This is a genomic window from Flavobacterium buctense (genome assembly GCF_014486695.1).
Classification (GTDB): domain Bacteria; phylum Bacteroidota; class Bacteroidia; order Flavobacteriales; family Flavobacteriaceae; genus Flavobacterium; species Flavobacterium buctense.
Window position 1 is genome coordinate 519,042 of record NZ_JACTAB010000001.1, and the last position, 230,686, is coordinate 749,727.

Annotated in this window: 208 protein-coding genes and 5 tRNA genes (2 of these 213 only partly in view); 99 read left to right on the plus strand and 114 right to left on the minus strand. The window is 37.6% G+C overall.

All coding sequences use genetic code 11. The features are described 5' to 3' along the window. Positions 1–316 carry the start of a FixH family protein gene (locus ICG50_RS02280; protein ID WP_187659288.1) on the minus strand. Its footprint begins 539 nt before the window's first position, so 316 of the gene's 855 nt are visible here — the first part of the coding sequence; the start codon lies at positions 314–316; its stop codon lies off the left edge, out of view. Positions 317–420: 104 nt separating this feature from the next. After that, on the minus strand, positions 421–795 hold the full coding sequence (locus ICG50_RS02285; protein WP_341431683.1) for a hypothetical protein: 375 nt from the start codon (positions 793–795) through the stop codon (positions 421–423). A 144-nt stretch (positions 796–939) separates the two neighbouring features. On the opposite strand from ICG50_RS02285, the gene ICG50_RS02290 reads away from it, so the two are divergent. The 6 genes from ICG50_RS02290 to ICG50_RS02315 all read left to right on the plus strand — a co-directional run bounded on the left by ICG50_RS02290 (position 940) and on the right by ICG50_RS02315 (position 7,179). Next, the gene (locus ICG50_RS02290; protein WP_187659289.1) at positions 940–1,530 is read left to right on the plus strand and encodes a Crp/Fnr family transcriptional regulator; all 591 of its coding nucleotides are present in this window, start codon (positions 940–942) and stop codon (positions 1,528–1,530) included. A gap of 23 nt (positions 1,531–1,553) precedes the next feature. Beyond that, on the plus strand, positions 1,554–2,777 hold the full coding sequence (locus tag ICG50_RS02295; RefSeq protein WP_187659290.1) for a hypothetical protein: 1,224 nt from the start codon (positions 1,554–1,556) through the stop codon (positions 2,775–2,777). 66 nt (positions 2,778–2,843) lie between these two features. Then, positions 2,844–3,395, plus strand: coding sequence for a fasciclin domain-containing protein (locus ICG50_RS02300; protein ID WP_187659291.1), 552 nt, complete (start codon positions 2,844–2,846; stop codon positions 3,393–3,395). A gap of 147 nt (positions 3,396–3,542) precedes the next feature. Beyond that, entirely contained in the window at positions 3,543–3,977 is a 435-nt protein-coding gene (locus ICG50_RS02305) for a c-type cytochrome (RefSeq protein WP_187659292.1), read from the plus strand. Continuing rightward, positions 3,970–5,289 carry a cbb3-type cytochrome c oxidase subunit I gene (locus ICG50_RS02310; protein WP_187659293.1) on the plus strand — a complete coding sequence of 440 codons (1,320 nt, stop codon included), beginning with the start codon at positions 3,970–3,972 and terminating at the stop codon, positions 5,287–5,289. The genes ICG50_RS02305 and ICG50_RS02310 overlap by 8 nt, the downstream gene beginning before the upstream one ends. A gap of 75 nt (positions 5,290–5,364) precedes the next feature. Continuing rightward, positions 5,365–7,179 carry a hypothetical protein gene (locus ICG50_RS02315; RefSeq protein ID WP_187659294.1) on the plus strand — a complete coding sequence of 605 codons (1,815 nt, stop codon included), beginning with the start codon at positions 5,365–5,367 and terminating at the stop codon, positions 7,177–7,179. 1 nt (position 7,180) lies between these two features. Here ICG50_RS02315 and ICG50_RS02320 read toward each other — a convergent pair whose 3' ends face one another. Genes ICG50_RS02320 through ric form a run of 4 tightly spaced genes read right to left on the minus strand, consistent with a single transcriptional unit; the run spans position 7,181 to position 10,876 of the window. Continuing rightward, positions 7,181–7,855 carry an anaerobic ribonucleoside-triphosphate reductase activating protein gene (locus ICG50_RS02320; RefSeq protein WP_187659295.1) on the minus strand — a complete coding sequence of 225 codons (675 nt, stop codon included), beginning with the start codon at positions 7,853–7,855 and terminating at the stop codon, positions 7,181–7,183. Continuing rightward, positions 7,856–8,014 (minus strand): anaerobic ribonucleoside-triphosphate reductase, encoded by a 159-nt coding sequence (gene nrdD, locus ICG50_RS13160; protein ID WP_187659296.1) that lies wholly within the window; start codon positions 8,012–8,014, stop codon positions 7,856–7,858. It abuts the gene before it with no gap. Next, on the minus strand, positions 7,998–10,112 hold the full coding sequence (locus ICG50_RS02330) for a ribonucleoside triphosphate reductase (RefSeq protein ID WP_187659297.1): 2,115 nt from the start codon (positions 10,110–10,112) through the stop codon (positions 7,998–8,000). The genes nrdD and ICG50_RS02330 overlap by 17 nt, the downstream gene beginning before the upstream one ends. Positions 10,113–10,147: 35 nt before the next feature. After that, positions 10,148–10,876, minus strand: coding sequence for an iron-sulfur cluster repair di-iron protein (gene ric, locus ICG50_RS02335; protein WP_187659298.1), 729 nt, complete (start codon positions 10,874–10,876; stop codon positions 10,148–10,150). 138 nt (positions 10,877–11,014) lie between these two features. On the opposite strand from ric, the gene nadA reads away from it, so the two are divergent. Then, entirely contained in the window at positions 11,015–11,947 is a 933-nt protein-coding gene (gene nadA, locus ICG50_RS02340) for a quinolinate synthase NadA (protein WP_187659299.1), read from the plus strand. Continuing rightward, complete coding sequence (nadB, locus tag ICG50_RS02345; protein ID WP_187659300.1) at positions 11,944–13,491, plus strand: L-aspartate oxidase; 1,548 nt, start codon at positions 11,944–11,946, stop codon at positions 13,489–13,491. Before nadA ends, nadB begins: the two co-directional genes overlap by 4 nt. Here the strand turns inward: nadB and ICG50_RS02350 are convergent. The 9 genes from ICG50_RS02350 to ICG50_RS02390 all read right to left on the minus strand — a co-directional run bounded on the left by ICG50_RS02350 (position 13,457) and on the right by ICG50_RS02390 (position 20,579). Further along, on the minus strand, positions 13,457–13,915 hold the full coding sequence (locus tag ICG50_RS02350; protein ID WP_187659301.1) for a copper resistance protein CopD: 459 nt from the start codon (positions 13,913–13,915) through the stop codon (positions 13,457–13,459). The two genes, nadB and ICG50_RS02350, sit on opposite strands and share 35 nt — an antisense overlap. Then, positions 13,915–14,286, minus strand: a complete 372-nt coding sequence (locus ICG50_RS02355; protein ID WP_187659302.1) for a group III truncated hemoglobin — start codon at positions 14,284–14,286, stop codon at positions 13,915–13,917. The genes ICG50_RS02350 and ICG50_RS02355 overlap by 1 nt, the downstream gene beginning before the upstream one ends. A 1-nt stretch (position 14,287) precedes the next feature. Next, positions 14,288–15,055 carry an ABC transporter permease subunit gene (locus ICG50_RS02360; RefSeq protein WP_187659303.1) on the minus strand — a complete coding sequence of 256 codons (768 nt, stop codon included), beginning with the start codon at positions 15,053–15,055 and terminating at the stop codon, positions 14,288–14,290. Beyond that, a complete protein-coding gene (locus tag ICG50_RS02365; RefSeq protein ID WP_187659304.1) occupies positions 15,039–15,761 on the minus strand; it encodes an ABC transporter ATP-binding protein in 723 nt (240 codons plus the stop codon). Before ICG50_RS02365 ends, ICG50_RS02360 begins: the two co-directional genes overlap by 17 nt. After that, positions 15,758–16,987, minus strand: a complete 1,230-nt coding sequence (locus ICG50_RS02370) for a nitrous oxide reductase family maturation protein NosD (protein ID WP_187659305.1) — start codon at positions 16,985–16,987, stop codon at positions 15,758–15,760. The genes ICG50_RS02365 and ICG50_RS02370 overlap by 4 nt, the downstream gene beginning before the upstream one ends. Beyond that, entirely contained in the window at positions 16,984–17,415 is a 432-nt protein-coding gene (locus ICG50_RS02375; protein WP_187659306.1) for a nitrous oxide reductase accessory protein NosL, read from the minus strand. The genes ICG50_RS02370 and ICG50_RS02375 overlap by 4 nt, the downstream gene beginning before the upstream one ends. A 2-nt stretch (positions 17,416–17,417) precedes the next feature. Further along, positions 17,418–18,002 (minus strand): hypothetical protein, encoded by a 585-nt coding sequence (locus tag ICG50_RS02380; RefSeq protein WP_187659307.1) that lies wholly within the window; start codon positions 18,000–18,002, stop codon positions 17,418–17,420. Between the two features lie 51 nt (positions 18,003–18,053). Next, entirely contained in the window at positions 18,054–20,033 is a 1,980-nt protein-coding gene (nosZ, locus tag ICG50_RS02385; RefSeq protein WP_187659308.1) for a Sec-dependent nitrous-oxide reductase, read from the minus strand. A gap of 63 nt (positions 20,034–20,096) precedes the next feature. Continuing rightward, on the minus strand, positions 20,097–20,579 hold the full coding sequence (locus tag ICG50_RS02390) for a c-type cytochrome (RefSeq protein ID WP_187659309.1): 483 nt from the start codon (positions 20,577–20,579) through the stop codon (positions 20,097–20,099). A 218-nt stretch (positions 20,580–20,797) separates the two neighbouring features. Here ICG50_RS02390 and ICG50_RS02395 point away from each other — a divergent pair, with 218 nt between their 5' ends. The 6 genes from ICG50_RS02395 (at position 20,798) to ICG50_RS02420 (ending at position 24,243) form a co-directional block, all read left to right on the plus strand. Continuing rightward, positions 20,798–21,763, plus strand: a complete 966-nt coding sequence (locus ICG50_RS02395; protein WP_187659310.1) for a 2-hydroxyacid dehydrogenase — start codon at positions 20,798–20,800, stop codon at positions 21,761–21,763. A gap of 23 nt (positions 21,764–21,786) precedes the next feature. Then, positions 21,787–22,188, plus strand: coding sequence for a hypothetical protein (locus ICG50_RS02400; protein ID WP_187659311.1), 402 nt, complete (start codon positions 21,787–21,789; stop codon positions 22,186–22,188). Positions 22,189–22,268: 80 nt separating this feature from the next. Next, positions 22,269–22,607: a TM2 domain-containing protein gene (locus tag ICG50_RS02405; RefSeq protein WP_187659312.1), complete on the plus strand. Its 339-nt coding sequence runs from the start codon at positions 22,269–22,271 to the stop codon at positions 22,605–22,607. Between the two features lie 3 nt (positions 22,608–22,610). After that, entirely contained in the window at positions 22,611–23,015 is a 405-nt protein-coding gene (locus tag ICG50_RS02410) for a DUF2752 domain-containing protein (RefSeq protein ID WP_187659313.1), read from the plus strand. Further along, the gene (locus tag ICG50_RS02415; RefSeq protein ID WP_187659314.1) at positions 23,012–23,443 is read left to right on the plus strand and encodes a magnetosome magnetite crystal formation protein family; all 432 of its coding nucleotides are present in this window, start codon (positions 23,012–23,014) and stop codon (positions 23,441–23,443) included. The genes ICG50_RS02410 and ICG50_RS02415 overlap by 4 nt, the downstream gene beginning before the upstream one ends. Beyond that, positions 23,443–24,243, plus strand: coding sequence for a M48 family metallopeptidase (locus ICG50_RS02420; RefSeq protein WP_187659315.1), 801 nt, complete (start codon positions 23,443–23,445; stop codon positions 24,241–24,243). The genes ICG50_RS02415 and ICG50_RS02420 overlap by 1 nt, the downstream gene beginning before the upstream one ends. Before the next feature lie 39 nt (positions 24,244–24,282). On the opposite strand, the gene ICG50_RS02425 is transcribed toward ICG50_RS02420, so the two are convergent. After that, positions 24,283–26,100, minus strand: coding sequence for a GNAT family N-acyltransferase (locus tag ICG50_RS02425; protein WP_187659316.1), 1,818 nt, complete (start codon positions 26,098–26,100; stop codon positions 24,283–24,285). Between the two features lie 194 nt (positions 26,101–26,294). On the opposite strand from ICG50_RS02425, the gene ICG50_RS02430 reads away from it, so the two are divergent. The 4 genes from ICG50_RS02430 (at position 26,295) to ICG50_RS02445 (ending at position 29,828) form a co-directional block, all read left to right on the plus strand. Beyond that, a complete protein-coding gene (locus ICG50_RS02430) occupies positions 26,295–27,056 on the plus strand; it encodes an exodeoxyribonuclease III (protein ID WP_187659317.1) in 762 nt (253 codons plus the stop codon). A 9-nt stretch (positions 27,057–27,065) separates the two neighbouring features. Continuing rightward, a complete protein-coding gene (locus tag ICG50_RS02435) occupies positions 27,066–27,665 on the plus strand; it encodes a zinc-ribbon domain-containing protein (RefSeq protein ID WP_187659318.1) in 600 nt (199 codons plus the stop codon). 18 nt (positions 27,666–27,683) lie between these two features. After that, positions 27,684–28,649: an OmpA family protein gene (locus tag ICG50_RS02440; RefSeq protein ID WP_187659319.1), complete on the plus strand. Its 966-nt coding sequence runs from the start codon at positions 27,684–27,686 to the stop codon at positions 28,647–28,649. A gap of 144 nt (positions 28,650–28,793) precedes the next feature. Then, positions 28,794–29,828: an NADP(H)-dependent aldo-keto reductase gene (locus tag ICG50_RS02445; RefSeq protein WP_187659320.1), complete on the plus strand. Its 1,035-nt coding sequence runs from the start codon at positions 28,794–28,796 to the stop codon at positions 29,826–29,828. A gap of 121 nt (positions 29,829–29,949) precedes the next feature. On the opposite strand, the gene ICG50_RS02450 is transcribed toward ICG50_RS02445, so the two are convergent. The 3 genes from ICG50_RS02450 to ICG50_RS02460 all read right to left on the minus strand — a co-directional run bounded on the left by ICG50_RS02450 (position 29,950) and on the right by ICG50_RS02460 (position 34,555). After that, positions 29,950–33,222: a T9SS type A sorting domain-containing protein gene (locus tag ICG50_RS02450; RefSeq protein ID WP_187659321.1), complete on the minus strand. Its 3,273-nt coding sequence runs from the start codon at positions 33,220–33,222 to the stop codon at positions 29,950–29,952. A 78-nt stretch (positions 33,223–33,300) separates the two neighbouring features. Further along, positions 33,301–33,903: a Riean_0653 family protein gene (locus tag ICG50_RS02455; protein WP_187659322.1), complete on the minus strand. Its 603-nt coding sequence runs from the start codon at positions 33,901–33,903 to the stop codon at positions 33,301–33,303. A 58-nt stretch (positions 33,904–33,961) separates the two neighbouring features. After that, positions 33,962–34,555 (minus strand): Riean_0653 family protein, encoded by a 594-nt coding sequence (locus ICG50_RS02460; RefSeq protein WP_187659323.1) that lies wholly within the window; start codon positions 34,553–34,555, stop codon positions 33,962–33,964. Between the two features lie 403 nt (positions 34,556–34,958). Here ICG50_RS02460 and ICG50_RS02465 point away from each other — a divergent pair, with 403 nt between their 5' ends. Further along, positions 34,959–35,339: a helix-turn-helix domain-containing protein gene (locus ICG50_RS02465; protein ID WP_187659324.1), complete on the plus strand. Its 381-nt coding sequence runs from the start codon at positions 34,959–34,961 to the stop codon at positions 35,337–35,339. 18 nt (positions 35,340–35,357) lie between these two features. On the opposite strand, the gene ICG50_RS02470 is transcribed toward ICG50_RS02465, so the two are convergent. The 10 genes from ICG50_RS02470 to panC form a co-directional block, all read right to left on the minus strand. Then, on the minus strand, positions 35,358–35,981 hold the full coding sequence (locus tag ICG50_RS02470; protein ID WP_246448709.1) for a murein L,D-transpeptidase catalytic domain-containing protein: 624 nt from the start codon (positions 35,979–35,981) through the stop codon (positions 35,358–35,360). A gap of 5 nt (positions 35,982–35,986) precedes the next feature. Next, positions 35,987–37,357, minus strand: coding sequence for a PQQ-dependent sugar dehydrogenase (locus tag ICG50_RS02475; RefSeq protein ID WP_187659325.1), 1,371 nt, complete (start codon positions 37,355–37,357; stop codon positions 35,987–35,989). 98 nt (positions 37,358–37,455) lie between these two features. Beyond that, on the minus strand, positions 37,456–38,769 hold the full coding sequence (locus ICG50_RS02480; RefSeq protein ID WP_187659326.1) for an OmpA family protein: 1,314 nt from the start codon (positions 38,767–38,769) through the stop codon (positions 37,456–37,458). Positions 38,770–38,840: 71 nt separating this feature from the next. After that, entirely contained in the window at positions 38,841–40,793 is a 1,953-nt protein-coding gene (locus ICG50_RS02485) for a transglycosylase domain-containing protein (RefSeq protein ID WP_187659327.1), read from the minus strand. Continuing rightward, entirely contained in the window at positions 40,793–41,257 is a 465-nt protein-coding gene (locus ICG50_RS02490) for a gliding motility lipoprotein GldH family protein (RefSeq protein ID WP_187659328.1), read from the minus strand. The genes ICG50_RS02485 and ICG50_RS02490 overlap by 1 nt, the downstream gene beginning before the upstream one ends. A gap of 57 nt (positions 41,258–41,314) precedes the next feature. Then, positions 41,315–42,676 (minus strand): DNA repair protein RadA, encoded by a 1,362-nt coding sequence (gene radA, locus ICG50_RS02495; RefSeq protein WP_187659329.1) that lies wholly within the window; start codon positions 42,674–42,676, stop codon positions 41,315–41,317. Between the two features lie 11 nt (positions 42,677–42,687). Next, entirely contained in the window at positions 42,688–43,938 is a 1,251-nt protein-coding gene (locus tag ICG50_RS02500) for an alpha/beta hydrolase-fold protein (protein WP_187659330.1), read from the minus strand. A gap of 58 nt (positions 43,939–43,996) precedes the next feature. Then, positions 43,997–44,962, minus strand: coding sequence for a lysylphosphatidylglycerol synthase transmembrane domain-containing protein (locus ICG50_RS02505; protein ID WP_187659331.1), 966 nt, complete (start codon positions 44,960–44,962; stop codon positions 43,997–43,999). 4 nt (positions 44,963–44,966) lie between these two features. Next, a complete protein-coding gene (gene panD / locus ICG50_RS02510; RefSeq protein WP_187659332.1) occupies positions 44,967–45,317 on the minus strand; it encodes an aspartate 1-decarboxylase in 351 nt (116 codons plus the stop codon). 14 nt (positions 45,318–45,331) lie between these two features. Next, positions 45,332–46,180 (minus strand): pantoate--beta-alanine ligase, encoded by an 849-nt coding sequence (gene panC, locus ICG50_RS02515; protein WP_187659615.1) that lies wholly within the window; start codon positions 46,178–46,180, stop codon positions 45,332–45,334. A 107-nt stretch (positions 46,181–46,287) separates the two neighbouring features. Here panC and ICG50_RS02520 point away from each other — a divergent pair, with 107 nt between their 5' ends. The 13 genes from ICG50_RS02520 (at position 46,288) to ICG50_RS02580 (ending at position 62,839) form a co-directional block, all read left to right on the plus strand. After that, on the plus strand, positions 46,288–47,094 hold the full coding sequence (locus ICG50_RS02520) for a glycogen/starch synthase (protein WP_187659333.1): 807 nt from the start codon (positions 46,288–46,290) through the stop codon (positions 47,092–47,094). A gap of 18 nt (positions 47,095–47,112) precedes the next feature. Further along, entirely contained in the window at positions 47,113–48,789 is a 1,677-nt protein-coding gene (gene bamH / locus ICG50_RS02525; RefSeq protein ID WP_187659334.1) for a BamH family beta-barrel-assembly machinery protein, read from the plus strand. An 11-nt stretch (positions 48,790–48,800) separates the two neighbouring features. Further along, positions 48,801–50,648, plus strand: coding sequence for a glutamine--fructose-6-phosphate transaminase (isomerizing) (glmS, locus tag ICG50_RS02530; protein WP_187659335.1), 1,848 nt, complete (start codon positions 48,801–48,803; stop codon positions 50,646–50,648). 283 nt (positions 50,649–50,931) lie between these two features. Continuing rightward, entirely contained in the window at positions 50,932–53,784 is a 2,853-nt protein-coding gene (locus tag ICG50_RS02535; protein ID WP_187659336.1) for a TonB-dependent receptor domain-containing protein, read from the plus strand. Positions 53,785–53,814: 30 nt separating this feature from the next. Continuing rightward, a complete protein-coding gene (locus tag ICG50_RS02540; RefSeq protein WP_187659337.1) occupies positions 53,815–55,305 on the plus strand; it encodes an SGNH/GDSL hydrolase family protein in 1,491 nt (496 codons plus the stop codon). Between the two features lie 218 nt (positions 55,306–55,523). Beyond that, positions 55,524–57,035, plus strand: coding sequence for a F0F1 ATP synthase subunit beta (atpD, locus tag ICG50_RS02545; RefSeq protein ID WP_187659338.1), 1,512 nt, complete (start codon positions 55,524–55,526; stop codon positions 57,033–57,035). An 80-nt stretch (positions 57,036–57,115) separates the two neighbouring features. Next, positions 57,116–57,397: a F0F1 ATP synthase subunit delta/epsilon gene (locus ICG50_RS02550; RefSeq protein WP_187659339.1), complete on the plus strand. Its 282-nt coding sequence runs from the start codon at positions 57,116–57,118 to the stop codon at positions 57,395–57,397. Positions 57,398–57,540: 143 nt separating this feature from the next. Further along, positions 57,541–58,068: a hypothetical protein gene (locus ICG50_RS02555; RefSeq protein WP_187659340.1), complete on the plus strand. Its 528-nt coding sequence runs from the start codon at positions 57,541–57,543 to the stop codon at positions 58,066–58,068. After that, positions 58,065–59,216, plus strand: coding sequence for an aminotransferase class I/II-fold pyridoxal phosphate-dependent enzyme (locus tag ICG50_RS02560; RefSeq protein ID WP_187659341.1), 1,152 nt, complete (start codon positions 58,065–58,067; stop codon positions 59,214–59,216). Before ICG50_RS02555 ends, ICG50_RS02560 begins: the two co-directional genes overlap by 4 nt. A 2-nt stretch (positions 59,217–59,218) precedes the next feature. Next, the gene (locus tag ICG50_RS02565) at positions 59,219–59,629 is read left to right on the plus strand and encodes a putative signal transducing protein (protein ID WP_187659342.1); all 411 of its coding nucleotides are present in this window, start codon (positions 59,219–59,221) and stop codon (positions 59,627–59,629) included. A 4-nt stretch (positions 59,630–59,633) separates the two neighbouring features. Then, complete coding sequence (gene bioD, locus ICG50_RS02570) at positions 59,634–60,251, plus strand: dethiobiotin synthase (protein WP_187659343.1); 618 nt, start codon at positions 59,634–59,636, stop codon at positions 60,249–60,251. Between the two features lie 3 nt (positions 60,252–60,254). Beyond that, positions 60,255–61,526, plus strand: a complete 1,272-nt coding sequence (gene bioA / locus ICG50_RS02575; RefSeq protein ID WP_187659344.1) for an adenosylmethionine--8-amino-7-oxononanoate transaminase — start codon at positions 60,255–60,257, stop codon at positions 61,524–61,526. A 155-nt stretch (positions 61,527–61,681) separates the two neighbouring features. Next, entirely contained in the window at positions 61,682–62,839 is a 1,158-nt protein-coding gene (locus ICG50_RS02580; RefSeq protein ID WP_187659616.1) for a beta-ketoacyl synthase N-terminal-like domain-containing protein, read from the plus strand. Between the two features lie 100 nt (positions 62,840–62,939). On the opposite strand, the gene ICG50_RS02585 is transcribed toward ICG50_RS02580, so the two are convergent. Further along, entirely contained in the window at positions 62,940–63,422 is a 483-nt protein-coding gene (locus ICG50_RS02585) for a regulatory protein RecX (protein ID WP_187659345.1), read from the minus strand. 613 nt (positions 63,423–64,035) lie between these two features. On the opposite strand from ICG50_RS02585, the gene ICG50_RS02590 reads away from it, so the two are divergent. Then, positions 64,036–69,171 carry a T9SS sorting signal type C domain-containing protein gene (locus ICG50_RS02590; protein ID WP_187659346.1) on the plus strand — a complete coding sequence of 1,712 codons (5,136 nt, stop codon included), beginning with the start codon at positions 64,036–64,038 and terminating at the stop codon, positions 69,169–69,171. Positions 69,172–69,240: 69 nt separating this feature from the next. Here ICG50_RS02590 and bioB read toward each other — a convergent pair whose 3' ends face one another. The 3 genes from bioB to ICG50_RS02605 form a co-directional block, all read right to left on the minus strand. Further along, positions 69,241–70,326: a biotin synthase BioB gene (gene bioB / locus ICG50_RS02595; protein WP_187659347.1), complete on the minus strand. Its 1,086-nt coding sequence runs from the start codon at positions 70,324–70,326 to the stop codon at positions 69,241–69,243. Between the two features lie 78 nt (positions 70,327–70,404). After that, positions 70,405–70,845, minus strand: a complete 441-nt coding sequence (locus ICG50_RS02600; RefSeq protein ID WP_187659348.1) for a hypothetical protein — start codon at positions 70,843–70,845, stop codon at positions 70,405–70,407. Between the two features lie 126 nt (positions 70,846–70,971). Further along, the gene (locus ICG50_RS02605; protein WP_187659349.1) at positions 70,972–71,901 is read right to left on the minus strand and encodes a bifunctional riboflavin kinase/FAD synthetase; all 930 of its coding nucleotides are present in this window, start codon (positions 71,899–71,901) and stop codon (positions 70,972–70,974) included. 351 nt (positions 71,902–72,252) lie between these two features. Between ICG50_RS02605 and ICG50_RS02610 the strand changes: the two genes are divergently transcribed. Then, complete coding sequence (locus ICG50_RS02610) at positions 72,253–74,898, plus strand: zinc-dependent metalloprotease (RefSeq protein WP_187659350.1); 2,646 nt, start codon at positions 72,253–72,255, stop codon at positions 74,896–74,898. A 95-nt stretch (positions 74,899–74,993) separates the two neighbouring features. Further along, the gene (locus tag ICG50_RS02615) at positions 74,994–76,265 is read left to right on the plus strand and encodes a zinc-dependent metalloprotease (RefSeq protein WP_187659351.1); all 1,272 of its coding nucleotides are present in this window, start codon (positions 74,994–74,996) and stop codon (positions 76,263–76,265) included. A gap of 46 nt (positions 76,266–76,311) precedes the next feature. Here ICG50_RS02615 and pth read toward each other — a convergent pair whose 3' ends face one another. The 3 genes from pth to ICG50_RS02630 form a co-directional block, all read right to left on the minus strand. Beyond that, positions 76,312–76,878: an aminoacyl-tRNA hydrolase gene (pth, locus tag ICG50_RS02620; protein ID WP_187659352.1), complete on the minus strand. Its 567-nt coding sequence runs from the start codon at positions 76,876–76,878 to the stop codon at positions 76,312–76,314. 306 nt (positions 76,879–77,184) lie between these two features. Continuing rightward, on the minus strand, positions 77,185–77,793 hold the full coding sequence (locus ICG50_RS02625; protein ID WP_187659353.1) for a 50S ribosomal protein L25/general stress protein Ctc: 609 nt from the start codon (positions 77,791–77,793) through the stop codon (positions 77,185–77,187). Between the two features lie 169 nt (positions 77,794–77,962). Further along, positions 77,963–78,904: a ribose-phosphate pyrophosphokinase gene (locus tag ICG50_RS02630; protein WP_187659354.1), complete on the minus strand. Its 942-nt coding sequence runs from the start codon at positions 78,902–78,904 to the stop codon at positions 77,963–77,965. Between the two features lie 228 nt (positions 78,905–79,132). Between ICG50_RS02630 and ICG50_RS02635 the strand changes: the two genes are divergently transcribed. The 4 genes from ICG50_RS02635 (at position 79,133) to ICG50_RS02650 (ending at position 85,057) form a co-directional block, all read left to right on the plus strand. Next, a tRNA-Leu gene (locus tag ICG50_RS02635) sits at positions 79,133–79,212 on the plus strand. A 107-nt stretch (positions 79,213–79,319) separates the two neighbouring features. Next, on the plus strand, positions 79,320–79,946 hold the full coding sequence (locus ICG50_RS02640) for a response regulator (RefSeq protein ID WP_187659355.1): 627 nt from the start codon (positions 79,320–79,322) through the stop codon (positions 79,944–79,946). A 145-nt stretch (positions 79,947–80,091) separates the two neighbouring features. Continuing rightward, a complete protein-coding gene (locus ICG50_RS02645; RefSeq protein ID WP_187659356.1) occupies positions 80,092–81,714 on the plus strand; it encodes a sensor histidine kinase in 1,623 nt (540 codons plus the stop codon). 229 nt (positions 81,715–81,943) lie between these two features. Beyond that, on the plus strand, positions 81,944–85,057 hold the full coding sequence (locus ICG50_RS02650; RefSeq protein ID WP_187659357.1) for a tail fiber domain-containing protein: 3,114 nt from the start codon (positions 81,944–81,946) through the stop codon (positions 85,055–85,057). 181 nt (positions 85,058–85,238) lie between these two features. On the opposite strand, the gene mgtE is transcribed toward ICG50_RS02650, so the two are convergent. From mgtE to serS, 5 genes are all read right to left on the minus strand, one after another. Further along, positions 85,239–86,591 (minus strand): magnesium transporter, encoded by a 1,353-nt coding sequence (gene mgtE / locus ICG50_RS02655; RefSeq protein ID WP_187659358.1) that lies wholly within the window; start codon positions 86,589–86,591, stop codon positions 85,239–85,241. Continuing rightward, a complete protein-coding gene (gene rsmA / locus ICG50_RS02660) occupies positions 86,581–87,360 on the minus strand; it encodes a 16S rRNA (adenine(1518)-N(6)/adenine(1519)-N(6))-dimethyltransferase RsmA (RefSeq protein ID WP_187659359.1) in 780 nt (259 codons plus the stop codon). The genes mgtE and rsmA overlap by 11 nt, the downstream gene beginning before the upstream one ends. 85 nt (positions 87,361–87,445) lie before the next feature. Continuing rightward, positions 87,446–87,757 carry a DUF4286 family protein gene (locus ICG50_RS02665; RefSeq protein ID WP_187659360.1) on the minus strand — a complete coding sequence of 104 codons (312 nt, stop codon included), beginning with the start codon at positions 87,755–87,757 and terminating at the stop codon, positions 87,446–87,448. Positions 87,758–87,822: 65 nt separating this feature from the next. Further along, positions 87,823–89,601, minus strand: coding sequence for a tetratricopeptide repeat protein (locus ICG50_RS02670; RefSeq protein ID WP_187659361.1), 1,779 nt, complete (start codon positions 89,599–89,601; stop codon positions 87,823–87,825). An 81-nt stretch (positions 89,602–89,682) separates the two neighbouring features. Next, entirely contained in the window at positions 89,683–90,954 is a 1,272-nt protein-coding gene (gene serS, locus ICG50_RS02675; RefSeq protein WP_187659362.1) for a serine--tRNA ligase, read from the minus strand. 177 nt (positions 90,955–91,131) lie between these two features. On the opposite strand from serS, the gene ICG50_RS02680 reads away from it, so the two are divergent. From ICG50_RS02680 to ICG50_RS02690, 3 genes are all read left to right on the plus strand, one after another. Continuing rightward, entirely contained in the window at positions 91,132–93,048 is a 1,917-nt protein-coding gene (locus ICG50_RS02680; RefSeq protein WP_187659363.1) for a M1 family metallopeptidase, read from the plus strand. Between the two features lie 77 nt (positions 93,049–93,125). Further along, entirely contained in the window at positions 93,126–94,469 is a 1,344-nt protein-coding gene (rseP, locus tag ICG50_RS02685) for an RIP metalloprotease RseP (protein WP_187659364.1), read from the plus strand. A gap of 83 nt (positions 94,470–94,552) precedes the next feature. Then, a tRNA-Asn gene (locus ICG50_RS02690) sits at positions 94,553–94,626 on the plus strand. A 199-nt stretch (positions 94,627–94,825) separates the two neighbouring features. Here ICG50_RS02690 and ICG50_RS02695 read toward each other — a convergent pair. The 19 genes from ICG50_RS02695 to aspS form a co-directional block, all read right to left on the minus strand. Then, complete coding sequence (locus tag ICG50_RS02695; RefSeq protein ID WP_187659365.1) at positions 94,826–95,260, minus strand: LexA family protein; 435 nt, start codon at positions 95,258–95,260, stop codon at positions 94,826–94,828. Then, positions 95,251–96,516, minus strand: coding sequence for a Y-family DNA polymerase (locus tag ICG50_RS02700; RefSeq protein ID WP_187659366.1), 1,266 nt, complete (start codon positions 96,514–96,516; stop codon positions 95,251–95,253). The genes ICG50_RS02695 and ICG50_RS02700 overlap by 10 nt, the downstream gene beginning before the upstream one ends. A 115-nt stretch (positions 96,517–96,631) precedes the next feature. Further along, a complete protein-coding gene (locus ICG50_RS02705; protein ID WP_187659367.1) occupies positions 96,632–98,011 on the minus strand; it encodes an NADH-quinone oxidoreductase subunit N in 1,380 nt (459 codons plus the stop codon). A gap of 4 nt (positions 98,012–98,015) precedes the next feature. Continuing rightward, positions 98,016–99,452, minus strand: a complete 1,437-nt coding sequence (locus ICG50_RS02710; RefSeq protein WP_187659368.1) for a complex I subunit 4 family protein — start codon at positions 99,450–99,452, stop codon at positions 98,016–98,018. A 9-nt stretch (positions 99,453–99,461) separates the two neighbouring features. Continuing rightward, positions 99,462–101,351, minus strand: coding sequence for an NADH-quinone oxidoreductase subunit L (gene nuoL, locus ICG50_RS02715; protein ID WP_187659369.1), 1,890 nt, complete (start codon positions 101,349–101,351; stop codon positions 99,462–99,464). A gap of 6 nt (positions 101,352–101,357) precedes the next feature. Beyond that, positions 101,358–101,678 carry an NADH-quinone oxidoreductase subunit NuoK gene (nuoK, locus tag ICG50_RS02720; protein ID WP_187659370.1) on the minus strand — a complete coding sequence of 107 codons (321 nt, stop codon included), beginning with the start codon at positions 101,676–101,678 and terminating at the stop codon, positions 101,358–101,360. Next, the gene (locus ICG50_RS02725; protein ID WP_187659371.1) at positions 101,678–102,193 is read right to left on the minus strand and encodes an NADH-quinone oxidoreductase subunit J family protein; all 516 of its coding nucleotides are present in this window, start codon (positions 102,191–102,193) and stop codon (positions 101,678–101,680) included. Before ICG50_RS02725 ends, nuoK begins: the two co-directional genes overlap by 1 nt. Then, a complete protein-coding gene (locus tag ICG50_RS02730; protein WP_187659372.1) occupies positions 102,193–102,744 on the minus strand; it encodes a NuoI/complex I 23 kDa subunit family protein in 552 nt (183 codons plus the stop codon). The genes ICG50_RS02725 and ICG50_RS02730 overlap by 1 nt, the downstream gene beginning before the upstream one ends. Before the next feature lie 11 nt (positions 102,745–102,755). Continuing rightward, positions 102,756–103,787 carry an NADH-quinone oxidoreductase subunit NuoH gene (nuoH, locus tag ICG50_RS02735; protein WP_187659373.1) on the minus strand — a complete coding sequence of 344 codons (1,032 nt, stop codon included), beginning with the start codon at positions 103,785–103,787 and terminating at the stop codon, positions 102,756–102,758. Continuing rightward, positions 103,780–104,835, minus strand: a complete 1,056-nt coding sequence (locus ICG50_RS02740) for an NADH-quinone oxidoreductase subunit G (protein WP_187659374.1) — start codon at positions 104,833–104,835, stop codon at positions 103,780–103,782. The genes nuoH and ICG50_RS02740 overlap by 8 nt, the downstream gene beginning before the upstream one ends. 65 nt (positions 104,836–104,900) lie before the next feature. Continuing rightward, positions 104,901–105,275, minus strand: coding sequence for a four helix bundle protein (locus ICG50_RS02745; protein ID WP_187659375.1), 375 nt, complete (start codon positions 105,273–105,275; stop codon positions 104,901–104,903). A 14-nt stretch (positions 105,276–105,289) separates the two neighbouring features. Next, positions 105,290–106,645 carry an NADH-quinone oxidoreductase subunit NuoF gene (gene nuoF, locus ICG50_RS02750; RefSeq protein WP_187659376.1) on the minus strand — a complete coding sequence of 452 codons (1,356 nt, stop codon included), beginning with the start codon at positions 106,643–106,645 and terminating at the stop codon, positions 105,290–105,292. A gap of 4 nt (positions 106,646–106,649) precedes the next feature. Next, the gene (locus ICG50_RS02755) at positions 106,650–107,180 is read right to left on the minus strand and encodes a complex I 24 kDa subunit family protein (RefSeq protein WP_176306923.1); all 531 of its coding nucleotides are present in this window, start codon (positions 107,178–107,180) and stop codon (positions 106,650–106,652) included. A gap of 82 nt (positions 107,181–107,262) precedes the next feature. Further along, entirely contained in the window at positions 107,263–108,498 is a 1,236-nt protein-coding gene (gene nuoD, locus ICG50_RS02760; protein WP_187659617.1) for an NADH dehydrogenase (quinone) subunit D, read from the minus strand. Positions 108,499–108,596: 98 nt separating this feature from the next. After that, positions 108,597–109,118 (minus strand): NADH-quinone oxidoreductase subunit C, encoded by a 522-nt coding sequence (locus ICG50_RS02765; protein ID WP_187659377.1) that lies wholly within the window; start codon positions 109,116–109,118, stop codon positions 108,597–108,599. A 1-nt stretch (position 109,119) separates the two neighbouring features. Further along, positions 109,120–109,665, minus strand: a complete 546-nt coding sequence (locus ICG50_RS02770) for an NADH-quinone oxidoreductase subunit B (protein ID WP_187659378.1) — start codon at positions 109,663–109,665, stop codon at positions 109,120–109,122. Between the two features lie 31 nt (positions 109,666–109,696). Next, entirely contained in the window at positions 109,697–110,062 is a 366-nt protein-coding gene (locus ICG50_RS02775) for an NADH-quinone oxidoreductase subunit A (protein WP_121312450.1), read from the minus strand. A gap of 206 nt (positions 110,063–110,268) precedes the next feature. Then, on the minus strand, positions 110,269–110,469 hold the full coding sequence (locus tag ICG50_RS02780; RefSeq protein ID WP_121312451.1) for a cold-shock protein: 201 nt from the start codon (positions 110,467–110,469) through the stop codon (positions 110,269–110,271). 218 nt (positions 110,470–110,687) lie between these two features. Next, the gene (gene aspS / locus ICG50_RS02785; protein ID WP_187659379.1) at positions 110,688–112,442 is read right to left on the minus strand and encodes an aspartate--tRNA ligase; all 1,755 of its coding nucleotides are present in this window, start codon (positions 112,440–112,442) and stop codon (positions 110,688–110,690) included. A 139-nt stretch (positions 112,443–112,581) separates the two neighbouring features. On the opposite strand from aspS, the gene ICG50_RS02790 reads away from it, so the two are divergent. Together ICG50_RS02790 and ICG50_RS02795 are read left to right on the plus strand one after the other, a co-directional pair. Continuing rightward, the gene (locus tag ICG50_RS02790) at positions 112,582–113,574 is read left to right on the plus strand and encodes a TlpA family protein disulfide reductase (protein ID WP_187659380.1); all 993 of its coding nucleotides are present in this window, start codon (positions 112,582–112,584) and stop codon (positions 113,572–113,574) included. A gap of 174 nt (positions 113,575–113,748) precedes the next feature. Further along, positions 113,749–114,093 carry a toxin-antitoxin system YwqK family antitoxin gene (locus tag ICG50_RS02795; RefSeq protein WP_187659381.1) on the plus strand — a complete coding sequence of 115 codons (345 nt, stop codon included), beginning with the start codon at positions 113,749–113,751 and terminating at the stop codon, positions 114,091–114,093. 71 nt (positions 114,094–114,164) lie between these two features. On the opposite strand, the gene ICG50_RS02800 is transcribed toward ICG50_RS02795, so the two are convergent. From ICG50_RS02800 to ICG50_RS02815, 4 genes are all read right to left on the minus strand, one after another. Then, positions 114,165–117,635, minus strand: coding sequence for an efflux RND transporter permease subunit (locus tag ICG50_RS02800; protein ID WP_187659382.1), 3,471 nt, complete (start codon positions 117,633–117,635; stop codon positions 114,165–114,167). Between the two features lie 62 nt (positions 117,636–117,697). Beyond that, complete coding sequence (locus ICG50_RS02805; RefSeq protein ID WP_187659383.1) at positions 117,698–118,837, minus strand: efflux RND transporter periplasmic adaptor subunit; 1,140 nt, start codon at positions 118,835–118,837, stop codon at positions 117,698–117,700. 10 nt (positions 118,838–118,847) lie between these two features. Then, complete coding sequence (locus ICG50_RS02810; protein ID WP_187659384.1) at positions 118,848–120,191, minus strand: TolC family protein; 1,344 nt, start codon at positions 120,189–120,191, stop codon at positions 118,848–118,850. A 10-nt stretch (positions 120,192–120,201) separates the two neighbouring features. Further along, a complete protein-coding gene (locus tag ICG50_RS02815; protein ID WP_187659385.1) occupies positions 120,202–120,795 on the minus strand; it encodes a TetR/AcrR family transcriptional regulator in 594 nt (197 codons plus the stop codon). A 148-nt stretch (positions 120,796–120,943) separates the two neighbouring features. Here ICG50_RS02815 and ICG50_RS02820 point away from each other — a divergent pair, with 148 nt between their 5' ends. Beyond that, complete coding sequence (locus tag ICG50_RS02820; RefSeq protein WP_187659386.1) at positions 120,944–121,918, plus strand: polyprenyl synthetase family protein; 975 nt, start codon at positions 120,944–120,946, stop codon at positions 121,916–121,918. 93 nt (positions 121,919–122,011) lie between these two features. After that, complete coding sequence (locus ICG50_RS02825) at positions 122,012–122,362, plus strand: hypothetical protein (RefSeq protein WP_187659618.1); 351 nt, start codon at positions 122,012–122,014, stop codon at positions 122,360–122,362. On the opposite strand, the gene ICG50_RS02830 is transcribed toward ICG50_RS02825, so the two are convergent. The 4 genes from ICG50_RS02830 to ICG50_RS02845 form a co-directional block, all read right to left on the minus strand. Further along, on the minus strand, positions 122,346–124,985 hold the full coding sequence (locus ICG50_RS02830; RefSeq protein ID WP_187659387.1) for a carboxypeptidase-like regulatory domain-containing protein: 2,640 nt from the start codon (positions 124,983–124,985) through the stop codon (positions 122,346–122,348). The two genes, ICG50_RS02825 and ICG50_RS02830, sit on opposite strands and share 17 nt — an antisense overlap. Beyond that, the gene (locus ICG50_RS02835) at positions 124,966–125,700 is read right to left on the minus strand and encodes a GLPGLI family protein (RefSeq protein ID WP_187659388.1); all 735 of its coding nucleotides are present in this window, start codon (positions 125,698–125,700) and stop codon (positions 124,966–124,968) included. Before ICG50_RS02835 ends, ICG50_RS02830 begins: the two co-directional genes overlap by 20 nt. Before the next feature lie 72 nt (positions 125,701–125,772). Then, on the minus strand, positions 125,773–126,045 hold the full coding sequence (locus tag ICG50_RS02840) for a hypothetical protein (RefSeq protein WP_187659389.1): 273 nt from the start codon (positions 126,043–126,045) through the stop codon (positions 125,773–125,775). Between the two features lie 105 nt (positions 126,046–126,150). Further along, positions 126,151–126,699: a hypothetical protein gene (locus ICG50_RS02845; RefSeq protein WP_187659390.1), complete on the minus strand. Its 549-nt coding sequence runs from the start codon at positions 126,697–126,699 to the stop codon at positions 126,151–126,153. A gap of 116 nt (positions 126,700–126,815) precedes the next feature. Here ICG50_RS02845 and ICG50_RS02850 point away from each other — a divergent pair, with 116 nt between their 5' ends. From ICG50_RS02850 to ICG50_RS02860, 3 genes are all read left to right on the plus strand, one after another. Then, positions 126,816–129,584 (plus strand): 2-oxoglutarate dehydrogenase E1 component, encoded by a 2,769-nt coding sequence (locus ICG50_RS02850; RefSeq protein WP_187659619.1) that lies wholly within the window; start codon positions 126,816–126,818, stop codon positions 129,582–129,584. A gap of 160 nt (positions 129,585–129,744) precedes the next feature. Further along, positions 129,745–130,977: a 2-oxoglutarate dehydrogenase complex dihydrolipoyllysine-residue succinyltransferase gene (gene odhB / locus ICG50_RS02855; protein ID WP_187659391.1), complete on the plus strand. Its 1,233-nt coding sequence runs from the start codon at positions 129,745–129,747 to the stop codon at positions 130,975–130,977. Between the two features lie 298 nt (positions 130,978–131,275). Next, positions 131,276–132,499: a TCR/Tet family MFS transporter gene (locus tag ICG50_RS02860; protein ID WP_187659392.1), complete on the plus strand. Its 1,224-nt coding sequence runs from the start codon at positions 131,276–131,278 to the stop codon at positions 132,497–132,499. A 6-nt stretch (positions 132,500–132,505) separates the two neighbouring features. On the opposite strand, the gene ICG50_RS02865 is transcribed toward ICG50_RS02860, so the two are convergent. Beyond that, positions 132,506–132,943: a retropepsin-like aspartic protease gene (locus ICG50_RS02865; protein WP_187659393.1), complete on the minus strand. Its 438-nt coding sequence runs from the start codon at positions 132,941–132,943 to the stop codon at positions 132,506–132,508. 104 nt (positions 132,944–133,047) lie between these two features. Here ICG50_RS02865 and ICG50_RS02870 point away from each other — a divergent pair, with 104 nt between their 5' ends. The 13 genes from ICG50_RS02870 to ICG50_RS02930 all read left to right on the plus strand — a co-directional run bounded on the left by ICG50_RS02870 (position 133,048) and on the right by ICG50_RS02930 (position 145,187). Beyond that, entirely contained in the window at positions 133,048–133,818 is a 771-nt protein-coding gene (locus ICG50_RS02870; RefSeq protein ID WP_187659394.1) for a TatD family hydrolase, read from the plus strand. A gap of 63 nt (positions 133,819–133,881) precedes the next feature. Continuing rightward, positions 133,882–135,018 carry a 1-acyl-sn-glycerol-3-phosphate acyltransferase gene (locus ICG50_RS02875; protein WP_187659395.1) on the plus strand — a complete coding sequence of 379 codons (1,137 nt, stop codon included), beginning with the start codon at positions 133,882–133,884 and terminating at the stop codon, positions 135,016–135,018. Continuing rightward, the gene (locus tag ICG50_RS02880; RefSeq protein ID WP_187659396.1) at positions 135,008–136,036 is read left to right on the plus strand and encodes an asparaginase; all 1,029 of its coding nucleotides are present in this window, start codon (positions 135,008–135,010) and stop codon (positions 136,034–136,036) included. Before ICG50_RS02875 ends, ICG50_RS02880 begins: the two co-directional genes overlap by 11 nt. A gap of 59 nt (positions 136,037–136,095) precedes the next feature. Then, positions 136,096–136,182, plus strand: a tRNA-Ser gene (locus tag ICG50_RS02885). A 125-nt stretch (positions 136,183–136,307) separates the two neighbouring features. Continuing rightward, complete coding sequence (locus ICG50_RS02890; protein WP_187659397.1) at positions 136,308–137,477, plus strand: tyrosine-type recombinase/integrase; 1,170 nt, start codon at positions 136,308–136,310, stop codon at positions 137,475–137,477. Positions 137,478–138,140: 663 nt separating this feature from the next. Next, positions 138,141–139,061 carry a DNA adenine methylase gene (locus ICG50_RS02895; protein WP_187659398.1) on the plus strand — a complete coding sequence of 307 codons (921 nt, stop codon included), beginning with the start codon at positions 138,141–138,143 and terminating at the stop codon, positions 139,059–139,061. Next, positions 139,036–139,938, plus strand: coding sequence for a type II restriction endonuclease (locus ICG50_RS02900; protein WP_187659399.1), 903 nt, complete (start codon positions 139,036–139,038; stop codon positions 139,936–139,938). The genes ICG50_RS02895 and ICG50_RS02900 overlap by 26 nt, the downstream gene beginning before the upstream one ends. Continuing rightward, complete coding sequence (locus tag ICG50_RS02905; RefSeq protein ID WP_187659400.1) at positions 139,913–140,416, plus strand: hypothetical protein; 504 nt, start codon at positions 139,913–139,915, stop codon at positions 140,414–140,416. The genes ICG50_RS02900 and ICG50_RS02905 overlap by 26 nt, the downstream gene beginning before the upstream one ends. A gap of 11 nt (positions 140,417–140,427) precedes the next feature. Continuing rightward, positions 140,428–141,591 carry a DGQHR domain-containing protein gene (locus ICG50_RS02910; protein ID WP_187659401.1) on the plus strand — a complete coding sequence of 388 codons (1,164 nt, stop codon included), beginning with the start codon at positions 140,428–140,430 and terminating at the stop codon, positions 141,589–141,591. Positions 141,592–141,594: 3 nt separating this feature from the next. Then, the gene (locus ICG50_RS02915; protein ID WP_187659402.1) at positions 141,595–142,419 is read left to right on the plus strand and encodes a protein NO VEIN domain-containing protein; all 825 of its coding nucleotides are present in this window, start codon (positions 141,595–141,597) and stop codon (positions 142,417–142,419) included. Next, the gene (locus tag ICG50_RS02920) at positions 142,420–143,298 is read left to right on the plus strand and encodes a DNA-methyltransferase (protein WP_187659403.1); all 879 of its coding nucleotides are present in this window, start codon (positions 142,420–142,422) and stop codon (positions 143,296–143,298) included. Between the two features lie 11 nt (positions 143,299–143,309). After that, positions 143,310–143,837, plus strand: a complete 528-nt coding sequence (locus ICG50_RS02925; protein ID WP_187659404.1) for a hypothetical protein — start codon at positions 143,310–143,312, stop codon at positions 143,835–143,837. 654 nt (positions 143,838–144,491) lie between these two features. Beyond that, the gene (locus ICG50_RS02930) at positions 144,492–145,187 is read left to right on the plus strand and encodes a porin family protein (RefSeq protein ID WP_187659405.1); all 696 of its coding nucleotides are present in this window, start codon (positions 144,492–144,494) and stop codon (positions 145,185–145,187) included. Here the strand turns inward: ICG50_RS02930 and ICG50_RS02935 are convergent. The 4 genes from ICG50_RS02935 to ICG50_RS02950 form a co-directional block, all read right to left on the minus strand. Continuing rightward, positions 145,182–145,787, minus strand: a complete 606-nt coding sequence (locus ICG50_RS02935) for a hypothetical protein (protein ID WP_187659406.1) — start codon at positions 145,785–145,787, stop codon at positions 145,182–145,184. The two genes, ICG50_RS02930 and ICG50_RS02935, sit on opposite strands and share 6 nt — an antisense overlap. A 12-nt stretch (positions 145,788–145,799) precedes the next feature. Beyond that, on the minus strand, positions 145,800–147,266 hold the full coding sequence (rpoN, locus tag ICG50_RS02940) for an RNA polymerase factor sigma-54 (protein WP_187659407.1): 1,467 nt from the start codon (positions 147,264–147,266) through the stop codon (positions 145,800–145,802). 113 nt (positions 147,267–147,379) lie between these two features. Then, entirely contained in the window at positions 147,380–148,825 is a 1,446-nt protein-coding gene (gene asnS / locus ICG50_RS02945) for an asparagine--tRNA ligase (RefSeq protein ID WP_187659408.1), read from the minus strand. A gap of 62 nt (positions 148,826–148,887) precedes the next feature. Continuing rightward, a complete protein-coding gene (locus tag ICG50_RS02950) occupies positions 148,888–151,308 on the minus strand; it encodes an efflux RND transporter permease subunit (RefSeq protein WP_187659409.1) in 2,421 nt (806 codons plus the stop codon). A 196-nt stretch (positions 151,309–151,504) separates the two neighbouring features. Between ICG50_RS02950 and ICG50_RS02955 the strand changes: the two genes are divergently transcribed. Continuing rightward, positions 151,505–153,775 carry a cation:proton antiporter domain-containing protein gene (locus ICG50_RS02955; RefSeq protein ID WP_187659410.1) on the plus strand — a complete coding sequence of 757 codons (2,271 nt, stop codon included), beginning with the start codon at positions 151,505–151,507 and terminating at the stop codon, positions 153,773–153,775. Position 153,776: 1 nt separating this feature from the next. On the opposite strand, the gene ICG50_RS02960 is transcribed toward ICG50_RS02955, so the two are convergent. The 3 genes from ICG50_RS02960 to pyrH form a co-directional block, all read right to left on the minus strand. Next, positions 153,777–156,263: a DUF5686 family protein gene (locus ICG50_RS02960; protein WP_187659411.1), complete on the minus strand. Its 2,487-nt coding sequence runs from the start codon at positions 156,261–156,263 to the stop codon at positions 153,777–153,779. Positions 156,264–156,348: 85 nt separating this feature from the next. Continuing rightward, the gene (gene frr / locus ICG50_RS02965) at positions 156,349–156,909 is read right to left on the minus strand and encodes a ribosome recycling factor (protein ID WP_187659412.1); all 561 of its coding nucleotides are present in this window, start codon (positions 156,907–156,909) and stop codon (positions 156,349–156,351) included. 87 nt (positions 156,910–156,996) lie between these two features. Further along, positions 156,997–157,704 carry a UMP kinase gene (gene pyrH, locus ICG50_RS02970; RefSeq protein WP_187659413.1) on the minus strand — a complete coding sequence of 236 codons (708 nt, stop codon included), beginning with the start codon at positions 157,702–157,704 and terminating at the stop codon, positions 156,997–156,999. A gap of 178 nt (positions 157,705–157,882) precedes the next feature. Here pyrH and ICG50_RS02975 point away from each other — a divergent pair, with 178 nt between their 5' ends. Beyond that, positions 157,883–158,485: a thioredoxin family protein gene (locus ICG50_RS02975; RefSeq protein WP_187659414.1), complete on the plus strand. Its 603-nt coding sequence runs from the start codon at positions 157,883–157,885 to the stop codon at positions 158,483–158,485. Here ICG50_RS02975 and ICG50_RS02980 read toward each other — a convergent pair whose 3' ends face one another. The 5 genes from ICG50_RS02980 to ICG50_RS03000 all read right to left on the minus strand — a co-directional run bounded on the left by ICG50_RS02980 (position 158,486) and on the right by ICG50_RS03000 (position 161,783). Continuing rightward, positions 158,486–159,097, minus strand: coding sequence for a hypothetical protein (locus tag ICG50_RS02980; RefSeq protein ID WP_187659415.1), 612 nt, complete (start codon positions 159,095–159,097; stop codon positions 158,486–158,488). After that, positions 159,033–159,737 carry a tRNA pseudouridine(55) synthase TruB gene (gene truB, locus ICG50_RS02985; protein ID WP_187659416.1) on the minus strand — a complete coding sequence of 235 codons (705 nt, stop codon included), beginning with the start codon at positions 159,735–159,737 and terminating at the stop codon, positions 159,033–159,035. The genes ICG50_RS02980 and truB overlap by 65 nt, the downstream gene beginning before the upstream one ends. 3 nt (positions 159,738–159,740) lie before the next feature. Continuing rightward, complete coding sequence (locus tag ICG50_RS02990; protein WP_187659417.1) at positions 159,741–160,550, minus strand: undecaprenyl-diphosphate phosphatase; 810 nt, start codon at positions 160,548–160,550, stop codon at positions 159,741–159,743. A gap of 80 nt (positions 160,551–160,630) precedes the next feature. Then, positions 160,631–160,867 carry a DUF3098 domain-containing protein gene (locus ICG50_RS02995; protein ID WP_187659418.1) on the minus strand — a complete coding sequence of 79 codons (237 nt, stop codon included), beginning with the start codon at positions 160,865–160,867 and terminating at the stop codon, positions 160,631–160,633. Between the two features lie 40 nt (positions 160,868–160,907). Continuing rightward, complete coding sequence (locus ICG50_RS03000) at positions 160,908–161,783, minus strand: cell division protein FtsX (protein WP_187659419.1); 876 nt, start codon at positions 161,781–161,783, stop codon at positions 160,908–160,910. Positions 161,784–162,070: 287 nt separating this feature from the next. Between ICG50_RS03000 and leuS the strand changes: the two genes are divergently transcribed. From leuS to ICG50_RS03020, 4 genes are all read left to right on the plus strand, one after another. After that, positions 162,071–164,908 (plus strand): leucine--tRNA ligase, encoded by a 2,838-nt coding sequence (gene leuS / locus ICG50_RS03005; protein ID WP_187659420.1) that lies wholly within the window; start codon positions 162,071–162,073, stop codon positions 164,906–164,908. A gap of 192 nt (positions 164,909–165,100) precedes the next feature. Continuing rightward, complete coding sequence (locus ICG50_RS03010; RefSeq protein WP_187659421.1) at positions 165,101–165,289, plus strand: hypothetical protein; 189 nt, start codon at positions 165,101–165,103, stop codon at positions 165,287–165,289. A 71-nt stretch (positions 165,290–165,360) separates the two neighbouring features. Further along, positions 165,361–166,056 carry a zinc metallopeptidase gene (locus ICG50_RS03015; protein WP_187659422.1) on the plus strand — a complete coding sequence of 232 codons (696 nt, stop codon included), beginning with the start codon at positions 165,361–165,363 and terminating at the stop codon, positions 166,054–166,056. A gap of 143 nt (positions 166,057–166,199) precedes the next feature. Continuing rightward, on the plus strand, positions 166,200–166,778 hold the full coding sequence (locus ICG50_RS03020; protein WP_187659423.1) for an NUMOD4 domain-containing protein: 579 nt from the start codon (positions 166,200–166,202) through the stop codon (positions 166,776–166,778). Positions 166,779–166,915: 137 nt separating this feature from the next. Here ICG50_RS03020 and ICG50_RS03025 read toward each other — a convergent pair whose 3' ends face one another. The 5 genes from ICG50_RS03025 to ICG50_RS03045 form a co-directional block, all read right to left on the minus strand. Then, on the minus strand, positions 166,916–167,179 hold the full coding sequence (locus ICG50_RS03025) for a hypothetical protein (protein WP_187659424.1): 264 nt from the start codon (positions 167,177–167,179) through the stop codon (positions 166,916–166,918). A 29-nt stretch (positions 167,180–167,208) separates the two neighbouring features. Continuing rightward, positions 167,209–167,679: an Lrp/AsnC family transcriptional regulator gene (locus tag ICG50_RS03030; protein WP_187659425.1), complete on the minus strand. Its 471-nt coding sequence runs from the start codon at positions 167,677–167,679 to the stop codon at positions 167,209–167,211. Positions 167,680–167,893: 214 nt separating this feature from the next. Beyond that, complete coding sequence (locus tag ICG50_RS03035; protein WP_187659426.1) at positions 167,894–169,267, minus strand: saccharopine dehydrogenase family protein; 1,374 nt, start codon at positions 169,265–169,267, stop codon at positions 167,894–167,896. Positions 169,268–169,337: 70 nt separating this feature from the next. Continuing rightward, positions 169,338–169,661 carry a hypothetical protein gene (locus ICG50_RS03040; protein ID WP_187659427.1) on the minus strand — a complete coding sequence of 108 codons (324 nt, stop codon included), beginning with the start codon at positions 169,659–169,661 and terminating at the stop codon, positions 169,338–169,340. A 12-nt stretch (positions 169,662–169,673) separates the two neighbouring features. Then, the gene (locus ICG50_RS03045) at positions 169,674–170,435 is read right to left on the minus strand and encodes a DUF3108 domain-containing protein (protein WP_187659428.1); all 762 of its coding nucleotides are present in this window, start codon (positions 170,433–170,435) and stop codon (positions 169,674–169,676) included. A 124-nt stretch (positions 170,436–170,559) separates the two neighbouring features. Here ICG50_RS03045 and ICG50_RS03050 point away from each other — a divergent pair, with 124 nt between their 5' ends. Together ICG50_RS03050 and pckA are read left to right on the plus strand one after the other, a co-directional pair. Then, on the plus strand, positions 170,560–170,946 hold the full coding sequence (locus ICG50_RS03050) for a DUF423 domain-containing protein (RefSeq protein ID WP_187659429.1): 387 nt from the start codon (positions 170,560–170,562) through the stop codon (positions 170,944–170,946). Between the two features lie 81 nt (positions 170,947–171,027). Beyond that, positions 171,028–172,653 (plus strand): phosphoenolpyruvate carboxykinase (ATP), encoded by a 1,626-nt coding sequence (gene pckA, locus ICG50_RS03055; protein WP_187659430.1) that lies wholly within the window; start codon positions 171,028–171,030, stop codon positions 172,651–172,653. 70 nt (positions 172,654–172,723) lie between these two features. Here pckA and ICG50_RS03060 read toward each other — a convergent pair whose 3' ends face one another. Both ICG50_RS03060 and ICG50_RS03065 read right to left on the minus strand, forming a co-directional pair. Then, positions 172,724–173,473 (minus strand): uroporphyrinogen-III synthase, encoded by a 750-nt coding sequence (locus tag ICG50_RS03060; protein WP_176307182.1) that lies wholly within the window; start codon positions 173,471–173,473, stop codon positions 172,724–172,726. A gap of 19 nt (positions 173,474–173,492) precedes the next feature. Next, positions 173,493–174,158 (minus strand): DUF4271 domain-containing protein, encoded by a 666-nt coding sequence (locus ICG50_RS03065; RefSeq protein WP_187659431.1) that lies wholly within the window; start codon positions 174,156–174,158, stop codon positions 173,493–173,495. Between the two features lie 107 nt (positions 174,159–174,265). Between ICG50_RS03065 and ICG50_RS03070 the strand changes: the two genes are divergently transcribed. From ICG50_RS03070 to ICG50_RS03080, 3 genes are read left to right on the plus strand one after another with little or no spacing between them, the layout of a single operon-like run. After that, entirely contained in the window at positions 174,266–174,991 is a 726-nt protein-coding gene (locus tag ICG50_RS03070; protein ID WP_187659432.1) for a polyprenol monophosphomannose synthase, read from the plus strand. A gap of 11 nt (positions 174,992–175,002) precedes the next feature. Then, positions 175,003–176,343 carry a dihydroorotase gene (locus ICG50_RS03075; RefSeq protein WP_187659433.1) on the plus strand — a complete coding sequence of 447 codons (1,341 nt, stop codon included), beginning with the start codon at positions 175,003–175,005 and terminating at the stop codon, positions 176,341–176,343. 52 nt (positions 176,344–176,395) lie between these two features. Then, positions 176,396–176,776, plus strand: coding sequence for a DUF4296 domain-containing protein (locus ICG50_RS03080; RefSeq protein WP_187659434.1), 381 nt, complete (start codon positions 176,396–176,398; stop codon positions 176,774–176,776). Here the strand turns inward: ICG50_RS03080 and ICG50_RS03085 are convergent, their stop codons facing one another. Further along, the gene (locus ICG50_RS03085) at positions 176,777–177,775 is read right to left on the minus strand and encodes an NAD-dependent epimerase/dehydratase family protein (RefSeq protein ID WP_187659435.1); all 999 of its coding nucleotides are present in this window, start codon (positions 177,773–177,775) and stop codon (positions 176,777–176,779) included. It abuts the gene before it with no gap. Between the two features lie 198 nt (positions 177,776–177,973). On the opposite strand from ICG50_RS03085, the gene tyrS reads away from it, so the two are divergent. After that, positions 177,974–179,266, plus strand: coding sequence for a tyrosine--tRNA ligase (gene tyrS / locus ICG50_RS03090; RefSeq protein ID WP_187659436.1), 1,293 nt, complete (start codon positions 177,974–177,976; stop codon positions 179,264–179,266). Here tyrS and ICG50_RS03095 read toward each other — a convergent pair. The 5 genes from ICG50_RS03095 to ICG50_RS03115 all read right to left on the minus strand — a co-directional run bounded on the left by ICG50_RS03095 (position 179,259) and on the right by ICG50_RS03115 (position 186,649). Continuing rightward, positions 179,259–180,239 (minus strand): LuxE/PaaK family acyltransferase, encoded by a 981-nt coding sequence (locus ICG50_RS03095; RefSeq protein WP_187659437.1) that lies wholly within the window; start codon positions 180,237–180,239, stop codon positions 179,259–179,261. The genes tyrS and ICG50_RS03095 overlap by 8 nt on opposite strands. Positions 180,240–180,317: 78 nt before the next feature. After that, positions 180,318–182,030 carry a T9SS type A sorting domain-containing protein gene (locus tag ICG50_RS03100; RefSeq protein WP_187659438.1) on the minus strand — a complete coding sequence of 571 codons (1,713 nt, stop codon included), beginning with the start codon at positions 182,028–182,030 and terminating at the stop codon, positions 180,318–180,320. Between the two features lie 103 nt (positions 182,031–182,133). Further along, positions 182,134–182,445, minus strand: a complete 312-nt coding sequence (locus ICG50_RS03105; RefSeq protein WP_187659439.1) for a T9SS type A sorting domain-containing protein — start codon at positions 182,443–182,445, stop codon at positions 182,134–182,136. A 105-nt stretch (positions 182,446–182,550) separates the two neighbouring features. Further along, a complete protein-coding gene (locus tag ICG50_RS03110) occupies positions 182,551–183,711 on the minus strand; it encodes a hypothetical protein (protein ID WP_187659440.1) in 1,161 nt (386 codons plus the stop codon). Positions 183,712–183,880: 169 nt separating this feature from the next. Beyond that, positions 183,881–186,649, minus strand: coding sequence for a TonB-dependent receptor (locus ICG50_RS03115; protein WP_187659441.1), 2,769 nt, complete (start codon positions 186,647–186,649; stop codon positions 183,881–183,883). Positions 186,650–186,839: 190 nt separating this feature from the next. On the opposite strand from ICG50_RS03115, the gene ICG50_RS03120 reads away from it, so the two are divergent. Next, positions 186,840–187,523: a response regulator transcription factor gene (locus ICG50_RS03120; protein WP_187659442.1), complete on the plus strand. Its 684-nt coding sequence runs from the start codon at positions 186,840–186,842 to the stop codon at positions 187,521–187,523. Continuing rightward, positions 187,524–188,567 carry a sensor histidine kinase gene (locus tag ICG50_RS03125; RefSeq protein WP_187659443.1) on the plus strand — a complete coding sequence of 348 codons (1,044 nt, stop codon included), beginning with the start codon at positions 187,524–187,526 and terminating at the stop codon, positions 188,565–188,567. Here ICG50_RS03125 and ICG50_RS03130 read toward each other — a convergent pair. Both ICG50_RS03130 and ICG50_RS03135 read right to left on the minus strand, forming a co-directional pair. Then, a complete protein-coding gene (locus tag ICG50_RS03130; RefSeq protein WP_187659444.1) occupies positions 188,541–189,596 on the minus strand; it encodes a glycosyltransferase in 1,056 nt (351 codons plus the stop codon). The two genes, ICG50_RS03125 and ICG50_RS03130, sit on opposite strands and share 27 nt — an antisense overlap. Positions 189,597–189,602: 6 nt before the next feature. Further along, a complete protein-coding gene (locus tag ICG50_RS03135; RefSeq protein ID WP_187659445.1) occupies positions 189,603–190,424 on the minus strand; it encodes a UDP-2,3-diacylglucosamine diphosphatase in 822 nt (273 codons plus the stop codon). 116 nt (positions 190,425–190,540) lie between these two features. Between ICG50_RS03135 and trmB the strand changes: the two genes are divergently transcribed. The 7 genes from trmB to ICG50_RS03170 all read left to right on the plus strand — a co-directional run bounded on the left by trmB (position 190,541) and on the right by ICG50_RS03170 (position 195,333). Next, positions 190,541–191,215 (plus strand): tRNA (guanosine(46)-N7)-methyltransferase TrmB, encoded by a 675-nt coding sequence (gene trmB, locus ICG50_RS03140; RefSeq protein WP_187659446.1) that lies wholly within the window; start codon positions 190,541–190,543, stop codon positions 191,213–191,215. After that, positions 191,216–191,842: a lysine transporter LysE gene (locus ICG50_RS03145; RefSeq protein WP_187659447.1), complete on the plus strand. Its 627-nt coding sequence runs from the start codon at positions 191,216–191,218 to the stop codon at positions 191,840–191,842. A 1-nt stretch (position 191,843) separates the two neighbouring features. Next, complete coding sequence (locus ICG50_RS03150; RefSeq protein ID WP_187659448.1) at positions 191,844–192,170, plus strand: MGMT family protein; 327 nt, start codon at positions 191,844–191,846, stop codon at positions 192,168–192,170. 137 nt (positions 192,171–192,307) lie between these two features. Further along, positions 192,308–193,441: an Mrp/NBP35 family ATP-binding protein gene (locus ICG50_RS03155; RefSeq protein WP_187659449.1), complete on the plus strand. Its 1,134-nt coding sequence runs from the start codon at positions 192,308–192,310 to the stop codon at positions 193,439–193,441. Between the two features lie 96 nt (positions 193,442–193,537). Further along, positions 193,538–193,777, plus strand: coding sequence for a NifU family protein (locus ICG50_RS03160; RefSeq protein ID WP_171220965.1), 240 nt, complete (start codon positions 193,538–193,540; stop codon positions 193,775–193,777). A gap of 163 nt (positions 193,778–193,940) precedes the next feature. Beyond that, positions 193,941–194,999, plus strand: coding sequence for an NAD(P)/FAD-dependent oxidoreductase (locus ICG50_RS03165; RefSeq protein WP_187659450.1), 1,059 nt, complete (start codon positions 193,941–193,943; stop codon positions 194,997–194,999). A gap of 1 nt (position 195,000) precedes the next feature. Beyond that, complete coding sequence (locus ICG50_RS03170) at positions 195,001–195,333, plus strand: 2Fe-2S iron-sulfur cluster-binding family protein (RefSeq protein ID WP_187659451.1); 333 nt, start codon at positions 195,001–195,003, stop codon at positions 195,331–195,333. Here ICG50_RS03170 and ICG50_RS03175 read toward each other — a convergent pair whose 3' ends face one another. The 7 genes from ICG50_RS03175 to ICG50_RS03205 all read right to left on the minus strand — a co-directional run bounded on the left by ICG50_RS03175 (position 195,334) and on the right by ICG50_RS03205 (position 201,187). Next, on the minus strand, positions 195,334–196,134 hold the full coding sequence (locus ICG50_RS03175) for an SGNH/GDSL hydrolase family protein (protein ID WP_246448710.1): 801 nt from the start codon (positions 196,132–196,134) through the stop codon (positions 195,334–195,336). Further along, on the minus strand, positions 196,091–196,873 hold the full coding sequence (locus ICG50_RS03180) for a DUF3050 domain-containing protein (RefSeq protein ID WP_187659452.1): 783 nt from the start codon (positions 196,871–196,873) through the stop codon (positions 196,091–196,093). Before ICG50_RS03180 ends, ICG50_RS03175 begins: the two co-directional genes overlap by 44 nt. Positions 196,874–196,990: 117 nt before the next feature. Further along, on the minus strand, positions 196,991–198,169 hold the full coding sequence (locus ICG50_RS03185; protein WP_187659453.1) for an acyl-CoA dehydrogenase family protein: 1,179 nt from the start codon (positions 198,167–198,169) through the stop codon (positions 196,991–196,993). Between the two features lie 214 nt (positions 198,170–198,383). Beyond that, complete coding sequence (locus ICG50_RS03190) at positions 198,384–199,118, minus strand: hypothetical protein (protein WP_187659454.1); 735 nt, start codon at positions 199,116–199,118, stop codon at positions 198,384–198,386. A 103-nt stretch (positions 199,119–199,221) separates the two neighbouring features. Further along, positions 199,222–199,884, minus strand: a complete 663-nt coding sequence (locus ICG50_RS03195) for a tRNA1(Val) (adenine(37)-N6)-methyltransferase (RefSeq protein ID WP_246448711.1) — start codon at positions 199,882–199,884, stop codon at positions 199,222–199,224. 116 nt (positions 199,885–200,000) lie between these two features. Beyond that, positions 200,001–200,525, minus strand: coding sequence for a ribosome maturation factor RimM (gene rimM, locus ICG50_RS03200; RefSeq protein WP_187659456.1), 525 nt, complete (start codon positions 200,523–200,525; stop codon positions 200,001–200,003). Between the two features lie 14 nt (positions 200,526–200,539). Beyond that, positions 200,540–201,187, minus strand: a complete 648-nt coding sequence (locus ICG50_RS03205; RefSeq protein ID WP_187659457.1) for a 30S ribosomal protein S16 — start codon at positions 201,185–201,187, stop codon at positions 200,540–200,542. Between the two features lie 199 nt (positions 201,188–201,386). Between ICG50_RS03205 and ICG50_RS03210 the strand changes: the two genes are divergently transcribed. The 8 genes from ICG50_RS03210 to ICG50_RS03245 all read left to right on the plus strand — a co-directional run bounded on the left by ICG50_RS03210 (position 201,387) and on the right by ICG50_RS03245 (position 213,252). After that, positions 201,387–202,103, plus strand: coding sequence for a DUF6252 domain-containing protein (locus ICG50_RS03210; protein ID WP_187659458.1), 717 nt, complete (start codon positions 201,387–201,389; stop codon positions 202,101–202,103). Positions 202,104–202,232: 129 nt separating this feature from the next. Further along, a complete protein-coding gene (locus tag ICG50_RS03215) occupies positions 202,233–202,610 on the plus strand; it encodes an RNA recognition motif domain-containing protein (protein ID WP_121312547.1) in 378 nt (125 codons plus the stop codon). A gap of 134 nt (positions 202,611–202,744) precedes the next feature. Then, a complete protein-coding gene (dnaE, locus tag ICG50_RS03220) occupies positions 202,745–207,292 on the plus strand; it encodes a DNA polymerase III subunit alpha (RefSeq protein WP_187659459.1) in 4,548 nt (1,515 codons plus the stop codon). 114 nt (positions 207,293–207,406) lie between these two features. After that, positions 207,407–207,724, plus strand: a complete 318-nt coding sequence (gene trxA, locus ICG50_RS03225; protein WP_121312549.1) for a thioredoxin — start codon at positions 207,407–207,409, stop codon at positions 207,722–207,724. A gap of 236 nt (positions 207,725–207,960) precedes the next feature. Beyond that, complete coding sequence (locus ICG50_RS03230; protein WP_187659460.1) at positions 207,961–208,887, plus strand: DUF58 domain-containing protein; 927 nt, start codon at positions 207,961–207,963, stop codon at positions 208,885–208,887. A gap of 86 nt (positions 208,888–208,973) precedes the next feature. After that, positions 208,974–209,047 (plus strand) — tRNA-Asp (locus ICG50_RS03235). Positions 209,048–209,354: 307 nt separating this feature from the next. Continuing rightward, on the plus strand, positions 209,355–212,657 hold the full coding sequence (locus ICG50_RS03240) for a DUF7619 domain-containing protein (RefSeq protein ID WP_187659461.1): 3,303 nt from the start codon (positions 209,355–209,357) through the stop codon (positions 212,655–212,657). A 118-nt stretch (positions 212,658–212,775) separates the two neighbouring features. After that, positions 212,776–213,252: a hypothetical protein gene (locus ICG50_RS03245; RefSeq protein WP_187659462.1), complete on the plus strand. Its 477-nt coding sequence runs from the start codon at positions 212,776–212,778 to the stop codon at positions 213,250–213,252. Positions 213,253–213,464: 212 nt separating this feature from the next. Here the strand turns inward: ICG50_RS03245 and ICG50_RS03250 are convergent, their stop codons facing one another. Together ICG50_RS03250 and ICG50_RS03255 are read right to left on the minus strand one after the other, a co-directional pair. Further along, entirely contained in the window at positions 213,465–214,598 is a 1,134-nt protein-coding gene (locus tag ICG50_RS03250) for a glycosyltransferase family 2 protein (RefSeq protein ID WP_187659463.1), read from the minus strand. Then, positions 214,589–215,512 carry a hypothetical protein gene (locus tag ICG50_RS03255; protein WP_187659464.1) on the minus strand — a complete coding sequence of 308 codons (924 nt, stop codon included), beginning with the start codon at positions 215,510–215,512 and terminating at the stop codon, positions 214,589–214,591. The genes ICG50_RS03250 and ICG50_RS03255 overlap by 10 nt, the downstream gene beginning before the upstream one ends. A 57-nt stretch (positions 215,513–215,569) precedes the next feature. Between ICG50_RS03255 and ruvC the strand changes: the two genes are divergently transcribed. The 6 genes from ruvC (at position 215,570) to ICG50_RS03285 (ending at position 219,678) form a co-directional block, all read left to right on the plus strand. After that, positions 215,570–216,124: a crossover junction endodeoxyribonuclease RuvC gene (gene ruvC, locus ICG50_RS03260; protein WP_187659465.1), complete on the plus strand. Its 555-nt coding sequence runs from the start codon at positions 215,570–215,572 to the stop codon at positions 216,122–216,124. A 66-nt stretch (positions 216,125–216,190) separates the two neighbouring features. Continuing rightward, a complete protein-coding gene (gene hemW, locus ICG50_RS03265; protein WP_187659466.1) occupies positions 216,191–217,324 on the plus strand; it encodes a radical SAM family heme chaperone HemW in 1,134 nt (377 codons plus the stop codon). An 11-nt stretch (positions 217,325–217,335) separates the two neighbouring features. Then, positions 217,336–218,091, plus strand: coding sequence for a cyclase family protein (locus ICG50_RS03270; protein WP_187659467.1), 756 nt, complete (start codon positions 217,336–217,338; stop codon positions 218,089–218,091). 55 nt (positions 218,092–218,146) lie between these two features. Continuing rightward, complete coding sequence (locus tag ICG50_RS03275; protein WP_187659468.1) at positions 218,147–218,518, plus strand: four helix bundle protein; 372 nt, start codon at positions 218,147–218,149, stop codon at positions 218,516–218,518. A gap of 35 nt (positions 218,519–218,553) precedes the next feature. Beyond that, the gene (locus ICG50_RS03280) at positions 218,554–218,925 is read left to right on the plus strand and encodes an MmcQ/YjbR family DNA-binding protein (protein ID WP_187659469.1); all 372 of its coding nucleotides are present in this window, start codon (positions 218,554–218,556) and stop codon (positions 218,923–218,925) included. A 45-nt stretch (positions 218,926–218,970) separates the two neighbouring features. Next, positions 218,971–219,678 carry a PH domain-containing protein gene (locus tag ICG50_RS03285; protein WP_187659470.1) on the plus strand — a complete coding sequence of 236 codons (708 nt, stop codon included), beginning with the start codon at positions 218,971–218,973 and terminating at the stop codon, positions 219,676–219,678. Between the two features lie 90 nt (positions 219,679–219,768). Here the strand turns inward: ICG50_RS03285 and ICG50_RS03290 are convergent, their stop codons facing one another. From ICG50_RS03290 to ICG50_RS03310, 5 genes are all read right to left on the minus strand, one after another. Continuing rightward, positions 219,769–220,869 carry a DUF4407 domain-containing protein gene (locus ICG50_RS03290; RefSeq protein WP_187659471.1) on the minus strand — a complete coding sequence of 367 codons (1,101 nt, stop codon included), beginning with the start codon at positions 220,867–220,869 and terminating at the stop codon, positions 219,769–219,771. A gap of 120 nt (positions 220,870–220,989) precedes the next feature. Then, positions 220,990–221,418 (minus strand): hypothetical protein, encoded by a 429-nt coding sequence (locus ICG50_RS03295; protein ID WP_187659472.1) that lies wholly within the window; start codon positions 221,416–221,418, stop codon positions 220,990–220,992. Further along, complete coding sequence (locus ICG50_RS03300; protein ID WP_187659473.1) at positions 221,419–223,449, minus strand: energy transducer TonB; 2,031 nt, start codon at positions 223,447–223,449, stop codon at positions 221,419–221,421. Then, positions 223,446–223,817, minus strand: a complete 372-nt coding sequence (locus ICG50_RS03305) for a BlaI/MecI/CopY family transcriptional regulator (protein ID WP_187659474.1) — start codon at positions 223,815–223,817, stop codon at positions 223,446–223,448. The genes ICG50_RS03300 and ICG50_RS03305 overlap by 4 nt, the downstream gene beginning before the upstream one ends. 295 nt (positions 223,818–224,112) lie before the next feature. Continuing rightward, on the minus strand, positions 224,113–225,501 hold the full coding sequence (locus tag ICG50_RS03310; protein ID WP_187659475.1) for a dipeptidase: 1,389 nt from the start codon (positions 225,499–225,501) through the stop codon (positions 224,113–224,115). Positions 225,502–225,607: 106 nt separating this feature from the next. Here ICG50_RS03310 and ICG50_RS03315 point away from each other — a divergent pair. Both ICG50_RS03315 and ICG50_RS03320 read left to right on the plus strand, forming a co-directional pair. Beyond that, positions 225,608–225,689, plus strand: a tRNA-Leu gene (locus ICG50_RS03315). 243 nt (positions 225,690–225,932) lie between these two features. Then, positions 225,933–226,697: a hypothetical protein gene (locus ICG50_RS03320; RefSeq protein WP_187659476.1), complete on the plus strand. Its 765-nt coding sequence runs from the start codon at positions 225,933–225,935 to the stop codon at positions 226,695–226,697. 102 nt (positions 226,698–226,799) lie between these two features. On the opposite strand, the gene ICG50_RS03325 is transcribed toward ICG50_RS03320, so the two are convergent. The 4 genes from ICG50_RS03325 to ICG50_RS03340 all read right to left on the minus strand — a co-directional run. Then, positions 226,800–228,566, minus strand: a complete 1,767-nt coding sequence (locus ICG50_RS03325) for a DUF885 domain-containing protein (protein ID WP_187659477.1) — start codon at positions 228,564–228,566, stop codon at positions 226,800–226,802. A 67-nt stretch (positions 228,567–228,633) separates the two neighbouring features. After that, positions 228,634–228,996 carry a nuclear transport factor 2 family protein gene (locus ICG50_RS03330; RefSeq protein WP_187659478.1) on the minus strand — a complete coding sequence of 121 codons (363 nt, stop codon included), beginning with the start codon at positions 228,994–228,996 and terminating at the stop codon, positions 228,634–228,636. 61 nt (positions 228,997–229,057) lie between these two features. Continuing rightward, complete coding sequence (locus ICG50_RS03335; protein WP_187659479.1) at positions 229,058–229,957, minus strand: pseudouridine synthase; 900 nt, start codon at positions 229,955–229,957, stop codon at positions 229,058–229,060. 158 nt (positions 229,958–230,115) lie between these two features. After that, positions 230,116–230,686 carry the 3' portion of a geranylgeranylglycerol-phosphate geranylgeranyltransferase gene (locus ICG50_RS03340; protein ID WP_187659480.1) on the minus strand. It continues 356 nt past the right edge of the window, so the window shows 571 of its 927 coding nt (coding positions 357–927); its start codon lies beyond the right edge, outside the window; the stop codon is at positions 230,116–230,118.

Sequence of the window (230,686 nt, forward strand, 5' to 3'; positions counted from 1 at the left end):
CTACTTCCGATTTTGGACAAGAATGGTTCATCATTGCCATGTGCATGATGGGCATCCAGCTGACTTCGGCATTTTTTACATAATCACCGGTGGCGTTGTCTTTGATTCGGATGGAGATTTCGTTGAAGCCTTGTTCCAAACTTCCGGCATGAGAATATAATTCGATAGTGTGTGAGTCATTGGTGATTTCTTTGAACTTAGTGATGCCGGCTAATTCATCGGTTGGTGTGCTGTCATCATCAGAAGAGCAAGCGGTAAAGATTGTGGTTGAGGCCAATAAAAATAAGGCAAGCGTATAATTTAATAAGGTTTTCATTTTTGTACATTTTAGATCATAAGGATTTTATTGGAACAGTTTCCAATAGATTTTGGACATGCATCGTCCGGTCAACCTGGATGAGATTGATTAAAGTTTAGTGTTTAAGAAGAAAAGGTAGGCGGATGGAAAACGGCACCACTGTTTAAGTGAAAGTAAAGATTGGCGTAGTGGTTGCCAATAACATTTTTAGGCTGAAAATAAGATTGTTCGGGAAGCATTGGTTTTATTTCCTGAAAGAACAAGACTTCAGTTTCTTGGAGTTGTATTTTTTTGTTGGGAGAAATGGGTTTTTCCTGTTCGGCAGCTTTGGCGAGTTCTTTCATCAACTGACACTTTCCGTTGCATTTTAGTTCAGGTTTGGCTTTGTTTTCACAAAGCACTTTTGTGATGTAATCATAATTGATAATATAATCTGCCACCGGAAGTATCGGTTTGAGAAACATGACAAGTGCTACTATGATTACTAACTTTTTCACAGTACAAATTTAATGTGGAAAAAACACCTTTTTATATGACTATGGTCATATTTTCACTATTTTTATAAAAAGTAATTTTGTAACCTAAAGCCAATACTACTGTCGATAAAAACAGTTAGCTGCTTATAAACACACGAATCAATTATGCAAATAGACTTAGACTTACTCTTTACTTGGGGTGCCATAGCTAAGGAATATAAAAAAGGCGAAATGATTTTTTGTGAAGATGAAACAGCCCACTTTTATTTCCAAATTATAGAAGGAAGTATCAGAATGTTTAACTGCAACGATGAAGGGAAAGAGTTTACCCAAGGGTATTTTTCGGAGGGGCAAAGTTTTGGCGAACCGCCATTATTTATTAATGAATGTTATCCTTCAACCGCGGTGGCTTTTCAGGACAGTGTGATTGTCAAATTGACGAGAGACAAGTTTTTGAAAATCTTGGAAGAATACCCCGCCATACAGAAACAGTTTTTAAACCTGATGTGTCGCCGTATTCACTCCAAGGCGATGACCTCAAAAGATATTATCAATCAGAAACCTGAATTTAGGATATTGGCCTTTTTGAATGCGCATAAAAAAGGAAAGAGCGGTTGTGGTAAAGAACAAGTTCCTTTTACCCGACAAGAGATTGCCAATTTTACCGGATTAAGAGTGGAAACCGTAATCAGGACATTGTCTAAAATGTCAAAAACCAATAAGGTTGATATTATCAATCACAAAATATACTACTAATGCACTTTAACCCCAAGTTTTGGTTGAAATTTTCTCTAATCAATTTGCTGATTGTAGCGCTTTTGGGGCTTTTGATGCGGTATAAAATTGGGTTTGAATTTCCTTTCTTTAACCAAAAGAATTTGCAGCATTCCCATTCTCATTTTGCTTTTGCCGGTTGGATTAGCCATACTTTGATGGTGTTGATGGTTGGGTTTTTGGAGAAGAAAGGGAAAAGGGAAGAGGGAAAAGGGATAAGGTGGACAAAGTATAATAAGATTCTAATAGCCAATTTGATTTGTGCTTATGGCATGTTGGTTTTCTTTATTGTTCAGGGTTATGCGGCTTTTTCGATTGTGTTTTCTACTTCTTCCATCATTGTGGCTTATGTTTTTGGGTACCAATATTGGAAAGATTTGAAATCGGTGGACCAAAGTTCGCTTTCGGTCAATTGGTTTAAAGGTGCGATTTTTTTCAATGTCATTTCATCGTTGGGCACTTTTGCTTTGGCGTATATGATGGTGACCAAAAACATTCATCAAAACGAATACTTAGCCTCAATATATTACTATTTGCATTTTCAATATAACGGTTGGTTTTTCTTCGCTTGTATGGGATTGTTGGTGTATTTCCTCGACTTGAAAGCCACGGATTCGCCTTTATACCGAAAAGTATTTTGGTTGTTCTTTATCGCCTGTATTCCGGCTTATTTCTTATCAACGTTGTGGTTAGATTTGCCGATATGGATTTATATTCCAACTGTCGCTGCGGCTTTTCTTCAAGTATTTGCTTGGTTTCCGTTTTTGTTTAAGGTCCTCAAAACCAGAAAAGACGTTTTTGAAAACTACCCGTTCTTTTTGCGTTACCTTATTCTTTTTGTAGCCTTGGCTTTTGGTGTGAAGTTGTTGTTGCAATTAGGCTCGACTGTTCCGACGCTTAGTCAGTTGGCTTTTGGTTTCCGACCTATAGTGATTGCTTATTTGCATTTGGTTTTATTGGCGGTTATCAGTTTGTTTTTGTTGTTTTACATCTATGTCAATCATTTCTTTTTTATCCGTAGCTCCATCAAATTCGGGATTACGCTTTTCTCAGTGGGTGTTTTTTTAAACGAGTTGGTTTTGGCCGTTCAAGGGATTGCTTCCTTTAGTTATACGGTTATTCCATTTGTAAACGAGCTGCTTTTTGGTATAGCGGCGTTAATGGTTTCGGGTATAGGCATCACTGCTTTTTATTCGATAAAAAAAGTTAAAATCCCTGCAGTTTTATGAGTTCAATCATAAAATAACTGTTTCATAGTTAGGTACTTTGTGTGTATAAACCAAGTATTTATTATTATGAAAAATTCCATTAAAATTTTGCTCTTAGCTTGTTTTTTTGCCACTGTGGGTTGCAAACAAAGCAGCGAAACCCCAACTGAAACAACCGAAAGCACACCGGCCCAAAGTGTGGGTCAAGAAGGCGTACAAGATGAAACCTCTAACCCAAATATCGTTCAGGTTGCCTCGGGAAGTAAAGACCACACTACATTAGTAGCGGCTGTTAAAGCGGCTGAGTTGGTAACTTCTTTAAGTAATGCCGGACCGTTTACCGTTTTTGCTCCTACCAATGCGGCTTTTGATAAATTACCGGCCGGAACGGTTGATGATTTGCTAAAACCGGAGAAAAAAGCCGACTTGCAAAACATTTTAGGTTACCACACTTATGTGGGTACTTTGAAGGTTGAATACATGCAAGACGGACAAGAGTTTGACATGGTGTATGGTGGTAAAGTGAAAATTACCAAACAAGGCGAAAAGACTTTTGTCAACGGTTCTGAAATTGTGGCTTCGATAGAAACTTCCAACGGGATTATCCACGTGATTGGAGACGTCTTACTTCCAAAATAGGATAATTATTAATTCAAATCTTGTTTTTCTTTTTTGAAAGGGAAAAGGCGTGAAAGTTGTCATTCACGCCTTTTTTTGTGATTAAAATCATAAATCAAGCCACTTTCTTTGCTTCTATTTGTACTTCAATTTCAATGCGTTTCGGATATGTTTCTACCGAGAAAATACGTGCTCATTTTACTGTTGTTGCTGGCTTTATTTTCAAGTTACAATTACATTATTTATACCGATACCTCGGCTTATGGTGCGGTTCGATTGTCGGGAAAAGCAGTTCAAGGCGAAAAACTTTGGCTGCAAAACAATTGCAATTCCTGTCACCAAATTTACGGTTTGGGCGGTTATCTCGGTCCCGATTTGACCAATGTGTATTCCTTTAGAAAGCGTGATGAAAAGTATTTGAAATCAATGTTCAACAGCGGGATCAATGCCATGCCGGAATTTGATTTTAATGAAACAGAAAAAGCTGAATTGTTGCAGTTCTTAAAAGAAATCGACCAAACCGGAAAATATCCTAATACTGAAGCCGTGATTGAGGCAGATGGTTGGGTCAAAATTCAAAACCAAAATTCAACACATGAATAATACCCGCTATCCTTTTTACTTTATTGCCGCCGGATTGATTTCATTACTATTGGGTTTGTTGTGCGGATTGCTCGCCGGTTTTCAGTATCTCATTCCAGAGTTTATCAAAGAAACGTTACCATTCAACGCGCTTCGGCCGTTGCATACATTCTTTGTGGTTTCTTGGGTTTTATTGACCGCTATTGGGGGTCTTTACTATTATTTGGACCAAAATAGCGAAGCCAAATCACCGAATCAGAGTCTGATTAAAACCCACTTTTGGATTTTTGTTCTGACCGGATTTGGAATAGCATTGTCTTATTTATTTAAAAATTTTGCCGGAAAAGAATACCTCGAATTCCCAAGTTATTTCTATTTCCCGATTGTTTTGGGTTGGATTTTATTGGGGATTAATTATTTCAAAACGGTAGTTCCGTCTTTCAAAAATTGGCCGGTCTATTACTGGATGTGGGCTACGGGAATCTTATTTATGATTTACCATTTTACCGAAGCCCATTTGTGGTTGTTGCCTTATTTCAAAGAGCATTTTGTTCAAAATGTAGCCATGCAATGGAAAGCCGGTGGGTCGTATGTGGGTTCTTGGAACATGTTGGTTTACGGCACGGCGATTTATGTCATGGCCAAAATAGGGAATGATAACCGTTATGCTAAATCCGGAAAGGCGTTTTTCTTTTACTTTTTAGGATTGACCAACCTGATGTTTGGCTGGGCGCATCACGTTTATATTATTCCGACAGCGCCATGGATTCGCTATCTCGCTTACGGCATCAGTATGACCGAATGGATTATACTGTTTTCAATTGTTTACGACTGGAAAAAGAGTTTGGCTAAAGAGACAAAAACAGCCTTCCCTTTGGCTTATCAATTCATGCTTTTAGCTGATTTCTGGGTGTTTTTGAACATTGTTTTAGCGCTGTTGATTTCTATTCCGGCTATTAATTTATTCACGCATGGAACGCACATAACAGTGGCGCATTCCATGGGAACTACGATTGGTATCAATACTTTGATATTGTTGTCTTCAGTGACTTATATTTTAGAATCGAATAACGGTTTAGTTGTTGTAAAAAGAATTCAAATCGGCATTCGCATTTTCAATATTTCGTTTTTGCTTTTCTGGCTTAGTTTGTTGTTGATGGGCATAAAAAAGGCTTATTGGACACACTTTAACCAAGCGCTTTCTTTTGCCCAATTTCAAGATGGAATGCATTGGTTTTATGTGCTTTTTGTGCTTTTCGGCTTGGGTATTTTGGCAGGATTGTACTTAGTTGTCTTTGAACTGCTTAAAAACATCAAAAAACAACTCGTTTAATCAACGAGATGACATATATCATACTTTATATGGAATGATTTCACAAAATTCGCCCCTTATTTAAAACGTTACCACATGACTACTACAAACAACATTCATACTTTTCACATACCCGTAATGGGATTGGCCTATACTATTGACAGTCCGATTCGCGTGGCGCAATTTGGGATTTCTTCTGTAATATCAATCACCGATGACGAACTGATAGAAAAGATGAGGGCTTTTTACAGTAAAAAATTCAGTTTGCCTTACCAAGAGATTACGCAAAAATGTTATGATTACCGTGCGGAAAGAATCAAGCATTATTTGAATTTGGTGGATACCATTGTCAAAGACAAGTTTGAAAGTTTCAAAAACGAATTGGCTGAAAACAAAACCGCTTTGGAAAACTATATCGCCATGTTACCTAATAAATCCGAACTTAAAAATGGTTTGCAAAAGTTCATAGATGAAGGTTTATTAATCAAAGAATCGGTGAAGAATTACTTGGCTGAACACTTTTCGCCCGGTGAGATAGATGTCAATATTATGACTAAAGTTGATAAAGACAATTTTGATAAAAACGAACCACTGCCGGTTGAGTTTAACGATGCTCATGCTTCATTGCGCGGTTTTGCCGAGAGTGATTTGACCTCTTCGGTAGTACTTTCGGCAGGCATGAATCCGAGGTTGTACAGCTATTTTGAAAAGTTTCCGGTGTTTTATCCGGATGCGAATGGTGTGTTGCAAAAGAAAATTATTCTTAAAGTAAGCGATTTCCGTTCGGCTATGATTCAAGGGAATTTCTTGGCCAAAAAAGGGCTTTGGGTTTCAGAATACCGCATTGAATCGGGGTTGAATTGTGGCGGACATGCGTTTGCTACCGATGGTTTTTTGATGGGACCGATTTTGGAAGAGTTTAAAACTAAGAAAGACCAATTAATCCAATCTGCACACGAGTTGATGGTGAAGGCTTTGGAAGCTAAAAATCTTCCTGTTCCGGCACAGCCATTCGACTTAAAAATCACGGCTCAAGGCGGTGTTGGTACTGCCGAAGAACACGAGTTTTTATTGCATCATTTTCAAATTGATACGGTGGGTTGGGGTTCGCCATTTCTGTTAGTTCCCGAAGCCACTTCGGTGGATGAAGAAACCAGAACACTTTTGGCGAAAGCCCAAGAAGAAGATTTTTACTTGAGTGATATTTCACCGCTTGGCGTTCCGTTTAATTCTGTAAAAGGCATGAGCAATGATCTTTGGAAGCAAAAAAGGATAGATGAAAACAAAGCCGGAAGTTCATGTCCGAAAAAACTATTGGCGCTAAGCAAAGAATACGACCCACAAGGCATGTGTACCGCTTCTAAAAAATACCAGGATATTAAATTGGCCGAATTAGAAACCCAAAAAGACCTTTTATCCGACAACGAACTTCAGAAAAAGCAAGCCAAAATATTTGAAAAATCGTGCCTGTGTGTAGGTTTGGCAAATGCTTCTTACATGGAAAACAGTCTCGAAGTCAAAGGGCAACAACAAGGTGTGGTGATTTGTCCCGGACCGAATTTGGCGTATTTTGACCGAGTGGTTTCTTTGACAGATATGGTCAAACATATTTACGGCAATGCTAATGTGTTGGCTAAAACCCATCGCCCGAATATGTTTGTCAAAGAGTTGACAATGTATGTCGATTATTTGAAAAATGAATTGGACAACCATACGGTAGAATTCACTGCGGCACAACTCAAAAAATGGGATGCCTTTAAAAGCAATATGTTGGTGGGCATTGACTATTACATTGATTTGTTTGCGACCACCGATTTCTTTGCCAATGAAAAGCATACTATTCAAAAACAATTACAGTTTTACAAGGCAGTGGTAAATGAGATTGACCTCCCTGTTTTGGAGAAAGTATAACTTACCGGAGAACGATTTTCATATCGGAATACAAATGAAGTTGCTCTTCCAAATGATTATAGGAATTGGGTAATTTTCCCAAGGTATCCACATCATTCCGGAAATACTGAATGTAGTATGTTCCGGTATATTGATTGTATTTGAGGTAGTCAATCATGTCGTTCAATTCTTCGGCAGCAATGAGCTTGGAATGGTATGTAGTGCGGACTTCATATTGAATATTGCTGTTCAAAAGGATTTGCAGTGATTTTTCAAAGAGGTCAAACAAATCGGATTGGGTAATAAATTTGAACGATTGGTAACTCGCTTTAAAGTCGAGCGCCACATAGTCGATTAGGTTTTCTTCAATTAATTGCTGCAGCAATTCGGGATTGGTGCCATTGGTGTCAATTTTGACCAAAAACCCCATAGCTTTTACCGCTTTAATTTGCTCCTTGATGTTTTTGTGAATCAGACATTCGCCACCGCTAAAAACGACCGCGTCGAGCAAACCTATTCGGGTAGTCAAAAAGGAAATTGCTTCAGTAAAAGGCAGTTTTCCTTTTCCCAAAACAATTTCCGGATTGTAACAATACAAACACCGCATATTGCAACCGGCGTACCAAAAGATACAAGCTGATTTATTGGGATAATCCAATAAAGTGAACGGTGTAATATTGTAAATAGGCTTAGTCATTTAGCATTCTTTGAAATGAAGACGTTGCTTGTGTTCGCCTTTTTTACCAATGTTAAAACTCTCTACCGGACGGTGATAACCCATCACTCTGGTGTAGACCAAGCATTTGGTTCTTAAATGCTGATTTTGTTCTGAAATCTCGTTAATTTTTGTTTTCATATATAGTATTATTTTGGTTTTCCAGTAGGTTTTCATCACATTTCGGACAGTATTCGTGTTCGCCGTTTAAATAACCGTGAACCGGACAAACACTAAATACCGGCGTGACAGTGATGTATGGCAATTTGAATTTAGACAAGACTGTTTTGACAAAGTTTTTACAAGCTTCCGAAGTACTGATTCTTTCGTTCATGTACAAATGTAGCACGGTTCCGCCGGTGTATTGGCATTGCAATTCGTCTTGCATTAATAAAGCTTCGAATGGATCTTGGGTAAAATCAACGGGGATTTGCGAGCTGTTGGTGTAATAAATATTTTCTTCCATGCCGGCTTGCAAGATGTTCGGGTAGCGCTTTTTGTCTTCTTTGGCAAAACGATAAGTTGTTCCTTCGGCCGGAGTCGCTTCGAGGTTGTAGAGATTTCCCGTGGCTTCCTGAAATTCTTTCATGCGGTTGCGGATGTGGTTTAAAATTTCCATGGAAAATTCATGCCCGAAAGTAGACGTGATGTCTTCTTTATCATCGGTAAAATTGCGAATCATTTCATTCATGCCATTAACCCCGATGGTCGAAAAGTGATTTCTGAAATGAGGCAAATATCTTTTGGTGTAAGGATACAAACCGCGGTCATACATCTCTTGGATGAATTGGCGTTTTTTCTCTAAAGTCGATTGTGCTAAGGCCATTAGTCGGTCTAATTGATTGAACAACTCTTCTTTTTTGCCTTCATACAAATACCCCAAACGCGCCATGTTGATGGTTACCACGCCAATGCTTCCGGTCATTTCGGCACTGCCAAATAAGCCGTTGCCACGCTTTAACAATTCTCTTAAATCGAGTTGCAAACGACAACACATACTGCGCACGGCATTGGGTTTGTAGGCATTTGGGTTTTCAATTTTGTTGCCGTTTTCATCCAAAAGATATTGGCTTCCGATAAAATTTTGAAAATAAGACGAGCCAATTTTAGCCGTGTTTTCAAACAGCAGTCCGGTGTTTTCGCCATTCCAGTTAAAATCCTCAGTAATATTTACCGTCGGAATCGGGAAGGTAAACGGTTGGCCATTGGCATCGCCTTCGGTCATCACGGTATAATAGGCTTTGTTGATGAGGTTCATTTCGGGTTGGAAATGTTCGTAACGCATTTCGATTAAGGAATCCACACCTCGTTCTTTGGCACGAGCCAAAACGTTTTCATCGGTTATTTTTTCAAATAAATGGTGGTCATTTTTGGTCGGAATCTGTTCTTTTAAATCGGCCGGAACCACCCAATCCAAAGTGATATTGGTAAAAGGTGATTGTCCCCAACGTGCGGGAACATTGAGGTTGTAAACAAAACTGCGAACCGCTTTCAGTACATCGTCAAAAGACAAATCGTCTTTGAAAACATAAGGCGCTAAATACGTGTCAAACGAGCTAAACGCTTGCGCGCCGGCCCATTCACTTTGCAAAATCCCGAGAAAGTTGGCCATTTGTCCCAAAGCTTCTCGGAAGTGCGATGGTGCTTTGCTTTCTACACGACCACGAACGCCGTTGAAACCGTCATTGAGCAAAACCCTCAAACTCCAACCCGCACAATATCCGGTTAAGCAATCTAAATCGTGTATGTGTAAATCCCCGTTGCGGTGCGCATAACCTTCTTCTTTGGAATAGACTTTATCTAACCAATAATTGGCAATGATTTTTCCGGCCACATTGTTTACCAAACCCGCATTGGAATAGGAAGTATTGGCATTGGCATTAATGCGCCAATCGGTTTGGGAGATGTATTCTTCTATGGTTTGGGTGCTGTCAACATAAGTCGTGTCATCATTTAATCCTTGAATGTGTTCGCGTTGTAGCTTTCGTGTGTGGCGGTACAACATAAACGAACGCATCACCGTGAAATATTGGTTTTCAAAAAGCGTTTGCTCAATAATGTCCTGAATTTCTTCGACAGCCCAAGTTTCTTTGGAATCAATTGCGGCGATGACTTTTTCAAAAACACGCTCATCAAACGGAAGGGAAACACTATTAAAACTCTTGACAATCGCATCCTTTATCTTAAAAGGTTCAAAAGGTTTGTAATCTCCGTTTCTTTTGATGACATATTTTTCCATGATGAGCGTGGTTTTTCGGGTTAGGTTAGCATTGATTATAAAACGTTGAATTTGGCTTCCATGGCTTTGGCTTTTGGAAACACTATGTTGTTTTCGAGGTGTATGTGTTTGTGTAAATCTTGCTCGAATTCTTTTAGCATAGCAAATGTGACTCTGTACGTTTCACAAGCATCTGCCGGTGGATTGTAGTCATTGGTCAGTTGGGCTATTTTTTGGAAACGTTCGCCTTCATTTTCGTGTTCTTCCTGCATCATCGCAATCGGATTGTCTACGGTTCCAAAATGGGGTTGCTCAATAGTTGTGTTGTCTCTTAAGGCGTAGTACATTTTTTTGACAAACGGAAACAGAATCAGCTCTTCTTTTTTCATGTGTTGGGCCAATTCGCCGGCACAAATTTTAAAGTGAAGCGCAATTTCAAACAACTCGGGATGTCTTTCTCCGTGTACTTTGCAAAGTTTATCGAGATAGAATAATAAGGCAATCGATTTTTCTTCTACATAACGGTGGTGCGTTTTTTCGATGTAGTCGATAAGTAAGTCGGTTGGCCAGGATTTGAAATCAATACTGTTATCCGATTTTGATTCTAAGACAGCGTTTAATTCGTCTTGGATTACATTGGAATCAAGTCCTTTTTTTTCGCAAACTTCTTCTAAAGTTCGGTTGCCTTTACAGCAAAAATCGATACCGTATTTGGAAAAAACGGCGGCGGTTCTAAAATCGCCGGCTACAAATTCGCCTACGGTTATTTGTTCTAAAGTATTCATAATAGTTATGTTTTTAAATTAAATTTTAAGCATTAATGTTTCTCAAAATTAAGCCCTTATGCGGATAGAGATATATGATTTAAGTCATAGAAAAGCGTCTTTTTCGGTGGTTATTTTGTGGTCAATTAAATAAGGTTTATGGAAAGTTTAAAAGAGAAGATTCTCCAATTGAAAAAGGAGAAAAATGCGGTGATTTTGGCCCATTATTACCAGCAACCCGAAATACAGGAAATTGCCGATTATGTTGGCGACAGTTTGGGATTATCACAAGAAGCCGAAAAAGCAAATGCTGCTATTATCGTGTTTGCCGGCGTACATTTTATGGCAGAAACCGCCAAGCTACTCAATCCGAAGAAAAAGGTTTTGCTGCCCGATTTAGCAGCCGGTTGTTCTTTGGCCGAGTCGTGTCCGCCGGATATATTTAAAAAATTCATCGACGCGCATCCTAATCATATTGTGATTACTTATGTGAATTGTTCGGCCGAAATTAAAGCGTTGAGTCATTTGGTTTGCACGTCTTCCAATGCTGAAAAAATTGTGAATTCTGTTCCCGAAAACATTCCGATAATCTTTGCACCGGATAAAAATTTAGGGAATTATATCAATCAAAAAACAGGAAGAAAAATGCTCCTTTGGGACGGCAGTTGTGTGGTTCACGAGGCTTTTTCCTTAGACAAATTGATTGCTTTACACAAAGAACATCCCGACGCTGCGATTATCGCGCATCCCGAATCGGAAACGCATATTTTAGAAACGGCGAGTTATATTGGTTCCACTTCCGGGATGATTGACTATGTGAAGCAAAGTCCGAAAACCAAATTCATTGTCGCTACCGAAGCCGGAATTTTATACAAAATGCAGGAAGAAGTACCTGATAAAATACTAATTCCCGCACCGTCAATAGAAGACAATACTTGCGCTTGCAGCGAATGCGCCTATATGAAACTCAATACACTTCGCAAAGTTTACGATTGTTTACTCCATGAAGCTCCGGAAATTAAAGTGCCGAAGAAAATTGCTGACAAAGCCATTATTCCCATCAAACGAATGCTTGATTTATCGAAATTATGAACATCCAAACCGATTATTTAATCTTAGGTTCGGGTATCGCCGGACTAACGGTTGCCATCAAATTGGCACAACAATTTCCTGATCGAAAAGTGTTGGTGGTGACCAAATCCAACGAAGCCGAGTCGAACACCAAATATGCTCAAGGCGGCATTGCCGTGGTGATGGACGGCGTAACCGATAATTTTGAAAAACACATTAACGATACCTTAGTTTGTGGTGATGGTTTGTGCGACCGCGATGTGGTGGAAATGGTAATCAAAGAAGGACCAAAGCGCTTAGCCGAACTCATCCAATGGGGAACACAATTCGATTTGAACGCGAAGGGAAATCTCGATTTAGCCAAAGAAGGCGGTCATTCCAATCATCGTGTGGTGCATTTTAAAGACCAAACCGGATTGGAGATTGAACGCGCTATTTTGGTCAAAGCCCATCAGGGAAAGAATATTGAAATTCTCGATTTTCATTTTGCGATTGATTTAATGATGTGTGCCAATGTTTGTCAAGGCGTATATGTTTTGGACGAAAAAAGCAATGAAAAGATAACGATTCATTCTCGATTTACGATTTTGGCGACAGGCGGAATAGGTCAGGTTTACCAACAAACTACCAATCCAAAAATTGCGACCGGCGATGGCATTGCGATGGCGATTCGAGCAAAAGCAAAAATCAGTGATATGGAATTTATTCAATTTCACCCAACAGCTTTATATGCGCCCAATTCGCTTTCGACCTTTTTGATTTCGGAAGCAGTTCGAGGTTTTGGCGGACAATTGAAAACCAAAAACGGTCATCGGTTTATGTTTGATTACGATGTTCGAGGCGAATTGGCTTCGCGCGATATTGTTTCCAGAAGCATTGAAACTGAACTAAAAAATTCGGGTGAGGCTTGTGTTTATTTGGATTGTACCCAATTGGATTTAGTGGAATTCAAGAAGCACTTTCCAACTATTTATGAGAACTGTTTGTTGGAAGGGATTGATGTTGCCAAAGATTGGATTCCGGTGATTCCGACCCAGCATTATTTGTGTGGCGGGATTGTAGTAAATAGACACGGACAAACTTCAGTAGACAATTTATTGGCTTGTGGCGAATGTTCCCGAACCGGTTTGCATGGTGCGAATCGATTGGCTTCGAATTCACTGTTGGAAGCTTTGGTTTATGCACATCAAATTTTTAAATTTTTAAGCGAATCGGATTCGGAAATCAAATCGGTTACAACTAAAATACAGTATAATTTCAAGCGAAAAATGAAACCAATAACTATCGAATGGGTATCAATTTTAAAAGAAAAACTACAATCCATCATGCAACAAAATGCCGGAATAGTGAGAAATGACACCGACCTAAAAAACACTTTAAGACAATTACAGCTTTGGAAAAATCAATGTCAAAAAATAGAACAGGAACATTTGGTTTCCAAAGACTTTTTGGAACTAAAAAACTGCATTGAAGTAAGTATCCCGATAGTGGTTTTTTCACTGAAACGAACCCAAAACAAAGGAAGTTTTTTTAAAGAAGGCAAAACGATAAACCTCCAATTCTGACCAAACTACCCAAAACCAACATCGCAACGCCAATAACGGTAATCGTTACAATTTGAATTGCTACGGGAAGTAAGTTTTCAGATTTGACTTTCGGGAAGACGAATAGTTGGGCATTAATCGCCATTCCGATTGAGATGAAAAGCAATAATAATTTAAGCGATACGATTTTTTCGATACCATTGGAAAACGAAAACCATTGGGTAAAAGTGACGTCATAATGGTACGCCATTAAAATTCCGGTTACGAGTAAAGTCAACAAAGATGGTAAGCCAACCGGTTCAAATTTGTCTTTAAAATTAATTAGGATCGAAGCGTCTTTCTTTTTTAACGCTTCGGGCAAATAGCGAATGGATAAAAAAAGATGACCACCAACCCAAATGGCTGCGGCTAATAAATGAAAGATTAAAATAATCTGGTGTTGCATTAGCTCAACGTTTTATACATCATGGCGGCTGAAATGTTCAGTGCGCGGTTTTTGATTTCTTCGGCTTTTGGCCCTTCAAAAAGTTTGTCTACCGTTTCGGTAAAGAGTTTGTTCCAATGACCAAAATGTGTTGGATTCATTGGGCTTTTCTCGTGCAATTCTTTGTGTCTTGCCATCGGATTGCCTTCATAATTTCCGGTAAAGAAAAGAATGTTTTCCCAAAAACTATACATTTTAGGTAAATGATTTTCCCAATTCACATGAGCTACATCGGTGAACAAATAGCCAATAACCTCGTCCGTTTTTACTTTTTCGTAAAAGGTGTTGACCAATTTTTCGATGTCTTTTCTGTTTCGGATATCGGTTTTCATGTTACAAATCTTTTTGGTTGAATTTTTTAAGCGAAATAAAAAACGGAACGATGACCCACAAACAAAGCAATAAGAACGACACGATCAAACCGATAGAAGTTCCGAAAAAGTCTTTGAAAATAGCGCCGGTATAACCCATCATAGCCGATACATCTAAATGCATCAGAATTTGAATTCGGGCCAAGTCAATCGGACTCAATGCAGTTATCCCAACCATGGCATTTTCGATAGGATAATCGGCCAATTGGAACAATAAAAACAAAACGATACCATCAAAAAGCAAGGCGAAAAACAACCAAGTCATAATGGCAATTCCTATGCCTTTCGCTTTGTCGCGGGTGAGAATCGAACTCAAAAAGGCCAAAGCCACAAAGATGACCGAAATCAAACAGCCGATAGCAATCATCATGAGTCCAACGCTGTCGGGCGCATTCACCAATAACGGAATTCCGGCACCAATCCCAAAAGCCAAAACCATCGAAAGTGATAAGCCAAGAAACAAACTAGTCCAGATTTTTCGGCGTTTGATGGGTTGGCTCAATAACAATTCGATAAACTCGGAACTGTTGTACAAATAAATAGTAGAAAACAAGATGGAAACCAACGGCACGGTGAATAAAATCACGTTGAGTATGGTCAATAAACCCTTGGCAGAATTGTCTTCTAAGGCGAAAGAACTCCACGAAAGTGCGGCCAAAATCAAGGTGTAAGCCAACACGATTTTGTTCTTTAGGATGTCGAGTAAGATGATTTTAATAATGCGGTTCATGGCGGTTGTTTTTTAAGATTTTGGCAATCGCTTTTGAGATTTTATCCTCTTGGGTAGAAGCTTTTAAGTCTTCTATTTTTTGATGGAAATGAACTTTGCCTTCTTGCATAAAAATAATTTCGGTAATCAAATCGTCCAGTTCGCTAAGCAAATGCGACGTGATGAGAATCAGCTTTCCTTTTTCTTTTTCGCGGATGATTTTTTCTTTCAGAATTTCGGAGGCCAATGGATCTAAACCGGCTGTAGGTTCATCTAAAATCAGCACTTCAGGATTAAAAAGAAAAGCCAAAACGGCACTGACTTTTTGTGTAGTTCCGCCGGAAAGCGTGCGCATTTGTTTGTCGAACATTTTATCCAATTCAAAAGCACGGATTAATTCTTCGTCTAAATCGGCAGTCGAGTTTCTGACTTTTTTGATCATCTCAATAATCTGACCGATGGTCATATTGTCGGGATAGCGACCAATTTGTGGCATGTAGCCAATATTATTTCGGTACAAATATTCACCAAGGATTGATTTTCCGTTGACTGTTATTGAACCGCTATCGGGTAAAACCATACCTAAAATGGCTTTGATTAAAGTAGTTTTTCCGCAACCATTCGGACCGATGAGCGCGATGCATTGGCCTTTTTGAAAAGAAAGGTTGATATCTTGGAGTACGGCTAACTTGCCGAACTTTTTAGTAATGTTTTGTATGTCAATCATAATGGCAGCGACTTCATTAAGGGCTTATTGTCTATAAAATTGTCAGGCGTTATGCTGGGTAAAACTTTTTCGGATTTGTCTAAAAGCGTAATCATAAAACTTCGGAACAAGATCATGGCCGACGGATTATTTTCGGTCAAAACGGCGAACAAGCTCAGCGGATGATATGGCACATCGCCAATACCGTCTTTGTTTAAATCATAGCCTTCATATTTGTCCCAATAATTGCTGTTGAACGTGTTGAGCACTAAACTTCCATTGGTACTGATGTCAAAAGTGTTGCCCACATAATTGTTGTTTACAATTTCATTTTCCATGCAACTGGCTTGGATTTTCATGCCCCAACCGTTGGCTTCAAAGACGTTTTTCTCGACTTTAATTCGGGACGTACCTTCCATATAAATCCCGGAAGTGTTTCGAGCAAAACGATTGTTGAAGATATAACTGTCGGCTATCTCTTTAAGCAATAATCCATAAGCAGAATCGCCCCAGTTTTCCTCAAAATAGTTGTTGAACATCTTTACGTTTTTGGTAAACATCACGGCAACTCCGGCGCCGTTTCCTTTGAAAACATTGGTGATATACGAATCGTCATTGGAAAACATAAAATGCAAACCGTAGCGAATATTGTTATTGGAAATATTCCTCCAAATCACGGATTGGGTTACAAATTCAAAATAAATCCCGTCGCGATGGCCGGAGATTCTGTTGCCGATAATTTGCAAGTGCTCACTTTTCCAGCAGTGAATGCCGTTTCCGATGAGTTGTTCCTGCTTACCGTAGGCTCTGATTGTATTGTTTTTGACGATACTATTTTTGCAGTTTTGCAGGTAAATGCCAAAGAAATTGTTGTCGAGGATGTTGTTCTCAATACGAACAAAATTTCGGTCATAGACTTTAATTCCGCAAGGATCATCCAAAGCGGCATAACCTGAATTGATGATTTTGAATCCTTTTACCAGCACACTATCGGCGGCAACAGACAGGACTTCGAATTTATTTTGTCCATCGAGTATTGGATAGTTTTTGCCTAAAAAGGCAATTTTTTTGTTGATGATAATATTTCCTTCTTTATAAACACCTTTGGTCACGATAATGGTATCGCCATCGATTGCCAAAGTCAAAGCGTGTTTGATGGTTTTGACCGGATAGGTTTTACCCACCGTAATGGTTTTGGCATTACAAATCAGGCTCAAAAAGAAGAATATATAAACTAGATTTTTCATTTATAAGCGTTGTAAACTTCGGACCAAGTGATGGTTTGGGCTTCAAGTTTTTTGGCAAATTCGGCTTGTTCTTTGGCGGAACTGAAAGCGGCCATATTGCCTCTCATGGGCGAATTTATTTTTCCGCCTTTGATAAAATGAGCGGTTTCGGCCGGAATGAGCGTGTTGTCTTTCAGGTAATCATTAACAAAGAACGATTGGTATGGCACCACGGTATTCGATTTGGCAAATTGTACCATGCAGGCCAAGTCATCAAATTTGTAATAGCGTCCTTTTTTGGTGATTAATTCGGCTCCGAATTTACCATTGGCAATTGTCATCTTGCAGAAATCACAGGAATCTGAATTTATTTTGATTGGTTTTGGCTCATTAGAACCACAAGAGATTAAGGTTAGCATTGTGATACAAGCCATAACGAGAGTTCTCATGTTTACTTATTTTTATTAAACTTATATTCTTTTAGCACCACTAAAAATAATAAAAAACCAGCTGCGGTTAACATCCAACCACCGGTATCCGGTATAGAATAGGCACCAAAGTTTAGCAATTGTTTGTAACCAATAAGTGGTGGTTGATAAGCCATTCCCGGTACTCTGATGGCGGCATTTGGGTCGAGGTTGTGTCCGTATTCATAGTTCCATCGGTAAAAATCTATTGCTGCTAAGACGATAAAAAGCACATAAGTAATTAGGAAAGCCAAGACTGCTTTTCTTTTGGCCACAAAAATCAACAAGATGGAAATTAGGGCAAAAGCACCAAAGACATAGGGTAAAACTTTGAATTCAATAAAGTTTTCGGTGTGCAAGGTTGCCATGCCGATGTAGTGATTCAATCCGTTGATGATTTCAACATCGCCACCTATTTTATTGGCGTGTAATCTAAGTACGAGTCCTTCAGGATATTGTGGTGCTTCAAGTTGGATTTGCCACATTGGGACAAATAACGCGCCGACAAATAATAGTCCTGTGATCAAAAGCAATATTTTTGACAAGCCTGAAATTTTTATATTTTTCATTTCATTGGAGAAAAAAAGGGAACAAATAAAATCTGTTCCCTTTGGTTAATTTTATTTGGTTGCCTTCGGTAAGTTGGTTCCCAGACTATAAGTAATCGGGACATTACTTCCGGCTGGAGAAACTCTAACATAGCCTTGCATTTCTTGGTGTAGTGCGCTACAGAAATCGGTACAATACATTGGCCATATTCCGGCTTTTTTAGGAATCCATTTTAGGGTAGCGGTTTCACCCGGCATAATTAAAAGCTCTCCATTATCGGCGCCTTTGATGGCAAATCCGTGTGGTACATCCCAGTCTTGTTCTAAGTTGGTTACGTGGAAATACACTTCGTCACCTACTTTAACGCCTTCAATATTATCGGGAGCAAAGTGAGAACGGATAGAAGTCATCCAAACATCTACTCGGTTGCCTTTGCGAACTACTTTGGCTTCTTTTTCGCCTTTGGCCACAAATGGGTGGTTGTTGTCGGCGATTTTGTAGAATTTCAACTGACCGTTATTTCGAATCAACTCGGCCGGTGCGGCTTGAGCATAGTGCGGCTCTCCGATGGTTGGGAAGTCTAAGATTAACTTCATCTTATCGCCACTGATATCATAAATTTGAGCCGATTGAGCTAACTCAGGACCGGTTGGTAAATAGCGATCTTTGGTGATTTTATTGTAAGCGATTAAGTATTTACCGAATGGTTTTTTACTGTCACCTCCAGGGATACACAAGTGACCTACAGAATAATAAGTTGGTACTCTATCCAGTACTTTCAAAGATTTGATATCCCATTTTACTACTTCAGAAGACACGAAGAAAGTGGTATAAGCATTTCCTTTGCCGTCGAATTCGGTGTGTAATGGTCCTAAGCCCGGTTTTTGAACTTCACCGTGTAAAGCAGCTTCGTATTTTACTACCGGAATGCCACCGTACTCGCCATCGAATTTTTTGTTTTTGATGGCGCCCATCAATTTATCGAAACTGAATACCGGAATCAAAGCGGCTAATTTTCCTGAACCAACAATATATTCTCCTGTTGGATCTACGTCACAACCGTGAGGTGATTTCGGACAAGGAATCATGTAACAAATGTCTTTTAAAGCGGCAGCATCTAAGACCAATACTTCATTTTTCATTTCAGAAGTAGCGGTATGTGTTTTTTCATTCCATTTGTTGTGGACATATTTTACCGATTGTTTTTTGCCTTTTCCGGCTTTGATGTATTCTTCGGCTTTTTTCCAGTTTACCGCCATGATAAAATCTTTATCACGTTGCGAAGCATTTACTTCTAACAAAGTATTGGCTTGCTCGGTGTTGTAGCAAGAGAAGAAGAACCAACCGTGTGATTTTCCTTTTCCGGCGTGAGAAAGGTCGAAGTTAACTCCCGGCGTTACGATTTGGAACGCTAAGTCCATTTCCCCTTCTTTGCCCACTTTGACAAAACTGATATGACCTTTGAAATTTTCTTTATAAGTATTGATCGCTACGTCTCCGTTTTCATAATCAGGCGGGACACTAAAACGTGTTCCGGCTACTACATATTCGGTGTTTTCGGTGATGAATGGAGAAGAGTGATTTCCGCCACTATTAGGTAATTCGATAATCTCGGCTGTTTTGAATGTTTTCAAATCAATACGAGCGATACGCGGCGTGTTATTGGCATTACCAAAAACCCAACGACCATCTACTTCACCATTGGTTTGTGACATTTCGGTGTGGTGTAAATCATCCCAAGGTACAAAACCATTGGAGGTATTTAACATGGGTTTGGTTTCTTCACTGTATCCCCAACCTTTTTCAGGGTCAACGGAGAACACCGGAATTACTCTGAACAATCTTCCGCTTGGCAGACCATAAACGCTCAGTTGTCCACTGAAACCACCGGACACGAAGTTATAAAACTCATCATATTTTCCCGGACCAACATAGGCTTTTTGAGCGGCGTCACCACTCACGGCATCTCCGGAGTTTTTTGGCTTACAAGAAGTGAACAAAGCACTCCCAAGAGCAATCGCAAAAATTGCTTTTACAAACTTATTTTTCATTATAATTGATTTTAAATAAGATTGGCCAGCACTTTCACGGGTTAACCAATCTCTGGTTTTGGTTTATTTTACACCGTCATTTTTACGCATGAATTCCAAGATGTGTCTGGCATCGTCGTCGCTAAGACCTTGATTTGGCATACGAACCAAACAAATCTCTAATTGCGCTTGAACTTCAGGATCTTTGTCAATCATTGGATCAGGATTAGTGATGAAGTTCATAATCCACTCCGGTTTTCTTCTTTCGGTTACCCCTTTCCATCCCGGTCCGACTAATTTTTCATCGGTCATTTTGTGACAAGAGGTACATTTTACTCCGGAAACTTCTTCGCCTTTAGTTGCCATGGCTTGGTCTAAAGCAGCGCCTAGTTCTACTGTGGTAAATTTACCTTCACCTCTTTTTGGGTCATAAGATGATGGGTCAGTAGCCGTTGTTTCTGTTGCACTTGGGTCGGCTGCAGGATTATACTCTTCGGTTTCTTTTTCTTTTTTACCACAAGCGATTAACAGAGAAAAAGCAAGAGCAGTTAAAAATAATTTTTTCATGATTGGATGTATTAAAATTTCTTAAACAAATTTCGGCACTAAACAGTTGTTAATTTTATGATTAGAATCATAGTTGGGGAGAAACTTTTTGGGACTATTTATAACGACACAGAGAAAAAAAAGAATGTCCATTCCAATTGAAAAACCGGAGGAAGAAAAAAAATGGGTTTTTTAAAAATAGCCCAAGAAATACTATCTTTACTATTCAATTTACCACCATGCCTAACCAAGACATTAAGATTCTCCACCTTGACAGCAATCATCCTTTGTTGTGGGAACAATTGGAACAAGCCGGTTTTCAAAATGAAGCCGATTTTTCTTCATCTAAAACTGAAATCGAAGCTAAAATTCATCACTATCATGGTATTGTTATTCGCAGCCGATTTAAAATCGACAAAGATTTTTTAGACAAAGCCACGAATCTTAAATTCATCGCCAGAGTCGGTGCCGGATTGGAAAGTATCGATTGTGACTATGCCGAAGCTAAAGGAATTCATCTTATCGCTGCGCCTGAAGGCAACAGAAATGCGGTTGGGGAACACGCTTTGGGCATGCTTTTGTCGGTAATGAACAAATTGAATCGCGCGGATAGGTTAGTGCGTGAAGGCAAATGGATAAGAGAAGGCAATCGAGGGTATGAGTTAGAAGGCAAAACAGTTGGATTGATTGGTTATGGCAATATGGGGAAATCTTTCGCTAAGAAACTGCGTGGTTTTGACGTAGAAGTTTTGTGTTATGATATTCTTCCCAATGTGGGAGATGCCAATGCCAAGCAAGTTTCGCTTTCGGAATTACAAGCCCAAGCCGATGTCTTGAGTTTGCATATTCCGTGGACACCGGAAACGGATAAGATGGTCAATGCTGAATTTATTAATGCTTTTGCTAAGCCGTTTTGGTTTGTCAATACTTCTCGTGGGAAAAATGTAGTGACTGATGATTTGGTCGCCGCTTTGGAATCCGGTAAAATTCTCGGTGCCGGATTGGATGTTTTAGAGTATGAAAAATTATCGTTTGAAAATCTTTTTATCGATAGCGAAAAACCCAAAGCTTTTGAGTATTTACTCCAAGCAGAAAATGTTTTATTAACCCCACATATCGCCGGTTGGACGTTTGAAAGTCATGAAAAACTGGCGCAGACTATCGTGGATAAAATTGTTCAATTACGAATTACGAATTGTTTTTGAATATGAACTAAACCTTTTTGATTATGAATAAAGTGAGTTATTATTTAGTGTTAATTGTGGGAATCCTAACCTTCCTTCAATTTTTTCCTCATGCTTTTATGGGTATGCCCGCGGTTTTAGACCATATTGAAAAAGGAGAAATCCAGCCTGTTGCGGCACAAGGCATGCAGATGATTTGGTTGTATTCTTCGATTATGATGTTGTTATCGAGTATTTGGTTGTTCTTTTTGGCCAAGCCCATAAAGGAAGGCAAACACGTGGCAAGATTGCAGGTTTTGTACATGAGTATTGGGTTGTTGGCCTTTGGATTGGGTTGTAGTTATATTGCTCAGGAAGTTTTCAATCACTTATTTTTCTTTACCGTGGAAGGGATATTGCTTTTGTTGGCGGTAACCATTTTTTACAAAAGAGAAGCACAGTCATAATACTTTTTTAGGGAAACCGTATTTTTTTATAAGAATTTTATATATTAGACCCATCAATAACAAAACCAATAAACAATAGTATGGAAGCACAAAAAGTGGACATGTTTATGATGATGAACGCAAAGTATTTTGAAAGTCATCATTTAAACGCTGTTAGAGAAAAATTATTAAGCCTTGACGAATCAAAATGGGGATTAGTACAAACCCTTCAATTCAAGGAGCCAACCACTTCATTAATTGTATCGCTTTTGGGTGGACAATTAGGGATTGACCGTTTTATGATTGGAGATACCGGAATGGGTGTGGCCAAACTTTTAACTTGTGGTGGTTTAGGAATTTGGGCGATTGTCGATTGGTTTTTAATCATGGGTGCTACTCGTGAGAAAAACATGGAATCTTTCCAAAATACATTCTATTAATAAATGACCCGAAATAAGTTATATTCCTTGTTGCTTATAGCTTGTTTGGCGGGATTTATTTATCTTTTTTATTCCATTCAAAAGGAACAACAAGAAACAGTTGGAGTGTGTATCATTAAAAACGTGACCGGTTATGCTTGTCCGTCCTGTGGTACCACTCGAGCTGTACTGTTGCTTTTTGAAGGCAAAATTACCGACTCTCTACTACTCAATCCTTTTGGAATACTTGTTGCTATCATCATGACAGTTTTTCCTCTTTGGGTTTTGACCGATATTGTTTTAAAAAAAGAAACCTTTTTTAAAGCCTATAAAAAAGCAGAAAGTATGATCAGAAAACCTTGGTTTGCCATTGTTTTAATCCTGTTAGTACTGCTCAATTGGATTTGGAATTTATACAAAAATCTATGATACAAGAAACCACTTTTCCCTACAAACCGGGCGAACACGAATGCGAAAAGTCATCTAACAGTTATTTGATGTCTTTAGTGGCTTTGATTGCCGGATTGCCTTTGCCGATTATCAACTTATTGGCAACGTTTTTCTTTTATTTGGCCAACAGAAAAGGCACTTATTTTGTGCGTTGGCATTGTACGCAAGCTTTGTTGTCACAGATGGCTTTATTGGGAATTAACAGCGCCAGCTTTTGGTGGACGGTTTCCATTTTGTTCTCTGATGAGAAAGCCAGTAATGAATACTTTGCCTATATTTTTACCGTAATTTTATTCAACCTGTTTGAGATTTTCTCGACTATTTATGCTGCTGTACAAACCCGAAAAGGGAAACACGTGCAGTTTTTGTTCTTCGGTAATGTAACTAACTTAATTTGCAGACCATAATGATAAAGAGAACCATTTTTCAGGGATTAATTATAGTAATGGGATTTGCCGCAGTTTGGTTTGGATTTTCCCAATTGGATTTTATGAAGTTTTTTCAAGTCAGAGAAAGAACCACCAATTTGGAAAACAAGTTAGGCGACATGATTTGGTATGAAATCTCCAATACGGAAGATATTGTTACCAATGACACTCTCATTAAAACATTAGACAGTTTGATTAATCCGCTCTGTGAAGCCAATGATATTGAGCGCGATTCTTTAAAAGTTCACATCATTATTAAGGATGAAGTCAATGCTTTTGCTTTGCCGAATAACCATTTAGTGGTGTACACCGGATTGATAGCCGATTGTAAAAGGCAAGAAGCTTTACAAGGTGTTTTAGGTCACGAAATTGCACACATTGAGAAGAACCACGTGATGAAAAAATTATCCAAAGAACTAGGGTATTCTGTGTTGTTAACTGCAGCAGGCGGAAGCAAAGGCGGTGCCATGGCTAGGGAAATTTTAAAAGAATTAACGTCATCTGCTTATGACCGAACATTGGAAAAAGAAGCCGATATTACTAGTGTTGATTATATGATTAATGCGAAGGTTGATCCAAAACCTATGGCCGATTTTATGTACCAATTGGCTATGGAAAGTAATTTGGATGCTGCTTTATATTGGATTTCAGACCATCCGGAATCCGAAGAACGCGCCAAATATATTTTGGAATACATAAAAGACAAAAAGCTAAAAAGCAAACAAACATTAAAAGACAAAGACTGGAAAGCTTTTCAGGAAAAGGTCAAGTTAGAATAATAAAAAAGGCAACTCACTGAGTTGCCTTTTTTTTTAGACTTATTTATAATTCTTTTCTTTTCGTTCGAGTTCCGCTTGGAATTCTTCCATTACAGGTTTTACGGTGCTTTCGGGTAAGTCGGCGATTCTGATGTACATTAAACCATCGACAGCATTGTTGAATAATGGGTCGACATTAAAGGCCACAACGCGCGCATTTTGTTTGATGTATTTTTTAATCAATACCGGTAATCTCAAACTTCCCGGTTCTACTTCGTCTATGATTTTATCGAATTTATTTAAATCGGATTCGGTTTCATTGAAGACAAAATCTTTGTCGGCGTCTTTTAGTTTTACCTTAAATTCTTTTTTCGGGTGAATGTATTGGGCCACATAAGGATCGTAATAATGCGACTTCATAAACTCAATCATCAACGATTTCGAGAATTCTGTAAATTGGTTACTGATACTCACGCCGCCAATCAAATATTTGTGTTCCGGATAACGCAAAGTGGTGTGTACAATCCCTTTCCATAGTAGGAACAACGGCATTGGTTTTTGTTGGTAATCATTCACAATAAACGCTCTTCCCATTTCGATGGATTGCGACATCATGCCGTACAATTCCGGTTCAAATCGGAATAAATCTTGCAAGTAGAAACCTTCGATACCATGTTTTGGGAATATTTCAGAACCCAATCCCATGCGATACGCACCGGCAATTTGTTGGTTTTCATCATCCCAAAGGAACATATGGTGGTAATAATTGTCGTATTGGTCTAAGTCGATGGATTCATTAGTTCCTTCACCAACCGCTCTAAAAGTGATTTCGCGCAAACGCCCGATTTCGTGTAATATATTCGGAATCTTATCTGCCGTAACTAAGAAAACCATGTAGTTTTTACTGTGTAACAAACGATAATCGCCTTGTTTCAACACTTCCACTTCTTCAATGATTTTGTCGTGATTGGCAGGTTTTACAATTTGTTTCGGACTCTTAGGTGTTTTTAAATTTAGGTTGAGGTTTAAGTTTTGCGAACTCAATAGTTTGGACTCTTCGTTGAAGGAGTTGGCCAACATATAAGTTTTACGACGCAAAAATTCTGAATATTCTTCTATGGTTTTGTGTTCGTTTTGTTCGGCTACAGATATCGGTTTTCCTATGCGCACTTTAATCACTCGGTCTTTTTGTGTTAGCAATTCCGAAGGTAATTTTGCGGTTCGAAGTGTTGGATTAATTTTGGATAAAAAGTAAAAAAAGCGACTGTTTTTAGCGTGAAAATAAATCGGCACTACCGGCACTTGGGCTTTTCTAATCACTTTAATCGCGCCTTCTTCCCAGGCTTTGTCTACTACCAATTTTCCGTCTTTGTAAGTTGAAACTTCTCCGGCAGGAAACATGCCTAAAGGTTTGCCATCACTTAAATGTCGTAGCGTTTCCTTAATTCCAATCACACTTGATTTAGCATCTTTATGATTTTCGAAAGGGTTAACCGGCATGATGTAAGGCTTCATCGGTTCGATTCGGTGTAACAAGAAATTGGCAATGATTTTGAAATTCGGCTCTCTTTCGAGCATTAATTTCAATAATAGAATACCGTCGATTCCGCCTAAAGGATGATTGGAAATGGTAATGTAAGCGCCGTCTTTGGGTAATCGTTTTAAGTCGTCTTCCGGGATTTCAAACTTTATTTGAAATTCGTCTAAAATGGCATTTAGGAATTCTACTTCGCTCAAATGTTTGTTGCGGTCGTAGATTTTGTTTAAGGTCGAAATTTTTAAAGCTTTCATTAATAGCCAGCCACAAAAAGTTCCGAAAACCCCATATTTATCAGCGTTTATTGCTTTTGCAACTTCTTTAGCAGTAACTAAACCCATGTATACCTTTCGTTTTTGAGTAAGAAACAAAGATAGTAATTCTACTGAAATAGCTTCCAGAAAATGCAGAAATCGCCTAGTAAACTTTAATTTTTTATTATGTTTTTTGGGTTTCAAATGTTTGTGTTTTTAGCTACTTTTGACACGCGGCCTTTTAGCCGAATTAAAAGGACATAAAAACTAATGTAAACTGAATGAGAATTATTTCTTATAACGTAAACGGCATTCGCGCCGCGATAGCTAAAGGATTTTTGAATTGGCTGCAGCAAGCCGACCCGGATATTATTTGTCTGCAAGAAATTAAAGCCACCGAAGACCAGATACCGTTACTTGATGTTGAACTTTCGGGTTATCCTTATCACTATTGGTTTCCGGCTACTAAAAAGGGATACAGCGGTGTAGCGATATTATCTAAAGTGAAACCTAATAAAGTGGTTTTTGGCACCGGAATTGACCATATGGATTTTGAAGGCAGAAACCTTCGCGTTGATTTTGACGATTTCTCGGTGATGAGTTTGTATTTGCCTTCGGGCACTAATTTTGAACGATTGGATTATAAGTTCCAATACATGGATGAATTTCAAGAGTACATTGATCATTTGAAGAAAGAAATCCCCAATCTGATTATTTGTGGTGATTATAATATTTGTCATGAGGCCATTGACATTCACGACCCCATTCGCAATAAAACGGTTTCCGGATTTTTACCGGAAGAGCGTGCTTGGCTAGATAAATTCATGAAAAAGGGTTTCATTGATACGTTTAGATTTTTTAACAAAGAACCGCATCAATACAGTTGGTGGAGTTATCGTGCCAATGCCAGAGCTAACAACAAAGGTTGGAGAATTGATTATTGTTTGGCCAGCGAACCTATGAGAAACAGATTGTCTCGAGCAGTAATTTTGCCCGAAGCAAAGCATTCCGACCATTGTCCGGTTTTAGTAGAAATTGATTAAGCTATAACAATGAATAGTAGTTGTCCAAATTGTCAGGAAGAGAATAATCCGGAGGTAAAGTTCTGCGTAAGTTGCGGACATTTATTGCCGGTCAGGGAATTGGAAAAAACGAAATTGGAAAAAACAGCAGCGGAAGTATTTGGCTATAAACCAAAAAAAAAGTTACATCCCATACTATTAGTACTCTTTGTAGTTTGTTTTTGGGCTGCTTTATTTGGAACATACACGTTACTAAATCCGTCAGTTGATGCACTAGATAAGCGAGTTGATAAGCTTAATCAGCCTATCGATACAGAACTGGCCATGATAGCAGAAAGCATGAACAGAGGATGTCCATTTCAGGTTGATGAAATAACGGTATTGGTCAATGTTAAGGCATTGCCGAAAAAAACGATTCAGTACAACTACGAATTGAATGACATCACAAAAGCTGAAATCAATTTAGATACGGTAAAAAAATATGTTTTTCCCAATCTTTTGAAAAACACCAAGGAGAACCCGGAGGGCCAATCATTACGAGATAAACAAGTAACTTTCAAATATAATTACTCAGATAAAAATGGAGAACACGTAATGGAATATGTGGTTACTCCCGATATGTACAAATAAAATAAAAAAAGATAACTTATGATAAAAAGAATAGTTTTAGGAGTAGTAGTATTGACAGTACTGTCATCCTGTGTGTCTAAAAAGATATACAACGATTTAGAGAACAAATACACCGATTTAAAAAAAGAGAATCGTTCGCTTTCTGATGAAGTGGATGAATTGCACAAGGCGAATGCAGAGTTTGATTCGGTTAACAAATCATTGACCGCTGAGTTGGCAAAGTTAAAAGCAGACCGAGACAAATTGCAAGCCGATTGTACGGCTACCACCAACAATTTAAAAGCATTGCAGGAATCCTATGCCGCTTTAGAGAAAAACAGCAACGATGCTTTGGAAACCAACATGAGTAAAAACCGAGAATTGTTAGCCCAATTGGAAGCCAAAGAAAAAGCCCTGGCTGCTGAGCAAGACCGGTTGAACAAATTGAGAGACGAATTGGCTTCCAGTACGCAACGTTTGAACGAATTGGAAAGTATGATTGCCGCCAAAGATGCTGCCATGAAAAAGCTGAAAGATACGTTGTCAAAAGCACTGAATGCCTTTGAAGGAAAAGGATTGACGGTAGAAATGAAAAACGGCAAAGTATATGTTTCTATGGAAAACAAATTGTTGTTCCAAACCGGAAGTTGGGCTGTTGGTTCAGAAGGAAGAAAAGCCGTGGTTGAAGTGGGTAAAGTATTGGCGCAAAACCCTGATATTACTGTTTTGATTGAAGGCCACACCGATAACGATAAAATACTTGGAAGTATTGGCGGCGGCATCGAAAGTAACTGGGATTTATCGACTAAAAGAGCTACAGCGATAGTAAATATTTTAGGAGAAAACAGTGGCATTCAGAAGAAGAATTTGACTGCAGCCGGTCGAGGTGAATATGCCCCGATTATGAGCAACGATTCGCCGGAAGGCAAAGCCAAAAACAGAAGAATAGAAATTATATTGACCCCTAAATTGGATGAGATTTCCAAAATGTTGAATGAGTTTTAAAAGACAGGTGCTAAGGTGCTAAGAGACTAAGGTTCTGAGTTTTTTGCTTAGAACCTTTTTTTTCAAACGATTCCAAAAAATGTGTTAATCGGTTGAAATTAACGGGACTATTATTTTACTTTTGCGCATCGAAAAACAACACCAATGAACTACACTACTATACCGAATACTGATATCAAAGTCAGCAAAGTCTGTTTGGGCACGATGACTTTTGGGGAACAAAATACCGAAAGCGATGCGCATGCTCAGTTGGATTATGCTGTTGAAAAAGGCGTTAATTTTATTGATACTGCGGAAATGTATCCGATTGCGGCTCGTCAAGCTACATTGGGCTTGACCGAGAAATATATTGGTACATGGTTGAAAAAATCAGGAAAACGAGATGATTTGGTAATTGCTACTAAAATTGCCGGACCAAATCGCGGTATGGAATACATTCGCCAACCGTTGAATTTTTCTAAGCAAAGTATTCACGAAGCGGTTAATTTAAGTTTAAAAAACCTGCAAACGGATTATATCGATTTGTACCAAATGCATTGGCCGGAGCGAGTGATGAACATGTTTGGTCAACGTGGGGTAACTAAGATTGACAACCAATGGCAGGATAATTTCTTTGAAGTATTGAGTGTTTATGACGGTTTGATTAAAGAAGGTAAAATTAAACACATTGGGGTTTCGAATGAGAATCCGTATGGTGTAATGAAGTTTTTAAATGAAAGCGAAAAACACCATTTGCCCAGAATAGCTACCATTCAAAATCCCTATTCTTTGTTGAATCGGTTGTTTGAAGTTGGTTTGTCTGAAATTTGTTTGCGTGAAAATGTGGGTTTGATGGCTTATTCTCCTTTAGGGTTTAGCTTCTTAACCGGGAAACATTTGAACGGAATTCAGCCTGATTCCAGATTGGGTATATTTCCGCAGTTCAGTCGTTATTCTAATGAGAATTGTAAAAAGGCGACCTTTTTGTATCAAGAATTGGCACAAGCACATGGATTAACGTTAACCCAAATGGCTTTGGCTTTTGTGAACCAACAGGATTTTGTGATGTCAACCATTATTGGTGCCACCAAAATGGAACAACTTCAGGAGAACATTGCCGCTTTTGAAGTGCAATTGTCCCCTGAAGTCATTGCCGGAATAAATAAAATTCAAGCGGTATTTCCTGATCCTGCTCCTTGATCAATATAGTTTGTGCTAAAGTTGAAGTGCCTTTATCCTATACTATCTGTTTAGAGTACTTTTGACAAATAGTTTAGAAGAAAAAAGAAGTTTTGGGAAACCAAAACTTCTTTTTTGTTTATTATTCAACGGCTATTAAGTGACTTTCTACTTGATTATCAATATAAATTTTCAAAATGTAAATGCCTTTTATCAGACCATTGACAGAAAGTGTTGCTTTGTTGTTTTTAATGTCAATTTTTGATTTTGAAATTCCTAGAATATCAAACAATTCTCCTGAGATGACAGCTTGTTTCTCCGGTTGTTTGTCTTTGGTTTTCAAATCAATATTTACAATATCTTTTGAGGGATTAGGATAAATAGTATAAAAGGATTGACTTTGTTTCTGCAAGGACGTGATTTCAATTATTTCAAAAGGGAATTCCGTCCATTCGCTCCAGCCACAACCATTTTTCACCCGAAAGCGAACACCGGTTTGGCCAACTCCCATTGGACAAATTTCGCGCGTGTCTCCGGATCCTGTAATCATTATTAAGTTGTTCAAGGTAGTCCACTCCCAATTTGAACCCGTAGTAATTTCAGATGAAGTTAGGCCACCATACACCGCTTTAATCTTGTTTGAATTGTTTAATTCAGGGATTGAATAGCTATAGTTATTTCCGGTACTTAAGCAAAGAGTTTGACTTGTATTGGCCGTTCCGTAGACAATTTCAGTGAATGTTGGAGAGCCAACCCAAATGGTTTTGATTAGTTTTTGGCCATTTTGAAAAACAGCGGTTATGGTCCCTTCACCAATTTCAGTTCCTTTGACCACAATAGTATAGCCTGATTGGCTAATGATTTCAAGATTTGGAGTGATTGACCAATTGATCACTGCACTCGGAACGGAACAAATGTTTGTAAAACTATAGGAACTATTAGTGTTTAAACAAATTCTGTCCAAACCAACCAAAACATTTGGCTCTACAGGGAAATAAGGTGCTTGAGGTTGGCCGGCTAATTCTTTAAGGAGCCAATTTACACTTTCTTTTGTGAAAGAAGTGTGTTGGGTGTTTTCACTTAAACCAAAATAGCTGTCAAAGGGGGTTAAGTTATTCGTTGGGCATTTTAAGTTAGTATTTAATGGATTTGCCCAATTCTGATTAGGTTGCAAATGACCCAATGCAGAAAAGGAAGGGATGAAAGAGTGGATTGGATTAAATTCATGTAAATACCATTCTGACCCTCCTAACATTTGGCTTATACTAAAGATAAAATTGGTGATAGATAAATTATTTACGGACCAATTAGTTAATGGATAAGTTCCAGGAACCGGAATTGTATTCTGAGTCGGATTAGCAATTTCACTTTGCGCACCAAAATAACCGCCGGGAACATTATCCATATTACCTCTTGGGTTATAATTGGGTGATTTGGTGGTTCTATCATTGAATAGCTTTTTGAACCTCGCTATTTTTGTGTCTCCACTGCCACTTGATGGGAGGAAATTAGCTTCCAAAGAGGCAATGTGAATTCTAAAAGTAACTGAGCCTATAGGCGAGCTTATGTTTACTCTTTGAAACCCTCTGAGGTTTAAAACCTTTTCATTATCATTCGCAAAAGAGTAAAAAGCTTGTCCGTTAGCAGTTACAGTTTGTTTTGAACCTGAAAGGGATCCATTAACCAAAGATATTTTTCTTAAGTTCATTGGCCAACCATTTGAATTGGTAAGACCGTTAGTGAATTGGTTGTTGTAATGTTGTTGGAAGAAAGTATTTCCACGGTTTATTGGCATTCCTTGTGAGGTTGTTTGGGCATTCAAAAAGTTTTGATTTACTAAGTGATAATTGGATCCTTCTTTGTGAAACTCAATTAATTGTTGTTGGGCTGCCGGAGAAGCCAGCTCTTTATCATAAAATGCTTTAGCTTCATGGCTACTATTTTTTACTAAGTTCAATAAGGCCTGATCACCCATTGGAATATTGGCGCCAAGATGCGGGCTATCAATGCTTACCCATAAATAGGTATTATGAGGGATATTGTTTTTTTCCATGTAAGCCAAAGCATATCTTGAAATTTGGCCGCCCATACTTGGACCAATTACGGCAATGTTGTTCGTACTTCCATTAGTGACTAATAATTGTTTGGTTTGAATTAGCAGTTTTACTAAGGCCATTGCATTGCTTTCTATATAATAGGCTCCGCCATCAATTGCTACGGTTTGACCATTTTGTAAATTGGTGGTGGTGTATTTTGGGTGATTCACCATTATTACGTCATATCCTAATGACCTCAATTTGTCCATAAGTTTTTCCTTTGCACCGATTCCATTGTAATACTCCATTAAATCAACCATGGCTCTGTGTTTATCAGGGTCAAATAAACCATTAGTGGTGTTTCTTGCCGAACAATCCGGAATGTTTTCACAATCGCAATCTTCTATCTTGCGTTTGTCTCCGGGATCAAAACCGTCAATAATGATTATTGGTTTTCTTATTTTTTTATCCGTATTGGTATTGCCATAAAATACTCGATACTCAATTTTTGCTTTAATGGTTGGATCACCGGCAACATAGCCGGTAAAAGGAATGTCGGCTTGTAATTGAAAGTCTTGTTTGTAAGGGTCATTTGCAAAGCAGCTAGCCAAAGCGTCTCTAGTTGTGCTTTGCACTAGTTGAAAGAAAATTTTTCCATAGGTAGTAAGTGTCGTATTATCTGTATAGGTAATAGTAAATGTGCTTATTTTTTCACCGCTGGTTGCATAACTCACCGTTATGTTTTGATTAGTAAGTACTTGAGAGTTAATTAAAGTTCGATTTATACCATCACCAAAATTAGCCACTAAAGTTTTTATGTTTTTAGTGCCGTTTTTAAAATATAAATCATTTCTAATCTTATACGTAACTGAAGTCCCCGAAACATAATCTTTAGTTGGCGAAACAATAGTGGTGTTTAGCATATAGAAAGGAACCTTGCCACTAATTTGGACAAACTTATTTGTTGAAGTATTGAATGTTAGTCCACCTTGACTTGGAGCATCTTCGTTATAATTCAAAATGTGATACTGTGTATTCAGTATGGATAAATCGACCTGATTTTCTGCTGTAGTAGTAGCAATTAAATTTCTGAAATTGTTAAGCGTAGTGAATTTTGTGCCATTGCTTGCCCTGTTCATTTCATCCAATGCTTGTTGGAAATAATTAAAGTTAGCCGTATTAAAAGTTGGTGTAGCATTAAAGTTATAAATATTGGCTACTTGAATAACTCTCTCGTAAATGATACCACTAGTTATACTAGTTTGGTTGATGTTTGATAGTTGCTGGTCTAAACTAATGTTTTCTCCGGCCGGAATAGTTTGTGCGCCAGCCTCAAGACATAAAGTTGAAGCCAGCAGAAAATAATAGAATTTTTTCATACTTTTGTTTGCTTTTGGGTTAGTAAAATTGTTTTTATTAATCTAATTATGGGTTGCTATTCCACTAGCAACCCTTTTTTATGGAAACACTACGTTCGATAATGTATCCCATTTGATGTCGAAACGACCATTTGTAATTTCAATAATATCTGTACTGTTAGCACTATTTTTAACTTGACAACTAAATGTTCCGGATATTATCCTATTGTAAAAATCATATTTAGTGATTATTAATACCCCTGAATTTTCGAAAGAACGATAAAATTGATAACTATTGGTGTTTTGGTCAAATACTCTACAATGAATATAATTATGATTGTATCCATCAATACTATTCATGCCATTTGATTCATTAATAATATAATTTCCAGCGCCTAGTTGATGCACACCCTGCATGTGAATCAAGATTTTAGAAGTTTTATTGCTTTTTAGATCACGAATATCTAATTCATAATAATCAGTGGGGTTTGGATAACCACCATAGAAGCTCGCTCCAGCATTGCTTCCGCCTACAGAACCAGTTCCATCTCTGGGTTTAACAAGCTTGCCATCAATCAAGCACCCAAAAGTATTAGCCCCGGTTTGAGTTATGGGTGGTAATTGTCCTTCAGGATTGCTGTTTGAATCGTTTGAGCAACCGCTTAGGAGGCCAATTAGTAATATTGTAATTAGATTTTTCATATTTTATAGATTAAAGGTTTGTTAACTTTTATTCGACTGAAATTGGTTTCTTGTCTTTTTATAGGAAGATTGTAGTAGGCAATGTGTTTAAATTAAAATCAAATCTCCCGTCAGTTATTTCTATGATGTCTGTAGGAGTATTATACCTTGCAAATATTCCTTTGAAAGTGCCAGACAAGATTCCACTATCTCTTTTGGTTACTTTTATTTCTCCTTGATTTTCAACGGAACCATAATAGGCATAGTTGCTTATCTCATCATCCCAAATTTTAAAATAAATATGATCGATAGGAGCACTATCAATATTGTCATGAAAATCACTTTGTTTAAGTTGATATGTCCCTACACCTTGATTTACCAAATCTTTAAAATGGATTACCATTTTAAAACCTACAGCACTTGCACCATCAACTACAATTATTTCTCTCCAAGTGCCAATGTCACTTCCCGTAAAAATTACACCATGCCCTTGAGGACCTACAGTAACACCTGTTGGGTCTCTAGGAATATATACTTTACCCTTGATGGTTACACCAAAAGTATTAGCCCCGGTTTGAGTTATGGGTGGTAATTGTCCTTCAGGATTGCTGTTTGAATCGTTTGAGCAACCGCTTAAGAGGGCAAGTAGTAGTACTGTAATTAGATTTTTCATATTCAAATGTTTTAATGTTATTACTGATTTAAGTAAGCCAATTGGTTTACGAATTTTATTCCTGAATCAAAAAGCTTTGATTCTTAAAAATGAATTGAGTTTTGGTAAACGAACCTATCAACTTAAAAAAAGTTTACGGTAGGATCGAAAAGGACTTGAAGTGGTATTTGTCCTAAAAGGACGGAATTGAAATTTTGCAATTCAAATATAACGGAAAATAATTACAAATAAAATAAGCTTTCTGTTTTTTATGTTCCTTAAGAAAGCCTAGTCGGAATAATGGGCTTAGAGATGGCGACAGAATACTTGTACTATTTAACGTATAAAATTATTCAAATATAGTTATATTTGTAGTAAAATTCTATTTAATAATGAATATTATTAATCCGAAAACGAATAAATTATGGAGATTGGCATCAAGATTAAGCGGTTGAGAGAACACAAAAGACTTTCTCAAATGGAGCTTTCTACAATTTTAGGAATATCACAATCCAAGCTCTGTCATATTGAAAGTAATGTAGATAAATCGGTTGATTTTATACTCATGCATAAAATATGTCGCTTTTTTGAAGTGGGTTTTGATTATTTTTTAGAGGAGAAAATCAACACCGATTTCCAGAATAAAAACCCGAAAGAGGTGATTTCCGTAACCAATGGATACCATAGCTTTCCGGAAAGTTTAATTGGTCAAATCAATTCTTTAATTCTGGATAATACCTTTAAAGAGAAACAAATTCAGGAGCTCTTGGCTAAAATTACCGAATTGCAAAACAGTAAAAAATGATTTTCGGAGCAGCTCGATTTAGTAATATATCTTCAAAAGGATTTTCTTTTCTGAGACGTCCACGGTTTTTTCAAGTCTGCTAAAGAATTTTTCATTGACCATAGGACATCCCAAACTATTACAAATCGGCTCCGATTGTTCCTCGTAGGGCACTTTATCAAAATAGTGTAAAACAATAAAACGCTCAAAAGCTTTGTCATTCGTTTTGTCTAAACCATGCAGTTTGTAGGCTTTTCCAAACTTTCCATAATAATTATTTCCTATGGAATAAGTTCCTAAAGAGGTGGTGTTGGAATTGGGTACGTTACTGAATTTTAATTGGCCTTCTTGACCGGTTTCTGATCCTGACCCATGAGCGACTAAACCTTGGTCTGTAATTTTATTTTCCTTCAAATGGTATACAAAAAACCTATTTTCTCCCGATTTGATTTTCATGTCGATGAAAAAAGCAATTTCGTTATTGTAAGCCGAATTTTTGGCTATAAAGGCTTTAATACTATCGACTTGCTTTTTTAGTCTTTGATTGATAACGTCTTTTGCAACGGGATTTGAGCTGCTTAACACCAGATTGTTTTTGAGTCCGAATCGATATCCAAAATACAACGCCATTACCGTAAAACAGCCTAAAAATACTTTTTTCATCCCAATTATTCCACTACCAATTTAGATTGGAAATATTGGCCGGACTGGTTTTCTACTTCAACCAAATACAACCCTTTGGCTATGTTTGAAATAGTGATGGAATTAATCTCGGTGTCATTAAGGTCTTGGCTTAGAATAGTTTTGCCTGACAAGTCAATTATTCTAACCGATTTCAATCCGATGGCATTTTCATTTTTTAAAAACACTTCGGTTTTGACCGGGTTGGGATATAGGCGAATGTTATTTTGAACAAAAGAATCTGTGCCCAATGAAGTATCGATGATTTTATAAATCGTGCCCCCATTGGCTACATATAATTCTCCGTCTTTGTCTTCTCCGAAAGTGGTAATCACTCCCGTAGTATCAAAAGCCCAAGTGATGTTGCCCACGGCATCAATCCAGCCGATTTCAGCCGTACAATAATCAGCAAAGAAATATTTATTAGCAAAGTTCGGATAAGTAGTTCCGGTGTAAAAATAACCTCCGGTTATAGAACATCTGTTGGTTGAGCCATGAAGATAAACGGCATAAGGCGCAACAGTTGAGGCATAAGTAGGACAACCTGTAGTGTTGTAAGCCACATTGCCTTCATAACAACGCCAGCCATAATTTAAGGCAGTATTGGGTAAAGGGAAGACTGTTTTATTGACTTCTTCTATGGCATTTTGACCCACATCTGCAATCCATAAATCGCCATTCAGTCTGTTAAAAGAGAATTTCCAAGGGTTTCGTAAACCGATGGCCCATATTTCATCATTTCCGGCTACACCCACATAAGGATTGGTTGCGGGAACACCATATGGTGAACCCGAATCTACATCAATTCGCAACATTTTACCTAAATTGTCATTGATGTTTTGTGCACGGTTTCCGGGATCGCCACCGCTTCCACCATCGCCCATTCCTATGTACAGATATCCATCGGAACCAAATTTAATAGAACCGCCATTGTGATTGGTGAAAGGTTGTGCAACGGTTAGTAAAACGGTTCCACTAGTTGCATCTGCAATATTAGGATCGGATGAAACGGTATAACGAGCAATTACAGTTGCACCATCACCGGTACGGGTATAATTCACATAAAAATAACCATTGGTGGCATAATTAGGATGAAAGGCTAAGCCCAACAATCCTCTTTCACCACCGGAGACTATAATAGTGCTTAAATTTATGAAAGGGGTTGTATTCACCGTTCCATTGGCATTAACAATTCGGATTAAACCACCTTGTTGCACCACAAACAAACGAGCATCGTTGGCCGGATGCGCAATTTCAACCGGAGAAGAAAAGCCGGTAGCAAAACTTTGCAATCCTATGGTTTGGGCAAAAGAAGTCATAGTCAGAAGACCAAAAACAAAAGGTAGAATTTTTTTCATAGCTAATAGGTTTTGGGTAAAGTTAAAAATAAAACCATTACAATCAAAAGGTTATAAAAAATCACCACCGCTAAAGATTGCGTTTTAAAATGAAAAAATCAATTCAATTGCTGCAAGGCGGTTTTAAATTCTGCCACAGAGGTTTTTTGGAGTTCCAAACCTACTGGGGCATTTTTATCAATTACGATTTCTTTGGTAGCAAAATAGACTTCGTTTTCTATACAACTAAAAGCCATAAGCGTAGCTTTTTTGCCTACCGGAATTCCGCCCAAAACCAGTCTGTTATTTTTGTCTATATGACCCGACATAATCGAATTGATGTCTTTAAAGACCAATCTGATTTCGGGTTTGTATTTCATATCGATATTGACAAACAAATCCGTTTTGTCAGGGACATCATAGAAACGGTCACAGTTAATCCAGCCCAATTTTGTGGATTGTAAAATGGTGCTGCTTATTGCGCTTACTTTCTCTGCATCAGTAGTAGCTCTTTTAAAAGATTTTTTTGTGCTTCTTTCGGTATAAACCGTATCTCTTTGCTTTATTCCGTCCTGATAAAAAACTGCGTAGGTAGACCAGTTTTCTTCTTCGGTTACTATAGTATTGTCATCTGTACTCCAATCAACGGTTTTGTCTTCTTTAGGGTAACCATAAAAAGTTTGCATGTCGTTTGGGTTGTTTTTTGATGCCATTTCTAGGGTCATTACAGCACCTTTTTTCAACTGCAATTCTTCGCCTTTGGCAGTTGCTTTGATGTAAATCATTCCACCGCTTTCAAGCATTATGCCGTCAGACATGGTGTGCAAATTGGCCGCTACTGCCTCCGATTTTTGGTAAAACTCTTGGAGTTCAATATCAATCTTACCAATGGCATATTTTCCGTTGGCTTTTTTTAAAGCGTTTTTCGGAATGGTGATTTTAGTTCCTTCTTTTCCGGTAATCGTAATGACTTCATTCGATTTACCGGTGAAGAATTGGCTTTCTTTTTCCAGTTGATTAAAAATAGTGTTGGTGTATTCTTTTTCTGCGATGGCAAAAGTAATTTCCACTCTTCGGTTTTGTTGTTTGCCTTTATCGCTGGCGTTTTCGGCAATAGGTTTGTTTTCGCCCTCAAATTTCAATTGGATTTTTTCCGCCGGAATGCCTTTGGTTACTAAATAATTTAGTACTTCATTGGCTCTGTTTTTCGATAAAGTGACGTTGTATTTTGAATTACCGTCAGCATCGGTGTTACCGTTTAGCTCGACCGATTGTAATTGACTTAAATCTAATTTTGAAACAACTTCTTTCAGTTTTTCTTTTGCATTATCAGTCAAAACGAATTGATCATAGTCAAAAAGTACGGTTGCTTTGGTGTTTTGGGCAAAACCAACTGCCGAAACCAATAAGGCCAACAAGAAGAGTCTTTTCATGATAGTTAAATTAAGGTAATTCTACGGGAAGTAGTTATAACGCAAAAAGGTTGGATTTAGTATCAAATTTTTTAAAAATCAAACTCGTCCAAACTCAAACTGTCATTTTCTATCGAATTGATTGGCTTTTGTTTAAGGTACATTTTGGCCGCACCTGATATGTCTAAAGCAAAATTGCCTATCGTATCATTAACTGTAATCAGGTTTCTTTTAAACATCAAACGCATTAAGAAATCGTTTTGTTGTTGGGCATACGGTTTGAGTTTTTCAGTATTCTCCAATCGCGACATGAAGCCTTTGGGTTTCGGAATGATACCGGCCAAAAACAAGCACTGATTTACATTTAAATCCTGAGGCATTTTATTGAAGTAAAACCGTGATGCTTCGCCGATGCCGTATACATTTGGTCCCCATTCGATAATGTTGAAGTATACTTCCAACATGCGTTCTTTGGAGCTGATGCGGTTGTTTTCTAAAATGTAGACCAATAGGATTTCTTCGAGTTTTCGGGATAAAGTTTTTTCGCGGGTTAGGAAAACATTTTTGACCAATTGCATGCTGATCGTGCTGGCACCTCGGGCAAATTTTTTGGTCTTGATATTTTTAACAATCGATTGTTTGAAAGCCGAATTGATGAAGCCGCGATGACTGAAAAAAGAGGGGTCTTCGCTAGTCAAAACACACTTTTGTAAATAAGGCGAAATCTGATTTAAAGGCGTAAAATTTGGGTTTGATTCGCCCACAATGATTGGTCTTTGCGCCACTCCTTTATCAATAGCCCGATAGATAAATTCGCTGTTAATTTTATTCAAATCGGCTTCTCCATACCGGGTGATTTTTAAGCCTTCGGGTTTTAGTTTACTGTCAAAAATAATGTCGTTTGGTTGGTGGTCATTGTATTCAAAATTCAGCGTATAGCTAAAATTGCCTTGTGCTTCCATGCCTTCAAAGTGACTGAATAATCCCGTTGGTAAGGAAGTAATAAAGTCATTCGCTTTCATTTTTGGAATGTTCAATTTCAGAGCGTATATCTTATCCGTTTCATTGGTATACGAAACGAAGGGGTTACACTTAATATTGTTCAATTGCACGGTAGACGTACTATCTAAAGCCATAAACCTTTTGCCTACAATCCAACGGTAGTCAAAGCGTGCGTTTTTGATTACTACGTCTTTGCTCGCAATTTTGGGGTGATTGACCATTAAATTCTGAATGGATGAATAGCCGTCGATATGCAAATCGCCACTATCCATCGAAAGGTTTTCCAAATTGAAATGAATCGATTGAAAACCGGTTTTCAGGTTGAATTTTTGATCCAAATAAGGAAGTTGAATCGTATCGCTTTTGGGGTTGAAAAATTCCAAATCGGCTTTTCGGTCTCTGGGGTCGGCAAAACCGTTAATCGCCCATTCTTGAGAAAAACCATCCGAGGTGACTTGAATCAAAGTGTTCAGTTTTTTATCGGCTAAAGCCAATTTAGTAAAATCAAAAACTACTTTATTGCCTTGGTCATTAATCTTAAAAGCAAAGCCTTTGACATGCATGTCCGTCGGTACCAAATCCAAAAGATTGGAACTCAAACGATTTAAAAGTTTGGCATAATTCACTTCAGAATTGTCTGTTTTCTCTTTTTTGGAACGCAGAAAAGCGTCGAAATTACTGCCGTTTTTGGTTTTTACCAATTGGATATAGCCTTTGTTGATTTCGAGTTTGCCCAATTGAATATCGCCCATTAACAATTTCCAAAAGCTCACACTTGTTTTCAATTCGTCTATGCGCAACAAAGTGTCGGCTTGTTTCGGAACCAAAGTAATTTGTTGAAATTCGAGATTGGTCACACCATGGAATTCGGCATTGGCGATGGTCAAATCGCATTGATATTCGCGCTCCATTTTAGCATCAATGCGATGAATGACTTTTTCTAAAAGGGTATTTCGAAAAGCAAAAAGCATCACTATCCCAAGCAGTAAAAGACCACCACTTATTTTGAGAATTAGGAATACTTTTTGTTTTTGGGTGCTCATTATTCTGTTTTATCAACTTCCAAGCCTACACTAGTAATATTAGGCAAATAATCATAGTTGAATCGATGGGAAACCTGTACCGTATAATTTCCTTTTGATAGCTTGACGTTTTTTTTGAAGGTTTGTTTTAAATCACACAAATCGCCCAAACAATCGCCTTTATCTTTTCCTTTGGCGTCTTTTATGAGCAAGTCAAAGAGTAGAATTTCTGTTTCGCCTCTAGGATTAGTTATGCCTATTTCTATCGGAACACTTTCAAATTGATAGTTGTATACATGGCTTATTGTTACTGAAAAGTTATAGTTTTTGTTGTCCTCATTGACGGTAAATGTAAACTGCTGGGCTTCTTTTTTTTGCCATTGATTTGCTGTGAAACCTTCTTTGGTTTCGGAGAAAATATTCTTGCTGTTACAAGAAATTAGGAGCATTAACAAAAGAAATAAAAACGTGATTTTTAGTTTCATATACATTTTGTTTATACAGCAAACGACTTTCTGTTGCTTTTATTGTGTTTCTTCAAGTTAGCCAAACAATTGCTCAACCACTTCTTCAATTTTAGACACTAAGACAATTTTGATTAACGGATTTTTGACTGCAATTTTGTTGTATTTAGACACAAATATGGTCGAAAACCCTAATTTTTCTGCTTCTTGAATGCGTTGCTCCACACGGTTCACCGGACGAATTTCTCCCGACAAACCCACTTCTCCCGCAAAACAAACATCTTTACCCACGGCAATATCTTCATTGGAAGACAGAATCGCCGCTACTACGGCTAAATCAATCGCAGGATCATCCACGGAAATACCGCCGGTAACGTTTAGAAAAACATCTTTGGTGCCCAATCGGAAACCGGCTCGTTTTTCTAATACGGCTAAAATCATGTTTAGTCTTTTGGCATTGTAACCGGTTGTGCTTCGCTGTGGTGTTCCGTATACGGCGGTTGAAACCAAGGCTTGAATTTCTATCATCAAAGGACGCATACCTTCTAAAGTGGAGGCAATGGCGGTTCCGGATAATTCTTCTTCGCGGTGTGAAATTAATATTTCAGAGGGATTAGAGACTTCTCTTAAACCTGAACCTTGCATTTCATAAATGCCCAATTCGGCTGTCGAACCAAATCGATTTTTGAGCGAACGCAAGATTCTGTACACGTGATTTCTGTCGCCTTCAAATTGCAAAACAGTATCAACCATGTGTTCCAAAATCTTTGGTCCGGCGATGTTGCCGTCTTTAGTAATGTGACCAATAAGAATCACCGGTATATTCGTTTCTTTGGCGAACTTGATTAGTTCAGCCGTGGTTTCTCTAATTTGAGAAATACTTCCGGCGGTAGATTCAATATAATCCGTATGCAAGGTTTGAATCGAGTCGATGATGACAATATCAGGTTCGGTTTCTACAATGTGGCGGAAGATATTTTGGGTTTTGGTTTCGGTTAAGATGTAGCAATTGTCGCTGTTCGGATTGATTCTTTCCGCTCTCATTTTGATTTGCTTCTGACTTTCTTCGCCCGAAACGTATAAGGTTTTATAAGGTAATTTTAAAGAAATCTGTAATAATAACGTACTCTTTCCTATACCGGGTTCGCCACCCAATAAGATTAACGAACCGGGAACGATGCCGCCACCGAGTACGCGATTTAATTCGCCATCAGTGGTGTCCATTCGCACTTCTTGGGTCGAATCGATTTCTTTGATTCTAAGTGGTTTTGAAACTCTTTTCGAGTCGGAAGTATCAGGTTTCCAGCTCGATTTTTCTTCTTTTTGGATAATCTCTTCAGCTATGGTGTTCCATTCTTTACAAGCATTGCATTGGCCTTGCCATTTGGCGTATTGGGTACCACAATTTTGACAAAAAAAAGTAGTTTTGAGTTTCGACATTTAGGGTATATTTATTCTGATTTTTTTTCTTCGGTCGGCGTTTCTGTTGGTGGTGTATCTGCGGGAACTTCTTCAGTTGGTGGCGTTTCTTCAATCACTTCCTCTTTTTTGTTTTTGAGTTCTCCTTTTAAGGCATCGGCTCTTTCGAGCATCATGTCTTTGGTCAAATCTCCGATTTCTTCTTTTTGGAAAGCGGTTTGATAGCTTTTGATGGCTCTTTTGGTATCGCCGGTTTTTTCATAAAGTTGGGCCAAATGGTAATCGGCCAACATTGATTTCGGATAATTTTTTCTGGCCAATTGAGACAATTCATCAAACTCTACAAAGGCTTTGTTTTTCAAAATAGCGGCTTCAATGGCTTTGAAATCATTAATTCTGATTTGTAATTTTAGTCCCAAAGAATTTTCGAGCACCGCATATTTATCGGCTAAATATTTAACATAACCCGAAGGCAATACCGCAATTTTTTCCTGAAATTCTACAGTAGAAATCGGTTGGTACACCGAGAAAATTTGGTACAAAGCACTCGGAATAGCGTGTAAAACTAAAGAGTAATGCGAAGCGCCTTTAAACTCTTCATAAAGATAGTTGAGTTTAGGGTTTTTTACATTTTTGGCTGCTACATCTAAGGCCTGAATACGGGTTTTCATTTTTTTCATATCGCCTTCAGCCGAGCAATGGTAATAAAAAGTGGTTTGTTGCATGGCGGCCAATCGTTCCGGAATTTGTTCTTCCATTCCTTCTGGAAGTTCCGGACTCATAGAGATATAGGCGTTGAATATGGGTTGGTCTTTGTATAAATAACAATTTAAAAAAGCTGCGGTTGTGTCTAATCCGGCTACGATTCTGAATGGTGCTGTGCGAAAGTTTTTTTGGATACTTGGAATCAATTCCATCCCCACAAATTCAAAGAAATCGGCTCCTTTTTCAGTAGGTAAACCTGTAGTTTCATCGAATGTACAGTCGCTTTCTCGCTCGTTATTTTTATTTTGGCTTATGGCCACAATGATTACTTCAGGCAAATCATCCCAATAATACCCGTAACTCAAGGCGCCTTGAAAAGCATCAAAAAGAAAATCACCGTCAAAAAGAACCAATAAGGGGTATTTTTGGGTTTTGTTTTTGTCGTAAGATGGTGGTAGTCCGATTTTTATTTCTCGGTCTTCGTTGAGTTTTTGGGAAGTTATGGTGTCTGTGATGGTTCTTTGGGCAAATATAGTACCGGAACAAACAAACAGTAATAGAACAAACAGTTGTTTCATGAATATGGTTTTTTGGTTGAATAGAAATCGTTGCTAAAATGATTAGCAAGATAGTAAATTATTTATTTCTATTGAACACCGGAAGCAAAACATAGGAAATCAATCCGAGAAGTATGGCTAAGATAGTTTGGGATGTCCAAACCAGCCAGCCAAAGGCGATGCCGATATCATTTGAAATGCCGTAAAGAGAGAATATAAGCGCTATGGAAAAAGGATAAGCTCCTAATCCGCCATTGGAAAAACCAACCGCTAAGCTGCCAAAAATGAACCCCATGATTACAATGTCAAAGCTGATTTCTGACGTTTCGGGCAAGGCAAATATCGCCACATAGAACATCGTCAGGTAAGAAATCCAGATGAAGAAAGAATGAAATAGGTATTTCCATTTCGATTTCATTTTCACCACTGTGGTCATGCCCTCAATCAACCCGGATAGTTTTTTCTTTAGTTTGAGGATGATTGGCCATTCCGCATATATCCAAATGAGCAGAAAAATAATCCCTAAGATTACAGCGGCAATTCCGTAATAAATTAACGTTTGTAAGGAAACATTTTTACTCAACAAGAAACTATAAATTTCATCAAATTGGGATATAAATCCGATAAAAACGAAGAGTAGGAAAATCAATAAATCGATAATTCTCTCGGCAACAATGGTTCCAAAAGCTTTGTCAAAAGGCACATTTTCATATTTTTTCAAGAGTGCGGCACGAGTAATTTCGCCTGAGCGAGGCACCGTTAAATTGACCAAATAAGAAACGCTAACCGTGAAGAAATTGTTGTAAAATTGGGTTTGGTAGCCCAAATGATTCAGGGCAAACTTCCAGCGGTAGGCTCTTGACCAATAACCGATGCAAGCCACTAAAAGGGATAGAACAATATAAGAGTAATTAGCCTTTTGAAAGCTCGCTTTTATTTTGTCAATTTCGTCCGGTTTGAGCGTGGTGTATTGGTAGTAAATGATTCCGATTCCTATAAAAAGAGGAATAAGAATTGTGAGCCATTTACGTATTTGTTTTTTCAAGTGATTAGGTCAAAGAATTGTCTTTTTCATTTGGAAAAACCAACCAGGGTTTGAAGGTTTTGGCTTCTTCGAAATCCATCAAAGCATAGGAGATGATGATGATGATATCGCCTTTTTGTACTCTTCTGGCGGCCGGACCATTTAGTGTAATTTCGCCCGAATTTTTGAGTCCTTTGATGACATAGGTTTCAAATCGCTCGCCGTTGTTAATGTTTACAATAGTTACTTTTTCGCCTTCGATAAGGTTCGAAGCTTCCATTAGGGATTCATCTATAGTGATGCTGCCTATGTAATTTAAGTCGGCACCGGTAACGGTTACACGATGGATTTTGGATTTTACTACTTCAATATGCATGGGGCAAAGTTAAATTAATTTAGTGAAATGGTGTCAATCAATCTGACATTGTTGACAAAAACTGCGATAAAGGCGCGGTATTTTTTGGATTTATTTTTTCGAACGCAAGGCATTAAAGTGGCTTCGTCTGCAATTTGGAAATACTCTAGGGTAAAGTTTGGGTTTTGGTTAAAAGTTTTTTTCACCCATTGGGTTATTTCGTTGGTTGATTGTTTGGCGAATAATTTTTTGGCTTGCGAAAGGGTTTTATATATGATGGCGGCTTCTTTTTTTTCAGAGTCCGATAATCTTTCATTTCTTGAACTCATCGCTAATCCGTTGGTTTCTCTATAAATGGGACAGCCGATAACATTGACAGGCATTTTTGCTTTTTCGACCATTTTTTTAACAATTTGCAATTGCTGAAAATCCTTTTCGCCAAAGTAAGCATTGGTGGGTTTTACAATCTCAAAGAGTCTTTTTACGATAGTGCCCACGCCGTCAAAATGACCGGGACGAAATTGGCCTTCCATTTGGAACTCCAACCCGTCAAAATCAAAAGATTGGGAAACGGTATTGCCTTTATAAATATCTTCTACACTTGGCGCATAGACGATAATTTTATCAGAAACAGTTTTAATTTTTTCAATATCAGCTTCAAGGGTTCGAGGATATTTGGCCAAATCTTCCGGATTGTTGAACTGTGTCGGATTGACAAAAATACTAATCAAGACTATCGAGTTGTTTGCTACTGCTTCAGACAGTAAAGACAAATGACCTTGATGAAGTGCGCCCATAGTAGGCACAAAACCAATGGTGGTTGCTGTGTTTGAAACAGAAGCTAAATGAGCAACTAATTCATTTTGATTGTTAAAAATGAGCATTGGCTTTCGGTAAATGAGTTGCAAACTTACTATTTTCATAAATAACTGCATAAATTTTTGTACTTTTGCCTGTTTTTTATTGCCAATAAATAAAAGTAAAATAGATTATGGAAGATAAGAGGATATTGTATGTATCATCTGAAGTGGTGCCTTATCTGGCTGAAAATGAGGTTTCTTTAATGTCGTATGACGTTCCTAAAATGATTAACGATCAAGGAGGGCAAATAAGAATTTTTATGCCAAGATATGGGAATATCAACGAAAGAAGGCATCAATTACATGAGGTTATCCGATTGTCGGGAATGAATTTAGTAGTAAATGATTTGGATATGCCTTTGATTATCAAAGTGGCCTCTATCCCGAAAGAGAGAATTCAGGTTTATTTTATTGATAATGATGAATATTTCAAGCGCAAAGCAACCTTTAGTGATGAAGATGGTGTACTATATCCTGACAATGACGAGAGAGCTATTTTCTTTGCCAAAGGCGTAGTAGAAACCGTTAAGAAATTAAATTGGGTTCCCGATATCATTCACGTTCACGGATGGATGGCTGGTTTGTTGCCAGTATACATGAAACATTACTACAAAGACGAAGCGTTGTTTTCAGACACTAAGATTGTAACATCAGTATACGGTCAGTCTTTTGACGGTACTTTGAATGCGGAAATGATTAATAAAATTAAGTTTGATAACATTCCACAGGAAGCTATTCAAGATTTGGAATTGCCTAATTATGAAAACTTAATTAAATCTTCTGTGATGCATTCAGATGCGGTGATTATCGCTTCCGAAAGCGTGTCGGCAAGTTTAACAAAATTTATAGAATCTTCAGGAAAACCTTTTTTATCTTTCGCCACGAAAGACAAATTTTCAGAAGCTTATACCAATTTCTACAAGGAGATGCTTCCTTAAAAATAATTAATCAGATTTATGTTTAAAAAATCCTATTTACAACAGATTTTATTTGGCTTAACAGCCGTTTTGCTTTTTGCTTCATGTGACAAAGATTTTAACGAATTAGGAACAGATATTGTAGGCGATGATCATTTCCTTTTTGAAAGATACACCGATGCCTCTGTAAAAGCTTACAATCAAAAATTGGGGCCAATCTCTTCTAATAATTTGCCGATAAACCCACTAGGATTCTACTATAATCCTGCGTTTGGAACTACCCAAGCTAATTTTGTTACTCAAGTTCAATTAGACAGCGAAAATCCAACCTTCAATAATGTAGATCCTGAAAATTATGATGTTGAGCCAACAGAAATTGACAGTATTATTTTAAACATACCTTATTACAGTAAGGTGGATGAAGTTGAAGAAGTAGAAGTGGATGGCGTTAAAGAAATTCGTACTACCTATATACTAGATTCAATCTATGGAGTTCAAGAATCAAAGTTTAAACTAAGCGTTTATCAATCAAATTATTTTTTAAGAGATTTAGATCCAAGTCAATCTCTGGCAGAACGCCAGTTATATTTTACGGATATGGACGACGTTATAGACAATAACAAAATACCGGTCTTATTAAATGATGCGCCTCTTTCAGGCAACAATACTGATGGCCATGAGAATACGCAGTTTTATTTTGACAAGAGAGAACATAAAACAACAGTATTGAATGAAGAAGATGAAGTAGTGCCGACAAGATCAGTGCCATCTATGCGTTTGCATTTGAATAAAACGGTTTTTACCAATTTGCTATTGAATGCACCAAGCGGACAATTGACGAATAATGCCGTATTCAGAAATTATTTCAGAGGATTGTATTTTAAAGTAGAAAACGGAAATCCGGGACAAATGGCGATGTTGAATTTCCAAGGCGGAAAAATCACAGTTCATTACAATGAGGACAAAAAGAAAACGGTTGAAGGAGTTGTTACTTATGAAAGAGAATTTAAAACTCTTACAATGAGTATGACAGGGAATACCGTTAGTTTACTCAATAATTCTAATGAAAATGTTGATTATTTAAATGCAGCAAACAGTAATCAAGAAGCGGCAAAACTATACGTCAAAGGCGGTCAAGGTTCTATAGCTGTTATCGATGTGTTTGGAGCCGATGCAGATAACAACGGGATAGCAGATGAAATAGAAGTGATTAAAGCCAACGGTTGGATGATCAATGAAGCCAACCTTACGTTTTATATTGATAGAACAGCCATGTCAGATACAAGAACAGCCGAGCCTAATCGTATTTTCTTATATGATTTAAACAACAGAAGAACCTTGGTTGATTATATTTTCGACCCTACGACTAATACGGTTGATCCGAAAGTGGGCAAGTATATTTATGGCGGAATTATTGAAAAAGAAGATGTTGAAAACGGTAGAGGAACCAAGTATAAAATTAGGATTACTAATCATTTGCGGAACATGATTTCCAATGACTCAACCAATGTAAGGCTAGGACTTTCAGTAACCGAAAACATCAATAGTGTTGCATTTTCAAAGTTGAGAACGGCTAATACCAATACTGAGTATGCGCCCAACATGTCGGTTTTGAGTCCGCTAGGAACTATTTTATACGGGACTAACATTCCGGTTGGTGATCCAGATTATGATAAAAGATTGAAACTTGAAATTTATTATACAAAACCTGATTAATACCTAAAGTTATGTGTGGAATTGTTGGCTATATTGGTTACAGAGAAGCGTATCCAATTGTAATAAAAGGGTTAAAAAGATTAGAATATCGAGGCTATGACAGTGCCGGTATTATGCTTTGCGATGGCAAGGATTTGAAAATATCCAAAACCAAAGGAAAAGTTTCTGATCTTGAGGAAAAATCAAAAGAGTTAGCCAATTCTAAAGCTACAATTGGTATGGGTCATACCCGATGGGCTACTCACGGTGTTCCAAACGATGTCAATTCTCACCCACATGTTTCTAACTCAGGAAATCTGGTAATTATTCACAACGGAATCATAGAAAACTATGAGCCACTAAAAAAAGAATTGCTAAAACGAGGGTATACATTTACATCAGATACAGACACCGAAGTATTAATCAATTTAATTGAAGAGGTTAAGAAAAAAGAGAATATCAAATTAGGAAAAGCGGTTCAAATTGCCTTAAATCAGGTAGTAGGCGCTTATGCCATTTGTGTTTTTGATAAAGAAAAACCGGATGAAATTGTTGTTGCAAGATTAGGAAGTCCCTTAGCCATAGGCGTTGGGCAGGATGAGTTTTTTATTGCCTCTGATGCCTCACCATTTATAGAATATACTTCAAATGCTATTTATTTAGAAGATGAAGAAATGGCGATTGTAAGATTGAACAAGCCGTTAAAAATCAGAAAAATCAAAGACGATACTTTAGTTGATCCATATATTCAAGAACTTCAAATGAATTTGGAGCAAATCGAAAAAGGAGGTTATGATCATTTCATGTTGAAAGAGATTTATGAACAACCTAACGTAATCAAAGATACTTACCGCGGAAGATTATTGGCCAATCAAGGCATCATCCAAATGGCCGGTGTAGAAGACAATCTTGAAAAATTTCTCCACGCCCAAAGAATATTAATCGTAGCCTGTGGAACTTCATGGCATGCCGGATTGGTTGCAGAATATATTTTTGAAGAGTTTACCAGAATTCCCGTTGAAGTTGAATATGCTTCCGAATTTAGATACCGTAACCCAATAATAAACCCATCAGATGTTGTTATCGCGATTTCACAATCAGGAGAAACAGCCGATACTTTAGCCGCTATCAAATTGGCCAAAGAAAAAGGCGCTTTTGTATTCGGAGTTTGTAATGTGGTTGGGTCTTCAATTTCAAGAGAAACACACGCCGGTGCTTATACCCATGCCGGACCAGAAATTGGAGTGGCATCGACCAAAGCTTTTACGACTCAAATTACAGTGTTGACCATGATTGCTTTGCGTTTGGCTAAAGCCAAAGGAACGCTTTCGAATTCAGATTTTCACCGCTATTTACAAGAACTGGAAGTGATTCCTGAGAAAGTAAAAGAAGCGTTGGAAACCAATGATAAAGCCAAAGAAATCGCTGCCAAATTTAAAGACGCACCTAATTGTTTGTACTTAGGAAGAGGCTATAATTTCCCGGTAGCTTTAGAGGGTGCGTTGAAACTAAAAGAGATATCATACATTCATGCTGAGGGTTATCCTGCAGCCGAAATGAAACACGGACCAATTGCTCTTATTGATGAGCAAATGCCGGTAGTGGTGATTGCACCAAAACAAGGGCATTATGACAAAGTAGTAAGTAATATCCAGGAAATAAAGTCAAGAAGTGGTAAAATTATAGCTGTGGTAACTAAAGGTGACACACAAGTTAAAGAATTAGCCGATCATGTCATCGAAATTCCGGAAACATCCGATGCTTTATCGCCATTGATTACTACCATTCCATTGCAATTATTGTCATATCACATAGCAGTATTGAGAGGATGTAATGTTGATCAACCAAGAAATTTGGCAAAATCGGTGACCGTAGAATAAATTTTTTACTACAAAATATCCAAAAAAGCGAGATGTAATCTCGCTTTTTTTTTGCCAAATATTTGTGATTAATTTAATAGAAACCGTCTTTTATATGTATGCATAGTATTTTTTTTAGCAATTAGGTCAAAACGTTAATAAAAGCATAAAAAAGTCCGATATTGTTGAATTGTTAATATTCAAACCAAATAATTAATTATTGCTAAAATGAAGATGGTTTTTTTAAGGATGTAAAAAAAATATTTGTACTTTGGCTTCTTAAACCAACAAAATTTAAAACCAAATGAAGATTTATTTATTTATCCTTTCATTGTTTTTTTGCGGCATTACTTATTCGCAAACGTCAATATCCGGTTCGGTAAAAGACAATAAAAACCAACCTATTCCTGGAGCCAATGTTAAAGTGGCCGGTGAAAGCGGCGGAACAGTTACAGACAGCGATGGAAATTTCAGCTTAACCACTTCCAAAAAACCACCTTTTGACATTGAAGTGTCAAGTGTAGGATATGGTTCGTCTACGGTAAGTGTTACTTCCAACAATCAAAATGTGAGTGTTTCATTATCAGAACAAGAAACCCAATTAGATGAAATTGTAGTTTCTGCTTCCAGAACACCTGAAAAAGTCAGAGAATCTCCGGTAACTATTGAGAGAATGACTATCAGAGACATCAAAAAAACAGCATCACCAACATTCTATGATGGCTTAGAAAATTTGAAAGAAGTTCAAATGAATACCAGTAGTATGTCGTTCAAATCTATCAATACCCGTGGATTTGCTACAGTAGCCAATACGCGTTTTATGCAGTTGGTTGATGGTATGGATAACTCTTCTCCGTTGTTGAACTTCGTGTTAGGGAACCTTATCGGGGTTTCCGATATCGATGTGGCTAGTGTAGAATTACTTCCGGGTGCCTCTTCTGCCTTATATGGTGCGAATGCCTTCAACGGAATTTTGTTCATGAACAGTAAAAGTCCTTTTAAATACCAAGGGATTTCAGCTTATGTAAAATATGGAGCCACTAGTCAAAAAGCGGCCGGCTCTAACGATTATCGCGATTACGGGATAAGAGTAGCTCATAAATTTGATGATTATTTTGCCGCCAAAGCCAATTTCACTTATATGAACGGTACCGAATGGTGGGCAACCGATTATGATGACAAAACAATTGATGGAAGAGACAGAAGTCACCACAACTATAATGGAATCAATGTTTACGGAGATGAGGCAAGCACCAATATTAGAAGTGTTGCGTCGGGATTGTTAAATGCAGGTGCGATTACACCGGCACAATTTACAGTGTTCAATTCTATTTTGCCAAATGAAAATGTTTCAAGAACAGGTTATAACGAAATTGACTTAACCGATAATAAAGTGAGAAATGCTAAAATTGATTTCTCCTTACACTTAAGACCATTCGGAAACGAAAATCTAGAAGTAATTTGGCAAAGTAAATTCGGATTTGGTAATTCAGTTTACCAAGGAGCAAACCGTTATTATTTGAACGGGTTTTCCATGCAACAACACAAATTAGAACTTACCGGGAAAAACTTTTTCGTGAGAGGTTATTTCACCACTGAAGACGGCGGAAGTTCTTATGATATGCTTTTTACCGGACTTAACATCAACAGAGCATGGAAACCTGATGCTACTTGGTTCGGACAATATGCAGGAGCCTATGTACAATCTACTTTATTAGGCGCAACACCAACTCAAGCTCATACTAATGCAAGAAACGTTGCTGATACCGGAAGATTTTTACCGGGAACACCTGAATTCCAAAATGCCTTCAATCAAGTAACTTCTAATCCTGATGTATTAGTTGGTTCAAAATTGGTAGACAATTCAAAAATTTACCATTCGGATGCTAATTACAACTTTAAAGATTTAATCAAAGTAGCCGAAATTCAAGTAGGAGGTTCCTACAGAAGATATGACTTAAATTCTTTCGGAAGAATTTACACCGATACACCACAATTTGGTGGGATTAAATATGATGAGTACGGAGTGTATACTCAAGTACAGAAAAAAGCGATGGATGACCGTTTGAAATTCACCGGTTCTGTTCGTTACGACAAAGCCGAAAACTTCGACGGAAATTATTCGCCAAGAGTTTCCTTAGTTTACACGGCAGGAGAAGCTAAAAACCATATATTCAGAGGTTCGTTCCAAACCGGTTTCCGTAACCCAACAACCCAAGACCAATACATTGGTTTCAATGTGGGGAATGCTATTTTATTAGGTTCTGCACCGGATAACTTAACGAGATATGAAGAAACACTTCCTGTAACTTCTCCATTAGGACAAGCATTGGTTGGAGGAACATCTACAACAATTGATGGAAATAACGCTTATTATAATTCTTACACTGCACAATCAGCGCAAGCATTTGCTGCATTAGCGCCAACTGATCCTATTGCTGCTTCTGCTTTATTGGTAAGAACTAATGTTGATTTAGTTAAACCGGAAGTTGTGAAAGCATTTGAATTAGGCTATAGAGCTGAAGTAAAAGGTTTTACTTATGACATTAATGGATATTACAATATCTATAATGACTTTATTGGAAACTTAACTGTAGTAGCACCATTATACGGAACTGCACAAGATGCACCAAATCCATTATTAGGGCCAACAGATCCAGGGGCACAATCTATTGATGCATTGGCGACAGGAAATACAAGAGCCTTCCAATTGTACACCAATACCGATATTGAAATCAGATCACTAGGTTTTGGAGTGGGTGTATCTAAAAGATTGCCAAGAAACTTCGAGGTTTCTGCCAATTATAACTATGCTGAGTTTGATTTTGATCAAGCCAAAGACCCAAGTTTCGAAGCCGGATTCAACACGCCTAAACACAGAGTGAAAGCCAGCTTCAGTAACGATAATTTATTTAAAAACTTCGGTTTCAACATAAGCGGAAGATGGAGTGATGAGTACTACTGGGAATCCACTTTTGCTGACGGAATGATTGATGCAGTAACCGTAATCGATGCGCAAATTAGTTATGGTCTTCCAAGTTTAAAATCAGTAATCAAAGCGGGTGCAACAAACTTAGGCGGAAGAGAATACAGACAACTTATTGGTCCAGGATTAATAGGTCAACAATACTTCTTGTCTTTAACAATCAATCCATAATTCAAACCCAATTATTAAATTATAATAGTTATGATAAAAAATTTCAAATGGCTACTGTTGGTATCTTTAACCTTTGTAGCGTGTAATAGTGAGGATGAGCCTTTTGTTGACCCTAACTCAACAGACGGAACACCGCTTACAGCAGGAACAGCTGATTTCTCAAAGTATGTTTCTTTAGGAAATTCATTAACAGCGGGATACTCAGACAGTGCTTTGTTTATTGCCGGACAGGAAGGTTCCTATCCTAATATCTTAGCCAGTCAGTTTGCCTTGGTAGGCGGAGGTGATTTTACAATTCCTTACGTGTCTGATAATACGGGAGGTTTGTTGTTGGGCGGTACTCAAATCGCCGGGCCAAGACTGTATTTTAATGGTTCAGCTCCGGTTCCGGTTACGGGAACACCTACTACAGATATTACCAATGTGCTTGCAGGACCTTTTAATAATATGGGAGTTCCGGGAGCAAAAAGTTACCACTTGTTAGCCCCTGGTTACGGGAATGTGGCCGGAGTTTTAACCGGTCAGGCGAATCCTTATTTTGTGCGTTTTGCTTCAAGTCCGACTACTACCGTTTTAGCAGATGCTTTGGCTCAAAACCCAACTTTTTTCTCCCTTTGGATTGGAAATAATGATGTTTTAGGGTATGCCACTTCTGGTGGTGCCGGAACTAATCAAACCGGAAATCTAAATCCGGCTACTTATGGAGCAAATGACATCACAGATCCGACTGTTTTTGCAGGGGTTTATAACACTTTGGTTGATCAATTAACGGCTAACGGCGCTAAAGGTGTTGTGGCTAATCTTCCTTATGTAACTACCATTCCTTATTTTACAACTGTTCCTTATAATCCGGTACCACTTAATGCTACTGCAGCAGGTCAATTAAATGCCGGTTTTGCAGCCTACAACAATGGTTTATTATTTGCACAGTCAAACGGATTATTAACTGCGGCAGAAGTAGCCAGAAGAACCATTACTTTCTCTGCTTCAAATACAAATGCAGTAGTTATCGTGGATAGTTATTTGACCAATCTGTCAGGCTTCGGAATCCCATCATACAGACAAGCAACCAGTGAAGATTTAATAGTGTTGCCTGCCAGAAGTATAATCGGAACTACAGTAGGAGGAAACCCTGCTCAAATTAATGGTGTTTCCGTTCCTTTAGCAGACCAGTGGGTATTGTCAAAAGAAGAAATTCAAGAAGTTAAAGTAGCAACCGATGCTTATAATGCCAGTATCCAATCCATCGCCAGCGCAAAAGGATTGGCGTTTGTGAATGCTAATGCTTTACAGTCGCAAATTGCTGCAGGGGGTATATCGGCTAATAATTTTACAGTAACTTCAACCTATGTTACCGGTGGAGGTTTCTCTTTAGATGGGGTACATCCTAGTCCAAGAGGATATGCTTTAATTGCCAACAAATTCTTTGAAGCCATCAATGCTACTTACGGCTCAAACTTCAGAGGAGTTAACATCGGATTATACAGAATTTTATACCCGATGGATCCGGCTAATTTCTAAACCAACCAAATTTATATATTCCCAAAACCACCCGAGAAATCAGGTGGTTTTTTGTTTGGCCTAAGGCTTAGTTTGCGTTTAATTGCTAATTCATCAAAAAATAAAGAAAAAAACTCACTTCAAATATTGATTTTTCGAAATAGAAATTTTACCTTTGCGCTCTGAAAAAAGAGGTGTTTTTCTCAAACCTAAATAGCTATTTAATAAATACATAAACAATGTCTAAAGCAATAGGAAAAGTTTCGCAAATCATCGGTCCGGTAGTTGACGTAGTATTTGATACTAAAGATGTTGAGTTGCCAAAAATTTACGACTCATTAGAAATCATTAACAAGAATGGTTCAATATTAGTTCTGGAAGTTCAATCACACATTGGTGAAAACACAGTTCGTACTATCTCCATGGACTCAACCGACGGTTTGTCTAGAGGAACAGCAGTAAATGCTACTGGTGCGCCAATTCAAATGCCAATCGGTGCCGACGTTTACGGACGTTTGTTCAACGTAATTGGTGATGCTATCGATGGATTAGGAGATTTGCCAAAAGCAGGTAAAGATGGAATTTCTATCCACAGACCAGCTCCTAAATTTGAAGATTTATCAACCTCTACAGAAGTTTTATTCACCGGTATTAAAGTAATCGACTTGATCGAGCCTTATGCAAAAGGGGGTAAAATTGGATTATTTGGTGGTGCCGGAGTAGGTAAAACCGTATTGATCCAAGAATTAATTAACAATATAGCCAAAGGTCACGGTGGTCTTTCAGTATTCGCTGGAGTAGGAGAAAGAACCCGTGAAGGAAATGACTTGCTTCGTGAGATGCTTGAGTCAGGCATTATCAAATATGGTGACGATTTCATGCACTCTATGGAAAATGGAGGATGGGATTTATCCAAAGTAGACAAACCGGGTATGAGAGAGTCTAAAGCGACTTTCGTATTCGGACAAATGAATGAGCCACCTGGAGCTCGTGCTCGTGTAGCTTTATCAGGATTATCTATCGCTGAGTATTTCCGTGATGGTGCAGGTTCTGACCAAGGAAAAGACGTATTGTTCTTCGTAGACAACATCTTCCGTTTTACACAAGCAGGTTCTGAGGTATCAGCGTTATTAGGACGTATGCCATCTGCGGTAGGTTACCAACCAACATTGGCGACTGAAATGGGTGCGATGCAAGAGCGTATTACATCAACAAACAAAGGTTCGATTACATCTGTACAAGCGGTTTACGTTCCTGCGGATGACTTAACTGACCCGGCGCCGGCAACTACTTTTGCTCACTTAGATGCAACCACAGTATTGTCTCGTAAAATTGCTGAGTTAGGTATTTATCCTGCGGTTGACCCGTTAGATTCTACTTCAAGAATCCTTACGGCTCAAATCTTAGGTGACGAACACTACAACTGTGCGCAAAGAGTAAAAGAGATTTTACAGAAATACAAACAATTACAAGATATCATCGCCATCTTAGGTATGGAAGAATTATCAGAAGAAGATAAACTTTCTGTATCAAGAGCGCGTCGTGTACAACGTTTCTTGTCTCAACCATTCCACGTAGCGGAGCAGTTTACCGGTATCCCAGGAGTATTAGTTGATATCAAAGAAACCATCAAAGGATTCAACATGATCATTGATGGTGAGCTAGATCACCTTCCGGAAGCGGCTTTCAACTTGAAAGGAACTATCGAAGAAGCAATCGAAGCAGGACAAAAAATGTTAGCAGAAGCCTAATCAATTGACAATTGACAATTGACAATTGATAATGAATTGTTGATTGCTAATTATCAATTATCAATTATTAATTATCAATTATGTTATTAGAAATAGTATCACCGGAAGCTACCTTATTCAAAGGCGAAGTTACTTCAGTTTCTTTTCCGGGTGTAGATGGTTCGTTCCAAGTATTGAACAACCACGCGCCTATAGTTTCTATCCTAAAACAAGGTACCGTGAAAATCGTTGCCGATAGTTTTAAATTGGGCAAAGAAGTAGCCGAGAAGTTTACCAAAGTAAACGACCAAAACTACACTTTGGAAATCAATTCAGGAACTATTGAAATGAAAGACAATAAAGTAATTGTATTGGCCGACTAATACGATTCAGCATAAACGAAGAAGCCCGATAGTAATGTCGGGCTTTTTTATTGGAAGCTGTTTCCGGCTGTCCGTTATATCTTTTTCTTCCAAAAAAGAAAAAGGATGCCACTGCCATCCGGGCTATTTACTATATTTGGTTTATGGAAGAAAATAACGAATATGAATTAGTTGTATCACAGGGGAAATTGCCTTGGTGGAGAATTATCGTTGCGTCATTGTTTTTTTCGTACATGATATACATGCTGTATATACTCTGCATTCTATTTTACAAGGTTGATTTGGTAAAAGTCAAACCAAAAGGAATTGCAGGAATAATTGAAGTTGCTGCATTTTGTTTTGCAGGTGGTGTTTCTTTTTCAATAACAAAAAGCATTCTAGTTGATTTGGACAAAGAAAAATTAGTTTCAATATATTCCGTCGGTCTATTTTCAAAAAAAATAATTACTGCGCTTCCTGAACTTGAATATGTTTCTGTATTCAAGGTTGATGATATGGAATACGAAGTCAATCTTTGGTACAAAAGAAACAAACATTACAAAATGTATAAGTTAACCGAAGAAGAACAGGCCCTTAAATTTGGTGCCATGGTCGCCCAAAAACTTAACATCGATTTACTGGACGCCACCGAAAAAGGAAACAATAAATGGGTTGAAAAAGAAACCGTATGAAACTCCCAAAATCCCTTCAAGCCAAACTCCAACAACGCCAAGCCAACAACGCCTTGCGCCAACTACCTATGGGCAAAGATTTAGTAGACTTTGCCTCCAATGATTACATCGGGTTTGCCCATAGCGAAACTATCTTTAGCCAAACCCATCAATATCTTCTTGATAATAACATCAAAACTAACGGCGCCACCGGTTCCCGATTAATTTCAGGAAACCACCATTTATACGAAGCTACCGAAAGTTTCATCGCCAACTTCCATCAAGTTGAAACCGCTTTAATTTTTAACTCAGGCTATGATGCCAATGTTGGATTTTTCAGCGCCGTACCGCAAAGAAATGATGTGATTTTATACGACGAATTGTGCCACGCGTCTATCCGTGACGGCATCCAAATGAGCCATGCTAAAGCCTATAAATTTGGGCATAATGATACTGAGGATTTGGCTCGACTACTACAAAAACTCCAAACTCCAAACTCCAAACTCCAAACTGTTTACATCATCACCGAATCCGTTTTCTCTATGGATGGCGATTGCCCTAACTTAGAAGAACTTGCTGCCTTAGCTGAAAAGTACAACGCTTATTTAGTAATCGACGAAGCACACGCACTCGGTGTTTTCGGTGAACTAGGCGAAGGTGTTGTTCAAAGTTTAGGCCTGCAAGACAAAGTTTTCGCCCATATCATGACCTTCGGAAAAGGTTTGGGCTGTCACGGTGCAGCCATTTTAGGCAGTGCCGAATTAAAAAGCTATTTAGTCAACTTCGCCAGAAGTTTTATTTATACCACCGGTTTGTCGCCTCATAGTGTGGCTACTATTTTAGTGGCATACCAACATTTGGCAACAGAGAAGAGCGCATTACAATCGCTAAGAAACAACATCCTTTTCTTCAACCAAGAAAAACTAAGATTAGGAGTAAAACCCATGTTCGTTTACAGTAAATCGGCCATACAATGCGCTATTATTCCGGGGAATGACAAAGTAAAAAGTATCGCCACGCAACTCCAACAAAAAGGCTTTGACGTAAAACCCATCTTATCCCCAACCGTTCCCGAAGGACAAGAACGCTTGCGCTTTTGTTTGCACAGTTACAATTCCGAAAAAGAAATCTCAAATGTCTTGGAATTGTTAGCTACTTTTGTGTTTTAATTATGGAAGAAGAACAGTTTCAATTACTCCGAAGATTTCAATATTCAAGTGAAGCCCTGATTTACCAAGGAAAATTGGAAAGTATGGGTGTTGAAGTGTTTTTACGTGACAATCATATGGTTGACACAAATCCGCTATACAGCAATGCAGTAGGCGGTGTGAAATTATATGTAAAAACGGAAGACATTGATAAAGCCAATGAAATTTTAGAGGAGATAAGCCCATATTCTGTAGACGATGACCATCAACCCATTCAATGCCCAATTTGTGGTAGTGAACAAATTGATATGATGACCTCAATCAAGGGATGGAAGTCATTTTTATACTTTATTATTTTGTTCTTTCTATTCTTGTTTCCTTTCAAAGCAAGGCACAAATACAAATGTGAAGTTTGTAAACACGAATTCAATTAATACCATGAAACTATTCATCACAGGAATCGGTACCGATGTAGGCAAAACTGTAGCGTCAGCCATAGTAACCGAAGCCTTAGAAGCCGATTATTGGAAACCCATACAAGCAGGTGATTTAGACCATTCCGATAGTCATAAAGTCAGAGCATTGGTGGCCAATGCCAAATCCGTTTTTCACCCGAATGCTTATGCACTCAATACTCCGGCAAGTCCACATTTGGCCGCAGCCAAAGACGGTGTGCGCATTGATATCAATAAAATTGTCGAAACAAAAGTAGAAAACCATCTAGTCATCGAAGGCGCAGGCGGAATTCTAGTGCCTCTGAATGAAACAGAATGTGTCGTCGATTTAATCCAAAAAGACCATAAAGTAATCGTCGTTTCCCGACATTATCTCGGCAGTATCAATCACACTTTACTAACCCTCGAAGCACTCCAAAACCGAAAAATAAAAGTGGCCGGAATCATTTTTTCAGGCGATGAAAACAAAGCCACCGAAGAAATTATTTTAAATAAAACAGGCGTCAAGTTTATCGGTAGAATTGATAACGAACCGTATTTCGATGCGAATGTGATTGCTTATTACGCGGATAAGTTTCGGGAGAATCTTTTAAAATTATAATTCATGAATCTTTCAGAAAAAGACCAATTATACAACTGGCATCCTTATACCCAACACAAAACTACCGGCTTGTTGCCCGCTATTGTTAAAGGCGAAGGTGCTTTGCTTTGGGACGACAACGGCAAAGAATTTATCGATGCGATTGCGTCTTGGTGGGTCAATCCGTTTGGGCATTCCAACAAAGTGATTGCCGAGGCGATTTATACGCAGTTAACGACCTTAGAACACGTTTTATTCGGAGGTTTTACACACAACAAAGCAGTGGAATTGTCCGAGAAACTGCTTTCTATTTTACCGGCCAACCAAAAGAAAATCTTTTATTCCGATAATGGCTCGACCGCAGTGGAAGTCGCTTTGAAAGGCACCTTACAATACTTTTACAACCAAGGCGCAACACGAACCAAAGTGATCGCTTTTGAAGACGCGTTTCACGGCGATACCTTTGGCGCCATGGCAGCCAGTGGCATCACTTTTTATACGGAAGCGTTTCAAGGGTCGATGTTGGAAGTCGCGCGCATTCCGGTGCCAACTAGTGGCAATGAAGACCGCAGTTTGAAAATCTTGCAAGATTTGGTAGTTACCCATGAATACGCGGCATTCATTTTTGAACCTTTAGTACAAGGCGCCGCCGGAATGGTGATGTATGAGGCCGAAGTCTTAGATAAAATGATTGCCCTTTGCCAACAACACCAAGTCTTCACTATAGCCGATGAAGTCATGACGGGTTTCGGGAAAACCGGTAAAACGTTTGCCTCGGATTATTTGGTCAATAAACCCGATATTCTATGTTTGTCAAAAGCCTTAACCGGCGGAACCATTCCGATGGCAATCACCACTTTCACCCAAGAAATCTTCGACGGTTTTTATAATGACGATGTCAATAAAGCGCTTTTCCACGGGCATACTTTTACCGCCAATCCCACAGGTTGTGCAGCCGCTTTGGCGAGTATCGGTTTGTTGGAAACGGCCGAAATGCAAAACAATATTTCAAGAATTAATGCCCAACATTTGGCTTTCGCCCAAAAAATGAAAAGCCATCCTAAAGTCAAAACCACTCGTGTACTCGGCGTCATTTTCGCCTTAGAAATCAAAACCGACGGTGCCGAAAGTTACTACGGTTCGATGCGAATGAAACTCTATAATTTCTTTATCAAACACGGGGTGATTTTACGTCCGGTCGGCAATATCGTTTACATCTTGCCACCGTATATTATTTCAAACGAACAACTGGAAAAGGTTTATGGTATTGTTGAAGACGCAGTGGAGATGGTTTAAAATTTTGCCACAGATTACACGGATTAAACAGATTTTCACGGATTTTTTTATCTGTGTTTATCCGTAGTATCTGTCTGATCTGTGTTCTTAAATTTTGAGAATAGGCTAGACTTTTTCAAAGAATAACTACCTTTGCCGCACAATACACCACCATGTTGAACACCAAAATTGCCATTACTTCTCTTGCCTCGATTTCGCCTTTGGGAAAAACACCTGAAGCGATTTGGGCCAATTATCTTTCCCCAAAAACTTTAATTTCGACCGCAACATTCAATGGGAAAGATCAATTTGTGGCAACTATTCCGGCAGACATCAGAAAGGAAATGGACGCTTTGCGCAAAGAAGACATCAAATACAAAGCCTTAGACGAAACGGTTTTGTTGGCTATATTGGCCTCCCGCCAAGCGATTGCCGATGCGGGTTGGCAACAAGGTGACGACTTCGGGATTAACATTGGTTCGTCTCGCGGTGCCACGCAATTGTTTGAGAAATACCACCAAGAATTTATCGAAACCGGAAAGACCGCAACTTTAACTTCGCCAACCACTACTTTAGGGAATATCTCTTCGTGGGTGGCGCATGATTTAAAAAGTGCCGGACCCGAAATCTCCCATTCCATAACCTGTTCTACCGCTTTGCATGCGGTGTTGAATGCCGTGGCTTGGCTGCAATCGGGCTTGGCGACTAAGTTTTTAGTAGGCGGCAGTGAAGCGCCTTTGACCGCTTTTACGTTGGCACAAATGCAAGCGTTGAAGATTTATGCCAATGAAGAACGGGAATGGCCCTGCAGAGCCTTCGACTTTACCAAAACCAAAAATTCCATGGTGCTGGGCGAAGCCGCTTCAGTAGCTTGTTTAGAATTAGGCGAAAGCCAAAATGCCTTAGGCTACATTACCGGTATCGGCTATGCTACAGACGATTTACAACACAACATCTCCATCTCAGAAGACGCCAAATGCTTTCAAAAATCGATGACGATGGCGCTGCAAAATACCGAATTAGACGAAGTTGATGCGATTGTGATGCACGCACCGGGAACGCTAAAAGGCGACACTTCCGAATACAAAGCCATCCAAAAAGTCTTCGGGGAAAACTTACCGATGCTCACCACCAACAAATGGAAAATAGGCCACACTTTCGGTGCCTCAGGCATGTTGAATATCGAATTGGCTTTACTCATGCTGCAACACCAAACGTTTATCGGAATTCCGTATATAGAAGAACCTAATCCGCGCAAAACGATACGAAAAGTATTGATTAATGCGGTTGGTTTCGGAGGGAATGCGGTGAGTGTGTTGGTTTCAAAAGAGTAGCCCTTCGACAAGCTCAGGGTGACAAAGTGCTGACGATTGGATTTAGTGTAAGATATGCAATTTGTCTTCTTTTACGAATAAAAAATTGATTATACAGTTTTCAGTCTGAGCCTGTCGAAGACCCAAACTCTTTCATTTTCTCGTAAACGAGATGACTTTCCCAACCTCTTCGCAATAAATAATCACAAAACTTCTTGTTCTTTTTTTGACCTTTTCTTTCGGTTAGACTGTGCCAATGGCGTTCGGCTAATTGGTGGAAAGTTTCCTGGTATTGTTCCTCCGTAATTTCAGTTAGAGCCGCTTTGATGTTGGGCGCCGAGATTTGTCGGGCTTTGAGTTCGTTGACAATTCTGATTTTACCCCAAGATTTAATACGGTGTTTGCCACGGGTAAAACTTCGGGCGAAGCGCTCTTCGTTGAGAAAATTGTGTTGGAGTAAGTGCACGACTATCGTATCAATCTCCTCACTTTTAAGGCCCAATTGGTACAACTTATCCACCACTTCCCGGTGACAACGCTCTTGGTAGGAACAGTAATATTCCAATTTAAGGGTAGCTTCGGATAATGTTGGTTTTTCGGTCATGGTTAGCAATGATGAGTGTAAAAGTAGTGAATTTTAGGGATAAGGGAAAAGGGATAAGGGGATGTAACAAAAAAATATGTAACAAGATAAATTGTTACACATTTTTTTGTTACACTCCCAATTCCCGAGGGTTCAGTGCTCTTAGCGGTTATTTTTTTACTACAGAAGCAACTGAAGGTCGAGATTTTCACGGATTTTCATCTGTGTTCCAATGCGCTAGCCTTAATGAAAGCCTCAATTGTCTTAACTTCTTACTGTTTAATTACTCTGTGAATCTCTTTTTTACTCCGTGAATCTCTGTGTAACTTAATTAACCGTAAAGGCCACAAAGTTTTCGTGCGCTTAGTGGTTAAACTTGCTACTGTGACTGCGGCTGTCACTGCGACTGCGACCAAACACTGACCACTAAAAACCGCCTAATGCTTTAAAACAGAAAACAATACCGAATAGTGTTCAAAAATATGTTAATTACTTAATAATTTCTTAAGGTAAACTACTTGTTTTTTAGTAATTTAGATGTAGTTTTGCAGGCCCTTTTTTCTATCTCAATGACCTTGACGTTTTTTGTGCGTCAAAATCAGACGGATGACTATGAAACATTTGATAAAAATTTATGAAATTTAGATTATTACTCGTTGCCGTATTTGTTTTTGTTTTGAACTCAGTTAGTTCTTATGGGCAATTATTACAATGGAATACTTTTGGAAATACAGGAACTGAAACCACAGAACCTAGTGTAGCTAATGATGCTAATGTAGCTGCTGCTAATTTAACTTTTGGTGCTGGAGTAACCGCAGCCGCTAATGGAAACCGTTTTGGAGGAAATAATTGGTTTGACACAGGAGATTCAGCAACCCCTACTTTGGCGGAATCAATTTCAGGAAATGATTACATTCAATTTACGGTAACGCCTAATTCCGGTTTTTCTTTTACACCTACTTCCTTTGTTTTTACCTGGGATAGATCGGCAAGCGGTCCAAGTAGCGTAACATTACGTTCATCAGTTGATGGCTATGCAAGTGATTTAGGTACTGTTACAGGTATTGTTGGTAGTGCATTTGCCTCAAATACTATTACCATTTCCGGCCTAACTAATATTACAACAGCCACTACATTCAGACTTTATGGTTATGGAACCGCAGGAGCACTAGCTGGAGGAACAGGGGGTTTTGATCAAAATGTTGTATCTCCAGGTGTTGTAAACGTAGTCTTAAACGGCACCACCGCTTCTACTGGACCTTGTAGTGATCCGGCGAATTCGGATACGGCTTTAGTGGTTACCAACAGAACGGTTAACGGTCTTGATATTGCTTGGACGGAGTCGGTTTCGGCTACCGGTTCTTTGGTTGTGATAAGACCAACGGCCTCAGCCGCTGCGTTACCAACAGACAATACCGCTTACACTGCAAGTACCGCTTGGGCTAGTGCCGCACAAATCAATACCAACAATAGGGTAATGTATAACGGCTTAGGTTCTTCAGTTACCGGGATTACAGGTTTAACCGCGGGCACCCAATATACCATAACGGTTTATGCCTATAACACCGGGTCGGGCTCAACCATTTGTTACCGAGAGTTGACGCCTTTGACCACTACTTTTTATACGTTGGCTACGGAACCTACGGGACATCCGGCTTCGTTTACCTGTTCGGGTCCCGGTTTAAATCAACTAACATTAACTTATCCTGCTGCTAGCACAGTTGCCGGTTCAGGGTATGTTATTTTATATCGTGCGGGTGCAGCGTCAACCGGTCTTCCGGTCGATGGAACGTTTTATACCGCTGGTTCTTTAATTGGCGACTCAACCGTTTACAGTTATGTTACTGCCGGAAGTACAACTACAACAGTAACCGGTCTAACTCCGGGAACCACATATCATTTTTTATTGGTGCCTTATTCTATTGCAAGTGCTGCCAATGCTACTCTGAATTACAGAACGGCAGCAACCATTAGAACGACCAATTGTACCACACTATCTCTCAGTGCCGCATCCGATATAGTAGAAGTAGCGAGTTCAGAAGCCGTTATTATACCAAGTACCACAAACAGCGTTGCGATTGCTGCGGTAACCGATGGGATTCAAGTATGGCAAATTACCGTAAGAGACGGTGGCGGTGTAGCCGATTCGGATTCGAATCCAACGATACTAAATGCGTTTACCATTGCGCAAGCGGCGGGGAATGCTGTGGCTTCCTGGTCAGACGCTATTTTTTCTGTAGGCTTATTTGATGGGTCGACTTTTATTGCCAATGGGGTGGTAAGTGCCAACCAAATTGTCTTTAGTGGGTTAACCGTTTCGGTAGCCGATAATACGTCAAAAACATTGTCGCTAAGATTGTCACTCAACTGTCCGTTAGGTGCAGGCGCTATTGACGGGGACGATTTTGGGTTTTCTATAACCAATGCCAATACTACCTTTTCGCCAACAGGTTCCGGAAAGGCAGCTTTCCTGGCGGCCACTTCGGCTAATGGCAGTAATGTGATTAGTGTGGTGGCTACTAAGTTGGTGTTCTTTACCCAACCTATAACTACAGGAATAGACCTCGCCATGTTGCCGGTTGTAGTTAGGGCTTATGATGCGTGTAATAATTTAGATATTAATTTTACCGGAACCGTTTCTTTAACCAGTACCGGAACGATGACTGCCGTTACTCCGGTAGCTGCAGTGGGAGGGATTGCCACATTCTCGGGCATAGTGCATACGGTTTTGGGGACTAATTTAACGTTAACGGCTTCTTCCACTGTTACGCCAATAGTCAGTACAAATTTCAACATAGTAGATGTTACGGTTTTCAATACCGGTGAGTTGCTATTCGTGGGGTATGACGGACAAGAAAATGGTTCCGGAGCAAGTGATGAATATTTAATTGCCACTATGGTGGATATCAAACCGGGCACACAGTTTTCTATCGTAAACTCGCGTTACGAAGCGGGTGCGGCGGCCAACGTGAGAACCGACAAATGGGGCGGCGGCGGCGATATTGCTTCTGAAGCACCTTACACCACATTAATAACATACAACGGAGCTACCGATATTCCGGCGGGTTCTGTATTAGTAATCATTACCGATAATTCTGCCAATTGGTTCGGCAGTATTGACGTAATTACCGGAACTACCACTACTTCAAGAACAGCAGATTTTACCGGTTCCTTGGTTTTTGGAACTACTTTTAATCCTAATATTTCTACTTCCGGTTCCGATCAGCTGTATTTAATTCAGGGAGGTTTTGTTTCTGATGGCAGCATTGATGCTAACGAAGCCAATTATATCCTTTCAGGCCGATTGCTTCATGGTTTGACCAACAGAGCGGCTTGGGTTCCTTTAACCAATGCTTGTAACGGAGATGCCACCGGTGGAAACACCAGAGAATCGAGATTGCCGGCGCCTTTAACTTGTTTCAATGTAGAAAGTATTTCGGGGTCAGGAATTAGTGGTTATTATGAAAACGATAAAGAACACGGTTTGGCTTCTATCCGCCAAATCATAACCGCCGTGGGGAATGTTCCTGCTAATTGGACCTTAGGCACCGGAAGATATACAATCGATGCTACTTCTTCATTAGCCACCCGTGCCGGAAAGACTTTCCAAATCGGACCAAGCAATCCTTCGGGTTCTTGGGTAGGTGATTTTGACACCAACTGGTTCAATTGTGCGAATTGGGAAGGATTAAAAGTACCGGATGCCACTACCGATGTAGTATTGAATGGGTCATCTGTAAACGACGCCGTGGTAGAGGCTACGGCTGTTTATGCCGATGATTTTGCCAATGTGGCCAGCTGTAATAATTTGACCATCACCACCAGAAAAGTACAAGTGGAAGCCAGTATAAATAATATATTAGAAGTCAAAGGCGATTTAACCCTCAGCGGTTCGGGAGCTTTAGACATGGACGAAGGCAATTCAAGCAATGATGACGGAATTATCAAATTGTCGGGAGATTGGATCAATAATGTGAGTGCTGCCGCTTTTTCAGAAGGAAACGGAACGGTAGAGTTTGTGGGCACCACACCTCAAGTGATTAGTAGTGTTGCTGTAGAAGGGACCGAAACTTTCCACCATGTTATTTTAGACAATGATTTTGATACGGCTGTTTCTAATAACTTAATTGCCACAGGTGATTTAACAGTAAGAACCGGTAGAGACGTTACGATTGATTCGGCCGGATATATAAAAGCTTACCAGCAACTTAACCACAGTGGGACGATAACCATTGAAAGTAGCGGTCAGTTAGTACAAGTTGACGATACAGACACTAATATAGGAACTTATAACAATACCACTTTCGTAGTAAAAAGAGATTACACAGCTAAGGATATTGATTATGTGTATTGGAGTGCTCCCACAAAATTATTTACAGTAGCTAGTTTGCCTAATGGTTTCCACTATGTATGGGATCCGACTTATGCTAATGTTAATGCTACTGAAGGAAATTGGATTGCGCCACCAACGGCCCAAATGCAAATTGGAAAAGGGTATATCGCCCGAACTTTTAATGGTTCAGCTACCGCGATAACACTTACTTTTGATTTCTTTGGACAACCTAATAATGGTTTGATTACCAGCGTAAATGTGTCGAGAGGGTCTTATTTTGGAGACGGAATTACGACCGGCTTGCCTTATGATGCCGAACCGGCTAATCCTAATAACGTAAACACAACCCGATGGGATGACAACTGGAACTTAGTTGGTAATCCGTATCCATCCCCATTGAACGCTAAAGCCTTTTTAGACGCCAACACTAACTTGGAAGGCTTTGTCAATATTTGGACGCACGATACCGAGCCTACAATTTTGAACGATCCTTTTTATGCTGACTTTGGGTATAATTATGATGCCACTGACTATATTACCCACAATGGTACGGCTACAATCAGTGGTCCGGGCGGTTTTGACGGAAATATTGCTTCGGGTCAAGGGTTCTTTGTATTAATGGAAGATGGTGCAGCACTTACGCAACCTATTGTATTCAATAATGCCATGAGAAGCGATTTGGGGAACAACTTAGTTTATGACAATTCCGATTTTTTCAGAAATGCTGCGACAACTCAAAATACTCAGGCAGAAGAAAAACACAGAATTTGGTTAGATATAGTCGCGCCTCAAGGACAAGTGAGCCGTGCAGTTGTAGGGTATGTAACCGACGCCACTAACAACAAAGATCGTTTGTATGATGCTGTTACTAATGCCGCCGGATTAAAGTTGTATTCCTTTACCGAAGACCATGAGTTGCAAGAGTATTGTATTCAAGGTAGAGCATTGCCATTTGTGAATACGGATACCGTAAGACTTGGTTTTAATGCTACTACAGTAGGAAGTCATACCATAGCGATTGCAACAGTAGATGGTTTGTTCTTGAACGATCAGACTATTTATTTAGAAGATAAGTTCTTGAATATCATTCACAATATAAAAGAGTCGCCTTATACTTTTACCACAGACAAAGGAAGGTTTGACAACCGATTCGTATTGCGCTATACGGATAGTGCTGCTTTAGGCAATGATGATTTTGACACTTTAAGCAACAGTGTTGTTGTGGCAAGTAACAACGGACAGTTGACCATAAAATCATACCTGCAAACTTTAGAAGAAGTGGTGATTTATGATGTATTAGGAAGACAATTGTTTGCTCAAAAAGGCATAGGAGCCAATGATTTCATAGCGTCTAATATTGCTATGAGCCAACAATCGGTCATCGTTAAAATTAAATTGGAAAGCGGAATAATAGTGACCAAGAAGGTGTTGCTGTAACGGTTGTAAGTATAAAAAGAAAAGTCCCAAGCTAAATTAGTTTGGGACTTTTTTTATGGGAGTAAAGAGTTATTTCCCTTTAGTCGATGCTTCTAAATTGCGTTCTATTTGGTGACCGGGTCTTGACCATTTTGGTTTTTCGCCCAAGGCTTGGAATTGCGAATCTTCGGCTTCCACGGTTGTAGGTTGCATGATTTTGATGAATGGTTTTTGCGGGAGTAAACCAAGAGTTTCAAACATTTTCATGTCTTCATTCACATCCGGGTTTGGCGTAGTCAATAATTTATCGCCTGCAAAAATAGAGTTAGCTCCGGCAAAGAAACACATCGCTTGACCTTCACGCGACATTTCAGTTCTTCCGGCAGACAAACGCACTTGGGTTTCCGGCATTACGATACGTGTGGTGGCTACCATGCGAATCATTTCCCAGATTTCCACCGGTTTTTCATTTTCCATTGGCGTACCTTCTACCGCTACTAAGGCATTAATTGGCACCGATTCCGGTTGCGGATTTAAAGTAGACAAAGCCACTAACATTCCGGCACGGTCTTCAATGCTTTCCCCCATTCCGATAATCCCGCCGCTACAAACGGTAACATTGGTTTTACGAACATTTTCGATGGTTTGCAAACGGTCTTCAAATCCTCGGGTTGAAATCACTTCTTTATAATAATCTTCAGAAGTATCTAAGTTGTGGTTGTAAGCGTATAAACCGGCTTCGGCCAATCTTTGGGCTTGGTTTTCGGTTAGCATCCCTAGGGTACAACACACTTCCATATCCAGTTTGTTGATGGTTCTTACCATTTCCAAGACTTGATCAAACTCTTCACCATCTTTTACATTTCGCCACGCAGCGCCCATACAAACTCTCGAAGAACCGTTAGATTTGGCTCTTAAGGCTTGTGCTTTTACTTGGCTTACGGTCATTAAATCGTTTCCGGTAATGTCGGTATGATAGCGTGCTGCTTGCGGACAATAACCACAATCTTCAGGACAACCACCGGTTTTTATAGAAAGTAAAGTAGAAACTTGAACCACATTTGGATCATGATGCTCACGGTGAATAGAAGCGGCTTCGTAAAGCAAATCCATCAACGGTTTGTTGTATATAGCAATGATTTCGTCTTTGGTCCAGTTGTGTTTTGTAATACTCATAGGTATAATTTTATCTTGCACCAAAAGTAGGTAATTTGTCTTTAAGTTACAATGGGATATTTTGATAAATGGGTTGAATTAATCTTGCGGGGCTGTTTTATTTCTAAAAAGTTGCATGGCGATAAATACCACAATAACTCCTGAAGCGATTCCTTCAAACAATAGTCCTATGGCATATTCGTTGGCTGTTGGGCTTCCGCCAAAAAGAAATTCCCCCGACAAGTTTTTGACATACTCATTGCCACCACGCGCATAGATGTAACTTACTAAACCGGCCACACTAAGTAAAATCCCGCTCATGGCTGTGGTGCCCGCCGAGAGTAGATTAGCCACATAACCGCTTTTGCCTTCTTTGAAATTGGATTGTAAAGTACGGCTTACACCATAATATACAAAAGTTGCGTTGAGTATTCTGAGGTAAATGATTTTTGATAAACCGAAAAACTCCATGATTAGAAAATAAATGGCGATTCCGGCAAAGATTAGGATTCCGTTGGTAAATTCTTTAGGTAGTTTCATAGCGATAGGTTTTAAGTGGATGATTAAAACAAGCTTATCAAATTTAAGAAATTATCTTTGATAACTACATTAGTTTAACAGAAAAGAAGGCTTTATTGTAAATAATAAAAGACAATATTAAATTGTTTATAACTGCTTGAGGTAGTTTATCGCAGTTGATTTATCTAGTGCCAATTGGTTTTTAAGGGCGTCCAAAGACTCGAATTTTTGTTCGTTACGCATTCGTTTAAGTAACGAAACGATTATTTTTTGGTCGTAAAGGTCTTGGTCAAAATCAAAGAAATTAATTTCAATGGTTAAAGTGGTGCCCTCAACTGTTGGGCGATTGCCAATGTTCATCATGCCGTAAACCGTTTTGCCGTTCAATACACTTTTGGCAACATAAACCCCGTTTAGCGGAATGAGTTTGTAATCTTCTTCGATGTGAATGTTGGCGGTGGGATAACCTATTGTGCGACCGAGTTGCTTTCCTTTAGAAACAATACCGGTTAAGGAATATTGATAGCCTAAATAGTCATTAGCCAATTCGATATTGCCTTCGCTTAAAGCGGTTCTGATTTTGGTAGAACTGATGGACACTTCGTTGATGGCTTCTGCAGAAATTTGTTCCACTTCAAAACCATAGGTTTTTCCAAATTCAGTTAAATCATTGATGTCAGCGGTTCGGTTTCTGCCAAAGCGGTGATCGTGACCAATGATGATTTTTTTGATTTGAAAAGTATCCACCAAAACCTGTTTGACAAAATCTTCTGCGGTTAATCTTGAAAAATCTTTATCGAAAGGATGCACCACAAGATGATCAACGCCTAAGTTTTCTAATAAAGCTATTTTTTCGTTGAGCGTGTTGAGTTGTTTCATTTCGGTTCCTTCCTGAAGCACCATTCGCGGATGCGGGAAAAAAGTCAGTACTAAACTTTCGCAGTCCTGAGATTGGGCGGAGGCGATAATTTGTTCCAATATTTTTTTATGGCCAAGGTGAACGCCGTCAAAAGTACCAATAGTAACTATGGTAGGCTTGTGGGCAACAAAAGATGTTATGGAATGAACTATTTTCAAGTAGTAGATAAATGTAATACTGCAAAAATATGTTTTACAAATTAAATACAATAATTTTTAGCGCGTTAATACAAAAACCCTGTAAAAAAGAAGTGTTATGTTACGTGGAAGAATGTTTTATTAAGAACCATAATGGTTGATTTTTCGTAATTTATAAGGGTAAAGTTATGGGTGAGGGATTTTTTTAACGAAAATTTTGCCATAACCTTAGGCATTAGTTTGTTAAAAAATTAAAAATAACAGAATATATGTTAAATTTTAATTGAAATCTTTTAAAAAAATGGGGTAGAGATTTGCAATCTATTGAAAGATAATTATCTTTGGCTACTTTTTAACAATCAACAAAATACCATGAAAAAACACTACTTATTATTCATTCTACTTTTCTCAGTAGCACAGGGTTTTGCTCAAGGAAATTCTCCTTGGAAATTTCTTAGTAATGACAAGCTTATTACCGCAGAGAAAGTAAGAGAAGATGATTATTCAGCCAATCAAAAATTAATACAATTTGATGCAGTTGAATTTAAACAGTCATTAGTTAACGTTAACGATATTGCTTCAGGTCTTCCGGGCGTTGAAATATCACTTCCTAATATCAATGGAAAGCTGGAAAAGTTTATGGTTTGGGAATCTTCAAATTTTGCACCCGAATTGCAAGCCAATTTTCCTGAAATCAGAGCTTATGTAGGGAAAGGAATTACGGATGCTGCCGCAACTTTAAATTTTAGTTTTGCACCTTCTGGGATTCAAACTATGATTTTCAGAGCCGGTTTAGGATCAGAATTTATTGAGCCTTTCACTAAAGACAGATCGGTTTATGTTGTTTTTGATTCCAAAACCAGAACCCGTGGTCAATTGCCTTTTGTATGTTCTACAGAAGAAATTGCAATGGCTGATAATTTGCAAAGAAATGGCAATGTAACTATGGCCAACAATCAGATATATAAAACCATGCGTTTGGCTGTTTCTTGTAACGGGGAATATGCTGCGTATCACGGTGGAACTGTAGCCGGTGCTTTAGCGGCTATCAATGCTACTATGTCACGTTGTAACGGAGTATTCGAAAGAGACTTGGCGGTTAAATTGATTTTGATTGCCAATAATAATTTAGTGATTTATACTAATGCAGGTTCCGATCCTTATACCTCAATGGCAAATTGGAGTCCACAATTACAAGCTACTTTAACGGCTCAAATCGGGGAAGCCAATTATGATATCGGCCACTTATTTGGTGCTACCGGTGGTGGTGGATTTGCCGGTTGTATCGGTTGTGTATGTGTAGACGGTCAAAAAGGAAGTGGTTATACATCTCCGGCTAATGGCATACCGATGGGAGATACTTTCGATATTGATTATGTGGCGCACGAATTAGGACACCAAATGGGAGCCAATCACACTTTTACTCACACTGGAGAAAATAATACAGTAAATATGGAGCCTGGAAGTGGTTCTACCATTATGGCTTATGCCGGAATTGGTGGAGGCGGAACAGACATGCAATCCAACTCAGACGATTACTTTACTTATAGAAGTATATTGCAAATACAAAATAACCTTGCTACTAAAGCTTGTCCGATTAGCACTAGTATTGCGGCTACCAATCCAAGACCAACTTTGATTTTGGCAGGGATTAATTTTACTATTCCGGTAAGTACAGCCTTTAAATTAAGCGGAACGGGAACCGGAACACCTGGTGAAGTATTGACTTATACTTGGGAGCAAAATAATGATGCTACTGTAGTGGGCGGAACTTCAACATTTCCTTCACCTACAAAAACCGATGGGCCTAACTTCAGATCAGTAGTGCCGGATTTGTCACCGGTGAGATACATGCCTAAGTTTTCGGATGTGTTAAACGGTACTTTAACCAACACTTGGGAAACGGTTTCTTCTGTGGCAAGATCATTGAGTTTTGCCTTGACCGTTAGAGATAACGTTCTTGGTGGAGGACAAACAAATACATCCGCTATGACGGTTAATGTGGTTAATATTAGTGGTGCTTTTGCTTTCACAAGCCCGAATACACCAGCGTCTTGGGGATTAGGTTCTACACAAACCATTACATGGAATGTGGCCGGAACTACTGCTAATGGGATGAATACGGCCAATGTTAATATCTTAATCTCAACAGATGGAGGTGAAACATTTACCAGTTTAGTAGCAAACACACCAAATGACGGTTCTGAAACCATAACTATGCCTTCAACTCCAACGCAAAATTGTAGATTATTGATTGAAGCAGTTGGGAATATTTTCTATGCAGTTAGTAAAAATATAACTTTAGGTTATGATTGTAATGTGGCTAGTGAAACTCCGGGTACAGCAATTAATGATGGGTTAGGAGCCAACAATCCGGGTACAGCAGCAGTTCGTACTTTAAATTTCCCAAATAATGTTACTATCAATAATATGAAAGCGTCTTTCAGTACAGGTCACACCTGGATAGGTGATTTAGTGGTTAAACTAAAACATCCTGACGGAACTGAAATAAATCTTTGGAACAGAACCTGTAACAATCCACAAAGTAGTGGATTGAATGTAACTTTCGCTGATGGTTCTCCTGCTCCGGTTTGTGGTAGTCCAACTAACGGAACATTTAGTCCTGTTCAGGCATTGGCAGCCTTTAACGGAAAACCATCTAATGGTGTTTGGACTTTAACAGTGCAGGATTTCTATATTGGAGATTCAGGAACTATTGCTTCTTGGGGAATTGATTTTGGATGTACTTTGAACAGTGAACAATATGATATCGCTGATTTGACCGTGTATCCAAATCCAAATAACGGAAACTTTACCGTTAGATTTGAAAACCCAACTTCAGCAGAAACTAAAATTGAGGTTTACGATATTAGAGGTAGAAAAATATTTGAAAACGCATTCACTAACCAAGGCGTGTTTAACGAAAATATCCAGTTAAACAATGCACAATACGGTATTTACTTATTGAATGTTACTGATGGTAACAGAAAAGTAGTTAAAAGAATAGCCGTTGAATAATACGAGATCGTATTAAAATAAATTCAAAAGGAGAAAGTTGTGAAATTTTCTCCTTTTTGACCTAAAATCTATAATGAATTAAAAAATAAAGCTAAATGAAATTGAAATTATCCTTATTGTGGTTGATTGTAATCCAAATAAGTTTTGCCCAACAAAGAACTTGTGGTATGGAGCAAAAGATGCAGCAAATTATGAATGACCCTATTGCCAGACAACAGTATCTTCAACAACAAGCCCAATTTGAAGTAGAGCTTCAAAAAATGGCAACACTCAGCAGAAACAGTAACGCTGTAAATAATGTACAAACCATCAGGATTCCGGTTGCTGTTCATTATCCTTCTGCCGGAGCGGTAACGGAATCAGTGAAAACTTGTTTGAGAGCTTTGGCCCAAAATCAAATCAATATTTTGAATGCGGATTACAATGCTACCAATGCGGACATTGTTAATTTTACAGAAAATGATGCCAGTTTCTATCCGGGTATTTCTGTGGGTAATTTAGGGGTTCAATTTGAATTGGCTACAGAAAATCACCCTGCCGGAACCGGATTGACTAATGGACAGGTTGCGGTAACTTTTGGGACCGATTTCTTGTCCGGGGCCGATTCAGATCCTACATGGGCTGGTTATATGAACATGGTGGTTAGAAATGAAGGTAGCTCTATTTTAGGGTATTCACCACTTGGAGGTTCTCCTGCATCTGGACACACGGTGGTGATCAACAGATTTGCTTTTGGTTCAGGCTCCGGTTGTGCCGGTTTTGTTCCTGCAGCACCTTTTAATTTAGGAAGAACATTAACCCATGAGTTAGGACACTTCTTTAATTTAGATCATACTTTTAACAATGGTACTTGTAGTACTAACACCAACTGTAATACCCAAGGCGATCGGGTTTGTGACACTCCTGAAGTAGCTTCTGAGTCTTATGAATGTCCTGAGGTAGGAACGGTTGGAAGTTGCTCATTTGAGCAATTTGCGCTTACTATGAACTATATGGATTATGTAGATGACGCTTGTATGTATATGTTTACTTTGGGACAAGAAAACAGAATGAGAGCTTATTACAATGCGATTGTGAGTCAATTTTCAACAACGGCTTTGTCAAATAATGAAGTGTTAGACAACAACTTTAAAATTTACCCAAATCCAAGTAAAGGAAGTTTTACTATTGAGTTTAAAGAGTTGACCAATAGTTATGCCGTAGAAGTATATGATATTACCGGTAAGGTAATTTATGACAATAACTTTGAATTGACTTCTAGCTTAGTTCAAACTATTAATTTAGAAAATACCGGAAGCGGTGTTTACTTTGTTAACATTAAGACTGATAATGGTTTGTTGATAACCAAGAAAATAGTAATGGAGTAATCTTTTTGTAAATAATAAAAAAAGCCACCAGAAATGATGGCTTTTTTTATTTTCCGTTGAAACTGTTCATGGTATTGTTTAGTCCTGCCAAGGCAAACGATTCTATGATTTGTTTAGCTACTTCGTAACGCTCTGTGAGTTTGGTTTTTTCTTCTTCGCTCCATTCGCCCAAAACATAATCTACTTGTTGGCCTTTTTTGAATTCGTCGCTGATGCCAAAACGAAAACGCGGATATTCGGAAGTGTTTAAGATCAGTTGGATATTTTTCAAACCGTTGTGTCCGCCATCACTGCCTTTGGCTTTTATACGGATGGTTCCGAAAGGCAAATTCAAATCATCGGTGATGATTAAGACGTTTTCTTTGGCGATGTTTTCTTTGTCCATCCAATAGTGTACCGCTTTGCCACTCAAATTCATATAGGTGTTAGGTTTCAAAAGGATAAGCTTTCTGCCTTTGATGCTGTATTCGGTTACTGTTCCTAATTTGGCGGTTTCAAAAGATAAACTTTCCTTTTGGGCGACATAATCCAGTATTTTGAAGCCAATGTTATGGCGTGTATTTACATATTCGGCACCAATATTTCCTAGTCCGACAATGAGGAATTTTTTCATAGAATCAATGTTGTCAACTTCTGTTGTTTTACTGAAGAGTTGTGTTAACCATTTCATAAGGCAAAAATAGCTAATTTTATTTCATACTGTTCGGCTTTGCCTCTAGTGACCATGAGATAATTTGAAAATTTACAAAGAAGCCTTTTGCTTATCATTTAGACCCGACAGGAGCTAACTACCTTGTAATGAGGATGTCGGGAATATGGCCCCGAAGCTTCGGGGCAAGAATGCCCAAGCCTTTCGCTCCTAATTAAAACAAAAAAGCACCGGCGTGAACCGATGCTTTTGTATGTAAAGAATTGAAAATTATTTTTTCTTTCCTTTTGCCGGAGCTTTTGCTGCTTTTGCTGCTTCTTGAGCGGCTTTCATAGCAGCACGTGAAATCTTCACTTGAGCCACAACCGTGTTGTCCGGGTGCATCAATTTGAAGTTTTTAGCTTCTAATTTAGTAACATATAATTTGTTACCCATTTGCAATTCAGAAATGTTAGCTTCTACATAATCCGGAAGATTTTTTGGTAAAGCTTTTACTTTCAATCTTCTTTGGTTTAAACGTAAATCACCACCTAGCAATACACCAGGAGAGGTTCCAACGATTTTCACAGGAACTTCCATAGTAATTTCTTTGCTGTCGTTTAATTGAAAGAAATCAATGTGTAAAATTTTGTCAGATACCGGGTGGAACTGAATGTCTTGAAGAATAACATTAGCAGTTTTCCCAGCCAAATCAACTACCACTGTGTGTGCGTTTGGAGTGTAAACCAAGCCTTTGAATGCTTTTTCTTCTGCTGCAAAATGTACTGGTGTAGTTCCTCCGTAAATAACGCAAGGGACCATTCCAGCATCACGTAAGGCTTTTGTTGCTTTTTTGCCTACGCTTTCTCTTTCTTGTCCTTTAATCGTAATCGATTTCATTGTAAAAATATATAGTTAATAAAAAAATACTTTTTTGGGCGTTTCCCTGCGGGCAGTCGGCTTGCAGCCTCGTGTTCCTTCGGGTCAGGCTTTCCGCAGTACACGGTACTTGCTTCACCTGAGGCCAACGGCCGAACTGACCGAAGGTAATCCTTAACGCAACATCAGCTTACATTAAAAACTTCCCGCTGATGGAATTGTTGTGTTGCACCATGTGCATTACTTCTGCAAAAAGAGGCGCACAACTCACCACTTTTATTTTATTGGATTCTTTCTTTAAAGGAATAGAATCGGTAACAATTAACTCTAATAATTTAGAGTTTTCTATTTTTTCATACGCTTCTCCCGAAAGGATAGCATGTGTACAAATCGCTCTTACGCTTAAAGCACCTTTTTCCATCATCAAATCGGCCGCTTTGGCTAAAGTTCCTCCGGTATCAATCATGTCGTCTACCAAAATCACATTTCTGCCTTTAACTTCTCCAATCAACTCCATCGTGTCAATAACGTTGGCCACTTTTCTTTGTTTGTAACAAATTACTACGTCGGATTCTAAGAACTTAGAATACGCATAAGCTCTTTTGGAACCGCCCATGTCCGGAGATGCAATCGTTAAATTGTCTAACTGCAAGCTCTTTACATACGGTAAAAAGATAGTTGAGGCAAACAAATGATCCACCGGTTTTTCGAAAAACCCTTGAATCTGATCGGCATGTAAATCCATAGTCATGATTCGAGTGGCGCCGGCAGTTTCCAATAATTTGGCTACTAATTTGGCTCCAATCGGCACTCTTGGCTTGTCTTTACGGTCTTGTCTTGCCCAACCAAAGTAAGGAATCACCGGAGTTATGTGTCGGGCTGAAGCTCTTTTCGCAGCATCAATCATTAACAAAAGCTCCATTAAATTGTCGGCACTCGGAAAAGTAGAACAGACAATAAAAACGCGTAATCCTCTTATGGATTCTTCAAAAGAAGGTTGAAACTCGCCATCACTATATTTTGAGAACGTAACTTTCCCTAGCGGAACACCATAGTTAGTAGCTATTTGTTCGGCCAGATGAACGCTTTGTGAACAGGCAAATATCTTTGCTTCGGGTTCTAAATGCGACATTGTAATTAATTGTTGTTACTCCGCTGCGCTCCATACAATTCGGCTTTGACTTTTGTCCAAACTTCAGGTATTAATTGCCTCGGGTGTAGTTAGTTAGTAGTTGTTCGTTTTACCGAGGTGCAAATTTAGAAATTAAATCCGACTCTGAAAGGATATTTTTAAGTATTTTTTTGATGGTATGAAGAAATTTTTTTTACATTTGCACCCACAAAACACAAATGCCTTAATGCCCGGATGGCGGAATTGGTAGACGCGCACGACTCAAACTCGTGTTCTTAGGAGTGTGGGTTCGATTCCCACTCCGGGTACAAAAAGAAAACCTCTCAGCAATGGGAGGTTTTTTCTTTTCTACGCCTATTTACGTATTTCAACATAAAATTACTATTTTTATCTTGCTGAGGTAAATCAAGCCAAGATGAAAAAACGCATTTGTATAGTGGAAGACGACAGAGACCTGAGGGAAGCCTTGTGCATGATGATTCAGTTTACCGAACATTATGAACTCGCCGGGAGCTTTGAAAATGCCGAAAAGGCACTTCAATTTTTGCCCGAAACTGAACCCGACGCGATTTTAATGGACATCAATTTACCCGGAGAAAACGGGATTCAATGTGTCACCAAACTCAAAAATATCAATCCTGATTATTTAGTTTTAATGTGTACTTCATATGAAGACGATGAAAAAATTTTCAAAAGTCTGGAAGTAGGTGCCAGCGGTTATATCCTCAAAACCGAAGGTCCGGCCAAGATTATCAATGCTTTAGATGAATTGTTTGAAGGCGGAAGTCCAATGAGCAGTAGCATTGCTCGAAAAGTGGTCGCCAGTTTTTCTAAAATGGAATCCCAAAATCGCTTGACCGAATCTTTAACCACAAGGGAAAAAGAAATATTAGAATTATTGGCCAAAGGACAAATGAACAAAGAAGTTGCCAATCAGCTCGATATCAGTACCGGCACGGTGCGAAAACACATTCAGAATATTTACGAAAAACTCCACGTAAACACTCGTGTAGAAGCGGTAAACCTTTACCTAAAAAGATAATTTATTGCTTATGAAATTTTTTATTCAACTAACCTTTTTCTTCTTTTGCCTGAATTTGACAGCACAAAGTCTGACGGAGAAAAAAAAGTTGAATCAATTTAAGGCTTGTCAGGATAATCAATGTCGGGTGCAAAGGTCCTTTCTTATGGCCGAACATTTTTTAGAAACCGATGATATCGAATCTTCTCAAAAATGGTTGCAAAAAACCAAAGATTTGGTATCGCCTAAAAACATTGATACCACAACAGTTTTCATCCACAGCTTGCAATCGGAATTGTTTTATTATATGGGATTGTTCCAATTTGGGACATACGAAGCCAAGAAAGGAATCGAAAAAGCTACCCAATTAAAAGACAGCACACTTATGGCCGACTCCTATTTCTTTTTAGGAATTAACCAAATGGAAATCAATGCTTTTGACGAAGCCCATCTGTCGCTTTGGCAATCCAGAAAGTTTAGTCCGAAAAGATTCGAAAAAAAACACATCAGAAGTTGCATCCAAAGCGAACATATTTACAACAATATTGCCCAGTTAAAATTTAAAGTCCGTGAATTGGATTCGGCCTTTTGGTACAATAAAAAAGCTTACCAAATGGCTCTGAAAAACAACAGCAAACGCGGCGTTCCCAATGCAGAGCAAACTTTTGGCCAAATTTACAACGCTAAAAATCAAAAGGACAGCGCGGTGTATTATTTTAAAAAAAGTATTCAATCGGCGGAGAACAGCGTTTATTTTGACATCGCTTTATTAAATTATGCTTATTTAATGGAGTGTTATGCCACTAACCCCGAGTTGGGCAACCAATGGTTTGACAAAGGAACGAATTTGATCAAAAAAAGAATCGTAAACATGGCTTTTCAAAGGTATTTTTACACCATTGCCTTGTCGGTTTTTAAGACGAATAATCAAGTGGAAAAAGCCGCCTATGTTCAGGACAAAATCATTGCGATTGATGATGAAACCCGATTAAAAGGCAATTTTTTCATCCAAGATATTACAGCCCAATATGCCAAAAACGAAAACAAACTGCTCAATCTTCAAATTGACGAACTGACCCAAGAACGAAAGTATACCTTTTTGCAATTGATTGCAGCATTATTGGGCATTTTACTGTCTATCTTATTTATCATTATTATAAGAAGAAAAAATAAAGTGCAGCAAACTTTATTGAACCAAAAAAATGACATCAGCAAAGATTTGCATGACGATATTGGAAGCGGTTTGAGCAGTATTTTAATCCATGCCGATTTATTGCTGAAGGACAAAAATGCCGAAGAGAAACAAAAAGTGTTGGCCACCAAAATAGCCCAAACCGGTAAAGAAATATCCCAACAACTCAACACGTTTATTTGGTCATTAAGTACAGATAACAATGCTTTACAAAGTTTTGCCGAATACGTAAAGCAATACGGAATGGGTTTATTGGAAAGTACCGATATCGAATTTGAGTTCACAACCAACATCGCTTCCAAAGAGACTATGATGATAGGCGGAGCGCAAAGAAAGCATTTGTTTTTGTGTGTCAAAGAGTTGCTCAACAATGCGGTCAAACATGCCAATGCCATCAAAATATCGGTCAGTATCAAAGCTCCCGATAAAAACAGTTTAGAAATAATCGTCGCAGATAATGGGCAAGGAATGAATAAAGAGAACCAATTCGGTAATGGAATTACCAATGTCAAAAAACGGATTGAATTATTAGAGGGCAAAGTAAATTTCTCTCATCATAACGGACTTCAAGTGACCATACAAATTCCTTTAAAATAAGCCGGAAACCCTTTCATTTCCAATTTACTTATATACGCCAAAAGGCGTATTTTTTATTTTAAAATAATTTAGCAACAGCCTATTTTAGAGTACTTAAGGGTTTTATTGAGGAAGATTCCTATGACTAATATCGTATTGTAAGTGTTGAATTAAAGGGTCAATTTTATGCATCTTTTTCTTGGGTTAATATTTAACTCTTTGAAATATAGTTATATAAAAATACATCGCCATGATAAAAAAAATAATACTATTGTTGTTAATCGTTTTAGGATCTGAAAGTTGGGCACAAGTTGGTATCAATACCACTACGCCCAAAGCCCAACTCGAAATCAAATCAACCAACGAAGCCACACCGGCCAATACGGATGGTTTGTTAATCCCAAAGATAAATGCTTTTCCGGTGACGAACCCAACGGTGGACCAGCAAGGAATGTTGGTGTATTTAACCACAACCATTGGCGCCAACACACCGGGATTTTATTATTGGAACAATCCAACCACAGCATGGTTACCTGTAAAAGGCACCGATGGCGGAACACTCGACCAAGCTTACGATTTTGGCGGAGCCGGAAACGGAAGAACAATAACCGCTGATAGCGGTGCAGTAACCATTGCCGGGACTGATGGTTTGGTTTCTACGGGGACTTCAGGAAGCGGTGCTTTAGCGCCTTCCGGAGCCGGAACAAGAATGGTTTGGAATCCGAGAAAAGCAGCTTTTAGAGCGGGAAATGTATCGGGAACACAATGGGATGATGCGAGTATTGGAACAAATTCAGTGGCTTTTGGAAACGTTACAACAGCTTCAGGTCCAAATTCTATGGCTTTTGGATCTGGTTCAACAGCTTCCAATAATGTATCAACAGCATTTGGCAATGGTACAACTGCATCTGGTCCAAATTCAACAGCTTTTGGGTTTGCTACTACAGCTTCAGGTGCGTCTTCTACAACTTTTGGAACTTTAACAGCAGCGACAGCACTTAATTCCTCAGCATTTGGAAGAAATAATACGTCATCAAGTTATGGAGAAACAGTAATAGGTATTGGTGCCACAACTTATACGCCATCTACAAATGGGACAACACAATTTAGAAGCACTAATTCAACAGACAGACTATTTGTTATTGGAAATGCTATTGATGCAAATAATAATGATATTGTAGATACAACTGAAAGAAGCGATGCTATGGTGGTGTTAAAGAATGGAAATATAGGGGTAGGGATATCCACTCCTCAGAATAAATTACATTTTCATAATCCAACAGGTTTCGAAACCTTTATGCAGTTGACTAATTCTGTCACAGGAAGCGCGGCAACTGATGGAGTGGTTTTAGGAAATACTGTTGCTGGTGGTGAGGCTGGAATTGTAAATCAGGAAAACTCCAATTTTTATCTTTTCTCTGGTCTCGCTGGAGAGGGACAACTTACCATTGGAGGAAATGGAAATGTTGGAATTGGGACTTTTGCTATTGGTGCCCCTCCACAAGCAAAATTTCACGTCCTAGGCAGTATTCGCATGGAAGACGGTAGTCAAGCCGCCGGAAAAGTTTTAACCAGTGATGCTAATGGAACGGGTACATGGACAACGCCGGGAGCTGTTACAGCCGGGACACTTGACCAATCCTATGATTTTGGCGGTGCCGGTGCGGGAAGAACAATAACAGCAGATACAGGTGCAGTAACAATTGCAGGGACTGATGGATTGGTTTCTACCGGTACCAATGGAAGCGGAAGTCTCGCGCCTTCAGGATCAGGAACCAAAATGTTTTGGAACCCAAGAAAATCCGCTTTTAGAGCAGGGTTTGTAAACGGGACGCAATGGGATGATGCCAGTATAGGAAATGTTTCTTTTGCCTTTGGCCAAAATACAATTGCGAATAATATTTCTGCTACTGCATTTGGTCTAGCTACAACGGCAAGCGGATATTCGTCAACCGCTTTTGGGATCCAAAATACAGCTCCAAGTTGTGGAGAAACTGTTATCGGAATTGGAGCAACAGAATATACTCCTAGTAGCGGGGGTAATTTTTTAAACAGAACTACTAATGCAACTGATCGTTTGTTTGTTGTAGGCAATGCGATAGATGCAAATAATAACAGTACTGTTGATGTAGCAGAAAGAAGTGATGCGTTAGTAGTTTTAAAAAATGGCAACATAGGTTTAGGTATTTCAGCTCCCGGAGAACGACTGCAAGTAGCCGGAAAATCACTTTTTACCAATGGCTTTTCATCTGATAATGCCGCTTTAATATATAGAAATGATACCGATTATATGTTCCTTGGGCCTCAATCGGGCAGTAGTGTTGATGGCGGGGCTATGGCGCTTTATGGCAGTACCAATGTGAGTGGTGGTAATGCTGGTGGTATAGATTTAAATGTTCCTAATGCTCAAGTTAGAATGAGCCACACTAATGGTAGTTATGCTTTCAGAGCCAATAGTACCAGCGGTTATGCTGCTACATTTGAACTCAATGACACAGGTTTAGAAATCGGGCATAATTCTGCCGGTAGGGCTTTAATTTTTAGTCCAAATAGCGCTGAAAGAATGCGCATAACACCAACAGGAAATGTAGGCATTGGAACAACTACTCCTGCAACAACTCTTGAAGTTGTAAATACTAATGCCGTTACTAGTCCCACCGTTGAAGGAACTATAAATGTGATGACCAACGGGCCACAAGCTATTGATGCTGGAGGTTCTATTACTTTAGGTGGAACTTTCACCGATGCAGGGACCACTTTTAGAACTTTTGGTTCTATCGAAGCAAGAAAAGCAAATGCCACCACAAATTCAAGTTCAGGGTATTTGATTCTTAAAACAAATAATGCGGGAATACTTTCGGAGAGAATGCGTATCACAAATGCGGGAGATGTGGGTATTGGAATAGTGGCACCGGGCGGTCAATTGGAACTTTCTCTAAATGAAGGCAGAAAACCCACTTCTAACACTTGGACCATTCCGTCTGATGCAAGATTAAAAAATGTAGATGGAATTTACCAAAAAGGATTAACAGAAATTCTGCAGTTGAAACCTATTCGATACCACTACAAAAACACGGATAAAAAAAGTTTTGAGTCTGAGGTTTTGGAAAAAGAAGCCTATGGTTTTTTGGCACAAGAAGTGCAACAAATTTTTCCGGAAGCAGTTGGAACCGATGCTGATGGCTATTTGAATTTTGATTTGCATCCTATTTTAGTGGCTTACACCAATGCTTTTAAAGAGTTGGATTTAAAAAATCAATCCGTTGAAAATAAAAATCGCGAATTGGAATTGAAGTTGAAATCACAAGAACAAATCATAAATAATCTTATTGAACGTTTGGAGAAACTAGAAGCGAAAAACTAAAAAACGCTATCGGGAAGCAGCGATGTTTTTGGTTGTAAGAAAGAAATATTTTCTAGCTAGCCCCGATAGGAACGGCATCCTTTTTAGGATTGGCCGGAACACAGTGTAGGCAAATCCTAAAAAGATATAGTGGATAGCGGGAAGATTAGTGTAAAAAAGCAGCTAGTACTGCTCCTAAAAATTAAAACCCTAAAATCAATTTGGCAATCGAGAAGTAAATCAAAATTCCGCAAATGTCATTACTGGTGGTGATGAATGGTCCTGTGGCCAATGCCGGGTCAATGTTAAATCGGTGCAGTAATAGCGGTACAAAGGTTCCGATTAATGACGCAATGATGATTACTGAAACCAACGCAATGGTGACAATTTCTCCGATAATTAATTCGACATTCAAAAGGAAATGACTTCCAACAAAAAGGATGGTTGCCAAGATTACACCATTTAATAAACTCAAAGACACTTCTTTAATCAAACGATTCCAAAGCGAACCGCTGATGGATTGATTGGCCAAACCTTGCACAATAATCGCCGAAGATTGCACGCCTACATTTCCCGCCATCGCTGCGATTAGCGGTGTGAAGAAAAATAAATTACCGTGATTGGTCATCGCGCCTTCGAATAAACCTAAGACTCTAACGCTGATAAAACCACCAAACAAAGCCAAAACCAACCAAGGCAAACGCGCTCGGGTTAAGTCTAAAATGCTGTCATCGGCCTCAACGTCTTGCGAGATACCGGCCGCCAATTGGTAATCTTTATCGGCTTCTTCCTTAATTACGTCTACGATATCATCGATGGTAATTCTACCCACCAATCTTCCCATTTCATCTATCACCGGAATGGCTTCCAAGTCGTATTTTTGCATGATACGAGCGACATCGGTGTTGGGCATGTCGACTCTAACATAATCAACTTTTTTGATGTAAACCTCGCTGATAGGCGTTTTGGTAGAAGTGGTCAATAAATCTTTTAAAGACAATCTTCCTTTCAAACGGTTTTCATCATCGACAACGTAAATTGAATGCACGCGAGTTACATTTTCGGCCTGGATTCGCATTTCTTTTACGCAAGTCAAGACGTTCCAATTTTCATTGACTTTCACCAACTCTTTTCCCATCAAACCTCCGGCAGTATCTTCGTCGTAACGCAACAAATCGACAATGTCTTTGGCGTGTTCAACGTCTTCTAATTCGGAGATTACTTCTTCTTTTTTGCTTTGCGAAAGCTCGGCAATAATGTCGGCCGCGTCATCAGTATCTAATTCGTCAAGCTCTTCTGCGATTTCTTTGGCAGAAAGTCCTTTTAGGATTTTTTCACGCAAATCATCTTCTAACTCGGGAAGAATTTCGGCGGTGATTTCACTGTCAAGGATTTTAAAAATGTAGGTGGCTTCAGCCGTTTCCAGTTCCTCAAAAATCTCCGCGATATCGGCATGGTGCATGTCATTCAACAATAATTCCAATTCTTGGTCGTTCTTGTCGTGAATGAGTTGCTCGATTTGCGCTAAGAGTTCTTTGCTGATTTTAAACTGCATTGGCTTCTATTTTTTGGGTGAGTTTGATGAACTGCTCCACAGTTAATTGTTCGGGACGGAGGTCAAAGATAGTGTCTTCTTTTAAATTATCCGAAAGATTGAACGATTTTAGGCTGTTTCTAAGTGTTTTTCGGCGTTGTTGGAATCCGGTTTTGACTACGCTAAAAAATAATTTTTCACTGCAAGGCAAATGGAAATCAGTTTTTCGGCGCAAGCGCAACACACCCGATTTTACCTTTGGTGGCGGATTGAAAACATGTTCGTGAACGGTAAACAAATATTCAGCATCATAAAATGCTTGAACCAATACGGACAGAATGCCATAAACTTTGCTTCCTTTTTTGGAACAAATTCTTTCGGCAACTTCTTTTTGGAACATACCCGAAAACTCAGGAACTTGTTCGCGCAATTCCAAACATTTGAAAACAATTTGGGACGAAATATTATACGGAAAGTTTCCGGTAATGGCGAAAGGTTTGCCTTCAAAAACCTCGTTGATGTTGTATTTCAAAAAGTCTTTTGAAATGATTTTTCCTTCCAACTTAGGATAATGCGTATTCAAATATTCCACTGATTCGGTGTCAATTTCAATCACATAAGTCGTGGTGGGTCTTTCCAATAGATATTTGGTCAAAACACCCATGCCCGGGCCGATTTCCAATACGTTGTCGTAGCCTTCCAGATTTAGCGTGTCGGCTATGTCTTTGGCTATGCTTTCATCGGTTAAGAAATGTTGTCCGAGGTGTTTTTTGGCTTTTACTTGGTTCATTTAGAGTGTTAGATTGTTAGATTATTAGATTGTTAGACTCTTTTCTAAGAAGTCTAAGCTAGTCTAAGAAGTCTAAATTAGTCTGTTAATGATCGCTTATCAATTCCAATTCCGTTCTAAAAGCCAGCATTTTGTCTCCAAAAAGGCGGTTTCCTTCTTCGCGCAGTCTTGGCGCATCTTCTTCGTAATATTTTTGCAGGGTTTCTTTGCTGTCAGTGGTGTATTGGATGGAATAAGTCGTTCCGCCCATTTCTTCTTCGACTAAAACTTTTACCATTCGAGCTGAGGAAAATTTTCCCGTAGCCAAAACATCGTTAATGTGTTTTTCCTGCATCCATTGCATCCATTGGTCGTGAACGCTTTCGTGTATGTTGATGGTAACGTTATATAAAATCATGATTGTTTAAAATTTATAAATTGGAATTAAACGGAGACTGAACACCAATTACTGAACACTGACCACTACAAATTAGTGTCTCCACGCAATTTTCGGTACTTGTTCCGAGAGTCAACGAAGTAAATGCTGTCTTCGTGTTTGAAGATAATTTCTTCATAAAGCGGTTTGGCTTTTTCGGTATCGACTAAATTAGTATTGTAAATCTCCGCCGAATAATACAACGCTTCGTCTACATAAATGCTTTCCTTGTGATTGGTAATAATAGCATTGTATTGTTCCAAAGCTTTAGTAAAATCGCCCATTTTTTCAAAGGTTTTACCAATACGCAATAGGGTTACCGCTTCAATTTCTTCCCCTTTGTGGTCTTTTAAAATGAGTTGGAATTGCGCCAGAGATGCTGCTTTTTTATTTTGGTACAAAAGGAAATCAGCACGGGCAAATTTCTTCAAAGCCACTTGAGTTGAATCTTCAACAGTATTGTCGCTGATGAGTAAAAATAAGTCCAAAGCATCATTGGCAATCAATTGTGAAGTCGCCGATTTCAGTACTTTTAATTGATGGGTTGCCCATTCGAAATCGCCTTTAAAATAACTGGTTTTGGCGGTTTTTAATTGGGCTTCCTGACCGGTATTATCGCCACCCATTTCTTCGCCTACTTGTGAATAATAAATCAACGCTTGGTTGTATTTTTCTTCTAACAACAGGATGTCGGCCAATTGCATTTTGAGTGCGGCGGTTTGGTAACGGTTGATAGGCATTTCCATGGCTTTTTTCAATATCATTTTGGCTTTTTCCGGATTATTCAAATGAAATGCAGTGAAATCGGCTTCTAATTTTAATAAAGAAAGCGTGTACGGACTTACCCCAAATTCCTTAATCAATTGATCTAATTCGGCAGTGATGGCTACATAATCTTTATCGGTAGCATGGTCGATTTTCATTTCCATCAAATAAGAATGCGCCTGAATTAACAGTTCTAAATCGTTGGTGTTTTCAATAACAAAAGTCAAAATTTCTTTAGCGGAATCTTGATCGTTATCTTCAATGGCCATTTCGCTTAAATTGACGATGTTCCCAAAAGACTCCGGGTTTCGTTTATATATGGCTTTTTGTTGGATAAAGGCTTTGCCATATTCTTTTTGCTGCACAAAATACCAACTTAAGAAATCGTTCCAATAAATGTCTTGGGTTTTTTGGGTTCTGATTAGCAGCGCTTTCTTCAAGGAATCGTTGAAATTATCATCGCCGTCTTCAGTCATAAAACGCGACAATTGATTTTGAATAATCGGTAAATTTTGTGGGTTTTGATAGGCTTCAAGCAAGTAGGTTTCAATCATCAAATCAGTTTCTCCTTTTTGACCGTAAAGCATAGCCATTTGAAAGTTGAAACTCAATCGGGAGTCGGTTTCAATAGCCGTTTTATAAGCCAAAAGTGCATAATCAAACAAGGCTTTTCTTTCGAAAGTATAGGCTAATCCGTAGGCTTCGTTGGCATTTTTCTTGATTTTGTCAATCGCTTGATTGTAATATTTGATGGCTTTCTCCTGGTTTTTTTGCAATTGAAAATTAAACCCCAATTCAATTAAAAGACTGCTTTGTTTGTATTTGTCCAAACGGTCTTGTATGGCTTTTTCGGCTTTGTCAAATTGTTGTAACTGTTGGTAACAGTCCACTACTCTTTGAAAATAATTGGAGTTACCGGTTTGTGCTTTTAGCAATTCTTCATAGCTCACTAAGGCTTTTTCAAATTCGCCTCGGTCAAAATAATTATTGGCCAACTGTTCGTTTTGAGCCGAAGCCCAAAGCGAAAGGAATAAGCATGCTATGGATAGAATTTTTTTCATGTGCAACAGTAAAACGAACAATGTACTAAAGTAACACTTTTTGTGCTCCGTTAGTACATTGTTTGCTAAAGATTAACTTATTTAGTTAATGATGTCAAAACCGGTGTAAGGGCGCAATACTTCCGGGATTACGATGCCTTCAGGGGTTTGGTAATTTTCTATGATTCCGGCTAAAACTCTTGGCAGTGCCAATGAACTTCCGTTCAAGGTGTGCGCCAATTGGGTTTTTCCGTCTTTTCCTTTGAAGCGCAATTTCAAACGGTTGGCTTGGAAAGTCTCAAAATTCGATACCGAAGAGATTTCTAACCATCTATCTTGAGCGGTTGAAAACACTTCAAAGTCATAAGTCAATGCCGAAGCAAATCCCATATCACCACCGCAAAGGCGTAAGACTCTATAAGGTAATTTCAATTCCTGAAGAAGACTTTTTACATGTTCTACCATGCCGTCAAGGGCTTCGTGTGATTTGTCAGGATGTTCTATTCGTACGATTTCGACTTTGTCAAATTGGTGTAAACGATTCAACCCGCGAACGTGTGCACCCCAAGAACCTGCTTCTCTTCTGAAACAAGGCGTATAACCTGTAGCCAATACCGGCAGGTCTTTTTCTTGAAGAATCACATCGCGATAAATGTTAGTTACTGGAACTTCGGCTGTTGGGATTAAATATAAATCGTCTTTGGCGTCATGGTACATTTGGCCTTCTTTATCTGGCAATTGTCCGGTTCCGTAGGCAGAAGCTTCGTTTACCAAATGTGGTACTTGGTATTCTTGGTATCCTGCTTCGGTATTTTTATCTAAAAAATAGGAAATCAAAGCACGTTGTAATTTAGCACCTTTACCTTTATACACTGGGAATCCCGGTGCTGTAATTTTGGTTCCTAATTCAAAGTCGATAATGTCGTATTTTTTAATCAAATCCCAATGAGGCAAAGCGCCTTCATGCAATACCGGAATGTCACCTTCTTGAAATACGTTGAGGTTGTCATCGGCTGATTTTCCCTGAGGAACGATATCGGCAGGCGTGTTGGGCAGCAAATACATTTTTTGAGTTAGTTCGGTTATATAAACCTCTAATTTCTCAGCTAATTCTTTGCTGGTTTCTTTGAGCTGACTTGTTTTTTGTTTTAAGATTTCGGCTTTGGCTTTTTCTCCATTTTTCATCATTTCGCCAATAGCGGATGATAGTTTATTGGCTTCTGCCAAAGTATTGTCAAGAGCAACCTGAGTGCTTCTTCTGTTTTCGTCTAATTGAATGGCTTCTTCAACAATCGTTGTAGCGTCCATATTTCTTTTGGCCAAAGCGGAAATCACTTTTTCCTTATTCTCTCTGATGTAACTGATTTGTAACATGTCATTTTCTTTATAAGCACGCAAATTTAATGAAATGTTTGATAAAACCTTTCAGTTGCTGAAAAACTTCCCTTTGGTAACCAAATTATAATCAAAGCGATAGGTTTAATTTATCATTTTTTTGACAGTTGTATAGCTTGATAATTATTATATTCGCAAAAAAATCAATTGCTTGCTATGAAAAAGTACTACGTTTTATTATTTTTCTTTACAATTTCTCTTGTTTTTGCCCAAGAAGGCGTGCTGGAAACCAACAGAATTGCAGAAGCAGAAATGAAATCAGCTTCACAGTTGATGAGTTTTCAGATTAACCCTAATACGGCCAACTACGATGTCACCTATAGCAAGCTGGAATTTACGGTTAATCCGGCGGTTTATTTTATCACCGGAAAAGTGACCATCACTTTTAAGGCATTAAGCGATATGACTACTGTTACGTTTGATTTAACAGACCAATTAACAGTAAGCACTGTCAAACAAGGAGCCACTAATTTATCCTTTGTGCAAAATGCTAGTGACGAACTAGTAATAACTTTGCCAAGCACTTTGACTACAGGAAATTTTGCCACAGTAGAAATCAATTATTCCGGTGCGCCGGCGAGTGGTGAGCAAGCTTTTACCCGAAGCACACATAGTGGTACACCTATTATTTGGACATTATCTGAACCTTTTGGCGCCAGAGATTGGTGGCCTTGCAAGCAAGATTTAAATGATAAGATTGATAGTATCGATGTGTATATTACCGCACCTTCACAATATGTGAGTGTAGCGAATGGCATTGAGCCGGAAGCACCTGTTGTTAGCGGCGCCAATAAAACTACACATTTTCAACACAATTACCCGATACCGGCTTATTTGGTGGCTATTGCAGTGACCAATTATCAAGTGTATAACCAAACTGCTGGTATTGAGCCTAATACTTTTCCGATAGTCAATTATATTTATCCTGAGAGTTACTCGGCGGCAGTAGTTTCTTTGGCGCAAACACCAGTGATTATGGATTTATTTGAAAACCTATTTGAAGCCTATCCTTTTAGTGCAGAAAAATATGGTCATGCCCAATGTGGTTTTGGCGGAGGCATGGAGCATACCACGGTTTCCTTTATGGGGAATTTCAGTCGAGGTTTGATTGCACACGAGTTGGCGCACCAATGGTTTGGCGATAAAATCACTTGTGGCACTTGGAAGGACATTTGGTTAAACGAAGGATTTGCCACGTATTTATCAGCCATTACTATAGAGAATTTAGACGGATTGGATGCTTTTATTACGCAGAAAACCAGCATGGTTGATTTTATTACTTCAAGCCCGATAGGGAATGTTTATTTAACAGACACTCAAGCAACAAGTGTTAGCCGAATTTTCAGCAGCAGACTTAGTTATAACAAGGCGGCAATGGTTTTAGAAATGTTGCGCTTTAAAATGGGTGACGAAGACTTTTTTCAAGCGATTAGAAACTACTTAGCCGATCCTAATTTGGCTTTTAAATACGCTGTTACAACTGATTTAAAAACCCATTTAGAAGCGGTATACGGACAAGATTTAACTGAGTTTTTCGATGATTGGATTTACAATCAAGGTTATCCAAGTTATACGATTACAGCTCAAAATTGGGGCGAAGGTCAGGCAAAATTCGTGGTTAATCAAACCCAATCAGATGCTTCTGTGTCTTATTTTGAAATGCCGGTACCGGTTAGGGTTTTTGGTGCTTCCGGACAACAAGTTGATTTAGTGCTTAACAATACTTTTGATGGGGAAGAGATTATTGCTAGTGTTCCTTTTAGCATAACCGGAGTTGTGTTTGATCCTGAAAAGCATCTTATCTCGAGAAATAATTCGGCTACGCTTGGCAATGAGGATTTTAACATGGTTGATGCGATTGTTATTTATCCTAATCCAAGTGCAGACATTATACACATTCAGATGCCCACATCCCTTTTGTTAGTAAAAGCAACGATTTACAATAGTCTCGGACAAAAAATAGCAGAGAATCACAGTTTGGATTTCTCTGTTAGCCATTTGTCTACCGGAGTTCACTACTTACAAATTGAGACCTCGGAAGGCACTTATCATAAAAAATTCATAAAAAAATAATCTTAAACAAATATTGTATGCACGAGTAAGGTGAAAACCTTACTTTTGTGCGTTTAAAAGAAACTGACAAATAAGAAATGGAAATTGCAATCAAACTGTCTCAGTTTTTACTGAGTTTATCAATATTAATTATACTTCACGAATTAGGGCATTTTATTCCGGCCAAATTATTTAAAACTAGGGTAGAGAAATTCTATTTATTTTTTGATATCAAATATTCTTTATTGAAAAAGAAAATCGGTGAGACCGAATATGGTATCGGATGGTTGCCGTTAGGAGGTTATGTAAAAATCTCGGGGATGATTGATGAGAGTATGGATACTGAGCAATTGGCTCAAGAACCGCAACCTTGGGAATTCCGTTCTAAACCGGCTTGGCAGCGATTGATTATTATGCTGGGAGGTGTTACCGTAAACTTTATTTTGGCGTTTATCATTTACATTGGAATGACTTTTTTCTATGGTGAAAAGTACATCAAGAATAGTGAAGTGAAAGATGGTGTTTGGGTGCAAAATACAGAATTAGAAAAAGCCGGTATCAAAACCGGAGATAAAATAGTAGCTATTGACGGTAAGGGAATCGTAAAGTTTGAGCCTTCTATTAATATGGATGTTTTAATGGCTAAAACTGTTTTGGTCAAGCGTAACGGAGAAGAGAAGACGATTGCCCTTCCGGAAAACTTTATCGGCAAATTTATTGATCAAGACAAAAAAGGATTGATTGCTTTGAGAATGCCTTTTGTGGTTGGTGGTTTGCAGGATGATTCTCCTAACAAAGCGTTGAAAGCTAAAGATATTTTTGTTTCTATAAACGGTCAATCGGCTAGGTATTTTGATCAGGCAGAGCCTATACTTTCTGCTAATAAAGGTAAGCAATTGTCGGCGGTTGTGTTGAGAGACCAAAAGGAGACTACAGTTACCGTTACGGTGAATAAAGAGGGAAAATTAGGGGTAGCATTGGGTGTCCTAAAAGAAGATAACCTGGAGAAATTAGGCTATTACAAATTCAGCACAGAGACTTTTGGGTTCTTTGAATCTATACCGGTAGGTATTGATAAGGGTTTTGCACAGTTGGACAATTATAGGCGACAATTGAAAATGATTTTCAATCCAAGTACAGGTGCTTATAAAGGGGTCGGCGGATTTGCAGCGATTTATAATGTGTTCCCTGACTATTGGAGTTGGGAAGCTTTTTGGAGTATTACGGCTTTGTTGTCTATCATGCTTGGAGTGATGAATTTATTGCCTATTCCGGCACTTGACGGAGGGCATGTGATGTTCTTGCTGTATGAAATGATCTCAGGCAGAAAACCTAGTGACAAGTTCTTGGAAAAAGCGCAATTGGTTGGCTTTGTTTTACTTATTTCGCTATTATTGTTTGCCAACGGGAATGATATTTACAAAGCAATTGTAGGCAAGTAACATTTTTTGAAATTTTATTCGTTTTTATTTGCAAAAAATAAAATTCGTTCTATCTTTGCAACCGCTTAAAAGATATAACATCTTCCTCCTTAGCTCAGTTGGTTAGAGCATCTGACTGTTAATCAGAGGGTCCTTGGTTCGAGCCCAAGAGGGGGAGCTGCTAAAAAGAGCAACATGAAAATGTTGCTCTTTTTTTATGGATTAATTTTTTTGGGCGAGAAGAGCTCAAGAGGGATTTGATAGTATGAGGAGGACTGCCGGTGGCAGTCAGGCATACTCCTTCAGTTCGTTTTTTACCCTCTTATTCGTGGGCATTTTGTTAATTGTAAACCCCGAAAGTATAAGGCTTTTTTATTTTAAACACTTTTAATCACATAAGTCACGATTCCCCAAATTACCAATTTGTTGTCTTCTTCTATTTTAATGGGTTGGAAGGCTTTGTTTTCGGGCATAAGGCATAGTGCGTTTTTCTCGACCTTAATTCTTTTTACCGTAAATTCTCCATCGATAAAACAAACGGCTATTTTACCGTCTGTAGGTTCTATACTTCGGTCGATTACCATGATGTCACCATTGTCTATGCCTGCGCCTATCATGGAAATGCCATCGGCTTTGGCATAAAAAGTAGCTTCGAAGTTTTTGACTAGGACTTTGTCTAAACTGATTTGAGTTCCTTCAAAATCGGCTGCCGGCGAAGGGAAACCGGCTTTGATGCCGCCTTCAAAATAGGGAAGTGTTCTCGAGTTCTCGAAATCGGGTTTAAAGAAGGTCAGTTTGCTTTTTAATGACATTTGATGGCTAGGATTTGCGTAAAGTCGGTAGTGTATTTAGGAGATAAATGGTTTTGGTTCATTTTCCAGGTTTTTTTTAAGTCTTGGTAGCCCAATCGTATTTTGCGTTCGCCCGTTTTTTTGTAATACTCATCCATTACTTTCATGAGTTTTAAATGTTTCGGGTTTTCTTCTTCAAACAAATGGAACTGCTTTTGATTTTCGGGAATGATTTCGGTGACGATAACGCCGGCTTTTTTATAGATCTCACCTTCTTCAAAGACTTCTTTCAGCATTTTCACCGCCAAGTTGCTGATGGTTATAGAAGAATTACTGGCAAAAGGCAGTGTTTCCATTTTGTAGAAGTTATAACGAGATCTTTCGGTTTTGTATTTGTCTTTTCTCAAATACAAGATAACACCATGGCAACAGGATTTTTGCTTGCGCAGCTTTTCGGCACAAACGGATGCAAAGGTCGAAACGCGTTCTTTCATTTCATCCAACGTGGTGATATTTCCGGTAAAACTTCGGGTGGTGGCGATGTTTTTTTTGTCTTTAGGCAAGTCTATTTCCAATACCGATTTCCCTTCTAATTCATATTTTAATCGCAAACCAACAATACCCATTTCTTTTTTGATGAAACTTTCGTTGTGCGGCAAAGTGAAATCATAAGCTGTATGGATGTTTTTCGCCTTCATCTTTTTAGTCAGGCGAAAGCCAATACCCCAAACGTCTTCAATTTTGGTCCATTTTAAGGCCTTGACGCGCTTTTCTTCTGAATCGATTATGTGGACGCCTTTGGTTCTTTCGGGGTACTTACGCGCGATTTTATTAGCGATTTTGGAAAGTGCTTTAGTTTCGGCAAAGCCAATGGAAACCGGAATGCTGAGCCATTTCATAATCCGGCTTTTCATTTGCAAACCATACTCGTGGAAGTTGGGTATTTTTACACCGTCAAAATTCATAAACGCTTCGTCTATGCTGTAAGGTTCTACATGTGGTGTAAAACCTTCCAGTATTTTCATCACGCGATTACTCAAATCTCCATACAAAGCATAATTGGAGGAGAAGACATGAATGTTTTTTTCTTGGAGTTCTTGTCTAACTTTAAATTCGGGCGCGCCCATTGAGATGCCTAATGTCTTCGCTTCATCGCTTCGGGAAATAATGCAGCCGTCGTTGTTGGATAAAATCACAATGGGTTTTCCAATCAACTGAGGCTGAAAAACACGTTCGCACGAAGCGTAAAAATTATTGCAATCGACTAAAGCATACATGGTATAAAATTAAGGATTTTGTATTGGAACAAAAGTTAATTTTGCCGATTGTTGATAACAAAAAAACCATCAAAATTGCTCTTGATGGTTTCTGTATTTTTAAAATTGAACTTTTTTAGTTCAATAAATTGGTTACTAATGAAGGATGAATTCCTATTAAGATATTTAGTAAAATAGACACCACTGCTACAAAGTAATAAACAAACGGAACGGCTTGTTTTTCTTCGGCAGCTTCTTTGGTGTACATCGCCAAAATCAATTTGAAATAATAACCCACACTGATAATCGAGTTGATCACTCCAATAATTACTAAGAATAAATAACCTGATTTAATCGTATCGGTGAATAACATAAACTTAGCAAAGAATCCTGAGAAAATTGGAATTCCTGCCATCGATAAAAGCGAGGCAGTTAAAACAGCCGCCAATAATGGATTGGTTTTACCCAAACCGTTAAAGTTCGCTGTAGCTTCATTGTCTTTGTTGCGCGTTATATAAATGATTACGGCAAAAGAAGCAATTCCGGCCAAAGCATAAGCAGCGGTATAATATAGAAGTGTACTTGCTGCGGTGGATAAACTTAAAATCGCCATCAACATAAATCCGGCGTGTGAAATTCCAGAGAAGGCCAACATACGTTTTACGTTGTCTTGACGCAAAGCCATGATATTTCCGATAGTCATGGATAATATTGAAACTACAACAATTACCATTTCAAAAGTTGGAGTCAACGATGAGGTCATGCTGCTTAATATTTTGTATAAAGCGGCCATAGCTACTACTTTAGCTAACGTACTCATGGTAGCAGTGGTCATAGCCGGTGAACCTTCGTAAACATCCGGTGCCCAGAAATGGAAAGGCGCCGCGGCTATTTTGAAAAGCATTCCGATGATCATTAAAGTGATGCCTATTGGGAACCAAATCGGCAAACCGGCACCTGATGACAAATCTTTGATTGCTGCTAAGTCGAAATATCCTGTCGCTCCATAAATCAGGCAGATTCCGAATAAAATGATCCCCGAGGCAAAGGAACCCATTAGGAAGTATTTCATTCCGGCTTCGTTACTCTTTACGTCTAATCTTCGGCTGGCGGCTAATACATATAAAGCGATTGATAAAACTTCAATCCCTAAGAAAAACATCGATAAGTTGGCAAAAGACACCATTGCCACTGCGCCGGATAAAAGGAATACTTTGATGGCAATAAAGTCGGATATTTTAGTTTGATTTTCTTTGTAGAAGTCACCACTTAAAGCAACTAAAAATATCGTAAGGATAATAAATAAAGAAGAGAAAGCGTTTGAAAAGGAATCGACTGCAATCATGCTCGCATATTTTTCATCCATGCTTGGGTCGATTGCCCAAAGATTTAAGGATATACCTAAAATGGCAAGTAAACCTATGACAGTAACCGGAACCAGTAGTTTTCTTAAATTGAAGATTTCTGCCAACAGACAAAAAACGCCTAATGATACTATTGTTATTAATACTTGCATTTGATTATTTATTAATTACTTCTAAAATTTCGTTTAAACTCGGCGTTACCAGATCAACAATTGGTTTTGGATACAATCCGAAGAATAGTAAAAACGCGATGATGACCACAAAGGTAATCGCTTCGTTAGTGGTGACGTCGGCAAATACTTTGCTATTGGTTTCGCCTAACATTACGTCTTGGAACATTTTCAACATATAGTATGCCCCTAAAATAATGGTAGTTCCACCTAAAACAGCGAACCAGATATTCACTTGGCTTAAACTATACAATACGGTAAATTCTCCCACAAAGTTGAATGTTCCCGGCAAAGCCACAGAGGCCAAAACCAAAATCATAAACATCGAAGTGAATTTAGGCGTTTGTGAACGAATTCCGCCTAAATCGGCTATGGTTCTCGTTTCATATCTTCTGAAAATCACTTCAGCGGCAAAGAACAAACCTACGATTACAAAACCGTGGGCAATCATTTGCGAAACCGCACCGCTTAATCCGTCAAGGGTTAAAGTATAACAACCTGCGGCGATTAAGCCAACGTGTGCCAAAGACGAATAAGCCAATAATTTCTTTAAATCTTTTTGGCGTAAAGCCACTATCGAACCATAAATCACACCGGCAATACTTAATCCGATTAAAACCGGCATGTAAGTTTTGGCAGCGCTTGGCGCGATAGGCAATTGCCAACGGATAACGCTGTACAATCCCATTTTCAACATAATCCCTGATAAAAGCATGGTTCCAACGGTGGGTGCTTTTTGGTATACTTTTGCCTGCCAAGTGTGGAAAGGGATGATTGGAATTTTGATGGCATAAGCCAAGAAGAAAGCGAGGAAAATCCAGCATTCTTCATTCGCCTTTAAGTCTAATTTGTATAAATCTTCTAAAAGGAAGCTTCCGGCTTTGGAATATAAATATGCGAAAGCGATTAGCATGAATAATGAACCTCCAAGCGTGTAGATGAAGAATTTCACCACGGCTTTTTTGCGTTCTTCGGCATCACCGTTACCCCAAATCAAAGCGATAAAGTAAATCGGAATCAAAGCCAATTCCCAGAAGATGTAGTATAATAATCCGTCAGCGGCTAAGAAAGTTCCGGTCATTGCGAATGACATGAACAATACTAAAGCGTAGAAGTTTTTAGCATTGGTAAAACTGTTTCCGAATGACGAGAAAATAATCAAAGGCGTTAAAGCAGTCGTCAATAAAACCATGGCCATTGATAAACCGTCGGCTTTGAAAGCTAAGGCTACCTTAGGGTTGGCAATCCAACTTCCGGTGAAACCGATGTTTGTGCCTTGGTTCAATAAGTTTAACAAATACAATGACAAACCTAAAGCACCTAAACTGAAAACCAGCGCAACTTTGGAAGCCAATTTATCTCCTGCGAAAAACGTGGCGATGGCACCAACCAGAAGTAATAATAATAGAGTAGTTACATCCATTGTGTAAAATTATTGAACTGTTTTAGTTGTAATAAATAAATATGTTATGATGGCACAAACCCCAATTACAAAAGCAAAAAGGTATAAACCAATGTTCCCGTTGTGTAATTTTTTCCCTTGCGTTCCTAAGCCGTTAGCCAAACTTCCGAAACTGTAAACCACTTTGCCTAAAGCCGGTTCTAAAGTGGTGCGGAAGAAATTCGCCAAACCGTTTATAGGTTTTACGATTAAGAAAGTATAGAATTCGTCTACATAATATTTGTTGTAAATCGTTTTGTTGAAACCTACGATTTGGGAATCTTCTTTAGGTACAAATCCGCCTTTGATGTATTTGGCATTCGCCCAAATTATTCCAACGATAGCACCTGCTAAAGCAATTCCCATTAGCATAAATTCTTGTTGGCCTAAATGGTGTGCTTCGTGTTTGGCCGCTAAAATCGGTTCCAAGAAATGGTTCAACCACATACTTCCCGGTAAGTTAATCGCACCACCGATAACGGCTAAAACGGCTAAAATTACCAATGGAATCGTAATTAAACTTGGGCTTTCGTGTAAGTGGTGTTTTTGTTCTTCCGTACCTCTGAATTCTTTGAAGAAGGTCAAGTACATCAATCGGAACATATAGAATGCCGTCATAATCGAAGCAATCGAAGCGACTACCCATAATACTTTGTTGTGTTCAAAAGCGACCATTAAGATTTCGTCTTTCGACCAAAATCCTGCGAACGGGAAAATACCGGCAATCGCTAAAGTAGAAATCATCATCGTCCAGAAAGTGATTGGCATCGCTTTGCGCAAACCACCCATTTTTCTCATGTCTTGTTCACCATGCAATCCGTGGATTACCGAACCTGAACCTAAGAACAAACAAGCTTTGAAGAACGCATGTGTGATTACGTGGAATACTGCTACGGTGTAAGCTCCTAAGCCTAAAGCTAAGAACATTAATCCCAATTGGGAAACAGTAGAGTAAGCCAATACTTTTTTAATGTCGTTTTGTAATAAACCGATTGAGGCAGCTACTAAAGCAGTAGCTGCTCCAACAATAGCTATAATATTTTGTACATCCGGAGTAATATCGAATAAGAAGTTCATTCTGGTAACCATAAAAATTCCTGCAGTTACCATCGTCGCGGCGTGGATTAACGCAGAAACCGGCGTTGGACCAGCCATCGCATCGGGCAACCAAGTGTATAAAGGTAATTGTGCTGATTTACCACAAGCGCCGATGAATAGGCATAAAGCGGCAACGCCAAGCATTACAGTATTTTCATTTCCGGCTGAAACGGCAGTTCTTAATTCGCTGTAATTTAAAGTTGAGAATAAAGCCGCGATGATAAACATCCCGATTAAGAAACCTAAATCTCCAATTCTGTTCATAATGAACGCTTTTTTAGCGGCATCGTTATAAGGTTGGTTTTTATACCAGAAGCCGATTAACAAGTACGAACACAATCCAACGCCTTCCCAACCGATGAACATTACTAATAAGTTGCTTCCAACTACCAAGGTTATCATGAAGAACACAAACAAATTCAAATACGCAAAGAACTTATGCATATTCTCGTCGTCGTGCATGTAGCTGATAGAGTAGAGGTGAATTAAGGAACCAATTCCGGTTACGAATAACAACCACAATAAAGACAATTGGTCTAATAAAATACCGAAGTCTAATTTGAAATTACTTACCTGAATCCAATCAAATAAAGAAATTTCGAATGGTTTTCCGTTTTGGTTCAATTGGGCAAAAAAGCAAATGCTCAACAAGAACGAAACCACTACAGTCAACGTTCCGATAGCGCCTGATACATTTCTGCTTACTTTTTTTCCGAAGAAAACATTGAAAAGAAATCCAACAAATGGAGATAAGAGTAATACTAAAGCTAAATTTGTTTCCATCTCAGATTATCCTTTTAAATTCTTTAAATTATCAATATCGATTGAGCCTAAGTTTCTGTATACCGAAACCAATATCGCCAATCCTACGGCCACTTCCGCTGCGGCAACCGCCATCGAGAAAAACACGAAAACTTGTCCTTCGGCATCTTGATGGTACGTTGAAAAAGCTACAAACAATAAGTTCACCGCATTGAGCATGATTTCAATCGACATGAAAACGATGATGGCATTTCTGCGGTACAACACTCCGAAAACACCGATACAAAATAAGAGTACCGAAAGGAAAATGTAGTTTTCTATTCCTATTTCATTTAAAATATTGTTCATTATTTCTTCTCCGTTTTTTCTTTTTTAGACAATAAAACCACACCAATCATCGCTACCAATAATAAGATAGAAGCGAATTCGAATGGTACCATATATTCGTTCAACAGTATGTTTCCTAATTTTTTAATCGATTGGAAATCTTCACCAGACGTGTCATATTCACCCATGATGGTTTTCGAATTGATGAAAATAGTCACCAAAACAATACTCGTTAGTATAAAAACAACGATGGCACCTAAGCGGGTAATACGAGGTTTGTGGACTTCATCTTCCTTATTCAAATTCATCAACATGATGGTAAATAGGAACAGTACCACAATCGCACCCGAGTAGACTATAATATGTACAATGGCTAAGAACTGAGCATTGAAAAGTAAGTAATGACCGGCAATAGAGAAGAAGCAAAGCACTAAATAAATGGCGCTGTGAATTGGGTTTTTACTGTAAATCGTCAAAAACGCCGTAGCCAAAGTAATGGCTGCTAAAAAGTAGAAGGTAATTAATATAGGCGACATTAGTTAGCGTTTTTAAGTTGAGCGTTCTTCATGGCCATTTCCAAAGGCATAACCAATTTATCTTTTCCGAAAATAAAATCTTCACGATCGTAATTTGCGGGTACCAATTCTTTAGAAAGGGTTAGGTAAATAGCGTCTTTCGGACAAGCTTCTTCACACAATCCGCAGAATATACAACGCAACATATTGATTTCATAGATTTCGGCATATTTTTCTTCACGGTATAAATGCTCTTCTCCTTTTTTGCGTTCGGCCGCTTTCATCGTGATGGCTTCCGCCGGACAAGACAAGGCGCACAATCCGCAAGCGGTGCAGTTTTCCCGACCTAATTCGTCGCGTTTTAACATGTGTTGACCACGATAAACCGGACTAAACTCTCTAACTTGCTCCGGATAATGAATCGTTGCTTTTTTCTTGAAAAAGTGTTTGATGGTAATCCATAAGCCCTTAAAAATGGCTACTAGGTAAAGTCTTTCTAAAAAGGTCATCTCCTTATTGGAAACTTGCTTTTTATGACCTGATAATGATATACTTTGTATTGATGCTGACATAATTTCTTTTCTTATTTGAAAGCTAAAAGACAAATTCCGGTTATTATAATATTGAAGATAGAAAGCGGAATTAAAATTTTCCAGCCTAAGTTCATCAATTGATCGTATCTGAAACGTGGTATGGTCCATCTAATCCACATAAAGAAGAAAATGAAGAAACACAATTTGGCAAACAAAGCCGCAATTCCGATTACGTTGGCGATGTTAACACCCCAATTTTCTACTGCCCAAGCCATGCCAGGATAATTATATCCGCCAAAGAATAAAACCGCAATAATAGTAGAAGAGATAAACATGTTGGCATATTCTGCAAACAAATAGAATCCCATTTTCATCGAAGAATATTCCGTATGGTAGCCACCAATTAATTCCGACTCACACTCGGCTAAATCGAAAGGGGTTCTGTTGGCTTCGGCAAAAGCACAAATTAAGAAGATTAAAAAGGAAAGCGGTTGGTAAAATACGTTCCAATTCATTCCGTATTGTTGTACCGAAATCTCTTTTAAACTTAAGGTTCCGGTCATCATCAACAAGGCAATCATCGACAATCCCATGGCAATTTCATAAGAAACCATTTGAGAAGCGGCACGAACCGCACCCATTAAAGAGAATTTGTTGTTGGATGCCCAACCACCAATCATGATACCGTAAACACCAATCGAAACAACAGCGAAAATATACAACAAAGCACTATCGGTATCGGTAGCTTGTAATATTACGGTTCTTCCGAAAATTTCCAATTTATCACCCCAAGGAATTACGGCACTTGTCATCAATGCGGCACTCATCGCGATGGCTGGTCCTAAAAAGAAAAGGAATTTATTTTTAGTATTAGGTTCAAATTCTTCTTTGGCAAATAATTTCATCCCATCAGCCAACGGTTGTAACAAACCACCCCAACCGGCGCGGTTTGGCCCAACACGGTCTTGCAAATAAGCAGCAACTTTACGCTCAGCCCAAGTGGAATACATGGCCATAATCATCGTTACAGCAAAAACCACCACAATTAAAATACTTTTTTCTATAATAAAGGCACTATCCATTTTGCTTTTCGTTTATTGGGTTACCGTCTATTTTTTCGTTGTAATCGATTTCGGCCATACTGATTTTTTTACGGTCGATGTCTCTACCTTGAAGGATCCCTTTTTCGGTGTCGATTACAACTTTGTCTAGTTTTCCGTAATGTTTGTTTTGGTTGATTACCGAATCTTTCTCAAATTTTCTTGGTCCTTCGATTACCCAATCCGCCACGTCTTTTTTGTCGAAACGACAAGTGTTGCAGATGAAATCTTCTACTTCGTGGTATTCGTCTTTTCTGGCAGTAACTCTTTGGATTTCGTTACCAAACATCCATAAAGTGGTTTTTCCGCAACAACCCGGCGTAGTACATTCTCTGTGGGCATTGAAAGGTTTGTTGAACCAAACTCTCGATTTGAATCGGAATGTCTTATCCGTTAACGCGCCAACCGGACAAACATCAATCATATTGCCGGAGAATTCATTGTCAATGGCGGTTGAAATGCAAGTTGAAATTTGTGAGTGGTCACCACGATTTAATACGCCGTGAACCCTTTTGTCAGTTAACTGATCGGCCACTTCCACACAACGTTGGCAAACGATACAGCGGTTCATGTGCAATTGAATTTTGTCACCGATATCTTCCGGTTCGAAAGTTCTTTTTTCTTCTATAAAACGCTGTTGTAATTTTCCGTGTTCGAAGCTTAAATTCTGCAAATCACATTCGCCTGCTTGGTCACAAACCGGACAATCCAAGGGGTGATTGATTAAAAGGAATTCGGTTACGGCTTTACGCGCCTCAAAAACTCGGTCTGATTTTTTGCTGGCGACTTCCATTCCGTCCTGACAACCGGTTACGCATGACGCAACTAGTTTTGGCATCGGTCTTGGATCGGCTTCGCTACCTTTGGTAACATCCACCAAACAACAACGACATTTTCCGCCGGTTCCTTCTAGTTTCGAATAATAACACATGGCTGGCGGAACAGATTCTCCACCAATCATACGAGCAGCTTGCAGGATCGTTGTTCCCGGTGCTACTTCAATTTCTTGACCGTCTATGGTTACTTTCATTTATATTAAGTCTTAACGTCTTAATGTCTTAATGTCTTAATGTCGAATTGCTCAACTCTATGACTTTATGACTTTTGACTGTCATTTAAATATTTTATAAATCCACTTATTAATTTTGAAATATCAGAAACATCATTAAATAATTCTTCAAATTCAATTTTTTCAATATAATTCAAATCTAATGCTAAATACAATTGCGATCGAACTTCTCCTGCGGATGCTTTAGCTATATACAAAAAATGTATAAATTCTTTATCTGTGTTCCTTTCAAAACCTTCTGCAATATTAGAAGAAATTGAAATAGATGCTCTTCTTATTTGTCTGACCAAATCAAAATCTTTTTTAAAATTTTGATTATCGGTTATTTCATAAATCCTTTTATTAAACTGTCTGGCTTTCTGCCAAGAATTAATTTCTTCAAAAGATTTAAATTTTCCCATTTACTTTATGACTTTTAGACTTTCGACATTAAGACTTGAGAAAACGGTTCGTGAACGAAATGGTCACGGTTCTTTATTTTTTCCGGGAAACGAATATGGTATTCAAACTCGTCTCTGAAGTGACGAATGGCCGCAGCAACAGGCCATGAAGCCGCGTCACCTAAAGGACAAATCGTGTTTCCTTCAATTTTGGATTGGATGCTCCATAACAATTCGATGTCTTCTTCGCGTCCTTGTCCGTTTTCGATTCTCCACAACACTTTTTCTAACCAACCAGTTCCTTCACGGCATGGCGTACATTGACCGCAAGATTCGTGGTGATAGAAACGGGAGAAATTCCATGTATTGCGAACGATACAAGCGCGGTCATCATAAACGATAAATCCGCCTGAACCCAACATCGAGCCTGTGGCAAAACCACCATCGGATAAACTTTCGTAAGTCATCAAACGGTCTTCGCCAGCAGCGGTTTTGTAGATTAAATTCGCTGGTAAAATCGGCACCGAACTTCCACCCGGAACCAATGCTTTCAAAGGTCTGTCGGTTTGCATTCCGCCACAATATTCGTCGGAATTCATGAATTCGTATACTGAAACGCCTAATTCAATTTCGTAAACGCCTTGGTTTTTGATGTTTCCGGAAGCCGAAATTAATTTGGTTCCCGTTGAACGACCAATTCCGATTCCGGCATAATCAGCCCCTGAATTGTTTACAATCCATGGCACAGCCGCAATCGTTTCTACGTTATTGACTACGGTTGGATTTTGCCAAAGTCCTTTCACCGCAGGAAATGGCGGTTTCAATCTAGGGTTGCCACGTTTTCCTTCCAAACTTTCGATAAGGGCTGTTTCTTCACCGCAGATGTAAGCACCGCCGCCAATTTGAACGAATAATTCCAAATCGTAGCCTGAGCCTAATATGTTTTTGCCTAACCAACCGGCCGCTTTTGCTTCGGCGATGGCTCTTTCTAAAATTTTGTAAACCCACATATATTCTCCACGGATGTAGATGTAGGATAGGTTGGCCCCCAAAGCATAACTCGAGGTAATCATTCCTTCAATCAAAAGATGCGGAATGTATTCCATTAAGTATCGGTCTTTGAAAGTTCCCGGTTCCGATTCATCGGCATTACACACCAAATGTCTTGGATTGCCTGATTTTTTGTCGATAAAACTCCATTTCATTCCGGCCGGGAAACCTGCGCCACCACGACCTCGCAATCCTGAAGTTTTTACTTCTTCGACTACTTCATCCGGAGTCATTTTTTTCAGGGCTTTTTCTACTGAAGCGTAACCGCCTTCACGACGATATACTTCATAGGTTTTGATACCCGGAACGTTGATTTTGTCTAATAATATTTTTCTTCCCATGATATTATTTATCGTGTAAAGTGATTTTTCCGTCTTTGCAATCAGCGATGAGCTGGTCTACTTTTTCTTTGGTCAAATGTTCTTGGTAGAAATCACCCAACTGCATCATTGGGGCATAACCACAAGCGCCTAAACATTCAACACCGCGTACTTCGAAAAGTCCGTCAGCGGTGGGTTCGCCAATGCCTACGCCCAATTTGGAACAGGTATAATCCATCAAATCTTCCACACCGTTTTGGCAACAGGCAGCAGTTTGACAGAATTCGAACATGTATTTTCCGATGGGTCTTTGGTTGAACATTGTATAAAAAGTCACTACTTCGTATACTTCGATAGGCAATATTTCTAAGATTTCGGCAACTTTGTTTTGCAGTTCGATACTCAACCAGTTGTCGTGAGCGTCTTGAACTTCGTGCAAAACCGGTAATAAAGCTGATTTCTTTTTATCGGCAGGATAATGACTAATTAACTCATTGATGCGAGCCATCAACGGTTCAGTAATGTTTATCTCTTGTTTGATGTGTGATCTTTCCATTTGTATTATTTTAAATTTTGAATTATAAATTTTAAATGTTTGGAATAATTTAGAATTTAAAATTCATCATTTATAATTTCTTTTAGGCGTCTAATTCGCCGGCAATTACATTTAAACTTGATAAAATAACGATAGCGTCTGATAGCATTCCGCCTTTAATCATATCAGTGTAGGCTTGGTAATAGATATAACAAGGTCTTCTGAATTTTAAACGGTATGGTGTTCGGCTTCCGTCGGTAATTAAATAGAAGCCTAATTCACCGTTTCCGCCTTCAACCGCGTGATAGATTTCGTCTACCGGAACCGGTACTTCACCCATCACAATTTTGAAGTGATAAATTAAGCTTTCCATATTGGTGTAAACGTCTTCTTTCGGTGGTAAATAATAATCGGGAACGTCAGCGTGGATTGGTCCTTCGGGTAATTTTGCTAAGACTTGTTTGATGATGCTTAAACTTTCCCAAACTTCGGCATTACGAACGCAAAAACGGTCATAAGTATCGCCTGATTTTCCAACTGGAACATCAAATTCGAAATCTTCATAAGAAGAATACGGAGCGGCTTTACGAACGTCGTAATCAATTCCGGCTGCGCGTAAGTTTGGACCGGTTAATCCGTATTGCATGGCTTTTTCAGCGGTAATCGGACCTACATTAACGGTACGGTCAATGAAAATTCTGTTTCTTTCGAATAGGTTTTCGAATTCTTTCCAGGCTACCGGAAATTCTTCTAGAAAAGTGTTTAGTTTTTTGAACGCTTCGTCAGACCATTCTCTTTCGAATCCGCCTATTCTTCCCATATTGGTGGTTAAACGAGCGCCACAAATTTCTTCGTAAATCTCGTATACTTTTTCTCTGAATTGGAATACATAAAGGAATCCGGTATAAGCTCCGGTATCCACACCCAAAATCGAATTACAAATCAAGTGGTCTGTGATTCTGGCCAACTCCATCACAATCACTCTTAAATATTGCGCACGTTTGGGTACTTCAATATTCAATAATTTCTCTACAGTCATCCACCAAGCCATGTTGTTGATAGGCGAAGAACAATAGTTCATACGATCAGTCAAAACATTGATTTGGTAAAACGGACGGTTTTCGGCGATTTTTTCAAACGCACGGTGAATGTAACCTACGGTAGGCTCAGCATCTAAGATTCTTTCTCCATCCATCAATAAGATGTTTTGGAAAATTCCGTGTGTTGCCGGGTGAGTTGGTCCCAAGTTTAATATAGAGAGTTCGCTTCCGTCTTCGTTGCGGGTTTTTTCTATAATTTTAGCATATCGATGCTCTGGTGATAATAATAAATCTGACATCATTAATTAAAAATTGATAATTGATAATTGATAATTTTCAATTAACTATTAATTTAGTTTTTCTGTGCATTTGGTAATTGTCAATTGTTCATTGTTAATTATCCATTATTAACCGGTGTTCTTCCGAAGAAACGGTCATCTTTGTCGGTTCTTCCGCTGTCTTCCATTGGGAATTCTTTTCGCATCGGGTGAGAAACCATTTCATCCATATTCAAAATTCTTTTTAATTGCGGATGTCCTTTGAAATTGATTCCGAAGAAATCCCAAGCTTCTCTTTCCATCCAATTGGCGCATAGAAACAAGTCGGTTATCGTATCAACTTCTGCAGGATCGGGCAAATAAGTTTTTACACGAATTCTCACGTTTTCAATCCAGTTGTGCAATTGATAGGTTACGGCAAATTGGTGTGTTTCATCATTATCCGGGAAATGAATTCCGGCTAAATCTGTTAGGAAATGGAAGTTTAAATCTTCTTGTTCTTTCAAAAAGCGAATCACTTCGTGAATGGTACTTGGTGTTGCCTCTAGGGTGAAAATATCTCTTTTCATTTCGAAATTCAGCACATTGTTGCCAAAGGCTTGAGATAATTTTTCTTGTATGTGTGCAGTTTCTAAAGCCATATTATAGGTTATAAGAAGCTAATAATTCTTTATATTCCGGTGAACTTCTTCGGCGTACCGATTCGTTTTTTACCAATTCTTGCAATTGCATTACGCCGTCTACAATTTGTTCCGGTCTTGGCGGACAACCTGGAACGTAAACGTCAACCGGAATCACTTTATCGATGCCTTGTAAAACAGAATACGTGTCGAATACTCCACCTGAAGAAGCGCAAGCTCCAACAGCGATAACCCATCTTGGTTCCGACATTTGTTCGTATACTTGACGTAAAATAGGCGCCATTTTTTTAGAAATCGTTCCCATTACCATCAACATATCGGCTTGACGCGGAGAGAAACTAACTCTTTCCGAACCAAAGCGCGCTAAATCGTAGTGAGAGGCCATGGTGGCCATAAATTCAATTCCGCAACAAGAAGTCGCGAACGGCAATGGCCAAAGTGAATTAGCTCTCGCCAATCCGACAACGTCGTTTAATTTGGTGGCGAAGAAACCTTCACCAACGACTCCTTCGGGCGGAGCAACCATATTTGTTTTAGAATCACTCATTTATAATTCGTAATTTATAATTCGTAATTAATTATTCCCACTCCAACGCTTTCTTCTTGATAATGTAGAAGAAACCCACTAAAAGCAATGACATGAAAATAACCATCTTAATCATGCCTTCCATTCCTAATTCTTTGAAATTGATAGCCCAAGGGTATAAGAAAATCACCTCTACGTCAAAAAGGACGAAAAGAATAGCTACCAAGAAATATTTTACTGAAAAAGGTATTCTGGCGTTTCCAACCGATTCGATACCACATTCGAAATTTTTGTCTTTGTTTTTGGAATGTCTTTTTGGGCCCAAAAAGCTAGAGCCAATAATGGTTAAGACCACAAACCCTACCGCTAAACCAGCTTGCATTAGGATTGGTAAATAATCTAATTGATTAGACTGCATAGTGCTCAAAATTAGAAGTAAATTAAAATAGCCACAAATATACATCGCATTATTTAATTCGCAAAAATGAAAGGCTAAACGTTTGTTATTTCTTTCCTAAACGGGTTTATTTAAACCGATTATAAATAAGGAAATTAGGGTATAAAAAAACGTCCCGAAATTTTCGGGACGTTGAGTCATTCTAGGTAATCAAAAAATAATATATATTAGTCTTCGATAGCTACTACTTGAGCTGCTACTTTACCTTTTCTACCTTCTTCTTCTTCGTATGATACTTTATCACCTTCAGCTAGACCTTCTGTTCTAACTCCGGTAGCATGTACGAAAATGTCTTTTCCTGTTTCGTCATCAGTAATAAAACCGTAACCTTTTGATTCATTGAAGAATTTAACTTTACCTGTGCGCATTTTGTAATATAAAAATAATTAATAATGCCCAAAGATATACTTATTTGCGACGTAGCCAACAAAAATCGAATAAAAAGTTAAATTTTTTTCAAAATTTTCAAATTATAATTAAATGATTTTCAGTGCAGTATTTGAATTATTCTAAAAATGACAACAAAAAAAGTAATTATTTATAAACTTTTAAATAATGGCGCTCTTTGAAAATGCGAATATGATATTTATTGCGGTAAGTCTAATTTTATGTATAATTCTTTTAATTGGGCTTCATCTATAGCCGAAGGCGCGTCAATCATTACATCGCGTCCGGAATTATTTTTTGGGAAAGCAATAAAGTCACGGATAGTTTCTTGTCCACCTAAAATCGCTACCAATCTATCCAATCCAAAAGCCAAACCACCATGTGGCGGTGCTCCAAATAGGAATGCATTCATCAAGAAGCCAAATTGGTCTTGGGCTTGTTCTGGCGTGAAGCCTAATAAGCTGAACATCCTGCTTTGTAGTTCTTTATCGTGTATACGAATCGAACCACCACCGATTTCATTTCCGTTTAATACCATATCATAGGCATTGGCACGAACTTTACCCGGTTCGGTTTCTATTAATTTCATGTCTTCCGGTTTCGGTGAGGTGAACGGATGATGCATAGCGTGATAACGCCCGCTTTCTTCGTCCCATTCTAATAAAGGAAAATCAACTACCCATAACGGAGCAAATTCTTCGGGTTTTCTCAACCCTAAACGAGTCGCTAATTCCATACGTAGTGCTGATAATTGGGTTCTGGTTTTATCAGCTGGTCCTGAAAGCACAAAAATCATGTCCCCTGCTTTGGCATTTGTTGCTGCTGCCCATTTTTTTAAATCGTCTTGGTCGTAGAATTTATCCACTGAAGATTTGAACGTTCCGTCTTCTTCACATTTGACGTAAACCATTCCTGAAGCACCAACTTGAGGGCGTTTTACCCAGTCAATTAAGGCATCAATTTCTTTACGAGTATAAGAAACGCAACCCGGAGCGGCAATTCCAACCACTAGTTCGGCCGAATTAAATACCGGAAAATCTTTATGTTGGGCAACGGCGTTTAGCTCTCCGAATTTCATTTCGAAACGAATATCCGGTTTGTCGTTACCATAGGTTTTCATGGCGTAATCGTAAGTGATTCTTGGGAATTCAGCAACGTCTATGCCTTTGATTTCTTTTAGTAAATGACGAGTCAAGCCTTCGAAAACATTTAGAATATCTTCTTGTTCAACGAATGCCATTTCGCAGTCGATTTGGGTGAATTCCGGTTGTCTGTCGGCGCGCAAATCTTCATCACGGAAACATTTCACAATTTGGAAATATTTGTCCATGCCACCAACCATCAATAATTGTTTGAAAGTTTGAGGCGATTGTGGTAAGGCGTAAAATTGTCCTTCGTTCATTCGGCTTGGCACCACAAAATCTCTTGCGCCTTCCGGAGTTGATTTGATTAAATAAGGCGTTTCCACTTCACAGAAATCTAAATCGGATAAATATTTGCGCACTTCTATGGCCACTTTGTGACGGAAAAGCAACGAGTTTTTTACCGGATTTCTTCGGATATCCAAGTAACGGTATTTCATTCGGATGTCTTCACCACCATCAGTTTCATCTTCGATAGTGAATGGCGGGACAATAGAAGCATTTAATAAAGTCAGTTCAGAAACCAAAATTTCGATATCACCAGTAGACATATTTGGATTTTTGGACTCACGTTCAATTACGGTTCCTTTTACTTGAATTACAAATTCTCTTCCAAGTGATTTGGCTTTTTCAAATACCGATTTGTCCGTTCTTTGTTCGTCAAAGATTAACTGCGTAATGCCGTAACGGTCGCGTAAATCAACCCAAATCATAAACCCTTTATCTCGTGATTTTTGTACCCAACCGGCAAGCGTAACTTCTTTATTAATATGAGTGGCGTTTAACTCGCCGTTATTATGACTTCTGTACATTGGAATAAAATTTTGGGCAAAAGTAAAAAACTTATACCAATTAAATGGATGAAGTTTCAAATCAAATTTAAGTTAATCTTTAATTTTCGAATTGGGAAAACCAGTATATTTGATATCTTAAAATTAAATACACACATTTATGAAGAAAATAGTTAGCTTTATTTTAACCGTATTTGTTTCCGCTGCAGCCATTGCTCAGGAAACGATGACTTTTCAGGCGGAGATTGCCAACAAGAACGGCAACACACTTTCTATCAATAGCGGTAGAGAGACCATTCAAAAAATTGAGGCCGATGCTAATGGCAATTTTAAAGCCACTTTTCCTATCAAGGAAGGATTGTATCAGTTATTTGATGGCGTAGAATATGCCAATTTGTACTTAAAAAACGGTTACAATTTGAAAATGACTATGGACGCTGTAAAGTTTGATGAGACCATAGCGTTTTCCGGAAATGGGGCAGAGGAAAACAATTTTTTAGCCCAACGAACTTTACAGGAGAACAGTATTGATTTTCAAACGATGCTTGAGTTGGATGCTGATGGTTTTAATAAAGCTTCCGAAGCACTCAAAGCCGGTCAATTGGCTAGTTTAGAAGCTTCTAAAATTGACGTCAACTTGAAAGAGATGTTGAAAAAAGGTACCGAAGCCAATATTGGTCAACTGCAACAATATTATACCATGTCGCAAGCCAAGAAAAAAATGAATAATGTACCGGCGCCAAATTTTGATTATGAAAACCACAAAGGCGGCAAAACCACCTTGGAAAGTTTAAAAGGCAAATATGTTTACGTTGATTTATGGGCAACATGGTGTGGTCCATGTCGTGCCGAAATTCCTTCTTTGAAGAAAATGGAGGCTGACTTTCACGGGAAAAATATAGAATTCGTAAGTGTTTCTATTGATGCTGAAAAGGATTATGAGAAATGGAAAACCTTCGTAGTTGAAAAAGAATTGACCGGAACGCAATTGTATGCTGCTAAAGCAAACCAAACGGATTTTGTTAAAGCCTTTGAAGTGAATTCGATTCCGAGATTTATATTAATTGATCCAAAAGGGGTTGTAGTTGATGCCGATGCGAAAAGACCTTCTGATCCAAGACTTAGAGAACAGTTGAATAAATTATTGAATTAAAACACCAATAAAATTAATACTTAAGCCACCCAATTCGGGTGGTTTTTTATTTAGAAAAACAAATCTAATGTTAAGTTTTCATTCAATGTTACCAAATTGTTAAGTAAAAGTTTTTTTATTGTAAAATAATATATATATTTGTTATGTTATTATGAACTATTAAAACCTACGACTATGAAAAAGATATTTATTTTAGGAGCATTACTTATCTCAGGATTGACTTTCGCTCAAACCGGCAAACCATTTTTGGAGCAAGAAGGGAACTTAGTAAAAGCTACCTATTATTATGAAAATGGTAAAGTGCAGCAACAAGGTTATTTTAAAGACGGTAAGATTACCGGACAATGGGTAGCTTTTGATGAAAACGGCAATAAAAAATCGATTGGCGAATATACCAACGGACAAAAAACCGGAAAATGGTTTTTTTGGAACAATAAATCGTTAAGTGAAGTGGATTATTCTGATAGTCGTGTGGCTTCAGTGAAATCTTGGAAACAAGACGCTATAGTAAATAAATAAGAAGTTAATTATTTATAATGAAAAAGGGAACTCAAATTTTGAGTTCCCTTTTTTACTTTCAAACTATTTATTTAGGCTTCTATAGCTTTTCTTCTTTCTCTTCGGTCTCTTAACCAATACTTAGTTCGTTTCACTAAGAAGAACATCACCGGAACCATGACTAAAGTCAATACCGTAGCATAAGTCAATCCGAAAATAATCGTCCAAGCCAATGGTCCCCAGAAAATCACATTGTCTCCACCCATATATAAGTGTGGATTCAAATCGGTGATCAATCCGAAGAAGTCGAAGTTCAATCCGATGGCCAATGGAATTAATCCTAATACAGCCGTTAAAGCGGTTAATAATACCGGACGCAAACGCGATTTACCACTTTCAATAATCACTTCTTTGATTTCTTCCAGCGATAAATCATCATGACTTTCCAAAGCCTTGTCGGCTACTTTTTTGTCTAATAACAAGACGAAGAAGTCCATTAATACAATTCCGTTTTTCACCACAATTCCCGCCAAGGAAATGATTCCCATCATCGTCATAAGGATTACAAAATCCATATTGGCAATCACATAACCGTAGAAAACTCCACTGAAACTCAGTAATACAGTGAATAAAATCACAATGGTTTTAGAAACCGAATTAAATTGTAACACAATAATAATTGTAATTCCTGCCATCGCTAAGAACAAGGCATAGAGCAAGAAACTTTGGTTTTTACCCTGTTCTTCTTGTACACCGGAAAACGAATAAGTAATGCCTTTAGGCAATTCGTATCCTTTTAGTTCTGTTTCAATTTGCTTGGTGATTTCATCTGCATTAAAACCGGTTATTACATTGGAATAAATAGTCATAATGCGTTTGTACCCTTTTCTTTTGATTTGGTTATAAGTATACGTTTTTTCAGTGGCAGACACGGCTGAAATCGGTACTTGAACGATTTGACCATTGTTTTGGTTTCTGAAAGTCATCGATTGATTGAAGAGGATGTTTTCATTCTTACGCTGGTCTTCTTGCATGCGCACCACAATGTTATAATCGTCATCGCCTTCTTTGTAAGTTGAAATTTCCTGACCGTATAATGAACGACGCAAGTTGAATCCTAATTGTCCTGTAGTAACTCCGGCACTTCCCGCGTTTACACGATCTACATTTACCTCGAGTTCCGGACTTTGTTTATTGACATCAACACTTAACTTTTCGATTCCCGGAATGTTTTTGCTGTTGATGTAAGCAATCATTTTGTCAGCTTGCGCAATCATTTGGTCATAATCAGAACCGGTTAATTGCACACTGATTGGATAACCTGCCGGCGGACCATTGGCATCTTTTTCAACGGTAACTACTGCTCCGGCAATTCCTTTTACTTTGCCACGGATTTCTTCTAAAACATCTGAAGTATTAATCCCTTGACGGAATTTGAACTCCGAGAAGTTTACGGTAACTTTCCCTTTAAAAGGAGTTTCCGAAGCCGAACCGGCATCCACATTTGGGTTTCCGGCGCCGACACCAACTTGAGAAACGATACTTTCCGCTAAGTAGTTTTCGCCCGGATTTTTTGGATCAACATATTTGCTTAAGATATTGATTACCTGTTTTTCTACGAATAATGTAGCTTTGTTGGTTTTCTCAATATCAGTTCCTTGAGGATATTCGATATAAACAATCGCCTGATTTGGAATATTATCCGGGAAGAATAATACTTTTCTCGGGAATACATTAAGCAAAACAACCGATAAAACCAGCATTCCAATGATACTTCCAAGCGCAATCCAGGAATTTCTACCGGTTAGGATTTTGGCCAAAAAGCTTTTGTACTTTTCTTCCATTCTCGGGAAAAAATTATGTTGGAAATCTTGGGTCCATTGGTACAATTTTAACTTATACAACCACATTAATCCCAATGAAATTATGGCTAAATGTCCAATGGCTCTTCCCAGTTTAGAATCATAAACATTTCCGAGTATCACGAAAATAACAGCCAGTATTCCGAAAATAATCGAATATGTTTTGGCAGATTTATTGGTTACATTTCGGTCTTCTATATCCATTGAACCACCCGTCATCGCGGCATTGACAATCATGGCCACAAACAACGACGCACCTAATGTTACCGAAAGGGTTAACGGGAAATAAATCATAAATTTACCCATAGTTCCCGGCCACAAAGCGAAAGGTAAAAACGCCATCAAAGTGGTTGCTGTAGAGGAAATTACCGGCCAAGCGATTTCACCAATACCGATTTTTGAAGCTTGCACACGCGGCATGCCCTTTTTCATATTGGCGAACACATTGTCAACAACAACAATTCCGTCGTCCACCAACATTCCTAATCCCATTACCAATCCGAACAACACCATCGTATTTAAGGTCATTCCGAAAGCCGATAATATGGTAAACGCCATTAACATCGACAGCGGAATAGCGGCACCAACGAATAAGGAGTTACGCAATCCCATGGTGAACATCAAGACAATCATAACCAACACAATTCCGAAGATAATGTGGTTGGACAATTCGTCCACCTGGTGTTCAACTCGAGAAGATTGGTCGTTGGTTAAGTCGATTTTTAAATCTTTTGGCAAATAATTTTCTTGGGCCAATTTAATTCTTTCTTTGACTTGCTCAATGGCAGAAATCATGTTTTGACCCGAACGTTTTTTTACGTTCAACATCACCACTTCTTTTCCTTTTTCACGGGCGTAAGTAGTTTTTTCTTTTTCTTTGAAACTAACTTTTGCAATGTCTTTAAGATAAACGCTACCGCCAAATGATTTTACGATTACATTTTCCAATTCTTTCGGATCTTTTATTTCCCCGACGATTCTGATGTTGTTTCGCGAACCTTGAGAAGTCAAATTGCCACCCGAAAGTGTCATGTTTTCATATTTCACGGCATTTTGAATGTCATCAAATGAAACTTGAGCAGCCGTCATTTTGAAAATATCAACGGCGATTTCTACTTCTTTGTCATCAACCCCAAGAATGTCAACTTTCTTTACTTCGGCAATTTCTTCAATATCATCTTGAAGTTTTTCGCCGTATTTTTTAAGTTGTTGTGTAGTGTAATTTCCTTTTAAGTTGATATTCAAAATGGGCACTTCTTCTGAAATGTTCAATTCGAAAACGCTTGGTTCTACTTTACTTCCGTTGTCTAAATTGGGCCAATCGGTATCGGCTTTTACCACATCGACTTTGTCTTTGATTTTGGTTTTGGCTTCTTCGAGACCGACTTTATCGCTGAATTCTACGATAATCATTCCGTAATCTTGAAACGAGCTGGCCGTAATTTTATCAATGCCACTGATGTTTTTGAATTCTTTTTCCAGTGGTTTGACGATTAATTTTTCAACGTCTTCCGCAGAATTCCCCGGGAAAACCGAAGAAACATATATTTTATTTTCGATGATTTCAGGGAAATCTTCACGCGGCATGGTTACATAGGCGATCAAACCGGTAACTACAATCAAAAAGGTGAAGATGTAAACAGTGACTCTGTTGTCGACTGCCCAACTCGATATTCCGAATTCTTTATTTTGGTGACTCATGTAATATTAGATTTTAGATATTAGATATTAAATTTTGGATATTTGATATCTAATATTTGATATTAGAAATTTAATTTCATTCCTTCAGAAATATTGTTCACGCCTTCGGTCACAATAATGTCATTTGCCGATAAACCACTTAGGATTTCAGTAACATTATCAGCTGATTTTCCTACGGTTACTAATACTTTTTTGGCGGTTCCGGTTTTACCATTGCTGCCTTCTACAGTGTACACATATTTAGCACCGGTGCCGTCTTCTTGAACCACACTGGTTGGAACAACAATCGCTTCTTTGTTTACATAGTCGGTGATTTTAAGTTTGGCGACTTGATTCGGACGTAACAAGTTGTCCGGATTAGGAAGACTTACTTCAATACCAAAACTTCTGTTGCTTGGGTTGATGAAATTACCAATTTGACGTACTTTCCCTTTGTAAGTTTTATTTAAAGAAGTTAGGTAAACATCAACCAAAGTACCTACTTTTAATTTTCCGATATAAGTTTCAGGAACGGTTGTCGAAACATACATGTTGTTTAAATTTACAATTCGCATTAAACCTTGAACGCTTGGCGCAACGACTTGTCCTTTTTCAACAAACACTTCGTCGATAGTTCCGGTAAATGGAGCACGGATTACAGTCTTTGATAATTGCGCTTTGATTTGAGCCACACTTTTTTGAGCCGAAATCATTTGCGCTTGCGCTTGTAAATATTGAATTTCCGAACCGATTTTTTTGTCCCAAAGATTCTTTTGTCTTTCGTAGGTGGTTTTGGCCAAATTGTATTGGTTTTCGGCACTGGCCAATTGTTGGCTCATACCGCCATCATCAACGCGACCTAAGATTTGTCCTTTTGAAACCTTTTGTCCGGCGATAACGGTTAAGGAAGTTAAAGTACCGCTGAATTCCGGTTGTACCAAAATGTTTTCTTTGGTATCTACACTTCCTTGAATGTCAAGGTAATGATTGAAAATAGTGTCTTTTAAGGTCAGTACTGAAACCAGCGCTTCTTCTTTTTTAACGTCTAAAGTGGCTAGAGCCTCTTCGATTTTCGCAATTTCAGCTTGCAAAGCAGTTTTCTTTGTTTGTAAGGCTGTTACGTTTTTTGAGGCTATCAATTGGTCAACTGATTGTGCATTTTCTTTGTTTCCACAAGCGTAAAGTACTACGGCTAACAGGGCAAGTATAATTGTCTTTTTCATTTTGTATAGATTAGTTTTTATTGATGATTTTTTCAAGAGTTGCTTTTTTATTGATGATGTTTACCATAGATTGCAAGTAGTTTTGTTGCGCAGTGTACAATTGTCTTTGTGCTTCACTGAAGTCAAAACTGGAGGACAAACCTTCGGTAAATTTGATTTGTTGCTTTCTTTCGATGCGTTCGGCCAAATTCAAATTGCTTTTAGAAGTGGCATATTCTTCAATGCTGAATTCATACTCGCTTTTGGCTCTTTCGTATTCTAATTTTAATTGTTGTTCCGTTTGTATCAATTGGGTTTTGGCTTGGTCTAATGCAATTTTGGCTTGTTGTGTTTTAGCACTTCTACCAAAACTGCTAAATATCGGCACATTTAAACTCACTCCGAGATTGGAGAAGTTGTTCCATTTTTGTTGACTACTGGTAAAATTAAACTCATTGGCAAATGAATTGTAACCAAAGTTAACAGCAGCACTCAAGGTTGGCAAAGCTTTGCTTCTTTGTAGTTTTAATTCTAAGGTTCTTTGCTCTTGGAAGTTGGTGGCCATTTGATAATTGATGTTATTCGTTACGGCAAATTCACCTTTACTGAAAGCCAAATCTAAATTAGAAGCCGAAAGACTATCCAATTTATCGGTTAGCTGTAAGTCGGCGTCAATGTCTATTCCTAACGTTAGTTTCAACATTTTATACGCTACGTCTTGGAGTCTTTTGGTATTGTTTAAGTTACTGTTGATAGCCGCCAAAGTAATCTGAAGTTGCTCTACATTTTCTTCTTCAATCAAGCCGTTTTTATAAGTTTCTTCAGTATCGGTAAGGGTCTTTGATAATGTAGCCTTATTTTTTTCAAGAATAGCAACGCTTTCTTCTGCCAATAACACATTACCATAAGCATTGATTACCATCTCACGGATTTCAGTATTGTTTTTTCGTTTGGCATTTTCATAATATTTCAAATACGTTTTTGAGGCTTGAAGCGCCACAATGTAAGAGCCGTCAAAAATTAATTGACTTAAGGTTGCTGCAGCATTCATATTGTGTTTGGTTCCAAAGGCAAAAGTCAATACATCAGATGGATTTCCTCCAAATGGTCCACCGCCTGCAGCGCCTTGTTGGGTTAATTCGAAATTATTTACATAATTCACTCCGGCATTAATTTGCGGTAAACCGGCTGCGGTTGTTTCCCATTTTTTCTGCTTGGCAACATCAATATCTCTATTGGCATTGAGGGCCGAATAATTGTTTTTGATAGCGTGTTCAATAGCCTGTTGTAGGCTGAAAGAATAGCTTTCTTTTTTTTCTTGGGCATGTAAAAAGCTTATCGCCAAGAAAAGTGTTAGTATTAATTTATTTTTCATGGATTGATGATTATATAATGGTTTTTAAATGTTTTTCGAGTTCGATAATTCCTTCAGCTGTTGCTATGGCTCGGGTGTGGTATTCGAGTGCCTTGGCTTCCAGTTCGTAGGCGTCTTTTTCCAACATGGTATTTTCATTAATGGAAAAAATTAAAGTATAATAAAATTTTACAGCAGCTTCAACATCGGTTTCCTTTCGGTATAAGCCTTCTGTAATTCCTTTTTCAATGTTTTGGCGAAACATGTGGCTACAATCTTCAATTTCGTTGGCCATCATTTTTTCATAAATTTCAGGATAATGCTTTTTGAGCTGATAGGCCGGAGATTGATCAAAGGATTGAAACATTTGTTTGAACATCTCTCGCATTTGAAAATTTTCGGCGATTGCATTGTGATTTTGCGCCATCACTTCATCCATCATGGAATGAATTTTTTGATGTACTACTTCAGTGCCTTCTTCAATTAGCTTTTCTTTGTTGCTGAAATATTTGTATATCGTTTTTTTCGAAATGCACATCTCACACGCTATATCATCCATAGTAACACTCTTGAAACCCAGTTTCAAAAACATGTCTGTTGCTTTTTTGATGATTTTATCTTTCATTTCTGTTAAAATTTCTGGGGCAAATGTAAGATGGAAACTTTAAACACTAAAATAGTTTCCATAGTATTAACGTAAATTTAACATTGGTTGAAATAGCGCCTTTTTGTAAAGCGATGAGAATAACCTAAATTAGCCGAAAATATTTTTCATGCGCGCTATTTCCGATTACCAAGACATAATCATTTCCCATTTTGAAACATTGACTCTTGAAAAAGAGCCTAATAATTTATACGAGCCTATTCGATACATATTAGCGCTTGGCGGAAAAAGATTGCGTCCAATATTAACTTTAATGGCAGCCGAAGTATTTGATGCTGATTGTCAAAAAGCCATACAAGCCGCAACAGCCGTTGAGGTTTTTCACAATTTCTCGCTGATTCACGATGATATTATGGATGATGCGCCATTGCGCAGAGGAAATGAAACCGTACATGAAAAGTGGGATTTGAATACAGGAATTCTTTCAGGCGATGCGATGCTGATTTTAGCCTACCAATTTTTTGAAGCCTATGAACCGTATGTCTTTAGAGAATTGGCTAAATTGTTTAGTAAAACTGCATTAGAAGTTTGTGAAGGCCAACAATACGATGTGGATTTTGAAACCCGAGACGATGTTACGATTCCGGAGTATTTGAAAATGATTGAATACAAAACCGCAGTTTTGGTTGGAGCCGCCATGAAAATGGGTGCGATTGTAGCCGAAACTTCAACCGAAAACGCCAATGCGATTTATGATTTCGGATTGAATTTAGGGATTGCATTTCAGTTGCAAGACGATTATTTAGACGCTTTTGGCAATCCGGAAACTTTTGGAAAGCAAGTCGGCGGCGATATCATCGAGAATAAAAAAACTTATTTGTACCTCAAAGCTTTAGAATATTCAGAAGCGGAAGAGAAAGAGCAATTGCTGCATTTATTCTCCATTCAGCCAAGCGACAATACCGATAAAATCAATTCGGTGAAACAAATTTTCAACCAAACCGGTGCGAGTGATGCTACCCAAAGTGCCATTCAAGACTATACTTTAAAGGCTTTTGAAACTTTAGACAAAATGAATATCAGTGAGGATAAAAAAGCTGTTTTGAGAGCTTTCGGGGATAAATTAATGAGTAGAAACGTGTGAAATGTCAATATCAATTTCAAAAATCAATAACAATCCTGACTATTACCATTGATTTTTGCCATTGCCATTGCCATTGAAATTGAAAATCCCATTATGTTCCAACCACCAACCAATACCGACCAATTACTTTCGGAAGCCGAGAAAGAAAACTTGTACGCAAAACTTATCGAGCAACTCAACAAGGATTTCAATTTTGCCAACGAACCCATTGATTTTCCAAAAAGTACTTCGCCTTACGAATTGAAAGTACAAATCCACGAAAAAATTTACCGTTTAATTCAATACAAATACGCCGAATTACTCAACTTGCTCTACATCATTGATGTTCCTGAAGAAAATATCAAACAATTGGACGGAAGCGACACGGTTGAATTGGCCGAGCAAATCGCTTTTTTGATATTGAAAAGAGAATGGATGAAGGTTTGGTTCAGAAACCGAATGTGATTTTAAACATTACATACCTTTCTATTAAATTGTGTGAGCCTTTGTTTGTTGAAAAGTCAGATGCGCTAACGGTTGTAAATGTTTTGTTGTTGGTTAGATTTTTTCCTATTAATGAATATGTCAAATTTTTATTTTTTGGTGTAAAATTAATTTCATAATCTAGAAAAAAGTAATTGTCATTAGATTTTAAATTTGGTGATATAAAATTCCCAACTAGGTTACTGTTTATAAATTTTTTAGATTTAAATAGAATTTTAGTCTGATTCGTAAGCATTTGGAAATTATTATTTAGTTGTTCATCTTCAACTTTAAAATTTGAGTTTAAATAAAATGTTTTATTTTCGATAACTAGTTTTTTGTTTATTCCTCTACGCGCTGTAAAGTTTGCTGTAAAATTTTTATTTTTTATTTCTCTTAAATCAGATTCATTGAGAATATTGTTATCAAAAGACAAATTAAAAGATGAATTTAGCTGAAATGTAGTTCTCAATGAATGAATATATTTTTCACTAGAAACTGTTATCCCATAATCTTTGTTACTAATCTTTGCGAAAAATTGATTTGAAACGGTAATATTTTGATTTATTATTGTTTCTTGAAAATAATTATTTGGTCTGTTATCATGAGTTATAGCAACATTGAATTGAGTTAAATTAAAAAAATCATGATGATTAAAACTTAAACTATGAGAATGTGTTTTTAGATATTCTAACCTTATTTCGTTTGAAATGAAATCTCTATAACTTGTTTGAATAATTCCTGAAAATAATCTGTCTTCTTCGGGCAAAATTTGATTAAATGAATAGTTGTAATTCAAAGAACTATGAGTGTCTAATTTATATATTGCAGTTACTTTTGGGACAATAAAATACGCTTCTTTTTTTATTTTTTCACTCGCATCATTAAAATCTAAATCATTATAAATAGCATTCAAACCTATTCTAAAAGAATATTTTTTTTCGTTGTAAACTAAAATAGGATTAATATTTAAATTTTTAATGTTATAAATATTTTCGTTTCTAAACTCATTGCCAATACTTTGATTATTTTGATTTAATAAATTTGAAAAAAGTGAATTTCTCAAATCAAAATAACTTGTATGAATTGCATATTTTAGTTTTTTACTAGATACAAAATAGGAATTATTGATAGATAAAAACTGTTTTTGAAATTCACTTTGTTGATTAGCCGCTAGTAAAAGTCCCAAATCATCAATCGCAGTTGGTGGATTAGTTTTTAAACTTTGAGGCAATTTATTCTTTGTGAAATGCAGTGATGTTACAATGGCTTTTTTTTCCGAAATTTTCAGTGTAGAGTTTATGTTATGTGATGTATTGAATTGATTCGTTGTAACATTATTATTTTGAATTAAATTATTATTACTACTTATATCATTAAAAATGAGTTCGCTTTGGTTTATTTTACTTATATATTCCCAATGAAAATTATCTTTTTCTTTATTTGAAAAGTGAACATTTGCGTCAAAAAGTTTAGGTCTTTTATTCAGACTATTCGTTTCATTAATTTCTATTATTTCATTTTGTAAAAAAATTATTGAGTTACTTTTATTCAATCTACTCAGTTCGTCTTGATAAAATCCGAGATTTACTTTAAAACTTGATTTTTTAAAAACTTTATTTAAAGTATTCAAACTGGTATAGAAATTATTATTTAGTCGATGAAAATTATTGTCTAATAGTGAATTGAAATTTCCTTGATTTATTAATGATTTTGATAGTAGATTTTGATTTTTTATATTTTCTAACGAAATAATTTCTGAACTAAAATCGTATGGAGTGTTGTTTTGTCCGACATTATTAAATGATGAAAGACCAAATGCTTTAATTTTTTTATTAACTAAAACTCCCGAAAGTGTTCCATAATATCTATCTTCTATTCCATAGCCAAGAGTTGAATTGCCTGAAAAATCTGTTTTGCCTTTTTTAAGAACAAGATTTAGGACTACATCATCTGAATCTTTTATTCCTTTCAACAAACTATTCTCTTCATAATTCTCAATACCTTGTACTTTTTCAATCATATCAACATTGATGTTTTTACTCCCTATTGTATAGTTCGCATCAAATAAATCATCTCCATCAAGCAACATTTTTTTTATTTCTTTTCCTTTGTATTTTATTGTTCCATTGTCTTCAACTTTAATTCCTGGGAGTTTTTTTAATAAATCCTCTACTACTTTTTCTGAACCATCTATAAAACTATTAGGATTATATTCTAATGTGTCTTTTTTTTGAAGAATTGGAGGTGCTTTTTTTATGATAACTTCTTTAAGATTTGTTATTCTTTCTTTCAGAAAAAAGTCAATCATCAACTCATTATTAACTATCTTTAACTTACTTAAATCAACTGTTCTGGGTTCATGAATTAAGGTAGAAACTTCAAGAAACAAAGTGTCTCTTTCTTTTTTGAGTTGTAGCCTGTAAAAGCCTTTTTCATCAGAAGTGGTGAATTGTTTTATTAATTCATTTTTATCTTTAATTACTACAGTAGCAAAAGGCACAACACCAAGCGAGTCGGTAATTGTGCCTTTTATTGTTTGGGAATAAACAGTTGTGGTTAAAAATAAAATTAAAATAATTTTATTAATCAACAAATTTTTCAATATATCCGATTGGAATACTAAATGACATTCCGTCTTCAGGATTGTAATTTTTAACTTTCTCAACTCTTTTTTTGTAAAAATCTTTAAATTCTTGCCATGTTGCAATATTTTTTTCATCAAAAGGATTAGTGAAATTGAATTTAATATCTTTGTTATATTCGATTTCATAAGCTTCTATATTTACTGTGCCATCGTCGGATTGAACTTTTAAAATTAGCCCTGGTAGTCCATCAAATTTGAAAGGTCCATTAGGAATTGGAATATCTTTTAAAAAATATGCTTTATAACTTCTGCCTCTGAAAACGCATTTTGCTTCTTGACAATCGTATCCCATTACTTTAGTGTAATTTTTGGTAATATCCCATTTTATAATATTTATAGAGTCTACTATCACTTTTTTTAATCCGTAATCTCGATTAAAATAAATTTTTTTAGTACTGAAATCTTTAAAATAAGTAAAATTATATGTTGCAGAAGTGTTGTCCATATCTCCCATAGATATAGTTTGAATAATTGTATCACGAGCTTTTTCGTAATAATAACTTTTTAAATTACTTGTCAATAGTGTAGTTTCTTCATACAAGAAACAACCATATTCTTCTCTTTCATCCAACAAAAAAGATTTATAGTTTATTTTTATAAAGTCAAAATTATTTTGAGAAAAAGAATTTAATGAAAACACAAGAAAAAAAATGAAAAATGTTTTATTTATCATAAAATTAAAATTAAAACAAGAGTTGAAAATTAAAACCAACAAACAACTCTTGTTTATTAAAAATAAATAAATCTATTCTAACAGAAGAGCTAAAGCTGCCTTTGCTGCCTTTAATGCTTTCTCACAAGCTTTACCCATATCGATTTGAGCATCGCCTGTTGAATCAACGCAACCTCTTGCCGTTGCGTTTTGTCCTGTTGCGTCATCTGTAACACCTCTTCTACAACATACTTGAGTAACTGTAGTCTCGTTCTCTTTAGTCAGATTCTTTTTTTCTACTATGTCATTTGCAAAAACACCACTAGTCATCAATAACATTGATGATAATAAAAATAATTTTTTCATAAATTTAGATTTAAATTAATAAACCCAAAGCAAAAAAAAAAAATCGTAATAAGCGAGTTTTTCGCGTTAAAAATTTGTTAAATTTATAATATTATTCTGTTTTTTTTAAAAATAAACTCTTATAAACGGCATAAACGCATCGCCATACAAATCTTTATCCTTGTCAAATAACAAATTGAATCTTGCTCCAATCGTTACATTATCGGCACGATAACCACCACCAATGTATAAACCGGTATTCCAAAAACTTCTTTTTACATTATCATATAAATCAGCATAAGAAGTATTGACATGCACTTGTTCCACTTCCAAAGAAAGCTGAATTTCCTCTATCGGATTGAACAAGCCAATAACATTTCCCCCAACCACATTGGAAGAATAAAAATTCTTTTGCTTTAAATGGCTGTATTGTAATCCGGTACCCAAAGCAAAGTGCTCATTGAAATTGTAAATGGCACTTGGTGCTATGGTAATGTCTGTAAAATCATTACCTATGGCCAAACCTAATCCACCACCAAATTGAACATGATCCCAAAAACCATCTGTTTTAGCTTTTGGTATGTTTTGTTCTTGAGTAAATCCAAAGTTGGGAATCATCAATAAAAAGAGGAATGACAGTAACTTTGCCAATGTTTTGACTGTATTCTTTTGCATAGCTTTGTATATATTTAATTAGCGTTATAAATATACTAAAATGATTGAAAGATTATTACAAATGTCATACTTTTGCAACTGATTTTCTAATACTAAGAATATTTACTGATAAAATCATGGATAGGTTTTCCTTTTTAAACGCAGCACATACCGAATTTTTTGCCGATTTATACGAACAATACCTTCAAAAACCCGATAGCGTAGAGCCAAGTTGGAGAGCTTTTTTTCAAGGTTTCGACTTTGGAATGGCGACTTATAATGAAGAGAATGCCGTGTCAGAATTAGCCAATTATGCCGCTAGTGTTCCGCAAAACGGACAGGTTTCGGATAAATTGCAAAAAGAGTTCAATGTGTTGAAATTGATTGATGGGTACAGAACCCGTGGTCACTTATTTACTCAGACCAATCCGGTTCGTGACCGAAGAGTTTATGAACCGAATTTAGATATCGAAAACTTTGGTCTTACTTCAGCTGATTTAGATACTGTATTTGATGCTGCCAAAGTATTAGGTAAACAACCTTCTACCTTAAAACAAATTCTTGCGCATTTGAAAAGCATGTATTGCCAACACATCGGTATCGAATACATGCACATGGAAAATCCGATTTATGTCAATTGGGTTCAAGAAAGAATCAATAAAAACGACAACCAACCGAGTTTTGACGCCGAACAAAAGAAACACATTTTAGGCAAACTAAACGAAGCGGTTTCTTTCGAGAACTTTTTGCATACCAAATACGTTGGACAAAAACGTTTCTCATTGGAAGGTGGCGAAAGCATCATTCCGGCCTTAGATGCCTTGATTGAAACTGCTGCCGAAAGAGGTGTTGAGCATTTCGTAATGGGAATGGCACACAGAGGAAGATTAAATACGTTAGCCAATATTTTTGGCAAAGCCACCCAAGATATTTTCTCCGAATTCGATGGAAAAGATTACGATAAAGAATATTTTGATGGTGATGTGAAGTATCACTTAGGGTTAACGTCGGAAAGAAAAACCCAATCGGGTAAAAAAATCAATATCAATTTGGCACCGAATCCATCTCACTTGGAAACGGTTGGTGCCGTGATTGAAGGCATTACCCGTGCCAAACAAGACAAATATTTCCCGGATGATTTCTCTAAAGTATTGCCTATTGCCGTTCATGGTGATGCGGCTGTGGCCGGACAAGGAATCGTGTACGAAATTGTGCAAATGGCGCAATTAGACGGCTACAAAACCGGTGGAACCATTCATATTGTAATCAACAACCAAGTTGGTTTTACCACGAATTATTTAGATGCCCGTTCGTCCACGTATTGTACCGATGTGGCGAAAGTGACTTTGTCGCCAATACTTCACGTGAATTCGGATGACGCAGAAGCGGTAGTTCACGCCATGTTATTCGCGTTAGATTTCAGAATGGCATTCGGAAGAGACGTTTTCATCGATTTGTTAGGTTACAGAAAATATGGGCACAACGAAGGTGATGAACCTCGTTTTACCCAACCGCTTTTATACAAATTGATTGCGCGTCACAAAAACCCAAGAGATATTTATTCGGAGCAATTAATCACTGCCGGAATTGTCGATGCCGCTTATGTGACTAAAATAGAAAACGAGTACAAAGCCAAGTTGGATGAAAATCTACAGGCTTCCCGCAAAAAAGATTTGACAATTATCAAACCATTTTTACAAGACGCCTGGGAAGGTTTTGTTCAAGTTTCTGATGACGAAATGTTGAAGAAAGTAGACACGACTTTCGATAAAAAGAAATTGGATACCATCTTGGAAACCATTTCGACTTTACCATCAGATAAAAAATTCATCAGCAAGATTTCCAAAATCGTTACCGATAGAAAAACGATGTACGACAATGACGTTATCGATTGGGGAACAGCAGAAACCTTGGCATACGGTTCATTATTAACCGAAGGCTACGATGTGCGTATCTCAGGACAAGACGTCGAAAGAGGAACCTTCTCGCACCGTCATGCCGTAGTAAAAGTAGAAGACAGCGAAGAAGAAGTAATTCTGTTGAATGCAGTAAAAGGCAAAAAAGGGAAGTTCAATGTATTCAATTCCTTCCTTTCAGAATATGGCGTTTTAGGGTTTGATTATGGTTATGCCTTAGCCAATCCAAACGCGTTAACCATTTGGGAAGCACAATTCGGGGATTTCTCTAACGGTGCCCAAATCATGATTGACCAATACATTTCGTGTGGTGAAGACAAATGGAACAACCAAAACGGAATCGTATTATTATTGCCTCACGGTTACGAAGGACAAGGAGCAGAGCACTCTTCGGCACGTATGGAGCGTTACTTACAGTTGTGTGCGAAACACAATATGTATGTAGCCGACTGTACCACTCCGGCGAACTTCTTCCACTTGTTGCGTCGCCAAATGAAAACCAAATTCCGCAAACCGTTGGTGGTATTCTCACCAAAAAGTTTGTTGCGTCACCCATTGTGCGTTTCCACTCGTGAAGACTTGTACAAAGGCAGTTTCCAAGAAGTGATTGATGACACCATCGACAAGAAAAAAGTAAAAACCGTAGTTTTCTGTACCGGAAAATTCTACTATGATATTTTAGCCGAAAGAGAAAATTTAGGCAGAAATGACGTAGCTTTGGTACGCATCGAGCAGTTGTTCCCGTTACCGGTGGAACAGTTAAAAGCCGTGATTGCGAGTTATCCGAATGCCGACGATTTCGTTTGGGCACAGGAAGAACCAAAAAACATGGGTGCTTACAGTTATATGTTAATGAATTTCGACTTGGTGTCATGGAGATTGGCTTCATTAAAAGCTTATGCCGCACCGGCCGCAGGAAGTCATACAAGAGACAGAAGAAGACATGCCGATGCTATTAGAATGGTATTCGACAAGAATTTATTCAGATAATTTAGGAGCTTAATCCCGCTTTCCGCAGTATCTTTTTTGTCACCTCGTGCGCAGTCGAGAGGCAATGGATAAAAAAAGGATACTTGCTGCAATCGGGGCTAAAAAACACAAACAACACAACATTTATAATTTAAAATTCATAATTTAAAATACAATAAAGATGATTTTAGAAATGAAAGTCCCATCACCGGGAGAATCGATTAAAGAAGTAGAAATTGCAACTTGGCTGGTAAAAGACGGCGATTATGTAGAAAAAGACCAAGCCATTGCTGAGGTGGATTCTGACAAAGCAACCTTAGAGTTACCGGCAGAAGCCAGCGGGATTATCACGCTAAAAGCAGAAGAAGGTGACGCAGTAGCCGTAGGCGCTGTAGTTTGTTTAATCGATACTGATGGCGCAAAACCAAGTGGTTCTCCCGAAGCTTCGGGACCGGCAGCAGAAGTTAAAGCAGAAGCACCAAAAGCAGAAGAGAAAAAAGTAGAAGCTCCAAAAGCAGCTCCGGTAGCAGCCACTTATGCAGCACAAACGCCATCTCCGGCCGCCAAAAAAATATTGGACGAAAAAAATATCCAGCCTTCTGACATCGTTGGAACAGGAAAAGACGGCAGAATCACTAAGGATGATGCTGTAAATGCTGTACCATCCATGGGAACGCCAACCGGTGGAACACGTGGTTCAGAAAGAACAAAATTATCCATGTTGCGTCGTAAAGTAGCGGAAAGATTAGTTTCTGCGAAAAACGAAACCGCCATGTTGACTACGTTCAACGAGGTGGATATGACCAACATCTACGCGTTGCGTGAGCAATACAAAGAAGAATTTAAAGCCAAACACGGTTTAGGTTTAGGTTTTATGTCGTTCTTCACCAAAGCGGTAACTCGCGCTTTACAATTATTCCCGGATGTTAACTCGATGATTGACGGTCAAGAGAAAATTTCATATGATTTCTGTGATATTTCCGTAGCAGTTTCAGGGCCTAAAGGTTTGATGGTTCCGGTAATGAGAAACGCAGAAACGTTATCGTTCAGAGGTGTGGAAGCCGAAATCAAAAGATTAGCAATTCGCGCTCGTGACGGACAAATTACTGTAGACGAAATGACCGGCGGAACATTCACTATCTCAAATGGTGGTGTTTTCGGAAGTATGTTGAGCACGCCAATTATCAATCCGCCACAATCTGGAATCTTAGGAATGCACAATGTTGTGGAAAGAGCTATCGTAAGAAACGGACAAATCGTAATCGCTCCGGTAATGTTCGTAGCTTTATCGTATGACCACAGAATCATTGACGGACGTGAGTCGGTTGGATTCTTAGTGGCTGTTAAAGAAGCGTTAGAAAATCCGGTGGAAATTTTGATGAACAACAACCCTAAGAAAGCTTTAGAGCTTTAGGGTTTCTACCTGCCTCGGATGAGGCGCCTATATATTAAATCCCGTTTGGTTTTCTGAACGGGATTTTTCGTTTATTTGCATACTGCGTGAGTGATGGGAGCAAGTACCGCGTACTGCATTTGATATTAAGAGGAGGAAGCCCTGTGGGCTTCAGGTATTTTTTAATTGCGTTAGGGATTGCAGAGGAAATCCTTTTCAGGATTGTTTTTGAGCAATACTGAAAAGATTGGAACGAAAAGCCCGACCCTTGTGGTAACGCCCAAAAAATAATAGAGATACTGAAATAAATTCAGCATAAATGAAGAAAAACCAAAAAGAAGCGGCGATAGGATTTATTTTTATCACGATGCTTATCGATATTACCGGTTGGGGCATTATCATTCCGGTAATTCCTAAATTAATTTCCGAACTCATTCAAGCCGATATCAGTGAAGCGGCCAAATATGGCGGTTGGCTGACTTTTGCTTATGCCATAACGCAGTTTATCTTTGCGCCTTTAATCGGGAACTTGAGCGACAAATTTGGCCGAAGACCGATTATTTTAATTTCGCTTTTTGCCTTTTCCTTAGACTATTTGTTGTTGGCTTTTGCCCCAACGATTGTATGGCTTTTCATAGGAAGAATTATTGCGGGTTTAACCGGCGCGAGTATCACCACGGCTTCGGCATATATAGCTGATGTCAGTACGCCTGAAAATAGAGCCAAAAATTTCGGGATGATAGGTGCTGCTTTTGGTTTAGGCTTTATCATTGGCCCGGTGATTGGTGGATTGTTAGGGCAATTTGGTTCGAGAGTACCATTTTATGCGGCGGCTGCTTTGTGCATGCTGAACTTTTTATACGGTTATTTTATTTTACCCGAATCGTTGCCTAAAAAGAACCGTCGCGAATTTGAATGGAAGCGTGCCAATCCTATAAATGCCTTACTAAACCTAAAAAAATACCCTTCCATAATCGGACTGGTTATTGCGATTTTCCTTTTGTATGTGGGTTCCCATGCCGTGCACAGCAACTGGAGTTTCTTTACCATGTACCGTTTCAATTGGGATGAAAAAATGGTTGGGATTTCTCTTGGCGCTGTCGGATTGTTGGTCGGAATTGTGCAAGGTGGTTTGATTCGTTGGACCAGTCCGAGATTAGGGAACCAAAAAAGCATTTACATTGGGTTGTCTTTATACACCGTTGGAATGTTGTTGTTTGCTTTCGCCACAGAGAGTTGGATGATGTTTGCCTTTCTTGTCCCTTATTGTCTTGGAGGCATAGCCGGACCGGCTTTACAATCGGAGGTTTCCGGTAAAGTTCCCGCTAACGAACAAGGCGAGATTCAGGGAACTTTAGCTAGTTTAATGAGTGCTTCGGCTATTATTGGGCCACCAATGATGACTAACACGTTTTACTTTTTCACCCACGATGAAGCGCCGTTTCAATTGCCCGGCGCACCTTTTATTTTAGGTAGTTTTTTGATGTTGATTAGTACATTTTTAGCTTATTATTCAATGAAAAAGCATTTTAAGCCAGCATGATTTAAATTATTTTAAGTACAAACAATGATTGTAATAATCAATAATGGCTTTGCCTTCTAATAAAACATCAGCACCAATAATCCCATCAACGGCTTTGGCTTTATATTGTTGCAAGGCTTCATTCACATGCGTCATGTCAAAGATTACCAAGTGCAATTCAGTAGTTTTCCAACGGCCGATTTGTAAAAAATTGTTTTTTGCAATCTGAGTTATCATACCAGTTCCGCCTGCACCAGAAGCTTTCGTTTTAGATTTTCGGGCTTTTAAACGGAATCGTTCAATACTGTCAAAACCCACACAGCTATTAGAAGCACCGGTATCCAAAATAAAATTTCCCGAAATGCCGTTAATCGTTGCTTTAATTAACAAATGTTGGGTTTTGGAAACTTTAAAATTGATTTTCTTATATTTTTCTTTTTTCAGTACGTCCTGCAGATTTTTCATAGTTTTGTATTGATTCTCAAATGTAATCTAAAATCCATTATCCTAAAAAATTCTCTATAAACTTAGTACCTTAGCACCTCATAACCTTAGTGCCTTTAATCCCAATGATTTTAACCGATACTCATACCCATCTTTATTCAGAAGAATTTCAAAACGACCGAACGGCTATGATTCTAAGAGCTATTGATGCCGGTGTTTCCCGTTTTTTTGTGCCATCTATTGATTCGACATACACTCAAAAAATGTATGATTTGGAAACCCAATTTCCGGAAAATGTATTTTTAATGATGGGTTTGCATCCGTGTTATGTCAAACCGGAAACCTACCTTGAGGAATTGGCACATGTGGAAAGAGAATTAGAAAGCAGAAAATTCTACACTGTAGGCGAAATCGGGATTGACTTGTATTGGGACAAAACTACTTTGACGATTCAACAGGAAGCTTTTCAACGCCAAATCCAATTGGCTAAAAAACATGGTTTGGCCATCAATATTCACTGTCGCGAAGCTTTTGACGAAGTTTTCGAAGTTTTGGAGAGCGAAAAGGCAACCGACTTATTCGGTATTTTTCATTGCTTTACCGGTGATTTCGGTCAAGCCAAAAGAGCCATCGACTTGAATATGAAACTCGGAATTGGCGGCGTGGTTACTTTTAAAAACGGAAAAATCGACCAGTTTCTGAATGAAATCGATTTGCAACATATTGTCTTGGAAACCGATTCGCCTTATTTGGCTCCGGTGCCATTCCGTGGTAAGCGAAATGAAAGCAGTTACACTAAATTGGTAGCCGAAAAATTAGCCCAAATTTACCAACTTCCGATTGAAGAAATCGCCCGAATTACCACTGAAAACTCAAAGGCTATTTTTGGGATTTAACAAAGAAATCACCAAAAATTGAGATTTTTTTTGTTCTTTTGTTCCTCAAAATTGAAAGATTCAATGCAGAAATTCGATTCTATTCGTCCGTTTTATGATACTGAAGTGAATGAAGCCATTCAATCTGCAGTCAATCATCCGATGATGAAAGCTTTAATGGGTTTCACCTTTCCCGATGTTGACGAAGAAGTATGGAAAAGCCAACTCAAAAAAACGCATTCGATTCGTGATTTTCAATGCAATTTTATTTACCAAGCGGTGCAAAAAGTGTTGAAGAAAAGCTCAGAAGGCTTAACCACTTCAGGGTTTGAAAAATTAGAGCCCAATACTTCTTATCTTTTTATTTCCAACCACAGAGATATTATTTTGGATACTTCACTATTGAACGTTGCTTTGTTTGATCATGGATTAGTGATGACAGCTTCGGCCATTGGGGATAATTTGGTACAAAAATCATTTTTGAAAACCTTGTCAAAACTCAATAGAAATTTTTTAGTACAAAGAGGATTGTCTCCAAGAGAATTGTTGGAAAGTTCTAAATTGATGTCGGAATACATCGGTCAGTTATTGCTGCGTGAAAATCGTTCAGTATGGATTGCCCAAAGAGAAGGCAGAACAAAAGACGGTAACGATGCCACACATTCAGGGGTTTTGAAAATGCTTGGAATGGGCTCGGATGAGAAGAACTTGATGGATTATTTTAAAAAGTTAAAAATCGTTCCGGTTTCTATTTCATATGAATATGATCCGACTGATGCGCTGAAAATGCCACAGTTAATCGCTGAAGCCAAAAATGAAATCTATATCAAAGAGAAAAACGAAGATTTTGTTACTTTATTAAGTGGAATTATTGGTCAAAAAAAACGGATTCATATTCACATTGGGGATGTTTTAGACAGAGAATTGGATGCTATTGCGGCCGAATTTGACAATAATAACAAACAGATTCAAGCATTGGCACAATCCATTGACGATTCCATTTTGCAGAGTTATATGTTGTGGCCTACGAATTATATTGCTTATGATTTGTTGTACAAAACAGACCAATACAAAGGCTTTTACACCGAAAACGAAAAGTCACTTTTTGAAAGAAGATTGGAGATGAAAATTGACGAAAACAATCCTCAAATGTTGGAAAGTTTCTTGGCGATGTATGCCAATCCGGTTGTGAATAAATCCAAATATCAGAATGCAATCTAAACCCAATATATTGCTGATTTACACCGGTGGAACCATCGGGATGATGAAAGATTTTGAAACCGGTGCGTTAAAAGCTTTCAACTTTAAAAAGTTATTGCAAAAAATCCCAGAACTAAAGCAATTGGAGTGTAATATCGAAACGGTTTCGTTTGAAAAACCCATCGATTCTTCGAACATGAATCGAGAAAAATGGGTAAAGATTGCCCAAATCATAGAAGACAATTATCTGAATTTTGACGGTTTTGTAGTGCTTCACGGTTCGGATACCATGTCGTATTCGGCTTCAGCTTTGAGTTTTATGTTGGAGCATCTGACTAAACCGGTAGTCTTCACCGGTTCGCAATTACCTATCGGAGATTTAAGAACCGATGCCAAAGAAAATTTAATTACAGCCATTCAAATCGCCTCTTTACAACAAAAAGGGAAGCCCGTTATTCAGGAAGTTGGTCTTTATTTTGAATACAAATTATACCGTGGTAACCGCACCACAAAAATAAACGCTGAGCATTTTAACGCTTTCACTTCGCCTAATTATCCGCCATTAGCAGAATCGGGAGTTCATTTGAATGTTAATCCGAATGCGGTCTTACAAAAACAATCGGCCAAAAAATTATCAGTGCATAAAGAACTCAATGAGGATGTAGTAATTGTAAAAATGTTTCCGGGAATAAATGAAGCGGTTTTATCTTCAATTGTTTCTATTCCTAATTTAAAAGGAATCATTTTAGAGACTTACGGTTCAGGCAACGCGCCAACCGAAGATTGGTTTATCCAGATTTTAAAGAAAGCCATTAAAAGTGGTTTACATGTAGTCAATGTGACACAATGTTCCGGTGGAAGTGTGAATATGGGACAATATGAAACCAGTACACAACTTAAGAAAATAGGTGTAATTTCCGGGAAAGACATCACGACCGAAGCCGCAATTACCAAATTAATGTATTTACTAGGGCAAAATGTGGCGCCAACAGTTTTCAAAACCATTTTTGAGACTTCTTTGCGTGGTGAAATGCAATAACAAATTGCCAAACTAACTTTTTTTACTGAAAAAATTTGTTGTTCTTTGCAACTCCAAAAAGAGAGGTGTCCGAGTGGTTGAAGGAGCAAGCCTGGAAAGCTTGTATGTGGGTAACTGCATCGTGGGTTCGAATCCCATCCTCTCTGCAAAACCTTTGTTCATCCCAATGAATTAAGGTGTTTTTAGAGTTTTGTTTATAAACTCTGTGTCAAATGTGTGTCAAATATTTTGCGGTTTGAAAAATTCAATATTTTTCAAGCGGTAAAAAAAAATGTCTGTACTCAACGAAAAAACAAAAAATGCGAAAATTTCCGTTTTTGTAGATTTTATTCCGGCTGAATTTCGCCAAGCAAAAGACTGGTTAATAGTCTATTACGCTAAAAATCCTTTAACCCAAAAATTAGAAAGACAACGTGTTAGAGTTCCTAAAATCAAGGGAAATAGTGAACGTTTGCGCTTTGCTAAGAAAATGGTAGTGGAGGTAAACGGGAAATTACTTTCCGGCTGGTCGCCCTTTTTAGAAGAAAACGGAAAAAATTTCAAAGGATGGAATGAAGCGATCTTTGATTTTGAGAAATATCTAAAGAAACAATTTGACGATGGTGGATTGCGTTTTGATTCTATCAGAACATACACCTCTAATCTTTCTTTGCTAAAAGAGTTTATAAAAACTAAAAAGTTAAAGATTGATTTTGTGTTACAATTCAATAAGTCGATCTGTGTTCAATATCTTGACTGGATTTATATGGAACGCAATAATTCACCTCGAACTCGTAATAACCATTTAATTTTTTTACGTCTGCTGGGTAATTATTTTTTACAACGTGGTATTCTAGCTGAGAATCCAACAACTGGATTAAAAAATCTTCCTAAGACAGTTAAGAAGCGCATTTACATTCCTGACGATATACGTGTCAATATTAAAAAAGAAGTGTTACAGTACGGTAACGGCTATTATTGTTGTTGTATGATGATTTATTATTGCATGATTCGCAATACGGAATTAGGTAAAATGAGAGTCAAACATATTAACTTGGAAGAAAACAATATTTTTATACCCAAAGAAATTTCTAAAAACAAAAAAGACGAAACCGTTACAATTTTGGATAACTTTAAATCAGTCATTGCAAAACATATTAAAAATGCGCATCCGGAAGATTATCTTTTTTCTAATGACAGTTTTTTACCGGGGGAAAAAGTACTGGAGCGAAAAAAGATTTACAGACAATGGCAAAAATTACAAGAAAAACTGGGATTCAAAAAAGAGTATCAATTTTACTCTTTAAAAGATACTGGAATTACTAATTTATTTTTGTTAGGTCTACCGGCAATAAAAATTAGGAATCAAGCTCGTCATTCATCTATACAAATTACCGAATTATATACGCCTAGAAATATGGGTTGTGATGAAGCAATTCGTCTTACAAAAAATAAATTTTAAAATAGAAATGTTTTTTGCGTTCAGTTTGTTTTTGTTTTTTTTATAAACTTTGTAAACATATAAACAAAACTCTGCGAAGTGCTTATTTTGTTGACTTTGTAAAAATCAAGAGATAGAAATTTTTATAAACAAAGGCTGTTTATAAATTTATAAACCTCAATATTTTTATAAACAAACCTCCTTTTTAGGGTTAAGATTTATATTTTTTGATTTTTTGTCTTTTTTTAAAACAATCTTTAAAGTAGTTTTTTTTGTAAGAATTACTGTTTTTAAGTTGATTTGTTTTTAACAGTTAAATAAAAAGCAGAATGCAATATTTTTGGTTTTTAATTGAAAAAGTTTCAATCTTTATTTAATTATGATTAGAGTATTTTGAAATTAGAGGTATCTTATTTTGTAACTATCCAATATTTGAGTTTGCAAATGATGTAATATGGGTTTTGCAAAAGCTCAATTTATTAATCAAATAATATAAAACAAAGGATGGTATCCTTTTGTTTGTATGTTTTGCAATATTACTTTCTAGTATAATATTCAGCCTTTGCAAAACTCAAATACGAATTAACCTGAATTTAAAAACTGTTAGTAACAAATCAACTCTTACAATAATTACTACAATAAATATTGTTATTTTTGAAAGAATCAAAATAGAATCCCGAATATATGGCTGAGAACATTGCAAAACCTTTTTTAAAATGGGCTGGTGGTAAAAGTCAATTGATTAATGACATTAAAAGCGCCTTGCCTAAAGAATTTACCTCTCAAAAGTTCACCTATGTTGAGCCTTTTGTGGGGAGCGGTGCAGTATTGTTTTGGGTTTTGGAAAACTTTCCAAACGTCGAAAAAGCTATTATAAATGATATAAACGGTGACTTAACGAACACTTATAAAGTCATTGCAAGTAACCCTGAAAAACTTATTGCAATCTTAAATAACTTTCAAAATGAGTATTTTGGTTTTGAAAATGATGTAGATGGTAGGAAAGAATACTACATGAAACAGAGAGCGCTTTTTAACACTCGTTCTACTGACAAAGAAACTCAAGCCGGATTATTTATATTCTTAAATCGCACTTGTTTTAATGGATTGTTTAGAGTTAATAAGAGCAACCATTTTAATGTACCAATCGGCAGTTATATTAAGCCTACAATTTGCGATGCCGAAAACATCATGGCAGTAAGCAAGGTTTTGCAACGAGTGGAGATTTTAACCGGAGATTACAGAGATACTTTAATACATGCAGAACAACCGGCATTATTCTATTTTGATCCTCCTTACAAACCTTTGAGCAAAACATCAAGCTTTAACACTTACGCTAAAGATGAGTTTGGTGATAATGAACAAATTCAATTAAAAAACTTTTGCAAAATCTTAGATGGTTTAGGGCATTACTGGATTTTAAGTAATTCTGATGTTAAAGGAAAAGACATGACTGATGAGTTTTTTGATGACCTATATGAAGAATTCAATATTAGTAGAGTTTGGGCAAAAAGAAGCATCAATGCAAACCCCGAGAAAAGAGGTAAACTCACAGAATTATTAATCACTAATTATGCCTATGAACAAGCTTTGTCAATTGCTTAAAATTGAGAATGAAGATTTACTTTTTCAACAAATAACTTCTACTTTTAAAGATAAAGGAATCACACTTTGGGATTACTTTGTGAATTGGGAAAAAGTGCATAAGAACATTAAGCCTATTGAAAAAGAACTAAATCTTTTGAATGTTTTAATTGGCAAAGAAAACATAGAAAAAGAGGTTTACGACCTTATAAAAGAATATCCACAAGTCATTAAAGCATTTCCTTTTTTAATTGCATTTAGAAGCACTTCAGTTTCTATTTTAATTGATGAAACCAATTTCGTTTACAAAGACTACGATTTTAAACACCGTTTTATGACTGATGATGATTGCAAAGACCTAACGCTGTTTTTTATGCAATCGGGTTTAGGTAGTTTAATGCAAGATAAAAAAGTCAAAAATTTAGTTGATTATGTTACCGGTGTTGAAGTTGGTTTAGACAGTAACGGCAGAAAAAATCGTGGTGGTACTTTAATGGAAAACATAGTAGAGAAATTTGTTTCTCAAGCATGTACTGAATTAGGGTTAGAATACATGGCGCAAGCCAATGCAAAGAAGATAAAAGAACATTGGAATATTGATATTGTAGTGGATAAATCTTCTCGTAACCTTGATTTTGCAATCCATAAAAATGGCAAATTATATTTTATTGAATGCAATTTCTACGGAGGCGGTGGTTCAAAACTAAAATCGACTGCTACTGAATATGTAAATATGAATGCCTATTGGAACGCACAAGACATTACTTTTATTTGGGTGACTGATGGTGCCGGTTGGAAATCAACACTAAAGCCATTAAGAGAGTATTTTGATAAAGCGGATTATTTGTTGAATTTAGAAATTTTAAAAAATAATGGATTGGAGACAATACTTAAGTAACTTGTTGGATTTTTTAGAAAATCTCTGGAGAGCTTTAAAGCATTCATTTAAAAGTATTTTTTTTACTTTAGTTGGTAATTTTTTCCCAATATATTTTGGCGGTTTCCTTTTGTATTTTCTTAAAAAGAATTTTGCTCTAAATGAAATTTTAAAGCCTGATACTTATATCGTATATTCAGCTGGCTTTATCGTTACTTCAATATTTTTATGGTATAAAAATCAAGCTAGAAAATCGTATGTTGTTTTGTTATTGTTTTTTTTACTTTTTATGTCAATTTGTGGATTATTTGTATTGTCATATTTAGATAATATAGAGAATAAAGCATTTTATATTGAATTGTGTGAGTACGTCTGTTATCTAACAATATTGATTTACATATACCAAGAGGTAAAGAATTCTTATTATGAAGTCAATAACAATTTTCAAGATAATAGAAATGATGCCTATGAAAACTTAAGAAATAATTTTAGACCATAATAATTAAGCAAATGAGAGATAATAACTGGATAGAGATTAATTGTTTAGAAATAGAGCAACCTATAGGTGTTTTTTACGTTGGTAAAATAAGTTGGCAGGATTTATTAGAAATTTCATATTCTGAAAAAAGACGAATAATTGATGAAGGTAAAAATAGTGAAACTAGTTATTTTGGAATTCAAAGAGAACTTTCAGATAAAAGATTAAAGGAAATATCTCATTATGTAACATATAAGGATGCGACATTTCCATCAAGTGTCGTTTTAGCTATTCCCTCTGTTACTAGAATTGATGATGAAAATGATATTGTTAATGTTGAATTTGACAAAAGCAATAATAAATTAAAGATAAGAAAGGATAATAAAATTGCTCATATCATTGACGGCCAGCATAGAATTTTCGGTTTGGAAAAATACAAGATTGATAACCCTTTATTAGCATCAACATTAAATTTTGAGCTTTTGGTTTCTATTTTTGTTGATATTGATGATGATAACCAATCTATGATTTTTGCAACAATAAATAAAGCTCAAACTAAGGTTAATAAATCTTTAGTTTATGATTTATTCGAATTAGCGAAAACTAAAAGTCCCCAAAGAACTGCTCACAACATTGTTAAATTGCTTGACGAAGAAATTAATAGCCCATTAAGAGGAATGATTAATAGACTAGGAAAAGCAAATGATCCTTTAAGAGAAACTATTACACAGGCTACATTAGCAGAGAGTTTTATGAAATATATATCTCAAAATCCGATGAAAGATAGAGATATTTTAAAAAGAGGTAAAAAGCTTGAAAGAGTTGATGAAAGAGAACTTAAAATAAGATTTTTCAGAAATTGGTTTATTGAAAACGAAGATGATAAGATAGCAAAAGTAATTTGGAATTATTTTTCAGCAATAAAAAGGCATTGGCCATTATCATGGGGTACTTCGATATTAACAAAATCTACTGGGATTATTGCTTTTATTAAGTTTTTATCTCCAATTATTAATAAAATCGGCACTAATAAAGTTATTACTGAAGATGAGTTTTATGAAATAATTTCCAAAATTGAAATAAATGATGGTTCAGGAATAGAAAGTGATTTTAACACAAAAAGGTATATTCCGGGAGCCAAAGGTCAATCAGATTTGTATAAAGAATTAATGATTAAATCAGGATTGTCAAATTGATAAATGAATAATGAAACTTGTATTCATGGAGGTATTTCACCAGTAAGTTTATTAAAAGACTTGCATCATAGTCAAGCGGGTAGTGGTAGACATCGTTGTCCTACTTGTGCGTATGAACAAGGTTTTATTTTAGGCAGTAGCAAAAGATGGGTGTCGTATTCTGACTATTGTAAATCGATTATCGATAAAGAAACTTGTCAAAGCGGTAGTGTTGCACCGACTTCAATTTTAAAATATCTTGGTGAGAATCAAGGAGGAACCGGAAGGCACAAATGTACAAATTGTGCTTTTAAAGATGGTTTTGAAGTTGGGGTTTTGGAAAATAAAATCGAGAGTATAAAATTAGAATTATTTCCTAAACCTAAAAGTAAACTTACTACTAAAAGTAAATCATTTAAACCTTTTAAAGGTGTTGACTTTATTAAAAAGGAAATAGAAAATAAAAGATTAGGTTTGTTAGGTGAGTTGTTTGTTATAAAGCGAGAACGTGATTTTTTGATTCAAAATGAAAGGGAAGATTTAGCCGATTTAATAGAGCACTCATCAGAAGTCTTAGGCGATGGTTTAGGATATGATATATTATCTTATGAGTTGAATGGGGATGTTAAGCACATCGAAGTAAAAACAACAAGAAGTGAAATTAATAGACCATTTTATTTGACTAAAAATGAAATTGAATTTTCAAAATTAAATGAGAAAAGCTATCAATTATATCGTTTGTTCGATTTTGATACAAACTTAAACGTTGGTAAGTTTTATATAATCAAAGGAGACTTATATACCGAGTTGAATCTTGAAGCAATTCTATATTTAGCAATTCCTAAATAAATGCTTAAACCCTACTTCAAATCCAAAGACAAAAACTTCTACCTATTGCGAGGCGATACGATGAAGCTTTTACCACAGTTTGAGCATAAGTTTGACATGGTTTTTGCCGATCCGCCTTATTTTCTTTCGAATAACGGCTTATCTATTCAAAGTGGTCAGATTGTATCGGTCAATAAAGGAAAGTGGGATAAATCAGAGGGATTTGACTATATCAATGATTTTAACCGTAATTGGTTAAAGTTAGTGCGTGATAAACTAAAAGACAACGGCACCATTTGGATAAGTGGTACCTATCACAATATTTTTTCCATTGGGCAACTTTTGCAAGAGTTAGATTTTAAAATCCTTAATGTAATTACTTGGGAAAAGAATAATCCACCCCCTAATTTTTCTTGTCGGTTCTTCACTCATTCTGCTGAGTTAATCATTTGGGCACGAAAAAAGGAGAAAGTACCACATTACTACAATTACGATTTAATGAAGCAACTAAACGGTAACAAACAAATGAAAGATGTTTGGAAACTTCCGGCAATTGCTCGTTGGGAAAAGTCATGTGGTAAACATCCAACGCAAAAGCCGTTATCTGTATTAACTCGTATCATTTTAGCATCCACCAAACCCAATGCATGGATTTTAGATCCGTTTGCCGGTAGTTCTACAACTGGCATAGCTGCTAACCTTGCAAACCGAAGATATTTAGGCATTGATTTAGAAAAAGAGTTTCTTGAAATAAGTAAAAACAGAAAACTTGAAATTGAAAATCCAACAATTGCAGAAAGTTACAGACAAAAGATAAACGGTTTTAACGACAAAAAAGAGTTGTCTTTATTTTTGGCAAAAGAACCAACAGAAGATTATAGTTTAGATTTAGTGTTATGAGTTTACCAAATATGAATTCGAGAGGCAAAACACCAATTGCAATTTTTCCAGTAAATGGGAAGTATGTACTGGCTGTTTATCAGGGGAACTTATCTAAATTCGATTTACTTTTAAAATACAGAGAGAGGGATTCAAAAGCTAAATCCGGTTGGTCAAGAGTTAGAACACCAAAACATATTCATTGGGCTGTAGATATTTTATTAAAAATGCAAGAGAATGAAAAAGACACCAAAAAATTTCTTGATTTTTTAATTAACTCATGGACAACCTCTATCAAGTCAATAAAGTCTGAACAAGAAAGAGATGTGCTTCTTGATGTTAGAACATTACTAACTGAAGTAGATAAAGAAGCTTTAAACTATGTTTCATTGGCTAATAAGGGTGAATACAGCGTAAAGTTTCTGATTTTAATTGCGAAACTTTTAATGGTTCAAGAAAAAACTAATATGGAAACCGCTTTCATGTTTAAGAATTTATTAGACGCTTTGAGAAAAGGAGAAGACATTTTTAAAATAGTATCTATCGCAACTCATAGATAATTAGTGTCAGTTATTTTTTTTGTTTAATTTAGCTAATGTTTATAAATTTTTTATAAACACTTTTTTTTGTAAACAAATTTATAAACATCCTTGAAGCCCCTATTTTATTGACTTTTATTTAATTGTTTATAAAGTTTATAAATTTTTTATATAAAATAGAATAAAGGAGAAAATAAATAAAATGTAATTACATTATTGTTGTTGAGAAACCTTATTTAAGAACGGTTTTTACAATTTAATAGTAACTTCTCAAATAATAAATAACTTGTTACTGTTGCAATCGCTTTATTTTAGCGGTTTTACGTTACTGACTCTGTGTCAAATTTGTGTCAAATTAATATAAAATATTATGTTTTTCAAAACCGTAAGTAATTGATAATCAATAATTAAAAAAACACAGAAAATTGGGCATAAAATCCCATCCTCTCTGCGATAAAACCGAAGCATAGCTTCGGTTTTCTTTTATATGAAAAAAATGGAAAGTTCACTTTCTAATTTTTTTTCATATAAAAGAAAACAGCCTTTGCCAAAGGCTAGGTTTTCATCGCCCAAGACTCCCCAAAGGGATCACCGCAGGTAATCACTTTAAGTTATCGATTGTTTATTCAATTGAAAAAACGTACATTCGCTTATAGGATTTCAGACCTTAAATTTATGCGTATCAAACTCCTCATTTCGGTTTTTTTTATAACGCTGGGCAGTTTTGCTCAAGACGTCGCCAAAGATTTTGATGCTATTGATTCACTTTACCGTGAAGACCAATTTTACTTAAACATCACCTATAATACCCTGCAAAAACGTCCCGATGGGTTGAAACAAAATAAGCTTTCGACCGGTTTGGCTTTGGGGTTTTTACGTGATATGCCTTTAAACAAGAAGAGAACAGTAGCATTAGCTGCCGGAATTGGGTATTCATTGTCAATTTACAATCACAATATGGGTATTATTGATGTTAATAACGAAACAACTTATAGCATCTTAGATCCTGATAATATTACTTTTTCTAAAAATAAAATGTCCTTACACACGGTTGACTTACCGTTAGAATTCAGATGGAGAAATTCAACACCCGACAGCCATAAGTTTTGGAGAGTACACTTAGGAGTTAAATTGAGTTACCTTTTTTATGATCAATACAAGTTAGAATCTTCCCAAGGCAATGTCGGACAAACTAATCTACAAGACTTTAACGATTTTCATTACGGGATTTATTTGACTACCGGTTGGAATACTTGGAATCTTTATGCGTATTATGGTTTGAATCCATTATTTAAATCATCTGCAAAAATTGAAGGTCAGTCAATTGACATGAATACGGCCAACTTTGGTCTAATGTTTTACATTTTATAACCAAACGTAGAGCAATCCTATTTGGGGTAATGTGCCACATAAAAATCCTATCAACAATTCTTTATTGGTATGCGCTTTCATCACTAGCCTTGAGGAAGCAACCAATCCATTTAGTATGATAAAAACGGCTACCAGATTGATGGTGTTGATTTCGTTTTTCAGGCTTAATCCAATAATAAAAACAGTCAAAGCACTAATGCCAATCATATGAATACTGGCTTTAATTTTGGCATACAACAGCAGAAAAGCAAAAATAGCACTGATGATTCCGCCCAAAAAGAAAAAGTATAAAGAAGGAAACCGATCTACGGTAATGCTTTTTTGAATCAATATAGAGAGTAAAACAATATGCAGTAACAAGGGAATTTTGCGGTGTGAAATGTCTGAGAGCATGATGGAATCAATCTTTCCAAAGGTTCTAAGCAAGTAGAAGAAAGCAATCGGCAGCAAAAAAGTAATGATGATAATTTGCAAAAACAAGATTAAATATTGCGCCAGAGTAAAGTAATGTCCTTCCAATAATACATAAAAAATAGTTCCTAATAACGGAACGAAAATAGGATGGAAGGCATACGAGAAAAAGGGAAGGAATTTTTTCAAAGTGATTTGGTTTTAAATCTTCTTCCTCATCCTAGCTACCGGAATATCAAGTAATTCTCTGTACTTAGCAATCGTTCTTCGCGCAATCGGATAGCCTTTTTCTTTTAGAATATCAGCCAATTGATCATCCGGAAGCGGTTTTGATTTGTCTTCTTCCTCGATAACGGTTTTCAATATTTTTTTAATTTCAAGGGTAGAAACATCTTCGCCTTGATCGTTTTTCATCGCTTCCGAGAAGAATTCCTTAATCAATTTCGTGCCATAAGGCGTATCGACATATTTGCTGTTCGCTACACGAGAAACGGTAGAAATATCCAAACCAACCATATCCGCGATGTCTTTTAGAATCATCGGTTTCAGTTTGGTTTCTTCGCCGTCTAAGAAATATTCCTGTTGGAAATGCATAATCGCATTCATCGTCACAAAAAGCGTTTCCTGACGTTGTCGAATCGCATCAATAAACCATTTCGCCGAATCCAATTTTTGTTTGATAAATTGCACCGCATCTTTTTGCGAATGTGATTTGTCACGCGAGTCTTTATACGTTTGTAACATTTCCTGATAATCTTTGGAAACGTGTAATGTTGGTGCATTTCTGCCGTTTAAAGTCAGTTCCAATTCGCCGTCAACAATTCGGATAGCGAAGTCGGGCACAATTTGTTCTACGACACGACTACTGCTGTCAAAAGAACCGCCCGGTTTTGGGTTGAGTTTTTCGATTTCCTCAATGGCTTTTTTCAAGCGTTCTTGGGTAATCTCGTATTTTTGGAGTAACTTTTCGTAGTGTTTTTTGGTAAACGCATCAAATTGGTTTTCGAGGATGTCAATCGCCAATTCGACGTATTCCGTAGGCGTTTTGTGTTTCAATTGCAACAACAAACATTCTTGCAAGTCACGCGCACCAACACCTGAAGGTTCTAATTCGTGGATGATTTGCAATATTTTTTCAACGACTTTCTCATCGGTATAAATCCCTTGGGTAAATGCCATATCATCAACCATATCCGGAATACTTCTGCGCAAATAACCGTCATCGTCTATGCTTCCAACCAAGAACTCGGCAATTTCACGTTGCTCATCCGACAAGATAAAAGTATTCAACTGATTGATTAAATCTTGGTGAAAACTAACCGGTGCTGCAAAAGGCATTTCACGGTCATCGTCATCATCACTATAATTGTTGGATTGTAATTTATACTCTGGCGTTTCGTCGTCGCTTAGATATTCATCGATGTTGATTTCAGTGTCGATGTTCTCGCTGCCTTCATAATCATCATAGTCGTCTTCATTGTTGTCAAATTCATCCTTCTCATACAATTCTTCTTCATCTTTACCACTTTCCAAAGCAGGATTTTCCACCATTTCCTCTTTCAGCCTTTGTTCAAAAGCCTGCGTAGGCAATTGAATTAACTTCATCAGCTGGATTTGCTGTGGAGATAATTTTTGAGAGAGTTTTAGATTTAGAAATTGTTTTAACATAAAAAAGGTGCTGAGGTACTAAGGCACTAAGGCACTGAGTCTACTCATATTAACGGATTAATTTTATTTTCAAACCTTAGAACCTTAGTGCCTTAGCACCTTAGTCCCTTTTTCTAAAATTCTGCATTCTGTGGCGTTCTCGGAAAAGGAATTACGTCTCTAATATTGGTCATTCCCGTTACGAAAAGCACCAATCTTTCAAATCCTAATCCGAATCCTGAATGGACAGCCGAACCAAATCGGCGTGTATCTAAATACCACCATAATTCTTCTTCGTCAATGCCAATGGCTTTCATTTTTTCAACCAAAACATCGTAACGCTCTTCTCTTTGCGAACCACCAACGATTTCACCTATTCCCGGGAATAAGATATCCATCGCGCGAACGGTTTCTTTGCCCGGTTCTGTATTGTCATTCAAACGCATGTAAAACGCTTTAATTTTCGCCGGATAGTCGAATAATATCACCGGACATTTAAAGTGTTTTTCTACTAAGAAACGCTCGTGCTCACTTTGTAAATCTGCACCCCATTCTTCGATTAGGTATTGGAATTTCTTCTTTTTATTTGGTGTAGAATCTCTTAAAATAGCAATCGCTTCGGTGTAAGATACGCGTTTAAAGTCATTGTTCAACACAAAGTTCAATTTCTCTAACAAAGCCATTTCGCTGCGTTCCGCTTGAGGCTTTTGTTTTTCTTCGTCTAACAATCGGCCTTCTAAGAATTTCAAATCATCGGCACATTTATCAACCGTATATTTAATCACATACTTGATAAAATCTTCGGCCAAATCCATGTTGTCGGTCAAGTCATTGAACGCTACTTCAGGCTCAATCATCCAAAATTCCGCTAAGTGACGAGAAGTATTTGAATTTTCCGCACGAAACGTTGGTCCGAAAGTATAAATCTGACCCAAAGCCATGGCAAATGTTTCGCCTTCCAATTGACCTGAAACAGTAAGATTGGTATGTTTTCCAAAGAAATCTTTTTTGTAATCGATGTTGCCTTCTTCGTTTTTAGGCAAATTGTCTAAAGGCAAGGATGTTACTTGGAACATTTCGCCTGCGCCTTCCGCATCGGCTCCCGTAATTACCGGCGTATTGACATAGAAAAATCCTTTTTCCTGAAAATAAGAATGCACCGCAAAGGACAATACCGAACGCACACGCATAATCGCTCCGAACGCATTGGTACGAACTCTTAAATGTGCATTTTCTCTAAGGAATTCCAAAGAGTGTTTCTTAGGTTGCATTGGGAATTTTTCCGCGTCGCAATCGCCTAAAATTTCCAATTGGGCAACTTGGATTTCATATTTTTGTCCGGCACCTTGGCTTTCCACCAATTTTCCGGTCAAAGCCACAGCAGTTCCGGTATTGATTCTTTTCAAAGTTTCTTCCGGTGTGTTTTCAAAATCGACTACACACTGCAAGTTATGAATAGTTGAACCATCGTTCAACGCGATAAATTGATTGTTTCTAAAAGTTCTTACCCAACCTTTTACGGTTACTTCATAGTTCGTTTGCTCGCTGCTTAGTAAGTCTTTTACTTTTGAATGTTTCATTTCAATATCAGATATTAAATTGTAAATATTTAGATGGTCTATAATCTAAACGCAAATATAAATTATTTATTGTTTTTTTCTAACTCATCAATCTCTTCGTCGGTATGTTCCAAGATATCGATGGTTGGTTCGGGTAATTCTTGTTGGTTGGCCAATGTTTTGTTCAACGTCAATACTAATGATGGTAACAAAACCAAATTCGATAACATACCAAAACATAATGTCAAAGCCACTAATCCGCCCAAAGCCACTGTTCCGCCAAAACTTGATAACATAAATACCGAAAATCCGAAGAATAAAATAATAGAAGTATAAAACATACTCGTTCCGGCATCGTCAAATGTCGCGAAAACGGATTTTTTAATTCTCCAATCGTTTCGCGACAATTCCAATCGGTACTGCGCTAAGAAACGCAAAGTGTCATCAACCGACATTCCGAAAGCGATTCCGAATACTAATAAAGTCGATGGTTTTAAAGGAATGCCCAAAAAGCCCATCAATCCTGCCGTCATCAGTAATGGCAATAAATTCGGAATAATCGAAACCAACACCATTTTGAACGAACGGAACATTATCGCTACCAATCCGCCAGTTAGGAAGAAGGCAAACAATAACGAAGAAAGTAAGTTGTCCAGCAAATATTTGGTTCCTTTTTGGAACACCGAAGGCTTTCCGGTGATGATGACTTCATATCGTTCCGAAGGGAAAAGTTTGTCTACTTTATTGCGAATATGCGCTTCGATAGCTTCCATTCTTTCGCCGTTTTCATCTTTGATAAAAGTGGTCATTCTCGCCACACTTCCATCCGAAGAAATATAACTTTTCAGCTGATTGTCTTTAGAATTTTTCAGCGAATTTTTGATATACGGCAATAAAAACATTTCCTCATTAGGCGAAGGCAAAGTGTAAAAATCAGGATTGCCGTTATAGTAAGCTTGGTTAAAACTTTTGGCAATATTGACTATCGATAACGGTTTAGAAAGCTCCGGAATATCGGTTATGGTTTGTTCCAAATCTTCCATTCTTCTCAAATTGGTGAGTTTCATGGCGCCGTTTTTCTTTTTGGTATCAATCATGATTTCCAAAGGCATCACGCCGTCAAACTCTTTTTCGAAGAAGCGAATGTCATCGTAAAAAGCTGTGTTTTTTGGCATGTCTTCAATGATACTGCCAGAAACTTTTATTTTTCCGATGCCCACAATACCAAAAACCAACAAACAAATTGCCGTGATATAAACGCCAATTCGATTGTATTTTACTGTGTTTACAATCCATTTTAAAAATTTCGTCAGTGATTCTCGTTCCAAATGCCCTAAATGTCTAGGAATCGGAGATGGAATGTAACTGAAGAATATCGGAATCAACAACAAACTCAAAGTGTAAATTGCCAAGATGTTGATAGTCGTTACCACGCCAAATTCTCTCAACAACACATTATTCGTAGCAATAAATGTCGCAAAACCAACCGCTGTCGTGATATTGGTCATTAAAGTCGCCGTTCCGGTTTTGGTGATTACGCGCTGTAAAGCTTTGGCTTTGTTAGCATGTTTGTGGTATTCCTGATGGTATTTATTGATGAAGAAAATGCAATTCGGGATACCAATTACGATGACTAAAGTTGGTACTAATGCCGTTAAAACCGTGATTTCATAACCCAAAGCGCCCATAATGCCGAATGACCACATTACACCGATAATCACTACGATTAACGAAATTAAAGTCGCGCGGAACGATCGGAAAAAATAGAAGAAAATGAGTGAAGTAATCAATAAAGCGGCACCAATAAACAAACCAATTTCGTCAATAATAGTCTTCGCATTCAGCGTTCGGATATAAGGCATACCTGAAGTGTGAAGTTCAACGTTTGTTGCCTTTTTAAACTTGTCAATCGCCGGAATTAAGTCGTTTAAAACGTAGTCTTTTCGGGCTTTGGTGTTGACAATTTTTTTATCTAAATAAATGGCTGAGCGAATTGCACCGGTTTTTTTATTGAACAATAAACCTTCATAGAAAGGCAATTTGGTGAATAATTCGGTTTGAATTTGCTTCAAATAGTGTTCGTCTTGCACTTTACTTTCATCCACCAAAGGTTTCAATTCGAAAGTTTCTAAGGAATCATTTTTGGTAAGTTTTTGCAAATTATCTACCGAAACCACTAAAGTAACTTCTTTATGCGATTTGATTTCGGTCATCAATTCGTTCCAAGCTTTGTATACTTTTGGGGTAAATAATTTTTTGTCTTTAGTAGCAATGACAATCAGATTGCCTTCTTCGCCAAAGTGATTTAGGAATTTATTGTAGTCAACATTTACTTTGTCATCGGCCGGAATTAAGTTGGCTTCGGTTTGGGTAAATCGGATGTTTTTCCATTGAAAAGCCAACAAAACTGTAATTAAGAGGATACAACCTAAAATAACAATTCTATTTCTCAGGATTATTCGGGCGATTAATTCCCAAAAACCAATACCTAACAACTTTTTCATAAAACCTAAAATGGGTTGCAAAGGTAATCAAAACGGTAAAATTTTTAGGCTGATTAATGCAAAGATTTGCTTAATTTAACCTCAATTTACGCCTGAAGCAATGGGATGGTTTTAAATAATTGTTATCAGCTGAAAAAAATCATAAAAAACAGCCGACTTTTTAGCATCTTTGTAAGGATAATTACAGCACAATTGAATGAGAAATTTAAAAAACACTTTGTTTTATTTATTCGTAACCGGTGGCTTTGGTTACTTGATGTACTGGATTATTGGACAAGGGAAACTACTTGAAGTAGGTAGAAAAATTGTTTCTCCTTCTTCAAATGATACCGAATGGATTCAGTTTTTATCTTCACTATTTCATAATTTACAACATCCGTTGGCGTTGTTGCTTTTCCAGATAATTACCATTGTTTTAGTCGCCAGAATTTTTGGTTGGATTTTCAGAAAGGTTGGCCAGCCGTCTGTTATCGGTGAGATTATTGCCGGTATTGTGCTCGGACCTTCTTTATTCGGACTTTACTTTCCTGACATGAAAGAAGCTTTATTTCCGGTGGCTTCCCTCGGAAATCTTCAAATGTTGAGTCAAGTAGGTTTAATCCTTTTCATGTTTGTCATCGGAATGGAATTGGATTTAAAAGTTTTGAAAAATAAAGCCAACGACGCTGTAGTGATTAGTCACGCCAGTATCGTGATTCCGTTTGCTTTAGGTATTGGGTTGTCTTATTTTATTTACCATCAGTTTGCCCCGGCAGGAGTCGAATTTTTAGCTTTTAGTTTGTTTATGGGAATCGCCATGAGTATTACGGCATTCCCGGTTTTAGCAAGAATTGTTCAGGAAAGAGGTATCCATAAAACCCGATTGGGTACAATTGTTATTACTTGTGCTGCCGCTGATGATATTACGGCTTGGTGTATTTTGGCCGTGGTTATTGCCATTGTAAAGGCGGGAAGTTTTGTGAGTTCATTATACGTAATTGCATTGGCGTTACTATATGTCTTGACCATGCTTTTTGTGGTAAAACCTTTTTTGAAACGCGTAGGGGATTTGTATGCCAAAAAAGATAATATTAAGAAATCGGTAGTAGCTATATTTTTTCTGACTTTAATTGTTTCGGCCTATGTTACAGAAGTCATTGGTATTCATGCTTTGTTTGGTGCTTTTATGATGGGTGCGATAATGCCGGATATCAGTAAGTTCAGAAATGTATTTATCGACAAGGTTGAAGATGTTTCGGTGATTTTATTGTTGCCATTGTTCTTTGTTTTTACCGGTTTGCGTACGGAAATCGGTTTGATTAATGAACCTTATTTGTGGAAAATTACAGGATATATTATTTTGGTAGCCGTTGTAGGTAAGTTTTTTGGAAGTGCATTGGCAGCTCGATTTGTAGGTCAGAGTTGGCGCGACAGTTTGACCATAGGCGCATTGATGAATACCCGTGGATTGATGGAATTGGTCGTGTTGAATATTGGTTACGAATTGGGTGTGCTTTCGCCGCAAGTCTTTACCATGATGGTGATTATGGCTTTGGTGACGACGTTTATGACCGGACCGGCTTTGGACATTATCAATTATATTTTCAAAACCAAAGACATTATCATTCCGTCTGAGGTAAAGAAGAATTCAAAGTTCAAAATCCTGATTTCTTTTGGTAACAATGAAAAAGGTAAATCGCTTTTACGCCTCGCTAATAGTTTGGTGAAAGGCCAACCCGAAGCCTCAAATGTTACCGCCATGCATTTGACCATGAGCGATGATATGCACGCTTACAACATTGAAGAATACGAAAAGGAAACTTTTGAACCGATAGTTAGAGAGTCTAAAAAACTCAACCAGGAAATTACTACTATTTTCAAAGCCACCGGAGATATCGAAACCGATATTGCCGATGTGGCCTTGGAAGGAAAATACGATTTGGTATTGGTAGGTTTAGGAAAGTCAATTTTTGAAGGAACGATTTTAGGAAAAGTACTTGGATTTACTTCTCGCATCATCAATCCAGATAGATTGTTAGACAAATTCAAAGGGAAAGAAGGCTTGTTTGAAAATTCTCCTTTTGACGAAAGAACGCGTTTGATTATCTCTAAAACCAAAACACCGCTTGGAATTTTAATCGATAAAGATTTACAACAAGTCAACAAAGTTTTCCTTGGTATTTACAGCGTTGGCGATGTTTTTCTAATAGATTATGCCCAAAAGCTAATGCAAAATAACAACGCACAAGTCACGATTCTAGACAATAACGATCACACTAAAAACAATTTTCTAATCCAGAATTCTTTAGAAGCTTTGGAGCAAAAGCACGGCGATAAGTTTGACGTTTTCCAACCCAAACAAATTACTAAACCGTTTTTAGTGGAACAGGATTTGGTGATTTTTAGTTTAGAAACTTGGAAACAATTAGTAGACGATGAGGTTTCTTGGTTACAAGATATTCCTTCGGTGTTGATTGTGAAGCCTTAGATTAAAACCCCAAATCCAATACAAAACTCAACTTAATCGCGATATTGTCTTCCAATCGCGGCAATTGGTTTGGCCCATAACGGTAAAATCCGGTCAAGCCGAAACCTTTGTAAATTTGGTTCAATTCGATACCTGATTCGAAGAAACCTTCGTTTAAAGTTTTGTATTCAATGCCAATATGGTTTTCAGGATTTTTTAAATCACCCCAAGCCATTCTGGTTACCAACACCAAAGAAGGCTTTACTTTTTTAAACAATTCCACGCGTTTGAAACCATGCTTGAGTTGGAACATCACAAACTCACTCGAGAAAAATTCATTGAAATACATCGTCTCAAAACTGTTTTTACCCGCAATGGTGATTCTTTGCAACAAGTTGTCTTTGGTCAAATTATTCGGCGAAGTATTATACAAATGGGTCAAAGGCAAATCGCCAAAAACATAACCGGCTTGAATTAAAACTGCTGATTTTTGTCCGTTCAGGTATTTTTTTTCATAGTCAATTCTGGCGTCAATTTTGCTGAATTCGAAGTCGTTGTTAAATAAATTTGACAATGATTTGGTGAACTGAAAAGTAAACTTAGGATAGCGTTTTTCAAATTCGATTTTGCCATTCGGCGTTTGCATATAATCGCTAAACGGATTCCACTGAATCGAAACCATGGCGGAAGTCATCGCAAATTTGCGGTATAATTTGTCTTCGTAAACAAAGGTGTAATCAAACAAAGGCGTAATATCGCTATGGGTAATTTGCCAAATACTTTCGGTTTTCGGGATGATTTTGGTTTCTATAAAAGCGCGCCAAGTTTGGTGGTTGTAAAATGTACTAATGTTAATCGGTCGCGGATCATAAAGCTTGAAAACTCTTTTGTCAATGGCAAAATTGGTACTCGCAATCTCCCGAACATCATCGGTAAACGAACCGCCAATCCAGGAGTTGGAGAAGTTTCCTAGGCGAACCGCTCCGCCCAAATGGTACTTGCTATCATCATCTTTTAAGCCATAAGCGCCGTAACCTTCTAAGCGAAATCTTTTGGAAAATTGCTCATTGGTTACGCCACCGATTCCGAAACGGAAACCTTCATAATTATTGTAGCTCAGCAAATAGCGCAAGTCAAAGTCAAACGGACCAAAAGGCACATAGCCATTGATGATTTTTCGGCCAAACTTGATTTTCTTTTCGATATTTTCTTTGGTCACCACACTGTCTAAAACCACATACGTCCTCTGACTGCGAAGGTCTAAACTGTCTTTTCGATTTTCACTCCAAAAAGTCTCGTCTTTGTTATTGGCATTAGGCTTGACATCAATTGCGATGGCAGATTTTTTGATTTTAAAATCGGAGTTGACTTTCAAATCATAGATTTCCATTTCCGAAGAAAGATAGGTGAAGTCAGAAGCATCTTTCTTAGCAGTGCTTTCATCATTTTCTGCGGCAAATTCTATTCGGCCACCTAAAATAGCGGTCGGTTCTTTGCTTTTCCCTTTGATGATTTTGAAATTTTTCTTGTTGGGAAACCAAAGTTGTTCTTCGGCTAAATAATTGAATTCATGAACGCCTGTGATATTGAGAACGCCGCGAATACGCATTATGGCTTTGGCGATGGCAAAGTTTTCTTTATCCACATAAAGCAATCCTTCTAAGCCTTTGCGGCTGATTTTGTTTTTGAAATAAATGACAATAACCTCACGATTGTTGATAGAAGTGCTGTCCAAAATTTTATAACGGTATTCTTTAAGGGCATTGTCAGCAATCGGGCTTTTGTATTTGGTTTCAAACAGTTCGTATTTGTCATCATACACCGAAGCCGATTGCAATCCGAATCCTAAAAGCTCATAAATGGGTTCTTTAAAACCGGCCATTTTGGTACCGATGATGGTTTCTTTAAGAATGGGTTTTTCAAATTGAAACTGAGAAACTTTCTCGGTTAAAAACAGGTGTTGCTTGGCAATTATTTTTTTGAATTTGTAATCGGAAGAATCTATTTTGGCAATCTTGTCTTTGGTTACAGCATCCACAAAAACGGTGTCAATTTTGCCCGAAATCGAATCAGGATTGGCACTTACCAATAGTTTGTTGTAGGTTTTGTACTGAAAGGTTTTGAGTTTTTTCTGCGGATTGTTGGCGTTCTTGCTTTGAATGACTTTAGCTATCATTGCATTGGCCGGATTTTCATTCGAAATTACTACTTCTTTCAGCTGGTCTGTTTTTGGCGAAAGCCAGATATTGAAAAAGTTTTTTTGCTCAAAAAGAGAAATCGTTTTGGAAGTATAACCTACGTATGAAATCGTTAAAGCTTCGGGTTGTAAAGGTAAAAGAAAGTTGAATTTCCCATCAACATCTGATATCGTGGCAGTGCCGTTTTCGGTAGTAATCGTGGCAAAAGGTAAGCCTTTTTTGGTTTCGGCATCTTTTACAATACCATTGACTTGAAATTGAGCCTGAAGCGACAGGGTAAAGAAAAAAAATAAAACTATCAGTTGCTTCATTTGGAATGGATTGGCACAAATCGCCTACAAAAATAGGAATAAAAAAATCCGTACGAGACGGATTTTAATATCGAATTAACAAAAGTTACACTTTCATGATTTCGGCTTCTTTGACAGCCAAATGTTCCTCAATCTTTCTAATGAAAGCATCGGTTAGTTTTTGAACATCATCTTCGGCCGTTTTGCAGATGTCTTCTGACGTTCCGTCTTTTTCTAATTTTTTAATCTCAGTGTTGGCATCTTTTCGGGCATTTCTGATTCCGATTTTGGCATCTTCAGCTTCTGCTTTGGCTTGTTTTACCAAGTCGCGGCGTCTTTCTTCGGTCAAAGCCGGCACACTGATGATGATGTTATCCCCATTGTTCATTGGGTTAAACCCAAGATTGGCAATCATAATCGCTTTTTCTATAGGGTGCAACATATTTTTTTCCCAAGGCGTAACAGTTATCGTTCTCGCATCGGGCACATTGATATTGGCTACTTGTGATAAAGGCGTTTGTGAGCCATAATAATCTACAAAAACACCACCCAACATTTGAGGGGTTGCTTTTCCGGCACGGATATTTAAAAATTCTTTTTCTAAATGCGCAATTGAACCGTTCATTGATTCTTTTGTGCTGTCTAAAATAAATTCAATTTCTTCCATTTTTAATTTAGATTGTTAGATAGTTAGATTTTTTAGATTGTTAGACAGTTTCTAAGGAGTCTAATGATCTAATTCAGTCTAAGTAGTCTATATTTTAACTACAGTTCCTATATTTTCGCCTTCGCAAATTTTTAATAAGTTTCCTTTTTGATTCATGTCGAATACCACAATTGGCAACGCATTTTCCTGGCTTAAAGTGAAAGCCGTGGAGTCCATTACATTCAATCCTTTTTTGATTACGTCTTCAAATGTGATGCTGTCAAATTTTACGGCATTCGCATTTTTTTCAGGGTCAGAATCATAGATTCCGTCAACGCGAGTTCCTTTAAGAATCACATCGGCATGGACTTCAACACCGCGTAAAACGGCAGCGGTATCAGTTGTGAAATAAGGATTTCCGGTTCCGGCTCCGAAGATTACAATTCTGCCTTTCTCCAAGTGACGAACGGCTCTTCTTTTGATATAAGGCTCAGCGATAGCTTCAATTTTTAAGGCGGTTTGCAAACGAGTCAGCATTCCTTTGTCTTCCAAAGCGCCTTGTAAAGCCATACCGTTAATCACGGTGGCCAACATGCCCATGTAATCGCCTTGCACTCTGTCCATTCCATTACTGGCTCCGGCAACTCCTCTAAAAATGTTTCCACCGCCAATTACGATAGCGATTTCAACTCCTTTGTCGTGAATCTCTTTGATTTGATCGGCATATTCACCCAGTATTTTAGGGTCAATTCCATATTGTCTCTCGCCCATCAGTGCTTCACCACTTAGTTTTAGAAGAATCCTTTTGTATTTCATAGTGTTTTTTTATTTGCAGGTTTACTTTTGAACCTACCAAGTATTAGTTGAATTGTTGGTTGCAAATATAAACATATTCTCTTTTTGTATAGTAATCGTTAAAAATAATGTTTGGTAACATTTATCACTTTTTTATCATTTATGGTTTTGTAGCTTTGCGGTATCAAATTCAAATTTTATGGAATCAATTATCCAAAATAGTATAGCCAATAGTCTTTCTTATACCGAATACAGAAACAAAGTTTCCACGCTTTTAAAAGAAGGGAAGTCCACCGGAAACGAACAATCCGAAGCGTTGACACATTATTCCGAATTGAATGAAACCCGTATGAATCGTTTGGAAAAAACCATCAGGATTACTAATGAATTCACCGAAAAATTACAGCAATTGCAAAAAGAATACATTTGGCTGGTGATTTCCGAAGGCTGGTGTGGCGATGCGGCTCAGTTACTTCCAATCATTCACAAAATGGCAGAGCTTTCCCCAAAAATCGATTTAAAAATTGCCTTCCGTGACGAAAATGACGATTTGATGCATTTGTTTCTAACCAATGGTTCAAGAAGCATTCCTAAGCTGATTATTTTAGACAAAAATACTTTGGAAGTTTTAGGCGATTTCGGACCAAGACCACAAGGCGCAAAACAATTAATTTTAGATTACAAGGCCGAACATGGCGTGGTTGATGAAACCGCTAAAACCAATTTGCAACTTTGGTATTTGCACGATAAAGGGTTATCAACCCAAACAGAAATTATGGAAATTATGGCTGCGTTGGAGTAATCAATTCATAGTGTAGGCCAAGCCGATGCAAAAACTACCAATTCTTTTCTCCGAATTTTTACTAAAACCATATTGGCAAAGCTCTAAATACAAACCTAATCCGCCATTGGCATCTTCAAATCCAAGGCTTATTTTTTTGAAGTAGCCGGACAAATCATTGCGACCAATGGCCATGGCTCGTCCAAAACCGGGCTCAACATACATTCTGAAATCTTTACTCACTTTGGAGTTTATCTTAATCGTGCCGAATAATGGCGCAACAACCAAACACTCATTGGCTTTCCAATCAATTCCGATATTACCGCCAACCCAAAGGAATTGATTTATCTTAATGCCCATTCCAAACCTTCCGATAACGCCATCAGGTAGAAACCAAGGTTCATCTTCGCCGTATTCGTCAATTTCTCCAGCATATTGATTGACTCTGATGGGAATAGCGAATTCAAATTTGGTATAAGTGTATCGTTTCTTTTTGGCAACAGTAAGCGTGTCGCGATTTTCCTGAGAAAAACCGATTGAACTGATAAGCAGTAGGATTAGTAAGAGTTTAGCTTTCGGTTTGGTGAAGACTTTGTTCGAAAGTTTGCGGGGGAATTGCGTTAACAACATCATAATCACCAATTTTAGTTCGACGTAAAACGGATAAATAACCGCCTGAATTCAGCGCTTTCCCAAAATCATAAGCTAAGGAACGAATGTAAGTGCCTTTGCTGCAAACCACACGAAATTCGATTTCAGGTAACACAAATTTAGTGATTTCAAATTCATGTATGGTCGTTTTTCGCGCTTGAATTTCAACTTCTTCTCCGGCACGTGCATGTTCATACAAACGAATACCCTCTTTTTTGATGGCCGAAAACACCGGTGGCTTTTGGTCGATTTCGCCCAAGAATTGCGGAATGGTTTGCTGAATTAATTCAGCCGTTATATGTTCCGTTGGAAAAGTAGCATTCACTTCGGTTTCCATATCATATGATGGCGTTGTGGCACCAACAGTAATCGTACCCGTATATTCTTTGGCTTGCCCTTGAATCTCAGTAATCTTTTTGGTGAACTTCCCGGTGCACACAATCAGCAAACCGGTGGCTAACGGATCCAAAGTTCCGGCGTGACCAATTTTGAATTTCTTCGGAAGATTGTATTGTCGTTTCAGTATGTACTTCAACTTGTTCACCGCTTGAAACGAAGACCAAGTCAAAGGTTTGTCAATTAAAAGTACTTGACCTTCTAAAAAATCTTCAGCCGTTTTCAATTTTTATTTGTTTAAAGAGAAATAAACCAGCAAAATCACGCCGGCTACAATTCGGTAATAACCCCAGGGTTTAAAACCGTATTTTTTGATGATTCCAATGAAGAATTTGATAGCGATTATAGACACAATAAAAGCGACAATATTACCCACTAAAAACATTTTCAAGTTATCAGAAGACTGCGTCAACAGTTCGTATCCCTTAAGTTGAGAAACTTCATAAGTCTTCAAGAACAACGAATAAGTAGTAACCGCCAACATCGTCGGAACTGCTAAAAAGAACGAGAATTCCGCTGCGGTTTCTCGAGTCAAGCCTTGTTGCATACCGCCAATTATTGAAGCCGCAGAACGACTCGTGCCGGGCATCATCGCCAAACATTGCCAAAAGCCGATAGTGACTGCTTTTTTGATGGTTATATCTTCTTCGTGAGCAATGGTAGGATTATTGAAGCGACCGTCAATAAACAGTAAAACGATACCGCCAACAATCAATACAATCGCAATGGGAATAGGATTTCCTAGCACGGCATCAATCTTATCATCGAATATTTTTCCGAGAACTAAAGCCGGAATTACAGCACAAGCCAATTTGACATAAAAGTTAATCTTGCGGAAGTCAAAAAACTTCTTCCAATACAAAACCACTACGGCCAAAATTGCCCCAAACTGAATCGAAACCTGAAACAATTTCACAAAATCATCTTCCTGAATCCCAAAAAATGAACTGGTAAAAATCATGTGAGCCGTCGAAGAAACCGGTAAGTATTCGGTTAAACCTTCCACGATGGCGATGAGTATCGCTTGAATGTAATCCATATTTGTAGTGTTCAGTGTTCAGTATTCAGTGCTCAGTAGTGAAATCTTACTAACTGAAAACTGAAGGAGAATACTATTGTTTATTTACTTTTTTTAAAAATCGAGTAAATCGTAATCCCGAAACCAATCAAAACAACAGTCGGTGCCAAACGGATTCTTTGGAAATTGAACACTTCGTCATTCCACACTTTCGGGTCATCACTTCCGCCACCACTCATCAGAATAAATCCTAGAGCAATCACAGCGATACCAATTAATAATATTTTGTAGTTCACCTTATCAAAAAGGAAATCCGGTTGTTGCTCGTTGTTTTTCATGAGTTTATTTTTTAATGTTTTAATACGTTGTACTTAAATTTTAATACAAATCGTCTGTTCTTAAATTCAAAAAGCGCTGTGTCGCAAAATAGGTACTGATCCAAGTAATCACAACACCCATTACTAAAACGCCTAATAACACTATGCCAATCGATAATTGGTCTTCCATAATCCCTAAATTCGGGAAGTTGAATTGAATATAAACCAGCAAACCAATCAAAGCCAAAATCGCCAAAACAGCCCCAATAAATCCAAGAATTACACTGGTTTTGATAAACGGTTTTCTGATGAATGATTTCGTTGCACCCACCATTTGCATCGTTTTAATGATAAATCGGTTGGCGTAAATGGATAGTCGCAGCGAACTGTTAATCAACAACACCGAAACAAACGCAAATACACCGGTAACAATCAAAATCCACATACTGATATTTTTCACATTGTCATTCACCAAAGTCACCAATTGCTTGTCATAAACAATATCAGCTACCATTGGGTTTTTGCGCAAACGGTTTTCAATTTTAGCAATTTCAGGATTGGTTACAAAATCGGCTTTCAAGTGAATGTCAAACGAATTCTGCAACGGATTCACACCCAAAAATTGCATAAAATCCTCACCAATCACTTCTTTGTGTTCCGCTGCCGCTTGCTCTTTGGAAACATAGTCAAAAGATTTGGCAAATTTGGCCGTCTTCATTTCCTCGGTAAACGCTTTCATCACCGAGTCATTTGCCTCATTTTTAAAGAAAACCGTCATCGCAATTTCTTCCTTGAAATTGTCTGATAATCGCTTGGAATTGATAACAAAAAGCCCCAAAGTTCCCAATAAAAACAACACCAAAAAGATACTCAACACTACCGAAAAATAGGAGGTAATTACTCTGCGCTTCTGAAACTTTTCAAATGAATCTGACATAAACAGTGATTTAAGCCGTAAAAATAGTAAAGAAAATTGTTTAACGTACAAACTTTTAACTTAATTATAATAAACGTAAATTTGTCGCTTAAAATTTTTTAGGAGCGAATGGTTCGGGCGGTTTCAGTCAGCCATTTTCCCGCTTTCCGCAGTATCTTTTTTGTCACGTCGAGAGCAGTCGTGACGCCTTATTTAAAAAAGGATACATGCTACAATCGGGGCTAAAAAGTAAACGAATTAAAAAACCTTAGAACCTTAGCGCCTCAGTGCTTAGAACCTTAATAAGAATGAAGTATCACCACGAAAAAATCGAAGCCAAATGGCAACAGTATTGGGCACAAAACCAAACGTTTGCCGCCACCAATAATTCTGAGAAACCTAAGTATTACGTACTCGACATGTTTCCTTATCCATCCGGAGCAGGTTTGCACGTTGGGCATCCGCTGGGCTATATCGCCTCCGATATCGTGGCGCGTTTCAAACGCCATAAAGGGTTTAACGTATTGCATCCGCAAGGGTATGATTCCTTCGGTTTGCCGGCAGAACAATACGCCATCCAAACCGGTCAACACCCGGAGAAAACCACTCGTGAAAACATTGCCCGTTACCGGGAACAATTAGACAAAATAGGTTTCTCCTTCGATTGGAGTAGAGAAGTGCGCACTTCCAACGCCGATTATTACAAATGGACCCAATGGATTTTTATTCAATTATACAATTCTTGGTATTGCAAATCGGCTAACAGAGCATTTGATATTTCCGAATTGGTTGAGATTTTCAGAACCGAAGGGAATTCTAATGTAGACATGGTTTGCGATGACGGAGTAGCCCTCTTCACTGCAGCCGAATGGAATAGTTTTTCGCACGAACAACAACAAAAAATACTTTTACAATACCGACTAACTTATTTGGCTGAAACCGAAGTCAACTGGTGTCCGGCATTAGGAACAGTTCTAGCCAATGACGAAATTGTAAACGGTGTTTCCGAACGCGGCGGTCATCTGGTTATTCGCAAAAAGATGACGCAATGGTCCATGCGAATTTCTGCTTATGCCGAAAGATTATTGCAAGGTTTAGACACCATCGACTGGAGTGAATCCATCAAAGAAAGTCAAAGAAACTGGATTGGAAAGTCTGTAGGTGCTTCGGTAGATTTCAGACTCCAGAATACAGTAGGCAGTATTTCAGTATTCACGACCAGACCAGATACAATATTCGGAGTAACCTTTATGACCTTAGCACCGGAACATGAATTGGTTTCCATAATCACAACTCCTGAACAAAAAGCAGCCGTTGAAGCCTATGTAGAAGCTACCGCCAAACGTTCCGAAAGAGAAAGAATGGCCGATGTTAAAACTATATCCGGAGTATTCACAGGCGCTTTTGCCGAACATCCATTCACCAAAGAACCAATTCCGGTTTGGATTGGCGATTACGTATTAGCAGGCTACGGAACCGGAGCGGTAATGGCTGTTCCTTGCGGTGACGAAAGAGATTATGCGTTTGCCCATTTCTTCAAAGGTCAGAAAGGCATGCCCGAAATCAAAAACATTTTCAACCAAGATATTTCAGAAGCCGCTTATGGCGAAAAATCAGGTTTCGAATTAACCAACTCCGATTTCCTAAACGGATTGGGTTACAAAGAAGGCACTAAAAAAGTAATCGAAGAACTCGAGAAAATCAAACAAGGCAAAGGCAAGACCAATTACCGTTTGCGCGACGCGGTTTTCTCTCGACAAAGATATTGGGGCGAACCGTTTCCGGTGTATTATGTAAACGGCTTACCGCAAATGATTGATGCGAAATATTTGCCAATCGTTTTGCCGGAAGTAGAGAAATATTTACCTACCGAAGACGGCCAACCGCCATTAGGTAACGCAACCGATTGGGCGTGGGATAGTGTTCAGTGTTCAGTGGTCAGTAATCAGTTGATTGATAACAAGACGATATTTCCTTTGGAGCTAAACACCATGCCGGGTTGGGCAGGCAGTTCATGGTATTGGATGCGTTATATGGACGCACACAATGATGCTGAATTTGCCAGTCAAGACGCTTTGAAATACTGGGAAAGCGTAGACTTATACATAGGCGGAAGCGAACACGCCACCGGCCATTTGTTGTACTCTCGTTTTTGGAACAAATTCTTAAAAGACAAAGGCTTTGCCCCAACGGAAGAACCGTTTAAGAAATTGATTAATCAGGGAATGATTTTGGGGATGAGTGCGTTTGTTTACAGAAGTGAAGATTCAAAAAAACTATATTCAAAAGGATTAATTGCCGGTGAAAAAGTTCATCCAATCCATGTCGACTTAGCTGTTATCAACGACATCACCAATGAATTAGATATCGAAGCTTTCAAAAATCATCCATTATATACGGATTACAAAAACGCCGAATTCATTCTGGAAAACGGTAAATACATAGTCGGTCGCGAAGTCGAAAAAATGTCCAAATCCAAATACAATGTGGTCAATCCGGATGACATTTGCAACGATTACGGTGCCGATACTTTGCGTTTATACGAAATGTTCCTCGGTCCGTTAGAACAAGCCAAACCTTGGAACACCGCCGGAATCACCGGAGTGTCAGGTTTCTTGAAAAAACTATGGCGTTTGTATTTTGATGAAAATACCGGTTTGACTGTCACCAACGACGAGCCAACGGCGGAAATGTACAAATCACTCCACAAAACCATCAAAAAAGTGACGGAAGATATTGAGAACTTCTCGTTCAATACTTCTGTGTCGCAGTTTATGATTTGTGTGAATGAATTGGCTTCGATGAAATGCCACCACAGAGCGATATTAGAACCATTGGCCGTAGTAATTTCGCCTTATGCGCCGCATATTGCCGAGGAATTATGGAGTCAATTAGGACACGAAGGTTCTATCTCAACAGTAGATTTTCCAATCGTTAACGAGAAATACTTGGTAGAATCGGAAAAAGAATACCCGGTTTCCTTCAACGGAAAAATGCGTTTCACCATCAAATTGCCTTTGGATTTAACGGTACCACAAATACAAGAAATCGTAATGGCAGACGAAAGAACCATCAAACAACTAGAAGGAAGAACACCCAATAAAGTGATTATCGTTCCGGGGAAAGTGATTAACTTGGTGGGATAAAATAGAGAACGTTTTTAAGGGATAAGTCAAAAGGGATTGGGGAAAAGTAAGTTTGCTTTTTCCTAATCCCTTTTCCTTTTTAACGCTCGCTACATAATTCTGTAACCAATTTAAAACTCTTTCGACTAATCGAAAAAAAAACCAACACCATGAAATCGAAGATTCACGAATACCAAAAAAAAAATTTAACCCATGAGTAAAAAACACGAAATCCACACCATTGTAGAAAAGGCAGGCTTTAGCAGTATGAAAGAAAAACTAACCGAAAAAGTAACCCTTTTCCTCAATGAAAAAGCCAACGCCGGTTACGAAATCATCAGCGTTTCCTTTACCTATTACGAAGGCGCCGAATTAATCGCTTTCATTACTATCTGCAGATAAATGACAAGCTGTCATTGTCAGTAGTTTGGCGTACAATTTGATGCAGTTTTAGAAACTAAAATTTACAAATCATGATAGGATATTATATTTTAATCGGCTTGATTGCCTTAGTCAGTTTTGCCGTAAGCTCCAAACTCAAGAGCAAATTCGCAGAATACTCTAAAATCCATTTGCGCAACGGCATGAGTGGCGCCGAAATCGCTACGCAAATGCTACAAGACCACGGGATTTATGACGTAAAAGTTATTTCCACACCGGGCCAATTGACCGACCATTACAATCCGGCGGACAAAACGGTTAACTTAAGCGAAGGCGTATACAACCAAAGAAATGCAGCCGCAGCCGCCGTTGCCGCTCATGAATGTGGTCACGCTGTACAACATGCGACGGCTTACAATATGTTGCAATTGCGTTCGCAGTTGGTCCCGATTGTAAACGTTTCTTCGACCTTGTCGCAATACTTAATTTTTGGAGGTTTAATCCTTGGTGCCGCGGCCGGATTAGGTTTAGGATTTTACATAGCTGTTATCGGTTTGGTGCTAATGGCGATTGCCACATCCTTTGCCTTTATAACACTTCCGGTAGAATACGACGCCAGTAACCGAGCTTTAGCTTGGTTGAAAAACAAAAACATGTTGAGCCAACAAGAATTCGCCGGTGCCGAAGACGCCTTAAAATGGGCCGCTCGGACTTATGTAGTCGCCGCGATTGGCGCTTTAGCTTCACTCTTATATTGGGCACTGCAAGTATTTGGTTCAAGAGATTAAAAAAACAAAACCCGTTGCGAAAGTAGCGGGTTTTTTTATACTATCTTTCTCTCATCCCAAGGATAAATGGGTGTTTATTGCTTGATTTTAGTAAAAGGAAAATAATTTTTAGTAAGTTTGAACAACAAATACCACCACTTATAATGCTCAGATTATACCCAAACGAAGTTTTTCGAGAAATCGAAACAGAAATTCCGTTGAAATATAGATATGCAGTATCCAATAGAGGAAGACTGATTAGTTTTACCCATGATTTTAGAGACGGAAATGTTTTAAAAGGATCCATGTGCGGAGGCTATAAAACGCTTCGTTACCGAATACTAGAGAACGGAGAATCTATTTGTAAAACCTTTTTTATTTACAAACTGGTGGCGGAATTTTTTATTCCGAAAACTTCCGAAGACCAGCAATATGTTTTGCATTTGGATTATGTTCGCGATAATGATTCGGTGTCCAATTTAAAATGGGCGACTTATGAGGAAATGATGGTGCACCGAAAGAAAAGTCCGCACGTTATTAAAGCCAAGCAAAATCTACTCGAATTCAACCTAAAATCAGATGGTAGAAAATTGACTATAACTAAGGTGATTCATTTAAAAAAGTTGCTCAACAAACCCAATCAGAAGACACGCATGAAGATGTTGGCCAAACAGTTTGGCATAAGTGAAATGCAGGTTAGCCGAATCAAACGAGGGGAAAACTGGAGTCACATAAAGGTTTAAAAAAATTACCCGTTACGAAAGTAGCGGGTTTTTTATATAGGAGCGAATGGCTTGGGCAGTTTCAGGAATGGTAATTCCCGCTTTACGTTCCAATAACTTTGATAAAGTTGATTTCCACTGCAATCGGGGCTAAAGAGTTATCCATTTAACTTAAAAAAGACAAAAAACAGCAACCAAACGATAGGGTGAATAAGAATACAATACAACCTTGACTTTTCCGGCTCGCGATAATATTTATACAAATCTTTCAGCAATAAAATTACGCTAATAGGAATTAACAATAGCAACAGCAAGAAACCCAATCCCGGAGTACAGACACCGCTTGGAGCCATTTTTTCACCTATTATCATCGTAATTACATAAGCCACATAAAACAAAACCCATTTAATCTCTTTTCGCATAGTTTCTTTTTTAAACTCCTAACTCCCAACTATAGCTGTATCTGTCGCTCAATCTGCTGTTCTAAAGAAATAAAAGTTTCCGTTCTCGAAACACCGTCAATGGGTTGGACTTTTTTATTGAGGAGTTGCATCAGATGTTCGTTATCGCGGCAAATCATTTTGATAAGAATCGACCAGTTTCCGGTAGTGTAATGGCATTCTAACACTTCAGGAATTTTTTTGAGTTCTCTAACCGCATCCGCATTACTGGAAGCTTTGTCTAAATAAATCCCGATAAAGGCCATCGTTTTATACCCCAAAACCTTGTTATCAATGATAAATTTGGACCCCGAAATCACACCGGCATCTTCCAATTTACGCAACCGTTGGTGAATTGCCGCACCGGAAATACCAATCTTGTTGGCGATTTGTAAAATGGGTTTACGGGCATCTTCCATTAAGTCGCGAAGGATTTCTTTGTCGATGCCATCAATTTCTATTTGTAGTTGATTTATCTTCATATTCAATAATGTTTAAAGTAAAAGTAAAGAATATGTTTTAATTTGAAACAAGAAACCCAAAACTGTTTTAAGTTTTGGGTTTGTATTTTTATTGTTAACTGAAATGAAAATGGTTTCCAATTTAGCCCCGATTGAAGAGGTTACCATGTAACCCGTAAAGCGGGAATATGGATCCCAAAAATGCCCAAGCCGTTCGCTCCAAATAACTTAGCTACTAATTCCCCAACAATTTATCCGGATTATAGCCTACATAAGGCATTTCAGTTTCGTGGAAAACGATTCCATGAACAGCGAGTTCTTTTAAAATGGGTTCGTAAACTTCTTTTTTAATAGGCAATTGTACGCCCGGCGTTTTGATGTTGCCGTTTAAGATTTGTAAAGTCGCCATCGCTACCGGTAAACCTACGGTTTTGGCCATGGCGGTGTAGATTTGGTCGTCGCCAATACAGACCATTTTGGAATCGATTTGCTTTCTTTCGCCGTTGAGTTCGTAGCCAAATTTGTGGTACATTACTATCATGTCTTTGTCTTCCGGTTGCAAGGTCCAACTGTCGTTTAGGATGCGTTCTAAAATTTGTGCCGGAGAAGCATTTTTGAGGCCAACGATTTTGTTAGGGTTAAAAATGTCGAGTTCCATTAATTTGTCCCACATGATGTCGTCTTGTTCGATGCCAAGCGCCATTCGGGTTTTTAATTCCACCGAATCAGAGGCGTGAAAGGGTAAAAAGGAATTGATAAAATCACGATAACTCATCGTTTCTGAATTTTCCATCACATAAGCATCATCGGTCATGCCCAGTTGCACAAACATATTCCAGGCTTTAGAAAAACCAACTCTTCGAATCGTGCCTCGGTATAAAGTTAGGATGTCATCAAGACCATAAATGCTTCGGTATTTTAAAGAATCGCGATTAGCATAGCCTTCAAATTTCCCGTAACCTTCAACATGAAAAAATTCGGTTCTGCGGAATAATTTGTGGTACGGGATGTATTTGTATTTGCCTTCTTGGATGAACTTTGCTGCACCGCCTTGACCGGCTAATACTACGTTTCTTGGTGCCCAAGTGAATTTGTAATTCCATAAATTAGTATCACTTTCCGGAGCGACTAAACCCCCGCAAAACGATTCAAATAAGATCATTTTTCCACCTTTGGCTTTGATTTCGTCAATGACTTTCATGGCACTCATGTGGTCAATTCCGGGATCGAGTCCTACTTCATTCATGAAAATCAAGTTGTTGGCTTTTACAGCTTCGTCCAAACTTTGCATTTCGTCTGAAATATAAGAAGCGGTCACCATATTTTTTTGGAAGGTTACACAGTCTTTCGCCACTTCAATATGCATATTCGCCGGTAGCATTGAAATCACTATATCTGCTTTTTGAATTTCGGCTTGGCGTTGTGCTACATTATTAATGTCTAAAGCAATCGGTGTGGCATTCGGGTGATTGTATGTTTTTCTTCTGGCCAATTCTATAGATAAATCAGCAAGGGTTACATTTAAGTTTTCTTGTGGAGATTTTCTTAAAAGGTATTTTATTAGTGACGATGCAGAGCGGCCTGCGCCTATGATTAAAATAGTTCTCATTCGTTTGTTTGTTGACCACAAAGGTATGAATTTGAAACAAAAAAGCCCATCCTTTCAGACGAGCTTTTTGTTATTCTAAACCTTCTATTTCTTCGAGTTCTTTTCGAGCTTCTTGTTTGGTTTCTATTTTTTGTTGCTCAAATTGAGCGTCGGTGGCTATTTCGTCTTTAATTACTAAAGTTTTGCCGAGGACAACCAGGGAACAAAATGCTACCAACAACACTATTATTTTTGGAAATTTTTTTTCCTTTTCTTCCGATTTTTTCAAGGTCAATAAACCAAAAATCAGGGCCAAACCAATAGGTAGAAAAGCAAGTGTATCCATGGGTAAAATGGTAAAGGCGATGGATAACGCACCAAAAACACAAGCTAAAATTAAAGATAGTTTTCTCATGATTTTACACTATTAAATACCAGTGGCTGAGGTTAAAACCAATTGTCCGGTACCAACGGGAATGCTGAATTTAAGTAAAGCCGGGACTTTTTTTGCATCTGCAGTAAGCCAAATTAAGTTTTTGTCTTTTCCTCGTAAAGCATCAGTTTTGGCGCCTATAGAAAGTTTGTAACATTCTTTTTTGCCTAAATTACCCGCGTTCACGGTTTCTTTCCCCATATATTTTAAAGTCACAGGAATTTGCTTTTCATCAAAAACGATCATCATCGATTGTGTTTGTCCCGCTTTGAATTTGCTGAAATCCATTGTTCTCACTTTATACAAAAGCGAAATCACATCTTGTGTTGAACCGCCTATAGTAAAGGTTTTTTGGGTTTCCGGTTTTTTTCTTTTTTTAACGGTGCTGTTTACGGTATTGCCTTTGAAAACATATTTTTCTTTTTTGGTGTAACCTCCTTCATCGATGCTTCTTTTGTACAAACTCGGTTTTAAGGTCACTGGATTTACATAAGATTCATAAATATCTCTAATCTTAAAAAATGAATCCCATTTGCTGTAGGTTGACAATTCGCAACTCAAATGCAGATAAGCGTTTTTAGCCGTAGAAACGGTTTCCGTACTCATAGTTACTTGTGCTAATTGTGTCATTAAACCACTCATGTTATACGAACCGGCATAAACCAATTTTTCACCCGATTTAATGGGTTGGTTTTTTTGAGGCGCAAACGAACTGAAAACAAAAACGGCGCTTAGTATATAAAGTAATCTCTTCATAATTAAAAATTAAGGTGCAAATATAAAATTTTAAAAAAGGTAACTAACCAAAAGAAAAGTGAAATTTCTTTATTTCTTAAAAGATAACGGATAAATTTGTGGAATAGTATTTAATTCAAAAACAATGGAGAGAAAAATAACCGGAGTTGCAGTTGTATTAGGAATGACCGCAATTATTTTGGGGGCTTTTGGTGCTCATGCTTTAAAAAAACAGTTGACGGTTGAGGAACTGATTACTTTTGAAACAGGTGTTAAATATCAGCTGTATCATGCGCTGTTTTTGTTGTTTTTGGGAGTGACAACTTTGGTGACTGAAAAGAGTAAAAAAACGATCTTTCAGTTGGTTGTTTTGGGCGTAATTTTCTTCTCGGGTTCGATTTATGTATTGGCGACTAAAACCATATCAGGAATTGATTTTAAACCTTTAGGAATTTTAACACCTATCGGTGGAGCCTTATTAATACTGGGCTGGACCATTTTATTATGGAGCATCCTGAAAGATAAAAGATAATATTTTAATAAAAAAAATAGTTTCTAAAATTTAATTTTTACCTTTGTCGTCGGATTCATAATACAACACAAACTAAATTTTATGGAGAACTACGCTCAAATTACGAAATCGATTTCGTTAGAACAATACGGAATCAAAAACGTTCAAGAAATTATCCACAATCCTTCTTTCGAAAAATTATACAATGATGAGTTAAATCCAAGCTTACAAGGTTACGAAAAAGGACAACTTACAGAATTAGGAGCGGTAAATGTAATGACCGGTGTTTTTACCGGTAGGTCTCCAAAAGACAAATACATAGTTAAAGACAATATCACCGAAAATACTATTTGGTGGACTTCAGACAAAGCGGTTAACGACAACAAACCGATCAATCAAAACACTTGGGAAGCTTTAAAAGAAACTACAGTTGACCAACTTTCAGGAAAAAAATTATATGTGGTAGATGCTTTTTGCGGTGCCAATGAAAATACGAGATTAAAAGTACGCTTCATTATGGAAGTGGCTTGGCAAGCACATTTTGTAACCAATATGTTTATCCGTCCAACGGAAGAAGAATTGGCCAATTTCGGCGAGCCTGATTTCATTGTAATGAATGGTTCTAAAACTTCTTTTAAAGATTACGCCGCTCACGGTTTGAATTCTGAGGTTTACGTAGCGTTCAATTTAACCGAAAAAATGCAGTTGATTGGTGGTACTTGGTACGGTGGTGAGATGAAAAAAGGAATGTTCGCCATGATGAACTACTATTTGCCATTACAAGGAATTGCGTCAATGCACTGTTCAGCCAATAAAGGAAAAGACGGCGATGTTGCCGTTTTCTTCGGATTGTCGGGAACAGGAAAAACGACTTTGTCTACAGACCCAAAACGCGAATTAATCGGTGACGATGAACACGGTTGGGACAATGAAGGTGTTTTCAATTTTGAAGGCGGTTGTTATGCTAAAACGATTGACTTAAGCAAAGAAAACGAACCTGATATTTATGGCGCTATCAAACGCGATGCGTTACTGGAAAACGTAACGGTCGATGCCGATGGAGTTATCGATTTCAAAGATGGTTCGGTGACTCAAAACACCCGTGTTTCTTATCCGATTTATCACATTCATAATATTGTTAAACCAATTTCTAAAGCCGGTCACGCGACTAAAGTTATCTTCCTAACGGCAGATGCTTTTGGGGTAATGCCACCGGTTTCTAAATTAACGCCGGAACAAACCCAATACTATTTTCTTTCAGGTTTTACAGCCAAATTAGCTGGAACAGAAAGAGGTGTTACTCAGCCTGAGCCAACATTTTCAGCGTGTTTTGGGAAAGCATTTTTAACTTTGCATCCTACAAAATACGGCGCAGAATTGGTGAAAAAAATGGAAGAAAATAATGCTACTGCATACATGGTAAATACCGGTTGGAACGGAACAGGAAAACGTATTTCGATTAAAGATACTCGAGCGATTATTGATGCTATTTTAGATGGCTCGATTGAAAAAGCGGAAACCAAAACGATTCCGGTATTCAATTTGACTGTGCCAACAGCATTACACGATGTGAATCCTGCGATTTTAGACCCGAGAGATACTTACACGGATGCAGCTGAATGGAGCGAAAAAGCAACTGATTTGGCTTCAAGATTCATTAAAAATTTCGCTCAATATACCGATAACGAGCAAGGGCAAAGCTTAGTAGAAGCCGGGCCACAGGTATAACAAACTAACCTAACCAAAGAAAAAAGCCATTCATATTGAATGGCTTTTTTTGATTTATATGGAAGATGTATTATTTTCCTTTGTTCGCGTCAGCGATATACTTTTCTAAAGCCATAGTCATTGATGGGGTTTCCGGTGTTGGCGCTAAAATGTCTATACGTAATCCGTGTTCTAAAGCTTCCTTTTGAGTGGTGCTTCCAAAAACAGCAATACGCGTATTGTTTTGTTGGAAATCAGGGAAGTTTTTGAATAATGATTTGATTCCGGTTGGGCTAAAGAAAGCCAAAACATCATAATAAACATCTGCCAAATCAGACAAATCACTCATTACGGTTTTATAGAATGTGGCTTGTGTCCAATCGACTTTTAAATTGTTCAGTGTTTGTGGTACGTCATAATTCAATTGGTCTGAAGCCGGTAAGAGGAATTTCTCTTCTTTGTATTTTTTAATTAAGGGAGACAAATCGACAAAGTCTTTTTGACCCACATATATTTTGCGTTTTCTGTATACCACATATTTCTGTAGGTAGAAAGCTATCGCTTCCGATTGGCAAAAATATTTTAAATCTTCCGGAACTTTATAGCGCATCTCTTCAGCCACTCTAAAAAAGTGATCTACCGAATTTCTACTGGTCAAAATTATGGCCGTATAGTTGTTGAGATCAATTTTTTGAGCCCTAACATCTTTCGCACTAACTCCTTCGACATGTATAAACGGGCGGAAATCAACTTTTACCTTGTGCTTCTGTTGCAGTTCAAAATAAGGTGAATTCTCTACCTTAGGTTCTGGTTGTGACACCAAAATTGTTTTCACTTTCAAATTTGACATTCTTAATGTGCTAATTTTTTGTAATCAAATAATATATAAAATAGTACGGTGCTATTTCGAGTGCGCAAAGATACAAAATAAAATAAAACAACTTCCCGATGATTAAGTTTTGATAAATCTTCAACGAAATCAAATAAGAATACATGTTTATTATTAAAATCACACCAATAGTGCAAAAAATAAAAACATTTGATGAATTATCGTTATAAAACAAGTAGATGTTTACAGGCAATAACAACAAGCCTATGAATGTACGGTAGCTTACTTTCTGTAAATTGAGCTGCTCGGTGAATTCTTCGATATTAAATGTTGTAGCAATAATTTTTTCGATTAAAAATTTGGAAAGTACAAAAACACCAAAGAATGTAAAAATCCGTAGGAAAAGAATCCAATCGGTTTTGGAAACATAACCAAAATGACTTAGCGCTATTTGAATAAAAAACGAAAACGAAATAATTTGAACAATGAATAATAGAATGGTGAAGCCACTCATCAAATGGGAAGTGTCTTTGTAAACCTTAATGTATTTATCTGAAACTAAAATCTTCAAAAAATCATTGAATCTAGTTTCAAAAGCACTACGGGTTATCGCAATTAAAGCAAACGAAAAAACAAAAAGATAAGTGGCCCAATCTTGGGTTTCAATAACTCTCGGCGATAAAACTGTTTCTATCATAATCCCGACAAAATTACTAATTTTTTATTTGTTAAATTATTATATAATTATTAAGATTGGGCGAAGATAAAAAGTTTATTTTTGCATCGAAGTATGACTACAACTATATGAGCGACGGTATTGTAATTATTCCTACCTATAACGAAATTGAAAACATCGAAAGTATTATTCGAGCTGTTTTTGCTTTACCAAAAACGTTTCATGTTTTAATTGTTGATGATAATTCACCTGATAAAACTGCCGCTAAGGTAATTGAGCTGCAAAAAGAATTTCCAACCCAATTGTTTCTGGCTTCCAGAACAAAAAAAGCCGGATTGGGAACTGCTTATGTTCACGGGTTCAAATGGGCTTTGAAAAACAATTATCATTATATTTTTGAAATGGATGCTGATTTTTCACACAACCCAAATGATTTAGAAAGGTTGTATGATTGTTGTGTCAAAGAGGGTGCTGATTTGGCCATTGGTTCGCGTTATGTGACCGGAGTGAATGTGGTGAATTGGCCCTTGAGCCGAGTGTTATTGTCGTATTTTGCTTCTGTTTATGTGCGAATGATCACCGGGATGAAAATTATGGATGCCACCGCCGGATTTATTTGTTACAGAAAAGAAGTTTTAGAGAAAATAAATTTGGACGCCATCAAGTTCATAGGTTATGCGTTTCAAATAGAAATGAAATACAGGGCTTTTGCCAAAAATTTTAACATACAGGAAGTCCCCGTTATCTTTACAGATAGGACTAAAGGACAATCTAAAATGAGTGGCGCCATTATCAAAGAGGCCATTTTCGGAGTGATCTCTCTGAGAATAAGGAAATTTTTCAACCGATTATAAAATACCCAAAAATGAGTACCGTTTTAATTAAGAATGCCAAAATTGTAAATGAAGGAAAGGTTTTTGAAGGCGATGTTTTGATTGAAAACGAATTTATTGTCGAAATAGCCGAAAGCATCAGCGCCAAATCTGCGAGTTGTAAAATCATCGATGCCGAAGGCAGTTATTTGATTCCGGGTGCCATTGATGACCAAGTGCATTTCCGCGAACCCGGACTTACCCACAAAGGCGATATCGCTTCCGAAAGTCGGGCTGCTGTTGCCGGTGGAATCACTTCATTCATTGAACAACCCAATACGGTTCCCAATGCGGTTACCCAAGAACTTTTAGAAGATAAGTACCAAATTGCAGCCAAAACATCTTATGCGAATTATTCGTTTATGATGGGTGGAACCAACGACAATTTAGAAGAAGTGTTGAAAACCAATCCGAAGAATGTGGCCGGAATCAAGTTGTTTCTAGGTTCGTCAACGGGAAATATGTTGGTGGATAATGAGGAAACTTTGGAGAAAATATTTTCATCTACCAAAATGCTGATTGCTGTGCATTGCGAAGATGAAGCGACCATTAAAGCCAACTTAGAACGATACAAATTGCAGTTTGGGGAAGATATTCCGGTAGAATTTCACCATTTAATCCGAAGTGAGGAAGCCTGCTATTTATCGTCTTCCAAAGCAATTGCCTTAGCTCAAAAAACCGGTGCAAGATTGCATGTTTTTCATTTGTCAACGGCGAAGGAAATGGATTTGTTTACCAACAAAATTCCGTTAGAGGAAAAGCAGATTACAGCCGAAGTTTGTATCCATCATTTATGGTTCTCTGATGCCGATTATAAAACCAAAGGCAATTTGATCAAATGGAATCCGGCAGTAAAAACCGCAGAAGACCGAGACGCTTTGTGGAAGGCATTGTTGGATGACCGAATTGATGTCATTGCGACGGATCATGCACCTCATACCTTGGAAGAAAAAAAGCAAACGTATTTAAAAGCACCATCCGGCGGTCCTTTAGTACAACACGCTGTAGTAGCCATGTTTGAAGCTGCGCACCAAGGCAAAATTTCGATTGAAAAGATAGTTGAAAAGATGTGTCACAATCCGGCAAAGATTTTCAAAATTGAAAAGCGAGGATTCATCAAAGAAGGGTATTATGCCGATTTGGTTTTAGTCAATACCGGTTTGCCATGGAACGTGAAGAAAGAAAATATTTTGGCCAAATGCGGATGGTCTCCATTTGAAGGCTATAATTTTAAATCGAGAATTACCCATACTTTTGTAAATGGAGAATTGGTTTATAAGAACTTTAAAGTAAGCGAAAACCCTGTTGGGAAGCGATTGCTGTTTGACAGATAAAATGATTTGGATGAAACCGATGTCCTCGAATTCCCTAGTAAAATTGTTTAGCATGAGTAAAAGAAGTATTTTGATTGGATTGCTGTTGGCGTTTATCAGTTGTAACGATACAATCGATAAGCCTAATAACCTAATTGAAAAGGACAAGATGGTAGATATTTTGTATGACATTTCATTGTTAGAAGCCATAAAATCTCAGAATATAAATGGTGGAATCAGCAACAAGAACGCTAATGCATATTTGTACAAGAAATATAAAATCGACAGTATTCAGTTTGCCCAAAGCAACAAATACTATGCTGCGGATGTTGAGGAATACAAAAAAATGTTTGAAGAAGTCAAAACCAGACTCGAAGAGCAGATAAAAAAAAACAGTGGTAATCCCAATGAAGGAAATGCTCCGATTAATCCGGATGTACCACAAGTACAGTAGTTATTTTTGTTGATAATCCACCACTTCTTGAACCACCGAATCAATGCTTTGAAACTCAAAATTCAGAGCATTTTTTATTTTGTCATTGGAGATACTATCATCAGATAGTATGGCGTTAACGCTGTATTTAGACAGTTGTCTTTTGGTTCTGAAGAAAGTCGCCAAAAACCAATCCAATCGCCAGGCGATGGCGAGCATCCAAGGTTTGGCTTCTGTTTTTGGTTTTTTGGCTTTTAGTTTTTCGGCTATGGTATAAATTGCTTCTTTGAAGGTCAGGTTTTCAGCTATGAGGGAAAATCTTTCGCCGTTAATGTCACTTTTCAGCAATTCTATCATGATTTTAACCACATCGGTCACGCCGACATAACCGGTGGAGCCCTTGGTGTAAAACGGAAATCCTTTTTTTACCGAAGTAAAGAAGACTCCGCTTCCTTGTTCCCAAAAGCCTGTTCCGAAAATCACGCCCGGATTGACAATAACGACTTGCAAACCTTCTTGTTGACCACGCCAAATTTCCATTTCGGCACCATATTTTGAGATGGCGTAATCGCTATGTGCTGCTTCGGGATTCCATTCTGTTTCTTCGGTGATTTGTTTTTCGTGGGGTTTTAAATCGCCCAAAGCGGCAATCGAGCTAACGTGGCAAAGCTTTTTTACTTTGAAGTCTAAGCACAAATTGACAATATTGGCTGTGCCTTCGATGTTGGTTTTTCGGAGTTGGTCTTCATCATTGGGGTCATAGGAAATCAAGGCCGCGCAGTGGTAAACGTAGGCTATATTTTGAAAAGCAATTTCTAAGGACGGAATGTCGATGATATCGGCTTCAACCCAGTCAATTTTGGAGAATAAAGCTTCTTTTTGGTAAAGGTAAAACAGTGATTTGGTCTTTTCAATGGATTTTTTATTTCGGTAAATGGCGCGAATACCCACTTCATTTTCTGCCAATTGCAGCAGCAAATGTGCGCCGACCAAACCCGTTCCGCCTGTGACTAATATCATTTAGCGAAATTACGAATTAGAAATTACGAATTAGAAATTATTTTGAGTTTCCAAGTAAGCGAAAAGACTTTCTTTTAGCCCTGATTGTAGCGACTACCGCGTAGTGCGGAAAGCAGGAACACGGATTACTGATAAATCCCGAGCCTTTCGCTCCTAAATAATCAATTCTCATTATATTTGCGCAAATTTGATTACACGATGAGAAATTTAGTAGCAGAATTGCAATGGCGTGGCTTGGTTCACGATATGATGCCCGGAACTGAGGAGCAACTTTTAAAGGAAATGACCACGACTTATATTGGGTTTGACCCAACCAGTGATTCGTTGCATATTGGGAGTTTGGTGCCGATTATTTTGTTGGTTCATTTAGAAAAATTTGGGCACAAACCTATTGCTTTGGTTGGTGGTGCTACGGGTATGATTGGCGATCCATCGGGGAAATCGGATGAGCGAAACTTGTTGGATGAAGCGACTTTAGAGAAAAATGTGGCCGGCATCAAAGCGGTTTTGTCACGCTTTTTAGATTTTAATTCGACGGCAGCTAATGCGCCGATTTTGGTGAACAATTATGATTGGATGAAAGACTTTTCGTTTATCAATTTTGCGCGTGATGTGGGTAAAAGAATTACCGTAAACTACATGATGGCAAAGGATTCTGTGAAGAAAAGATTGAGCGCGGAAGGTGAAGGCATGAGTTTTACGGAGTTTACGTACCAATTGATTCAAGGCTATGATTTTCATCATTTGTACAAAACCCATAACTGTTTGTTGCAAATGGGCGGAAGCGACCAATGGGGAAATATCACAACGGGAACCGAATTAGTGCGCAGAATGAATGGTGAAGGTGCCAAAGCTTACGCGATGACTTGTCCGTTAATTACGAAAGCAGATGGTTCTAAATTCGGGAAATCCGAAGGTGGAAATGTTTGGTTGACTGCGGATAAGACTTCGGTTTATAAGTTTTACCAATTTTGGTTGAACACCACCGATGTTGATGCCGAGAAATACAGTAAGATTTTCACGTTTTTAGATAAAGAAACCATTGATGCTTTGATTGCTGAGCACCAAACAGCGCCGCATTTGCGGGTGTTGCAAAAACGTTTGGCGGAAGAAGTGACGACTTTTGTACACGGCAAAGAAGAGTTAGAGAAAGCGGTTTTTGCTTCGGGTGCCTTTTTTAGTCCGACGATGGATGATTTGAAAAAGTTGGACACGAAGACTTTCTTAGAAGTTTTTGAAGGCGTTCCGCAAGCGGAAGTAGCGAAGGCAGATTTAGCAAATGGTTTGGATATGATTGCAGCGCTTTCGGCTAAGACCGGTTTCTTGGCTTCGAATAGTGATGCGCGTCGCGAGTTGCAACAAAATTCGATTTCGTTGAACAAAGAAAAAGTAGCGGCTGATTATTTAGTTACGGAAAAAGATTTAATCAACGGTCAGTTTTTGATGTTGCAAAAGGGAAAGAAGAATTACTATTTAATTAAGGTTATATAACCATCAGGTTACAACCTCGGATATCAGAATTGTCAAAGCGGCCCAATATTTCGAAAGAATTGTTGGGCTGTTTTTTGCCCAAATCTTGTGTGGCAATGAACGAACATGAATTGATATTCGCCAAGTCAATCACATTCACACCACCGGTTTTGCCATAATTTACGTAAGTTAAAGCGTCTTCGGTATCACGGATTAAAATTTGCATCCAACTTGGACATTCAAAAATACCGTTGCCCAAGGAATACGCTTGCGATAATAATTCGGTCATGCCATATTCAGAATGGATGCTGGAAACGCCAAAACCTTGACATAAAATCTCGTGTAACTCTTCGCGGATGATTTCTTTTCGTTTGCCTTTCATGCCGCCGGTTTCCATGATGATGGTGTTTTTGAGCTGAAAATTTTGTTTTTCAATTAAATCCAATAAAGCATAAGTCACGCCAATTAGGATTACATTTTGCCCGGAATTATCTAACTCAATCAATTTCGAAATAAGTTCATCGTAATTGTGCAGGTAAAAGCCGCTGTGTTCGTTGTTGGACAATTCGATTAAATCCTTTACCATATAAATCAAAGACGAACCGTTGCGTTCTAAATAGGATGGAAGCAAAGCCAAAACGGCGTAGTCTTCGATGTTGCCGTAGAATTCGGAGAATGCTAAGCGATAGCTTTGTTCGTATAACGAAATGTCAGTGACTAAATGTTTACTAGTAATCATTCCCGTGGTTCCGCTGCTGGTGAAGGTTTCTAGAATCTCATCGGTATTAGAAATTACATCATGGCTTTTAAAAAACTGTATCGGTAGAAACGGAATTTGGGGTAATGATTTTACTTTTTGAACATCGGTATTCAGAAAATCACAAAACTCACGATAGACCAAGTTGTTTTCGTATTGGTAACGAAAAACCTTTAGCGCTATTTTGTCAAATTGCTTTTGAGAAGAAATGCTGAATATGTCTTGTGGATTGACCAAGGATTATTTTTTGGTAAAAGTAAGGAAAATAAAAAAGCCCTAACTTACGAAAGGGCTTTTTGATATTGGGATAAACAATTAGTTGATCACTAATTTTCTTGTAGCAGTTTTACCTTCTTCAGTAACTTTAACCACATAAACGCCACCTCTTAATGAGCTTACGTTAATGGTATTGTTAGAAGTGGTAGCATTTAAAACTTGTTTGCCTAAGATGTCATAAACAGTAACTGTCTTTTCAGCGTTAGCGGCTGTTTCGATGAATAAAGTTCCGTTTGAAACCGGGTTAGGATATACTTTTAAACCTGTGATTTCGTTTTGTTGCGTTCCTAAAGTAAAGTTAGGAGTTGCATCAATTCTTAATTCGTCAGCAATGATGGTTGGTGTATTAGTCGCTCCATCTTGTCTGAACATGAATCCGCCTAAATTAGCGAATGCCGTTGCCGGTGTTACAGCAACTGTAGGAGCAGCACTTCCACCGATAGTAGGATTGATAAATAATGACAATGTGTTACCGGTAAAGTCATAGCTTAATACAACGTATTGAACATCTCCGGCATTGTATAAAGTAGGATCCCAGTCTGTTGGAGCAGAACCTGTTCCTAAACCATATTGGTATTGATTTGCATTTTTTCTGATCCAAATTCTGGCATTAGTTGAAGCTCCGGTATCGTCTGTAAACAAAGCAAAGTAAGTATTGGCTAAATCAGCAGTAACGTTAGTATAATCACTAGCGGTTACAATAAATGAAGCATAAACATATCCGGTGTTAGTACTTGTAAATAAAGATCTTGATTCACCACCTGTACCAACAAAAGTGATTGAATTTCCTGTAGCTGTAATTCCAGGGTAAGCTAAACTTCCAGCGGCAATAGTAATATTGTCACCTGAATTAACCAATGACCATTTTTGCTCAGCATTTAACGAACCACCAACGGAATAAGGAAATGACTCTAAGTATGGTAATGTATTTACCGGTTTGCATTCAGGAGAATTAACATTAGATTGGTAAGAACAAGTACCACTTGTAATGTTAACAGTAAGTGCAGTTCCTTCTGCAACACCAGAAATAACAATGTTTCCGGCAGCAACGCTAGCAGGATTGTCTCCGCCAACAGTACCTGAAGAAGGAATAATAGTATAACTTCCTGAACCACCACCAGTGTATGGTATAGTCGCCGTGTAGGTGTCTAAGTTTAAAGTAGAAGCATCACATGCTGTAGTTGCGATTCCTAATACTAACGTACATGAAGGATCAAAGTTAGATACACTTACGTCGTCTATTCTGATCTGTGCAGCTAAATTTGGCTGAGTGAATCTTATGCTTAATGTAGTAGATGACGGAATTACACCACCACCTATGGTTACTAGGTTCCAACTTGTATTAGTGTTAGTCGTGTAAGTTAATGGTGTCCAGTTGGTAGCATCAGTACTAACTTCAACGATTAAACCTGCATTTGCAACACTGTTTGCTAAATAACCAAATTTCAATTGTAAGTTAGCTGTAGTGAAAGCTGATGAATTGATACCGTCAATTTGAAAAAACTCGGCTGTGGTAGTATTGGATAAAAAAACATTTACACTTCCTGAAGCACCCACATAACCTGTTGAGGCAGTAGTAGTTCTCATGTCTCCTGTTCCTGTGTAAACGATTGGGGAAGAATTTTGAAATCCTGTGTAGGCAGTAATAAGTGGGTTTCCACTAGCTGTGGTTCCCATGTTTTCAGTGTAAAACGTCTGTCCAAAGGATACAGAGGTAATTACCAAAAGTAATAAAGAGTAGATTTTTTTCATTTTTTTAAATTTAATTAGCCTACAAATATAATGACAATATTTGTTAGCCAAAAATAACAAAGTAAAAAAATGATTAAATAAAAGTTAAAATCACAAAGAATAACTATCTGACAATTAGTTTTCTAGTAGTAGTGGTTTCTCCTTCGGTGATTTTTATGATGTAAACACCTGGTGGGATTGAGGTAATGTTCAATTCTTTAGAAGAAATGGTAGTTTGTAATACTTTTTTACCCAAAACATCAAAGATAAGAATCTCTTTATCTAAGGAAGTTTTAGAAGTGATGTAGATTTTTCCGTTACTAACCGGGTTAGGATAGAAACCAAGCGTTTCTCCTTGTTGTTTTCCGTCTTGTGCCATAGACACTAACGCAAACAATAAGAAAAAGCATGTAGTTAAAAAGTAGTTTCTTTTCATGACACTAATTTGGTTATTACAAATGTATAAAATATATTTCAAATATTGTACCAAAAAAAACTCCTTCTTTTTGGGAAGGAGTTCAGATATGATTTTAATTGCTGTTTATTGGATAAGGTTCACACCTTCAACGGTTGCCCATGCGCCAGAAGTAAGTGTTGCACCGGTTGCGGCATTGTTTAATGTATAGTTACTTAAAGGGAAATTAACTACAATAGTTCCTGCACCGGCAGATTGAGAAGTTCCATCGTTAATCTTTACATTAAGCAGTTTTATTTTCCCGCCGGTTACTTGGTTGTTATTCGTATTGTTATCTTGAATACGAACAGCGGTTGAATTGGCAGTTGTGTAACCTGAAATTAAAATGTTAGTAAACTCACCGTTTCCTTCTTTTTTAAATTGTATGGCATCATACTCAGCAGCCGATGAACCACCTTCAGTTTGTGTTCCTGCATTTCTTTTTAAAGTGATGTTAGAAACTTTAGGGAAATAAGCATTATTATTGTTTGAAGCTTCTATTTCCATTCCAAAGTTTCCTGTTCCTGTTTGAAACGCATACCAGTTGGTATTATTTTCGCCTCTCCATCCATCTTGCCAATCAAAAGAATCGTCAAAATTTCCGTATGATATTAAATTGGAAGCGCTTACGGTACCACCATAAAATTCATAACCATCATCAGCCCCTTTATAAGAAACTAAGTTTTCCAAAATTGTACCAGAACCTACCGAGTAAAAAGAGAAACCATTCATTTCACTTGTACCGTCTGTAATTTTTTTCCCGGCATACTCAACTCTTACATAGCGTAATGTACCTCCGTTGTGAGCAGCATTGCTTCCTCCATATGAAAGTGCTAATCCGTCTTCTGATGTTTTGGTTGTAACTCCTCCAGCACCATTTATTGGCGCATCTCCATACATAATGATTCCACCCCATGAACCAGGAACTTTTGAAATTTCAGTAAATACAACAGGCGAAGAAGCTGTTCCGTTTACAATTAGCTTTCCACCATTTTTTACTACAATGGCATCTACACCACTTGTTTGGTTAGCTGTAATTGTTGAACCGGCATCAAAAGTTACGGTAACACCATTTTCAATAGTTACAATACCATTTAGAGTATAGTTTCCAAAAGCAAATGTTCTGTTTGAGGTAATTGCTCCAGTAATTTCACCTTCTACCGGTTGTAATGTTGTTTCATCGTCACTACTTGTACAAGCTGTGAATAAAGTTGCTAATAAAACAATTGTTCCTAATTTTTTTTTCATTTTGTTTAGTTTTTTAATTTTGATGAAGCAAAGGTAGCTTTGGTATTTTCAGTTATGGTTATGATAATATTATATAACTGTTAGTAGTAAATCAATTATTTGTAAATGGAATGTTTCTTTATTGTAAAGACAAAAATCAACCCGTTAAGGGTTGATTTTTGATTATTTACTAAAACGTGTAGCCTACATTTAGTGAAAAGCCTGTTCCTCTTCTGAAGGTTAATAAATCAAGAGAGGATTCGTTTATCGCAATTTGGCTTTCGTCTCCAAGTGATCTTCTGTACAATGGATTTAGAATATTATCGATGCCTAATTTTACATCCCATTTTTTAGCAATTGTGCTTCCCCAAATTAAATCTAACTTGTTAAATGGTTTTTCATAAATATGGTCTAAACCAGCAATTCCAACAGCATAAATTCTTTCTCCATATACGCTGTAAACCAATGTGATAGTGTTTTTCCATTGCTCATTCATTTCAAATTCATATTTTAAATCGGAATTGATTAACCAATTAGAAGCTCCTTGTAAATTTCTCTCTTCAAAAGTGTCAAAATATCCTTGACGATTTTTATCAACTTTGGCATTCGTGTACATTAATGAGGTGTTGAATCCGAATGAGAATCCGTCTAATTTTTCGTTTATTCTTGATAATTGTAATAATAATTCAAGTTCTGCTCCAAACAATGTAGCACTTTCGTTATTGAAATAAGTTATGATTTGACCACTACCAGTTGCTGCAGCTTCGATGGTTCTTTCTATTGGTTTATCAATATATTTTGTAAAAAGGGTTGCAGCAAACATTTCTTTGTTGGTTGGAAAAACTTCAAATTTAATATCGGCGTTATAATTTTGAGAGTTTACCAAATTTTGATTTCCTCTTTCAGTGGTACCATCAGCATTTACATATTGAATTGGAATGGCTTCCATCAAAACCGGTCTTGTAATTGTTTTTCCAATAGCCATACGGATATTACTTTTTTCATTCAAAGCATACTTAGCATTTACCGAAGGAAGGATATCCAGTTTGTCGTAGTTTTGTTTTCTAAATGGCGAATTGATTGGATCAAGAATTGGTCTAAACTTTAATTCACGAATAGTGTTTTCGGTTCTCACACCAGCATTTATTTCTAATTTTTCGTTAATCGGAACAAAAAGATTAGCATAACCGGCAACTACATTTTGGAAAATTTTAGTTCTATAATCCGCATTAGATTCTTCTCTGAAAGAAAAGACATTATTGTTGATGTCATTTTCAATAGCGTTATCAATAAAGTTTAAAGTTAAGTTTTGAGGATTGGCAGGTGTATTAGGTCTTCCAAACACAAAACGATAGGATGTTGCCAAATCTTCTGCATAGCCATTATAACCAACCGACAATTTGTTTTTTTGTTCTTTTTTACCAAACTGAAGTGAGTATTCTGCCATTCCAGAAAGGAAATAATTGCCTTCAACTTTAAGAAATTGGCGGATTAAATGATTACCGCCATAAGTAGTCTGAATGGTATTATTGTCAATTAATGTTCCGTTAATAAATTTTCTGTCAGGTTGCTCAAAAGTGGTTTTAGAGAACGAAATTCCTCCTTTGATGGTGTGTTTTTTATCGGCAGTTAAATCATAGCTGCCATAAGTTTGAAAATTCAAATAATCGGATTGTTCATATTGGTTTAAACGAATGATTTCATTTGGATTTTGCACGTTTGTTCTAGTGTAACCCACTTGGTCTTGAATCATATTCTCTGTTGAACGCAGAAATAAAGCATTGGCAGCTAATTTTAAACGATCTGTTTTATATTGCAATCCAAGTAAAGTTGAACTTTGAGTTTGAAATTTATATTGACTTCTATTCAAGTCATTGTCATAAATCCCTTGATTTCCTTGGGTAAATATTCTATCAACCCCTTTTCTAATTTGATAACGATTTTCAAAATTAGAAGAGAAAATATAGTTTAGTTTATGGCTGTTTTTACCCACTGTAAGTTTGCCGGTATGCGTCACCCCAAAATTGGTGTTTAAGGGTGCAGAATATTCAGTTACATCAAATCCAGAATTGAAATCATTGTTAATTTGACCTGTTGGAATGTTGCCAAAAGCACTTGGTAAATCTCTGTTATTGCCCCCAAATCCAAAGAAATGGTTGCTGTTTGAAGCGTCAGATGCTATGGCAAAGTTTGACAAGTTATTGTTGGTAGTAAATCCAGTTCCAAAATTAATTTTAGTTTGACTTTGAGTTCCTTGCGAAGTATTAATGTTTACAGTTCCACCAGCAAAATCTCCATAAATATCAGGATTAAAGGTTTTGTAAACATCCATAAAACCAACAATATCTGTTGGAAATAAATTTAAAGGAATAATTTTTTTGAATGGACTGTTTGATGGTATTGCTAAACCGTTCAATAACAAATTATTGTAGCGGTCTTCTAATCCACGAATAAACAAACCTCTATCTTCTACTTTTGTAAACCCGGTGATTTTGGTTAAGCCTTCTTCTACATCGCTTACTCCTTTTCTCGACATTTCTTGAGCGCCGATACTTTGTTTGATTTCTACCGCTTTTTTCTGTTCCAATAATAAGGCGGTTTCTTTTTCACGGCTAACCGTATTTTGAATTACCACATCTTGTAATTGGTAACTGCCTGAACCTAGTGCTTTATTAATGGTAAGCGTTTCACCAGCTTTTACTATAATTTGCTCTTCTATAGTTTCATAACCCACAAAGGTAAATTGAAGGGTGTAAGTTCCGGATTCAACTGCTATGGTATATTTTCCGGTTTCGTCAGTAGTAACCCCGATGGCTGTTCCTTTTATAATAACATTAGCAAAAGGCAAAGGTTCGTTGTTTAAATCTTTATCTGTTAATGTGCCGGTGATAGTTCCTTTGGTTTGGGCCAATCCGATTACATTGATAAGTAAAAAAGTAACAATTAATTTTAGTCTCATTTTGTCTTGTTTAATTTTGGTGCAAAGAAACTACCGCATTGTAAAGGACGTGTTACTTCATCATTACCATTTTGTTGGCTGTGCATTACGAAATTGTTAACAAATTAAATTACGGTTAACTCAAGTTTTATTGCATGTAATCATTTTGTATTATCTTTACATTTACATCCACAAAACAATTGTGTCCGTTATGAAAAAAAAAGACATCAAGATTTTATTAGTAGATGATGAGCAGGATATCCTCGAAATTGTGGGCTACAATCTTTCCCAAGAAGGATATCAAATTGTAACCGCAACCAATGGAAAAGAAGCCATTACAAAAGCTAAAAAAGAATTGCCTCAACTCATCATTATGGATGTAATGATGCCTGAAATGGATGGTATGGAAGCTTGTGAAAACATTCGTAAACTGCCTGAACTAAGCAACGTAATTATCACTTTTTTAACGGCTCGAAGCGAAGACTACTCTCAAGTGGCCGGTTTTGATGCCGGTGCCGATGATTATATTACCAAACCCATCAAACCAAAATTATTGGTTAGTAAAGTAAAAGCTTTGTTACGCCGCTTGAAGAATGAAGAACAAAACTCAGAAACACTTAACGTTGGCGGTATTGAAATCAATCGTGAAGAATACAAAATCATTAAAGAAGGCAAAGAAATTGTCCTGCCTAGAAAAGAATTTGAATTGTTCTATTTATTGGCTTCAAAACCCGGAAAAGTATTCAAACGCGAAGAAATTTTAGATAAGGTTTGGGGCAATGAAGTCATTGTAGGCGGAAGAACTATTGATGTTCACATTAGAAAACTTCGAGAAAAAATTGGGGAAGATTTATTCAAAACCATCAAAGGAGTTGGCTATAAATTAGAAGTATAAATGAAAGTTAATTTCAAGAAAACCTACCGTTTTGCTGTAGTTTCGTCCTCCTATATTACGGTTTTTGCTACTGGTTTTCTTGGATTATTATTGTGGTTTTTTCACCAATTTGCCTGGCAAATCTGCTTGGTCTTTGCTTTATGTATTTTCACCTTTTCCTTTTTCGTCATCCAATACCGTGTCGAGCATTTTATCTATCGAAGGGTAAAAAAGATTTATGATGACGTTTCTCTATTAGAATCGACTTCCTTTCGAAACCAACCCATTACAACCGATATGGCAACCTTAACCAAACAGGTAAAGAAGTTTGCTACCGATAAAAAAATGGAAATAGAAACACTCAAAGTACGTGAAGAATACCGAAGAGAGTTTTTAGGCAATGTTTCACACGAATTGAAAACCCCATTGTTTACTGTTCAAGGGTATCTTTCTACTTTGTTGGATGGCGCCATGAATGATAAAAATATCCGCAAAAAGTATTTAGAACGGGCCGAAAAAGGGGTAGAAAGACTAATCTACATCGTGGAAGATTTAGACATGATTTCCAAACTGGAAACCGGTGATTTGAACCTTGAACTGTCTAAGTTTAATATAGTCGAATTAATTCAAAATGTCTTTGATTTATTGGAAATGAAAGCCGATAAAAAGAATATCATTCTCATGTTCGATCGAAAATACAACAAGCCGGTGAAAGTCTTTGCCGATAAAGAAAAAATACAACAAGTATTGACCAATTTGGTGATGAATTCCATCAAATACGGCAAAGAAAACGGTACGACTGAAGTTACGATAGAGGATTTAGTCAATGATAAAATCATAGTACGCTTCAGAGACAATGGCGAAGGCATCGAACAACAATACATTCCAAGATTGTTTGAACGTTTTTTCAGAGTTGATAAAAGCGGTGCCAGAAGCGAAGGCGGTTCCGGTTTAGGGTTGTCCATTGTCAAGCATATCATCGAAGCTCACGGCGAGAAAATCTATGTAGAAAGTGAATTCGGAAAAGGATCTGAATTCTCATTCACCCTTGAAAAGTATAAATAATTGCTTCCAATTTACCCTTTCATTAAGTCGGGGTAATCCTTTATAAAGCGGAATTTCCATTAAATTTTCTACTCTAAAATCTTCTTGTTTAGCATAAGGTGCAATGCCGTTTCTTTTGAATCTTTTGGCCAAATATTCTTGCTCAAATTGTCCCGGTGTTGGGATAAAAAAAGCTTTCTTTTCTAGTTTTGCCAAATCCATTACAGTGGTATAACCGGAACGAGAAAGCACTATTTCACTTTCATTAAAGGCAGTTTCTATTTCGGAGGAAGTCATGAAATTGTAATAAGTGATGTTTTTGATGACATCTATTTTCTGTTCGTCTTCGACTTTTCCTTTAATAAAAATTATTTGACCACTATAGTTTTGAAGTTCGAAGGTCAGTTTCTCTTCCAGCATTGTTCGTTGCGGTTCCGGACCAGAAAGAATGACCATTAGTTCGTATTTAGATTCCAAATCCTTTTTCTCTAAACGACTCAACGGACCCAAATAGTTCAATGCCAAATCACTATTTTTCAAATGGCCTAATTTTCCTGTCAGATTGGGTTGTTCTTTCATGTCAGGAATCCAACATTCGGTAAATTTACCTATGAAATATTGGTGCAGTTTACTCGATATCCAAGTCGTTTTTCCGGATAAAACATTCAATTGGTGTGTCATGAAAATACTCGGCACTTTTTTGCTGTATACGCCTAAGCGATTGTCAGAAATAATGCCTTTCAAACCGTATTTTTTGACCAAAGATTTGACCAATTTTTTCTCTTCAAAAATAGCCTGAATCATTTTCGGACTGTTTTTAATGAGTTTCCATTTAAAATCGGCGCCGTCTTTGGCATACTCAATTTCATATGAAGGCAACGCTACTGATTCTAAATGGGGAAATTCTTTTTGCAGAATTTGAAGCGCGATTCCATCAGAAGCAATGATCGGTGTAAAACCATAGGATTCCAATTCCCGAATAATCGGGATGCAACGAGTGGCGTGACCTAAACCCCAATTTAACGGAGCAACAAGTATGTTTTTTGACATTATTTTTTATTTATTCAAAATGCTGATAAACTGTTCAGCCAATTGGTCTTCATATTCAAAATGGGATTCGTCCTTTAAATAGGAATCATTCGGATTGTGTTTGAACAATTTCCATTTTTTATTATTGTATTCTAAAGCAGTTAAATTTTCAATCCAATCACCCGAATTCAAATAAGTGGTACTGCCTTTTTCATTTTCCACCAAAGAGATTTTCGGCTCGTGTATGTGCCCGCAAATTACATAATCGTATTGGTTTTCTATCGCCAATTCGGTACAAACATTTTCAAAATTAGTGATAAACTTGACCGCCGATTTGACATTGTCTTTTATTTTTTTGGAGAGCGAATAAGGTTCTTTGTTGCATTTCTCCAAAATCCAGTTCAAAAAACGATTGATTACAATCAGCATATCATAACCCCAACCACCTAATTTAGCCAGCCATTTGGCATGATTAATTGAAGCATCAAAAACATCGCCATGAAAAATCCAGGCCTTTTTGCCGTCTAAATCCAAAACCAGTTTATTGAGCAAACTTAAATTTCCCAAGTGCAAATCGGTAAACTTTCTCAAAAATTCATCATGGTTACCGGTTAAATAATAGATTTTGGTGCCTTTGGAACTCAACGAAATAATTTTTTTAATGACTTTCAAATGCGATGTAGGAAAGTAGGATTTCCTGAATTGCCAAATGTCAATAATATCTCCGTTCAGTACTAAGACTTTAGGTTTTACGGAGGACAAATAGTCTAATAATTCTTTGGCATGACAACCATAAGTACCTAAATGGACATCGGAAATCACAACAACTTCTACTTTTCTTTTTTTCAAAATAAATAAGTTTTTCAAAGAAAGGATTTTCCCGAAACAATTAGGTTACTTAAACATTATCAAAACTTTATTTGTACTGACTTTAATTTCCTTAATTTTGCTCAAAATTTAAGTTTGTGGGCAGTAAGAATAAATTAAAGCGATTTAAGGAAAACGAAACTTTTCAAAATGTTTTCCAACCAACAAGAGAAGAAGTGGTAAGCGGTGTATTTCCGCTAAAAGGCAAATGGAATAGTGATTTCTTCAAAAATGACAATCCAATCATTATCGAATTAGGTTGTGGCAAAGGCGAATATTCCGTTGGTTTAGCCGAAAAATATCCCGATAAAAACTTTGTTGGCATTGATATTAAAGGGGCTAGATTTTGGCGCGGTGCCAAAACTGCCGTAGAAGAAGGCATGCACAACGTGGCTTTTGTTCGTACCCAAATTGAATTAATAGAAGGTATTTTTGCTTCACAAGAAGTGTCTGAAATTTGGATTACGTTTCCCGATCCGCAAATCAAATACAAACGGACCAAACACCGAATGACTAACAGTGAGTTCTTAAAATTGTACAAAAGAATTTTAAAACCTGATGGCGTAGTCAACTTGAAAACCGATAGCGAGTTTATGCACGGCTACACTTTAGGGTTGTTGCATGGTGAAGGTCATGAAGTCTTGTATGCTAACCATAACGTATACAAAAATGAAGGTGCACCAGAAGAAGTAATCGGTATCCAAACGTTTTACGAAAAGCAATATTTGGAAATCAATAAAGCAATTACGTATATTCGCTTCAAAATCAAATAGATGACTTATATTTTGCCTCTTGTCTTGGGTTTTTGCATTTCGTTTTTGGCGGTTATACTTCCGGGTTTAATCAATATGACAGTGGCAAAAATCAGTTTGCAAGAGAGTAAAATTGAAGCCATTAGCTTTGCTGCCGGGGCTTCTACGGTAGTTTTTTTCCAAACCTTTATCGCTGTTATGTTTGCTCGGTTTATTAGTATTCACGAGGAAATTGTGGCTACTTTACAGGAAATAGGTATTTTCATTTTCTCGGGCTTAAGCATTTATTTTTTTTGGATTGCTAAAAAACCTAAAAAAATAAAAACCCATAAAACAGTCAAAGGGAAATCCAATCGTTTCTTTTTTGGAATGCTATTGTCAATGCTCAATTTGTTGCCGATTCCGTTCTACGTTTTCGCCAGTATGGGTTTAGCCGCCGCCGGTTATTTCAGCTTTGATAAAATTCCGGTTTCTTCCTTTGTAATTGGCGTAGTTCTCGGTTCGTTTAGCGTTTTTTACCTCTACATTGTCGCCTTCAAAAAGATTGAAAAGAAGACCGAATTCTTAATGCAAAACATCAATATTGTTATTGGTTCGGTGACGACTTTTATGGCAGTGGTGACTTTGATTAAATTACTTTACGGCTAAAATGGAAGATAATTTTTTCGAAAGAGTATACGCGATAGCACGACAAATTCCGGAAGGAAAAGTGACTTCGTATGGTGCTATTGCCAGAGCATTAGGTACAGCTCGTTCCGCCAGAATGGTTGGCTGGGCCATGAATGCCTGTCACGGTAGAGAAGATATTCCGGCGCACAGAGTGGTGAATAGGATAGGAGTGCTTTCAGGGAAACACCATTTCCAAGGCACTAATTTAATGCAACAACTACTCGAAAGCGAAGGCATTGAAGTCATCGATAATCAGATTGTCGATTTCGAAAAACACTTTTGGCAACCGGAGATTAGCAATCAGTAGGCTGTTATAAATTGTAATTATCATACCATCAAAAACTTTTCCCTTTTCCCTTTTCCCTTTTAACTATTTTCAAACTATCTTTGTAATCTAAATTCAGTTTAAATAAACGCAACTGAAAAGCTTAATTATCATTCGAAATGAAACTAGATAGAAAAGAAATCTTAGCAGCTTTAGAAACCATTACTATCGCAGGCGAAGGAAAAAATATGGTCGAAAGCGGTGCCGTAAAAAACGTACTGACCTTCGGCAATGAAGTCGTAGTCGATTTAGTAATCACAACACCGGCGATGCACATCAAAAAACGCGCGGAAGACGACATCAAAAAATTAATCCACGAAAAATTCTCTTCGGATGCTGAGGTTAAAGTCAACATCAAAGTAGAAACACCAACCCAAAATCCGAACGAAATTAAAGGCAAAGCCATTCCGGGTATCAGCAATATTATTGCGGTTGCTTCAGGAAAAGGCGGCGTTGGGAAATCAACTGTGACCGCAAACTTAGCCGTGACTTTGGCCAAAATGGGTTTTAAAGTCGGAATCTTGGATGCCGATATTTATGGTCCATCAATGCCGATTATGTTCGACGTAGAAAATGAGAAGCCAATCTCGATTGAAGTTGACGGCAAATCCAAAATGAAACCGGTCGAAAGCTACGAAATCAAATTGCTTTCTATTGGATTCTTTACAGCTCCGAGTCAGGCCGTAATTTGGCGTGGTCCAATGGCTTCTAAAGCTTTGAACCAAATGATATTCGATGCCGCTTGGGGCGAATTAGATTTCATGCTAATCGATTTACCACCGGGAACAGGCGATATTCATTTGTCAATTATGCAATCCTTACCAATCACCGGTGCTGTTGTAGTAAGTACTCCACAGGCAGTTGCTTTGGCGGATGCCAAAAAAGGAGTATCGATGTTTTTATCAGACAGTATCAATGTTCCGGTTTTAGGAATCATAGAAAATATGGCTTATTTCACTCCTGAAGAATTGCCAAATAACAAATATTACATCTTCGGAAAAGAAGGTGCCAAAAACCTGGCGGAAGATTTACAAGTGCCGTTTTTAGGGGAAGTGCCATTGGTACAAAGCATTCGCGAAGCTGGCGATTACGGTCGTCCGGCAGCGTTGCAAACGGCTTCGGTAATCGAAAGGGTTTTCGAAGAAATCACCAGAAATGTTGTGCAGGAAACGGTAAACAGAAACAATGATTTGCCACCAACCGAAGCAATCAAAATAACTACCATGGCAGGTTGTTCTGCTGTAAAAAAATAGACCGGTTAGACTTCTTAGATTATTAGACTACTCAGAAAATGAAGTATCTAAAAATCTAAAAGGTCTAACAATCTAACCATCTAAAATGTCAAAATTATGACTAACGAAGAATTGATTTTAAACATCGAAAAAGCACTCAACGAAATCAGACCATTTCTGAATTCCGATGGCGGCGATATCAGTTTGGTTTCCATAGAAGACGAAAAGCATGTAAAAGTGCGTCTTCAAGGTGCTTGTACTTCTTGCAGTTTAAGCATCAGCACTATGAAAGCCGGTGTGGAAACGACTATTAAAAAATACGCACCACAGATAGAAACGGTTGAGAATGTAGCTTAGTTGGGCGTTACCCGTTGAAAAAACGGGTCGGGCTGTCCGCAGTACACGGTACTTGCTCCCATCCCTAACGCATTCGTGCTGAACATGACAAAAATCATAAAATAAAAGTTCCGGTTTAAAGACCTTAGCGCCTCAGAACCTCAGAACCTTAGAACCTCAAAAAATGATTGAAACAGATATACTCATAATCGGTGCCGGACCAACAGGACTTTTTACTGTCTTCGAAGCCGGATTATTAAAATTAAAATGCCACATTATCGATGCTTTGCCACAACCTGGTGGACAATTAGCAGAATTGTATCCCAAAAAACCCATTTACGATATTCCCGGTTATCCCGAAGTATTGGCCGGTGATTTGGTGACCAATTTAATGGAGCAAATCAAACAATTCCAACCCGGATTTACCTTAGGAGAAACCGCCGAAACCATTGAAAAACTGGAAGACGGTAATTTTATTGTAACTACGAATGAAGGCACAAAACACTTGGCTAAAGCCATAGCTATTGCCGGTGGTTTGGGAACATTCGAACCCAGAAAACCCATCTTAAAAGACATAGAGTTTTACGAAAAAGAAGATAGAGGCGTAGATTACTTCGTCAAAGATCCCGAAAAATACCGAGGCAAAAACATAGTGATTTCCGGTGGTGGTGATTCTGCATTGGATTGGAGTATTTTCCTTTCGGATGTGGCGGCTTCAGTAACTTTGGTACATCGTAGAAACGAATTCCGTGGCGCTTTAGATTCTGTTGAAAAAGTACAAGAATTAAAATCGGCAGGAAAAATCAAACTAATCACTCCGGGAGAAGTTGTAGGCTTTAAAGGTTCGGAACGAATAGAATCCGTGGACATTGAAGTCAACAGTGCTCGTATGAATGTGGTAACCGATTATTTTATTCCGCTTTTCGGATTAACACCTAAACTGGGTGCCATCGCCAATTGGGGATTGGAAATTGAAAAAAACGCCATCAAAGTTAACAACGCTTTAGATTATCAAACCAATATTGAAGGCATTTACGCCATCGGTGATGTGAATATTTATCCGGGCAAATTAAAATTGATTCTTTGTGGTTTCCACGAAGCGACTTTGATGTGCCAAAGTGTGTACCAACGATTAAATCCGGGCAAGAAATATGTCTTGAAATACACCACAGTTTCCGGCGTTGACGGATTTGACGGTACGCGTAAAGAAGCCGAAAAGGCTGTAGTAAAATCGATAGAATAACATGGCAAACGACGTTACTATAACCATAACCGACAGAGAAGGCATCAGTCACGAAGTGCAAGCACCAACCGACATGAACATGAATATCATGGAGTTGGTTCGCGCCTATGAATTAGCACCCGAAGGAACTATCGGAATTTGTGGTGGCATGGCAATGTGTGCTTCTTGTCAGTGTTATGTGTTAAATGATTTTCCATTGCCGGAGAAAAGTGACGATGAGCAAGCCATGCTTTGGGAAGCTTTCAATGTTAAAGAAAACAGCCGCTTGGGTTGTCAAATCCATATTACTGAAGACCTTGAAGGACTCGAGATAGAATTAGCACCTGAAGCTTAACTACAATCCTAACTTAATTTTTGCCACGGGCAAAATCCGCTCTACAAATTTTGAATAAGCAACCGTTGATGGATGTAAACCGTCGTTGGCCACCAATTCGGGTTGTGCCAATCCCAATCGCGTGATATCAGTAATGGTGATAAAAGTAATGCCATTGGTGATACAATAGTTTTGGGCAAAGGCATTGTAAGTATCTAACTGAGTGGAAATGTTGGAAGGATTTGAAGTGCCTTGCCCAAACGGTGTGTAAGCATAATCAGGAATGGAAACTACAATAAGGTTATTTTTATCTCCTTTTCCACGGGCAATGGCAGTGTTAACCAACGTTACAAATTCCTGTTCATAGACACTAAATGGAATGTTTTGGTACTGATTGTTTACACCGATTAAAAGCGTCACTAAGTCATAATCACTCAGTAAAGGCTCATTGGAAATTGCCGTATTTAAATTGGTTGTGGTCCAGCCGGTTTGCGCTATGAGTTTAATGTTAAAAGAATCTTCTGTGTTCAGAAATTGTTGCAAACTATCTTTTAACTGCTCGGGAAATCGACAATCGGCGCAAACGCTCTGACCAAAAGTATAGCTGTCGCCTAAAGCTAAATATTTATAATTTACAGCCGTAATTTCAGTGTTTTCTTCAGCATCGGCACTGCAACCCATCAAAAGTAAACCCCAAAAGAAAAGCAAGAATAATTTAGCGGCGTATTTCATAAGTTTTTCATCAATTAATCCTTTTTGGTAATACCATAGTGGTTGGTTAAGCCAATTCCATATGGGCTTCAATTTTTTCTTCAATGGCATTCCATAGTCCGATTCTTTTCTCCAAAGCCAAAACCGAAACTTCTTCCACTTCTTTCCATTTTTGAGTGTCGTTTTGACAAAGTTCGGTAATCATTTGCATGGCCATTGGTCCGTGTTCATCGGCGTCTAATTCGATGTGTCTTTCGAAGTAATAAATCAATTTAGACAGATCAACATCCGGGAAGTTTTGTTGGAAGTTTTTCAAGATTTCCGTAAACATATTCGGAATCAAATCTTCTCTACCAAAAGTAAACGCCGCAGCAATTTTGTGCACTTTGCCTTCTTCGATTACACGGAAAGTAAAGTCGAGAAACGCTTTGACTTCTGGATGTAAATCGCTTTTTTTGATGGCGATAAAAACGTTTTTGGTATCGATTACATTTTGTAAAAACGCGTCTAATTCTTTGGTACAAGCACCGCAACTTTGCATGGCATCGACATACATTTCGAAATGACTTAAACGTTTGCCGTCTAAAGTCAGGTCGCTTTCTTCGGCCAACACAATTTCGTTAATCAAATACCTCGTTTCCGGATTGGCTGAAGCAAACCATGGCGTAGTAGTGCAAGTCAGTTTGCTTTGCAACGCTTTTAACAATGACATAAAATCCCAAACAGCATACACGTGACTTTCTAAAAATTGGTGTAAATCGTCAATGGTTTTTACTTTTTCATACAAAGAATGTTGAAGTAAAATGTCTTTCTGTGATTGGATTTTTTCGTTGATGATAGATATGGTCATAGCTTTTTTTATTGTATTTACGAAGGAAAGAACTTTTCAGTTTCTGCTTTAAACAAAAGTAAAAATGCTTCCCGAAAAAGAGAAGCATTTTATATCAATTTTATTGATTGTTTAATCTTATTTAAAAGCCGGAATTCCGGTGATATCCGCGCCGGTAATCAACAAATGAATGTCGTGAGTGCCTTCGTAAGTAATCACGGATTCCAAGTTCATGCTATGGCGCATGATTGAATATTCGCCGGTGATTCCCATTCCGCCTAGGATTTGTCTGGCTTCACGAGCTATAGTAATCGCCATGTCAACGTTATTTCTTTTGGCCATAGAGATTTGAGCGGTCGTGGCTTTGCCTTCATTTCTCAAAACCCCTAAACGCCAAGTTAAGAATTGGGCTTTGGTGATTTCGGTAATCATTTCAGCCAATTTCTTTTGTTGTAATTGCGTTCCGGCAATCGGTTTGTCAAATTGTATTCTTTCTTTGGCATAACGCAAGGCAGTATCGTAACAATCCATTGCGGCTCCAATGGCACCCCAAGCGATTCCGTAACGGGCCGAATCCAAACACATCATCGGCGCACCAAGTCCGGATTTGCCGGGCATTAAATTTTCTTTAGGCACTTTTACGTTGTCAAAAATTAATTCACCTGTAGCCGAAGCACGAAGTGACCATTTGTTATGGGTTTCCGGAGTTGTAAAACCTTCCATGCCGCGTTCTACGATTAAACCGTGGATTCTGCCTTCTTCATTTTTCGCCCAAACTACCGCGATGTCAGCAAATGGCGCGTTTGAAATCCACATTTTAGCACCGTTTAACAAATAATGGTCGCCCATGTCTTTGAAGTTGGTGGTCATTCCGCTTGGATTCGAACCATGATCAGGTTCGGTCAATCCGAAACAACCCATGAATTCTCCGGTAGCCAGTTTTGGTAAATATTTTTGACGTTGTTCTTCCGTTCCGAATTTCCAAATTGGATACATCACCAAAGACGATTGAACCGATGACGTAGAACGCACACCAGAATCACCTCTTTCAATTTCCTGCATAATTAAACCATACGAAATTTGGTCTAAACCGGCACCGCCGTATTCTTCCGGAATGTATGGTCCAAAACCACCAATTTCGCCCAAACCTTTGATGATTTGTTTTGGAAATTCCGCACGTTGTGCATAGTCTTCAATGATAGGAGAAACTTCGCGTTTCACCCAGGCACGAGCTGAATCACGCACAAGTTTGTGTTCTTCTGTTAATAAATCATCTAAATTGTAGTAATCAGGAGCTTGAAATAAATCGGGTCTCATAGTCTTTAATTTGGTTTACGAAAACGTTTGCAAAGCTACATAATCTTACGCAAAAACGCCATCAACAACTGTTATAATTTTTTGAAGCTTTTTGCTTCGCCAGTTCACTCCTTGTCAGGAGCTCGGGTCCAGCTGTACGCTATATCTTTTTCTTTTTTATTTAAAAAAGAAAAAGGATGCCGCTTCCATCTGGGCTAGGGTAGTCGGCTTTAAATTAACGCTCGAGTTTCTTAAATGCTTCATGTTTTTCAAATAAAAAGTCGGCCATTTCCAATAGGTCTTGTAGTTCGGCCAAACTTTTAGCTCTCGAATCAACTTCGCAATAAGCAATGAATAAATCTATTTCTTCGGGTTTGAGTTTTAGTTTTTGGGTATAAAAAGCAGTGTCAAAATTCAAGGTGAGATAGTCTTTAAACAGAATCGGAGGAAGTGCATTTTCGGGTTTTTCTTTGTCTTTATTTTTAAATAAATTAAACAACCCTTTGCCCATTCTCACAAAGTCGATGCCGTTTTCGATGATGCCGTCATAAACATTGACAACTTTCAATGCGTTAGCTTGTTTGGCTAGCTTTATGGCGTCAATATCCGATTGTTTTACTTCTACTTTTAAGCTTGATTTTTTCAAGATTTCCACATCTTCCAATGCGATTGGTTTTTGCTCCAAATAAAGGATGAGGCTTTCTAGTTCAAATAGTTCTTGGGTTAAGACTATTCTTCGGTCGGTATATTCTTTTGAAATAATGAAAAGGGTGTCCTTAACTTTTGCCTCAATACTAAATTCACCCTCTTTATTGGTTGTGGTACTTTTTCTCGAATTCAGAGTAACAATATCGATTCCTGATAAAGCAATTTTCCCATATAAAACTTTGCCGTGAAGATGTTTTTCGCTTTGCGCAAAGCCAAGGAAACCATTAAAAACTAATAGGAGTAAGAGTAAAATTTGCTTCACAAAGAATGGCGTTTAAGATATCAAGCCCTAAAGTACAGCATTCAAATCCGCTTAGTTATAAAGAATTGTTAATTATGATTTTTTTATATCTGCAGGCAAAGCATTACATCTTCAGATAAAAATCTTTAGTCAAAGCAATATAATCTTCAGTATAGTGATGACGCGCCGTTTCGATGATGAGTTCATCGATAGGGAAACTGGTTTTTTCAGCAAAGGTAAAAGCGAGTAAACTTCTTTTGATTTCGGAAGTTGGCGTTCCTTTCACGCGGGTAATCTTGAGGGGAAACAAGTTACATTCTTGGGCTAAGCCGATAAATTTGGCTTCTTCTTTGTGCGGAATAATCACCGAGAAAATACCGTTTTCAGAAAGCAAAACTGAAGCGGCTTCAATCAAATCGGCAAAAGGCAAAGCGTCTTGAAATCGGGCTAAATCTCTTTGTTCGCTTTTGGTTTTGTAATCTTCGCTGTAGAATGGCGGATTGGAAACGATCAAATCGTACTCGTCTTCGGGTTCTTCCATGAATTCATCTAAACCGGCGTGATAGCAGTACAAGCGGTCAGACCAAGGCGAATTTTCAAAGTTTTCTACGCATTGTTCAAAAGCTTCTTCGTCAATTTCGATGGCGTCAATTTGTTCGGCCGGACTTCTTTGGGCCAACATCAAAGCCAAAATTCCCGTTCCTGCACCAATATCTAAAACCGAAAACGGACGATGCTCAATTGGAGTCCAAGCACCAAGCAAAACGCCATCGGTACCTACTTTCATGGCACAACGGTCTTGGTTTACTGAGAATTTTTTGAATGAAAACAAATGATTGTTGATTGAAGATTAACGATTTTAGATTCCAGAAATCTGAAAACTGCGACTGCGACTGAAAACTTTTACAAATACATTTCAACCAAGCCTTCCGGTAAATCCATCACGACTTTTTTGTTTTTTCGGTCAATTTCGACTAAAAAATGGTCAATCATAGGAATCAGCATTTCTACTTCGCCATTTAATACTTCGAATAAAGGTTGCGCAGTGGTATCGTTGATGGATTGAATTACGCCAAAAATGCCTAAACGTTTGTCTTCAATCTCAAAACCAATCACTTCGTGGAAATAGAATTTATTGCCTTCCAATTTGGGCAACATAGAAAGCGGAAGATAAATTTCGCAACCAATAAGTTTATCCGCTTCTTCTTCAGAGTCAACATCTTCAAATTGTACGCGAAGAAAGTCGTTTTTGTGCAGGGAACTATTTTCAATAAAAAATGGAACCAGATTTTTGTTGAACTCAACAAACACTGATTCCATATTTTCATATAACTCGGGTTCGTCTGTGTCTAAATAGATTAAAACTTCCCCTTTGAAACTAAATTTTTTTGCAATTTTACCTAAATAGAAACAATCTTCTTTACGCATAATTGCTGGAAATATTAAGCTTCTGTTTCTTCGCTAGCTTCTTCAGCAGCAGGAGTTTCTTCCGCAGCCGGTGCTTCTTCAGCAACAACTTCAGCTACAGCTTCTTCAGCAGCAGGAGTTTCCTCAACCGCAACTTCAGCTACAACTTCCGGAGTTTCTTCTGCTACAGTTTCTTCAACTGCAACTTCTTCCGCTACTTCTTCTACTTTTGCAGCTTCTACAGCGGCAGCAGCACGTTTTTCATTAGCTTCTTTTTCTGCTTTTAAAGCTTTCACTTTGGCAGCTTCTTGTGCTTTTGTCAAACCTTCTTTTTTAGCAGTAACTTTACCTGCTTTGTCTTCTAACCATTTAGCCAATTTAGCATCAGCTTGTTCTTGCGTTAAAGCTCCTTTACGAACGCCGCCATCAAGGTGGTGTTTCATTAAGGCACCTTTGTAAGAAAGGATAGCTCTTGCTGTATCAGTTGGTTGAGCGCCATTGTGTAACCATTGAACCGCTTGGTCAATGTTTAAATCAATAGTGGCAGGATTGGTGTTTGGATTGTAAGTTCCTAATTTTTCAAGGTATTTACCATCTCTTTTTGAACGAGCATCAGCTGCTACGATCCAGTAAAAAGGTTTTTGTTTTTTACCGTGTCTTTGTAATCTAATTTTTACTGACATAATCTTTTTGATTAATTTGAGGTACTCGACCTCGATTATTTAAGGGTGCAAAGATAGTTATTTTTTGCAAACAAACTAATTGGAGGTTATATTTTTAGGCTTAAGTTCTTGTTTTCACTAACTTTAACGTTATTTTTTTAAAATTTAATTAGCATTTTTATATTAAAAAGTTATTTTTGTGGAGAAATACATTGAAAAAATGAAAAGATTTTTGTCCCTTATCATAGTTGCAGTAGCACTGTCTTCCTGTCAAGAAGACGTAAAATTTAATAATCCCGGTTTTCAAGGGTTGAAAGATGATGTGCTTTGGATAGCCAATGACACAAGAGCGTATGTCTCAGCTTCTGGCCAACTTTCTATTGAAGCCTACACTGCATTTGAGCTTATTACTTTAAATACGAGTAGCGCTAATGAAGGGACTTATATTTTGGGGACAACCAATGTTAACAATTCAGCTACTTATTCCTCAACATTTGACGATGTTAATTTAGAGTACGCCACAATAGCAGTTCCCGGTCCGGTTTCTCAAATAGCTATAGCAAATGCAGGTACGGGATACAGTAGCGGGACATCAGTAGCCACAACGGGTGGTTCCGGTAGCGGTTTGACCGTTAACGTAGTTGCAAACCCTTCGGGAGTTGTTACAGGATTGACGCTTTCTTCTAGAGGAAACGCTTATACCGCAGGTGATTTGATTACAGTTACCGGTGGTAATGTTAATTGTAGGTTCAGGGTTTTGAATGTGCAGAATAGTAACGGTGAAGTTAAAATTACAGAGTTTGACAATGTTAACATGACGGTATCAGGTAAATTCAAGTTTAATGCAGCTAATGCCAATAACAGTCCTTTTGCTAATCCAATTTTGAATTTTCAATACGGGGAGTTTTATAAAATTCCAATTTACCCATCTCTTTAAGAATCAAATCATTTGAATTATACAAGCCATCTTCGGATGGCTTTTTTATTTATTTGCAATAAAGTCCAAATTTATAGCGGTTTACGTTTTATTTAAGTTACCTTTGTGGCTGAATTTTAAAATTAAAATATGAACATTTTTGTTGGAAGTCTTCCGTTTAGTATTGACGAAGCAGATTTAAAAGAATCCTTCGGGGTTTATGGTACGGTTAATTCCGTTAAAATTATTACTGATAAATTTACTGGAAGAAGTAAAGGTTTCGGTTTTGTGGAAATGGAAAATGACACAGAAGCTGAAAAAGCCATTCAGGAATTAAACGGTGCAACTGTTGAAGGTCGTACTATTGTAGTAAATAAATCTGAACCAAAACCGGAAGGTGAAAGAAGAACTTTTAACAACAACCGTTCAGGCGGAAGTGGTGGAGGTTATAACGGCGGTGGAAATTCACGTGGTGGCGGAAGCTACAGTGGTGGAAACAGCGGTGGTGGAAATAGAGGAAGATACTAGTTTGTACACTTTATAGATATTTAAAAGCCAACTCAAACGAGTTGGCTTTTTTGTTTTTTGTTGATAACTAAAATTGATTTCTAACCATTGAAAATGTATTTTTGAAAAGTTAGAATTTCTTCAAATTTCCTTGCATGTATTTAATTTTCGATACCGAAACCACCGGATTGCCTAAACGTTGGGGTGCACCTATTTCCGACACTGACAACTGGCCAAGATGTATTCAGATTGCCTGGCAGTTGCACGACGCGATGGGGAATCTGATTGAACATCAGGATTATTTAGTAAAGCCAGAAGGTTTTAATATTCCGTATGATGCCGAGCGAATTCACGGAATTTCAACCGAGTTAGCAGAAACGCAAGGAATACCTTTATCAGATGTTTTAGAAAAATTCAATACCGCTTTGGCGAAAGCCAAATTTATAGTCGGGCAAAATGTAGGCTTCGACGTTAATATTATGGGTTGTGAATTTTACCGATTAGGCGTGAATTCACCCATGGCTTCTATGCCGGTTTTGGACACGTGTACTGAAGTTACCGCATCCCTTTTGAAGTTGCCCGGTGGACGTGGCGGGAAGTTCAAATTGCCAACACTAACCGAACTTCACGGATATCTTTTTAATGTGCCATTCGCAGAAGCGCATAATGCTACAGCAGACGTTGAAGCAACAACCCGTTGTTTCTTGGAGTTAATTCGCAGAACCATTTTTACCAAAGAAGAACTGGATGTTCCTGCTGATTATTTCAGAGAGTTTGGAGAGAATAATCCAAAGGAAATTCAACTTATCGGATTAAAACACATCAATCTCAAGCAGGCTTCGGAGGAAATTCGAAAACAGATTAGTCAGAATGAAGAAGTTGTTGTTCCGACTGAGGTAGACGAACAAATTCACCATGATTTAGCCGATGTTGATTTTGTGCAATTGCACAATCACACCCAGTTTTCAGTATTGCAATCAACCATCAGTGTAGCCGATTTGGTCAAAGCAGCTGTTCAAAACAAAATGCCGGCCGTAGCCATGACCGATCATGCCAATTTAATGGGTGCTTTTCATTTTGTTAGAGATATTTTATACCACAATAAATCGGCGCAAGCTAAAAACAAACAAGCCGAAGAAAACGGTGAAGCGCCAACAGAAACTATCATAAAGCCCATCGTAGGTTGCGAATTTTATGTGTGCGATGATTTAAGAGACAAGTCCCGAAAAGAAAATGGATACCAAATCGTTTTTTTAGCCAAAACCAAAAAAGGCTATCACAATTTGGCTAAATTATCTTCCATCGCTTACACTGAAGGGTTTTATTACGTACCAAGAATTGACCGAAAAGCCATCCAGCAATACAAAGAGGATTTAATCGTTTTATCCGGAAATCTCTATGGAGAAATTCCGAGTAAGGTATTAAACATTGGTGAAAACCAAGCCGAAGAAGCACTCATTTGGTGGAAACAAGAATTCGGTGCTGATTTTTACATCGAGTTAATGCGTCACAATCAGGAAGATGAAAATCGGGTTAATACCTCGCTGATTGCTTTGGCTAAAAAACACCAAGTCAAAACCGTTGCTACCAATAACGTTTTCTATATCAATAAAGAAGATGCCAATGCGCATGACATTTTATTGTGTGTGCGCGATGGTGAAAAACAATCTACACCAATTGGTCGCGGACGAGGTTATCGCTATGGTTTAAACAATAAAGAATACTATTTCAAGTCGGGCGAAGAGATGAAAAAACTCTTCCATGATTTACCAGAAGCGATTGTTTCCACAGAAGAAATCACCAATAAAATCGAAATTTACGATTTGTCGAGAGAAGTTTTACTTCCTAAATTCGACATTCCGGCAGAATTTTTAGTAGCTGAAGATGAAGCTGATAAAGGCAAACGTGGAGAAAATAAATACCTTCATCATTTAACTTATGAAGGCGCCAAAAGACGTTATGCCGAAATCACACCTGAAATTCAAGAGCGCATCGATTTCGAATTGTTAACCATTGAAAATTCCGGTTATCCCGGTTATTTCTTAATTGTGCAGGATTTCATCGCCGAAGCCCGAAAAATGGGTGTTTCTGTTGGTCCAGGTCGTGGTTCTGCCGCCGGTTCTGTAGTGGCTTATTGTCTCGGAATTACCAATATTGATCCGTTGTTATACAATTTGCTTTTTGAGCGTTTCTTAAATCCGGACAGGGTTTCACTTCCCGATATCGATATCGATTTTGATGACGAAGGCCGAAGCCGTGTCATGGATTATGTAATCAATAAATACGGTTCCAAACAAGTAGCACAAATCATCACTTATGGAACTATGGCGACCAAATCAAGTATTCGGGATACCGCAAGGGTTATGGATTTGCCGCTTTTTGAAGCCGATAAGGTAGCCAAATTGATTCCGGGCATGATGCCTTCCAAATGGAATTTGGCCCGACTTTTATCCGAAGATGAAGCTACTATTAAAAAAGTATTGCGTCCGGAAGAGTTTGATAAAGTAAAAGAATTGATTTCGCTTTCTAAAGAAAATTCGCTTTGTTCTGAGACTATCAATCAAGCCAAATTTTTAGAAGGAAATCTTAGAAATACCGGAATTCATGCTTGTGGCGTTATCATTACGCCAAGTGACATCACTAATTTCGTTCCCGTAGCCACGGCCAAAGATTCCGATTTATATGTGACTCAATTTGACAACTCTGTGGTAGAAAGTGCCGGTTTGTTAAAGATGGACTTCTTGGGTTTGAAAACCCTAACCTTGATAAAAGACACGGTAAAATTAGTAAAATACAGAACCGGAAAAGACCTAAATCCGGATGAGTTTCCTATTGATGATGCCAAAACGTATGAACTTTTCCAACGGGGAGAAACAGTCGGGATTTTCCAGTATGAAAGTGCCGGAATGCAAAAATATATGAAGGAATTGAAGCCAACGGTTTTTGGTGATTTGATTGCGATGAACGCGTTATACCGACCGGGACCTATTGCTTACATTCCAAGTTTCATCAAACGAAAAAATGGGGAAGAACCTATTGAATACGACTTAGACGCGTGTGAAGAATTGCTTAGTGATACGTACGGAATTACCGTTTACCAAGAACAGGTAATGCTTTTGTCCCAAAAATTAGCCGGTTTCTCTAAAGGTGATGCCGACGTGTTGCGTAAAGCTATGGGGAAAAAGCAAAAAGATGTTTTGGATAAAATGAAACCCAAATTCATTTCGCAAGCCGAAGCCAAAGGTCATCCGGCAGAAAAATTAGAAAAAATCTGGAAAGATTGGGAAGCCTTTGCCGAGTATGCTTTCAATAAATCCCATTCCACATGTTATGCTTGGATTGCTTACCAAACGGCCTATTTAAAAGCCAATTATCCGGCAGAATATATGGCAGCGGTTTTATCCAATAACATGAACGATATCAAACAGGTTTCGTTCTTTATGGAAGAATGTAAACGCATGGGATTGCAAGTGCTCGGTCCGGACGTGAATGAGAGTTTCTACAAATTTACAGTAAACGAAAGTTACGCCATTCGTTTCGGAATGGGCGCTGTAAAAGGTGTAGGGGCCAATGCCGTAGAGACAATTGTTCAAAACAGAAAAGACGAAAAGTATAAATCGATATTTGATTTGGCCAAAAAAATAGATTTGCGTGCCGCAAATAAAAAAGCTTTCGAAAGCTTGGCTCTAGCCGGTGGATTTGATTGTTTTCAAAACACTCATCGCGCACAATACTTCCATATTGAAGGCGAAGGCATCACTTTTTTGGAAAAAGCAATTCGGTATGGTTCCAAGTTTCAGGAGAACGAAAATTCTTCTCAAGTCAGTTTGTTTGGCGAAGCCAGTGAAGTTCAAATAGCAGAACCAATCGTTCCTCCGTGTGAAGAATGGAGTACGATGGAAAAGTTGGCCAAAGAAAAAGAAGTGGTTGGGATATACATTTCCGGACATCCATTGGACGATTTTAAATTCGAAATGAAATATTTCTGCAACAGTAAATTAGAGTATTTAAAAAATCTTAATAACTATATAGGTAAGAATTTAACTTTTGCCGGAATTGTAACCAATGTGCAATACAAAACCGCCAAAAACGGCAAAGACTGGGCCATGTTTACCTTGGAAGGCTACGATGAAAGTTACGACTTCAGGATTTTTGATGAAGAGTATTTGAAATTCAGACATTTCTTGGTCAACAACCAATTTGTATATTTCAAAATCACAGTGAAAGACGGTTGGGTCAATAGAGAAACCGGAAAAAAATCAGAACCTAGAATACAGTTTTTGGATGTTAAACAATTACAGGATGTTTTACCGCAATACGCCAAAAAGTTAAGCATTCAGATGGATATCAGTGATTTACAACAGAGTTTAATTCAAAAATTAAATGAGATTTTCAGAGTTAATGAAGGTGATAAATCAGTGAATTTTGAAGTAATAGAAACCGAGATTGTAGCCAAACCAATCGAAGTTGTAAAACCAATCGAATCTGTTTCATTGGTTAGTGACGAGGAAGAAATTGACATCGAAAACCTAGAAGGCAATGAGATTATGTCAGAAGAAATGTCGGAAGCCATCCCAATCATAGCCGAAGAAGTGAAAAGAATAACCACATTAGAAATGCCAAGTAGAAGATTAAAGATTAAGATATCCAAAGAATTATTATTAGAATTGGAAAAAATGAATGTGAAATTCGGCTTAAATTAGGTATCAGTTCTGATAATGATTTGATAGCCAAAACTGATTTTTTTAGTATAGAAAACCAAAATAAAATGTCTAATTTTGTGGTCAAATAAATACAGTAATTTAAAAATATAAAATATGGCTTTAGCAATTACAGACGCTACTTTTGACGAAGTAGTATTAAAATCAGATAAACCGGTAGTAGTAGATTTTTGGGCAGCATGGTGTGGACCATGTCGTATGGTTGGACCGGTTATTGATGAAATTTCTTCAGAATACGAAGGAAAAGCAGTGGTTGGAAAAGTAGACGTTGATGCAAACCAAGAGTTCGCTGCCAAATACGGCGTGCGTAATATCCCAACGGTTCTAGTGTTCCAAAATGGGGAAGTTGTAGGACGTCAAGTTGGCGTTGCACCTAAAAAGACTTATACTGATGCTATCGATGCATTGTTGTAAAATACCAATGAAAAAGAAATGGAGGTCTAACGAAAGTTAGGCCTTTTTTTATGATTAGAAGCAAACGATTAGCTTTTTTAGGAAATACAGACCCGCTGTCCGCGCTACATGGTAGCCAGCTCCCATCGGGGCTAGTGTTCCCGTTTTGTGATTTACAGGATAACTTTTTAAGTAGTGCAATTTTACCTATATTTGACACGAGCCTTGCGCAAGCATGACGAACTGACGAAGTAATTATGAAGATCGAAGAACAAAAAGAACTCGTTTCCGGATTTAAACACCTCGAATTGCTAGCCAATCAAGTGGTAGAAGGCTTTATTTCGGGCATGCACAAATCTCCTTTTCATGGTTTTTCTGCAGAATTTGCAGAACATAAAGTCTACAATGCCGGCGAAAGCACCAAACATATCGATTGGAAGTTGTTTGCCAAAACGGACCGATTGTACACCAAAAAATTTGAAGAGGAAACCAATCTGCGTTGTCATTTGATTATCGATAATTCGTCTTCAATGCATTATCCGAAATTGAAAAGTGACGAGCCGTTTTACCACAATAAAATTGGGTTTTCAGTATTGGCTTCGGCCGTTTTAATGAATTTATTGAAGAAACAACGCGATGCCGTTGGGCTAAGTGTCTATTCGGATACTTACGAATATTACGCGCCCGAAAAAGGCAGTGATCGCCATCATCGTATGATTTTGAATAAGTTGGAAAATCTTTTAGAAAACCCCAAGGAATCTAAAAGCACGGATACCGTTACATTTTTACATCAAATTGCCGAAAAAATCCACCGTCGTTCGATGATTATTTTGTTTACCGATATGTTTCAAACCGGCAATAATGAAGCACTATTTAATGCCTTACAACATTTGAAACACAACAAACACAAAGTAGTAGTGTTTCATGTGATTGATAAAAAAACTGAAATTAACTTCAATTTCGACAATGCCCCAAGAAAATTTATCGATTTAGAAACCGGAGAACAGATTACTATTTTTGCAGATTCGGTAAAAGAAGCCTACGAAGAAAAAGTCAACGAGTATTTCAAAACCTTAGCGATGACCTGTGCGCAAAACAAAATAAAGTATGTACCGGTCGCAGTAGAGGAAAGTTTTGAAAAAATTTTAACGACATACTTGGTTGAAAAACAAATGTTTGGTTAGGAATAAAAAAAAGAGTTGATTTTTTTAGCAAAAAAAAGTTGCAGAAATCAAAATCAGTTGTATATTTGCAACCGCAATTAAGCGATGGTTTGGTAGTTCAGTTGGTTAGAATACATGCCTGTCACGCATGGGGTCGCGGGTTCGAGTCCCGTCCAGACCGCTAAAATTGGGAAAGGTTTTCAGAAATGAAAACCTTTTTTGCCCAAAATAGGATTTTAAAATTCTCTTTAGGCTCCAAGAAAGTATCTAAGATTAGTTGTGTTGTTTCGCTACGACTTTGTAACTCGTAGCAGGTTTAGTAGTTAGACCAATGAAAAGCTTTCCACTTTATTGTGGATGGCTTTTTTGCTTTATAGTGTTTTGATTTTTTGTTTTGTAATTAACTGAAAATTTGTAACTTGCATCGCCTTTTAAGTACAAATACTACTCATAGGTCAATTGTCAATCAACCCAACCAATTCCAAAACATGAAAAAACTATTACTTGTTCTCGCTTTGTTTTTTTCAAGCTCAATTTTATGGGCTCAAAATTTTAATCAGCCTACACAATTCAACAATGTGTGTGATGATAATAACGATGGTTATGCCTCTTTTTGGCTTGGGGAAATTACATTTGAAATTTTAGGAAATTTGAATCCTGAAGATTATGTGATTACCCATCATGAAACCCAAAATGACGCCACAACGGGATTTAACGCTTTAACAAGTCCGTACAACAATATTTATTCTTTTACTCAAACTATTTTTGTTAGAGTTGTAACAGTAGCTACCAATGAAGTTACGATATTGACCTATACTTTAACGGTCAATCCAATGCCCGAAGCACCCACAGTAACTCTCACCAATTGTGCTAGCTTAATTACGAGTTTTCCTTGTTGGGACTTGACTTCGATTGAAGCGCAAATTGTACAAGGACAAACATCGGTATTAGTCACTTATTATCAGACATTAGCCGATGCACAAACCGGAACCAATCCGATACAAAATCCAAGTTGCTATCTTAGCCCTGTAATGGCTCCGAATCAACCACCTGTTTATTACCGAGCAGGTTTTGCAGGAAATGGTTGTTTTTCTGTAGGAATGATAGAATTAGTAACTATTGATTGTCAAAATCCAACTTGTGTTGCACCAACCCAATTGATGGTAAGTAACGTCTCCGAAACTTCAGCCGTATTAAGTTGGACGGCCAATGGAGATGAAACAGTATGGAATCTAATGATCTCTGCTAATGGTGTAACTACCATGCCTATTGTTGTCCAACAAAATCCATTTGTTGTAACAGGTCTAACTTGTGGTACCGTCTATGTTTTTTCAGTAAGTGCCAATTGTGGTAATGATGGCACTAGCGCAACTTCAGACTGGTTTACTTTTGCTACCGGTACTTGTGCACCTCAAGCAGGCCAACCCATTAATTTAACCGTATGTGGCGATACACCGCAAGGTTGTTTTGATCTTACCATTAATGATGGTTACATTTTAGGGAATTTAAATCCTACAACATACACCATTTCTTATCATTTATCACAAGCCAATGCCGAAAGTAACATAGCACCAATTCTAAATCCGGCTAACTTTTGCGCCCCAAGTGGTCAAATTATTTATGCTCGATTACAAAACAATGTTACTTCGGAATATCAAATTTTCGGCTTTGCATTGGTCGTAGAAACTTTCTCAAATAATCCACCTCTTTCATTAAATGATATTCAGCAATGTGATGATAATAATGATAGCATAGTCACTTTTGATTTAACTTCTGTTCAATCGCAAATCAATTCAACCAATGCTTTAGAATATTATCCTAGTTTGGCCAATGCCCAAAATCAAGTGGTGCCATTTACTAATCCATCAGCCTTGAATATTGGAACTCAAAATCCGGTAACCAATGTTTTTGTTAGGGAAATTGTTCCAAATGGTTGTGACACTATTTATACTTTCCAGTTGTTGGCTTATCCTAATTGTAATTTGGCGTATACCTGTGTAGGCGCTAACTCACTATGTAATTCATTGGGTGTTCCTTTTCAGAATACTATTAATGCTCCATCGGGAGGAGCAGTTGGATGTTTAGGAACAACACCAAACCAAACATGGTTTTATTTGCCAATAAGTGGTGCAGGAACCATTAATTTACAAATAACACAAGCTTCTTTAAACGGATTTCAATCAGATGTAGATTTTATCGTATATGGGCCATTTTCAACATTGGCTAATGCTTGTAATCAAATATCTCCCAACAATATAGTTAGTTGTAGTTATTCAGCAGCAGCAGTTGAGTATCCTATAATTCCTAATGCACAACCCGGACAATATTATTTGATGATGGTTACTAATTTTAGCAATCAATTGGGTTTAATAACAATTAGTGAACTCGGCAATTCAATGGGTGCTATTGATTGTTCCGGATTAAAATTGAATGCCTTTTTAGATGCCAATAATAACGGTACTCAAGACAATGGCGAACAAAATTTCCCATTAGGACAATTTACCTATGAAATGAACAATAATGGAAATGTTCACAATATTGTTTCTCCAACAGGAATCTACAATATCTATGATACTAATGGTTCTAATTCCTATGATTTGAGTTACTCTATTGATCCAAACTATGCAGCTTCATACGGAATTACAACAGCTTCCTATAGCAATGTAAATGTAATTATCGGAGCCGGAATGCAAACGTATAATTTCCCGATTACGGTAACGCAAACCTACAATGATTTATCGATAACAATAATCCCTGTAAATGCGCCAAGACCCGGATTTACTTACCTGAATAAAATCGTTTATACTAATAATGGAAACCAAACAGTTGCCGCTGGTACGGTGACTTTCAATCATGATGCGCAAGTTTCTATTATCGAGAATTCACAAACTGGAACTACTCCAATTACCAATGGATTTACTTATAATTTCACTAATTTGTTGCCTTTCGAATCAAGAGAAATGATGGTTACTATGCAAGTGCCAACTATTCCAACAGTAACCATTGGAGGATTATTAACTAATACAGCCTCAATTGTTCCGTTAACCGGAGATGTGGTTCCGGCGAACAATTCGGCTACTAATACCCAAATCATTATCGGTGCCTATGATCCGAATGACAAAATGGAAGCCCATGGAGAACGAATTTTGCATGCAACATTTACGCCAAACGATTACTTAACTTATACCATTCGTTTTGAAAACACCGGAAATGCCAGCGCTTTTAATGTTAGAGTTAACGATGTTTTAAATTCCCAATTAGACACCAATAGCATCCGAATGATTAGTGCCAGCCATTCGTATGTAATGGATAGGGTTGACAATAATATCAATTGGTATTTTGATGATATTATGTTGCCACCGTCTGTAGCCAATACTGAAATTGGAAAAGGTTATATTACTTTTATGGTAAAACCATTACCGGGTTATGCCGTAGGAGATATCATTCCAAATACGGCTGCCATTTATTTCGATTTCAATCCGGCAATTATTACCAATACTTTTAATACTGAATTTGTAGCACAATTGGGTGTTGGCGAATTTGAAAATGCCGATTTTGTATTCTATCCAAATCCGGTTTCAGATATCGTTACCATTACCGTTAAAAACGAAGGTGCTATTGCCAATATTGCTATTTACGATGTTTTGGGTAAAATGATAATGGTTCAAAAACCAACCAATGCTTTAGCAACGCAAACGTTAGATTTGTCGGCAGTTTCCAAAGGGATGTATCTTTTAGAAGTAACCACAGACACTAACCTAAAAGTAGTTAAGAAATTGATAGTCGAATAGTTTAAAAGAAATCAATAACAAAGCCTTCTTTCGAGAAGGCTTTTCTTTTTTGGGCAAACCGTAGCTTCGTGAATATAATTTCTTATTTTTGAAACTGTTAATCCGATGGAACCCTTACATGAAAAAAGCATTCGCTTTATTGTTGCTTACTCTTTGTTTTTCTTGCCAATACTTGGAGAAGAAAGTGCCTTCCGAACAGGAATTGCTCGACCAACAAATGCGAGAAATCAACTGGAAAGAAGTGGATGAATATCCTTCGGTAGGCGATTGTGAAAAACTAACCGATGCCACGCAACGCAAACAATGCTTTTTCGACTTTCTAACCGCAACCATTGAACAAAAATTAGCCATTGACACTTTGGCCACAATGTTCCCCAAATTAGATACCATTGAAGTTAGGGTTACCGTTTTCCCTGATGCGACTTTAGAATTTAAACCCGAATTCCCTAAAGATTCCGTAGCCTACGACACCATCAAAATCGACAGCATCCTCCGTGCGCGTTTAATCGATTTTCCTAAAGTTAATCCGGCACTCAAAAGAGGTATTCCGGTCAAGACTCAGTTCATGCTACCGGTGATTATTAAACAGGAGTGATTTTTTAGTAGCTAATCCGGCTATACGTTCCAATCTTTTTACAGTTTGTCACCCTGAGCGCAGTCGAGAGGCTTTTCACAAACTATAAAAAGGATTTCCACTGCTATCCGGGCTAGGGTCAGCGATAAAAAAGGACTTTAAAATACCTAAAGCTCACCCGTATAAAAACCGAAGTTCACCGGACATTCTCCTCTTAATATCAAATATCCGGGCTATTTAGAAAACCTTCTGCCTTTCCAAGAAAAGCTGCCAAACAAAGAATAAACCCCAACCAAACCAGAGTAAAAAGGGTAAATCACACCAGTCGCTAAAGGTAAAATCCATTGGCCTTTCAATAAGTAATTGTTGGTTTTAAAAAGCAACCAGTAATCCACCAAATATTTAGCTGAAAACACACCAAGCAAAATACGCCACTCAAATTTTCCAACAGCAGCCAACAAACAACAGACAACTAGTCCAAGATTCATCATCAAGACAATGACCGCTAAAAACTTAGCATAAACGCTTGGGTAATCTGTAGTTTTGCTCGCCCAACGAACGCGTTGCATAAAGAACTCGAACAAATCATTTTCGGGTTTGGTTTTAACGATGCTTGCCGGATTTTTCAAGTAATGTATTTTATCCAAGTGATTTTTTGTTGCCTTTTGCAATAAGAAAACATCATCGCCACTTGCCATTTTATCATTGCTGTTAAAACCGTCCAATTCGTTGAAGAGTCTTTTGGTATAGGCAAAATTAGCGCCATTACACATAAACGGTTTCCCAATCCCAAAACTACCTATCGTGGTACCTTGCAAACTCAATAAATCCATTTGTTGGAACTTATGAAACCAGTTGTTTTTAGTTTTATAAGCCACAGCACCAACTATCATCTCCGGTTCGTTTTTTTGAATGTAATCGTCTAAGGTCAGCAACCAATTTTTAGGCACAGTACAATCAGCATCCGTTGTGATAATCCAATCGTGTTTGATAATCGGGACGGCTCTTCCGATAGCATCCTTTTTGGGCGAATTCGATAAACGTAAATTTTCCAAAAGTGTCGTGTCCAAAAACTCATGGTCCAAACGCCATCGGATACAAATGCGCTCCGAACTATCAGTCGAGAAATCATCAACCATCACTATTTCGATTAACTTATAAGGATAATTCAGTTGGGAAAATGAGGCTAATAGTTTGGGCAAATTCTTTTCCTCATTGCGAAACGGAACGATAATCGAGAAGGCCGTTTTAGGTTCAACATCCGTTCTTTTAAAAGATTTGACTTTATCATAGCCTAAAATCAATTGAACAATAAGTATGACATATGCTAATAAAATCAAGCAAATAATAATTGTAATTATTTCCATTTCGGTTTAAATTTTAAGACAAAATAACTACCGATGACCACCGGCAAAACGATATTCAAAAACCACATTAGCATGGAAATGAAAACCACTATCCATTCGTTGATACCCAATTTTTCGAAGAAAAAAAGCGCCACACTTCCTTTTACAGCAAAGTCCAGAAACTGAAAACTCGGTAATGAAGAGGCCAAAAAATAAACCGCCGCAATCGAACCCATCATCGTTAGATAAGGTAAATCTACATCAAAAGCCAGAAATAAAAAATAGTATTGGTGTGAAAAAACCAAGTATCGACCCGTAGCCATGATTATATTTTTTCGGTGAATGGTTTTCGGTATTTCGTTGATTTTGGCTAAAATTTTCTCAATAGAATAGCCTTTAATAGTTATAGTTTTGGTTAGAAAAGAAGCAAACAAGACGAGGGATAAGAAACCAATTATAGTCAATGCCCATTTCCAATATCCAATAAAAAATAAACCAATCGTGCCGAGAACAATGGTCAAAATCATTTGGATGCCATTGCAAATTAAGTTCAGGAAAATGATTTTTTTGGTCTTCTTTTTATCAAAATACAAAGCTTTTCCGGCGTATTCGCCCAAGTTGTTTGGAGTGAAAATTCCGGCAGTCAATGCGCCAAGCACTTGTTTTGAAGATTCGCCAACTGAAATAGGTTTTATAAATGAAACTAAATTTTGCCATTTTAGAATTTCCAAATAACGATTTATCACGCTAAAAGAGAATATGAATGATATCCCTAAAATCGACATTTTATCCAACACCAAATTTTGGAACTTCTCCCAATCCAATTTTGAATTTTCCGCCAATTGGTCATAGATAAAATAAAAAGCAGCAGTTACAATCAAAAGTTTGATTAGAAAAACGATGAATTGCTTAGCTTTGTGAGGAATTGAAATCATTAGGCAAAGAAACACAAAACTTTGAACTTGAAACTTTAAACCTGAAACAAAAATCTTTTGGCCAACGAACGCATCATATTAGGCATTGATCCAGGAACCACAATAATGGGTTTCGGACTAATCAAAGTAGTCAACAAAAAAATGGAGTTCATTCAGTTGAACGAGCTCATTTTGAGTAAGTATGATGATCATTACACTAAGTTAAAAGTCATTTTCGAAAGAACCATTGAACTAATAGAAACCCATCATCCCGACGAGATTGCCATCGAAGCCCCGTTTTTCGGAAAGAATGTGCAATCAATGTTAAAATTAGGAAGAGCACAAGGCGTTGCTATGGCAGCGGGTTTGTCACGTCAAATTCCTATCACCGAATACGAACCCAAAAAAATTAAAATGGCCATCACCGGCAACGGAAATGCCAGCAAAGAACAAGTCGCCAAAATGCTACAACAACTTCTAGGGTTAAAAGAATTGCCCAAAAATCTAGATTCCACCGATGGTTTAGCTGCGGCAGTTTGTCATTTTTTTAACTCAGGAAAAGTGACAGGCGCAAAAAGTTATACCGGTTGGGATGCTTTTGTGAAACAAAATGAAGAACGAATAAAAAAATAGTGTTCAGTATTCAGTGTTCAGTAATCAGTTCTGACCACTGACCACTGTCCATTGAGTACTAAAAAAATGAGTGGCATCTACATCCATATTCCTTTCTGCAAACAAGCTTGTCATTATTGTGACTTTCATTTTTCGACTTCCTTAAAGAAAAAAGACGAAATGGTTTTGGCTTTGGTGAAAGAAATTACTTTGCGAAAAGACGAGTTTAAAGATGAAACAGTCGAAACCCTTTACTTCGGTGGCGGGACTCCGAGTATTATACAGACTTCAGATTTGCGATTGTTGATTGATACCGTTTTTCAAAATTTTAAAGTTGTTGATAATCCCGAAATCACTGTCGAAGCCAATCCTGATGATTTAACTAAAGAACGAATTGTCGAGTTGTCAAAAAATAAAGTAAATCGATTAAGCATCGGAATCCAATCTTTTTTTGAAGACGATTTGAAACTGATGAATCGAGCACACAATGTGGCTGAAGCCAAAAAATGTTTGGAAATTGCAACAAAATATTTCGATAACATCACCATCGATTTGATTTACGGCATGCCCAATATGAGTAATGAAAAATGGCTTCAAAATGTCGAATTGGCTTTGGCTTACAACATTCCGCACATTTCGAGTTATGCACTCACTGTTGAGCCGAAAACCGCTTTACATAAGTTTATAAAGCAAGGTGTAATTCCGCAACTCGATGATGAATTGGCGCAAGAGCATTTTAATTTATTGGTAGACAAATTAGAAGAAAACGGATTCATTCATTATGAGTTGTCCAATTTTGGCAAAGAAAACTATTTTTCCAAAAACAATTCGAGTTATTGGTTAGGAAAAAAGTATATCGGAATCGGTCCGTCAGCACACAGTTATGATGGCGAAAAACGAGGTTGGAATGTGTCCAATAACTCACTTTACTTAAAATCTTTAGCCGAAAATAAAATCCCAATTGAAATGGAAACCTTAACTAAAACCGACCGCTATAACGAATACATCATGACCGGTTTGCGAACGATTTGGGGTGTTTCTTTAGACAGAATTGAAACCGAATTCGGACCGAAATATTTAGAGTATCTCAACCAACAATCAGCTAAATACATCGAAGATCATTTGCTTTTTGTAGACGATAATGTTTTGCGAACCACAAAAAGCGGGAAGTTTTTGGGAGACGGAATAGCGTCCGACTTATTTTTGCTAAATTTGGAGTAAAATCCATTCCATTGAAAGCAGTAATCAATAATAACTTCGAAATCGACTTATCAAAACCCATTGATATTTCCATTCCATTATCCAACTCCGATGCGAATCCGATTGCGTGGTATCTTGAAAAACCTGAAATCAAACCGGTTATATTTGGAGATTGGGTTGGAAAAGTATCCGAAGGCAGTTCGACCAATTTCAATAACATTTTCTTCAATCCGCACGGACACGGAACGCACACCGAATGTCTCGGTCATATTACTAAAGAATTTTTCAGCATCAACCAATGTTTGAAACAGTTTTTCTTTACTGCCGAATTGATTTCTATTGAACCGGAAAGTGTAGTAGATGATTTAATTATTACTAAATTTCAAATAGTATCCGCTTTAGCAGGTAAATCTCCGGAAGCCATTGTTATTAGGACTTTACCAAATGAAACGGGTAAAAAACATAAAAATTATTCCCATACCAATCCGCCATATTTAGCCGAAGACGCAGCGATTTTTATTCGTGAAAGCGGCATCAAACATTTGCTAATTGATTTGCCAAGTGTAGATAGGGAAGAAGACGAAGGAAAACTATTGGCACACAAAGCTTTTTGGAACGTGAAAAATGTCGATAATCTCAATGCTGATGCGAGATTGGATTCCACAATTACTGAAATGATTTATGTGGAAGAAGATGTTAAAGACGGAAGTTATATTCTTAATTTACAAATCGCTTCGTTTGAAAATGATGCTTCGCCAAGCAAACCGGTTTTGTATAGTTTGGAGTAGGGAGACTTTAGTTTGGAGTAAGAAAAAGGAGTTTGGAGTTTATTAAAATAGTATTATGGATTATAGAGATTTATTGGGTTATAAGAAATCATTTGAATTGGCTATGAAGGTATTTGAAGTTTCTAAACATTTTCCAAAAGAAGAAAAATATTCTTTAACTGATCAAGTCAGAAGGAGTTCAAGGAGTGTTACTGTCACTATAACTGAAGCTTATAGAAAAAGAGTTTATCCAAAGAGCTTCTTTAGTAAGCTTAGTGATGCAGAAGCTGAAAATTCTGAAACTCAGGTATGGTTAGATTTTTCATTAGCTTGTGATTATTTGGAAGAAGTAAAATATAATGAACTCACTGCTATAAATAATGAAGTAGGAAAATTAATTTATTACATGATGAACAATCCAGATAAATTTGGTTCAAGCAAAATCTAAACTCCAAACTAATCACTCCTAACTCCCAACTATAAATGGACATCCAACAGCTTTACGAATTCTGTCTTTCCAAAAAAGGCGTAACCGAGCACTTTCCGTTCGACGAAGACACTTTGGTGTTTAAAGTCGGCGGTAAAATGTTTTGCCTGACATCGTTTAAAGAATGGGAAAAAGGAACGCCTGCGCTCAATTTAAAATGTGATCCCGAACGTGGTGAAGAACTTCGGGCTGAATTCGAGGCGATACAACCCGGTTATCACATGAGCAAAATCCATTGGAATACCATAAGTTTTAACAGCGATGTTTCAGATAAAATGATGTGTGAACTGATAAATCATTCCTATGAATTGGTTTTCAAAAGTTTGACCAAAAAAAGTCAAAACGAAATTCTCGAAAATGAGAATTAGGCATTACTTTTGCTAAAAATATTGCGTCAAATTAAAACACAAACCATGTTAGATAATTTAAAGAAGATATTAAACGAAGACCAAGACCCGAAAGCGATTGAGAAAATCACTGCCAAATTGGACAATTTATTGATGACCAATGAAGAAGTGGGTTATATAGCGGTACAAAAAAAACCGGCTGTAAATATTTTTCCCGACAGCATAGTTGTGACCAATAAAAGAATCATTCTTTGCAAGCCTAAAAATTTAGGGTTGTCGATGGAATTTATCGATTATGATTGGGATGATATTGAAGCGAGTTTTGTAAAAGAAGGGATTTTAGGAGCCGATTTTACTTTTTCTACCAAGTCTGATTTAACGCATACCGTTGATTATTTACCTAAAAATCAAGCGCGAAAATTATACACTTTTGCCAAAGAACAATTAGATTTATTAAAGCACCCGAAGGCAGAAACGCCAATTGTTGAGCAACCTAAAGCTGTAGTTATTGATGAACCAATAGTTATTGATGAAGCAGAAGTGATAGAAGAAGTAGCTACCGAAGAAGTAACCAATTATGCCGAAATTATTCCGGTGGAACAATCAGGTTACCGTGATGAAAAACAATTTCCCGATGATAAATCAGGTTTAGGAGAATTATCACAAGACGAATTGTTCGAAAAGCTTCAGAACTATAAAAAATTATTAGACAACGGATTGATTCTTCAAGGCGAATATGATTCTTTGAAAAAAGAAATATTGAGCCATATGTAATTTAAGGGATTAGTAATAAGGGAAAAGCAAAAAGGGAATAATTAAAATATAATTAACTATTCCCTTTTTGCTTTTCCCTTATCCCTTTTTCTACATCGATTTCTTCTGCTTATCCACAAAACCATCGGCTTGGAGTTTGAGCAATTCGATAGCGCCTTTTTTCTTGTAGTTGTAGATTTCTTTGTCATCTCTGATATCGGCATAGACTTTATCGTAGATTTCTGCATCGGTTTTCTTTTGCAATTCGCTTTGGTAACGGTTTTGCGCAATGACATTTTTGATACCCATTTCTTGGTCTTCTTGTTTTAAATCATATTCTCCTTTGGGCGATAATAATTTGGCAAAAATGGGTGAAGTTTCTATCGCTAAAAATAACAGCATGATGAAGAAAGATGGCAACCAAGGCAATTTTCCTAAAGCGTTAATTCGGGCCATTAAACCATCGAAACTGTCAATGATGGGTTGGCTATCAGACACTTTTTTGTCTAAATCGGCTTGAAGAGTTTTGCTTCTGGCTTCTTTTTCAGCTATGGCATTCACACTCGAAGTTTTTAACGAATCCAATTGTTTGGTGGCCAAATCGTGTGCAGCACGTTTTTCTTTATAAATCGGTCCTTTCCCCATTTTCTTAGTTCCGGCTGAACCTTCGGCTTCGGTGATGTAGGAATCGTATAAAGCGGAAACTTCTTTTTCTTTTTTGGCAATTGATGATTTTAAGCTGTCTATTTCGGCTTTGTTTTTATCGACATCGCCTTTGAAATAATTGGTCACCTGATTTTTATTGGCGATGGCCATTTCATTTTTCTCCTTTAATAAAACGGTATTGATTTCTTTTTCAAAAATTTTGATTTCTAGAGGTTTAGAAATTACAATGGCAATAATTACTGCTAAAGCAATTCGGGGAGAAGCCTGAATAAATTCGTCTAAAAAACTATCCCTTTTTTTGATGGTAGACACGATAAATCTATCCAAATTGAAAATTAAAAACCCCCAAATCAGTCCGAAAAAAATCGCGGTATAGAGATTATCAAAAACAGTGTAAAGGGCATAACTTCCCGCAATAAAAGCCATAACTGCTGTAAAAAATACGGTAGCGCCAATGCCCGCGTATTTGTTTTGTTCGCCATTGGAACAAGAGTTCACTATGTCGCTGTCGACACCGGAACAAAGGAGGAAAAAACGTTTTAACATGATGATTGATTTTACTCCGAAACGGGTTCGGAAGATTTTGATTATGATGATTATACAAATATAACGCCAAAAGTTTTAGTTTATTGTAAGGCGTTGATTTTAAATAAAAAACCCGCTAATTTATAGCGGGTTTGGTTTTATTTCTTCTTCAGAAATCAGAACGCCTTTTTCATATTTTTTGATGCCAATGACTTTACCGTTTTGATCAAAAAAAGTCCATTCACCAATTATATACCAATGCGTTCCGTCTTGTTCTTCTAGCATCATCGATTGACCGGTTGAAGTAATTCTGCCTTTATGGTCAAAAGTTTTGATGTGACAAATCCCATCTGAGTATTTCTCGGTTTTGACCAGCTTTCTGTTTTCGTAATATTTCCAGGTTTTGATTTCTATGCTTTTTCTATATTGGCCTTTTGATTTGTAAAGTATGCCGTTAACGGTGTCTTTGTAAACCCATTTGCCAACACGGTCATGATTTACCGTTTTATTGATTTTACAACTGCCAATCAACAAAGAAAGCATCAATAATGATAGAAATCTAGAATTCATTTACTCAGATTTTATGGAAATCGGTAAGCTGTACATTGTTCTGACCGGTTTTCCGTCTATTTTTCCCGGTTTCCATTTTGGGGATTCTTTCAAAACTCTTACCGCTTCTTCTCCGGTTCCGTAACCCATATCTCTAAGTATTTTTATGTTGGATAAACTGCCGTCTTTTTCTACGATGAAACTGGCAAAGACTCTTCCTTTCAGTTTGTTTTTGGTTACTTCTTCAGGGATTTTAAAGTTGGCGCCGATGTATTTGTAGAAGGCTTCTAAACCCAATTCGAACTCCGGTTTTTCGTTTAGATCGGATAAATTATAAACATCAGTTTCTTGTTTCTTTGTTGGAACTTCCTCAATAGTGTTGCTTTTGGGTTCTATTTTTATTCCATAAATGTCAATGCTATTCCCTGTGGGATCAAAATATTTAATTTCTCCTTTTTGATTCGTTACATAGAAACAAGTTTGGTTGTTTATTTTTATATAGCCTTCTTTGAATTTGTTTTTTCCGGTTACATCGAACGACCCCTTTTCGTTGAAGTATTTCTCTCCCACTTTTTCATATACTTCACCGTTAATGGTAACTTTTTCTAATGGCTTTTTCTTAATAGTGTCATTAATTGTAGGGATAATTTCTGCAGTTACTTTTGATTTATTGGTTTTTGTATTCCCTTCTTTCCAAATTACAATTTCTTCACCCGTATATTTCTTTTTTTGTTTTCCCATTCCTTCTTTTTCAAAATAAGGATGCGTATAAAACCAATATTGAAATGGTTGTGGATGTTTTTTTGTTCGGGCATTTTTTAGAATTACACTTCCCGAAAAATGGGCAATGTCTTTAGGATTATACTTGTTCAATTCATTGTTTGGAACGTTTTTTCCGTCAATCCAAATGGCATATTTTTTTGAGTTTTTGAACTCATTTAATTCAATTGTTGTTGGAGATTTTTTTTCTAATGGTTTAGGAACGAACAAATACAGTATGATGTCTTTCTTTTCATTTTCAGTAAGTTCTTGGTATTTTTTATTAAAAATTAGCTTTCCAAATTTATAGCCATCTTTAGTTTTAATTCTGCTTTCGTAATATTTGATACGAACATTTTTATAAAATTCTTCTTCGTAATTTGTTTTGCTATTTTCTGTAATTGAATTTCTATCTGAAATTACTTTTTCCTGCGCCACAATTTCAATACAGAAAAAGTAAATTAAACCTGCAAGAATAGGTGTAATGGCTATTTTCTTCAAAAAAACTATACTTTTCGAAGTGCTTTTTGTCATCATAATTAATCGTTTTTTGGTTACTAAATAATTCAAGTTACTGGCCAAGTAAATCGTTGCGTTGACGTTTCCTTTTCGCAATAGCAAGCTTTGGTAAAACGGAACATCATTATAGGATTGCACCACTTTTTCATCTGCGAAAAATTCGTGGTTGAGTTGGATTGCTTTTTTATAGTAATAAAATACAGGATTGAACCAAAAAACGGTTTTCAAAAACTCAATAAACAAGATGTCTAAAGTGTGTTTTTGCGTAACGTGAACTAGTTCGTGTGTGTACAATTCGTCTTCAATATTCCTTTGGTTGTAGTCGTCAAAATTGATGAAGATGGAATTCAAAAAGGTATGTGGAAGTGTTTTTTCATCCACCAAAACCAGTTGGGCGTTTTTGTATTTTACGGTTGGATTAGAAGAAGATTTTGCCATTAATTTCCAGATGTTTTTACCGAAACGAATGGTTAAGAGAAGCGTTGTTAGTCCGTATAAACTCCAAAATATTATTGGCGTATAATCAATTGTTTCTATAACCGGAATGGTTTCATTCGACATAGGTATCGGCATGTAAATCGGTTCTGTGATTGCTGCCACCGGAATTTCTTTGATTATTTCAAAAGTTATAAACGGAATGGCAAGTGAAATTACTATCGAAAACAATAAGTAAAACCGATTGAATTGGTGCATTTTTTCTTTTTCTAATACCAAATGATAGAAGCCAAGAAAAAGGATTAAGCTGATGGTTGATTTGATTAGAAAGTCGGTCATTTTTTCTTTTTTTGAAGTTCAACATCGATGATTTTCTTTAAGTCTTCCAATTCTTTTTCAGACAAATTAGTTGAAGTCGTAAAAAAAGAAGCAAATTGCGAAGCCGAATCGTTAAAGAAGTTTTTAATCAATCCGTTGACATGTTTAGAGAAATAATCCGATTTTTGGACCAGCGGATAATATTCTCTGGAGTTTCCAAATTCGGTATAAGCCACAAATTTCTTGTCGATCATTCTTTTCAAAAGTGTGGCTACGGTTGTCGTGGCCGGTTTAGGTTCGGGAAAAGCTTCCAATAAATCTTTCATGAAGGCTTTCTCTAGTTTCCACAAATGTTCCATCAATTGTTCTTCTGAATTGGATAGTTGCATTGCTCTACGATTTTAGAAATTACTCTACAAATGTAGAAGAAAAATTCAATTCTACAACTGTAGAGTAAAAATTTAACATTTGGGTCTGGTTTAATCTTGGACTTGCGTTAAGGATTGCAGTGGAAATCCTTTTTCTTGATAAAGAAAAAGATTGCAACGGAAAGCCTGACCTCGTTGCTTTTGGGGATTTCTTTTAAATAAAAATGTTGTGCAACAAGGTAACGCCCAAAAAAAATCCGCTCACTTACTAGAAGGAACGGATTTTCTTTGTGACTTTGTGTCTTTGCGAGAAATATTACTTACTCAACTCCACAAAATATTTATAAAATAACGGTATCGTTTCAATGCCTTTTAAGTAATTAAATACTCCGAAATGTTCGTTAGGTGAGTGAATTGCGTCAGAATCTAGACCAAATCCCATCAAGATAGTTTTTGATTTTAGCTCTTTTTCAAACAAAGCCACAATAGGAATACTTCCACCGGAACGCACTGGTATTGCCTGCACTCCGAAGGTTTCAGTGTACGCTTTATTAGCTGCTTTGTAACCAATGCTGTCAATTGGCGTTACATAACCTTGTCCGCCGTGGTGTGGTGTTACTTTTACTTTTACCGCTTTTGGCGCAATACTTTCAAAGTGGTTTTTAAACAATTCGGTAATTTCTTCCCAGTCTTGGTTGGGCACCAAACGCATTGAAATTTTAGCATAAGCTTTACTGGCGATAACGGTTTTCGCGCCTTCACCGGTGTAGCCACCCCAAATTCCGTTCACGTCTAAGGTTGGGCGAATGGAGTTTCTTTCATTAGTTACATAACCGGTTTCACCATAAATATCGGCGATATCTAAGGCTTGTTTGTATTTGTCTAAAGAGAATGGTGCTTTCGCCATTTCTGCTCTTTCGGCTGCGGAAAGTTCTTCGACTTTGTCATAAAATCCCGGAATCGTAATGTGGTTGTTTTCATCATGAAGCGAAGCAATCATTTTGGTCAACACATTAATAGGATTGGCCACAGCGCCGCCATATAATCCTGAGTGTAAATCTCTGTTTGGTCCGGTAACTTCTACTTCTACATAACTCAAACCACGCAAACCGGTTGTGATACTCGGTTGTTGATTGGAAATCATTCCGGTATCGGAAATCAAAATCACGTCGCAACTTAGTTTTTCTTGGTTTCTTTCAACGAACCAGCCTAAACTTTTGGAACCCACTTCTTCTTCGCCTTCAATCATAAACTTCACGTTACAAGGCAATGAATTACTTTGAATCATATATTCAAAAGCTTTTACGTGCATGTACATTTGACCTTTGTCATCACAAGCGCCTCGGGCGAAAATAGCGCCTTCAGGATGAATTTCGGTAGTTTTGATTACGGGTTCAAATGGTGGCGATGTCCATAAGTCAATCGGATCCGGCGGCTGTACGTCGTAATGACCGTAAACCAAAACCGTTGGTAAATTCTTGTCGATAATATGTTCACCAAAAACGATTGGATAACCAGGCGTTTCGCAAATTTCTACAAAGGTACAACCGGCTTTTTCCAAGCTGGTTTTTACCGCATCGGCGGTGTTGATTACGTCTTGGGCATAAGCGCTGTCGGCACTTACTGATGGGATTTTTAGGAGTTCAATTAACTCGTTTATAAAACGTTCTTTGTTTTGTTGAACGTAATTTTTTATGTTGTCCATGGGATTAAATTTGTTGTGCTTCAAAAGTACAAAATTGACTGTTATTTTTTTTAATAATTTTCCTTTGAAAGTTTGAAGTTATGATTATATTTGCACTCACCATTTTGCGGGTATGGCGAAATTGGTAGACGTGCCAGACTTAGGATCTGGTGCCGCAAGGCGTGTAGGTTCGAGTCCTATTACCCGCACAGAAAGTCCGAAATGAAAGTTTCGGACTTTTTTTGTTACATAGGACGAGAAGTTTATCCCGATTCATCTGGAAGTCCTATTACCCGCACAGAAAGCTCTAACGAAAGTTAGGGCTTTTTTTTATTGGCAGCAATTGGTTAATAATATGTTTACAGTTTATTGTTTTTGAGTGTTTTAAATTTTGAAAATTCGATTATTTTTACACCATCAATATTAATTTGAGGTAAAAATCTTTTATTCTAATGAAAGGGAAAAAGCTTATGATAACTGTGGTACTGGGAATTTTTGGATTTGTTTTATTAGCACTGTCGGGGTATTTGCTATATAGAAATAGTTCCAATTCCATTTCGACTGAAAAACAGAAGCAATTAGACGAAGCCATCAAACAAATTGAGGTTTTAAATGCCGAAATTGTTGAAAAGGATAAAATTGTAGATGAAGCCGAGCAAAAAATAAAAACCCTAAGATTTGATACTTTTGCTTTAACCGCCGGTCAAAATATTCCTATCATAGAAATTGTGGATAACGATTTAAGTGAAGGCGCACCAACAGAAGAAGGCAATAAAAAGGTCCATAAATTAATGTACCATCACCAAATCAAATTTTCCTTAGTCAATGCGGGTAAAAGTGCTTTGAAAGATGTAATTTTTTCTATTAAGGATGATTACAACAAAGGCAAAGAGAAAAAGAAAATGGCAAAGGCCGTTGCGAGTGTTGATTATTTAGGCAAAAAAGTGAATGACGCAGAAATGGGTGAATATGAAAACATAGAAGTCAATACGCTTAATTTGAAATCAAAAAAATTACTTTACACTAGTAATCTACCAAGTAGTTTTGGCATCGGAGATTATGAATATCATTTGGTGGTTGAATGGAGCCAAGGCTTTTACCAAATGTTTATCAAGATTGAAGAAATCGACGGAAAATTAAAATATACTTATGAGTTTTTTGACGTAAACGGCAACACGATTGATTTCAATAACCTCGAGAATAGTATTAGTAATTAATAAAAAAGCCGCTCAATCGAGCGGCTTTTTTATTAAAGCTCCGGCGCGCCTGCTGGCTCCTTTACTAAAAATGTTCACTGAACATTTTCTTTACGCTTGGCCCTATTTCCCAGTGGCAATCCAGTTGTTGATTTTCTTTTCGAGCAATGCTAAGGGCAGACTTCCAGATTCTAGTACTTTTTGATGAAAAACTTTGATGTCGAATTTGTCGTTCATCTTTTCCTCTGCTTTTTTACGCAATTCCAAAATTTTCAATTGCCCAATTTTATAAGACAAAGCTTGTCCGGGAATCGCCATGTAGCGTTCTATTTCAGCGATGATGCTGGCTTCGCTTTCGGCTTCATTGTCCAACGAATATTGAATGGCCTGCTCACGTGTCCATCCTTTGCTGTGTATTCCGGTATCAACTACTAATCGAATGGCGCGGTGCATTTCGTTTCCTAACATGCCAAAATATTGGTACGGATCTTTGTATAAACCCAATTCTTTTCCAAGGCTTTCGGTATATAATGCCCAACCTTCCCCATAAGCACCAAACCAGTTGAACTTTCTGAAATCAGGGAGCAATTGGTTTTCTTGTTGCAATGAAATTTGGAAATGATGTCCCGGAATGGCTTCGTGTAAAAACAAATCTTCATCCCCATAATAATTGTAATTGGCTACATCCGGAATCGGAACGTAAAATGTGCCCGGTCTGCTGCCATCAGCCGCACCTTGTGAATATTCGGCACTGGCGGTTTTTTCTCTAAAGGCTTCTGTTCTTTTGATTCGGAAAGCAGTTTTCGGCTGTAAAGAGAAAAATTTGTTCACATTAGGCTCAATGATTTTGTGTACTCTTTCAAAATTAGCAATTACTTCTTCCGGTGTTTTGAAAGGTTTTAATTCGGGTTTGTTTCTCACATGCTCAAAGAATTCTATAATTGTGCCTTTGAAACCTACTTGGGCTTTCACGTTTTCCATTTCGGCTTTGATGCGTGCTACTTCTTTTAAACCTAATTCGTGAATTTCTTCCGGTGTTTTAGTATTAGTGGTCCATTGTTTTACATAGGCTTTATACAAGTCATTTCCGCCTTTCAAACTACCGATGCCACTTGTAGTTCGGCAAGCCGGAACGTAGTCAGATTTCATAAAAGCAATAAGCTTTTGAAATTGTGGGGTAAGTTTGGTGTTAATTAAATCGGCGTAAGCCTCAGAAAATTGGTCTTTTTGCTCTTGAGTAAAATCGGCCGGGAATTTTTTGCAACTCGAGTAGAATAAATTGTCTTCCACATTAGGAGTAATTACGTCCTGGAATTGTGGGATTATTTTTTCCGCTAAAGCTTTTGGTAAGACTACTTTTTCTTGAATCCCTTTTTTCATGTACACCATTGCTGAGTCAAGCCAAACCGTGTAGGCATCCATTCTTTTTAGAAAGTTTTGATAGTCTTTTTCGGTTTTGAATGGTTGGGCGCTTTCGGCACTGGCGAATTGTCCCATTGTCAAATGCGTTCCCCAAAACTGATGAATTGGGGTTAAATTGGCATTTTGCTTTAGTAAATCTTTTCCAACGGAAACTTCCCAAGCGATGATATCAAAACTGTTTTTTTCTTCTTCTGACAAGGAAGTTGTATCAACACTTGCCAGTTCTTGTTCGTATTTAGCGTAAAACTCAGCTTGTTTTTTTCGGTGGGAATCGGTCATTTCAAAAACTAATTGGTCATTGAATTGATTTTGTCCGTTTTGAGTTGCTTCTAAAGGGTTTAAAGCATTTTTATACTCAAAATAGGTTTTGGTTATGGCATTGATATCGCCCGTTTTTTCTTCAGATTTGCAGTTTACAAAAAGTAGTGACGTTAAAATCATGGTTGAAAATAAATATAAGTTTCTCATGTTTAATGGTTTAGTTGAGGTAAAGCTATTGGTTTTTAGTGAATGGTTTTGTTAACAGAATGATAAATTATCCGTGATAGACGCGAGATGCGATGATTCGGTTTTCTTTGATTTCTAAAACTTCTGCGACTAACATATTGTCTTCGTTTTCAACGGTTCGAATGTATTCCATAAAAACGCGGTCCGAATTGGAAGTCAGTGAAGTTACTCTATAGTGTAATGTCGGCAATCGGTCAAAAGCATCCTGCCACCAAGAGCGCAAAGCGACTTTTCCTGTTACCAAACCATTGGTTTCCGGATGGCGAATTTTTAGTTTTGGGCTAAAGTGTTCGGCTTCGTCATCGTATAAAGACAATAACTTTTCGAGGTTGTGGGCATTGAAGGCTTCAAACCAAAGATGGGCAATCGAGAGATTTTTTTCTGCTGACATAATTTTTAAATAAAAAATCCCAAGTGAATGGGATTTTTGTTATTGTAAATATAGACTATTTTTAAACGTTTTTCAAATTGATAATTTCCTGTTCGGTCAGGAATCGCCAATTGCCACGCGGTAAGTTCTTTTTGGTCAAACCGGCGAAAGCGACACGGTCGATTTTTAAGACATCGTATTTGAAGCTTTCAAAAATGGCGCGAACTACTTTTACGTTGGGCGTTCTCAATTTCAAACCGATTTCTGTTTTAGCTTCGCCTTCGATATAAGAGATTTCGTCTACGTATAGTTTGTGTCCGTCAAGCGTTACGCCGTTGGAAATCTTTTCTAAATCTTCAAACTTTAAATTTTTGTCTAAAGAAACTTGGTAGATTTTAGCTGATTTTTGATTCGGCAAACTGAATTTTCTAACCATATCGGTGTCGTTGGTGAAAATCAACAGTCCCGTTGTGTTTTTATCCATTCTTCCAATCGGTTGGATTTTGGCGTTGGTGGCACCGCGAACCAATTCCATTACATTTCTGTAATCGTCGTTGTCTTCGTTGGAAGTCGTAAAATTTTTCGGTTTGTTAAGCAAAATATATTCTTTGCGTTCCGGGGTTAAAGTGGCGCCGTCGAAGTTGACTACATCGCCCGGTTTTACTTTGTAACCCATTTCGGTGATTACGATATTGTTCACTTTCACATTCCCGGATTGGATGTAAATATCGGCATCACGACGGGAGCAAACTCCTGAATTGGAAATGTATTTATTCAAACGAATGTCATCCGATTTTAAAGGTTTCGGGACATTATTTACAGGTTTTGCTACTTTTTTTGGAGTGGCATCACTAGTGGTTGGTTTTACTTTTTTCGGGCCTTGCGCTCTTTTTTGCATGGCTGGTTTAGGCTTATTAGAGCTTGGTCGCGAACTGTTCGGACGAGAACCACCTCTTTTGTTATTGCCTTCATTCTTGTTCATAAATTCTGTAATTTAGTGCAAAGATACATATTTCAATGGCTTATACCGCCGATTAAAGTACTATGGTTTGTTTTTAGCCCCGATTGAAGAGAAAATCCTCGAAGAGATTGCAACGAAAAGCGGGAACAAGGTTTAGCAATGGCACTGACCATTCGCTCCTAATGAACAATCGTTTCCACTATTTTCTTGCCGTGAATTAAGACCGACGGATTGATGAGTACGATACAAAATACACCCGAAACCACCAGGAATTTCAAAATATTGTGCAGTTTTAAATAATCGGGTTTAGTGTTGGATTTCCACAGTTTTTGCAGGAAGAAAATCAGGATAATCATGCTGACATAGAAGTAGATGTCCATGTAGCCGACTTCGAACACTTCGACCAAATAATAGATGGGAATGATGGTGGAAACCGTTAACAACGTGATGATTTTTTTGGAAAATGCTTCGCCGAAAAGTACCGGAATAGTTTGATAATCGTTGGCAATATCGCCTTTGATGTTTTCTAGATCTTTGATCATTTCGCGGATGAGAATGAGTAAAAATAGAAAGGTTGCGTGGGCAAATATCTGCGGATAAAGATTTTTATAATACAAAAGAATGGCGAAGAAAGGCAAAACGGCTAGGAATGACGCGGTTAAATTGCCTACGATAGTGATTTTTTTGAGTTTGTGGGAATAGAACCAAATTAGGAAAATGTAAACGGAAAAGAATAGAACCGCTCTAAAA

Bases quoted from the DNA above. Each gene is read 5' to 3' on its own strand.
- ICG50_RS02290 (WP_187659289.1), top strand. From the start codon at position 940: ATGCAAATAGACTTAGACTTACTCTTTACTTGGGGTGCCATAGCTAAG.
- ICG50_RS02300 (WP_187659291.1), top strand. From the start codon at position 2,844: ATGAAAAATTCCATTAAAATTTTGCTCTTAGCTTGTTTTTTTGCCACT.
- ICG50_RS02305 (WP_187659292.1), top strand. From the start codon at position 3,543: ATGTTTCTACCGAGAAAATACGTGCTCATTTTACTGTTGTTGCTGGCT.
- ICG50_RS02310 (WP_187659293.1), top strand. From the start codon at position 3,970: ATGAATAATACCCGCTATCCTTTTTACTTTATTGCCGCCGGATTGATT.
- ICG50_RS02315 (WP_187659294.1), top strand. From the start codon at position 5,365: ATGACTACTACAAACAACATTCATACTTTTCACATACCCGTAATGGGA.
- ICG50_RS02320 (WP_187659295.1), bottom strand. From the start codon at position 7,855: ATGACTAAGCCTATTTACAATATTACACCGTTCACTTTATTGGATTAT.
- nrdD (WP_187659296.1), bottom strand. From the start codon at position 8,014: ATGAAAACAAAAATTAACGAGATTTCAGAACAAAATCAGCATTTAAGA.
- ICG50_RS02330 (WP_187659297.1), bottom strand. From the start codon at position 10,112: ATGGAAAAATATGTCATCAAAAGAAACGGAGATTACAAACCTTTTGAA.
- ric (WP_187659298.1), bottom strand. From the start codon at position 10,876: ATGAATACTTTAGAACAAATAACCGTAGGCGAATTTGTAGCCGGCGAT.
- nadA (WP_187659299.1), top strand. From the start codon at position 11,015: ATGGAAAGTTTAAAAGAGAAGATTCTCCAATTGAAAAAGGAGAAAAAT.
- nadB (WP_187659300.1), top strand. From the start codon at position 11,944: ATGAACATCCAAACCGATTATTTAATCTTAGGTTCGGGTATCGCCGGA.
- ICG50_RS02350 (WP_187659301.1), bottom strand. From the start codon at position 13,915: ATGCAACACCAGATTATTTTAATCTTTCATTTATTAGCCGCAGCCATT.
- ICG50_RS02355 (WP_187659302.1), bottom strand. From the start codon at position 14,286: ATGAAAACCGATATCCGAAACAGAAAAGACATCGAAAAATTGGTCAAC.
- ICG50_RS02360 (WP_187659303.1), bottom strand. From the start codon at position 15,055: ATGAACCGCATTATTAAAATCATCTTACTCGACATCCTAAAGAACAAA.
- ICG50_RS02365 (WP_187659304.1), bottom strand. From the start codon at position 15,761: ATGATTGACATACAAAACATTACTAAAAAGTTCGGCAAGTTAGCCGTA.
- ICG50_RS02370 (WP_187659305.1), bottom strand. From the start codon at position 16,987: ATGAAAAATCTAGTTTATATATTCTTCTTTTTGAGCCTGATTTGTAAT.
- ICG50_RS02375 (WP_187659306.1), bottom strand. From the start codon at position 17,415: ATGAGAACTCTCGTTATGGCTTGTATCACAATGCTAACCTTAATCTCT.
- ICG50_RS02380 (WP_187659307.1), bottom strand. From the start codon at position 18,002: ATGAAAAATATAAAAATTTCAGGCTTGTCAAAAATATTGCTTTTGATC.
- nosZ (WP_187659308.1), bottom strand. From the start codon at position 20,033: ATGAAAAATAAGTTTGTAAAAGCAATTTTTGCGATTGCTCTTGGGAGT.
- ICG50_RS02390 (WP_187659309.1), bottom strand. From the start codon at position 20,579: ATGAAAAAATTATTTTTAACTGCTCTTGCTTTTTCTCTGTTAATCGCT.
- ICG50_RS02395 (WP_187659310.1), top strand. From the start codon at position 20,798: ATGCCTAACCAAGACATTAAGATTCTCCACCTTGACAGCAATCATCCT.
- ICG50_RS02400 (WP_187659311.1), top strand. From the start codon at position 21,787: ATGAATAAAGTGAGTTATTATTTAGTGTTAATTGTGGGAATCCTAACC.
- ICG50_RS02405 (WP_187659312.1), top strand. From the start codon at position 22,269: ATGGAAGCACAAAAAGTGGACATGTTTATGATGATGAACGCAAAGTAT.
- ICG50_RS02410 (WP_187659313.1), top strand. From the start codon at position 22,611: ATGACCCGAAATAAGTTATATTCCTTGTTGCTTATAGCTTGTTTGGCG.
- ICG50_RS02415 (WP_187659314.1), top strand. From the start codon at position 23,012: ATGATACAAGAAACCACTTTTCCCTACAAACCGGGCGAACACGAATGC.
- ICG50_RS02420 (WP_187659315.1), top strand. From the start codon at position 23,443: ATGATAAAGAGAACCATTTTTCAGGGATTAATTATAGTAATGGGATTT.
- ICG50_RS02425 (WP_187659316.1), bottom strand. From the start codon at position 26,100: ATGGGTTTAGTTACTGCTAAAGAAGTTGCAAAAGCAATAAACGCTGAT.
- ICG50_RS02430 (WP_187659317.1), top strand. From the start codon at position 26,295: ATGAGAATTATTTCTTATAACGTAAACGGCATTCGCGCCGCGATAGCT.
- ICG50_RS02435 (WP_187659318.1), top strand. From the start codon at position 27,066: ATGAATAGTAGTTGTCCAAATTGTCAGGAAGAGAATAATCCGGAGGTA.
- ICG50_RS02440 (WP_187659319.1), top strand. From the start codon at position 27,684: ATGATAAAAAGAATAGTTTTAGGAGTAGTAGTATTGACAGTACTGTCA.
- ICG50_RS02445 (WP_187659320.1), top strand. From the start codon at position 28,794: ATGAACTACACTACTATACCGAATACTGATATCAAAGTCAGCAAAGTC.
- ICG50_RS02450 (WP_187659321.1), bottom strand. From the start codon at position 33,222: ATGAAAAAATTCTATTATTTTCTGCTGGCTTCAACTTTATGTCTTGAG.
- ICG50_RS02455 (WP_187659322.1), bottom strand. From the start codon at position 33,903: ATGAAAAATCTAATTACAATATTACTAATTGGCCTCCTAAGCGGTTGC.
- ICG50_RS02460 (WP_187659323.1), bottom strand. From the start codon at position 34,555: ATGAAAAATCTAATTACAGTACTACTACTTGCCCTCTTAAGCGGTTGC.
- ICG50_RS02465 (WP_187659324.1), top strand. From the start codon at position 34,959: ATGGAGATTGGCATCAAGATTAAGCGGTTGAGAGAACACAAAAGACTT.
- ICG50_RS02470 (WP_246448709.1), bottom strand. From the start codon at position 35,981: ATGAAAAAAGTATTTTTAGGCTGTTTTACGGTAATGGCGTTGTATTTT.
- ICG50_RS02475 (WP_187659325.1), bottom strand. From the start codon at position 37,357: ATGAAAAAAATTCTACCTTTTGTTTTTGGTCTTCTGACTATGACTTCT.
- ICG50_RS02480 (WP_187659326.1), bottom strand. From the start codon at position 38,769: ATGAAAAGACTCTTCTTGTTGGCCTTATTGGTTTCGGCAGTTGGTTTT.
- ICG50_RS02485 (WP_187659327.1), bottom strand. From the start codon at position 40,793: ATGAGCACCCAAAAACAAAAAGTATTCCTAATTCTCAAAATAAGTGGT.
- ICG50_RS02490 (WP_187659328.1), bottom strand. From the start codon at position 41,257: ATGAAACTAAAAATCACGTTTTTATTTCTTTTGTTAATGCTCCTAATT.
- radA (WP_187659329.1), bottom strand. From the start codon at position 42,676: ATGTCGAAACTCAAAACTACTTTTTTTTGTCAAAATTGTGGTACCCAA.
- ICG50_RS02500 (WP_187659330.1), bottom strand. From the start codon at position 43,938: ATGAAACAACTGTTTGTTCTATTACTGTTTGTTTGTTCCGGTACTATA.
- panD (WP_187659332.1), bottom strand. From the start codon at position 45,317: ATGCATATTGAAGTAGTAAAATCCAAAATCCATCGTGTAACCGTTACC.
- panC (WP_187659615.1), bottom strand. From the start codon at position 46,180: ATGCTCATTTTTAACAATCAAAATGAATTAGTTGCTCATTTAGCTTCT.
- ICG50_RS02520 (WP_187659333.1), top strand. From the start codon at position 46,288: ATGGAAGATAAGAGGATATTGTATGTATCATCTGAAGTGGTGCCTTAT.
- bamH (WP_187659334.1), top strand. From the start codon at position 47,113: ATGTTTAAAAAATCCTATTTACAACAGATTTTATTTGGCTTAACAGCC.
- glmS (WP_187659335.1), top strand. From the start codon at position 48,801: ATGTGTGGAATTGTTGGCTATATTGGTTACAGAGAAGCGTATCCAATT.
- ICG50_RS02535 (WP_187659336.1), top strand. From the start codon at position 50,932: ATGAAGATTTATTTATTTATCCTTTCATTGTTTTTTTGCGGCATTACT.
- ICG50_RS02540 (WP_187659337.1), top strand. From the start codon at position 53,815: ATGATAAAAAATTTCAAATGGCTACTGTTGGTATCTTTAACCTTTGTA.
- atpD (WP_187659338.1), top strand. From the start codon at position 55,524: ATGTCTAAAGCAATAGGAAAAGTTTCGCAAATCATCGGTCCGGTAGTT.
- ICG50_RS02550 (WP_187659339.1), top strand. From the start codon at position 57,116: ATGTTATTAGAAATAGTATCACCGGAAGCTACCTTATTCAAAGGCGAA.
- ICG50_RS02555 (WP_187659340.1), top strand. From the start codon at position 57,541: ATGGAAGAAAATAACGAATATGAATTAGTTGTATCACAGGGGAAATTG.
- ICG50_RS02560 (WP_187659341.1), top strand. From the start codon at position 58,065: ATGAAACTCCCAAAATCCCTTCAAGCCAAACTCCAACAACGCCAAGCC.
- ICG50_RS02565 (WP_187659342.1), top strand. From the start codon at position 59,219: ATGGAAGAAGAACAGTTTCAATTACTCCGAAGATTTCAATATTCAAGT.
- bioD (WP_187659343.1), top strand. From the start codon at position 59,634: ATGAAACTATTCATCACAGGAATCGGTACCGATGTAGGCAAAACTGTA.
- bioA (WP_187659344.1), top strand. From the start codon at position 60,255: ATGAATCTTTCAGAAAAAGACCAATTATACAACTGGCATCCTTATACC.
- ICG50_RS02585 (WP_187659345.1), bottom strand. From the start codon at position 63,422: ATGACCGAAAAACCAACATTATCCGAAGCTACCCTTAAATTGGAATAT.
- ICG50_RS02590 (WP_187659346.1), top strand. From the start codon at position 64,036: ATGAAATTTAGATTATTACTCGTTGCCGTATTTGTTTTTGTTTTGAAC.
- bioB (WP_187659347.1), bottom strand. From the start codon at position 70,326: ATGAGTATTACAAAACACAACTGGACCAAAGACGAAATCATTGCTATA.
- ICG50_RS02600 (WP_187659348.1), bottom strand. From the start codon at position 70,845: ATGAAACTACCTAAAGAATTTACCAACGGAATCCTAATCTTTGCCGGA.
- ICG50_RS02610 (WP_187659350.1), top strand. From the start codon at position 72,253: ATGAAAAAACACTACTTATTATTCATTCTACTTTTCTCAGTAGCACAG.
- ICG50_RS02615 (WP_187659351.1), top strand. From the start codon at position 74,994: ATGAAATTGAAATTATCCTTATTGTGGTTGATTGTAATCCAAATAAGT.
- pth (WP_187659352.1), bottom strand. From the start codon at position 76,878: ATGAAAAAATTCCTCATTGTCGGACTAGGAAATATTGGTGCCGAATAT.
- ICG50_RS02625 (WP_187659353.1), bottom strand. From the start codon at position 77,793: ATGAAATCGATTACGATTAAAGGACAAGAAAGAGAAAGCGTAGGCAAA.
- ICG50_RS02630 (WP_187659354.1), bottom strand. From the start codon at position 78,904: ATGTCGCATTTAGAACCCGAAGCAAAGATATTTGCCTGTTCACAAAGC.
- ICG50_RS02640 (WP_187659355.1), top strand. From the start codon at position 79,320: ATGAAAAAACGCATTTGTATAGTGGAAGACGACAGAGACCTGAGGGAA.
- ICG50_RS02645 (WP_187659356.1), top strand. From the start codon at position 80,092: ATGGCCGAACATTTTTTAGAAACCGATGATATCGAATCTTCTCAAAAA.
- ICG50_RS02650 (WP_187659357.1), top strand. From the start codon at position 81,944: ATGATAAAAAAAATAATACTATTGTTGTTAATCGTTTTAGGATCTGAA.
- mgtE (WP_187659358.1), bottom strand. From the start codon at position 86,591: ATGCAGTTTAAAATCAGCAAAGAACTCTTAGCGCAAATCGAGCAACTC.
- rsmA (WP_187659359.1), bottom strand. From the start codon at position 87,360: ATGAACCAAGTAAAAGCCAAAAAACACCTCGGACAACATTTCTTAACC.
- ICG50_RS02665 (WP_187659360.1), bottom strand. From the start codon at position 87,757: ATGATTTTATATAACGTTACCATCAACATACACGAAAGCGTTCACGAC.
- ICG50_RS02670 (WP_187659361.1), bottom strand. From the start codon at position 89,601: ATGAAAAAAATTCTATCCATAGCATGCTTATTCCTTTCGCTTTGGGCT.
- serS (WP_187659362.1), bottom strand. From the start codon at position 90,954: ATGTTACAAATCAGTTACATCAGAGAGAATAAGGAAAAAGTGATTTCC.
- ICG50_RS02680 (WP_187659363.1), top strand. From the start codon at position 91,132: ATGAAAAAGTACTACGTTTTATTATTTTTCTTTACAATTTCTCTTGTT.
- rseP (WP_187659364.1), top strand. From the start codon at position 93,126: ATGGAAATTGCAATCAAACTGTCTCAGTTTTTACTGAGTTTATCAATA.
- ICG50_RS02695 (WP_187659365.1), bottom strand. From the start codon at position 95,260: ATGTCATTAAAAAGCAAACTGACCTTCTTTAAACCCGATTTCGAGAAC.
- ICG50_RS02700 (WP_187659366.1), bottom strand. From the start codon at position 96,516: ATGTATGCTTTAGTCGATTGCAATAATTTTTACGCTTCGTGCGAACGT.
- ICG50_RS02705 (WP_187659367.1), bottom strand. From the start codon at position 98,011: ATGCAAGTATTAATAACAATAGTATCATTAGGCGTTTTTTGTCTGTTG.
- ICG50_RS02710 (WP_187659368.1), bottom strand. From the start codon at position 99,452: ATGGATGTAACTACTCTATTATTATTACTTCTGGTTGGTGCCATCGCC.
- nuoL (WP_187659369.1), bottom strand. From the start codon at position 101,351: ATGGAAACAAATTTAGCTTTAGTATTACTCTTATCTCCATTTGTTGGA.
- nuoK (WP_187659370.1), bottom strand. From the start codon at position 101,678: ATGAACAATATTTTAAATGAAATAGGAATAGAAAACTACATTTTCCTT.
- ICG50_RS02725 (WP_187659371.1), bottom strand. From the start codon at position 102,193: ATGTCGCCTATATTAATTACCTTCTACTTTTTAGCAGCCATTACTTTG.
- ICG50_RS02730 (WP_187659372.1), bottom strand. From the start codon at position 102,744: ATGTCAGCATCAATACAAAGTATATCATTATCAGGTCATAAAAAGCAA.
- nuoH (WP_187659373.1), bottom strand. From the start codon at position 103,787: ATGGATAGTGCCTTTATTATAGAAAAAAGTATTTTAATTGTGGTGGTT.
- ICG50_RS02740 (WP_187659374.1), bottom strand. From the start codon at position 104,835: ATGAAAGTAACCATAGACGGTCAAGAAATTGAAGTAGCACCGGGAACA.
- ICG50_RS02745 (WP_187659375.1), bottom strand. From the start codon at position 105,275: ATGGGAAAATTTAAATCTTTTGAAGAAATTAATTCTTGGCAGAAAGCC.
- nuoF (WP_187659376.1), bottom strand. From the start codon at position 106,645: ATGGGAAGAAAAATATTATTAGACAAAATCAACGTTCCGGGTATCAAA.
- ICG50_RS02755 (WP_176306923.1), bottom strand. From the start codon at position 107,180: ATGGAAAGATCACACATCAAACAAGAGATAAACATTACTGAACCGTTG.
- nuoD (WP_187659617.1), bottom strand. From the start codon at position 108,498: ATGTCAGATTTATTATTATCACCAGAGCATCGATATGCTAAAATTATA.
- ICG50_RS02765 (WP_187659377.1), bottom strand. From the start codon at position 109,118: ATGGCTTTAGAAACTGCACACATACAAGAAAAATTATCTCAAGCCTTT.
- ICG50_RS02770 (WP_187659378.1), bottom strand. From the start codon at position 109,665: ATGAGTGATTCTAAAACAAATATGGTTGCTCCGCCCGAAGGAGTCGTT.
- ICG50_RS02775 (WP_121312450.1), bottom strand. From the start codon at position 110,062: ATGCAGTCTAATCAATTAGATTATTTACCAATCCTAATGCAAGCTGGT.
- ICG50_RS02780 (WP_121312451.1), bottom strand. From the start codon at position 110,469: ATGCGCACAGGTAAAGTTAAATTCTTCAATGAATCAAAAGGTTACGGT.
- aspS (WP_187659379.1), bottom strand. From the start codon at position 112,442: ATGTACAGAAGTCATAATAACGGCGAGTTAAACGCCACTCATATTAAT.
- ICG50_RS02790 (WP_187659380.1), top strand. From the start codon at position 112,582: ATGAAGAAAATAGTTAGCTTTATTTTAACCGTATTTGTTTCCGCTGCA.
- ICG50_RS02795 (WP_187659381.1), top strand. From the start codon at position 113,749: ATGAAAAAGATATTTATTTTAGGAGCATTACTTATCTCAGGATTGACT.
- ICG50_RS02800 (WP_187659382.1), bottom strand. From the start codon at position 117,635: ATGAGTCACCAAAATAAAGAATTCGGAATATCGAGTTGGGCAGTCGAC.
- ICG50_RS02805 (WP_187659383.1), bottom strand. From the start codon at position 118,837: ATGAAAAAGACAATTATACTTGCCCTGTTAGCCGTAGTACTTTACGCT.
- ICG50_RS02810 (WP_187659384.1), bottom strand. From the start codon at position 120,191: ATGAAAAATAAATTAATACTAACACTTTTCTTGGCGATAAGCTTTTTA.
- ICG50_RS02815 (WP_187659385.1), bottom strand. From the start codon at position 120,795: ATGAAAGATAAAATCATCAAAAAAGCAACAGACATGTTTTTGAAACTG.
- ICG50_RS02820 (WP_187659386.1), top strand. From the start codon at position 120,944: ATGCGCGCTATTTCCGATTACCAAGACATAATCATTTCCCATTTTGAA.
- ICG50_RS02825 (WP_187659618.1), top strand. From the start codon at position 122,012: ATGTTCCAACCACCAACCAATACCGACCAATTACTTTCGGAAGCCGAG.
- ICG50_RS02835 (WP_187659388.1), bottom strand. From the start codon at position 125,700: ATGATAAATAAAACATTTTTCATTTTTTTTCTTGTGTTTTCATTAAAT.
- ICG50_RS02840 (WP_187659389.1), bottom strand. From the start codon at position 126,045: ATGAAAAAATTATTTTTATTATCATCAATGTTATTGATGACTAGTGGT.
- ICG50_RS02845 (WP_187659390.1), bottom strand. From the start codon at position 126,699: ATGCAAAAGAATACAGTCAAAACATTGGCAAAGTTACTGTCATTCCTC.
- ICG50_RS02850 (WP_187659619.1), top strand. From the start codon at position 126,816: ATGGATAGGTTTTCCTTTTTAAACGCAGCACATACCGAATTTTTTGCC.
- odhB (WP_187659391.1), top strand. From the start codon at position 129,745: ATGATTTTAGAAATGAAAGTCCCATCACCGGGAGAATCGATTAAAGAA.
- ICG50_RS02860 (WP_187659392.1), top strand. From the start codon at position 131,276: ATGAAGAAAAACCAAAAAGAAGCGGCGATAGGATTTATTTTTATCACG.
- ICG50_RS02865 (WP_187659393.1), bottom strand. From the start codon at position 132,943: ATGAAAAATCTGCAGGACGTACTGAAAAAAGAAAAATATAAGAAAATC.
- ICG50_RS02870 (WP_187659394.1), top strand. From the start codon at position 133,048: ATGATTTTAACCGATACTCATACCCATCTTTATTCAGAAGAATTTCAA.
- ICG50_RS02875 (WP_187659395.1), top strand. From the start codon at position 133,882: ATGCAGAAATTCGATTCTATTCGTCCGTTTTATGATACTGAAGTGAAT.
- ICG50_RS02880 (WP_187659396.1), top strand. From the start codon at position 135,008: ATGCAATCTAAACCCAATATATTGCTGATTTACACCGGTGGAACCATC.
- ICG50_RS02890 (WP_187659397.1), top strand. From the start codon at position 136,308: ATGTCTGTACTCAACGAAAAAACAAAAAATGCGAAAATTTCCGTTTTT.
- ICG50_RS02895 (WP_187659398.1), top strand. From the start codon at position 138,141: ATGGCTGAGAACATTGCAAAACCTTTTTTAAAATGGGCTGGTGGTAAA.
- ICG50_RS02900 (WP_187659399.1), top strand. From the start codon at position 139,036: ATGAACAAGCTTTGTCAATTGCTTAAAATTGAGAATGAAGATTTACTT.
- ICG50_RS02905 (WP_187659400.1), top strand. From the start codon at position 139,913: ATGGATTGGAGACAATACTTAAGTAACTTGTTGGATTTTTTAGAAAAT.
- ICG50_RS02910 (WP_187659401.1), top strand. From the start codon at position 140,428: ATGAGAGATAATAACTGGATAGAGATTAATTGTTTAGAAATAGAGCAA.
- ICG50_RS02915 (WP_187659402.1), top strand. From the start codon at position 141,595: ATGAATAATGAAACTTGTATTCATGGAGGTATTTCACCAGTAAGTTTA.
- ICG50_RS02920 (WP_187659403.1), top strand. From the start codon at position 142,420: ATGCTTAAACCCTACTTCAAATCCAAAGACAAAAACTTCTACCTATTG.
- ICG50_RS02925 (WP_187659404.1), top strand. From the start codon at position 143,310: ATGAATTCGAGAGGCAAAACACCAATTGCAATTTTTCCAGTAAATGGG.
- ICG50_RS02930 (WP_187659405.1), top strand. From the start codon at position 144,492: ATGCGTATCAAACTCCTCATTTCGGTTTTTTTTATAACGCTGGGCAGT.
- rpoN (WP_187659407.1), bottom strand. From the start codon at position 147,266: ATGTTAAAACAATTTCTAAATCTAAAACTCTCTCAAAAATTATCTCCA.
- asnS (WP_187659408.1), bottom strand. From the start codon at position 148,825: ATGAAACATTCAAAAGTAAAAGACTTACTAAGCAGCGAGCAAACGAAC.
- ICG50_RS02950 (WP_187659409.1), bottom strand. From the start codon at position 151,308: ATGAAAAAGTTGTTAGGTATTGGTTTTTGGGAATTAATCGCCCGAATA.
- ICG50_RS02955 (WP_187659410.1), top strand. From the start codon at position 151,505: ATGAGAAATTTAAAAAACACTTTGTTTTATTTATTCGTAACCGGTGGC.
- ICG50_RS02960 (WP_187659411.1), bottom strand. From the start codon at position 156,263: ATGAAGCAACTGATAGTTTTATTTTTTTTCTTTACCCTGTCGCTTCAG.
- frr (WP_187659412.1), bottom strand. From the start codon at position 156,909: ATGGAAGAAATTGAATTTATTTTAGACAGCACAAAAGAATCAATGAAC.
- pyrH (WP_187659413.1), bottom strand. From the start codon at position 157,704: ATGAAATACAAAAGGATTCTTCTAAAACTAAGTGGTGAAGCACTGATG.
- ICG50_RS02975 (WP_187659414.1), top strand. From the start codon at position 157,883: ATGGAATCAATTATCCAAAATAGTATAGCCAATAGTCTTTCTTATACC.
- ICG50_RS02980 (WP_187659415.1), bottom strand. From the start codon at position 159,097: ATGATGTTGTTAACGCAATTCCCCCGCAAACTTTCGAACAAAGTCTTC.
- ICG50_RS02990 (WP_187659417.1), bottom strand. From the start codon at position 160,550: ATGGATTACATTCAAGCGATACTCATCGCCATCGTGGAAGGTTTAACC.
- ICG50_RS02995 (WP_187659418.1), bottom strand. From the start codon at position 160,867: ATGAAAAACAACGAGCAACAACCGGATTTCCTTTTTGATAAGGTGAAC.
- ICG50_RS03000 (WP_187659419.1), bottom strand. From the start codon at position 161,783: ATGTCAGATTCATTTGAAAAGTTTCAGAAGCGCAGAGTAATTACCTCC.
- leuS (WP_187659420.1), top strand. From the start codon at position 162,071: ATGAAGTATCACCACGAAAAAATCGAAGCCAAATGGCAACAGTATTGG.
- ICG50_RS03010 (WP_187659421.1), top strand. From the start codon at position 165,101: ATGAGTAAAAAACACGAAATCCACACCATTGTAGAAAAGGCAGGCTTT.
- ICG50_RS03015 (WP_187659422.1), top strand. From the start codon at position 165,361: ATGATAGGATATTATATTTTAATCGGCTTGATTGCCTTAGTCAGTTTT.
- ICG50_RS03020 (WP_187659423.1), top strand. From the start codon at position 166,200: ATGCTCAGATTATACCCAAACGAAGTTTTTCGAGAAATCGAAACAGAA.
- ICG50_RS03025 (WP_187659424.1), bottom strand. From the start codon at position 167,179: ATGCGAAAAGAGATTAAATGGGTTTTGTTTTATGTGGCTTATGTAATT.
- ICG50_RS03030 (WP_187659425.1), bottom strand. From the start codon at position 167,679: ATGAAGATAAATCAACTACAAATAGAAATTGATGGCATCGACAAAGAA.
- ICG50_RS03035 (WP_187659426.1), bottom strand. From the start codon at position 169,267: ATGAGAACTATTTTAATCATAGGCGCAGGCCGCTCTGCATCGTCACTA.
- ICG50_RS03040 (WP_187659427.1), bottom strand. From the start codon at position 169,661: ATGAGAAAACTATCTTTAATTTTAGCTTGTGTTTTTGGTGCGTTATCC.
- ICG50_RS03045 (WP_187659428.1), bottom strand. From the start codon at position 170,435: ATGAAGAGATTACTTTATATACTAAGCGCCGTTTTTGTTTTCAGTTCG.
- ICG50_RS03050 (WP_187659429.1), top strand. From the start codon at position 170,560: ATGGAGAGAAAAATAACCGGAGTTGCAGTTGTATTAGGAATGACCGCA.
- pckA (WP_187659430.1), top strand. From the start codon at position 171,028: ATGGAGAACTACGCTCAAATTACGAAATCGATTTCGTTAGAACAATAC.
- ICG50_RS03065 (WP_187659431.1), bottom strand. From the start codon at position 174,158: ATGATAGAAACAGTTTTATCGCCGAGAGTTATTGAAACCCAAGATTGG.
- ICG50_RS03070 (WP_187659432.1), top strand. From the start codon at position 174,266: ATGAGCGACGGTATTGTAATTATTCCTACCTATAACGAAATTGAAAAC.
- ICG50_RS03075 (WP_187659433.1), top strand. From the start codon at position 175,003: ATGAGTACCGTTTTAATTAAGAATGCCAAAATTGTAAATGAAGGAAAG.
- ICG50_RS03080 (WP_187659434.1), top strand. From the start codon at position 176,396: ATGAGTAAAAGAAGTATTTTGATTGGATTGCTGTTGGCGTTTATCAGT.
- ICG50_RS03085 (WP_187659435.1), bottom strand. From the start codon at position 177,775: ATGATATTAGTCACAGGCGGAACGGGTTTGGTCGGCGCACATTTGCTG.
- tyrS (WP_187659436.1), top strand. From the start codon at position 177,974: ATGAGAAATTTAGTAGCAGAATTGCAATGGCGTGGCTTGGTTCACGAT.
- ICG50_RS03100 (WP_187659438.1), bottom strand. From the start codon at position 182,030: ATGAAAAAAATCTACTCTTTATTACTTTTGGTAATTACCTCTGTATCC.
- ICG50_RS03105 (WP_187659439.1), bottom strand. From the start codon at position 182,445: ATGAAAAGAAACTACTTTTTAACTACATGCTTTTTCTTATTGTTTGCG.
- ICG50_RS03110 (WP_187659440.1), bottom strand. From the start codon at position 183,711: ATGAAAAAAAAATTAGGAACAATTGTTTTATTAGCAACTTTATTCACA.
- ICG50_RS03115 (WP_187659441.1), bottom strand. From the start codon at position 186,649: ATGAGACTAAAATTAATTGTTACTTTTTTACTTATCAATGTAATCGGA.
- ICG50_RS03120 (WP_187659442.1), top strand. From the start codon at position 186,840: ATGAAAAAAAAAGACATCAAGATTTTATTAGTAGATGATGAGCAGGAT.
- ICG50_RS03125 (WP_187659443.1), top strand. From the start codon at position 187,524: ATGAAAGTTAATTTCAAGAAAACCTACCGTTTTGCTGTAGTTTCGTCC.
- ICG50_RS03130 (WP_187659444.1), bottom strand. From the start codon at position 189,596: ATGTCAAAAAACATACTTGTTGCTCCGTTAAATTGGGGTTTAGGTCAC.
- ICG50_RS03145 (WP_187659447.1), top strand. From the start codon at position 191,216: ATGACTTATATTTTGCCTCTTGTCTTGGGTTTTTGCATTTCGTTTTTG.
- ICG50_RS03150 (WP_187659448.1), top strand. From the start codon at position 191,844: ATGGAAGATAATTTTTTCGAAAGAGTATACGCGATAGCACGACAAATT.
- ICG50_RS03155 (WP_187659449.1), top strand. From the start codon at position 192,308: ATGAAACTAGATAGAAAAGAAATCTTAGCAGCTTTAGAAACCATTACT.
- ICG50_RS03160 (WP_171220965.1), top strand. From the start codon at position 193,538: ATGACTAACGAAGAATTGATTTTAAACATCGAAAAAGCACTCAACGAA.
- ICG50_RS03165 (WP_187659450.1), top strand. From the start codon at position 193,941: ATGATTGAAACAGATATACTCATAATCGGTGCCGGACCAACAGGACTT.
- ICG50_RS03170 (WP_187659451.1), top strand. From the start codon at position 195,001: ATGGCAAACGACGTTACTATAACCATAACCGACAGAGAAGGCATCAGT.
- ICG50_RS03175 (WP_246448710.1), bottom strand. From the start codon at position 196,134: ATGCCATTGAAGAAAAAATTGAAGCCCATATGGAATTGGCTTAACCAA.
- ICG50_RS03180 (WP_187659452.1), bottom strand. From the start codon at position 196,873: ATGACCATATCTATCATCAACGAAAAAATCCAATCACAGAAAGACATT.
- ICG50_RS03185 (WP_187659453.1), bottom strand. From the start codon at position 198,169: ATGAGACCCGATTTATTTCAAGCTCCTGATTACTACAATTTAGATGAT.
- ICG50_RS03195 (WP_246448711.1), bottom strand. From the start codon at position 199,884: ATGAAAGTAGGTACCGATGGCGTTTTGCTTGGTGCTTGGACTCCAATT.
- rimM (WP_187659456.1), bottom strand. From the start codon at position 200,525: ATGCGTAAAGAAGATTGTTTCTATTTAGGTAAAATTGCAAAAAAATTT.
- ICG50_RS03205 (WP_187659457.1), bottom strand. From the start codon at position 201,187: ATGTCAGTAAAAATTAGATTACAAAGACACGGTAAAAAACAAAAACCT.
- ICG50_RS03210 (WP_187659458.1), top strand. From the start codon at position 201,387: ATGAAAAGATTTTTGTCCCTTATCATAGTTGCAGTAGCACTGTCTTCC.
- ICG50_RS03215 (WP_121312547.1), top strand. From the start codon at position 202,233: ATGAACATTTTTGTTGGAAGTCTTCCGTTTAGTATTGACGAAGCAGAT.
- dnaE (WP_187659459.1), top strand. From the start codon at position 202,745: ATGTATTTAATTTTCGATACCGAAACCACCGGATTGCCTAAACGTTGG.
- trxA (WP_121312549.1), top strand. From the start codon at position 207,407: ATGGCTTTAGCAATTACAGACGCTACTTTTGACGAAGTAGTATTAAAA.
- ICG50_RS03230 (WP_187659460.1), top strand. From the start codon at position 207,961: ATGAAGATCGAAGAACAAAAAGAACTCGTTTCCGGATTTAAACACCTC.
- ICG50_RS03240 (WP_187659461.1), top strand. From the start codon at position 209,355: ATGAAAAAACTATTACTTGTTCTCGCTTTGTTTTTTTCAAGCTCAATT.
- ICG50_RS03245 (WP_187659462.1), top strand. From the start codon at position 212,776: ATGAAAAAAGCATTCGCTTTATTGTTGCTTACTCTTTGTTTTTCTTGC.
- ICG50_RS03250 (WP_187659463.1), bottom strand. From the start codon at position 214,598: ATGGAAATAATTACAATTATTATTTGCTTGATTTTATTAGCATATGTC.
- ICG50_RS03255 (WP_187659464.1), bottom strand. From the start codon at position 215,512: ATGATTTCAATTCCTCACAAAGCTAAGCAATTCATCGTTTTTCTAATC.
- hemW (WP_187659466.1), top strand. From the start codon at position 216,191: ATGAGTGGCATCTACATCCATATTCCTTTCTGCAAACAAGCTTGTCAT.
- ICG50_RS03275 (WP_187659468.1), top strand. From the start codon at position 218,147: ATGGATTATAGAGATTTATTGGGTTATAAGAAATCATTTGAATTGGCT.
- ICG50_RS03280 (WP_187659469.1), top strand. From the start codon at position 218,554: ATGGACATCCAACAGCTTTACGAATTCTGTCTTTCCAAAAAAGGCGTA.
- ICG50_RS03285 (WP_187659470.1), top strand. From the start codon at position 218,971: ATGTTAGATAATTTAAAGAAGATATTAAACGAAGACCAAGACCCGAAA.
- ICG50_RS03290 (WP_187659471.1), bottom strand. From the start codon at position 220,869: ATGTTAAAACGTTTTTTCCTCCTTTGTTCCGGTGTCGACAGCGACATA.
- ICG50_RS03295 (WP_187659472.1), bottom strand. From the start codon at position 221,418: ATGAATTCTAGATTTCTATCATTATTGATGCTTTCTTTGTTGATTGGC.
- ICG50_RS03300 (WP_187659473.1), bottom strand. From the start codon at position 223,449: ATGACCGACTTTCTAATCAAATCAACCATCAGCTTAATCCTTTTTCTT.
- ICG50_RS03305 (WP_187659474.1), bottom strand. From the start codon at position 223,817: ATGCAACTATCCAATTCAGAAGAACAATTGATGGAACATTTGTGGAAA.
- ICG50_RS03310 (WP_187659475.1), bottom strand. From the start codon at position 225,501: ATGGACAACATAAAAAATTACGTTCAACAAAACAAAGAACGTTTTATA.
- ICG50_RS03320 (WP_187659476.1), top strand. From the start codon at position 225,933: ATGAAAGGGAAAAAGCTTATGATAACTGTGGTACTGGGAATTTTTGGA.
- ICG50_RS03325 (WP_187659477.1), bottom strand. From the start codon at position 228,566: ATGAGAAACTTATATTTATTTTCAACCATGATTTTAACGTCACTACTT.
- ICG50_RS03330 (WP_187659478.1), bottom strand. From the start codon at position 228,996: ATGTCAGCAGAAAAAAATCTCTCGATTGCCCATCTTTGGTTTGAAGCC.
- ICG50_RS03335 (WP_187659479.1), bottom strand. From the start codon at position 229,957: ATGAACAAGAATGAAGGCAATAACAAAAGAGGTGGTTCTCGTCCGAAC.